General features: G+C 72.8%; 218 protein-coding genes, 1 tRNA gene, 1 pseudogene and 1 riboswitch (2 of these 221 only partly in view). Of the genes and pseudogenes, 127 read left to right on the forward strand and 93 right to left on the reverse strand.

From position 1 onward, the window contains the following. Positions 1-306 carry the start of a sensor histidine kinase gene (locus tag NYO98_RS11895; RefSeq protein ID WP_268111938.1) on the reverse strand. The gene continues 1,143 nt to the left of window position 1, outside the view, so only the first 306 of its 1,449 coding nucleotides appear in the window; the start codon lies at positions 304-306; the stop codon falls past the left edge of the window. 470 nt (positions 307-776) lie between these two features. Between NYO98_RS11895 and NYO98_RS11900 the strand changes: the two genes are divergently transcribed. Together NYO98_RS11900 and NYO98_RS11905 are read left to right on the forward strand one after the other, a co-directional pair. Further along, positions 777-1,553: a helix-turn-helix domain-containing protein gene (locus tag NYO98_RS11900; RefSeq protein ID WP_268111940.1), complete on the forward strand. Its 777-nt coding sequence runs from the start codon at positions 777-779 to the stop codon at positions 1,551-1,553. A gap of 10 nt (positions 1,554-1,563) precedes the next feature. After that, the gene (locus NYO98_RS11905) at positions 1,564-2,334 is read left to right on the forward strand and encodes a 3'(2'),5'-bisphosphate nucleotidase CysQ (protein WP_268111942.1); all 771 of its coding nucleotides are present in this window, start codon (positions 1,564-1,566) and stop codon (positions 2,332-2,334) included. Between the two features lie 21 nt (positions 2,335-2,355). Here the strand turns inward: NYO98_RS11905 and NYO98_RS11910 are convergent, their stop codons facing one another. Continuing rightward, positions 2,356-2,670 carry a DMT family transporter gene (locus NYO98_RS11910; protein WP_268111944.1) on the reverse strand — a complete coding sequence of 105 codons (315 nt, stop codon included), beginning with the start codon at positions 2,668-2,670 and terminating at the stop codon, positions 2,356-2,358. 11 nt (positions 2,671-2,681) lie between these two features. Continuing rightward, positions 2,682-2,748: riboswitch (guanidine-III (ykkC-III) riboswitch) on the reverse strand. 49 nt (positions 2,749-2,797) lie between these two features. Here NYO98_RS11910 and NYO98_RS11915 point away from each other — a divergent pair. Next, entirely contained in the window at positions 2,798-3,208 is a 411-nt protein-coding gene (locus NYO98_RS11915; protein ID WP_268111946.1) for a VOC family protein, read from the forward strand. Positions 3,209-3,240: 32 nt separating this feature from the next. Here the strand turns inward: NYO98_RS11915 and NYO98_RS11920 are convergent, their stop codons facing one another. Both NYO98_RS11920 and NYO98_RS11925 read right to left on the reverse strand, forming a co-directional pair. Then, positions 3,241-4,749, reverse strand: a complete 1,509-nt coding sequence (locus NYO98_RS11920; RefSeq protein ID WP_268111948.1) for a M20/M25/M40 family metallo-hydrolase — start codon at positions 4,747-4,749, stop codon at positions 3,241-3,243. 123 nt (positions 4,750-4,872) lie between these two features. Continuing rightward, positions 4,873-5,550 carry a hypothetical protein gene (locus NYO98_RS11925; RefSeq protein ID WP_268111949.1) on the reverse strand — a complete coding sequence of 226 codons (678 nt, stop codon included), beginning with the start codon at positions 5,548-5,550 and terminating at the stop codon, positions 4,873-4,875. Positions 5,551-5,706: 156 nt separating this feature from the next. Here NYO98_RS11925 and mfd point away from each other — a divergent pair, with 156 nt between their 5' ends. Genes mfd through NYO98_RS11940 form a run of 3 tightly spaced genes read left to right on the forward strand, consistent with a single transcriptional unit; the run spans position 5,707 to position 10,407 of the window. Next, positions 5,707-9,303, forward strand: coding sequence for a transcription-repair coupling factor (gene mfd / locus NYO98_RS11930; RefSeq protein WP_268111951.1), 3,597 nt, complete (start codon positions 5,707-5,709; stop codon positions 9,301-9,303). 5 nt (positions 9,304-9,308) lie between these two features. Further along, positions 9,309-9,977, forward strand: a complete 669-nt coding sequence (locus NYO98_RS11935; RefSeq protein ID WP_268111952.1) for a hypothetical protein — start codon at positions 9,309-9,311, stop codon at positions 9,975-9,977. Between the two features lie 4 nt (positions 9,978-9,981). Further along, entirely contained in the window at positions 9,982-10,407 is a 426-nt protein-coding gene (locus NYO98_RS11940; protein WP_268111953.1) for a MazG nucleotide pyrophosphohydrolase domain-containing protein, read from the forward strand. Between the two features lie 34 nt (positions 10,408-10,441). On the opposite strand, the gene NYO98_RS11945 is transcribed toward NYO98_RS11940, so the two are convergent. Beyond that, positions 10,442-10,903 (reverse strand): helix-turn-helix domain-containing protein, encoded by a 462-nt coding sequence (locus tag NYO98_RS11945; RefSeq protein ID WP_268111954.1) that lies wholly within the window; start codon positions 10,901-10,903, stop codon positions 10,442-10,444. 102 nt (positions 10,904-11,005) lie between these two features. On the opposite strand from NYO98_RS11945, the gene eno reads away from it, so the two are divergent. From eno to NYO98_RS11995, 10 genes are all read left to right on the forward strand, one after another. Next, the gene (gene eno, locus NYO98_RS11950; protein ID WP_268111955.1) at positions 11,006-12,283 is read left to right on the forward strand and encodes a phosphopyruvate hydratase; all 1,278 of its coding nucleotides are present in this window, start codon (positions 11,006-11,008) and stop codon (positions 12,281-12,283) included. A gap of 18 nt (positions 12,284-12,301) precedes the next feature. Next, the gene (locus tag NYO98_RS11955; protein WP_268111956.1) at positions 12,302-12,925 is read left to right on the forward strand and encodes an FtsB family cell division protein; all 624 of its coding nucleotides are present in this window, start codon (positions 12,302-12,304) and stop codon (positions 12,923-12,925) included. Between the two features lie 35 nt (positions 12,926-12,960). Next, entirely contained in the window at positions 12,961-13,458 is a 498-nt protein-coding gene (locus NYO98_RS11960) for a DUF501 domain-containing protein (protein WP_268112218.1), read from the forward strand. 61 nt (positions 13,459-13,519) lie between these two features. Further along, positions 13,520-14,452, forward strand: coding sequence for a Ppx/GppA phosphatase family protein (locus NYO98_RS11965; RefSeq protein ID WP_268111957.1), 933 nt, complete (start codon positions 13,520-13,522; stop codon positions 14,450-14,452). Next, on the forward strand, positions 14,449-15,273 hold the full coding sequence (locus NYO98_RS11970) for a uracil-DNA glycosylase (RefSeq protein ID WP_268111958.1): 825 nt from the start codon (positions 14,449-14,451) through the stop codon (positions 15,271-15,273). Before NYO98_RS11965 ends, NYO98_RS11970 begins: the two co-directional genes overlap by 4 nt. Positions 15,274-15,277: 4 nt before the next feature. Continuing rightward, the gene (locus NYO98_RS11975; RefSeq protein ID WP_268111959.1) at positions 15,278-15,796 is read left to right on the forward strand and encodes a glycine cleavage system protein R; all 519 of its coding nucleotides are present in this window, start codon (positions 15,278-15,280) and stop codon (positions 15,794-15,796) included. A gap of 11 nt (positions 15,797-15,807) precedes the next feature. Further along, positions 15,808-16,365 carry a peptide deformylase gene (gene def, locus NYO98_RS11980; protein ID WP_268111960.1) on the forward strand — a complete coding sequence of 186 codons (558 nt, stop codon included), beginning with the start codon at positions 15,808-15,810 and terminating at the stop codon, positions 16,363-16,365. 18 nt (positions 16,366-16,383) lie between these two features. Beyond that, positions 16,384-16,457 (forward strand) — tRNA-Leu (locus tag NYO98_RS11985). 21 nt (positions 16,458-16,478) lie between these two features. After that, positions 16,479-17,747, forward strand: coding sequence for a calcium-binding protein (locus tag NYO98_RS11990; RefSeq protein ID WP_268111961.1), 1,269 nt, complete (start codon positions 16,479-16,481; stop codon positions 17,745-17,747). 145 nt (positions 17,748-17,892) lie between these two features. After that, positions 17,893-18,744, forward strand: coding sequence for a Bax inhibitor-1/YccA family protein (locus tag NYO98_RS11995; protein WP_268111962.1), 852 nt, complete (start codon positions 17,893-17,895; stop codon positions 18,742-18,744). Positions 18,745-18,856: 112 nt separating this feature from the next. On the opposite strand, the gene NYO98_RS12000 is transcribed toward NYO98_RS11995, so the two are convergent. Next, entirely contained in the window at positions 18,857-19,906 is a 1,050-nt protein-coding gene (locus NYO98_RS12000; protein ID WP_268111963.1) for an SGNH/GDSL hydrolase family protein, read from the reverse strand. Between the two features lie 61 nt (positions 19,907-19,967). Between NYO98_RS12000 and NYO98_RS12005 the strand changes: the two genes are divergently transcribed. The 5 genes from NYO98_RS12005 to NYO98_RS12025 are packed head-to-tail and all read left to right on the forward strand — an operon-like array spanning position 19,968 to position 24,345. Continuing rightward, positions 19,968-21,362: a cystathionine beta-synthase gene (locus NYO98_RS12005; RefSeq protein WP_268111964.1), complete on the forward strand. Its 1,395-nt coding sequence runs from the start codon at positions 19,968-19,970 to the stop codon at positions 21,360-21,362. Then, complete coding sequence (locus NYO98_RS12010; RefSeq protein WP_268111965.1) at positions 21,359-21,814, forward strand: hypothetical protein; 456 nt, start codon at positions 21,359-21,361, stop codon at positions 21,812-21,814. Before NYO98_RS12005 ends, NYO98_RS12010 begins: the two co-directional genes overlap by 4 nt. A gap of 14 nt (positions 21,815-21,828) precedes the next feature. Then, positions 21,829-22,608, forward strand: a complete 780-nt coding sequence (locus NYO98_RS12015) for a TSUP family transporter (RefSeq protein WP_268111966.1) — start codon at positions 21,829-21,831, stop codon at positions 22,606-22,608. 16 nt (positions 22,609-22,624) lie between these two features. Beyond that, positions 22,625-23,719: a YihY/virulence factor BrkB family protein gene (locus NYO98_RS12020; protein ID WP_268111967.1), complete on the forward strand. Its 1,095-nt coding sequence runs from the start codon at positions 22,625-22,627 to the stop codon at positions 23,717-23,719. Next, positions 23,716-24,345 (forward strand): YigZ family protein, encoded by a 630-nt coding sequence (locus NYO98_RS12025; RefSeq protein ID WP_268111968.1) that lies wholly within the window; start codon positions 23,716-23,718, stop codon positions 24,343-24,345. Before NYO98_RS12020 ends, NYO98_RS12025 begins: the two co-directional genes overlap by 4 nt. On the opposite strand, the gene NYO98_RS12030 is transcribed toward NYO98_RS12025, so the two are convergent. Further along, entirely contained in the window at positions 24,335-24,694 is a 360-nt protein-coding gene (locus tag NYO98_RS12030) for a YchJ family protein (protein WP_268112219.1), read from the reverse strand. The genes NYO98_RS12025 and NYO98_RS12030 overlap by 11 nt on opposite strands. Before the next feature lie 53 nt (positions 24,695-24,747). On the opposite strand from NYO98_RS12030, the gene NYO98_RS12035 reads away from it, so the two are divergent. Together NYO98_RS12035 and NYO98_RS12040 are read left to right on the forward strand one after the other, a co-directional pair. Next, positions 24,748-25,290: a hypothetical protein gene (locus tag NYO98_RS12035; RefSeq protein WP_326494435.1), complete on the forward strand. Its 543-nt coding sequence runs from the start codon at positions 24,748-24,750 to the stop codon at positions 25,288-25,290. A gap of 111 nt (positions 25,291-25,401) precedes the next feature. Continuing rightward, on the forward strand, positions 25,402-25,938 hold the full coding sequence (locus tag NYO98_RS12040) for a DinB family protein (protein ID WP_268111969.1): 537 nt from the start codon (positions 25,402-25,404) through the stop codon (positions 25,936-25,938). A 41-nt stretch (positions 25,939-25,979) separates the two neighbouring features. Here the strand turns inward: NYO98_RS12040 and NYO98_RS12045 are convergent, their stop codons facing one another. Then, positions 25,980-26,363, reverse strand: a complete 384-nt coding sequence (locus tag NYO98_RS12045; protein WP_268111970.1) for a VOC family protein — start codon at positions 26,361-26,363, stop codon at positions 25,980-25,982. 96 nt (positions 26,364-26,459) lie between these two features. Here NYO98_RS12045 and NYO98_RS12050 point away from each other — a divergent pair, with 96 nt between their 5' ends. The 3 genes from NYO98_RS12050 to NYO98_RS12060 all read left to right on the forward strand — a co-directional run bounded on the left by NYO98_RS12050 (position 26,460) and on the right by NYO98_RS12060 (position 28,377). Then, positions 26,460-26,942, forward strand: a complete 483-nt coding sequence (locus tag NYO98_RS12050) for a GNAT family N-acetyltransferase (RefSeq protein WP_268111971.1) — start codon at positions 26,460-26,462, stop codon at positions 26,940-26,942. Positions 26,943-26,992: 50 nt separating this feature from the next. Continuing rightward, on the forward strand, positions 26,993-27,643 hold the full coding sequence (locus tag NYO98_RS12055; protein WP_268111972.1) for a response regulator: 651 nt from the start codon (positions 26,993-26,995) through the stop codon (positions 27,641-27,643). A gap of 122 nt (positions 27,644-27,765) precedes the next feature. Next, the gene (locus NYO98_RS12060; protein WP_268111973.1) at positions 27,766-28,377 is read left to right on the forward strand and encodes a hypothetical protein; all 612 of its coding nucleotides are present in this window, start codon (positions 27,766-27,768) and stop codon (positions 28,375-28,377) included. Positions 28,378-28,450: 73 nt separating this feature from the next. Here the strand turns inward: NYO98_RS12060 and NYO98_RS12065 are convergent, their stop codons facing one another. The 4 genes from NYO98_RS12065 to NYO98_RS12080 form a co-directional block, all read right to left on the reverse strand. Continuing rightward, a complete protein-coding gene (locus NYO98_RS12065) occupies positions 28,451-30,034 on the reverse strand; it encodes a GAF domain-containing sensor histidine kinase (RefSeq protein WP_268111974.1) in 1,584 nt (527 codons plus the stop codon). A gap of 16 nt (positions 30,035-30,050) precedes the next feature. After that, the gene (locus NYO98_RS12070; protein ID WP_268111975.1) at positions 30,051-30,491 is read right to left on the reverse strand and encodes a pyridoxamine 5'-phosphate oxidase family protein; all 441 of its coding nucleotides are present in this window, start codon (positions 30,489-30,491) and stop codon (positions 30,051-30,053) included. Between the two features lie 82 nt (positions 30,492-30,573). Next, complete coding sequence (locus NYO98_RS12075; protein ID WP_268111976.1) at positions 30,574-31,500, reverse strand: SPFH domain-containing protein; 927 nt, start codon at positions 31,498-31,500, stop codon at positions 30,574-30,576. An 8-nt stretch (positions 31,501-31,508) separates the two neighbouring features. Further along, entirely contained in the window at positions 31,509-31,760 is a 252-nt protein-coding gene (locus NYO98_RS12080; RefSeq protein WP_268111977.1) for a hypothetical protein, read from the reverse strand. Positions 31,761-31,866: 106 nt separating this feature from the next. Between NYO98_RS12080 and NYO98_RS12085 the strand changes: the two genes are divergently transcribed. Both NYO98_RS12085 and NYO98_RS12090 read left to right on the forward strand, forming a co-directional pair. Continuing rightward, positions 31,867-33,273, forward strand: coding sequence for a sigma 54-interacting transcriptional regulator (locus NYO98_RS12085; protein ID WP_268111978.1), 1,407 nt, complete (start codon positions 31,867-31,869; stop codon positions 33,271-33,273). A gap of 72 nt (positions 33,274-33,345) precedes the next feature. Continuing rightward, entirely contained in the window at positions 33,346-35,343 is a 1,998-nt protein-coding gene (locus tag NYO98_RS12090) for a VWA domain-containing protein (protein ID WP_268111979.1), read from the forward strand. A gap of 4 nt (positions 35,344-35,347) precedes the next feature. On the opposite strand, the gene NYO98_RS12095 is transcribed toward NYO98_RS12090, so the two are convergent. After that, a complete protein-coding gene (locus tag NYO98_RS12095) occupies positions 35,348-36,409 on the reverse strand; it encodes a class I SAM-dependent methyltransferase (RefSeq protein ID WP_268111980.1) in 1,062 nt (353 codons plus the stop codon). 146 nt (positions 36,410-36,555) lie between these two features. Continuing rightward, a complete protein-coding gene (locus tag NYO98_RS12100; RefSeq protein ID WP_268111981.1) occupies positions 36,556-36,987 on the reverse strand; it encodes a nuclear transport factor 2 family protein in 432 nt (143 codons plus the stop codon). A 47-nt stretch (positions 36,988-37,034) separates the two neighbouring features. Here NYO98_RS12100 and NYO98_RS12105 point away from each other — a divergent pair, with 47 nt between their 5' ends. Then, positions 37,035-38,267: an MFS transporter gene (locus NYO98_RS12105; RefSeq protein ID WP_268111982.1), complete on the forward strand. Its 1,233-nt coding sequence runs from the start codon at positions 37,035-37,037 to the stop codon at positions 38,265-38,267. Here the strand turns inward: NYO98_RS12105 and NYO98_RS12110 are convergent. Beyond that, entirely contained in the window at positions 38,197-39,555 is a 1,359-nt protein-coding gene (locus NYO98_RS12110) for an ABC1 kinase family protein (RefSeq protein ID WP_268111983.1), read from the reverse strand. The genes NYO98_RS12105 and NYO98_RS12110 overlap by 71 nt on opposite strands. A 144-nt stretch (positions 39,556-39,699) precedes the next feature. Between NYO98_RS12110 and NYO98_RS12115 the strand changes: the two genes are divergently transcribed. The 3 genes from NYO98_RS12115 to NYO98_RS12125 all read left to right on the forward strand — a co-directional run bounded on the left by NYO98_RS12115 (position 39,700) and on the right by NYO98_RS12125 (position 42,257). Next, the gene (locus NYO98_RS12115) at positions 39,700-41,187 is read left to right on the forward strand and encodes a S8 family serine peptidase (RefSeq protein WP_268111984.1); all 1,488 of its coding nucleotides are present in this window, start codon (positions 39,700-39,702) and stop codon (positions 41,185-41,187) included. A gap of 136 nt (positions 41,188-41,323) precedes the next feature. After that, a complete protein-coding gene (locus tag NYO98_RS12120; protein ID WP_268111985.1) occupies positions 41,324-41,611 on the forward strand; it encodes a DUF1905 domain-containing protein in 288 nt (95 codons plus the stop codon). Between the two features lie 103 nt (positions 41,612-41,714). Beyond that, entirely contained in the window at positions 41,715-42,257 is a 543-nt protein-coding gene (locus NYO98_RS12125) for a hypothetical protein (RefSeq protein WP_268111986.1), read from the forward strand. Between the two features lie 29 nt (positions 42,258-42,286). On the opposite strand, the gene NYO98_RS12130 is transcribed toward NYO98_RS12125, so the two are convergent. From NYO98_RS12130 to msrA, 4 genes and pseudogenes are all read right to left on the reverse strand, one after another. After that, on the reverse strand, positions 42,287-42,628 hold the full coding sequence (locus NYO98_RS12130) for a YciI family protein (RefSeq protein WP_268111987.1): 342 nt from the start codon (positions 42,626-42,628) through the stop codon (positions 42,287-42,289). Positions 42,629-42,713: 85 nt separating this feature from the next. Beyond that, positions 42,714-43,027 (reverse strand): annotated as a pseudogene (locus tag NYO98_RS12135) (GNAT family N-acetyltransferase). Positions 43,028-43,036: 9 nt separating this feature from the next. Continuing rightward, positions 43,037-43,933, reverse strand: coding sequence for a carbohydrate kinase family protein (locus NYO98_RS12140; protein ID WP_268111988.1), 897 nt, complete (start codon positions 43,931-43,933; stop codon positions 43,037-43,039). Between the two features lie 21 nt (positions 43,934-43,954). Next, the gene (gene msrA, locus NYO98_RS12145; protein WP_268111989.1) at positions 43,955-44,599 is read right to left on the reverse strand and encodes a peptide-methionine (S)-S-oxide reductase MsrA; all 645 of its coding nucleotides are present in this window, start codon (positions 44,597-44,599) and stop codon (positions 43,955-43,957) included. Positions 44,600-44,761: 162 nt separating this feature from the next. Here msrA and NYO98_RS12150 point away from each other — a divergent pair, with 162 nt between their 5' ends. The 6 genes from NYO98_RS12150 to ilvA all read left to right on the forward strand — a co-directional run bounded on the left by NYO98_RS12150 (position 44,762) and on the right by ilvA (position 51,068). Then, positions 44,762-45,535 (forward strand): hypothetical protein, encoded by a 774-nt coding sequence (locus NYO98_RS12150; protein WP_268111990.1) that lies wholly within the window; start codon positions 44,762-44,764, stop codon positions 45,533-45,535. Positions 45,536-45,600: 65 nt separating this feature from the next. After that, positions 45,601-46,761 (forward strand): cystathionine gamma-synthase, encoded by a 1,161-nt coding sequence (locus NYO98_RS12155; protein WP_268111991.1) that lies wholly within the window; start codon positions 45,601-45,603, stop codon positions 46,759-46,761. Between the two features lie 3 nt (positions 46,762-46,764). After that, positions 46,765-47,082 carry a YidH family protein gene (locus NYO98_RS12160; protein WP_268111992.1) on the forward strand — a complete coding sequence of 106 codons (318 nt, stop codon included), beginning with the start codon at positions 46,765-46,767 and terminating at the stop codon, positions 47,080-47,082. Continuing rightward, positions 47,079-48,485: a glutamate mutase L gene (locus tag NYO98_RS12165; protein ID WP_268111993.1), complete on the forward strand. Its 1,407-nt coding sequence runs from the start codon at positions 47,079-47,081 to the stop codon at positions 48,483-48,485. Before NYO98_RS12160 ends, NYO98_RS12165 begins: the two co-directional genes overlap by 4 nt. 10 nt (positions 48,486-48,495) lie before the next feature. Beyond that, entirely contained in the window at positions 48,496-49,863 is a 1,368-nt protein-coding gene (locus tag NYO98_RS12170) for an AI-2E family transporter (RefSeq protein ID WP_268111994.1), read from the forward strand. Continuing rightward, positions 49,860-51,068, forward strand: a complete 1,209-nt coding sequence (gene ilvA / locus NYO98_RS12175) for a threonine ammonia-lyase (protein WP_268111995.1) — start codon at positions 49,860-49,862, stop codon at positions 51,066-51,068. The genes NYO98_RS12170 and ilvA overlap by 4 nt, the downstream gene beginning before the upstream one ends. Positions 51,069-51,239: 171 nt before the next feature. Here the strand turns inward: ilvA and greA are convergent, their stop codons facing one another. Both greA and NYO98_RS12185 read right to left on the reverse strand, forming a co-directional pair. Then, positions 51,240-51,731, reverse strand: a complete 492-nt coding sequence (gene greA, locus NYO98_RS12180) for a transcription elongation factor GreA (RefSeq protein WP_268111996.1) — start codon at positions 51,729-51,731, stop codon at positions 51,240-51,242. A 175-nt stretch (positions 51,732-51,906) separates the two neighbouring features. Continuing rightward, positions 51,907-52,296, reverse strand: a complete 390-nt coding sequence (locus NYO98_RS12185) for a DUF4307 domain-containing protein (protein ID WP_268111997.1) — start codon at positions 52,294-52,296, stop codon at positions 51,907-51,909. A gap of 38 nt (positions 52,297-52,334) precedes the next feature. Here NYO98_RS12185 and mca point away from each other — a divergent pair, with 38 nt between their 5' ends. Beyond that, positions 52,335-53,234: a mycothiol conjugate amidase Mca gene (gene mca / locus NYO98_RS12190; RefSeq protein ID WP_268111998.1), complete on the forward strand. Its 900-nt coding sequence runs from the start codon at positions 52,335-52,337 to the stop codon at positions 53,232-53,234. 23 nt (positions 53,235-53,257) lie between these two features. Beyond that, positions 53,258-53,536: a hypothetical protein gene (locus NYO98_RS12195; RefSeq protein ID WP_268111999.1), complete on the forward strand. Its 279-nt coding sequence runs from the start codon at positions 53,258-53,260 to the stop codon at positions 53,534-53,536. 6 nt (positions 53,537-53,542) lie between these two features. On the opposite strand, the gene NYO98_RS12200 is transcribed toward NYO98_RS12195, so the two are convergent. Next, the gene (locus NYO98_RS12200) at positions 53,543-55,684 is read right to left on the reverse strand and encodes an MMPL family transporter (protein ID WP_268112000.1); all 2,142 of its coding nucleotides are present in this window, start codon (positions 55,682-55,684) and stop codon (positions 53,543-53,545) included. A gap of 142 nt (positions 55,685-55,826) precedes the next feature. Here NYO98_RS12200 and NYO98_RS12205 point away from each other — a divergent pair, with 142 nt between their 5' ends. Next, positions 55,827-60,668 (forward strand): family 16 glycoside hydrolase, encoded by a 4,842-nt coding sequence (locus NYO98_RS12205; protein ID WP_268112001.1) that lies wholly within the window; start codon positions 55,827-55,829, stop codon positions 60,666-60,668. A gap of 256 nt (positions 60,669-60,924) precedes the next feature. Here NYO98_RS12205 and NYO98_RS12210 read toward each other — a convergent pair whose 3' ends face one another. From NYO98_RS12210 to NYO98_RS12225, 4 genes are read right to left on the reverse strand one after another with little or no spacing between them, the layout of a single operon-like run. Continuing rightward, positions 60,925-61,545 carry a class I SAM-dependent methyltransferase gene (locus NYO98_RS12210; RefSeq protein ID WP_268112002.1) on the reverse strand — a complete coding sequence of 207 codons (621 nt, stop codon included), beginning with the start codon at positions 61,543-61,545 and terminating at the stop codon, positions 60,925-60,927. A 40-nt stretch (positions 61,546-61,585) separates the two neighbouring features. Then, complete coding sequence (locus NYO98_RS12215) at positions 61,586-63,715, reverse strand: alpha-galactosidase (protein WP_268112003.1); 2,130 nt, start codon at positions 63,713-63,715, stop codon at positions 61,586-61,588. Next, positions 63,712-64,527 (reverse strand): DeoR/GlpR family DNA-binding transcription regulator, encoded by an 816-nt coding sequence (locus tag NYO98_RS12220; protein WP_268112004.1) that lies wholly within the window; start codon positions 64,525-64,527, stop codon positions 63,712-63,714. Before NYO98_RS12220 ends, NYO98_RS12215 begins: the two co-directional genes overlap by 4 nt. Beyond that, a complete protein-coding gene (locus NYO98_RS12225; RefSeq protein WP_268112005.1) occupies positions 64,527-66,527 on the reverse strand; it encodes a beta-galactosidase in 2,001 nt (666 codons plus the stop codon). Before NYO98_RS12225 ends, NYO98_RS12220 begins: the two co-directional genes overlap by 1 nt. A gap of 178 nt (positions 66,528-66,705) precedes the next feature. Between NYO98_RS12225 and NYO98_RS12230 the strand changes: the two genes are divergently transcribed. The 3 genes from NYO98_RS12230 to NYO98_RS12240 are packed head-to-tail and all read left to right on the forward strand — an operon-like array spanning position 66,706 to position 69,927. After that, the gene (locus NYO98_RS12230; RefSeq protein WP_268112006.1) at positions 66,706-68,034 is read left to right on the forward strand and encodes an ABC transporter substrate-binding protein; all 1,329 of its coding nucleotides are present in this window, start codon (positions 66,706-66,708) and stop codon (positions 68,032-68,034) included. A gap of 4 nt (positions 68,035-68,038) precedes the next feature. Further along, the gene (locus tag NYO98_RS12235; protein ID WP_268112007.1) at positions 68,039-68,986 is read left to right on the forward strand and encodes a carbohydrate ABC transporter permease; all 948 of its coding nucleotides are present in this window, start codon (positions 68,039-68,041) and stop codon (positions 68,984-68,986) included. Beyond that, positions 68,983-69,927 (forward strand): carbohydrate ABC transporter permease, encoded by a 945-nt coding sequence (locus NYO98_RS12240; RefSeq protein WP_268112008.1) that lies wholly within the window; start codon positions 68,983-68,985, stop codon positions 69,925-69,927. The genes NYO98_RS12235 and NYO98_RS12240 overlap by 4 nt, the downstream gene beginning before the upstream one ends. Here NYO98_RS12240 and nagA read toward each other — a convergent pair. Genes nagA through NYO98_RS12255 form a run of 3 tightly spaced genes read right to left on the reverse strand, consistent with a single transcriptional unit; the run spans position 69,902 to position 73,057 of the window. Next, positions 69,902-71,047 carry an N-acetylglucosamine-6-phosphate deacetylase gene (gene nagA / locus NYO98_RS12245; protein ID WP_268112009.1) on the reverse strand — a complete coding sequence of 382 codons (1,146 nt, stop codon included), beginning with the start codon at positions 71,045-71,047 and terminating at the stop codon, positions 69,902-69,904. The two genes, NYO98_RS12240 and nagA, sit on opposite strands and share 26 nt — an antisense overlap. Position 71,048: 1 nt before the next feature. Further along, entirely contained in the window at positions 71,049-72,296 is a 1,248-nt protein-coding gene (locus NYO98_RS12250) for a PTS transporter subunit EIIC (RefSeq protein WP_268112010.1), read from the reverse strand. Next, a complete protein-coding gene (locus tag NYO98_RS12255; RefSeq protein WP_268112011.1) occupies positions 72,293-73,057 on the reverse strand; it encodes a GntR family transcriptional regulator in 765 nt (254 codons plus the stop codon). The genes NYO98_RS12250 and NYO98_RS12255 overlap by 4 nt, the downstream gene beginning before the upstream one ends. Before the next feature lie 97 nt (positions 73,058-73,154). Between NYO98_RS12255 and NYO98_RS12260 the strand changes: the two genes are divergently transcribed. Genes NYO98_RS12260 through NYO98_RS12275 form a run of 4 tightly spaced genes read left to right on the forward strand, consistent with a single transcriptional unit; the run spans position 73,155 to position 75,628 of the window. Beyond that, on the forward strand, positions 73,155-74,201 hold the full coding sequence (locus NYO98_RS12260) for an SIS domain-containing protein (RefSeq protein WP_268112012.1): 1,047 nt from the start codon (positions 73,155-73,157) through the stop codon (positions 74,199-74,201). Positions 74,202-74,244: 43 nt separating this feature from the next. Next, positions 74,245-74,502, forward strand: coding sequence for a PTS glucose/sucrose transporter subunit IIB (locus tag NYO98_RS12265; protein ID WP_268112220.1), 258 nt, complete (start codon positions 74,245-74,247; stop codon positions 74,500-74,502). After that, positions 74,499-74,966, forward strand: a complete 468-nt coding sequence (locus tag NYO98_RS12270; protein WP_268112013.1) for a PTS sugar transporter subunit IIA — start codon at positions 74,499-74,501, stop codon at positions 74,964-74,966. The genes NYO98_RS12265 and NYO98_RS12270 overlap by 4 nt, the downstream gene beginning before the upstream one ends. Beyond that, entirely contained in the window at positions 74,963-75,628 is a 666-nt protein-coding gene (locus NYO98_RS12275) for an HAD family hydrolase (RefSeq protein WP_268112014.1), read from the forward strand. Before NYO98_RS12270 ends, NYO98_RS12275 begins: the two co-directional genes overlap by 4 nt. Positions 75,629-75,652: 24 nt before the next feature. On the opposite strand, the gene NYO98_RS12280 is transcribed toward NYO98_RS12275, so the two are convergent. Beyond that, positions 75,653-76,642, reverse strand: a complete 990-nt coding sequence (locus NYO98_RS12280) for a YihY/virulence factor BrkB family protein (protein WP_268112015.1) — start codon at positions 76,640-76,642, stop codon at positions 75,653-75,655. A gap of 135 nt (positions 76,643-76,777) precedes the next feature. On the opposite strand from NYO98_RS12280, the gene NYO98_RS12285 reads away from it, so the two are divergent. Beyond that, positions 76,778-77,782: a glycoside hydrolase family 26 protein gene (locus NYO98_RS12285; protein ID WP_268112016.1), complete on the forward strand. Its 1,005-nt coding sequence runs from the start codon at positions 76,778-76,780 to the stop codon at positions 77,780-77,782. Between the two features lie 49 nt (positions 77,783-77,831). Then, the gene (locus NYO98_RS12290; protein ID WP_268112017.1) at positions 77,832-78,767 is read left to right on the forward strand and encodes a DUF1353 domain-containing protein; all 936 of its coding nucleotides are present in this window, start codon (positions 77,832-77,834) and stop codon (positions 78,765-78,767) included. On the opposite strand, the gene NYO98_RS12295 is transcribed toward NYO98_RS12290, so the two are convergent. Together NYO98_RS12295 and trhA are read right to left on the reverse strand one after the other, a co-directional pair. Then, on the reverse strand, positions 78,754-79,164 hold the full coding sequence (locus NYO98_RS12295) for a hypothetical protein (RefSeq protein WP_268112018.1): 411 nt from the start codon (positions 79,162-79,164) through the stop codon (positions 78,754-78,756). The two genes, NYO98_RS12290 and NYO98_RS12295, sit on opposite strands and share 14 nt — an antisense overlap. Positions 79,165-79,648: 484 nt before the next feature. Then, positions 79,649-80,374: a PAQR family membrane homeostasis protein TrhA gene (trhA, locus tag NYO98_RS12300; protein ID WP_268112019.1), complete on the reverse strand. Its 726-nt coding sequence runs from the start codon at positions 80,372-80,374 to the stop codon at positions 79,649-79,651. A 103-nt stretch (positions 80,375-80,477) separates the two neighbouring features. Here trhA and NYO98_RS12305 point away from each other — a divergent pair, with 103 nt between their 5' ends. From NYO98_RS12305 to NYO98_RS12315, 3 genes are all read left to right on the forward strand, one after another. After that, complete coding sequence (locus NYO98_RS12305) at positions 80,478-81,257, forward strand: isoprenyl transferase (RefSeq protein ID WP_268112020.1); 780 nt, start codon at positions 80,478-80,480, stop codon at positions 81,255-81,257. 218 nt (positions 81,258-81,475) lie between these two features. Continuing rightward, positions 81,476-82,801, forward strand: a complete 1,326-nt coding sequence (locus tag NYO98_RS12310) for a PhoH family protein (RefSeq protein ID WP_268112021.1) — start codon at positions 81,476-81,478, stop codon at positions 82,799-82,801. 399 nt (positions 82,802-83,200) lie between these two features. After that, positions 83,201-83,878 carry an aggregation-promoting factor C-terminal-like domain-containing protein gene (locus tag NYO98_RS12315; RefSeq protein ID WP_268112022.1) on the forward strand — a complete coding sequence of 226 codons (678 nt, stop codon included), beginning with the start codon at positions 83,201-83,203 and terminating at the stop codon, positions 83,876-83,878. A 47-nt stretch (positions 83,879-83,925) separates the two neighbouring features. Here NYO98_RS12315 and NYO98_RS12320 read toward each other — a convergent pair whose 3' ends face one another. The 5 genes from NYO98_RS12320 to NYO98_RS12340 all read right to left on the reverse strand — a co-directional run bounded on the left by NYO98_RS12320 (position 83,926) and on the right by NYO98_RS12340 (position 89,440). Then, positions 83,926-86,247, reverse strand: coding sequence for an arylsulfatase (locus NYO98_RS12320; RefSeq protein WP_268112023.1), 2,322 nt, complete (start codon positions 86,245-86,247; stop codon positions 83,926-83,928). Positions 86,248-86,306: 59 nt separating this feature from the next. Further along, positions 86,307-86,963 (reverse strand): DUF4396 domain-containing protein, encoded by a 657-nt coding sequence (locus NYO98_RS12325; protein ID WP_268112024.1) that lies wholly within the window; start codon positions 86,961-86,963, stop codon positions 86,307-86,309. A gap of 31 nt (positions 86,964-86,994) precedes the next feature. Further along, positions 86,995-87,582, reverse strand: a complete 588-nt coding sequence (locus NYO98_RS12330; RefSeq protein WP_268112025.1) for a GNAT family N-acetyltransferase — start codon at positions 87,580-87,582, stop codon at positions 86,995-86,997. A 41-nt stretch (positions 87,583-87,623) separates the two neighbouring features. Beyond that, positions 87,624-89,018 (reverse strand): class II fumarate hydratase, encoded by a 1,395-nt coding sequence (locus tag NYO98_RS12335; protein WP_268112026.1) that lies wholly within the window; start codon positions 89,016-89,018, stop codon positions 87,624-87,626. A gap of 104 nt (positions 89,019-89,122) precedes the next feature. After that, positions 89,123-89,440 (reverse strand): hypothetical protein, encoded by a 318-nt coding sequence (locus NYO98_RS12340; protein WP_268112027.1) that lies wholly within the window; start codon positions 89,438-89,440, stop codon positions 89,123-89,125. Positions 89,441-89,609: 169 nt separating this feature from the next. Here NYO98_RS12340 and NYO98_RS12345 point away from each other — a divergent pair, with 169 nt between their 5' ends. Genes NYO98_RS12345 through NYO98_RS12355 form a run of 3 tightly spaced genes read left to right on the forward strand, consistent with a single transcriptional unit; the run spans position 89,610 to position 92,471 of the window. Next, positions 89,610-89,984, forward strand: a complete 375-nt coding sequence (locus tag NYO98_RS12345; protein ID WP_268112028.1) for an ArsR/SmtB family transcription factor — start codon at positions 89,610-89,612, stop codon at positions 89,982-89,984. Continuing rightward, positions 89,981-90,520: an SRPBCC family protein gene (locus tag NYO98_RS12350; protein WP_268112029.1), complete on the forward strand. Its 540-nt coding sequence runs from the start codon at positions 89,981-89,983 to the stop codon at positions 90,518-90,520. Before NYO98_RS12345 ends, NYO98_RS12350 begins: the two co-directional genes overlap by 4 nt. Positions 90,521-90,578: 58 nt before the next feature. Beyond that, a complete protein-coding gene (locus NYO98_RS12355; RefSeq protein WP_268112030.1) occupies positions 90,579-92,471 on the forward strand; it encodes a penicillin-binding transpeptidase domain-containing protein in 1,893 nt (630 codons plus the stop codon). 10 nt (positions 92,472-92,481) lie between these two features. On the opposite strand, the gene NYO98_RS12360 is transcribed toward NYO98_RS12355, so the two are convergent. Next, a complete protein-coding gene (locus tag NYO98_RS12360) occupies positions 92,482-93,168 on the reverse strand; it encodes a spermidine synthase (RefSeq protein WP_268112031.1) in 687 nt (228 codons plus the stop codon). 164 nt (positions 93,169-93,332) lie between these two features. On the opposite strand from NYO98_RS12360, the gene NYO98_RS12365 reads away from it, so the two are divergent. Further along, positions 93,333-94,202, forward strand: a complete 870-nt coding sequence (locus tag NYO98_RS12365; RefSeq protein WP_268112032.1) for a MerR family transcriptional regulator — start codon at positions 93,333-93,335, stop codon at positions 94,200-94,202. A 19-nt stretch (positions 94,203-94,221) separates the two neighbouring features. Here NYO98_RS12365 and NYO98_RS12370 read toward each other — a convergent pair whose 3' ends face one another. Then, positions 94,222-94,467, reverse strand: coding sequence for a hypothetical protein (locus NYO98_RS12370; protein WP_268112033.1), 246 nt, complete (start codon positions 94,465-94,467; stop codon positions 94,222-94,224). Positions 94,468-94,581: 114 nt separating this feature from the next. On the opposite strand from NYO98_RS12370, the gene NYO98_RS12375 reads away from it, so the two are divergent. Continuing rightward, positions 94,582-95,442 (forward strand): MerR family transcriptional regulator, encoded by an 861-nt coding sequence (locus NYO98_RS12375; protein ID WP_268112034.1) that lies wholly within the window; start codon positions 94,582-94,584, stop codon positions 95,440-95,442. Between the two features lie 10 nt (positions 95,443-95,452). On the opposite strand, the gene NYO98_RS12380 is transcribed toward NYO98_RS12375, so the two are convergent. Together NYO98_RS12380 and NYO98_RS12385 are read right to left on the reverse strand one after the other, a co-directional pair. After that, on the reverse strand, positions 95,453-97,159 hold the full coding sequence (locus tag NYO98_RS12380) for a fumarate hydratase (protein WP_268112035.1): 1,707 nt from the start codon (positions 97,157-97,159) through the stop codon (positions 95,453-95,455). A gap of 11 nt (positions 97,160-97,170) precedes the next feature. Then, positions 97,171-97,593: a PLD nuclease N-terminal domain-containing protein gene (locus NYO98_RS12385; protein ID WP_268112036.1), complete on the reverse strand. Its 423-nt coding sequence runs from the start codon at positions 97,591-97,593 to the stop codon at positions 97,171-97,173. 271 nt (positions 97,594-97,864) lie between these two features. Between NYO98_RS12385 and NYO98_RS12390 the strand changes: the two genes are divergently transcribed. The 4 genes from NYO98_RS12390 to NYO98_RS12405 all read left to right on the forward strand — a co-directional run bounded on the left by NYO98_RS12390 (position 97,865) and on the right by NYO98_RS12405 (position 101,698). Further along, a complete protein-coding gene (locus NYO98_RS12390) occupies positions 97,865-98,989 on the forward strand; it encodes an ABC transporter substrate-binding protein (protein WP_268112037.1) in 1,125 nt (374 codons plus the stop codon). Positions 98,990-99,105: 116 nt separating this feature from the next. Further along, positions 99,106-99,867, forward strand: coding sequence for an ABC transporter permease (locus NYO98_RS12395; RefSeq protein WP_268112038.1), 762 nt, complete (start codon positions 99,106-99,108; stop codon positions 99,865-99,867). Continuing rightward, positions 99,864-100,652 (forward strand): ABC transporter permease, encoded by a 789-nt coding sequence (locus tag NYO98_RS12400; protein WP_268112039.1) that lies wholly within the window; start codon positions 99,864-99,866, stop codon positions 100,650-100,652. The genes NYO98_RS12395 and NYO98_RS12400 overlap by 4 nt, the downstream gene beginning before the upstream one ends. Continuing rightward, entirely contained in the window at positions 100,649-101,698 is a 1,050-nt protein-coding gene (locus NYO98_RS12405; RefSeq protein ID WP_268112040.1) for an ABC transporter ATP-binding protein, read from the forward strand. Before NYO98_RS12400 ends, NYO98_RS12405 begins: the two co-directional genes overlap by 4 nt. A 4-nt stretch (positions 101,699-101,702) precedes the next feature. Here NYO98_RS12405 and NYO98_RS12410 read toward each other — a convergent pair whose 3' ends face one another. Then, positions 101,703-102,470: an isocitrate lyase/PEP mutase family protein gene (locus NYO98_RS12410; protein ID WP_268112041.1), complete on the reverse strand. Its 768-nt coding sequence runs from the start codon at positions 102,468-102,470 to the stop codon at positions 101,703-101,705. Positions 102,471-102,548: 78 nt separating this feature from the next. Between NYO98_RS12410 and NYO98_RS12415 the strand changes: the two genes are divergently transcribed. Then, positions 102,549-103,652, forward strand: a complete 1,104-nt coding sequence (locus NYO98_RS12415) for an NAD(P)-binding domain-containing protein (RefSeq protein WP_268112042.1) — start codon at positions 102,549-102,551, stop codon at positions 103,650-103,652. Positions 103,653-103,772: 120 nt separating this feature from the next. On the opposite strand, the gene NYO98_RS12420 is transcribed toward NYO98_RS12415, so the two are convergent. Continuing rightward, a complete protein-coding gene (locus NYO98_RS12420) occupies positions 103,773-106,670 on the reverse strand; it encodes an ATP-binding protein (RefSeq protein ID WP_268112043.1) in 2,898 nt (965 codons plus the stop codon). 119 nt (positions 106,671-106,789) lie between these two features. Between NYO98_RS12420 and NYO98_RS12425 the strand changes: the two genes are divergently transcribed. Both NYO98_RS12425 and NYO98_RS12430 read left to right on the forward strand, forming a co-directional pair. Further along, positions 106,790-107,602 (forward strand): Cof-type HAD-IIB family hydrolase, encoded by an 813-nt coding sequence (locus NYO98_RS12425; protein WP_268112044.1) that lies wholly within the window; start codon positions 106,790-106,792, stop codon positions 107,600-107,602. A 49-nt stretch (positions 107,603-107,651) separates the two neighbouring features. Next, complete coding sequence (locus NYO98_RS12430) at positions 107,652-109,346, forward strand: CapA family protein (protein WP_268112045.1); 1,695 nt, start codon at positions 107,652-107,654, stop codon at positions 109,344-109,346. Here NYO98_RS12430 and NYO98_RS12435 read toward each other — a convergent pair. Both NYO98_RS12435 and NYO98_RS12440 read right to left on the reverse strand, forming a co-directional pair. Continuing rightward, positions 109,264-112,260 (reverse strand): AAA family ATPase, encoded by a 2,997-nt coding sequence (locus tag NYO98_RS12435; RefSeq protein ID WP_268112046.1) that lies wholly within the window; start codon positions 112,258-112,260, stop codon positions 109,264-109,266. The two genes, NYO98_RS12430 and NYO98_RS12435, sit on opposite strands and share 83 nt — an antisense overlap. Positions 112,261-112,319: 59 nt before the next feature. Further along, positions 112,320-115,232, reverse strand: a complete 2,913-nt coding sequence (locus NYO98_RS12440; protein WP_268112047.1) for an ATP-binding protein — start codon at positions 115,230-115,232, stop codon at positions 112,320-112,322. Positions 115,233-115,416: 184 nt separating this feature from the next. On the opposite strand from NYO98_RS12440, the gene NYO98_RS12445 reads away from it, so the two are divergent. After that, entirely contained in the window at positions 115,417-115,692 is a 276-nt protein-coding gene (locus NYO98_RS12445) for a hypothetical protein (RefSeq protein WP_268112048.1), read from the forward strand. A 100-nt stretch (positions 115,693-115,792) separates the two neighbouring features. On the opposite strand, the gene NYO98_RS12450 is transcribed toward NYO98_RS12445, so the two are convergent. After that, positions 115,793-118,819: an ATP-binding protein gene (locus NYO98_RS12450; RefSeq protein ID WP_268112049.1), complete on the reverse strand. Its 3,027-nt coding sequence runs from the start codon at positions 118,817-118,819 to the stop codon at positions 115,793-115,795. An 87-nt stretch (positions 118,820-118,906) separates the two neighbouring features. On the opposite strand from NYO98_RS12450, the gene NYO98_RS12455 reads away from it, so the two are divergent. The 3 genes from NYO98_RS12455 to NYO98_RS12465 all read left to right on the forward strand — a co-directional run bounded on the left by NYO98_RS12455 (position 118,907) and on the right by NYO98_RS12465 (position 122,779). After that, on the forward strand, positions 118,907-119,554 hold the full coding sequence (locus NYO98_RS12455; protein ID WP_268112050.1) for a DUF1707 SHOCT-like domain-containing protein: 648 nt from the start codon (positions 118,907-118,909) through the stop codon (positions 119,552-119,554). Between the two features lie 144 nt (positions 119,555-119,698). Continuing rightward, on the forward strand, positions 119,699-120,781 hold the full coding sequence (locus tag NYO98_RS12460) for an ABC transporter ATP-binding protein (protein ID WP_268112051.1): 1,083 nt from the start codon (positions 119,699-119,701) through the stop codon (positions 120,779-120,781). Between the two features lie 93 nt (positions 120,782-120,874). Beyond that, complete coding sequence (locus NYO98_RS12465) at positions 120,875-122,779, forward strand: alpha-amylase family protein (protein WP_268112052.1); 1,905 nt, start codon at positions 120,875-120,877, stop codon at positions 122,777-122,779. A 227-nt stretch (positions 122,780-123,006) separates the two neighbouring features. On the opposite strand, the gene NYO98_RS12470 is transcribed toward NYO98_RS12465, so the two are convergent. From NYO98_RS12470 to NYO98_RS12485, 4 genes are read right to left on the reverse strand one after another with little or no spacing between them, the layout of a single operon-like run. Further along, positions 123,007-124,272, reverse strand: coding sequence for an ABC transporter ATP-binding protein (locus NYO98_RS12470; protein WP_268112053.1), 1,266 nt, complete (start codon positions 124,270-124,272; stop codon positions 123,007-123,009). Positions 124,273-124,279: 7 nt separating this feature from the next. Further along, on the reverse strand, positions 124,280-125,110 hold the full coding sequence (locus NYO98_RS12475; protein WP_268112054.1) for a carbohydrate ABC transporter permease: 831 nt from the start codon (positions 125,108-125,110) through the stop codon (positions 124,280-124,282). Next, entirely contained in the window at positions 125,110-126,057 is a 948-nt protein-coding gene (locus NYO98_RS12480; RefSeq protein ID WP_268112055.1) for a carbohydrate ABC transporter permease, read from the reverse strand. Before NYO98_RS12480 ends, NYO98_RS12475 begins: the two co-directional genes overlap by 1 nt. Further along, positions 126,054-127,355 carry an extracellular solute-binding protein gene (locus NYO98_RS12485; protein WP_268112056.1) on the reverse strand — a complete coding sequence of 434 codons (1,302 nt, stop codon included), beginning with the start codon at positions 127,353-127,355 and terminating at the stop codon, positions 126,054-126,056. The genes NYO98_RS12480 and NYO98_RS12485 overlap by 4 nt, the downstream gene beginning before the upstream one ends. 101 nt (positions 127,356-127,456) lie before the next feature. Between NYO98_RS12485 and galK the strand changes: the two genes are divergently transcribed. Then, the gene (gene galK / locus NYO98_RS12490; protein WP_268112057.1) at positions 127,457-128,569 is read left to right on the forward strand and encodes a galactokinase; all 1,113 of its coding nucleotides are present in this window, start codon (positions 127,457-127,459) and stop codon (positions 128,567-128,569) included. A 117-nt stretch (positions 128,570-128,686) separates the two neighbouring features. Here galK and NYO98_RS12495 read toward each other — a convergent pair whose 3' ends face one another. Then, entirely contained in the window at positions 128,687-129,610 is a 924-nt protein-coding gene (locus NYO98_RS12495) for an alpha/beta fold hydrolase (protein ID WP_268112058.1), read from the reverse strand. A gap of 91 nt (positions 129,611-129,701) precedes the next feature. Between NYO98_RS12495 and NYO98_RS12500 the strand changes: the two genes are divergently transcribed. Continuing rightward, complete coding sequence (locus NYO98_RS12500) at positions 129,702-130,541, forward strand: esterase/lipase family protein (RefSeq protein WP_268112059.1); 840 nt, start codon at positions 129,702-129,704, stop codon at positions 130,539-130,541. Here the strand turns inward: NYO98_RS12500 and glpX are convergent. The 5 genes from glpX to NYO98_RS12525 are packed head-to-tail and all read right to left on the reverse strand — an operon-like array spanning position 130,506 to position 134,436. Beyond that, positions 130,506-131,519 (reverse strand): class II fructose-bisphosphatase, encoded by a 1,014-nt coding sequence (glpX, locus tag NYO98_RS12505; RefSeq protein ID WP_268112060.1) that lies wholly within the window; start codon positions 131,517-131,519, stop codon positions 130,506-130,508. The two genes, NYO98_RS12500 and glpX, sit on opposite strands and share 36 nt — an antisense overlap. A gap of 1 nt (position 131,520) precedes the next feature. After that, entirely contained in the window at positions 131,521-132,501 is a 981-nt protein-coding gene (locus NYO98_RS12510; protein ID WP_268112061.1) for a sulfate/molybdate ABC transporter ATP-binding protein, read from the reverse strand. Then, the gene (locus tag NYO98_RS12515; RefSeq protein WP_268112062.1) at positions 132,498-133,289 is read right to left on the reverse strand and encodes an ABC transporter permease; all 792 of its coding nucleotides are present in this window, start codon (positions 133,287-133,289) and stop codon (positions 132,498-132,500) included. Before NYO98_RS12515 ends, NYO98_RS12510 begins: the two co-directional genes overlap by 4 nt. Continuing rightward, entirely contained in the window at positions 133,286-134,032 is a 747-nt protein-coding gene (gene modA / locus NYO98_RS12520; RefSeq protein ID WP_268112063.1) for a molybdate ABC transporter substrate-binding protein, read from the reverse strand. Before modA ends, NYO98_RS12515 begins: the two co-directional genes overlap by 4 nt. Further along, complete coding sequence (locus NYO98_RS12525; protein WP_268112064.1) at positions 134,029-134,436, reverse strand: TOBE domain-containing protein; 408 nt, start codon at positions 134,434-134,436, stop codon at positions 134,029-134,031. The genes modA and NYO98_RS12525 overlap by 4 nt, the downstream gene beginning before the upstream one ends. A 184-nt stretch (positions 134,437-134,620) precedes the next feature. Between NYO98_RS12525 and NYO98_RS12530 the strand changes: the two genes are divergently transcribed. Beyond that, positions 134,621-135,163: a DUF4245 domain-containing protein gene (locus NYO98_RS12530; RefSeq protein ID WP_268112065.1), complete on the forward strand. Its 543-nt coding sequence runs from the start codon at positions 134,621-134,623 to the stop codon at positions 135,161-135,163. A 195-nt stretch (positions 135,164-135,358) separates the two neighbouring features. On the opposite strand, the gene NYO98_RS12535 is transcribed toward NYO98_RS12530, so the two are convergent. Both NYO98_RS12535 and xseA read right to left on the reverse strand, forming a co-directional pair. Next, positions 135,359-135,565, reverse strand: a complete 207-nt coding sequence (locus NYO98_RS12535) for an exodeoxyribonuclease VII small subunit (RefSeq protein WP_268112066.1) — start codon at positions 135,563-135,565, stop codon at positions 135,359-135,361. Continuing rightward, positions 135,558-136,811 (reverse strand): exodeoxyribonuclease VII large subunit, encoded by a 1,254-nt coding sequence (xseA, locus tag NYO98_RS12540; protein WP_268112067.1) that lies wholly within the window; start codon positions 136,809-136,811, stop codon positions 135,558-135,560. Before xseA ends, NYO98_RS12535 begins: the two co-directional genes overlap by 8 nt. A 47-nt stretch (positions 136,812-136,858) precedes the next feature. Here xseA and NYO98_RS12545 point away from each other — a divergent pair, with 47 nt between their 5' ends. Both NYO98_RS12545 and NYO98_RS12550 read left to right on the forward strand, forming a co-directional pair. Beyond that, positions 136,859-137,857, forward strand: coding sequence for a 4-hydroxy-3-methylbut-2-enyl diphosphate reductase (locus NYO98_RS12545; RefSeq protein WP_268112068.1), 999 nt, complete (start codon positions 136,859-136,861; stop codon positions 137,855-137,857). An 11-nt stretch (positions 137,858-137,868) separates the two neighbouring features. Continuing rightward, a complete protein-coding gene (locus tag NYO98_RS12550; protein ID WP_268112069.1) occupies positions 137,869-138,492 on the forward strand; it encodes an L-threonylcarbamoyladenylate synthase in 624 nt (207 codons plus the stop codon). Positions 138,493-138,643: 151 nt separating this feature from the next. Here the strand turns inward: NYO98_RS12550 and NYO98_RS12555 are convergent, their stop codons facing one another. From NYO98_RS12555 to NYO98_RS12565, 3 genes are all read right to left on the reverse strand, one after another. After that, positions 138,644-139,084, reverse strand: a complete 441-nt coding sequence (locus NYO98_RS12555; protein WP_268112070.1) for a DUF6542 domain-containing protein — start codon at positions 139,082-139,084, stop codon at positions 138,644-138,646. Positions 139,085-139,106: 22 nt separating this feature from the next. Next, positions 139,107-140,270: a DNA recombination protein RmuC gene (locus NYO98_RS12560; RefSeq protein ID WP_268112071.1), complete on the reverse strand. Its 1,164-nt coding sequence runs from the start codon at positions 140,268-140,270 to the stop codon at positions 139,107-139,109. 70 nt (positions 140,271-140,340) lie between these two features. After that, the gene (locus NYO98_RS12565; RefSeq protein ID WP_268112072.1) at positions 140,341-141,336 is read right to left on the reverse strand and encodes a GlxA family transcriptional regulator; all 996 of its coding nucleotides are present in this window, start codon (positions 141,334-141,336) and stop codon (positions 140,341-140,343) included. A gap of 77 nt (positions 141,337-141,413) precedes the next feature. On the opposite strand from NYO98_RS12565, the gene NYO98_RS12570 reads away from it, so the two are divergent. Further along, entirely contained in the window at positions 141,414-142,724 is a 1,311-nt protein-coding gene (locus tag NYO98_RS12570) for an MFS transporter (protein ID WP_268112221.1), read from the forward strand. A gap of 4 nt (positions 142,725-142,728) precedes the next feature. Here NYO98_RS12570 and NYO98_RS12575 read toward each other — a convergent pair whose 3' ends face one another. Beyond that, positions 142,729-143,508, reverse strand: a complete 780-nt coding sequence (locus tag NYO98_RS12575) for an exodeoxyribonuclease III (RefSeq protein ID WP_268112073.1) — start codon at positions 143,506-143,508, stop codon at positions 142,729-142,731. Between the two features lie 230 nt (positions 143,509-143,738). On the opposite strand from NYO98_RS12575, the gene NYO98_RS12580 reads away from it, so the two are divergent. Together NYO98_RS12580 and NYO98_RS12585 are read left to right on the forward strand one after the other, a co-directional pair. Next, positions 143,739-144,551, forward strand: coding sequence for a M57 family metalloprotease (locus tag NYO98_RS12580; RefSeq protein ID WP_268112074.1), 813 nt, complete (start codon positions 143,739-143,741; stop codon positions 144,549-144,551). 120 nt (positions 144,552-144,671) lie between these two features. Beyond that, on the forward strand, positions 144,672-146,483 hold the full coding sequence (locus NYO98_RS12585) for an acyl-CoA dehydrogenase (protein WP_268112075.1): 1,812 nt from the start codon (positions 144,672-144,674) through the stop codon (positions 146,481-146,483). On the opposite strand, the gene NYO98_RS12590 is transcribed toward NYO98_RS12585, so the two are convergent. After that, entirely contained in the window at positions 146,480-148,066 is a 1,587-nt protein-coding gene (locus tag NYO98_RS12590) for a PH domain-containing protein (RefSeq protein ID WP_268112076.1), read from the reverse strand. The two genes, NYO98_RS12585 and NYO98_RS12590, sit on opposite strands and share 4 nt — an antisense overlap. Further along, positions 148,063-148,566 (reverse strand): PH domain-containing protein, encoded by a 504-nt coding sequence (locus NYO98_RS12595; RefSeq protein ID WP_268112077.1) that lies wholly within the window; start codon positions 148,564-148,566, stop codon positions 148,063-148,065. Before NYO98_RS12595 ends, NYO98_RS12590 begins: the two co-directional genes overlap by 4 nt. 337 nt (positions 148,567-148,903) lie before the next feature. Here NYO98_RS12595 and ychF point away from each other — a divergent pair, with 337 nt between their 5' ends. Beyond that, positions 148,904-149,980 carry a redox-regulated ATPase YchF gene (gene ychF / locus NYO98_RS12600; protein WP_268112078.1) on the forward strand — a complete coding sequence of 359 codons (1,077 nt, stop codon included), beginning with the start codon at positions 148,904-148,906 and terminating at the stop codon, positions 149,978-149,980. A gap of 54 nt (positions 149,981-150,034) precedes the next feature. Here ychF and NYO98_RS12605 read toward each other — a convergent pair whose 3' ends face one another. After that, on the reverse strand, positions 150,035-150,556 hold the full coding sequence (locus NYO98_RS12605) for a hypothetical protein (protein WP_268112079.1): 522 nt from the start codon (positions 150,554-150,556) through the stop codon (positions 150,035-150,037). A gap of 221 nt (positions 150,557-150,777) precedes the next feature. On the opposite strand from NYO98_RS12605, the gene NYO98_RS12610 reads away from it, so the two are divergent. Continuing rightward, positions 150,778-151,749, forward strand: a complete 972-nt coding sequence (locus NYO98_RS12610; RefSeq protein WP_268112080.1) for a cupredoxin domain-containing protein — start codon at positions 150,778-150,780, stop codon at positions 151,747-151,749. Positions 151,750-151,865: 116 nt separating this feature from the next. Here NYO98_RS12610 and NYO98_RS12615 read toward each other — a convergent pair whose 3' ends face one another. Then, positions 151,866-151,991 (reverse strand): hypothetical protein, encoded by a 126-nt coding sequence (locus NYO98_RS12615; protein WP_268112081.1) that lies wholly within the window; start codon positions 151,989-151,991, stop codon positions 151,866-151,868. Positions 151,992-152,076: 85 nt separating this feature from the next. Here NYO98_RS12615 and NYO98_RS12620 point away from each other — a divergent pair, with 85 nt between their 5' ends. Beyond that, positions 152,077-153,009: an NADP-dependent oxidoreductase gene (locus NYO98_RS12620; protein ID WP_268112082.1), complete on the forward strand. Its 933-nt coding sequence runs from the start codon at positions 152,077-152,079 to the stop codon at positions 153,007-153,009. A gap of 46 nt (positions 153,010-153,055) precedes the next feature. On the opposite strand, the gene NYO98_RS12625 is transcribed toward NYO98_RS12620, so the two are convergent. Both NYO98_RS12625 and NYO98_RS12630 read right to left on the reverse strand, forming a co-directional pair. Then, positions 153,056-154,267 (reverse strand): glycosyltransferase family 4 protein, encoded by a 1,212-nt coding sequence (locus NYO98_RS12625; RefSeq protein ID WP_268112083.1) that lies wholly within the window; start codon positions 154,265-154,267, stop codon positions 153,056-153,058. Between the two features lie 140 nt (positions 154,268-154,407). Then, positions 154,408-154,665, reverse strand: a complete 258-nt coding sequence (locus NYO98_RS12630) for a hypothetical protein (RefSeq protein ID WP_268112084.1) — start codon at positions 154,663-154,665, stop codon at positions 154,408-154,410. A 239-nt stretch (positions 154,666-154,904) separates the two neighbouring features. On the opposite strand from NYO98_RS12630, the gene NYO98_RS12635 reads away from it, so the two are divergent. From NYO98_RS12635 to NYO98_RS12650, 4 genes are read left to right on the forward strand one after another with little or no spacing between them, the layout of a single operon-like run. Continuing rightward, positions 154,905-155,981 carry a sigma-70 family RNA polymerase sigma factor gene (locus tag NYO98_RS12635; RefSeq protein ID WP_268112085.1) on the forward strand — a complete coding sequence of 359 codons (1,077 nt, stop codon included), beginning with the start codon at positions 154,905-154,907 and terminating at the stop codon, positions 155,979-155,981. Positions 155,982-156,028: 47 nt separating this feature from the next. Next, positions 156,029-156,913: an STAS domain-containing protein gene (locus NYO98_RS12640; protein WP_268112086.1), complete on the forward strand. Its 885-nt coding sequence runs from the start codon at positions 156,029-156,031 to the stop codon at positions 156,911-156,913. Further along, positions 156,903-157,283 carry an STAS domain-containing protein gene (locus NYO98_RS12645; protein ID WP_268112087.1) on the forward strand — a complete coding sequence of 127 codons (381 nt, stop codon included), beginning with the start codon at positions 156,903-156,905 and terminating at the stop codon, positions 157,281-157,283. The genes NYO98_RS12640 and NYO98_RS12645 overlap by 11 nt, the downstream gene beginning before the upstream one ends. Continuing rightward, a complete protein-coding gene (locus NYO98_RS12650; RefSeq protein ID WP_268112088.1) occupies positions 157,280-157,594 on the forward strand; it encodes a phosphatase RsbU N-terminal domain-containing protein in 315 nt (104 codons plus the stop codon). The genes NYO98_RS12645 and NYO98_RS12650 overlap by 4 nt, the downstream gene beginning before the upstream one ends. Here NYO98_RS12650 and NYO98_RS12655 read toward each other — a convergent pair. From NYO98_RS12655 to NYO98_RS12665, 3 genes are read right to left on the reverse strand one after another with little or no spacing between them, the layout of a single operon-like run. After that, on the reverse strand, positions 157,527-158,306 hold the full coding sequence (locus NYO98_RS12655) for an NADPH-dependent F420 reductase (protein WP_268112089.1): 780 nt from the start codon (positions 158,304-158,306) through the stop codon (positions 157,527-157,529). The genes NYO98_RS12650 and NYO98_RS12655 overlap by 68 nt on opposite strands. Positions 158,307-158,345: 39 nt before the next feature. Then, the gene (locus NYO98_RS12660) at positions 158,346-159,437 is read right to left on the reverse strand and encodes a glycosyltransferase family 4 protein (RefSeq protein ID WP_268112090.1); all 1,092 of its coding nucleotides are present in this window, start codon (positions 159,435-159,437) and stop codon (positions 158,346-158,348) included. Beyond that, positions 159,434-159,586: a hypothetical protein gene (locus tag NYO98_RS12665; RefSeq protein ID WP_268112091.1), complete on the reverse strand. Its 153-nt coding sequence runs from the start codon at positions 159,584-159,586 to the stop codon at positions 159,434-159,436. The genes NYO98_RS12660 and NYO98_RS12665 overlap by 4 nt, the downstream gene beginning before the upstream one ends. A 171-nt stretch (positions 159,587-159,757) precedes the next feature. On the opposite strand from NYO98_RS12665, the gene NYO98_RS12670 reads away from it, so the two are divergent. Continuing rightward, complete coding sequence (locus NYO98_RS12670; protein ID WP_268112092.1) at positions 159,758-161,866, forward strand: amylo-alpha-1,6-glucosidase; 2,109 nt, start codon at positions 159,758-159,760, stop codon at positions 161,864-161,866. Positions 161,867-161,936: 70 nt separating this feature from the next. After that, on the forward strand, positions 161,937-162,812 hold the full coding sequence (locus NYO98_RS12675) for an alpha/beta fold hydrolase (protein WP_268112093.1): 876 nt from the start codon (positions 161,937-161,939) through the stop codon (positions 162,810-162,812). A 20-nt stretch (positions 162,813-162,832) separates the two neighbouring features. On the opposite strand, the gene NYO98_RS12680 is transcribed toward NYO98_RS12675, so the two are convergent. Together NYO98_RS12680 and NYO98_RS12685 are read right to left on the reverse strand one after the other, a co-directional pair. After that, positions 162,833-163,417 (reverse strand): GNAT family N-acetyltransferase, encoded by a 585-nt coding sequence (locus tag NYO98_RS12680; RefSeq protein ID WP_268112094.1) that lies wholly within the window; start codon positions 163,415-163,417, stop codon positions 162,833-162,835. A gap of 8 nt (positions 163,418-163,425) precedes the next feature. Beyond that, positions 163,426-163,842, reverse strand: coding sequence for a VOC family protein (locus NYO98_RS12685; RefSeq protein WP_268112095.1), 417 nt, complete (start codon positions 163,840-163,842; stop codon positions 163,426-163,428). Between the two features lie 63 nt (positions 163,843-163,905). Here NYO98_RS12685 and NYO98_RS12690 point away from each other — a divergent pair, with 63 nt between their 5' ends. From NYO98_RS12690 to NYO98_RS12715, 6 genes are all read left to right on the forward strand, one after another. Continuing rightward, positions 163,906-164,298 (forward strand): YccF domain-containing protein, encoded by a 393-nt coding sequence (locus NYO98_RS12690; RefSeq protein ID WP_268112096.1) that lies wholly within the window; start codon positions 163,906-163,908, stop codon positions 164,296-164,298. Between the two features lie 159 nt (positions 164,299-164,457). Beyond that, complete coding sequence (locus NYO98_RS12695) at positions 164,458-165,045, forward strand: hypothetical protein (protein WP_268112097.1); 588 nt, start codon at positions 164,458-164,460, stop codon at positions 165,043-165,045. Between the two features lie 26 nt (positions 165,046-165,071). Then, complete coding sequence (locus tag NYO98_RS12700) at positions 165,072-165,239, forward strand: hypothetical protein (protein ID WP_268112098.1); 168 nt, start codon at positions 165,072-165,074, stop codon at positions 165,237-165,239. Between the two features lie 41 nt (positions 165,240-165,280). Further along, the gene (locus NYO98_RS12705; protein WP_268112099.1) at positions 165,281-168,610 is read left to right on the forward strand and encodes an ATP-binding protein; all 3,330 of its coding nucleotides are present in this window, start codon (positions 165,281-165,283) and stop codon (positions 168,608-168,610) included. Between the two features lie 69 nt (positions 168,611-168,679). Beyond that, positions 168,680-170,134: an FAD-binding oxidoreductase gene (locus tag NYO98_RS12710; protein WP_268112100.1), complete on the forward strand. Its 1,455-nt coding sequence runs from the start codon at positions 168,680-168,682 to the stop codon at positions 170,132-170,134. Further along, on the forward strand, positions 170,131-170,910 hold the full coding sequence (locus NYO98_RS12715) for a PIG-L deacetylase family protein (RefSeq protein ID WP_268112101.1): 780 nt from the start codon (positions 170,131-170,133) through the stop codon (positions 170,908-170,910). The genes NYO98_RS12710 and NYO98_RS12715 overlap by 4 nt, the downstream gene beginning before the upstream one ends. Positions 170,911-170,920: 10 nt before the next feature. Here NYO98_RS12715 and NYO98_RS12720 read toward each other — a convergent pair whose 3' ends face one another. Together NYO98_RS12720 and NYO98_RS12725 are read right to left on the reverse strand one after the other, a co-directional pair. Further along, complete coding sequence (locus tag NYO98_RS12720; protein WP_268112102.1) at positions 170,921-171,826, reverse strand: pseudouridine-5'-phosphate glycosidase; 906 nt, start codon at positions 171,824-171,826, stop codon at positions 170,921-170,923. After that, entirely contained in the window at positions 171,827-172,744 is a 918-nt protein-coding gene (locus NYO98_RS12725; protein WP_268112103.1) for a carbohydrate kinase family protein, read from the reverse strand. 121 nt (positions 172,745-172,865) lie between these two features. Between NYO98_RS12725 and NYO98_RS12730 the strand changes: the two genes are divergently transcribed. Genes NYO98_RS12730 through NYO98_RS12740 form a run of 3 tightly spaced genes read left to right on the forward strand, consistent with a single transcriptional unit; the run spans position 172,866 to position 175,544 of the window. Next, positions 172,866-174,281: a ferredoxin reductase family protein gene (locus NYO98_RS12730; RefSeq protein WP_268112104.1), complete on the forward strand. Its 1,416-nt coding sequence runs from the start codon at positions 172,866-172,868 to the stop codon at positions 174,279-174,281. A 16-nt stretch (positions 174,282-174,297) separates the two neighbouring features. Continuing rightward, a complete protein-coding gene (locus NYO98_RS12735) occupies positions 174,298-174,783 on the forward strand; it encodes an FMN-binding protein (RefSeq protein ID WP_268112105.1) in 486 nt (161 codons plus the stop codon). Between the two features lie 5 nt (positions 174,784-174,788). Next, complete coding sequence (locus tag NYO98_RS12740) at positions 174,789-175,544, forward strand: FAD:protein FMN transferase (protein WP_268112106.1); 756 nt, start codon at positions 174,789-174,791, stop codon at positions 175,542-175,544. Between the two features lie 18 nt (positions 175,545-175,562). On the opposite strand, the gene NYO98_RS12745 is transcribed toward NYO98_RS12740, so the two are convergent. Further along, positions 175,563-176,780 (reverse strand): MFS transporter, encoded by a 1,218-nt coding sequence (locus NYO98_RS12745; protein WP_268112107.1) that lies wholly within the window; start codon positions 176,778-176,780, stop codon positions 175,563-175,565. Then, complete coding sequence (locus NYO98_RS12750; RefSeq protein WP_268112108.1) at positions 176,767-177,123, reverse strand: DUF3054 domain-containing protein; 357 nt, start codon at positions 177,121-177,123, stop codon at positions 176,767-176,769. Before NYO98_RS12750 ends, NYO98_RS12745 begins: the two co-directional genes overlap by 14 nt. 33 nt (positions 177,124-177,156) lie before the next feature. On the opposite strand from NYO98_RS12750, the gene NYO98_RS12755 reads away from it, so the two are divergent. Genes NYO98_RS12755 through NYO98_RS12765 form a run of 3 tightly spaced genes read left to right on the forward strand, consistent with a single transcriptional unit; the run spans position 177,157 to position 180,373 of the window. Further along, a complete protein-coding gene (locus NYO98_RS12755) occupies positions 177,157-178,464 on the forward strand; it encodes a cytochrome P450 (protein ID WP_268112109.1) in 1,308 nt (435 codons plus the stop codon). 27 nt (positions 178,465-178,491) lie between these two features. Next, positions 178,492-179,541: a family 43 glycosylhydrolase gene (locus NYO98_RS12760; protein ID WP_268112110.1), complete on the forward strand. Its 1,050-nt coding sequence runs from the start codon at positions 178,492-178,494 to the stop codon at positions 179,539-179,541. Positions 179,542-179,566: 25 nt separating this feature from the next. Continuing rightward, complete coding sequence (locus tag NYO98_RS12765; RefSeq protein WP_268112111.1) at positions 179,567-180,373, forward strand: thioesterase family protein; 807 nt, start codon at positions 179,567-179,569, stop codon at positions 180,371-180,373. Between the two features lie 22 nt (positions 180,374-180,395). Here the strand turns inward: NYO98_RS12765 and NYO98_RS12770 are convergent, their stop codons facing one another. Continuing rightward, complete coding sequence (locus NYO98_RS12770; protein WP_268112112.1) at positions 180,396-181,502, reverse strand: hypothetical protein; 1,107 nt, start codon at positions 181,500-181,502, stop codon at positions 180,396-180,398. A gap of 41 nt (positions 181,503-181,543) precedes the next feature. On the opposite strand from NYO98_RS12770, the gene NYO98_RS12775 reads away from it, so the two are divergent. From NYO98_RS12775 to NYO98_RS12790, 4 genes are read left to right on the forward strand one after another with little or no spacing between them, the layout of a single operon-like run. Next, positions 181,544-181,843, forward strand: coding sequence for a hypothetical protein (locus NYO98_RS12775; protein WP_268112113.1), 300 nt, complete (start codon positions 181,544-181,546; stop codon positions 181,841-181,843). 6 nt (positions 181,844-181,849) lie between these two features. Then, the gene (mshB, locus tag NYO98_RS12780; protein ID WP_268112114.1) at positions 181,850-182,752 is read left to right on the forward strand and encodes an N-acetyl-1-D-myo-inositol-2-amino-2-deoxy-alpha-D-glucopyranoside deacetylase; all 903 of its coding nucleotides are present in this window, start codon (positions 181,850-181,852) and stop codon (positions 182,750-182,752) included. Beyond that, on the forward strand, positions 182,749-183,135 hold the full coding sequence (locus NYO98_RS12785) for a hypothetical protein (protein ID WP_268112115.1): 387 nt from the start codon (positions 182,749-182,751) through the stop codon (positions 183,133-183,135). Before mshB ends, NYO98_RS12785 begins: the two co-directional genes overlap by 4 nt. A gap of 9 nt (positions 183,136-183,144) precedes the next feature. Next, positions 183,145-184,896, forward strand: a complete 1,752-nt coding sequence (locus NYO98_RS12790; RefSeq protein WP_268112116.1) for a VanW family protein — start codon at positions 183,145-183,147, stop codon at positions 184,894-184,896. Positions 184,897-184,959: 63 nt separating this feature from the next. Here NYO98_RS12790 and aspS read toward each other — a convergent pair whose 3' ends face one another. Next, positions 184,960-186,246 (reverse strand): aspartate--tRNA(Asn) ligase, encoded by a 1,287-nt coding sequence (aspS, locus tag NYO98_RS12795; protein ID WP_268112117.1) that lies wholly within the window; start codon positions 186,244-186,246, stop codon positions 184,960-184,962. A 287-nt stretch (positions 186,247-186,533) separates the two neighbouring features. Between aspS and NYO98_RS12800 the strand changes: the two genes are divergently transcribed. Further along, on the forward strand, positions 186,534-187,547 hold the full coding sequence (locus NYO98_RS12800) for a DUF389 domain-containing protein (protein ID WP_268112118.1): 1,014 nt from the start codon (positions 186,534-186,536) through the stop codon (positions 187,545-187,547). Here the strand turns inward: NYO98_RS12800 and NYO98_RS12805 are convergent. Both NYO98_RS12805 and NYO98_RS12810 read right to left on the reverse strand, forming a co-directional pair. Continuing rightward, the gene (locus NYO98_RS12805; protein ID WP_268112119.1) at positions 187,519-188,322 is read right to left on the reverse strand and encodes a hypothetical protein; all 804 of its coding nucleotides are present in this window, start codon (positions 188,320-188,322) and stop codon (positions 187,519-187,521) included. The two genes, NYO98_RS12800 and NYO98_RS12805, sit on opposite strands and share 29 nt — an antisense overlap. 38 nt (positions 188,323-188,360) lie before the next feature. Beyond that, positions 188,361-189,299, reverse strand: coding sequence for a GNAT family N-acetyltransferase (locus NYO98_RS12810; protein ID WP_268112120.1), 939 nt, complete (start codon positions 189,297-189,299; stop codon positions 188,361-188,363). Between the two features lie 76 nt (positions 189,300-189,375). Between NYO98_RS12810 and fdxA the strand changes: the two genes are divergently transcribed. Together fdxA and dapC are read left to right on the forward strand one after the other, a co-directional pair. After that, positions 189,376-189,702, forward strand: a complete 327-nt coding sequence (fdxA, locus tag NYO98_RS12815; protein ID WP_056604759.1) for a ferredoxin — start codon at positions 189,376-189,378, stop codon at positions 189,700-189,702. Beyond that, entirely contained in the window at positions 189,699-190,859 is a 1,161-nt protein-coding gene (gene dapC, locus NYO98_RS12820) for a succinyldiaminopimelate transaminase (protein ID WP_326494437.1), read from the forward strand. The genes fdxA and dapC overlap by 4 nt, the downstream gene beginning before the upstream one ends. 103 nt (positions 190,860-190,962) lie before the next feature. Here the strand turns inward: dapC and NYO98_RS12825 are convergent, their stop codons facing one another. Genes NYO98_RS12825 through NYO98_RS12835 form a run of 3 tightly spaced genes read right to left on the reverse strand, consistent with a single transcriptional unit; the run spans position 190,963 to position 193,466 of the window. After that, positions 190,963-191,931 (reverse strand): hypothetical protein, encoded by a 969-nt coding sequence (locus tag NYO98_RS12825; protein WP_268112121.1) that lies wholly within the window; start codon positions 191,929-191,931, stop codon positions 190,963-190,965. Positions 191,932-191,938: 7 nt separating this feature from the next. Next, positions 191,939-192,877: a 2,3,4,5-tetrahydropyridine-2,6-dicarboxylate N-succinyltransferase gene (gene dapD / locus NYO98_RS12830; RefSeq protein ID WP_268112122.1), complete on the reverse strand. Its 939-nt coding sequence runs from the start codon at positions 192,875-192,877 to the stop codon at positions 191,939-191,941. Between the two features lie 43 nt (positions 192,878-192,920). After that, entirely contained in the window at positions 192,921-193,466 is a 546-nt protein-coding gene (locus tag NYO98_RS12835; RefSeq protein WP_268112123.1) for a DinB family protein, read from the reverse strand. A gap of 366 nt (positions 193,467-193,832) precedes the next feature. Between NYO98_RS12835 and ileS the strand changes: the two genes are divergently transcribed. Genes ileS through NYO98_RS12865 form a run of 6 tightly spaced genes read left to right on the forward strand, consistent with a single transcriptional unit; the run spans position 193,833 to position 200,469 of the window. Further along, a complete protein-coding gene (gene ileS, locus NYO98_RS12840) occupies positions 193,833-197,033 on the forward strand; it encodes an isoleucine--tRNA ligase (protein WP_268112124.1) in 3,201 nt (1,066 codons plus the stop codon). Positions 197,034-197,066: 33 nt separating this feature from the next. Then, positions 197,067-198,125, forward strand: coding sequence for a succinyl-diaminopimelate desuccinylase (gene dapE, locus NYO98_RS12845; RefSeq protein ID WP_268112125.1), 1,059 nt, complete (start codon positions 197,067-197,069; stop codon positions 198,123-198,125). Further along, positions 198,122-198,904: an LOG family protein gene (locus NYO98_RS12850; RefSeq protein ID WP_268112126.1), complete on the forward strand. Its 783-nt coding sequence runs from the start codon at positions 198,122-198,124 to the stop codon at positions 198,902-198,904. Before dapE ends, NYO98_RS12850 begins: the two co-directional genes overlap by 4 nt. Beyond that, positions 198,904-199,248 carry a DivIVA domain-containing protein gene (locus NYO98_RS12855; RefSeq protein ID WP_268112127.1) on the forward strand — a complete coding sequence of 115 codons (345 nt, stop codon included), beginning with the start codon at positions 198,904-198,906 and terminating at the stop codon, positions 199,246-199,248. The genes NYO98_RS12850 and NYO98_RS12855 overlap by 1 nt, the downstream gene beginning before the upstream one ends. Positions 199,249-199,264: 16 nt before the next feature. Continuing rightward, positions 199,265-199,687: a hypothetical protein gene (locus NYO98_RS12860; protein ID WP_268112128.1), complete on the forward strand. Its 423-nt coding sequence runs from the start codon at positions 199,265-199,267 to the stop codon at positions 199,685-199,687. Further along, positions 199,687-200,469 (forward strand): M14 family zinc carboxypeptidase, encoded by a 783-nt coding sequence (locus NYO98_RS12865; RefSeq protein ID WP_268112129.1) that lies wholly within the window; start codon positions 199,687-199,689, stop codon positions 200,467-200,469. Before NYO98_RS12860 ends, NYO98_RS12865 begins: the two co-directional genes overlap by 1 nt. A 16-nt stretch (positions 200,470-200,485) precedes the next feature. Here NYO98_RS12865 and NYO98_RS12870 read toward each other — a convergent pair whose 3' ends face one another. Beyond that, positions 200,486-201,286 (reverse strand): enoyl-CoA hydratase/isomerase family protein, encoded by an 801-nt coding sequence (locus NYO98_RS12870; RefSeq protein ID WP_268112130.1) that lies wholly within the window; start codon positions 201,284-201,286, stop codon positions 200,486-200,488. Positions 201,287-201,463: 177 nt separating this feature from the next. Between NYO98_RS12870 and NYO98_RS12875 the strand changes: the two genes are divergently transcribed. The 3 genes from NYO98_RS12875 to NYO98_RS12885 are packed head-to-tail and all read left to right on the forward strand — an operon-like array spanning position 201,464 to position 203,519. After that, positions 201,464-201,631, forward strand: coding sequence for a DUF3117 domain-containing protein (locus NYO98_RS12875; protein WP_191196319.1), 168 nt, complete (start codon positions 201,464-201,466; stop codon positions 201,629-201,631). A 2-nt stretch (positions 201,632-201,633) separates the two neighbouring features. Then, positions 201,634-203,181, forward strand: coding sequence for a leucyl aminopeptidase family protein (locus tag NYO98_RS12880; protein ID WP_268112131.1), 1,548 nt, complete (start codon positions 201,634-201,636; stop codon positions 203,179-203,181). After that, positions 203,181-203,519, forward strand: a complete 339-nt coding sequence (locus NYO98_RS12885) for a hypothetical protein (RefSeq protein ID WP_268112132.1) — start codon at positions 203,181-203,183, stop codon at positions 203,517-203,519. Before NYO98_RS12880 ends, NYO98_RS12885 begins: the two co-directional genes overlap by 1 nt. 156 nt (positions 203,520-203,675) lie before the next feature. Here NYO98_RS12885 and NYO98_RS12890 read toward each other — a convergent pair whose 3' ends face one another. Continuing rightward, the gene (locus NYO98_RS12890) at positions 203,676-204,338 is read right to left on the reverse strand and encodes an O-methyltransferase (protein WP_268112133.1); all 663 of its coding nucleotides are present in this window, start codon (positions 204,336-204,338) and stop codon (positions 203,676-203,678) included. A 202-nt stretch (positions 204,339-204,540) separates the two neighbouring features. Between NYO98_RS12890 and sigE the strand changes: the two genes are divergently transcribed. Genes sigE through NYO98_RS12905 form a run of 3 tightly spaced genes read left to right on the forward strand, consistent with a single transcriptional unit; the run spans position 204,541 to position 207,226 of the window. Beyond that, complete coding sequence (gene sigE / locus NYO98_RS12895) at positions 204,541-205,140, forward strand: RNA polymerase sigma factor SigE (protein WP_407673911.1); 600 nt, start codon at positions 204,541-204,543, stop codon at positions 205,138-205,140. Continuing rightward, positions 205,140-205,661 (forward strand): anti-sigma factor family protein, encoded by a 522-nt coding sequence (locus NYO98_RS12900; RefSeq protein WP_268112134.1) that lies wholly within the window; start codon positions 205,140-205,142, stop codon positions 205,659-205,661. Before sigE ends, NYO98_RS12900 begins: the two co-directional genes overlap by 1 nt. Then, complete coding sequence (locus NYO98_RS12905) at positions 205,658-207,226, forward strand: S1C family serine protease (RefSeq protein WP_268112135.1); 1,569 nt, start codon at positions 205,658-205,660, stop codon at positions 207,224-207,226. The genes NYO98_RS12900 and NYO98_RS12905 overlap by 4 nt, the downstream gene beginning before the upstream one ends. An 11-nt stretch (positions 207,227-207,237) precedes the next feature. Here NYO98_RS12905 and NYO98_RS12910 read toward each other — a convergent pair whose 3' ends face one another. Further along, complete coding sequence (locus NYO98_RS12910; RefSeq protein WP_268112136.1) at positions 207,238-207,483, reverse strand: helix-turn-helix domain-containing protein; 246 nt, start codon at positions 207,481-207,483, stop codon at positions 207,238-207,240. 163 nt (positions 207,484-207,646) lie between these two features. Here NYO98_RS12910 and NYO98_RS12915 point away from each other — a divergent pair, with 163 nt between their 5' ends. The 3 genes from NYO98_RS12915 (at position 207,647) to NYO98_RS12925 (ending at position 210,546) form a co-directional block, all read left to right on the forward strand. Continuing rightward, the gene (locus NYO98_RS12915; protein ID WP_268112137.1) at positions 207,647-208,312 is read left to right on the forward strand and encodes an SAF domain-containing protein; all 666 of its coding nucleotides are present in this window, start codon (positions 207,647-207,649) and stop codon (positions 208,310-208,312) included. A 4-nt stretch (positions 208,313-208,316) separates the two neighbouring features. Beyond that, the gene (locus NYO98_RS12920) at positions 208,317-209,618 is read left to right on the forward strand and encodes an AAA family ATPase (protein ID WP_268112138.1); all 1,302 of its coding nucleotides are present in this window, start codon (positions 208,317-208,319) and stop codon (positions 209,616-209,618) included. Positions 209,619-209,694: 76 nt separating this feature from the next. Next, positions 209,695-210,546 carry a calcium-binding protein gene (locus NYO98_RS12925; protein ID WP_268112139.1) on the forward strand — a complete coding sequence of 284 codons (852 nt, stop codon included), beginning with the start codon at positions 209,695-209,697 and terminating at the stop codon, positions 210,544-210,546. 2 nt (positions 210,547-210,548) lie between these two features. Here NYO98_RS12925 and NYO98_RS12930 read toward each other — a convergent pair whose 3' ends face one another. Together NYO98_RS12930 and NYO98_RS12935 are read right to left on the reverse strand one after the other, a co-directional pair. Further along, entirely contained in the window at positions 210,549-211,886 is a 1,338-nt protein-coding gene (locus NYO98_RS12930; protein ID WP_268112140.1) for a hypothetical protein, read from the reverse strand. Then, positions 211,883-212,332 (reverse strand): hypothetical protein, encoded by a 450-nt coding sequence (locus NYO98_RS12935; RefSeq protein WP_268112141.1) that lies wholly within the window; start codon positions 212,330-212,332, stop codon positions 211,883-211,885. Before NYO98_RS12935 ends, NYO98_RS12930 begins: the two co-directional genes overlap by 4 nt. A 192-nt stretch (positions 212,333-212,524) precedes the next feature. Between NYO98_RS12935 and NYO98_RS12940 the strand changes: the two genes are divergently transcribed. The 4 genes from NYO98_RS12940 to NYO98_RS12955 are packed head-to-tail and all read left to right on the forward strand — an operon-like array spanning position 212,525 to position 216,249. After that, complete coding sequence (locus tag NYO98_RS12940; protein WP_268112142.1) at positions 212,525-213,976, forward strand: WS/DGAT/MGAT family O-acyltransferase; 1,452 nt, start codon at positions 212,525-212,527, stop codon at positions 213,974-213,976. Beyond that, entirely contained in the window at positions 213,973-214,317 is a 345-nt protein-coding gene (locus NYO98_RS12945; protein WP_268112143.1) for a DUF6912 family protein, read from the forward strand. Before NYO98_RS12940 ends, NYO98_RS12945 begins: the two co-directional genes overlap by 4 nt. Positions 214,318-214,361: 44 nt before the next feature. After that, the gene (pruA, locus tag NYO98_RS12950; protein WP_268112144.1) at positions 214,362-215,990 is read left to right on the forward strand and encodes an L-glutamate gamma-semialdehyde dehydrogenase; all 1,629 of its coding nucleotides are present in this window, start codon (positions 214,362-214,364) and stop codon (positions 215,988-215,990) included. Positions 215,991-216,027: 37 nt separating this feature from the next. Continuing rightward, positions 216,028-216,249, forward strand: a complete 222-nt coding sequence (locus NYO98_RS12955) for a hypothetical protein (RefSeq protein WP_268112145.1) — start codon at positions 216,028-216,030, stop codon at positions 216,247-216,249. On the opposite strand, the gene NYO98_RS12960 is transcribed toward NYO98_RS12955, so the two are convergent. Together NYO98_RS12960 and NYO98_RS12965 are read right to left on the reverse strand one after the other, a co-directional pair. Beyond that, a complete protein-coding gene (locus tag NYO98_RS12960; RefSeq protein WP_268112146.1) occupies positions 216,242-216,898 on the reverse strand; it encodes a maleylpyruvate isomerase N-terminal domain-containing protein in 657 nt (218 codons plus the stop codon). The two genes, NYO98_RS12955 and NYO98_RS12960, sit on opposite strands and share 8 nt — an antisense overlap. Continuing rightward, on the reverse strand, positions 216,880-217,353 hold the full coding sequence (locus NYO98_RS12965; protein WP_268112147.1) for a DUF2505 domain-containing protein: 474 nt from the start codon (positions 217,351-217,353) through the stop codon (positions 216,880-216,882). The genes NYO98_RS12960 and NYO98_RS12965 overlap by 19 nt, the downstream gene beginning before the upstream one ends. A 182-nt stretch (positions 217,354-217,535) precedes the next feature. Here NYO98_RS12965 and NYO98_RS12970 point away from each other — a divergent pair, with 182 nt between their 5' ends. After that, positions 217,536-222,425, forward strand: coding sequence for an NAD-glutamate dehydrogenase (locus tag NYO98_RS12970; RefSeq protein WP_268112148.1), 4,890 nt, complete (start codon positions 217,536-217,538; stop codon positions 222,423-222,425). 22 nt (positions 222,426-222,447) lie between these two features. Here the strand turns inward: NYO98_RS12970 and NYO98_RS12975 are convergent, their stop codons facing one another. Together NYO98_RS12975 and NYO98_RS12980 are read right to left on the reverse strand one after the other, a co-directional pair. Then, entirely contained in the window at positions 222,448-223,218 is a 771-nt protein-coding gene (locus NYO98_RS12975) for a sulfite exporter TauE/SafE family protein (RefSeq protein WP_268112149.1), read from the reverse strand. Further along, positions 223,215-223,922 carry a FadR/GntR family transcriptional regulator gene (locus tag NYO98_RS12980; RefSeq protein WP_268112150.1) on the reverse strand — a complete coding sequence of 236 codons (708 nt, stop codon included), beginning with the start codon at positions 223,920-223,922 and terminating at the stop codon, positions 223,215-223,217. The genes NYO98_RS12975 and NYO98_RS12980 overlap by 4 nt, the downstream gene beginning before the upstream one ends. Before the next feature lie 121 nt (positions 223,923-224,043). On the opposite strand from NYO98_RS12980, the gene NYO98_RS12985 reads away from it, so the two are divergent. Continuing rightward, on the forward strand, positions 224,044-225,435 hold the full coding sequence (locus NYO98_RS12985; protein ID WP_268112151.1) for an SLC13 family permease: 1,392 nt from the start codon (positions 224,044-224,046) through the stop codon (positions 225,433-225,435). Between the two features lie 20 nt (positions 225,436-225,455). Beyond that, positions 225,456-225,580 carry the 5' portion of a CaiB/BaiF CoA transferase family protein gene (locus NYO98_RS12990; RefSeq protein ID WP_268112152.1) on the forward strand. 1,063 nt of this gene lie beyond the right edge of the window, so 125 of the gene's 1,188 nt are visible here — the first part of the coding sequence; its start codon is at positions 225,456-225,458; the stop codon falls past the right edge of the window.

Consider the following 225,580-nt stretch of genomic DNA (forward strand, 5'->3'; position numbering starts at 1 on the left):
GGCCATGCCGACCGCCAGCATCAGCAGCTGCACGGCCAAGCCTCGCGGCGGCGTGCTGTGCAGCGCGATGAGCGTGACGACCAGGGCCTGGGCGGCCACGAGTGCACCCGTCGCCGCGATCCAGCCCGCCCTGCCCGCGTGCTTGCGCCACGTGACGAGCGCGGTGCAGCCGGCGGCGGCGACGAAGACGCCGCTGACGACCCCCTGTCCCAGCGACGGCACCGTCGACGCCGACGGCGGCGACCACCATGCGTGGTCTGTCCCCGATCCGATCCACACCAGGACGAGGAACGAGGCGAGCCCCATCACTCCCGTCCGGCACCTGTGGCGCAGATCCCCCCTGCAGAACCCCAACATCTCCTGCTTCCCCCCTGCAATACAGCTCAAGTTGTCGTCGAGACGTGCCGGCTGCCTCCCAAAGCTGCCGAGCACGACGTGCATCTGATGTGCGAGCCAGGCTCTCGGCTGAGAGTGCAACTCACGGTGCGGGGGGTCCAATGATTCTGTGGTCGTACCGCAAATAGGGCAAAGGCGGTCTGGTCCGCCGTTCGCAGGACTCTTGGAGGCTTCGTCAAGGAGCCCCTCAGGTCGCCCCCAGCGGGGCTTGAGCATGCGGCGATTTCCCCTCAAGGTGGTAGGCGCCGCTCGTGGTCACCCGTGGGTCCGGAAGGCGGGGGCGCGTCGCGTCCCCAAATATGTGCACGTTCGCCAAAGGGTCGACGTGCCGGGGCCTCGGGCGGACAGGCTGTGCGTGCCGGCAAGCGGGAGGAGGCTTCATGAGCGTGCCAGGTCCGGTCTGGGTGCTGTCCCCGCACCTCTTGGTCGCGCAGGCGGTCACGGCCGCGCTGCGCTCGGTCGGGGTGCCCGCCGAGACCCGGAGGTGGGAGTCCGTGGTCGACGAGGGCGGCTCTCCCGTTCCCGTGGCCTCCCGACCAGCGGTGGTCGTCGCCATCGTCGACGGGGTTGACAACTCCGCCGTCGTGGGCCATGTGGAGGCGCTCGCCCAGCCGGGCGACGCGCGGGTGGTGGTCGTGAGCTCCCCGGACACCTCGACCCAGTGGGGCGGCCTGCTGTCCAACGACGCCGTCGACGTGGTCACCGTGACGACCTCGGTCTCCCAGCTCGCCGACGTCGTCCACCGCCTCACTTCGGGCACCTCGTCGATGGACCCGGAGGAGCGAGCGGCCCTGCGCACCTCGTGGGCCATGGACCGCGACCGGCGCCGTCACGTGCGCGACCAGCTCGACTCGCTGTCGCCCCAGCAGAGGCGGGTGCTCGAGCTCCTCGCCTCCGGGCGACGGGTCGCGGAGGTCGGGGTCGAGATGGGGGTCGCCGAGGGGACCGTCCGCAGCCACGTCAAGGCCCTGCGCGCCAAGCTCGGGGCGTCGACGCAGCTCAAGGCGGTGGCGATGTACCACCAGGCCTACGACGCCCGGGGGGGCGCCGGCCTGGTGCCGCGACCCCGGGGGGCGGGTGAGGACCCGGGTGACGACCCGGGTGACCACCCGGGCCGCGACCGGAGCGGCGAGAAGGTGGGCGCCGGCCGTCGATAGGCTGCCGCCCATGATGGATCCCACCACGCTCGACGACCACGCCTTCGCCGTCTGGGCGGCCGAACGGGCCGGCTCGGTGCTCCTCGACGTACGCGCGGGCGCCGCGGCCGACGGCCTCGAGGGCAAGGCGCTCAAGGACGCCGGTGACGCCGCCGCGCAGGCCGAGCTCGACCGGATCCTGACCCAGCACCGTCCCGACGACAGCGTGCTGTCGGAGGAGGCGTCCGACGACAAGTCGCGCCTGACCGCGCGGCGCGTGTGGATCATCGACCCCCTCGACGGCACCCGGGAGTTCTCGGAGCCGCCGCGCGACGACTGGGCCGTGCACGTCGCCCTCTGGGAGGACGGCGAGCTCGTCGCGGGCGCGGTCGCGCAGCCCGCGCTGGGGGAGACGTTCAGCACCGGCCGGCCCAGCGTGGTGCCGCCGCGCACGTCGGAGCGTCCGCGCATCGCCGTCTCCCGGAGCCGCCCGCCCGCCTTCGTCGAGGCGCTCGCCGCCGAGCTCGACGCCGAGCTGGTGCCGATGGGCAGCGCGGGTGTGAAGGTGATGAGCGTGGTCCGCGACATCGCCGACGCCTACGTCCACGCCGGCGGGCAGTACCAGTGGGACAACGCCGCCCCGGTCGCGGTCGCCCGCGCCGCCGGCCTGCACTGCAGCCGCGTCGACGGCTCGCCGCTGGTCTACAACGAGGACGACACCTCGCTGCCCGACCTCATCGTCTGCCGTCCCGAGCTAGCCGACCAGATCGTCGACTTCGTCCGGCGCCACGGCACCGCCTGACGCGCTGGTCGCGGGCCGGGCTCAGTGGACGAGCTTGAGCCCGATGATGCAGCCGACCAGACCGGTCAGCAGCAGGGCCTTGACCACCGAGAACGCCTCGGTGCCGGTCAGCATCGCGACGACGACCGTCAGCACGGCGCCGATGCCGACCCAGACGGCGTACGACGTGCCGACCGGCAGCGTGCGCATGGCGTAGCCCAGGCCGCCCATGCTCAGCCCCAGCGCCACCAGGAAGGTCGCCGTCGGCACGGGGCGGGTGAGGCCGTCGGAGCGGCCGAGCGCGGTGGCCCACACGGCCTCCAGCACCCCGGACAGGACGAGCACGATCCACGACATGACGTCTCTCCTTCGTGGCCGTCTTGTCGCTCGCCGGGTACAGCTCCCTCGTCCGGGCGCCCGCGTCCGGGGCGCACCGCCACGATAACCGCTTGCGGGTGGACCTCCGCCTTGCCAGCGTGGCGCCATGACCTCCTTCGTCTCACACACCACCGTCGACTGCCACGACGCCTTCACGCTGTCGGAGTGGTGGAAGTCCCTGCTCGGCTACGTCGACGTCGAGGGCGACCCCAACGAGCCCGGCCACGAGGAGTGCGTGATCCTCGATCCCGACACGGGCCACAGCATCCTGTTCATCGAGGTGCCCGACGCCGAGCTCCCGGCGAAGCGGATCCACTTCGACCTGCGCCCGCGCGAGGGCAGCCGCGACGAGGAGATCGAGCGGGTCCGCGGCCTCGGGGCCGTCGAGATCGCCGACCAGCGCGGCACGCACGGCCCGGGCACCGGGTGGGTGGTGTTCGCCGACCCCGAGGGCAACCAGTTCTGCATCCTGCGCTCGCAGGCGGAGGTGGACGCGGGCCCACCCCCGCCCGCCTGAGCGCGACGTCGTACGACGTCCGGGTCAGCGCGTCACTGCGCGAGCGCGTAGGCCGCGCAGCCGATCAGCTCCATGCTGACGGTGAGCCGGTCCATGCTGATGTTCTTCTCGATGGTGTCCTCGGGCGAGTGGTAGGGCGGCTCGAGGAGGGCCGGCGTCTCCTCGCCGCGCCAGGAGAAGTTGGCCGAGGCGATCCCGACCTCCTGGAACGACTGGTGGTCGCTGGCGCCCCGCTGGGTCACCGGGGAGATCTGCGGGTCGTAGCCGAGGCGCTCGGCGGCCGCCGTGACCTGCTCGGTCGTGGCGTTGCCCGTGCCGGAGAACGACAGCTGCCAGTAGCGCGTCGCCGGGCTCCAGCTGGTGCCCACCATGTCGTTCTGGAAGACGCCGCGGATGCGGCCGCGATCGGCGGCCGACAGCTGGGCGACGTGGTGGCGCGAGCCGATGAGACCCTGCTCCTCAGAGCCCCACAGCGCCAGCCGGACCGTGGCGTCGCTCTTGCGCAGCCGGTTCAGGACGCGGGCGAGCTCGAGGGTCAGCACCGTCCCCGAGCCGTCGTCGTTCGCGCCGGGGGCGCCGATCACCGAGTCGTAGTGACCCGAGACGTAGACGAGCGGTGCGCCCGCGCCGGCGCGGCCGGGGATGTCGGCCAGCACGTTGTGGCTGGTGAGCCCGCGGTGGGAGGTGGTGCCGATCGTCAGGCGCAGCGGACGCACGGCCAGGTCCTCGCGCAGCAGCCGCTTCTGCACCTGGGCCACGCCGAGGACGGGGATGGTGGCAACGGCGGTCCACGGAGGCGGTGTGGACCCCGTGGTCGGCACCAGCCGCGGTGACGACGCGGAGGCGCGGCGCGGGTAGGCGAGGTCGGCCGGCAGCAGCACGACGGCGGCAGCGCCGCGGCGCTGCGCCTCCAGCACGAAGGCGGCACGCAGGTTGACGCGCGTCGCGGCGTCGGCGTCCTGGGCGTCGTCGGCGAGGACGACGGCCCCGGTCACCGCGGCCGGGTCGGCGGGCCATGCGGGTGCGGTGGCCGCCTTCACGTCCACCACGCGACCGGTGACGGGCGGGGCGTCGAGGCCCGCGTCCGGCGAGGCCCCGGCCTGCCAGCAGATGTCGTCGGGGAGCTGGCCGTCGGGGTCGCCGATGTCGGCGAGGAACTTGTCGGCGACGGCGAACGGCTCGAGGCGTACGTCGCGGCAGCCGGCGCTGCGCAGCGAGGTGAGCGCGAACTCCGCGGCCGCCTTCTCCGAGGCGGTGCCGCCGATGCGCGGCCCGATGCGCTCGGAGAGCACGCGGAGGTCGGCCAGCGCGCGCGAGGGGCGGATGCCCTGCACGACCTGGCGGTCGCGCACGGCGAGGGAGGGCCCGCGCACGGCGCCCGGGCGGGTCGCGTCGGCGGCCCAGGCGGGCTGGCCCGCCGCGACGACGGCGATGCCGCCGGCGGCGCCGGCGAGGAGCCTGCGACGGCTGAGGGCGCCCCGCTGGTCGGACGGCGGGGAGGTGGGCAGGGTGGACTGGTCGGATCCCGAGATGTGGTTCATGGCAGGCGAACCTATGTGTCCGCCTTGCGGACGGTAAAGGGTCGAAAGTCGCATCGGACGTGCGACGGCCCGGCGGAGCGGGTGCTCTGCCGGGCCGTGCGGACGTGCGTGGAGGTGCGGGGGTCAGGAGACCCAGGTGCGCCAGCCGAAGCCGTTGGCGAGGTACTTCGCGTCACCCTTGACCGTGAACGACCAGTACCAGGTGCCGCCGCGGCGGGGCAGCCGGACCTTGTACTTGCCCCGCTTGTCGGTCTTGATCGTCTTCCAGGTCTTGTAGCCCTTCTTCTCCTTCTTGGAGACCTTGATGACGATCTTCTTCTTCGCGTAGCTGGGCGTGACCTTGCCCTTGATCACGAAGCCGGAGCTGGGGCGGGTGATCTTGCGCGCGACGCCGACCGTGAAGGGCGCGGACTCGCTCGGCGTGTAGTTGTCCTGGTAGTTCGTCGTGGAGGTGAACCCGCTGTAGACGACCTTGTACTGGGTGTTCATCTGCGGCTTGACGTCGTAGAACGAGGCGTAGGTGTTCTCGGCCGTGGCGACCGGGACCCAGGCGCTCGAGCCGGCCTCCATCGCGAAGAGCGTGACGGTGCCCTCGGAGCCGCCGGGGGAGTAGCCGTCGGAGCTGGACAGGTCGACGGAGATGTAGAGGTCGTCGCCGTACTCGACCTGGGCGACGCTCGGCGTCGCGACGGTGGAGGTGGTCCAGGTGTCGGCCGCCTGGCTGGGCGCGGCGATGGTGATCGGCGCCAGGCCGAGCAGTCCGGCAGTGACGGTGCCGGCGATGAGACGAGTGGTGCGCATGTCCCCGTTGTTCCTCTCAGGAGAAGGTCTGGCCGCCCGGCAACGCCGGGCGTTGAGGTGGTGCTACCCCTGAGCCGCACGGGACAAACCCCTCGTCCCCCGCGCGCCCGCATGCGGCAGCCCCCGTAGACTTTCACCCTCCCCCACCTCCCGCTCATGTGGGGGCTCTTCCGCGTGCTCTCGAAGGGATCCCCGGTGCCGTCCACGCCCCTCGCCGCCGTCGCCCGGCGCGTCGTCGCCGCGCCCACCCTGGGTGGTGCGCTCGCTGATGCCGCGGTGCAGTCGTCCCTCGACCTCACCGGGCCGGGCGCCGTGCGGCCCTTCGTGGTGCACGGGCTCGTCGAGCGCGGGCGCACGGTCCTGGCCGTCACGGCGACCTCGCGGGAGGCGGAGGACCTCGTCGAGGAGCTCGCCGACCTCGTCGACCCCGACGTCGTCGCCTACTACCCGAGCTGGGAGACCCTGCCCCACGAGCGCCTCAGCCCTCGCAGCGACACGGTCGGACGGCGGCTGGCCGTGCTGCGGCGCCTGCGCCACCCCGGCACCGACGCTGCCAACGGCCCGCTCAAGGTCGTCGTCGCGCCGATCCGCAGCCTGCTGCAGCCCCAGGTCACCGGCCTCGCCGACATCGAGCCGGTCGAGCTCGCCCCCGGCGACACCCGGGCGCTGGACGACGTCGTGCGCGGTCTCGCCGGTGCGGCGTACACCCGCGTCGACATGGTCGAGCGGCGCGGCGAGTTCGCCGTCCGCGGCGGCATCGTCGACGTCTTCCCACCCACCGAGGAGCACCCGCTGCGGGTGGAGTTCTGGGGCGACGACGTGGAGGAGATCCGCTCCTTCTCCGTCGCCGACCAGCGCACCCTCGAGACGGTCGGCCGGCTGTGGGCCCCGCCGTGCCGCGAGCTGCTGCTCACCGACGACGTACGACGTCGTGCCGCCGAGCTCGGCCAGGCGCACCCGCAGCTGCTCGAGCTCACCGACAAGATGGCCGCCGGGATCGCCGTCGAGGGCATGGAGTCCCTCGCGCCGGCGCTGGTGGACTCGATGGAGCTGCTGGTCGACCTGATGCCGGCCGACACCACGGTCCTGGTCCTCGACCCCGAGCGCGCCCGCACCCGCGCCCACGACCTGGTCGCGACGAGCGAGGAGTTCCTCGGTGCGTCGTGGGCCGCGGCCGCCGGCGGCGGCACCGCGCCGATCGACCTCGGCGCGGCGTCCTACCGCGAGATCGCCGACGTCCGGCTGCACGCGCTCGGCCTCGGCCACGCCTGGTGGACGGTCAGCCCCTTCGGGATCGACACGAGCGACGTGCCGGTCGACGCCCGGACGGTCGGGGTGCCGAGCCGCACGCTGCCGACGCACCCCGCGGAGGCCTACCGCGGCGACCTCCAGCAGGCCGTGGACGACATCCGCGGCTGGGTCACCGACGGCCGCGACGTCGTCGTGGTGCACGCCGGGCACGGACCCGCCGAGCGGTTCGTCGAGCTGCTCGGCGAGAACGACATCGCCGCTCGCCTCGTCGAGGAGGGCGACACCGCCGGGCCCAACGTCGTCACCGTGACCTGCGGCCACCTCGTGCACGGCATCGTCGACGACGAGGCACGGGTCGCGGTCGTCACCGGCGACGACCTGTCGGGGCAGAAGGCGTCGACGCGCGACATGCGCAAGATGCCCGCGCGGCGCAAGAAGCAGATCGACCCGCTCGAGCTCAAGGCCGGCGACTACGTCGTGCACGAGCAGCACGGCGTGGGCCGCTTCGTGGAGATGAAGCAGCGCGAGATCGGCGGCGCGGTGCGCGAGTACCTCGTCCTGGAGTACGGCCCGAGCAAGCGCGGCGGCCCCAACGACATGCTCTACGTGCCGGCCGACACGCTCGACCAGGTCACCCGCTACGTCGGCGGCGAGAACCCCAGCCTCGACCGCCTCGGCGGTGGCGACTGGACCAAGCGCAAGAACAAGGCGCGCCGGGCGGTCCGCGAGATCGCGGCCGAGCTGATCAAGCTCTACGCCGCCCGCCAGGCCACGCGGGGCCACGCCTACGGCCCCGACACCCCGTGGCAGCGCGAGCTCGAGGACGCGTTCCCGTTCACCGAGACCGTCGACCAGCTCACCACCGTCGACGAGGTCAAGGCCGACATGCGCAGCGTCGTGCCGATGGACCGGCTCGTGTGCGGCGACGTCGGCTACGGCAAGACCGAGATCGCGGTGCGGGCGGCGTTCAAGGCGGTCCAGGAGGGCAAGCAGGTCGCCGTGCTGGTTCCCACGACGCTGCTCGTCACCCAGCACCTGTCGACGTTCTCGGAGCGGATGAGCGGGTTCCCGGTCGTCATCAAGGGCCTGTCGCGGTTCCAGACCGACAAGGAGGCCAAGGAGGTCGTCGCCGGCCTGGCCGACGGGTCGATCGACGTCGTCGTCGGCACCCACCGCCTGCTCAACCCCGACATCAAGGTCAAGGACCTCGGCCTCATCATCGTCGACGAGGAGCAGCGCTTCGGCGTCGAGCACAAGGAGCAGATGAAGCGGATGCGCACGTCGGTCGACGTGCTCTCGATGAGCGCGACGCCGATCCCGCGCACGCTCGAGATGGCGGTCACCGGCATCCGCGAGATGTCCACGATCACCACCCCGCCGGAGGAACGGCACCCGGTCCTCACCTACGTCGGCGCCTACGAGGACCGCCAGGTGGTCGCGGCCGTGCGTCGCGAGCTGCTGCGCGAGGGCCAGGTGTTCTACATCCACAACCGGGTGCAGTCGATCGAGAAGGCCGCCGCCCGGATCAAGGAGCTCGTGCCCGAGGCGCGGGTCGCGACCGCGCACGGCCAGATGAACGAGCGCCAGCTCGAGCAGGTGATGCTCGACTTCTGGGAGAAGCGGTTCGACGTGCTCGTCTGCACGACGCTGGTGGAGTCGGGCCTCGACGTGTCCAACGCCAACACCATGATCATCGAGCGCTCCGACACCCTCGGCCTCTCGCAGCTGCACCAGCTGCGCGGTCGCGTCGGCCGGTCGCGGGAGCGGGCGTACGCCTACTTCCTCTACCCGGCGGAGAAGCCGCTCACCGAGACCGCCCACGAGCGGCTCGCGACCCTGGCCCAGCACTCCGACCTGGGCGGCGGCATGGCCATCGCGATGAAGGACCTCGAGATCCGCGGCGCCGGCAACCTGCTCGGTGGCGAGCAGTCCGGTCACATCGCCGACGTCGGCTTCGACCTCTACGTCCGCCTCGTCGGCGAGGCGGTGGCCGACTTCAAGGGCGGAGCCGAGGAGGAGCTCGCCGAGGTCCGCATCGAGCTGCCGGTCGACGCGCACCTCCCGCACGACTACATCCCCAGCGAGCGGCTGCGCCTCGAGATCTACAAGCGGCTCGCCGAGGTGCGCACCGACGCCGACGTCGACGAGGTCCGCGCCGAGCTCCTCGACCGCTACGGCAACCCGCCCGAGGTCGTGGAGTCGCTGCTCGTCGTCGCGCGCTTCCGGGCCCGCTGCCGGCAGGCCGGCGTGAAGGAGGTGACGGTGGCGGGCAAGTACGTCCGGTTCGCGCCGGTCGACCTGCCCGAGTCGCGCGTCGTACGCCTCCAGCGGCTGCACCCGAAGAGCGTCGTCAAGGCGCCGGTCAGCACCATCCTCGTCCCGCGGCCGCAGGGGACCGGGTTCCCCGTGCGCCCGGTGGCGGGCGTGGCCCTGCTTGAATGGGCCCGCGCCGTGATCGACGATGTGGTCGACCCGCCCGCGCCCGCGCCGACCAAGGAGTGACCCCCGTGAGCAAGACCCGCCTGATGACGGCTGCGACGACGGCCCTCGCAGGACTGCTGCTGACCGGCTGCGGCAGCGCCAGTCCCGGCGTCGCGGTCAAGGTCGGCGACGAGGAGATCTCGACGCGCCACGTCGACGAGGTGACGGCGAACTACTGCACGGCCGTGGGCGAGCTCGAGTCCGCGGTGCCGATGGGCTTCGTGCGCCAGTACGTCGTGCAGCTGCTCACGCTGCGCTCGCAGGCCTCGCAGATCGCCGACGACTACGGCGTGGAGCCGGGCACGACCTACGCCAACGACGTCGCCCAGCGCAAGGGCACGGCGAGCACCCAGCCCGAGGAGGTCCAGGACGACTACGTCGAGCTGGCCTCCACCTCGGCCTACGCGCAGGACATCCTCGACCAGGTCGGCCGGATCGTCCTGGAGGACCAGGGCGTCACGGACCCGACCGCCGAGCAGACCACCCAGGCCGGCATCGACGTCTTCAACCAGTGGCCCAACACGCACACCCTCGAGGTCGACCCGCGCTTCGGGCTGCGCACCGTCGACGGCGTGCTGTCCCCGGTCGACACCAGCACCTCGGTCGCGGTCGGCGACACCGCCAAGGCGGGCCAGGCGACCGAGCCTGACCCGGCCTTCGCCGAGACGCTGCCGGTCAACCACCGCTGCGGCTGACGCCGTGACCGCCCCGACACCCGAGGGCTCGGCCCTGGAGGACTTCGCCGAGCAGATGCGGGTGCTCCGGCGCGAGTGCGCGTGGAAGCGGGAGCAGACCCACACCTCCCTGATCCCGTTCGTGCGCGAGGAGGCGGAGGAGGTCGTCGAGGCGATCGAGTCCGGCGACCCGGCGGCGCTGTGCGACGAGCTCGGCGACCTGCTGCTGCAGGTCGTCATCCACGCAGTGATCGCGGAGGAGGCCGGCGACTTCACCCTCGACGACGTCGCTCGCGGCGTCATCGCCAAGATGGAGCGCCGCAACCCCCACGTCTTCGGCGACGCGGTCGCGACCGACGCCGCCGAGGTGCTGCGGCTGTGGAACGCCGCGAAGGCCGCCGAGAAGGCCGAGAAGGCCCAGAAGGCCGAGAGGGCGACCGGGACGTCATGAGGATCGTCGGTCCGCACCGACGATCTCCGTGACGTCACCCCTGGTCGAGGGGTGCGATCGTCGCGTCCGGCGCGAAGACGCCGAGGTAGGCCTCGGTGACCGAGGGCCCGTCGTCGTAGGACGCCCTGGCCGGCAGCCGGATCCCGTCGGGCGGGCAGAAGTGCACCTCGCCCGCGGCGTCGATCTCCCAGGTCGTGGGATGGGCTCGCCACTCGGACGGTGACGCACCGAGCTCGCGGCGGAACGCGCGGACGAACACGTCGTAGCCGCGGAAGCCGCACTCGGCGGCGATGTCGCGGAGCGGGCGATCGGTCTCCCGGGCCAGCCATGCCGCACGCTCGAGGAGGAGCCGGTCCCGGAACCTCGCCGGCGACTCACCGGCCATCGCGAGCCGCAGCCGCGCGGCGTCCGGGTCGGCCAGGTCGTCGACGGCGGCCGTGGCGCGGTCGACGTAGGCCCTCAGGTGGTCGGCAGGTCCTGGCTGGGGAGTCGGCACCCGGCGGACGCTAGCCGCCCGCACGGACACCCCGGCGACGTGGGCGTACGACGTGGCTAGGCTGGCTGCCGACCCGAGACGTCCCCCTTCAGGAGCTCTGACATGTCGATCATCGCTGCAGTCGGTGCCCGCGAAATCCTCGATTCGCGCGGCAACCCCACCGTCGAGGTGGAGGTGTTGCTCGAGGACGGCGCGTTCGGCCGTGCGGCCGTCCCCAGCGGCGCCTCGACCGGCGCCTTCGAGGCGGTGGAGCTGCGCGACGGTGGCAAGCGCTACCTGGGCAAGGGTGTGCAGAAGGCCGTCGGCGGCGTCGTCGACACCATCTCGGGCGCGATCATCGGCCTCGACGCCGACGACCAGCGCCTGGTCGACCAGACGATGCTCGACCTCGACGGCACCGCCAACAAGGCCAAGCTCGGCGCCAACGCGATCCTCGGCGTCTCGCTCGCCACCGCGAAGGCCGCCGCGGAGTCGGCCGGGCTGCCCCTGTTCCGCTACGTCGGCGGGCCCAACGCCCACCTGCTGCCCGTGCCGATGATGAACATCCTCAACGGCGGCGCGCACGCCGACTCCAACGTCGACGTGCAGGAGTTCATGATCGCGCCGATCGGCGCGCCGACCTTCCGCGAGGCGCTCCAGCAGGGTGCCGAGGTCTACCACGCGCTGAAGTCCGTGCTGAAGAAGAAGGGCCTGTCCACCGGCCTCGGCGACGAGGGCGGTTTCGCCCCCGACCTGGAGAGCAACCGCGCCGCGCTCGACCTGATCGCCGAGGCCGTCAAGGCCGCCGGCTTCAGCCTCGGCAAGGACATCGCGCTCGCGATGGACGTCGCGGCGAGCGAGTTCTTCGACAAGGGCTCCTACACCTTCGAGGGCAAGCAGGTGAAGACCGACGCGATGGTCGACTACTACGCCGACCTCGTCGCCAACTACCCCATCGTGTCCGTCGAGGATCCCCTCGACGAGGACGACTGGGAGGGCTGGAAGGCGATGACCGACGCGCTCGGGACCCGGACCCAGCTCGTGGGCGACGACCTCTTCGTCACCAACGTCGAGCGCCTGCAGCGCGGCATCGACGGTGGCCAGGCCAACGCGATGCTGGTCAAGGTCAACCAGATCGGCTCGCTCACCGAGACCCTCGACGCGGTCGAGCTCGCGCACCGCGCGGGCTTCCGCAACATGATGAGCCACCGCTCGGGCGAGACCGAGGACACCACGATCGCCGACCTGGCCGTGGCGACCAACTGCGGCCAGATCAAGACCGGCGCGCCGGCCCGCTCCGACCGGGTCGCGAAGTACAACCAGCTGCTCCGCATCGAGGACGAGCTGGGTGACGCGGCTCGCTACGCCGGCCGGGGTGCCTTCCCGCGATTCGGCGGCTGAAGCAGGCACACTTGCCGCATGCCTTCCCAGCGCCGCACTCCCCGGGCCGGGCCCGGCGGGTCGCGCGGACCGAGGCAGGGCACCAGCACGCACCCCGGCGCCCGCGGCTCACGACCGCGGGCGGCCGGGACGCGTACGACGTCCGCGCGCGCCACTGAGCCACTCGCCGCGGCGGCGCGTCCCGCCGCCCCGCGGAGCGCCGCACGTCGTCCCCGCCTCACCGGCCGGGCCGCCGTGCTGGTGCTGGTGCTCGCGGTGCTGACCGTGTCCTACGCCTCGTCGCTGCGCGCCTACCTGCAGCAGCGCTCGCACATCGGCGACCTCAAGACGCAGATCGCCGAGCGCGAGGCCAGCATCAACGACCTCGAGCGGGAGAAGAAGCGCTGGGACGACCCGGCCTACGTCAAGGCGCAGGCCCGGGCGCGCTTCGGCTACCTCATGCCCGGCGAGGCCGGCTTCGAGGTGATCGGCCCCGACGGCGAGCCGCTCGAGGCCCAGGCGTCCCTCAACGACCCCGACGACGTGATCAAGACCGTGCCCAAGGCGTGGTGGACCTCGGCGTGGGAGTCGATGGAGCTCGCCGGCAACCCACCCCCGCCCGACCAGGAGCCGGTCGACCTCGTCGACGGGACGAAGCAGTGAGCAACCGCAAGGACGACCACGCCGGCAACCACACGATCGACCCGGCCGACGAGGCCGCGATCCACGCACAGCTGGGGCGCCGGCCGCGTGGCATCGACTCCGTCGGCCACCGCTGCCCCTGCGGCAACCCCGACGTCGTGACGACCGAGCCGCGGCTGCCCAACGGCACGCCCTTCCCGACGACGTTCTACCTCACCTGCCCCCGCGCGGCCTCGCGCATCGGGACGCTGGAGGGCTCCGGCCTGATGAAGGAGATGCAGGAGCGGCTCGGCACCGACCCGGAGCTCGCGGCGGCCTACCGCGAGGCGCACGAGCGCTACCTCGCGTTCCGCGCCGAGGTGGGGGAGCGGGCCGGTCTCGACGTCCCCGAGATCGACGGCATCACCGCGGGCGGGATGCCCGACCGGGTCAAGTGCCTCCACGTCCTCGCCGGGCAGTCCCTCGCGATGGGGCGCGGGGTCAACCCGCTCGGCGACGAGGTGCTGGACCTGCTCGGCGACTGGTGGGCGTCGGGACCCTGCGTCGAGCGCTGACCGGACGTGCCCGGTCGGCACCGCCCAGCGCGAGGACGTGCCCGGTGGGCATGATGTGGGCATGTCCGGAGCGCCAGAGCCCGTCGCGGCCATCGACTGCGGCACGAACTCGATCAAGGTCCTCGTCGGCACCCGGCGCGAGGACGGCCGGCTCGACGTGGCGCTGCGCGACTCCCGCGTCGTACGCCTCGGGCAGGACGTCGACCGCACCGGCGTGCTGGCCGAGGAGGCGCTGCAGCGCACGTTCGCGGCGATCGACGAGCTCGCCGCGGTGATCCGCGACCACGACGTCGCACCGGAGCGGGTCCGCTTCTGTGCCACGTCGGCGACCCGCGACGCGAGCAACGCGGCTGTCTTCGCCGACGGCGTGCGGCAGCGCCTCGGCGTCGAGCCCGAGGTGCTCTCCGGCGACGAGGAGGCCGCGCTGGTGTACGCCGGCGCGATGGCCGCCCAGGTCCCGCTGCCGCCCGAGCCGGTGCTCGTCGTCGACATCGGCGGCGGGTCGACCGAGCTGGTGCTCGGGCAGGGCGACCGGCGACGGGCGGTGTCGATGGACATCGGGTCCGTCCGCCTCCACGAGCGCCACCTCCACGCCGACCCGCCCACCGTCGAGCAGCTGGCGGCGTGCGTGGCCGACATCGACCGGCACCTCGACGACTGCGGCGTCCCGCTCGACCTCGCCCGGACCGTCATCGGCACCTCCGGCACCGTCAAGACCATCGCGTGCGGGGTGCTCGGACTGCCCTCCTACGACCGCGAGGCCTTCGACCGAGCCGTGCTGCCCAACGCCGCCACCGCCTCGTTCGTCGACGACCTGCTCGCCATGACGGTCGAGGAGCGGCGGGCGCTGCCCTACATGCACCCCGGCCGCGCGGACGTCATCGGCGCGGGCGGCCTCATCTGGGGCCGCATCCTCGACCGGGTGCCGGTGATCGAGCACGTCGTCTCCGAGGCCGACATCCTGCACGGCATGGCCGCCGCGATCGCCCGATGAGCGAGCCGACCCTCCTCCCGCACCCGGTGGTGGGCGGCGCCTTCACGAGCCCGGTCGCCCCCGGCGCCGGCTGGCCCGACGACCCGGCCGCCCCGGACACCCCCGTCGCGCGTGACGCCGACGACGTACGACGTCTCGCGCCCGACGTGCCGCTGGCCGAGCTCGACGCCCGGGTGAGCGTGTGCTCGGCGTGCCCCCGCCTGGTGGCCTGGCGCGAGGGGGTCGCGGTCGACAAGCGGGCGTCGTTCGCGGACCAGCCGTACTGGGGCCGCCCGATCCCCGGCTGGGGCGACCCCGAGCCCTCCCTGCTCATCGTCGGCCTGGCGCCGGCCGCCAACGGCGGCAACCGCACCGGCCGGATCTTCACCGGCGACCCGAGCGCGGACTGGCTCTTCGCCAGCCTCCACCGCACCGGGTGGGCGGTCCAGGAGACCAGCCACCATGCCGGCGACGGCCAGCGCCTCGTCGACGCGCGGATGGTGGCGACCGTGCGCTGCGCGCCCCCTGACAACAAGCCCACCGCGGTCGAGCGCGACACCTGCGCGCCGTGGATCGCGGCCGAGCTGGCGCTGCTGCCGACCGTGCGGGTCGTCGTCGCGCTCGGGGCGTTCGGGTGGGACGGCGCCGTCCGCTCGCTGGTCGCCGCGGGGGCGCCCGCACCGCCGGCGCGACCGAGGTTCGGCCACGGCGCCGAGGTCTCCCTTGGCGGCGTCACGCTGGTCGGCTGCTACCACCCCTCGCCCCACAACACCTACACCCGTCGGCTGACGCGGGAGATGACGGACGAGGTCTTCGAGCGCGCGAGGGCGCTGACAGAATGAGTCGGTGACCCTCCACGCCATCACCGTCCTCGGCCACGACCGTCCCGGCATCATCGCCGAGACCACCGACAAGATCGCCGGGCTGGGCCTCAACCTCGAGGACTCGACGATGACCCTGCTGCGCGGCCACTTCGCGATGATGCTCGTGTGCGAGGGTCCGGCGGACGACGCCGAGATCGAGCAGGCCCTGGCGCCGCTCACCGCCGACGGCAGCCTCACCGTCACCGTGCGCGAGGTGCCCGCCGAGCGGGCAGAGGCCGGCGACGGCTCGTCGTGGGTGCTGTCGGTCCACGGCGGCGACCGGCCCGGCATCGTGTCCGCCGTCGTCGCGGTGATCGCCGGCGTCGGCGGCAACATCACCGACCTCACCACCCGCCTGGCCAGTGACTTCTACCTGCTCGTCGCCGAGGTGGACCTGCCGTCCGGGACCGACGTGGCCGCCGTCGAGAGCGAGCTGTCCCGCGTCGCCGCCGACCTCGGGGTGGGCGTGACGCTCCGCGCCGCCGAGACCGACGAGCTCTGAGCGCCTCCACGATGAGCGTCAACACCCGGGTCCTGGAGTGGACCGAGACCGACCTCGGCGTGGCCGGGGAGCAGCGGGAGGTCGTCCGCGCCCCCGCCTCCGTCCTCGCGACGCCCGGCGAGCGGGTCGACCCGACCTCGCCCGACGTCGTCCGCCTCGCCGCCGACCTCGTCGCCACCATGCGGGTGTCTCCCGGTTGCGTGGGACTCGCCGCGCCCCAGGTCGGGGTGGGTGCCAAGGTGTTCTGCGTCGACGTCTCCGAGCACCCGAAGACCCGCGAGCACCACGGCACGTTCGTGCTGTGCAACGCCGAGGTCGTCTCCGGCAGCCGCAACGAGAAGGCGCGCGAGGGCTGCATGTCCGTCCCCGACCTCACCGGCGACGTCAAGCGCCCCAGCCGCATCGTCGTACGCGGCCAGCTCCCCGGCACCGGCGAGGAGGTCGAGCTCGAGGCCGAGGCGTTCGAGGCGCGGGCGCTGCAGCACGAGATCGACCACTGCGACGGCCTGCTCTTCCTCGACCGCGCGGCCGGCGCGCACGCCGTCTACGCTCGCAAGACGTACCTCTGACCTGGCTCTCAGGTCGCCGCCCCGGTATCCCAACCGGTAGAGGAAGCGGTCTTAAAAACCGCACAGTCTGGGTTCGAACCCCAGCCGGGGCACTCACGAGCAAGGGGGCGACGATGCGCGTACGACGACTGGCCGGGGCCGCGGTCCTGGTGGTGGCGGCCTTCCCGCCCGGGCCGGCGAGCGGCCACGCGGCCGCGGCCGCCACGTGTGACGGGCTCGCGGCGACCGTCGTGGGGACGGACCGGGACGACGAGCTCGTCGGCACGCCCGGGAACGACGTGATCGCCGGCCTCGGCGGCCAGGACACCCTCGACGGCGCCGGCGGCGACGACGTCCTCTGCGGCGACGGGGGCGCCGACGTCGTGGTCGGCGGCCCGGGCTCGGACCGGCTCTTCGGGGGCGACAACGGGCTGGTCCCGCAGTTCGAGGATGCGCCCGAGCCCGCCGGCGACACCCTCGCACCCGGACCCGGGGACGATCTCCTCGACCTCGGCGCCAACACCGTCGCGGGCGACGACAACCCGGCCGACACCATCGACCTGACCGACGCGGCCGCGGGCGTGACGCTGGACCTCGTCGCCGGCACGGCGGTCGGCGAGGGCACGGACGTCGTGGTCGTGCCGCCACCCGCGGTCCCCGACGGGCCGGTCGTCGAGGTCCTCGGGTCGGCCCACGCCGACCGCATCCTCGGCACCGAGGGCGACGACCACCTCGTCGGCCAGGGCGGAGGCGACTGGATCGAGGGCCGCGGCGGGGACGACCTGGTCATGAACGCGTGGGACGAGTACTCCCCGGCTCCCGGTGAGGACGCCGACGACCACTTCGACGGCGGACCGGGCGCGGACTTCGTCGACTCGACGGGTGGCGCGGACACGCTGCTCGGTGGCGCGGGCGCGGACCACGTGCGCAAGGAGGGCGGGCCGACGACGATCGACGCCGGGCCGGGGCGCGACGAGGTCGACGTCTACCTGTCGGGAGGGCGCCACACCGTCAGCGGCGGCGCCGGTCGCGACCACGTCTCGCTCGCCGTGCTCCGAAGCTTCCGCCGCACGCGCGGCGTGCTCGACCACCGCGAGGAGCTGTTCCGCGTGCGCCACACCGACGGCCGTCGCACCCGGGCCGTCGTGACGTCGGCCGAACAGGTCACCATGCCGCACAACGCCGGGCGGTGGACCTACCTCGGCACGCCGGGGGACGACCGCGTCGGCGGCGGGGCGGCGTACACCGCGCGGGGCCGCGGGGGTGACGACGTCCTCATCGGGTCCGCCCGGGACGACGTGCTGCTGGGCGGCGGGGGCCGCGACCGGGTCGTCGGGGGCCGCGGGGAGGACCGCTGTCGCGGTGAGGAGCTGGTCGGCTGCGAGGTGCCGCGTGCATCCTGAGAAGTTCCTGTGACGGGAACAGCGCACCCGGCGCCCACGTTTGAAGAGGTGTCACCCCGGCTAGAGTGAGGTGACACGACAGGCGCCGTCACCGCGACGGCGTCGACCCTCCGGAACCTCCGGAGGCGGCCTCCAAGGAGAGACCATGAAAAGCAACAACCCCGTCTTCGCCCGTTCCGAGGAGTTCAACCGAACCTCCTCCAACGCCTACGGCAACCAGACCTACCCCGGCGGCGGCTCGTCCTACCCCGGCTACGGCGAGGCCGGCACCGACCCCTCGACCTGGGGCACCGGTTCGCCCACCCAGGTGGACCAGGGCCGGATGACGGTCGACTCGGTGGTCCAGAAGACAGCCATCTCGGTCGCCCTCGTCTTCGTCGCCGCGTTCGCCACCTGGTGGTACGTCGGTGACGTCTCGACCAGCGCCGACCTCGGACAGGTCTACCTGCTGTCCATGCTCGGTGCCGGTGGCGCCTTCCTGCTCTCGCTGGTCAACTCGTTCAAGCGGGTCATCAGCCCGGCCCTGGTGATGGCGTTCGCGCTCGCCGAGGGCGTGGCGCTCGGTGCGATCAGCGCGCTGTTCGAGGCGCAGTACCCCGGCATCGTGATGAGCGCGGTCCTCGGCACCTTCGCCGCCTTCATCGGCACGCTGGCGGTCTACAAATTCCTCGACATCAAGGTGGGCGACAAGTTCCGCCGCGGCGTCATCGCCGGCATGTTCGGCATGGTGGGCCTCGGCCTGCTGTCGCTGGTGCTGAGCCTCTTCGGCATCCAGTCGCCGCTCTACGGCAGCGGCCCGATCGGCTTTCTCTTCGCGCTGGCCGGCCTGGTGCTCGGTGTCTTCATGCTGATCCTCGACTTCGACTTCGTGGAGAACGGCGTCGCCGCCGGCCTCCCCGAGCGCGAGTCGTGGCGCGCGGCCTTCGGCCTCACCGTCAGCCTGGTCTGGATCTACACCAACCTGCTCCGCATCCTCGCGATCATGCGTGGCGACTGATCCACTGACCCGCTGATCCACTCCGCCGGCCCGCTCGAGCTCAGCTCGGGCGGGCCGTCGGCATTCTCGGGGAGCGGTGGCCCACCCACATTCTGTGGGCCGGGAATGTGGCTCAGGCACCGCCGGCGGGAGCCGAGTCGGCCACCGCGCCCCCGACACCGTCCTCGTGCTCGTCGGGCGACTCGGCGTCAGTGGAGGGACGGCGCCGGCGGTGGCGGAGCTCGACCCAGCGGCCGCGGAGGCCGCGCTGGGTGCCGCCGACCTCGGTGCCGTCGACCTCGGTGCCGGGCGTGCGAGCGGCGCGCACGGCCGCGGCCGCGACCGGGAGGATGCCCTCGCGGCGGCGCGGCTCGGGCAGCGCCTCGTCCTCGGGCAGCAGCTCGAGGGCCGCGAGGCAGGAGGGGACGAGCACCGACGCGAGCTGCTTGTAGCCGTCGGCCGAGGGGTGGAAGCGGTCCGGCCCGAAGAGCACGGACGGGGCGGCGTCGAACTCGGGGCCGAGGATGTCGCCGAGGGAGACCGACCGGCCGCCGTTCTCGACGACGGTGATGGTCTGGGCGGCCGCCAGCCGGCGCGACCACTCGCGCGCGACCTGCTTGAGCGGCTGCGGGATGGGCCGGACCGTGCCGAGGTCGGGGCACGTGCCGACGACGACCTGCACGCCCGCCTCGCGCAGGCGTCGTACGCCCTCGGCGAGGTGTCGCACCGACGCTGAGGGCAGCACGCTGTGGGTGACGTCGTTGGCGCCGATGATCACCACCGCGAGGTCGGGGTGGGTGGCGAGGGCGGAGTCGACCTGGTCGGCCAGCGCGCTCGACTGGGCACCCACGACCGCGAAGGACCGCAGGTGCACCCGCCGGTCGGCCTGGGCGGCGACGCCCGTGGCGAGGTGCGCGCCCGTGGTGTCCTCGACGCGCTCCACGCCGTAGCCGGCCGCGCCGGAGTCACCGAGCAGGGCGATGCGGATCGCCGGTCCCGGCCGCCCGCGGCCGTACCAGCCGGTCGCCTGCGGGGGTACGTCGTTCGCGTTGCCGATGAGCCGCCGCGCGATCTTCGCCTCCGCGACCAGGACCCCGTAGAGCCCGGCGCCGAGCACGGACAGCCCGCCGCCGCCCAGGGCCGCGGCCGATGCCAGCTTGCGTGCTGCTCCTGTTGCCCCCACGCCTCGATGCTACGCAACCGGCAGTGACGGCTACGGACGAGTAGACGGCTAGATTGGCCGCGTGCAGTACGTGAACTCGCTCCTCGACCTGATCGGCAACACCCCGCTCGTCCGGCTCGGCCGGACCCTCGACCTCCCCGACGGTGGCGCCGAGGCGCCGCTGGTGCTGGCGAAGGTGGAGTACCTGAACCCCGGCGGGTCGGTGAAGGACCGCATCGCCAGTCGCATGATCGACGCCGCGGAGGCGTCGGGCGAGCTGCAGCCCGGCGGCACGATCGTCGAGCCGACCTCCGGCAACACCGGCGTCGGGCTGGCGATGGTGGCCCAGCAGAGGGGCTACACGTGCGTCTTCGTCTGCCCCGACAAGGTCAGCGAGGACAAGCGCAACGTGCTGAAGGCCTACGGCGCCGAGGTGGTGGTCTGCCCGACCGCCGTCGCGCCGGAGCACCCGGACTCCTACTACAACGTCAGCGACCGCCTCGCCTCGCAGCCGGGCGCGTGGAAGCCCGACCAGTACTCCAACCCCCACAACCCCCGCTCCCACTACGAGACCACCGGTCCGGAGATCTGGGAGCAGACGGAGGGGAAGATCACCCACTTCGTCACGGGCATGGGCACCGGCGGCACGATCAGCGGCGTGGGGCGCTACCTCAAGGAGCAGAACCCCGACATCCAGGTCATCGGCGCCGACCCGGCAGGCTCGGTCTACTCCGGCGGCACCGGCCGCCCCTACCTCGTCGAGGGCGTCGGCGAGGACTTCTGGCCCGAGACCTACGACCGGTCCGTCGCCGACCGCGTCATCGAGGTCTCCGACGCCGACTCCTTCGCCTTCACCCGCCGCCTCGCGCGCGAGGAGGCGATGCTGGTCGGGGGCTCCGCCGGCATGGCGGCCTTCGCCGCCCGGCAGGTCGCCCACGAGCTCGCGGCCGAGGGCCGCTCCGACGCGGTCGTCGTCGTCCTGCTGCCCGACTCCGGTCGCGGCTACCTCACCAAGGTCTTCAACGACGACTGGCTCGCCCAGTACGGCTTCGCCACCGGTGCCGAGGCCGACCACCGCACCGTCGGCGAGGTGCTGCGCGGCAAGACCGGCGGGCTGCCCGACCTGGTGCACACCCACCCCGGCGAGACGATCGCCGAGGCCGTCCACATCCTCCAGGAGTACGGCGTCAGCCAGATGCCGGTCGTCCGCGCCGAGCCGCCGATCGTGGCTGCGGAGGTCGCCGGGTCGGTGTCGGAGCGCACGCTCCTCGACGCCCTCTTCGCCGGCCGCGCCAAGATGACCGACCGGGTCGAGGACCACATGTCCGAGGCCCTGCCGACCATCGGCTCGACCGAGGCCGCGGCCGACGCGGTGTCGCTGCTCGAGCACGCCGACGCGGTGCTGGTCCACGAGGACGGCAAGCCCATCGGCGTGCTGACCCGGCAGGACCTGCTCACCTTCGTGGCCGCCTCGTGAGGCGGCGCACCACGCGCCTGACCACGCGAGTGGCCACGGGCCTGGTCGCCGTCGTCTGCCTCGGCGTCCTCGGGGCGTGCGGCGACGACGACGTCAGCACCGGCACGGACCCGGTCGAGGTGGAGGTCGGCAAGGCCTTCACCTGGAACGGCTTCAGTGTCGAGGACGGCTGGGAGCTGAACGGCATCAAGCGCTCGGCCGGGCTCGAGGAGGTCACGACGCCCGAGGTGAAGGGCACGATCAAGAACACCTCCGACGAGGAGCGGGCCGCGCTCTTCGAGATGGTGTTCTCCACGGACGGGTCGCCGGTCGCGACGCTCAGCTGCTCGGCACCCACGATGGTGACCGACCAGTCCCAGCAGTTCATCTGTCCCGGTCTCAGCGCCACCATGCCGGAGGACTACGACGCAGTGGTCGTCCAGGAGTTCCGCCGCGACACGTCCTCCAGCTGAGGTGATGCCCGGACATGGGTGACCTCTCGGGCGAGGTCGTCGTCTTCCTCGTGCTGGCGGCGCTGGCCGCGGGCTTCGTCGACGCGGTGGTCGGCGGGGGCGGGCTGATCCAGCTCCCCGCCCTGCTGCTGGGGCTGCCCGGCGCGTCGGTCGTGCAGATCGCGGCGACCAACAAGCTGGCGTCGTTCTGCGGCACCTCCATCAGTGCGGCGACGTACGTCCGGCGCATCCGCCCGGACCCGCGCACGTTCCTGCCGCTGATGCTCGCCGCCGGCCTCGGGTCGGCCGGTGGCGCCCTCGTCGCCTCGATGCTGCCGCGCAGCGCCTTCGACCCGATCATCCTGGTCGTGATGGTGCTCGTCGGCAGCTACGTGTGGTTCAAGCCCAGCGTCGGCCAGCTCACCAACCTCCGCTTCCAGGGCGGCAAGCACCTCACCGCCGTGGTGCTCACCGGGCTCACCATCGGGTTCTACGACGGTGCGATCGGGCCGGGCACGGGATCGTTCTTCGTCTTCGCCTTGGTCGGCCTGCTGGGCTACAACTTCCTCGAGGCCTCCGCCAAGGCCAAGCTGGCCAACTGGGCGACCAACCTCGCGGCGCTGGCGATCTTCGTGCCGCAGGGGGCGGTGATCTGGCAGCTGGCCCTGCCGATGGCCGCGGCCAACATCACGGGCGGCTACCTCGGCGCCCGGCTCGCCGTCGCGCGCGGTGCCGGATTCGTGCGGGTGTTCTTCCTCGTCGTCGTCTCCGCGTTCGTCGTGCGGCTCGGCGGCGGCCTCCTCGGCTGGTGGTGACGGTAGCCTCCACACCGTGGGAGCGGTCTCGGCAGTCGACGGGTTCCAGCGGCGCCAGCCGTGGCTCGGCTTCCCGATCGCGGTCGTCTACAAGTACTTCGACGACCAGGGTCCCTACCTCGCGGCCGCGCTGACCTACTACGCCTTCGTCGCGATCTTCCCGCTGATGCTGCTCGGCACCTCGATCCTGGGCCTCTTCCTGCGCGGGGAGCCGCAGTGGCAGGAGAGCATCCTCAACTCCGCGCTCTCGCAGTTCCCGATCATCGGCGACGAGCTCGGCCGCCCCGAGGGCCTGCAGGGCTCGGTGTCCGGTGTCGTCTTCGGTGCGCTCGTCGCCCTCTACGGTGCGATGGGGCTCGGCCAGGCGCTGCAGAACACCCAGCACGTCGCGTGGTCGGTGCCGCGCAACAGCCGACCGAACCCGCTGAAGGCGCGCGGCAAGACGCTGCTGCTGCTCGTGACGGCCGGGATGTCGCTGCTCGCCGTCACGGTCGTCTCGACGGTCGCCAGCACCACCGACGTGTTCACCGAGCTGATCGGCGGCGGGCTCAAGGCAGTGCTGCCGGTGCTCACCGTGCTGGTCGTCGGCACCGGCCTGACCTACCTCTTCCGCCTCGCCGCGACCGGCCAGCACTCGTTCCTGCGGGCGGCGCCGGGCGGGTTCACCCTCGCCGTGATGTGGCAGGTGCTCCAGATCGGTGGCGCGGCCTACGTCGACCGGGTGCTGGTGAACACGTCGTCGATGACCAAGACCTTCGGGCTCGTGCTCGGTCTGGTCGGCTTCCTCTACATCGGCGCCGTCATGGCGGTGCTGGCCACCGAGATCAACGTGGTGCTGTCGCGACGGCTGTGGCCGCGGGCGCTGCTGACGCCGTTCACCGACAACGTGCGGCTGACCGACGCCGACCGCAGGGCCTACGCGCTCTACGCCCGCATGCAGCGGCACAAGGGTTTCGAGGAGGTCGTGGTGCGCTGGGACCCCGGCCCCGCCGAGCGCCCGAGCCGGCCCCCGGACGAGCCCGAGGAGGAGCCCCCGGCGGATCTCCCGGCGGATCGTCCGGCCGAGCGCCCGGGCGAGTCCGCGGACGAGCGGTCGCAGCGCCCGGCGTGACGTCGTACGTCACCGTCGCGCGCGACGCGACCGCCGAGGTCGAGGACCGCGGGTCGCGCTTCCTCTGCACGCTGCGTCGCGTCGCCACCGAGGCCGAGGCCCGCGCTCTCGTCGCCGACCTGCGACGGCAGCACCACGACGCCCGGCACCACTGCTCGGCCTTCGTGCTGGGCCCCGACGGTGCGGTGCAGCGCTCGTCGGACGACGGTGAGCCGGCGGGCACCGCGGGCGCACCGATGCTCGAGGTGCTGCGCGGTGCCGGGCTCAGCGACGTCGCCGCCGTCGTCACCCGCTGGTTCGGCGGCACGCTGCTGGGGGCCGGTGGCCTGGTGCGGGCCTACGGCGACGCGGTGCGCGGCGCGGTGGCCGATGCCGGGGTGCTGCGCCGCTCGCTGCTCACCGAGCTGGCCGTGGACCTCGACCACGCGGAGGCGGGCCGCGTCGAGGGCGAGCTGCGCTCGCGCGGGGTGGTCGTGCTCGACGTGGCGTACGACGCGCGGGTGCGGCTGCTGCTCGCCGCCCCGCCGGACGGGGTGGAGCGGCTGGACGCGCTCGTCGCCGCGGCGACCGGTGGTCGCTCGCTCGCCGTCGCGGTGGGCGAGCGCTGGGTCGACGTCACCGACTGACCCCGTCCACCTCGCCGTCCACGTAGGCCCACCGGCCGGCACGTCGCTCGAAGCGGCTCACCTCGTGCATCGCGCCGCCCTCCCAGCTCGCGACGAACTCGACGGTGTCGCCCTCGGCGGCCACGACCCGCAGCCCGGTCCACAGGGTGCCCGGGTCGGGGCGCACGTCGTCGGGCCGCGTGCGCGGGTGCCAGGTGCGGAAGAGGTGGTCGGCGTCGCCGGTGACGAAGGCGGTGTAGCGCGAGCGCATCAGCTGCTCCGGCGTGGAGGCCTGCGCCACGTTGGCGAGCAGCGGGCCGCAGCACGCGTCGTACGCCTCTCCGGTCCCGCACGGGCAGGGGGTGGTCAGCACGGGGGAGACGATACTGGCCAGATTTGTGTTGCGGTGTAATCATGTAATGCATGAAGAACGATGAGAGCCGTCGCGGTCGCCGCGGCGGGTGGCAGGTCGCCGACCTGCCGGACGCCTCCGACGCGTCCGAGTGGTTCCACGGGCGGTTGCCCGAGGCATGGTTCAGCGCGGTCGACGTCACCGTCGACCGCGAGGAGATCCTGGTCGTCGGCACGCTCGCCGGCACCGACGACGTCAGTGGGGCCGAGGCGGAGGGCCGCATCGGCCGCTTCCGGTCCGAGACCAAGGCCGAGCGCATCGAGATCGCCCTCGAGGCGCAGGCCCGCTACCAGCGCAAGGTGTCGTGGGGGGTGCGCCTCGGCGAGACGGAGGCGCTGTTCACCCATGTCGCCGCACCGGTCATGACCCGGCTGCGCCAGCCCGAGCGGCGCGTGCTCGACACGCTCGTCGACGCCGGCGTCGCCCGGTCCCGCTCCGACGCCCTGGCGTGGTCGGTGCGGCTGGTCGGCCAGCACGCCGACGAGTGGCTGGGCCAGCTGCGCGACGCCATGGCGGAGGTCGACAAGCTCCGCGGTGAGGGCCCGTCCCTCTGACCCGACCGGTCGATCGGACCGAACGGTCAGTGCGTCGTCGCGCACGAGCGTGACGGGCGGCGTACGAAAGTCGTTCGGTCCGATCGACGGACCTCCGATACGGTCCGCGCCATGACGATCGAGCGGCCCGAGCCGGCCTTCAGCAACGACGAGGTCGGGATGCTCCGCTCGTTCCTCGACCACTACCGGGCGACCGTCCGGCTGCAGGCGAGCGGGCTCACGGACGAGCAGCTCGACCAGCCACTCCCGCCCAGCGACCTGACGCTGGGCGGGATGCTGAAGCACCTCGCCTTCGTGGAGGACTACTGGTTCTCCTACAACCTCGCGGCCCACGAGCCCGCACCGCCGTGGGACACCGCGCCGTGGGCAGAGGACGGTGACTGGGACTGGCACAGCGCCGCGGGTCAGCCCCACGCCGAGCTCGACGCGATGCTCGCCGCCGCGATCGAGCGGTCCGACGCGTGCCTCGACGCGGCGCTCGCCGAGGACCCGGACCTCGGCCGACGCGTCGCCCGGCCGCGGCCGCCCGAGAAGGGCGAGACCGCCACGATCCGGTGGGTGCTGGTCCACATGGTCGAGGAGTACGCCCGCCACGCCGGGCACGCCGACCTCATCCGTCAGTCCATCGACGGCGCGACCGACGTCTGAGCGTCCGTGCGACGGGTCGGTCCTCCTGGTCGCTCGTCCGGTCAGGCGTCCTGGTGCAGGCAGAGCACGTTGCCGTCGGGGTCCTTGAACCACGCCGCCTTCTCGGAGCCCAGGACGCAGACGTGGTCGACGGTCTTCAGGTCCGGGAGGTCGTAGTCCTCGAAGACGACGCCGCGTCGCTCGAGGTCGTCGATCTCGGCGGTGATGTCGTCGACCTCGAAGCTCATCGCGGTGCTCTCCGAGGGGCGGCTGTCGGGGCGGGGGAGCAGGACGAGCGAGGAGCCGCCGTCCAGGGCGTACAACGCGCTGCCCTCGTCGTTGGTGCCGGTGTAGTCGAGCCCGAGGGACTCGGTGTAGAACGTGCGGGCGCGGTCGATGTCGGTGACCGGCATCATCATCGCGACCGTGCGGTGCGTGAGGGACATGGAGCGCCTCCTTCTGTGCTGGTCACCCCCAGTGTGCGCCCGCGCGGGCGCCGTCGGGAGACTGCTCCAGACCGGTCGGACGAGGAGGAGCACACGATGGGCATCAGGGTCGCCACGGAGGCGGACTGGGCTGCGATCTGGCCGTTCTGGCGCGACATCGTCGAGGCCGGCGAGACCTACGCCTACCCGCTCGGAGCGACGTCCGAGCAGGCCCGCGGCTGGTGGTTCGACGGCAGCCGGGTGACGGTCCTCGAGGAGGACGGCACCGTGCTCGGCTCCGCCAAGATGGGCGCCAACCGTCCCGGCCGCGGTGCCCACGTCGGCACCGCGTCGTTCATGGTCGCCCCGGCCGCCCGCGGTCGCGGCGTCGGCCGTCGCCTGGCCGAGGAGATGGTGGCGTGGCACCGCGAGGCGGGGTTCGCCGGCATCCAGTTCAACGCCGTCGTCGAGACCAACACCGCCGCGGTGCGCCTGTGGCAGGACCTCGGCTTCACGGTCGTCGGCACGGTGCCCGGCGCGTTCGAGAGCACCCGGCACGGCCGGGTCGGCCTGCACGTGATGTACCTCGACCTGGGGTGATGGCGGGTCGGAGCGAGCGCGCACGGGTGCGCGTCTGGTGGAATGGGCCCATGGGCGAGCCGATCCGCGTGTACCTCCTCGACGACCACGACGTCGTGCGTGAGGGACTCACGTTCCTGCTCGAGCAGCAGGACGACATCGTCGTCGTGGGCCAGTCCGCGTCCGCGACCGAGGCGACCGCACGCATCCCGGCCCTGCGGCCGGACGTCGCCGTGCTCGACGCGCGGCTGCCCGACGGCTCGGGCATCGAGGTGTGCCGCGCCGTGCGGGCCGTCGACCCCACGATCAACGCGCTCATCCTGACGTCGTACGACGACGACGAGGCGTTGTTCGCCGCGATCATGGCCGGCGCCTCGGGCTACGTGCTCAAGGAGATCCGCAGCTCCGACCTGGTCACCGCGGTGCGCCACGTCGCGGCCGGCAAGTCGCTCATCGACCCGGCGATGACGGCGACCGTGCTGGAGCGGATCCGCAAGGGCCCGGAGACGCCGGACGAGCTGGCCTCGCTGACCGACCAGGAGCGGATCCTGCTCGGCCACATCGCCGAGGGACTGACCAACCGGCAGATCGCCGAGCAGATGTTCCTGGCCGAGAAGACGGTCAAGAACTACGTCTCCAGCATCCTCGCCAAGCTCGGGCTCGAGCGCCGCACCCAGGCGGCCGTGCTGGCCTCCAAGCTCCTCGGCCGGGCGCCTCGCTGAGGTCCCCCCGCGGTCGGGACCTTGGTCCCGGGACGCGGGGACCGGCGGCCCTGATGACCCGGTGCGGGCAGCGGGACTCTGGTGGTGACCCAGCAACCCACTACCCCGAGGAGGAGATGACGATGAACGTCATCCACCGCCAGCACCACATCACCACCGAGGGCGTCACCACCTCGGAGACCGAGGAGGTCCACAACGTCGGCCTCGCTCGCGCCCTCGCCGCCCTGCGGATCGCCTTCGGATTCACCTTCCTGTGGGCGTTCCTCGACAAGACCTTCGCCCTGGGCTTCAGCACCGGCGCGCAGTTCGCCGAAGACGGCTCCCGGGCAGGGGTCGACTTCATGGCCAAGGACGCCGCCTGGCTCAACGGCGGCAGCCCGACCGAGGGCTTCCTCACCTTCGGCGTCCCCGCGGACAACCCCTTCCACGGGTTCTTCAACTCCCTCGCCGGTCAGGCCTGGGTCGACTGGCTCTTCATGGCCGGCCTCCTCGGCATCGGCGTGACCCTCCTCCTGGGGGTCGGGATGCGGATCGGCACGGCGGCAGGCGCGCTCATGTACGCCTTCATGTACGCCGCGGTGCTGCCGCTGGAGAACAACCCGGTCGTCGACGACCACCTCATCGGCATCATCTCGATGGTCGTCCTCGCCCTCGGCGCGGCCGGCACCACGTGGGGGCTGGGTCGCTGGTGGAACCGCACGAGCCTGGTACGGAAGTACCCCGTCCTGCGATGACACCAGTCCCTCACCGGACCCGGCGCCTCCCCCGGCGCCGGGTCCTCTGGCGTGTGGGCCCTCTCGCGTGGGGTCAGTGCAGCGGGACGCGCCACACGAGCAGCGTCCCGCGCTCGCCGACCTGGGTGACCTCGAGCGTCCCGCCGAGGTCGTCGGCACGCCGGCGGGCGTTGCGCAGCCCGCTCTCGGAGACCTCGGCGGGCAGGCCGACCCCGTCGTCGGCGACCCGGAGCTCGAGCCGGTCACCGGCCACGACGACGTCGACCTCGGCAGCGTCGGCGAGCGCGTGGCGGGCGACGTTGGACACCGCCTCCCGCAGCACCGCGAGCAGCTGCGCGCCGAGCACCTGCGACACCGCGGTGTCCACGGGTCCGGACGTGCGCACGACGGGCGTGAAGCCCAGCACCGGGACGTACTCCTTGACGAGCTTGCGGACGGCCGCGCGCAGTGAGTCCCCGCGTCGGTCCTGCAGCTCGAAGACCGTGCCCCGGATCGCCTTGATCGTGTCGTCGAGGTCGGCCACGGACTTGTCCAGCCGCTCGGAGATCGCGCTGCCGCCGGTCATCGCGGCGACCCCCTGGAGCTGCAGCCCCGTGGCGAACAGTCGCTGGATCACGATGTCGTGGAGGTCGCGCGCGATGCGTTCGCGGTCGGAGATCAGCGCCAGCTCCTGGCGGTCGGCGAGCGCCTGGGTGCGGTCGAGGGACAGCGCCAGCTGGTCGGCGAAGCCGGTGAACAGGTCGCGCTCCTCGACGTCGAGCAGCCCCGACCCGGGCTGGGCGACCGCGACGAGGGCGGTGACGGGCGCGAGGTGCGAGCGCAGGGGAACGACGAGGGCGACGCCGTCCTCGCCACCGGCGGCCGTCGTGACGGCCGTGCCACCGGTGGCCGGGTCGAAGCCTGCCCGGGCCTCGTCCAGCAGGGTGGTCACCCGTTCGTCGTCGGCGGCGAGGTCGGGGGCGAGGCTGACCGTGTCGTGCTCGGGGCCGAGCGAGGACCACAGCGCCACGGCGCGTGCCCGGGCGACCTGGCGGGCGGTGGAGACGATCTGGGGCAGGACGGCCTCGAGGTCGACCGGCGGCTGCAGCACCTCGGCGAGCTCGGCCGAGGCCTCGAGCCACTGCCGCCGGCGCTCGCTGAGCGCGAAGGAGCGGGCGTTGCTGATGACGTAGCCGGCGGTGCGGGCGAGCTCCTCGACCAGCTGCTCGTCGGCGTCGCTGAACGGGCCGCCGTCGGCCTTCTCGGTGAGGTACAGGTTGCCGAAGACCGTCCCGCGGATCCGCACCGGCATCCCGAGGAACGACGTCATGGGCGGGTGGTTCGGCGGGAAGCCGACCGACGCCGGGTGGGCGCTCAGGTCGGCGAGCCGCAGCCCGGACGGGTCCTCGATGATCACGCCCAGGATGCCGCGGCCGCGGGGCAGGTCCCCGATGAGCGAGCGGGCGCGCTCGTCGATGCCGGTGGTGACGAACTCGACGAGCTCGCCGTCGTTGCCCAGCACGCCGAGCGCGCCGTACCGGGCACCGGTGAGGGCGGTGGCGGCCTCGACGATCCGCGTCAGCACGCTGGCGAGGTCGAGGTCGCTGGAGATCGCCGTGACGGCCTCGAGCAGTGAGCGGGCGTCGGCGCCGAGGTCGGGTGCAGGGGTCGGGGTCACGCCTACCAGTGTGCCGTCAGGCGAGCCGCCGCACCGGGAGGTGCTCCCACGGGTCCCACCCGCCGCCGAGCTGACGGCCGGTCAGCTCGGTCCACGGGATCCGGACGACGAGGTTGCGCTGCCCGGTCGCCCACGGGTGCGGCTCCCACGACCGCGCGATCTCGGCGAGCTCGTCCTGGTCGTCGACGAAGGTGCCGCGACCACGCACGACGACGCTCCAGCCGCGCTTGAGCTCGTAGTCGAACTGGTCGACCTCGAAGCACAGCTGCGCGCCCCGGCCGTAGGTCCCGAGCAGGCTGTAGGCGGTGGTGCGGATGAGGACCGACTCCCCGTCGAGGGCGTAGTTCACCGGCACGATGTGGGGGCCGGTGGGGGTGCCGACCGCGACGCGGCCCGCGACGCCGGCGCCGAGCAGGCGCGCGCAGTCCTCCCGGGAGAGGTCGTGGCTGGTGTGCATGAGAGCCTCCTTACGGCTGGACTCCCAGCGTCGCTCGGCACGCGCCCCACGTTCAGGGTCGAAGGTCCCGAGAAGGCCATGCCTACGGCCCGGTGATCAGCCCGCTCGTGGTCGGCTGGTAGGGGTTGAGGCCCTTGTCGATGGCGTACTGCTTGAGGTAGCCGTCGCGTCCGAGCACCTTGATCCGCTCGGCGATCTTGGCGGCCTCGGCCCGCTCGACCTCGACCTGCGCCTGCGCCGCCTTCACCTGGGCAGCGGCCTCGGCCTCCTTGGCCTTGGCGCGTGCGACGGCCTCCTGCTGCGCGACCAGCGCGGCCTTGACCGACTCCGGCGGCACCGGCTTCTGCAGGGTGATGGCGAAGTTGGTGAAGAACTCCTCGTCGCCGTCGATCTGCCGGCCGACGAGGTCGGGCATCTGCTCGAGGACGTCCTGCTCCCACTGGGCCTTCACGTTGGGGTCGGTGTAGAGCTCGGTGTAGGTGTAGTTCTGGCTGGCGCGGTCGATCGCGGTCTCCAGCGGGCGGCTGATGTAGACGCTGAGCATCGAGAGCCAGCCGGCGGAGCCGTTGCCGTCGGCGGAGTCCATGTAGGCGGCGTACCGGTTGCCGATGAGGTCGTGGAACTTGCGGAGCGTCTCGCAGTCGGTGTTGAGCAGGAACGCCGCGACGCCGTCGACCGACATCTCGATGCCGTCCTTGCTCACGAAGGTGACCGGCTCGCGGTCGCCCATCTCCCCGAAGACGTAGTTGCGCTGCGAGGACGGGTAGGCGTAGTGCTTGTCGCCGGGGCCGTCCCACGTGCGCGAGGAGCTCGAGACGCAGTCCTGGAAGCGGCGCGGGGTGAAGGCGCCGTCGCTGTAGTGCAGGGCCACCTGGTCGGGCCCGGTGGACACGGTCGTCGGGCGCGCGACGACCAGCACCCCGAGCAGGACAGCGACGACGACGCCGGCGCCGAGCACGACCTTCCCTGCGCGTCCGGCTCGGCTGGTGATGTCGGTGGTGGTCGGCATGCGGGTCCTCACGCGTTCGGACCGCCGGGAAGGCGGCGGTGTCGGGTGGCGATCTCGTCGATGATGATCGTGGACAGCTCGGGCGAGACGTCGCGGTGCTGCCACGCGAGCTCGCGGAGCTGCTCGATGAAGGCGTCACGCTCGGCGAGCGCCGGACCACCGTCGGTGGGGGCCGCGACCGAGGACCGGCCGAGCGCCCAGCCGGCGCTGCCGGCCACGAGGGCGACGAGCACGACGACGAGCAGCAGCGTGAGAGCCATGGCGGCATCCTGCCCTGCCGGGACGGGTTGAACCCTCCTTTTCCGGCGGGGTCGCGACGGACTTCGAGCGCGCTCGACGTTGTCGGGCGGGTCTAGCGTGGAGGACGTGACTGAAGCGATCCAGCAGGACGGGCACCCCGCACCCAGCACCCTCGGCCAGCTCCGCGAGAGCGGCCACCGGCTCAAGCCCCTGCGCCAGGAGCTCCGCGACAACCTGCTCGCGCGGCTGCGCGACGGGGTGGACCCGTGGCCGGGGCTGCACGGCTTCGCCGACACCGTCATCCCGCAGGTCGAGCGGGCGCTGCTCGCCGGCCACGACATCGTGCTGCTCGGCGAGCGCGGCCAGGGCAAGACCCGGCTCCTGCGCTCGCTGGTCGCACTGCTCGACGAGTGGAGCCCGGTCATCTCCGGGTCCGAGCTCGGCGAGCACCCCTACGACCCCATCAGCGTCACCTCCCAGCAGGCGGTGGCGACGTACGGCGACGACCTGCGCATCTCGTGGCGCCACCGCGACCAGCGGTACGCCGAGAAGCTCGCGACGCCGGACACGTCGGTCGCCGACCTGATCGGCGACGTCGACCCGATGAAGGTGGCCGAGGGGCGCCACCTCGGCGACCCGGAGACCATCCACTTCGGCCTCATCCCGCGCAGCCACCGCGGCATCGTCGCGATCAACGAGCTGCCCGACCTCGCCGAGCGCATCCAGGTCGCGATGCTCAACGTGATGGAGGAGCGCGACATCCAGATCCGCGGCTACGTGCTGCGGCTCCCGCTCGACGTCCTCGTCGTGGCGAGCGCCAACCCCGAGGACTACACCAACCGCGGGCGGATCATCACGCCGCTCAAGGACCGCTTCGGCGCCGAGATCCGCACCCACTACCCGCGCGAGGTCGAGCAGGAGATCGCCGTCATCGAGCAGGAGGCCGAGCTCGTCGCCGAGGTCCCCGACTACCTCCTCGAGGTGCTCGCGCGGTTCACCCGCAACCTGCGCGACTCCCAGTCGGTGGACCAGCGCTCCGGCGTCAGCGCACGCTTCGCGATCGCCGGCGCCGAGACCATCGCCGCGGCCGCGCTGCACCGCGCCACCACGCAGGGCGAGGACGAGCCGGTGGCCCGCGTCGTCGACCTCGAGACCGCCGTCGACGTGCTCGGCGGCAAGATCGAGTTCGAGACGGGCGAGGAGGGCCGAGAGGGCGAGATCCTCACCCACCTCCTCCGCACGGCGATCGCCGAGACCGTCCGGGCGCACCTCGCCGGCATCGACCTGCGCCTGCTCGTCGAGGCCATCGAGGAGGGCGCCATGGTCAGCACCGGCGCCCGCGTCGGGGCCCGCGACTTCCTCGCCGGGCTGCCGGTGCTGGGGGAGTCCGACCTCTACGACGAGGTCTGCGACCGGCTCGGCGCCACCAACGACGGCGAGCGCGCGGCCGCGATCGAGCTCGCCCTCGAGGGGCTCTACCTCGCCCGCCGCATCGGCAAGGACACCGACGCCGGGGAGACCGTCTATGGCTGATCCGGCTGTGGCTGACCCGGTCGTCCGGCTCCGGGAGCGGCTGGGCGCGGAGCCCGGGCAGGGGATCGCGCCATGAGCCGGTTCCGCAAGTACGACGGCGGCGACCCCCTCGCGCCGCCGGTCGACCTGGCCGAGGCCCTCGACGCCATCGGGCAGGACGTCATGGCCGGCTACTCGCCGGAGCGCGCGATGCGCGAGTTCCTGCGGCGCGGGGGCACCGACCAGGCGGGGCTCGACGAGCTCGCCCGTCGCGTCGCCGAGCGCCGGCGCGAGATCCTGGAGCGCAACGACCTCGACGGCACCATGCGCGAGGTGCGCGAGCTCCTCGACAAGGCCGTGCTGGCCGAGCGGGGTCAGCTGGCCCGCGACATCACCATGGACGACGGCGACCGCGCCTTCCGCGAGCTCCTGCTCGACGACCTGCCCACCTCGACCCCCGCCGCGGTGTCCGAGCTGTCGTCGTACGACTGGCAGTCCAGCGAGGCCCGCCAGGCCTACGAGGAGATCAAGGACCTGCTCGGCCGCGAGCTGCTCGACCAGCGGTTCGCCGGCATGAAGCAGGCGCTCGAGGGTGCCACCGACGAGGACCGGCAGGCCGTCCAGGAGATGCTCGCCGACCTCAACGACCTGCTGGAGAAGCACGCGAGCGGTGGGGTCACGGACGAGGAGTTCCGTGACTTCATGGACAAGCACGGCGACTTCTTCCCCGACGACCCGCAGGACATGGACGAGCTGCTCGACTCGCTCGCCCAGCGCGCGGCCGCGGCGCAGCGGATGCTCAACTCGATGACGCCCGAGCAGCGCCAGGAGCTCATGGAGCTTTCGCAGCAGGCCTTCGGGTCGCCGCAGCTGATGGAGCAGCTGGCCCGGATGGACGCCAACCTGCAGGCCCTGCGCCCCGGTGAGGACTGGTCGGGCTCGGAGGGCTTCGAGGGCGACCAGGGGATGGGCCTCGGCGACGGCACCGGCGCGCTGCAGGACCTCGCGCAGCTCGACGCGCTCGCCGACCAGCTCGCGCAGCAGCACCACGGGGCGCGGATGGACGACGTCGACCTCGACGCCCTCGCCCAGCAGCTCGGGCCCGACGCCGCCGTGTCCGCCCGGACGTTGCAGGAGCTCGAGCGCGCGCTGCGCGACAGCGGCTACCTCAAGCGCGGCTCCGACGGCGAGCTGAGGCTCTCGCCCAAGGCCATGCGCCAGCTCGGCAAGGCCCTGCTGCGCGACGTCGCGGAGCGGATGAGCGGCCGCTCCGGCGCGCGCGAGACGCGGACGACCGGCCTCGCGGGCGAGCCGTCGGGAGCCACCCGGCGGTGGGAGTTCGGGTCCACCGAGCCGTGGGACGTGCCCCGCACGATCACCAACGCCGTGCTCCGCGACGGCGGGGCCACGCCCGTGCGCATCCAGGTCGACGACATCGAGGTGGTGGAGACCGAGGCCCGCACCCAGGCCGCGGTCGCGCTGCTGGTCGACACGTCCTTCTCGATGGCGATGGACGGCCGGTGGGTGCCGATGAAGCGCACCGCGCTGGCGCTGCACCAGCTGGTCCGGTCGCGCTTCCGCGGCGACGACATCCAGCTGATCGCCTTCGGCCGCCACGCGCAGGTGATGGAGATCGAGGAGCTGACCGCCCTCGACGCACGGTGGGACAAGGGCACCAACCTCCACCACGGTCTGCTGCTGGCCAACCGGTTCTTCCGCAAGCACCCCAACGCCCAGCCCGTGCTCCTGGTCGTGACCGACGGCGAGCCGACGGCGCACCTCGAGCCCGACGGCGAGGTGTGGTTCTCCTACCCGCCGCACCCGCTGACGATCTCGCACTCGGTGCGCGAGCTCGACGCCGCGGCGCGGCTCGGCGCGCAGACGACGTTCTTCCGGCTGGGGGAGGACCCCGGCCTCGCGCGCTTCATCGACTCGATGGCGCGCCGGGTCGACGGGCGCATGGTGAGCCCCGAGCTCGACGACCTCGGGGCGGCGGTGGTGGGGTCCTACCTCGGCTCCCGCGGTCCCGCCTCGTCGTACCGCGAGCACTTCGGTGACTGGTACGGCGGCGGCCGGGGGTTCTGGGTCTGACGGCTCACGTCAGCAGGTAGAACCGCCAGAAGCCGAACTCCTCGATCGGCAGGACCTGCACGTCCGTGAAGCCTGCCGCGGTCGCGTAGTCACGCAGCACCGACGGTCGCATCACGGTCCCCGTCCCCGCGCTCGGACTGGTCGAGAGTCCGTCGGGCAGGCAGATGAGCAAGCTGAACCCGTACATCAGCCGCTCGACCTCGTCGCCGTCCGGGGCGAAGGCCTCGGCGACGGCCTCGTCCATCACCACCAGGCACCCGCCGGGCGCGAGGGAGCGGCGCACCGCGGCGAGGACCTCGACCGGTGCCGGCATGTCGTGCACGCACTCGAAGGCGAAGGCGACGTCGTACGAGCCCGGGCCGAGGCCCGCTGCGTCGCCGTGGTGGAAGTCGACGGCCACCCCGGCCGCGGCGGCGTTGGTGCGCGCCAGCTCCACCGAGGCGAGGTCGATGTCGACCCCGGAGACGCGGGCTCCGGGGTACGCCTCGGCGAGGGCGATCGTCGACCAGCCGCCGCCCGCGCCGACGTCGAGGACCGCGGCACCCGGCCTGCTCAGCGCCTCGTGCACGCGCGGCACGCCGGCGAGCGCGGTGGCCAGCCGGGTGTCGTACCAGGGCCGGTTCCCATCGGCCTGGGACTCGCGGGCGTCGGCGCCGAGCTGTTCCCAGCTCACGCCGCCCCCGGTGCGGTACGCGTCGAGGAGGTGGGGGAGCGTCGGGCCGGTCGCGGCGAACATCCGCGCGAACGGGGCGAGGTGGTTGAGGCTCGCGCGGTCGGTCATCACCTCGGCCGTCGCAGCGGGGATGGCGAAGACACGGGTGTCGGGCTCACCGTCCCGCTCGACGGTGAGGTAGCCGGTCACGGCCTGCTGCTCGAGCCACTCCCGGGCGTAGCGGGAGTGCGTGCCCGTGCGGCGGGCGAGCTCGGGCGCCGATGCCGGGCCGTCGTCGACCAGGCTCTGGTACCACCCGAGCCGGTCGCCGAGGTAGACGGCCAGGACGTCGATGGTGCCCAGCAACGAGCCGAAGAGGCGCTCGGCCAGCTCGTCCGAGGTGGGTGCGGCCATTCCTCAGTGTGGCAGCACCCGGGGACGGTGGCACTCCCACGTCTGGTGTATCGGCGGCGAGGCCGGCACGGACGAGTGGATGAGGTTCCCCACCGACCCGGGAGGGGAGCACGGTGGGCCTGGTCGAGCAGCGCCCCGGTGAGGCATCAGGGACGGTCGGCGGCCTCCAGCATCCGCATCAGCTCGGCGCCCATGTGCTCGATGACCGCCTGCAGCGCCCTGGCCGGGCGCACCATCACCGTGAAGTCGACGATCAGGCCGTCCGCGTCCCACGTGATCATGTCGATGCCGGACACCTGGAGGCCGCCCACCTCGGTGCGGAACTGCAGCACCGCCGAGTCCGCGCCGAGCCACTCGCGCTCGTACGCCAGCCCGGGTCCGAGCACGGTGAAGGCGGCGGTGAGGTAGCCGACGACGGTGTCGCGGCCCTCCTGGGGCGTGTGGACCGCCGGGCTGCGGAAGACCGCGTCCTCGGCGATGAGGCCGGGCAGCCCGGCCGGGTCGCGGCTCTCGACGACGGCGTGCCAGCGGGCGAGGGCCGCCTCGGACGTGGGAGTGGCCTCGGTGGGTCGGGACATGCGCGTCATCGTGCCACTCGGCACCCACGGTCTGGCAGGGTCACCCCGTGCGACTCCGAGACCTGCCCCGCGTCGTGTGGGCGCTCGCCGTGGCGCGCTTCGTCTCCTCGGCAGCGTCCTTCACGATGCTGTTCCTCACCCTCTACCTGACCGGGCCCCGCGACGTCGGGACCGCGACGGCCGGGCTCCTCGTCGGCTGCGTCGGGGTCGGCGCGCTCGCCGGGAACTTCACCGGCGGGCGGTGGGGTGACCGGATGGGCCACCGGCGGGTGCTGCTCGCGGCGTCGAGCTCGGGCGGGCTGCTGCTCATGGTGGTCCCGCTGCTGCCGGTCTGGCTGCTGACGGTCGTGTTCCCGGTGGCGGCGTACCTCCTCGCGACGGGGTCCCTCTCGGCGGGAGCCCTGTCGGCCACGGCGGTGCCGCGCGGCGAGCGTCGTACGGCGGTCGCGCTGGCGCGCGCGTCGTCCAACGCCGGCTTCGTCGTGGGACCGCCGCTGGGAGCGCTCCTGGTGTCGTGGAGCTACGACGCCCTCTTCGTCGTCGACGGCCTCGTGGTCGTGCTCGTCCGTCTGGTCCTCAGCCGGGTCCTCCCACCCGAGACGTCGGCCCCCGCGGTTGCGCCGACGGGCGGCGGGCTCTGGCGGTCGGTGCGCGTCGACCGCTCGCTGCTGGTGCTGCTGGTCGGGGTCGTGCTCGTCGACCTGGTCTACCGCCAGCTCTACTCGACGCTCCCGCTGCACCTGCGCGACGAGGGCCAGCCGGTGTGGCTCTACGCGACCGTGATCGCGGTCGGCTCGGCCGTGATCCTCGTGCTCGAGATCCCGGTGACTCAGTGGCTGACCGGCCGTGACGCGCTCGGCATCGTGGCGACGGGCTACGCCCTGGTCGGGATCGGCACCGCGATGTTCGCGCTGCCTGTCACCGTCGTGTCCGTGCTGCTGGCGATGCTGGTGCTCACCGTCGGCGAGATCCTTTACAAGACCACCGCGACCGCCCACGTGCTCGACCAGGCGCCCGACCACCTCGTCGGCCAGTACCAGGGCCTCTACTCGGGCGCCGCCACGAGCGGGACGCTGCTCGCCGCGCCGGTTGGGACCGCGGTGTACGCCGCCGCGCCCGCGCTGCTGTGGCCGCTGATGGCGGCGGTGGCGATGGCCGCGGCGGCCTTCGTGCTGCTCGCCCGGCGCGTGGCCGTGCCGGACGCGGGCCTCAGTCGGCGAAGCCCGGAAGCGACTCTTCGAGGATCTCCCGGAACGGCACAGCGGCGCCGAGCTGGCTGAGCAGCCCGAGGGCGCCGAGCCAGGTCCGGTGGATGAGGAGGTAGGACGTCGGCAGGTTGAGCTTGGTGGCGAGGGTGAACGTCTCGGCGCGGGGGTCGTTGATCCGCTCGAACTGCCCGCGCATCCACTCGCGGGTGAACGTGAAGCGCTCCTGGTCGGCCGGCTCGACGAACGGCGCGAGGTAGTCGAGGAGCAGCGCGGGGTCGACCTCGATGCGGTCCTTGATGAAGCCCTCCTCGCGGAGCCCCGCGACGAGCGACTCCTCGTCGGACTCCAGCGCGATCCGGATCAGCCGCCCCATCGCCTCCGGGAGCTGGCCCTGCGGCAGCCGGGCCACGGCCCCGAAGTCGAGCACCCCGAGGCGGCCGAGACCACCGTCGGGGGCGGGGATGACGCGGTAGTTGCCCGGGTGGGGGTCGGCGTGGAGCATGCCGGTGCGCCGCGGGCCCTCGAACAGGAACCGGACGAAGAGCTCGCCGTAGTGGTCGCGCTCCTCCTGGGTGCCGTCGCGGATGACGTGGGCGAGGGAGTAGGCGGAGTCGAGCCACTCGGTCACGAGCACCTCGGCGCCGACGGAGACGACCCCGGGCACGACGATGTCGGGGTGGTCCGCGAACGCCTCGGCGTAGGCCGCCTGCGCCTCCGCCTCGAGGTGGTAGTCGAGCTCGTCGGCCGCGCGCTCCTGCAGCTCGGCGACGAGCGGCTTGATGTCGATGCCGGGGAAGACCGGCGCGACGCCGCGCGCGACGCGGGCGATCTGGCGGAGGTCGGACATCAACGCCTCGCCGGCACCGGGGTACTGCACCTTGACGGCGACGTCCCGCTCGTCCTCCGACCCGGGACCACCCGCCAGGTCGCGCCAGCGGCCGCGGTGCACCTGCCCGATCGAGGCGGCCGCCGTCGGTGCGCCGTCGAGCCAGACCAGCCGCTGCGACCAGTCGTCGCCGAGGTGGGCCGCCAGCTGCTCGCGCACGGTCGCGGTCGGCATCGGGGGAGCGGAGTCCTGCAGCGCCGTGAGGTGCTCGCGATAGGGCGCGGCGACCTCCTCGGGCAGGGCGGACTCCAGCACGCTGAGCGCCTGGCCGAACTTCATCGCCCCGCCCTTGAGCTCCCCGAGCGTGCGGAAGAGCTGCTCGGCGGTGCGCTGCTGCACGTCGGTGAGCACGGCGTCGGCAGGCCTGCCCCCGAGCCGCTTGCCCAGCCCGATCGCCTGCCGCCCGGCGTAGCCGAGCGGGAGCGCAGCGAGGCGGGCCGTGCGCGCTGCGGCCTTGCGGGGGAGCTCGGTCATGCCTCCATTGTCCGGGTCCGCGCAATCGGGTTGCCAGACCCGCTCCGACATGGCGCGTCCAGGGGCCCACCAGCGCGGGGCGTGACCTCGCGCGGAACCGCTCGTTGGACCTCACGACGACCTCGACCTCTCGGGAGGACCACCGTGCGACCCAGGACCCTTCTCGCGTGCGCGGCCAGCGTGCTCGCCGCCACCGCGACCTTCGGAGTCGGCGCGTCCGCGCCGGCCGCGGGACGGGCGACCGCCCCGGCCGCCGCCCGGGCTGACGTCTCCGACTTCCTCGCCCGACAGCTCGACGGGCTCACCGGCCGGACCACCGTGATGGTCCACGGCACGTCCATCACCGCAGCCCGCGAGGCCGTCGCAGCCACCGGGATGCGGAAGAGCGGGGAGTTCACCCGCATCGGCGTCGTCATCGCCGACGCCACCCGCAGCCAGGTCGAGGCGGTCCGGGGCCAGAGCGGGGTGACCTACGTCGAGGGCGGGGCGCAGCCGATCGAGTTCTTCGCCGACAACCTGGCCGAGACCTCCAACGTCGCGACCCGCGGCGCCGAGGCGGCCGCCACCCTGACCGGCGCCGACGGCACGCCGCTCACCGGCAAGGGCGTCAGCGTCGCGGTCATCGACTCCGGCGTGGACCCCACCCACCCCTACCTCACGGAGGCCGACGGCTCGAGCGCCGTCGTCGCCAACCTCAAGGCGCTGTGCGAGCCGCTCACCGAGACCTGCTCCGTGCAGCGCGTGCCTGCCGTCGTCGACACCGACACCCTGTCGGTCGGCGGGCACGGCACCCACGTCAGCGGCATCGTCGCCGGCCGCCCCACCACGCTGACCGACGGCGGGACGCTGCAGGGCGCCGCCCCCGGCGCGGGGCTGGTGTCGATCTCGACCGGCGCGGGAATCGTGATCCTCGGTGCCGACTCCGCGCTCAACTGGGTGCTGGAGAACCACGAGGCGCCGTGCGGGGCCGGCGTACCTGCCTCGACCTGCCCGCCCATCAAGGTCACCAACAACTCCTACGGCCCGAGCGGCGGCGGCGAGTTCGACCCGGAGTCGGCCACCGTCAAGCTCCAGCGCGCGCTCGCGGCGGAGGGCGTCGTCACCGTGTGGGCTGCCGGCAACGACGGCGGGGACGGCTCGACGAGCCTGACCAACCCGCCCGGCCAGGACCCGACCGGCGGCATCCTCTCGGTGGCCTCCTCCTACGACCAGGACACCGGCACGCGGGACGGCGTGGTGTCCGACTACAGCTCACGCGGCCTCGCCTCCGACGCCTCGACGTGGCCCGACGTCTCGGCGCCCGGCGAGAACATCACGTCGTCGTGCCGCCTGTACCTGGCGATCTGCTCGACCGGACTCGACGTCCGCAACGGTCCCGGCGCGCTCGACATCGGCACCTTCAACACGATCAGCGGCACGTCGATGGCGGCGCCGCACGTCGCCGGGATCGTCGCCCAGCTGTTCCAGGCCGACCCGACCGCGACACCTGCCGAGATCGAGCGGGCGCTGGAGGTCTCGGCCTACAAGTTCACCGACGGAGCGGCGTACCAGTCCGGTCCGGTCGGCACCACGTCGTACGACAAGGGCCACGGCCTCGTCGACGTCGTGGCGGCAGTCGCGGCCCTGGGGTGAGTGCAGGCTCGGGCCGCGGTTGAACCAGAACCTCCCAGGAGGGCCGTCGTGCGACAGGGGCGCGGCGGTGCGCGGGGCGGGCGGAGGCCGTGGGGTCTTCCGCCCGCCTCGGTCCGGTTGCTGGGAAGGTGGGGCCATGGAGATCGAGTTCGCCGGCGAGGTGGTCGAGTGGCGCGGTCCGGCGCCGTTCTTCTTCGTCGCCCTTCCACCGGACGCGGCCGACCTCGTCGACGAGGTGAAGGCCGACGTCGTCTACTGGGGAGTGGTGCCGGTCCGCGCGTGGATCGGCGACACCGAGTTCACCACCGCGATGTTCCCGCGCGAGGACACGTGGTTCCTGCCGGTGAAGGCGGCCGTGCGTCGCGCCGAGGACCTCGACCTCGGCCAGGTCGTCGACGTACGGATGCACGTCGGGCGCGACTGAGTCGTCTGGCCGGGCCCGGGCGCCCGGTGCAACCATCGCGCGCCCCGCTGCGTCTCTCCCTACGTCCCCGTCCGGGGGCTCGACGAGAGAACGGACCAGCACCATGCGTAGGACCATCCTCAGCGCGACGACCCTGGCGGTCGTCGCCCTGGCCCTGACCCAGACCACCGCGGCGAACGCCGACGGCATCGGCGTCTCCGACCCCGCGGACCTCGGCCACGGCGTCGACCTCCGGTCGGTGGAGGTGGAGCACAAGGCACGCAACGTCGTGGTCACGACCACCCACACCAACCTGCGCCCTTCCTGGAGGACGGGCTCGTCCGGGTCGGTGTTCATCGACACCGACCCCGACGACCGCGGTCCGGAGTACCTCTTCGCCGGCGGCTTCTTCCAGGGCACCGACTACAACCTGCTTGCGGTCGACGGGTTCGACGACACCTCGCCCGAGCCGGTCGAGGGCTCCTACCGGATGCGCGTCGACTACGACACCGAGCAGGTCCGCTTCCGGATGTCCCGCGAGGCACTGGGGTCGCCCGAGGAGGTCCGCGTCGCCGTCCGCGTCGCCGGCACCCGCTCCGACGGCTCCGAGACCCCGACCGACTGGCTCGGCGCGCCGCGCAGCTGGACCGACTGGGTCGCGCAGTAGGTCGATCCCCGTCAGGTGTGCTGACCGGCCTACTTGACCTCGCGGAGCTCCTGCGGCCACCCGCACCCCTCGGCGACCCGGCCGGCCCACATCTTCGCCGTCTCGATGTCGGGCACGTCGATGATCGTGATCCCGCCGAGGTACTCCGTCGTCTCGGTGTAGGGACCGTCGGTGACCACGACCGCCCCGCTCGTGGCGTCGGCGCTGAAGGCCAGGGACATGTCCTCCACCAGCCCGCCGGCGAACACCAGCACACCGGCGGCCTCCATGTCCCTCACCACGGCCGTGCTGGGCTCCACGCGGGTGCGGTACCACTCCTCCGGGTGGTCACCGACCCACTGCTGGTGGAAGTAGATGGCGTACTTCGTCATGTCGATCCTCCTGTGCGGCCGCCCGGTGCGGCCCGTCACCACTCTGACGGACGAGGAGGCTCGGGATCGACAGGCCGGCGCAGGCTCAGTCGTGGACGACCGACGACGGCCGGTCGTAGAGCAGGTCGGCGTAGTCGGGGTGGCGCAGCATCCAGGCCTTGATGAACGGGCAGAGGGCGAGCACCCGGCGTCCGCGTGCTCGCGCACGTCGTCCAGGGCGAACCTGGCCAGGGCCGAGCCGATGCCCTTTCCCTCGTGTACCTGCTCGACCTCGGTGTGGGTGAAGACGATCAGCTGCTCGGCGAGCTGGTACTCGGCGAAGCCGGCCAGCTCCCCGGACAGGTGGGCCTCGTAGCGGTTCTGGTCGGCGTTGTCCGTGACGCGGACGGTCTCAGGCACGAGGGAAGGCTACCTGCCGGCCGGACGCCGACCGCCCTCCGAGGTCGCCCGCTCCAGGGACGGGCAGAGCTGGTGGGTGCCCAGCGCACGAGCAGCCTGCTTCGCTCCCGCGGCCAGGCAGGCGTGCACGTCGGCCCCGAGGAGGTGCGCGGCGAGGAAGCCCGCCATGAACCCGTCGCCGGCGCCGTTGGTGTCGACGACGCTCGGGACCGGCTCGGCCGGGACGTGGTGCTCGCTGCCGTCGGGCGCCAGCGCGAGGGCGCCGTCGGCGCCGAGGGTGCAGACGGCGACCTGCGCCCCACGCGTGACGCACGCGCGCAGGAGCTCGCGGACCGACGGGGCGCGGTCGCCGTTCATGAAGACGAAGCTCGCGGCGTCGGCGAAGGGGGCGTGGAACGCGCTCCGGCCGTCGTAGTCGTGCAGGTCGGTCCAGATCGGTACGCCGGTGGCCACGACGTCGCCGACCGCGTCGCGCGAGGTCTGGCTGAGGTCGAGGACGACGGCGCGTGCCCCGGCAGCCGCGCGCTGCAGGGCCAGCCTCGCTGCAGCGGTGTCCTCCCGCCCGGGCTCGGGGACGTCGAGGTAGAGCGAGACGCGCCTGCCGTGCGGGTCCATCAGGTTGAGGTGGCGCTCGCTCGGCCCGTCGACGACGGTCGCGACGACGGGGACCGAGCCGAGACGCAGAGCGGCCTCGATGTCGGCAGCCGCGGCGTCGGTCCCGAGCACCGTGTGCAGCTCGACGTCGACGCCCAGCTCACGCAGGTGGGCCGCCTTGCCGGCGGACGTGCCACCGAGCACGTGCCGGTGCGCCCGCGCGAACTGCATGTGGGGCTCGGGCGCGGGCAGCTCGTCGAGGTCGACGACCTGGTTCCACGACGCCGGACCGTGCACGACCACCTCGACCATGGCGAGGAGGCTAGCGGGCGCTCAGGCGGGGAACTTCACGCCCGTGTTGGCGTGGCAGCGGTAGCCGAAGGGGTTCTTCGCGAGGTACTGCTGGTGGGCGTCCTCGGCGTAGTAGTACGGCGTCTCGCTGGCCGGGCGGATCTCGGTGGTGATCTCGCCGAGGCCGCGACGGGCGAGCTCGTCGCCGTAGACCTTGGTCAGCTCGCGGGCGGTCTGCTCCTGCTCGGGGGTGGTCCAGTAGATCGCCGAGCGGTACTGGGTGCCGACGTCGTTGCCCTGGCGCATGCCCTGGGTCGGGTCGTGGATCTCGAAGAACTTCTTCACCAGGTCGGCGTACGACACCTTCGCGGGGTCGAAGACGACGCGGACGGCCTCGGTGTGGCCGGTGTGCCCGCTGCAGACCTCGTCGTAGGTCGGGTTGGGCGTGCTGCCGCCGGCGTAGCCGACCGACGTCGACCAGACGCCGGGGACCTGCCAGTAGATCTCCTCGGCGCCCCAGAAGCAGCCGAGGCCGAGGATGGCGACCTCGTGGCCGTCCGGGACGTCGTCGGTGACGACGGGGGTGTGCAGGACCACGTGCTCGCCCAGGGTCCACATCTGCTGCTCGCGCCCCGGGAGCGCCTGGTCGGGGGTGGGCAGGGTGCTGGGCTTGCCGAATCCGAACATGCCTCCATTGTCGCGCGCCGGGCAAGCGGCGGGTCCGCGTCTCGCCGGGCGGCCGCGACCGGTGGGGTCCCGCGGTCTAGACGTTCGCGTTGTTGCTGATGCGGGACCGCCGGGGCGGGAGGACGGTGGAGACCTCAGGAGTACTCGTGGAAAGGAATCGTCATGTCTTCACGTCGAACGGTCCGGCAGCTCCTCGTTGCCGTCTCCGTGGGGGTCCTGGTCGGGGGCGGCCTCATGGTCCTCACGCCGGCCGGAGCCGAGGTCAGCAGCGCCGTGGCCACCAACTGGAAGAAGATCTGGAACAAGGAGCTCAAGCCGCAGGCGGACCAGCGGTACTACACGAAGAAGAAGAGCGACAAGCGGTACTACACCAAGTCGGACGCCGACGCGAAGTACCAGCCCAAGGGCAGCTACGCGCTCAACGGGTCGTCGTACACCAAGGCCGAGTCCGACGGCAGGTACTACACCAAGACCGACAGTGACGGGCGATATGCCCGAAGCGCCGCCTTGGTCCGCGGGAACATCCTCCTGGCCTACAACGCGGCCGCCGCGGGTGGGCAGGGGTCCAGCGACATCTCGCTCGGTGCCACCTTCTCGGCCGCTCCGACAGTTCACGTGATCCCTGTCAACGGGGCAGTCCCCGCCGGCTGTGCCGGTTCCGCGGCTGCGCCGGATGCCTCCCCGGGCCACCTGTGCATCTTCTCGTCGCTGAACACCAACACCACCGGTCTCAACGTGTGCCGGCCGTCGACGGCCACGTGCAACGGCACCGCTGACCCGTGGGGCGCCGTGGTCTACGCAAGCGCGACCGCGGCTGGACTGGTCAACGCGTTCGCCACCTGGGCGGCTCGGCCCATCTCCGTCGTGACGACCTCGAGCAGGCCGTCGGGCGACGGCGGAGTCTCGCCGGGCGCAACAGGGTCGGGAACCAGGTAGGAGGTGCCCTCTGCTGCGGTGCTCCCGGGTCTGCGAGCAGGCGTGACGAGGTCTACCCTCGCCATGTGACCCAGGAGCACCGCAACAAGGCAGGGTTCGAGACGCGTGCGATCCACGCCGGCTACGAGCCCGACGCGATGACCGGGGCGGTCAACCCGCCCATCTACGCCAGCAGCACCTACAAGCAGGACGGCGTCGGCGGCCTGCGCGGCGGCTACGAGTACAGCCGCTCCGCGAACCCCACGCGTACGGCGCTGGAGGGCGCGCTCGCAGCGGTCGAGGACGGCGAGAAGGGCTTCGCCTTCGCCTCCGGGCTCGCCGCCGAGGACACCATCATCCGGGCGCTGACCCGCCCCGGCGACCACGTCGTCATCCCCGACGACGCCTACGGCGGCACGCACCGCCTCTTCGACAAGGTCGCCAAGGTCTGGGGCACCGACCACAGCCCGGCGTCGGTCGCCGACACCGACGCCGTGGCCGCGGCGATCGAGCCGGGCCGGACCAGGCTGGTGTGGGTCGAGACGCCCACCAACCCGATGCTCACCATCGGCGACATCGAGGCGTTGGCCGCGGTCGCCCACGACGCGGGCGCGCTGCTCGTCGTCGACAACACCTTCGCCTCGCCCTACCTCCAGCAGCCGCTCACGCTCGGCGCCGACGTGGTGGTCCACTCCACCACCAAGTACGTCGGCGGGCACAGCGACGTCGTCGGGGGAGCGGTCGTGGTGCGCGACCTCGAGCTCGCCGAGAAGATCGGCTACCACCAGAACGCCATGGGCGCGGTGGCCGGGCCGTTCGACGCCTTCCTCACCCACCGCGGCCTCAAGACCCTCGGCGTGCGCATGGACCGCCACTGCGACAACGCGGAGCGGGTCGTGCAGTTCCTCGACGGGGACCCGCGGGTCGCCGAGGTGATCTACCCCGGCCTCGCCGCGCACCCCGGCCACGAGGTCGCGGCCCGCCAGATGAAGCGCTTCGGCGGCATGATCTCCTTCCGCGTCGCCGGTGGCGAGGAGCAGGCGCTGGCGGTGTGCGAGCGGGCCGAGGTGTTCACCCTCGGCGAGTCGCTCGGTGGCGTCGAGTCGCTCATCGAGCACCCCGGCCGGATGACCCACGCCAGCGTCGCCGGCACCGACCTCGAGGTCCCCGCCGACCTGGTCCGGCTCAGCGTCGGCATCGAGACCGCCGACGACCTCGTCGGCGACCTCGACAGAGCCCTGGGCTGAGACGTGGCCGAGGCACCCGACCCGCGCTACCTCCTGGCCAACGAGCGGACCCTCCTCGCCTACGAGCGCACCGCGATCGGCCTCGTCGTGGCGGCCGTCGGCGCCCTCAACCTGCTGGACGACACCTGGCCCCACGTCACCCTCGGCATCGCCCTCCTCCTCGCCTCGGCGCTGACCGCGGGCGTCGGCTGGCACCGCTACCGCCAGGCCGAGCGGGCGATCCGGGCCGGCACCGACCTCCCCTCGGGGGTCGGCGTGCAGGTCGTCGTGCTCGCCGTGATCGCGATCATCGTGGTGGTCGGCCTGACGGTGCTGGTGTGAGCGCGGTCGTCTGCGTCGACTTCGGATCCACCTGGACGAAGGCGGCGCTGGTCGAGCTGGACAGCGGACGCCTCCTCGCCACCGCGAGCCACCCCACGACGCTCCCGGGGCCCGACGGTGACGGCGACGTCCTCGACGGGTACGACGCCTGCGTCGCCGCGCTCGCCCAGCAGGACCCGCGAGCGCTGGACGCCGACGTCCTCGCGTGCTCCAGCGCGGGCGGCGGGCTGCGCATCGCGGTCGTCGGCAACGAGGAGCTGGTCACCGCGGAGGCCGGCCGCCGGGTCGCGCTCTCCAGCGGGGGCAAGGTCGTCCTGGTCCTGCACGGCGGTCTCGACGACACCGGGCTGGCCGAGCTCCGGGCGGCCGAGCCCGACGTGGTGCTGCTCGTCGGCGGCACCGACGGCGGCAACGCCGAGGTGCTCGAGGGCGATGCCCGGTTCCTCGCGGGCCTGCCCTGGCCGGGGCCCGTGGTGGTGGCCGGCAACGTCGAGTCCCAGCCCGTGGTGGCGGACCTGCTCGCCGGCTCGGGGACGCCGCACGTGCTCGCCGACAACGTCGTGCCCCGCATCGGCGTGCTCGCCCCCGACAGCGCCCGCCGGGCGATCCGCGAGATCTTCCTCAGCCACGTCATCGGCGGCAAGCACCTCAGCAAGCGCACCGACGCCCGCGGCCGCACGTTCACCTCGATGGTGCGCGGCGCGACGCCCGACGTCGTGCTGACCGGCGTCGAGCTGCTGGCCCGGGGCCTCGACGACCAGCACCCCGGTGCGGGCGACGTCGTGGTCGTCGACGTCGGCGGCGCGACGACCGACGTGCACAGCGTCGTCGAGCTCGACCCCGAGGACAGTGGACTGGCTCGCGAGGTCGTCGCCCTCACGCCGGTGACCCGCACGGTCGAGGGCGACCTCGGCATGCGCTGGTCGGCGGTCTCGACCGTCGAGGCCGCGGGTCGCCACGACCTGCACGCGGCCGCCGTACGCCGCCGCGCGCGGCCCGACCTGCTGCCGGAGGGCAGCCCCGACCCGGCTGCCGAGCAGGACGCAGACCTCGACATCGCCGCGGCCGCCGTCCGGATCGCGCTGGAGCGCCACGCCGGCCGCAGCCGCGTGGTGGTGAGCCCGGAGGGGCGCGTGGTCGAGCGCAGCGGCAAGGACCTCCGCGAGGTCGACCTCCTGGTCGGCTCGGGCGGCGTGCTGCGCCACGGCGGCCCCGATGCCGTACGCCGCGTGCTGGCGCCGGCCACCGGCGACGCCTTCGAGGGCGGGTGGCAGCTGCCGCGGGACCCGCGCGTGGTCGTCGACCACGACTACGTGCTGGCCGCCGCGGGCCTGCTGGCCCAGGAGCACCCGGTCGCCGCCCACCGTCTGCTGGGTGGTCTCACGACGATGGGCGATCGGTAGCGTGGCCGGCGTGAGCGAGCACAGCGGACCCTCGCCCGACACCCCCGGCGACCGGGAGGTGGAGTCGGGACGGCGGCGACTGTTCGCCGCGCTCGCCCGCGAGGAGGAAGGGCTGACCGAGCGCATCGTCGCGCAGTGGGCCCACGGACGCGCCGAACGCCGCTCTGAGCCCGCCTTCCGCACCGGGCCCTCCAACTTCAGTCGCGCCCAGGTGCCGTGGGGCCTCGACCTCGCCGCCGCCTGGTCGTGGCGGCTCATCGTCATCGTCGTCGCGATGCTCGGCCTGCTGTGGACGATGCGCTTCTTCGCCGTCATCACGCTGCCGATCGCCATCGCGCTGCTGGTCAGCGCCCTGGCCGCGCCCACGGTCGTCTGGCTGCGCCGGATCGGGGTGCCGCGCGGTCTCGGGACCGGCGTGGTGATGCTCCTCGGGCTCGGCACGGTGGCGCTGCTGCTGACCTTCGTCGGCCAGCAGGTCGCCCAGGGAGCGGCCGACCTCGCCGACTCGGTGGTCACCGGCCTCGACCAGGTCCGCGAGTGGCTGCGCACCGGACCGTTGCACGTCTCGGACTCCCAGCTCGACGGCTACATCGAGCAGGTGCAGTCCGCGGTCTCCGGCAGCACCGGCGCCGACGGCATGCTCACCCGGGCCACCGAGGTGGGCACGGCCGTCGGCCACGTGGTCGCCGGGTTCTTCATCGTGCTGTTCTCGACCTACTTCTTCCTCGCCGACGGCGAGCGCATCTGGTCGTGGCTGGTCCGGATCGCGCCCCGCGCCGCCCGTGAGCGCGTCGACGCCTCAGGACGCGTCGCCTGGGTGTCGCTGACCCAGTTCGTGCGGGCGACGGTCCTCGTGGCGTTCGTCGACGCCGTCGGGATCATGCTCGTGGCCTGGTTCCTCGGCGTTCCGTTCGTGGTGGCCATCGGCGTGCTGGTCTTCCTCGGCGCCTTCGTCCCCATGATCGGTGCCACCGTGGCCGGTCTCGTCGCGATCCTCGTCGCCCTGGTCGACCAGGGCCCGTGGACGGCGCTGCTGATGCTGGGCGGCGTGATCCTGGTCCAGCAGATCGAGGGCCACGTGCTGCAGCCGTTCCTGATGGGTCGCTTCGTCTCGCTCCACCCGCTCGGGGTGATCGTGGCGATCGGCTGCGGCGTGCTGGTGGCCGGGATCGCGGGCGCGCTGGTCGCCGTACCCCTCGCCGCCGCCGGCAACGCCGTCGCCCAGCACCTCGCCTCCTACACGGAGGTCGGTGACGACGACCCGGACGACGCGCTCGAGGAGGACATCGCGCCACCTCCCAACGAGCGCGACGAGATCCACGACGACGGCCCGCTCGCGGGGCCGGACGACCCCGACGACGAGAGGGACCCCGCATGAGCGACGAATGCGCCTTGGCCGACATCCTCGCCGCGCGCGAGATGCTCGAGGGCGTCACGGTGACCACGCCGATGGAGGAGTCGCGGTGGCTGTCCGCCCTCGTCGGCGGACCGGTCTCGCTCAAGTGCGAGAACCTCCAGCGCACCGGCTCCTTCAAGTCGCGGGGTGCCTACGTCCGCATCGCCCGCCTGTCGCCCGAGGAGCGGGCCCGGGGCGTCGTCGCGGCCTCCGCCGGCAACCACGCCCAGGGCGTGGCCCTCGCCGCCTCGACCCTCGGCATCCACTCCACCGTCTTCATGCCCGAGGGGGCGCCGATCCCCAAGGAGAAGGCGACCCGCGGCTACGGCGCCGACGTCGTGTTCCACGGCCGCTACCTCGAGGACTCGCTCGCGCGGGCCCGGGAGTTCGCCGCCGAGACCGGCGCGGTGCTCATCCACCCCTTCGACCACGTCGACATCGTCGCCGGGCAGGGGACGCTCGGGCTCGAGGTCCTCGAGCAGGCACCGGACGTCCGCACGGTGCTGGTGCCCACCGGAGGCGGGGGGCTGCTCGCCGGGGTGGCGATCGCGGTCAAGGCGCTGCGCCCCGACGTACGCGTGGTGGGCGTCCAGGCGGAGGGCGCTGCCGCCTACCCGGGATCGCTCGCGGCCGGCCAGCCCGTGCCGCTGGAGTCGATGAGCACGATGGCGGACGGCATCGCGGTCGGGCGGCCCGGTGACATCACCTTCGCGGCGGTGCGCGACCACGTGGACGAGATCGTCACCGTCTCGGAGGAGTCGCTGTCCCGTGCGCTCCTCGCGCTGGTCGAGCGGGCCAAGCAGGTCGTCGAGCCCGCCGGTGCGGCCGCCGTCGCGGCGCTGCTCGACAACCCGACGGGCTTCGAGACCCCGGCCGTCGCGGTGCTCTCCGGCGGCAACATCGACCCGCTGCTGCTCAGCAAGGTCATCCGCCACGGCCTCGCCGCGGCCGGGCGCTACCTCTACCTCCGGGTGTGCATCCCCGACCTGCCCGGTGGTCTGGCGTCCCTGCTCGCCGAGGTCGGCGCGGAGGGCGCCAACGTGCTCGAGGTCGCCCACGAGCGGATCTCCCCGTCGCTGACCCTCAACGAGGTCGAGGTGCGCATCCAGCTCGAGACCCGCGGCGAGTCGCACGCCGAGCACCTGATGGCCCGCCTCCGCGAGCGCGGCTACCGCGTCGACAGCTGAGCGGCGTACGTCCCGGGCGGTGCCGCAGCCACCTTCCGCGCGCCGCGCACGTGGCTCAGCCACCGCTGGCCGGCGACACCCCCCAGGAGCGCCGAGGAGCGGTGGCCCAGCCACATCCGACGGTCGGCGAATGTGGCTGGGCCACCGCTCCAGCGAGGCGGTGACGGTCGCTCAGGCCCGGTAGGGCTCCGCGTCGACGATCTCGACGGAGAACTCCTTGCCGGTGGGCGCGGTGTAGGAGACCGTGTCGCCCTTGCTCTTGCCGTTGATCGCGGACCCCAGGGCGGTCTGCGGGGAGTAGACGTCGAGGGTGTCGCCCTCGCTGAGGTTCTCGCGGGCACCGAGGAGGAACTTCTCCTCGTCGCCGCCGTCGATGCGGGCGGTCACGACCATCCCGGGCTCGACGACGCCGTCGTTGGGCGGCGTCTCGCCGACCTCGGCCTTGCGGAGCATGTCCTCGAGCTGGCGGATGCGGGCCTCCTGCTTGCCCTGCTCGTCCTTGGCGGCGTGGTAGCCACCGTTCTCCTTCAGGTCGCCCTCGTCGCGGGCGGCGGAGATGCGCTCGATGATCTCCTGGCGCTTGGGGCCCTTGAGGTCCTCGAGCTCGGCCTTCAGCTTGTCGTAGGCCTCCTGGGTCAGCCAGATGGTGCCCTGGTCGGTCATGTCGATGCTCCTGCTCACGTGGTACTGGATGCAGGTGTGCCTCAGCGCCCCTGCATCGGGTCGGTGGTGTCCTCCGTCCGATCGGAGTCGGCGCGGCGACGGACGTCGGCCAGCGCACCCGGACGGGCAGAACGATCAGGCTATCAAGCCTGCGGCAAAAGTGCAGGCCGACGAGTCAGCGGGGGCGCGGCTGGTCGGGGGAGGTGCAGCCGAGCTTCTCGACGGAGGTGGCCCGGCGCTCGGTGCGGATCACGACCTCGTTGACGCCGTCGACCGGGGTGAAGGCGAGCTCGCCGACGGCCGTCTTGTCCTCGGCGAGAGCGCGCACGCGACAGCTGGCCTCGACCCCGTCGGCGAGACGCACGTCGACGCGCGCCTCGACCTGGTGGTCCCCGGTCACCTCGAAGGTGACGACCTCGGAGCGGACGTCGGGGCTGCCGTGGAACCACGCCGTCCAGCCCAGCCACGTCAGCCCGACGACGGCCAGGACCACCGCGAGCGCGGCGACCGCCGGGCGCCGCCACCGGGCGGGGGCGCCGTAGCGGTCGGCGAGGTCGGTGGTCACGCACAGAAGCGTAAGTCCCTCCTCCTAGACTCCAGACCATGGCCCAGCCCTCCGCAGACCGGTCCCGCACCGGCCTCCGACTCATGCACGTCCACGCCCACCCCGACGACGAGTCGAGCAAGGGCGCCGCGTCGACCGCGAAGTACGTCGCCGAGGGCGTCGACGTCCACGTCGCCACCTGCACCGGCGGGGAGCGTGGCTCGGTGCTCAACGCCAAGATGGACCGCCCCGAGGTCTGGGAGAACATCACCGAGATCCGCCGTGAGGAGATGCACCGGGCCCGCGACATCCTCGGCATCCGCCAGGACTGGCTCGGCTTCATCGACTCCGGGTGGCCCGAGGGCGACCCGCCGCCGCCGCTGCCCGAGGGCTGCTTCGCGCTCGTGCCGCTCGAGGAGGCCACCGAGCGGCTCGTGCGGCTGATCCGCGGGTTCCGCCCCCACGTGCTGACGACGTACGACGAGCGCGGCGGCTACCCGCACCCCGACCACATCCGCTGCCACGAGGTCTCCGTCGCCGCCTACCGCGCGGCCGGCGACCCGGAGCGCTTCCCCGACGCGGGTGAGCCGTGGCAGCCGATGAAGCTCTACTACCACCACGGCTGGAGCTGGGCGAAGACCAACGCCCTGCACGAGGCGATGCTCGCCCACGACCTCGAGTCGCCCTACACCGAGCGCCTGGCCAACTGGGAGCGCGAGCCCGAGTGGGACGAGCGGATCACGACCCGGGTGCCGTGCGGCGACTACTTCGGCGTGCGCGACCAGGCGCTGCTCGCCCACGCCACCCAGATCGACCCCGACGGCATGTGGTTCGCGATCCCGCGCGAGATCCAGCAGAAGACGTGGCCCACCGAGGACTACGAGCTGGTCGAGTCGACGGTCGAGACCACGCTGCCCGAGGACGACCTCTTCGCCGGGATCCCGACCCCCGCTCCCTGAACGGGAGGTGGGACACTGGGGGCATGCTCGACCTGCTGATCATCGCGCTCGCGGACGACCCGACGCCGAAGGACACCGAGGTGAAGGCGGGGCCGCTGGGCTTCGCCGTGTGGATCTTCATGATCATCGCGGTCGTGATCATCGCGTTCAGCCTGGTCAAGCAGCTGCGCAAGGCGCAGGCCGCCAAGGACGCCGGCGTCTACGGCGACGAGCCGGTGCAGCGCTCCGAGGAGCCTGACGCCCCGGGCACCCCGGGCACCCCGGGCACCCCGGGCACGACCGCCACCACCGACGAGCGCTGAGGCTCCTCAGCCCTGCCGGCCCTTCCCGGGCAGCCACCAGTTCCACCGGCCCAGCAGGGTCATCGAGGCCGGGAGCAGCAGCCCGCGCACGACGGTGACGTCGAGCAGCACCGCCACCGTCATCCCGACGCCGATCTCCTTGACGGCGACCAGCTCGCCGAGCGCGAAGCCGAGGAACACGATCCCGATCGCGACGGCGGCGAGCGTCACCACCGGGCCCGAGGCGGTGATCCCGGTGAGCACGGCCTCGTCGTTGACCGCCCGGAGGTCGACGGCGCGGTCCCGCTTGCGCCGCGGACCGGCGAGCGCCTCGTCCCACGCCTCGCGGATCCGCGCGACGAGGAACACGTGGTAGTCCATCGACAACCCGAACGCGAACATGAACAACAGCAGGGGCGTGGTGACGTCGAGGGCACCCCACGAGTCGAAGCCCAGCAGGGACGACCCCCAGCCCCACTGGAAGACCGCCACCACGACGCCGAGCGTCGCGCCGAGGGACAGCAGGTTGAGCGCGACGGCCTTGAGGGGTACGACGACGGAGCGGGTGAGCCGTCCCAGCAGGACGGCGGTCAGGAGCGCGACGACGAGCACCGCGACCGGCGCCCGGTCGGCGAGGGCGTCGCGGGTGTCGACCAGCTCGGCGGTGGGCCCGCCGACCAGGACGTCGGACCCGAGGTCGGCGGCCCGCATCCGGCGTACGAGGTCCTGCACCTTCGGGCCGTCGTAGTCGCCGGCGGCGTCCGGCTCGGGCTCCACGAGGAGCTGGCTGAGGTCGCCGGGCACGGGGTCGAACAGCAGCACGTCGACGACGCCCGGGATGCCGGCCAGACCGGCCATGGCGTCCGCGGTCTCCTGGGAGGTGAACTCCGCCTCGACCAGCACGGTGATCGGGGTGGCCACCTGGTCGGGGTAGCCGTCCTCGATCGCCGCCTGCGTCAGGCGCGGCTCGCTGTCCCGGGCCAGTGAGCGCGTGTCGGAGTTGCGCAGGTCGAGGGCCAGCAGGGGCATGGCGAGCAGGAGCAGGAGCGCGGTGCACCCGAGCAGCACCGGCCAGGGACGGCGCTGGGCCGCCCGAGCCAGTCGCGGCAGCAGCGCGTGCGCGCTGGGGGTGCCGCCGAGCAGGCGGCCCTCCGCGGGGGCGGGGATCCGGCCGTGGGACACGGCGACGAGCGCGGGTGCGAGGGTGAGGCCGGTGAGCGTGGCGCCCGCCACCGCGACGAGGCCGCCGACAGCCATCGGGGAGAGCACCGGGTCACGCAGCACGAGCAGGCCGGCCAGCGCGGTCGCCACGGTGAGGCCGGAGACGAGGACCGTGCGCCCCGAGGTGGCCAGGGTCCGGCCCAGCACGGCCGCGATGTCGCCGGCCGGGGCGCCCGCCCGTTCCTCGCGGAAGCGGCCGAGGACGAGCAGCGCGTAGTCCACGGCCAGGCCGAGCCCCAGCAGCGTGACGACGTTGACGGCGTAGTCGCTCACCGGGGTCAGGCGCGCAAGTCCCGCGAGCGCCAGCAGGGCCACGCACACCGAGCCGAGCGCCGTCACCACGGGCAGCACGCCGACGACCAGCCCGCCCAGGGCGAGCGCGAGGACGACGACCAGCACGAGGATCGCGACGCCCTCGCCGCGCGCGGCGTCCTGCACCGCCTGCTCGCCGAAGGCCTCCTCGGCGAGCAGCGGGCCACCCACGAGCACCTCCGGCATGCCGACCAGCTGCAGGGCCTCCTCGACCTCCGCCGCGGCGGCGAGCGCCCGGTCGCGGTCGACCGTGTGGTCGATCTCGACGGTGACGACCGTGCCGAACCGGTCGGGCCGGACGAGGTCCTGCGCCCCCGTGGTCCAGGGGTCGCGCGCCTCGACGACGTCCGGCAGGTCGCGTACGTCGTGGAGCACGCGCGTGGCCTGGTCGATCACGTCGACGCCGTAGACGTCCGCGCCTGACAGCACCGCGACGACCAGCTCGCCCTCCGGGTCGGCGTCCTCCAGCAGCCGCGCGACCTGCGCCGACTCGCTGTCGTCGCGCAACGGGTCGGGCGCCTCCGCCAGGTCGAACACCGAGCCACCCAGCGTGGCGCCGAGCACGACGACCACCGCCCACGTGGCGAGGACCGGGCGTCGCCACCGGTGCAGCAGCCGTCCGAGGTCCTCGAGCACGAGCGTGACTGTAACGGCAGGAACCCCTTATGACGATTGGCAGTCAAAAGTTGTTCACAAAGTGTCGGATCGGTCCTAGGGTGAGGGGCGTCACATCACCCCCGGCGTGCGTCCTTGCCGCCCGGGTCACCAGGAGGTCCAGGTGTCGAAGTCCTCGTTCAACCCCCGATCGCGCGCCGGCGACGCGCGGTCCCGTCGTAGGTCCCGGTGGACCACTGCGGCCCTCGCCACCGCCGTGGCGGCGAGCCTCGCCGCGGTCGCGCCCAGCGCGTCCGCAGTCCCTGCGGGCGACGAGCCCGGCCTGACGATGCGGGCCTTCCAGCTCGGTCAGGGCATCTCCGAGCTGTGCACGCTCAAGCCCGGGCAGACGCCCAACGTCGACCAGCTCAAGCAGGTCGTCGACTGGGACGCGCCCGACGACTTCGGCGGCCTCCAGGACAACTTCGTGGTCGAGGCGCTGGCCCACCTGAGCGTCGAGACCAGCGGCACCTACCAGTTCCGGCTCACCAGCGACGACGGCTCGCGCCTCACGGTCGACGACCAGGTCGTCGTCGACAACGACGGTCTCCACGGTGAGGAGGCCAAGGAGGGCAGCGTCACGCTGACCGCCGGTGAGATCCACGACCTCCGCGTGGACTACTTCGAGGCCGGCGGGGGCGAGCGCCTGCTGCTGCAGTGGATGCCGCCCGGCGCGACCACCTTCTCGGTCGTCCCGACCTCCGCCCTCAGCACCGAGGCCAACGTCACCCGCGTGACCGCCCCCGGCTTCAAGCAGTGCGAGGGCCAGCAGGACTCCGCCGGTGACGGCCTCCAGCTCGACGGCGTCAACCCGGCGTACGACCTGGTCGACCTGCGCCCGCAGGGCTTCGAGCCGCAGGTCACCGGGCTCGAGTGGGACGGCGACGACCTGCTCGTCCTGACCTGGGGCGGCAACGGCAACGACCAGGGCAACGTCGAGCTCGGCGAGCTCTACCGGCTCAGCGGCGTCACGGACGCCGCGTCCCCCGCGGACGTCACGCGCACCAAGATCGCCGGCGGGCTCAAGGAGCCGCAGGGCATCAAGGTCGTCGACGGCGGGATCTACATCTCCGAGAAGACCGGCCTCATCAAGCTGACCGGGGAGGACGCCCAGGGCGTCTTCCAGACCCAGCAGAAGATCGCCGACTACCCCTTCGACGGCAACTTCCACGAGTTCGGCTTCGGGATGCTCTACAAGGACGGCAAGTTCCACGTGAACCTCTCCGTCTCGATCAACCTCGGTGGCGCCACGACCGTGCCGCAGGGCTCCTACGACCGCGGCACCCACATCACGATCGACAAGGAGACCGGCGCGATCGACTACGTCGCCGGCGGTCTGCGCACCCCCCACGGCATGGGCTGGGGTCCGGACGGCGAGATCTTCGTGACCGACAACCAGGGCGGCTGGCTGCCGGCCAACAAGCTCATCGAGATCAAGCCCGGTGAGTTCTACAACCACTTCACCACCGAGCCGGACGGCACCCCGGGTCGCTTCGACGACCAGCCGGTGACCAAGCCGATCCTGTGGATGCCGCAGAACGAGATCGCCAACTCCCCGAGCACCCCGGTCGTCGTCGAGCAGGGCCCGTACGCCGGCCAGCTGTTCATCGGCGACGTGACCTACGGCGGCCTCCAGCGTGCCGACCTCGAGAAGGTCGACGGTCGCTACCAGGGCGCCCTCTTCCGGATGACCCAGGGACTCGAGGCGGGCGTCAGCCGCGTCCTCAAGGGTCCCGACGGCTCGCTGGTCGTCGGTGGCCTCGGCGCCGGCGGCAACTGGGGCCAGACCGGCAAGCTCCGCTACGGCCTGCAGAAGCTCGACCTGAGCGGGGACGTGCCGTTCGACATGGCGTCGATGGACGTCGTCGAGGGCGGCTTCGAGATCGAGTACACGCAGCCCCTCTCGGCCGCGACCCTCGAGGACCTCGCGTCCAAGTACCAGGTGGAGCAGTGGCGTTACCGGGCCACCGCCCAGTACGGCGGCCCCAAGCTCGACGAGGAGTCGCTCCAGGTCACCGGCGCGACCGCCAGCGAGGACGGCCGTACGGTCACCCTCCAGGTCGACGGGATGAAGCCCGACCGGGTCGTGCACCTGCGCTCCCCGCGCCCGTTCGAGTCCGCCTCGAACGAGACGCTGTGGAGCACCGAGGCCTGGTACACGCTCAACAGCTACCCCGGCTACGTCGCCGAGGAGCCGGAGCCCGCTCCGGACGGCATCTACGAGCTGGAGGACGGCGAGCTGTCCGGGACCGCCGGCATCGACACCGAGCACGCCGGCTACACGGGCTCGGGCTTCGTCGACGGCATCCAGACCGTCGGCTCGGGCAGCGCGGTCGACGTGGTCGCGCCCAGGGCCGGCGCGTACGAGCTGCAGATCCGCTACGCCAACGGCCCGAACCCGGCGCCCAACCAGACCAAGAGGATGAGCCTGTACCTCGGCGACGTGCGCCAGCAGATCTCGCTGCCGCCCTTCGCCGACTGGAAGACGTGGGGGACGATCACCGTCCCGGTCACGCTGCCCGCTGGCGTGACCCGCGTGGAGATCGCCTACGAGCAGGGCGACGACGGCCACGTCAACCTCGACCACGTGAAGCTCATCGACCCGACCGGTGGTCGCGTCGAGGCCGAGGACGGCACCGTCACGGGCCAGGGCAACCGCGTCCAGACCGAGCACGCCGGCTACAGCGGCACCGGCTACGTCGGTGGCTTCGAGAACGACGGCACCGCTGTGACCTTCGACCTCACCACGACGGCGGCCGGCTTCCACGCCGTCACGCTCGGCTACGCCAACGGTCCCAACCCGCAGCCCAACCAGACCAAGCAGATGTCCCTCTACGTCAACGACGTCTTCGTCAAGAAGCTGTTGCTGCCGCCGGGTGACTCGTGGAAGACCTGGCTGACCTACGAGGACCAGATCGAGCTGAAGGCAGGCGCCAACGTCGTCAGGATCGCGCGCGACGCGGGTGACCACGGCAACGTCAACCTCGACTACCTCGCCCTCGGGGCGCGCTCGGCCTGCGCGCCGGGCGAGACGCCGGGTGCCGACGACGAGTTCGACGGCACGACGCTCGACACCTGCCGCTGGAGCACGGTCCTCAACAAGACGGCCACCGGCGTCACGGTGGCGGGCGGCCAGCTGCGCATCAACGCCCAGGCCGGTGACCTCTCCGGCGGTGCGGTCGACGCGAAGAACATGGTCCTGCAGGACGCGCCCGCCGACGACACCTGGGCCGCCACCACGCAGCTCACGATGACGGGCACGGACGACTACCTCCAGGGTGGTCTGGTCGCCTGGACCAGCGCGACCAACTACGCCAAGTTCGTCGCGATGGAGAAGCCGGACGGCAACTGGGTGCTCGAGCTGGGTCGCCGGATCAACGGCGACATGGTCTACACCAACGCCGACCTGCCCGACGGCGCCGCTCCCGACGACCTGCAGCTGCAGATGGTCTCGACCGGCACCGCGATCCAGGGCCGCTGGTCGACCGACCAGGGCACGACGTGGCAGTCCATGGGCGCGGGCTACCCGTCCAACGGGCTGATCGCACCCAAGATCGGTGTCGCCGCCTACAACGGCACCGGCAGCCAGGTCGGCGCATTCGACTGGTTCAAGGTGAGCGGTGACCCGGTCGTCGAGCCCGACACGTGCGAGGCGACCGAGGCCGACCCCGGCTACCGGACGCTGTTCGACGGCACCGCGGAGAGCCTGGCGGACTGGAACATGGCCGGTCCCGGCGTGTTCACCCGCGAGGCCGACTGCACGCTCAAGACCAACGGCGGCCTGGGCCTGCTGTGGCACTCCGAGCCGCTCGAGGGCGACTACTCGCTGCAGCTGGACTGGAAGCTCACCAAGGACGACAACGGTGGCGTCTTCGTCGGGTTCCCCAACCCTGAGACGACCCCCCGCTACGACGGTGACGCACCCAACCCGGCCGGTGACCCCTGGGTGGCCGTCGACCGCGGGTACGAGATCCAGATCGACGCCACGGACGACCCGGACAGCACCACCGGCGCGGTCTACAACTTCCAGTCCGCCGACCTGCCGGCTCGCGACGCTGCGCTCAAGCCGGTCGGGCAGTGGAACCACTACGAGATCAAGGTGGAGGGCAAGCGGATCCGGATCTACCTCAACGACCGGCTGGTGAACGACTTCACCAGTCCGGCGGGGGAGACCAAGCGCCTGACCTGGCCGTCGTACATCGGCCTGCAGAACCACGGCGGCGGTGAGAACGTCTTCTACCGCGACGTGCAGGTCATGGATCTCGCCGACCCGGAGAACGTCGCGTCCGACGTGACGGTCACCGCGCCGGAGGAGCTGGAGACGGGCAAGAAGGGCGACGTCGTCGTCGAGGTCGGCTCGGCCGCCGAGGCGGCGCCGACCGGTGAGGTGGTGCTGTCCGTGGACGGCACCGACCTGCCGGCGGTGGAGCTGGAGGACGGCAGGGCGACCTTCGAGGTCGGTCCGTTCACCGAGGCCGGGACCGTGGAGCTGGTGGCGGACTACGCCGGCGACATCGCGACCGACCCGGGTCAGGGGAGTGCGCAGCTCGAGGTGGTGAAGCCGTCGACGACCCCGCCGACGACCCCGCCCACCACGCCTCCGACCACGCCCCCGACCACGCCTCCGACGACGCCTCCGACGCCGCCCGCGGCCGACCCCTCGGTGACGGTCACCAAGGGCGGGAAGGTCGACGCGACCAAGAACCGTCGCAAGGCCAGGCTGGTCATGACCTGCGGTTCGGACGCCTGCGAGGGCAAGGTCGCGCTCAGGACGCGCGGGAAGGACGGCAAGCGCCTCGGCGCCGGCTCGTTCGACCTCGACGCCACCGAGAAGGGCAAGGTCACCGTCACGCTCAACAAGCGCGCACGCGCCGAGCTGGGCAGGAAGGCGAACGTCAAGGCCGTCCTGGTCGTCCGCTTCGACGACGGCACCACCCAGCGGGTCAAGGTCCGCCTGACCCGCTGACCCTCCGGGGGTCGGGCGCTGCCTCAGCGCCCGACCGCCCGGACCACGCGGTCCCCGACGGCCCGTCCTCCCACCGGAGGGCGGGCCGTCGTCGTACGTCTGGCGCCGTCCGCTGCGTCATACGAACCCGAACCCATGGGTGCGGATTGGTATGACGCAGGGAGGCGCCGTCCGCTGCGTCATACGAACCCGAACCCATGGGTGCGGATCGGTATGACGCAGCGGTCGGGTGGGTGGGCGGCGGACGAGCGGAGCGTCAGCGCCGGACCACCCGGACCAGGCAGTCCCACGCCGTACGCCGCTCCTCGCCGCCGTGACCGTCGGCCGCGGTGACCTCGCGGGCCACGCGCCCGGCCCTGACCACCTCGACGTCGAGGCCGGTCAGGTCGGCGAGGACGTCCTCGGCCGTCATCAGCACCGCGGCCTCCTGCGGCCCGCCGGTCCCCTCGGTGAGGTTGGTGGAGTCGTGGGCGACCAGCAGGAACGTCCCGCCCGGGCGCAGCATCCCGACCGCGTGGCGCACCGCGCGCCGGCGGTCGGAGGCGGGGACCTGCAGGTAGGCGATGACGACGAGGTCGACCGGCTCGGCCGGCTCCCACGTGGTGGCGTCGGCGCGGACCCACGTCACGTCGGGGCTGCGAGGATCGTCGGCGGCCAGGCGGGCGCCCTTGCCCAGGGCGACCTGCGAGAAGTCCACGGCGGTGGCCGACCACCCGCGCGAGGCGAGCCAGAGCGCGTTGCGTCCCTCGCCCGCCGCGAGGTCCACCGCGGTGCCGGGCGGCAGGTCGGCGAGCTCGGTGGCCACGAACTGGTTGGGCTCGCGCGACCACACGAGGTCGCTGGCGGCGTACCTCTCGTCCCATCCGTCTGCGTCCATGCCCAGCAGGGTAGGCCCGGTCCGGGGGTGGGCGGCAGCCTCAGCCGACCGCCACCAGCCGCAGCACCCGGGCCTCCTCCGGGTCCAGGACCGGGAGCGCGACACCGACCGTCGCCAGGACCCGGCCGTCGATCTCGGCGCCGTCGGCGGACCAGGTGCCGGTCAGGTCGGCGCCCCCGGGACCGCGTGGCATCTCCTCGGCGAGGCGGTAGCGGCGGTCGGGGTCGAGGCCGGCCAGGCGGAGCGGGGCGGGGTGCTGGGTCGCGGTGGCCGCGACCGTCGCGACGACGTACCACGCCTCGATGCGGTCCGCGGCGACGATGCCGGTCACCAGCACGGCGGGATCCGGGTGGTCGGGGTGGACGAGGGTGCCGCCGGCGATGAGCGGGCGCACCCGCTTGTGGAGCTCGATCCACTCGCCCAGCTCCGCGAGGGTGGCCTCGTCGAGGCGCGACATGTCCCACTCGATGCCGAACCAGTGGAGCAGCGCGGTCGCGGCGCGGTAGCGCAGGGAGTGCGTACGGCCGGTGGTGTGCGCCGTCGGGCCACCCACGTGGGAGCCCATCAGCTCCGGCGGCACCAGCAGGGAGGTCCAGCGCTGCAGGTGCTGCCGCTCGAGGGCGTCGATGGTGTCGCTCGGCCAGATCCGGTCGGTGCGCGAGAGCACCTCCGCGTCGACGCGGGCACCACCCGAGGAGCAGGACTCGATCTCGAGGTCGGGGTGCGCGGACCGCAGCTCGTCGAGCAGGCGGTAGAAGGCCCGCGTCTGCCCGTGCACGGCCGGACGCCCGTCGTGCACGGCGTCGGTGAGGTCGCGGTTGTGGTCCCACTTGAGGTAGGCGACGTCGAGGTCGCCGAGCAGCGCGAGGAGGGCGGCGCGGAGGTCGTCGTACGCGCCCGGGTCCTGCAGGTCGAGGACCTGCTGCTGACGCCACTCCGGCGGCGCGGCGGAGCGCCCGCGCAGCACGCGCTCCGGGTGGCGGCGGGCGGTCTCGGAGTCGAGGCTGACCATCTCCGGCTCGACCCACAGCCCGAACTCCATCCCGCGGCCGGTCACGTGGTCGACCAACGGACCCAGCCCCTGGGGCCAGACGGCGGGGTCGACCGTCCAGTCGCCGAGGCCGGAGGTGTCGTCGCGGCGGCCGAGGAACCAGCCGTCGTCGAGGACGAAGCGCTCGACCCCGACCGACGCGGCGACGTCGGCGAGCTCGGCGATCCGCTCGAGGGAGTGGTCGAAGTAGACCGCCTCCCACGAGTTGGCGATGACCGGCCGCTCGGTCCGCGACCGCGGCGTGACGGCACGAAGGTGGGCGTGGAAGCGGTGGCTCATCGCGTCGAGGCCGGAGCCCGACCACGAGCCGAGCACCCGCGGGGCGTCGTACGTCTCGCCGGGGGCGAGGACCACCTCGCCCGGGTCGAGCAGCTCGCCCCCGCCGACCAGGCACTCGCCCTCGGGCGTGCGCTCGGCGTAGTGGGTGTGGTTGCCGCTCCACGCGGTGTGCACCGCCCACACCTCGCCGGTGCCGAAGGTGAACCCGGGGGTGCCGGCCACCATGACGAGGGTGGCGTCGTGGCCCGTGCGGCCGTGGCGGGCGTCGCGCCGGTGCGTGCCCTGCACCCACGGGTGGCGCTGGGGCGTGCGCTCCTTGCACCAGCGTCCGGTGAGGTCGAGCAGCTCCGTGGCGTGGGCGCCGACGGGCAGCGCGGTCAGCACGGAGGCGAGGTGCAGGTCGCCGTCGGCGGTGTTGGTGACCGACGTCCGCGCGTGCAGCAGCCCGGCGTCGTCGAGGGACAGCCCGACCCGCACGGACCAGCCCGCCTCGTCGTCGGTCGACGTGCAGGTCACGCCCGCCTCCCCGGCCGGGTGCACGTCCCACTCGACGAGGCTCGGGGTGATCGCACGCGCGGTGCCGCCGACGCGGTGGCCGGACAGGGCCGGGGTGCCGGCGTACCCGCGCGTGCCGTCGGGCACGAGGCCCGTCGTGCGCGGGCCGTCGTACGCCGACCGCGACGCGCCGGGGCGTCGAGCGCCGGCCAGGCCGGTCAGGGCGGACTCGTCCAGGGCGCCGAGTGCGGCACCCCAGTGCACGATGCGCGGGACGCCCTGGTCGTCGCGGGCCAGCACGAGGCTGACCCCTCCCCGCGAGAGGTGGACGGGGGCGCCGCTCACTGGTCGGCCACCGCCTCGTCGAGGGCGTCGTCGTCGTCGACCGGGTCGACGACGACCAGCTCGCCGACGTGGTCGGCGAGGGCGCCGCTGGCCTGGGCCGACAGGCCCGAGTCGGTCACGAGCACGGACGCCTCGGACAGCCCGGCCATGCTGCTGAGGCCCACGACGCCCCACTTGCTGGAGTCGGCGCACACGATGAGCCGGCGGGAGCGCTCGATCATCGCGCGGTTGGTCTCCGACTCCAGGAGGTTGGGGGTGCTGAAGCCGGCCCGCACGTCCATGCCGTGCACGCCCATGAAGAACGCGTCGACGTGGAGGCTGCGCAGCGACGACACCGCGACCGGTCCGACGAGGGCGTCGGAGGGCGTGCGGAGCCCACCGGTGAGGAGGACCGAGGTCGTGGCGTCACCGGTGCGGTGCAGCACGTCGGCGACCCACACCGAGTTGGTGACGACGGTGAGGTTGGGGATCCGGGCGATGTGCTCGGTGAGGGCGTGGGTGGTGGTGCCCGCCGAGACGGCGATCGCCATGCCGGTGTGCACCAGCTCGGCGGCGGCGGCGGCGATCGCCTCCTTCTCCCGCCGGTGCTGCACGGACTTCGCGGCGAAGCCGGGCTCGGACGCCGACGGCTCGGCCACCGCGAGCGCTCCGCCGTGGACCTTCTCCAGCAGTCCGTCGCGGTGAAGGGCGACGAGGTCGCGCCGCACGGTCATGTCGGACACGCCGAGCAGCTCGACGAGGTCGGTGACGCGCACGGTCCCGTCCCGGCTGAGCTCGGCGAGGATGCGACTCCGTCGCTGGGCGGCGAGCATCAGGACTCCCGCACCACGGCGACGCCGCCTGCCGGCACCTGCAGGTCGCCCGCGACGTCGCGCCCGGTGACGAGCTCGACGCCGTGCACGTCGACCGGTGCCGGGTCGTCGCCGTGGTTGACCACGAAGAGCCAGCTCGCGTCGTCGCCGACCCGGCGGGTGACCTCGACGAGCTCGCCGGCGCCCGGCAACGTCTCGATGCCGGTCTCGGCGACCAGCCGGTCGACCAGCCGGTCGGTGCCCGCGGGTGCGAGGCGCGTGGCGACGTACCACGCGGCGCCCTCGCCGACCGTCCGCCGGGTCACGGCGGGGAGCCCCGCGGCGGGACCGTCGACGTACGACGCCACCGCCTCGGCGCCGGCCAGCTCCAGGTCCTCGGCCCAGGTGTCGGCCGTGACGGCGCCGGTCCCCAGGCCCTCCACCTGCACCGACTCGCCGGCCATCAGCGGGAGGAGCTCGGTGGTGCGGACACCCAGCAGCTCGCGGAACGCGCCGGGGTAGCCGCCGAGGCGGATGTGGTCGTGCTCGTCGACGATGCCGCTGAAGTAGGTGATCACGACTGTGGCACCTGCTTCGGCCGCCGCGGTCACGGAGGCGACCGTCGCGTCGTCGACGAGGTAGAGCGTGGGCACCACGACGAGCCGGTAGGAGGACAGGTCGGTGGACGGATGGACGACGTCGACCCCCACGCCGTGTGCCGACAGGGCGCGGTGGAGGTCCTCGGCCCGGTCGCGGTAGTGCACGTCGATGCTCGGGTGGGAGTCGAGCTCGCAGCCCCACCACGCCTGGTAGTCGAACAGGATCGCGGTGTCGTTGCGGGCGGTGCTGCCGGCCGCCTCCTCGACGGCGTCGAGCACCCGGGACAGCTCGACCACCTCGCGCCACTGGCGGGTGTCCGTGCCGGCGTGGGGGAGCAGGCCCGAGTGGAACTTCTCGGCCCCGGCCCGGGAGGCGCGCCACTGGAAGAAGAGCACCGCGTCGGCGCCGCGCGCGACGTGCGACAGGCTGTTGCGGATCATCTCGCCGGGGCGCTTGGCGCGGTTGCGGGGTTGCCAGTTGACGGCGCTCGTGGAGTGCTCCATCAGCAGCCACGGGCGCCCGCCGGCCGTGCCGCGGGTGAGGTCGGCGCTGAACGCCAGCTCGCGGTGACCGCCGTCCTCCGCCCCGATGAGGTAGTGGTCGTTGGACACCACGTCCAGCTCGCGACCCCAGCGCAGGTAGTCCATCTGGGGGGTCTGCCGCATGACCATGAAGTTCGTCGTCACCGGCACCCCGGGGGAGATCCGGTGCAGCACGTCACGCTCGGCGACGAAGTTGTCGAGCAGCTGGTCGGAGGAGAAGCGGGCGAAGTCCAGCTGCTGGGTGGGGTTGGCGTGGGTCGGCGCCACGCGGGGCGGGAGGACCTGCTCGATGTCGTCGTAGCGCTGCGACCAGAACGCCGTGCCCCAGGCGTCGTTGAGCCGCGCGACGTCGTCGTCGTACCGGCGGCGCAACCACGTGCGGAACGCCGCGGCGCTCGTGTCGCAGTAGCAGCGCGCGTTGTGGCAGCCGAGCTCGTTGGACACGTGCCAGAGGGCGAGCGCGGGGTGGTCGTGGTAGCGCTCCGCCATCCGGGTGCACAGCTCGAGGGCGTGCTCGCGGTAGACCGGTGAGCTGGGGCAGAAGGACTGGCGCCCGCCCGGCCACAGCGTCCTCCCGTCCTGCGTCACCGGCAGCATGTCGGGATGGCGGTGGGTCAGCCACGGCGGCGGCGACGCGGTGGCGGTGGCGAGGTCCACCTTGATCCCGGCCGCGTGCAGGTCGTCCATCTGCTCGTCGAGCCAGCCGAACTCCCAGGCGTCGGGTCGCGGCTGCAGCCAGGCCCACGAGAACACGGCGAGCGTGACGAGGTCGACCCCGGCCTCCCGCATCAGGTCGCGGTCCTCGCGGAGGACCGCAGCCGGCCACTGCTCGGGGTTGTAGTCGCCGCCGAACGCGAGTGCGGGCAGAGGTGTCGGCATGCCGCCAACTGTGTCCACCCTCACACTCCAAAGTCAACGCTTCAACGAGGATTTGGGTTCGGAAATGTTTGATCTGGTGGGAAATGACCACCCAGAGGGGTTGACTGGCCTGTGGGCACCGTCACATGCTGTGCATCCCTGTTCGGTTTTGTCCCAGGCTGTCACCCAGGAGGCCGTCGTGTCACTGTCCCGTTCCAGCGCCGTCCCCCGCTCGGCGCTCGTCACCATGGCCGCCTCGCGCCGCTCCGTGCTGCGCGGTCTGGCGCTGAGCGGCCTCGCCGTCGGCGGTGCCAACCTGCTCGCCGCGTGCGGCGGCGACGACTCCGGGCCGTCGTCGGGCTCGGGCGCGACGGTGAAGTTCGGCATGAACGAGGTGGAGGGGGCGGGCCCGGCCTACGACCGGCTCAAGGCGATGGCCGACGCCTACGCCAAGGACACCGGCACCGACGTCAAGATCAACTCCGTCGAGCACAACACGTTCCAGGAGAGCATCAACACCTACCTGCAGGGCTCGCCGGACGACGTGTTCACGTGGTTCGCGGGCTTCCGGATGGCGCAGTTCGCCGAGAACGGCCTGATCACCGACCTCAGCGACGTCTGGCCCATCGACGGGATGAGCGACTCGTTCAAGGAGGCGTCGACCGCCCCGGACGGCAAGCAGTACTTCGTGCCCAAGGACTACTACCCGTGGGCGGTCTTCTACCGCAAGTCGGTCTTCGACGAGAACGGCTGGGCCCCGCCGGAGACCAAGGACGACTTCATGTCGCTCATGGACGAGATGCAGGGCAAGGGCGTCACGCCCTTCGCCTTCGGCGACAAGGACGGCTGGCCCGCGATGGGCACGTTCGACATCCTCAACATGCGTCTCAACGGCTACGACTTCCACATGAGCCTGATGGCCGGCGAGGAGAAGTGGGACGGCGACGAGGTCAAGCTCGTCTTCGACACCTGGCGGACCCTGCTGCCGTACCACCAGGCCGACCCCCTCGGCCGCACCTGGCAGGAGGCGGCGACCGCGATGGGCAAGGGCGAGTGCGGCATGTACCTGCTCGGCACGTTCGTCGCCGACGCGGTGGCCGACGTCGCCGACGACCTGGACTTCTTCACCTTCCCCGAGCTCGACGCCAGCATCGGGGCCGACGCCCTCGACGCGCCGATCGACGGCTTCTGCGTCGCTGCCGGCGGGCAGAACCAGGAGGCCGCCAAGGCGATGATCAAGTGGCTCGGCAGCGCCGAGGCGGCCGACATCGCGAACGACAACGCAGACGTGCCGTTCATCGCCGCCAACTCCGGGGCGAGCACCTCGACCTACAACGCGCTGCAGAAGAAGTCCGCCGAGGTCGTCGGCGCCGCCGCCAACATCGCGCAGTTCATGGACCGCGACACCAACGCCGACTTCGCCAACACGGTGATGATCCCGTCGATCCAGGACTTCCTGAAGAACCCCGACGACATCGACGGGGTCACGGCCAGCATCCAGGAGCAGGCCAACTCCATCTTCGGCTGACGCCATGGCACACATCGACGAGGCGCCGCAGGCCGCGACGCCGCCAGACCGGGCCGGGGCCCCGCCCCAGGGGCGCGAGAAGAAGCTGGCCACGCGTGACCGGCTGACCGTCATCGCAATGGTGACCGTCCCGCTGGTGCTCGTGCTGGCGCTCGTCTGGGTCCCGGCGCTGGGCTCGGTCGTCCTGTCCTTCGGCACGTGGAACGGCTTCGGCGACCTCGACACCATCGAGTGGGTCGGCTTCCAGAACTACAAGGACATCGCCACGATCTACCCGCCGTTCTGGCCGGCGATCCAGCACAACCTCATCTGGCTGGGGTTCCTGTTCTTCATCCCGACCGTGCTCGGCATCCTGCTCGCGGTGCTGCTCGACCGCGAGATCCGGGGCAGCCGGTTCTACCAGACCGCCTTCTACATGCCCGTCGTGCTGTCGGTGGCGCTCATCGGCTTCATCTGGCAGCTCTTCTACTCGCGCGACCAGGGGCTCATCAACGACGTCTTCGGCACGCAGGTGGACTGGTACGGCGACCCGGACATCAACCTGTGGGCGGTCCTGGTCGCGACGGGCTGGCGCCACACCGGCTACATCATGCTCATCTACCTGGCCGGCCTGAAGGGGGTCGACGCCAGCCTGCGGGAGGCCGCCGCCGTCGACGGCGCCAGCGAGGTGAAGACCTTCTTCCACGTGATCTTCCCCGTGATGCGCCCGATCAACATGATCGTGGTCGTCATCGTGGTGATCGAGTCGCTGCGCGCCTTCGACATCGTCTGGGTCATCAACAAGGGCCGCAACGGCCTCGAGGTCATCGGTGCGCTCGTCGCCCAGAACGTCATCGGCGAGGCGACGAGGTACGGATTCGGCTCCGCGCTCGCCGTGATCATGATGCTGATCTCGTCGATCTTCATCACCCTCTACCTGCGCAACGTCTTCCGTGAGGAGCGCCGAGGATGAGCACCGAGACCCTGCCCGCTGACACGGGCCCCACGCCCTCGGGCACCGGCGGGTCCCGCACGCCACCCAAGCGCGTCGAGGGCGGTGTCATGAGCAAGCCCCGCGGGATCGTGGTGACGGTGATCGTCGCGCTGCTCGCGCTGCTGTGGCTCTTCCCGTTGCTGTGGGCGCTCATCAACTCGTTCCGCGAGTACGACTACACCCAGGCCAACGGCTACCTCTCCTTCGGCGGCTGGACCACGTCCAACTACGAGGAGGCCTGGACGCGCGGCAACTTCGGGCTCCACCTGAAGAACTCGCTCATGGTCACGATCCCGGCCGTGCTGCTGACGCTGTGGCTGTCGTCGATGGTCGGGTTCGTCCTGGCCCGGTTCAGCTACCGCTTCAACCTCATCATGCTCGGCGTCTTCCTCGCCGCGAACCTGCTCCCGCCGCAGGCGCTGCTCATCCCGGTCTTCCGCATGTTCCGGGAGATCCCGCTGCCGTTGTTCATGAGCGACTCCGGCTCGATGCTCAACAGCTTCTGGGCGCTCATCCTCGTCAACACGGCGTTCCAGATGGGTTTCTGCACGTTCGTGCTGAGCAACTACATGAAGACGCTGCCGCACGAGATCTACGAGTCCGCCGAGCTCGACGGGGCCAGCGTGTGGCGCCAGTACTGGCAGCTGACCATGCCGCTCGTACGACCCGCCCTGGCGGCCCTGGCCACCTTGCAGTTCACCTGGATCTACAACGAGTTCTTCTGGGCGACGGTGCTCATCCAGCAGGGCGACAAGCTGCCGATCACCTCGGCGCTGAACAACCTGCGCGGCCAGTTCTTCACCGACACGAACCTCGTCGCGGCCGGCTCGATCATCGTGGCGCTGCCGGTGCTCATCGTGTTCTTCCTGCTGCAGAAGCAGTTCGTCTCCGGGCTCACGCTGGGGTCGACGAAGGGCTGACCCAGGCGCCGGCGCGCATCACCCGGGTCACGCGCAGCTCCTCGTCGAGCACGACCAGGTCGGCGCGGCGGCCCGCCTCGATCGCGCCGACGTCGTCCAGCCCCCACGCCCGGGCGGGAGCGGTGCTGGCCGCGTGGACCACGTCGAGCAGCGGCAGGCCTGCGGTGCGAACGCAGAAGCGCACGGCTGCGTCCATCGTGAGCGTCGAGCCGGCGATGGCACCGTCGCCGTCCGGCGAGGCCAGGCGCGCGACGCCGTCGCGCACCTCGATCGCCATCGGGCCGAGCCGGTAGTCGCCGTCGGGCGCCCCCGCCGCCGCCATCGCGTCGGTGACGAGGATGCAGCGGCCGGGCTTGGCCGCGAAGACGGTGCGCAGGACGGCCGGGTGCAGGTGGACGCCGTCGGCGATCAGCTCGACGTCCACCGGCGCGTCGAGGAGGGCGCCGACCGCCCCGGGGTCGCGGTGGTGCAGCGGGCGCATGGCGTTGAAGAGGTGCGTGCCGAGGCGCGCGCCGGCATCGAGGGCGGCCCGCGACTCGTCGTACGTCGCGTCGGTGTGGCCCACGGCGGCGACGACGCCGGCCTCGGCGAGCCGGCGTACGGCGTCGACGCCGCCGGGCAGCTCGGGCGCGAGCGTGACCATCCGCACGGCGCCGTCCCCGGCGGCCAGGAGGTCGTGGACCGCGGCCGGGTCCGGGTGGGTGAGAGAGCCCGGCTGGTGGGCGCCCGAGCGCTGCGGGCTCAGCCACGGCCCCTCGAGGTGGACGCCGGCGAGCCGACCGTCCCGGACCAGCAGCCCGAGCTCGCGCACGGCGGCGGCCATCCGCTCGGCGGTGTCGGTGACGAGGCTCGCGGCCATCGACGTGGTGCCGTGCACGAGGTGGGCGTCGGCCACCACGGCCGCGGCGTCCGCCGTACCGAGGTCGAACGACGCACCCCCGCCGCCGTGCACGTGGAGGTCGACGAAGCCCGGGGTGATGGTCGCGCCACCGAGGTCGACGTCGGGACGGTGCGGGGGAGCACCCTCGCCGACCTCGACGATGCGGTCGCCGTCGAGGAGCAGCCACCCCGGCGCGAGGACGCGCGCCGGGGTGACCACCTGTCGTGCTGCCAGGATCACGTCAGGCCTTGTTGTCCTGCTCGAGGATGGACCCGCCGGCCGGGTCGTCCTCGTCCTCACGGCCGGGCGTGCGGAGGTTCCACTTCCGGATCACGAACCGGAACAGGAAGTAGTAGAGCGCCGCGTAGGCCAGGCCGATCGGGATCAGCAGCAGCGGCTTGGTCGCGATGTTGTAGTTGAGCACGTAGTCGAACAGGCCGGCCGAGAAGCCGAAGCCGTCCTTGATCCCGAGCCAGTTCACCAGGGCCATCGACGTGCCGGTGAGCAGCGCGTGGATGACGTAGAGGGGGAACGCGACGAACATGAACGCGAACTCCAGCGGCTCGGTGACGCCGGTGAGGAACGCGGTCAGCGCGGCCGACAGCATGATGCCGCCGACGAGCTTCTTGTTCTGCGGGCGGGCCTCGTGCCAGATCGCCAGCGCGGCGGCGGGGAGCGCGAACATCATGATCGGGAAGAAGCCCGTCATGAAGGCGCCCGCGGTCGGGTCGCCGGCCAGGAAGCGCGCGATGTCGCCATTGACCGCCTCACCGCCGGGGGGCGTGTACTCGCCGAAGATGAACCACGGCGGGTTGTTCAGGATGTGGTGCAGCCCGAGCGGGATGAGCAGCCGGTTGAGGGTGCCGTAGACGAAGCCGCCGAGGACGGCGTTGTCGGTGACCCACTCGCCGAGGCCGGTGATGCCCGCGTCGAAGGCGAAGTAGACGAAGCTCATCAGCACCGAGATCGCGACGGCTGCGGATGCCGTGATGATCGGCACGAACCGCCGTCCGCCGAAGAAGGCGAGGTAGGGCGGGAGCGAGATCCGGTGGTAGCGCTGCCACAGCCAGGCGCTGACGAGACCCATGACGATGCCGCCCAGCACGCCGTAGTTGATCAGCTCGTCGCCCTCGAGGACGTAGGGCGACATCGCTTCACCGACCGCCTCGAACACGAGGTAGCCGACCACTGCCGCGAGGGCCGTCGAGCCGTCCGACTTCCGCGCCATGCCGATGGCGATGCCGACGGCGAACAGCAGCGGCAGGTTGGCGAAGAGTGCGCCCCCGGCCGCGCCGACGACCGCTGCGACGCTGTCCCAGCCGAGGCCGTCGGCCCCGAGCAGGTCGTCGGCGCCGAGGCGCAGCATGAGCGCCGCCACGGGGAGGGCGGCGATGGGCAGCATGAGGCTGCGCCCGAACTTCTGGACCGGCGCGAGGTTGAGCCTGCGCCTCTCCGTGGTGCCGCCCGAGACGGCGTCCTGTGTGGTCACGATGGATCCCTTCTGGTGCTCTTCTTCCTGGCGGCGCCCTGCTCGGCGCCGAGGTTCATGTGGACCTGGTAGCGGTCGCCCCGGTAGCGGGAGACGACGTACTCGACCGGCCGTCCCGCCGCGGTCGAGACGCGGCGGAAGACCAGGAGCGGGGTGTGGACGGGCGCCTCGAGCCGGCGGGCGGTCGCGCCCTCCGCCGCCTCGCCCCACAGCGTCTGCTCGGCGCTGTCGATGACGAGGTCGTAGCGCGTCGCGAAGAGCGTGTAGAGCGAACCGGTGAGGTCCGCGGCGTCGAGGTCGGGGAGGAGGGAGCACGGGTACCACCCCTGCTCGATCGCCATCGGCTGGCCGTCGGCGAGCCGCACGCGGTCGATCCGCCACGCGGTGCCGCGTGCGCCCAGCCGCAGCGCCTTGACGACCTCCGGGGGCGGGCGCTCCTCGTCGACGCGCATGAGGCGGGTGGCCGGGACCAGGCCGCGGCGGCGCATGTCGTCGGTGAAGGACGCGAGGTGCAGGCTGGACTGCACGCGGGGGCGCGCGACGAACGTGCCCTTGCCGTGGATCTTCTCGAGCAGCCCGCCGACCACCAGGCTGTCGATCGCCTTGCGCACCGTGGCGCGGGAGACGTCGTAGGTCGCCATGAGCTCGCGCTCCGAGGGGATCGACGCGCCGGGTCCGAGGTCGCGGGTGGCGAGCTCGGCCAGCACGTCCCTCAGCTGCACGTGCTTGGGCCGGGGGCCGTCCTCGATCGTCGTGGTCATGCCGCCCTCTCGACGCCGGATGGATCCATTGGTACGGTCTGGTACGTACCAGTTGGAGAGCATGGCTCCAGCGCGCCGACGTTGTCAAGGACCGCCGATGGACACCTCTTCCCCCGCCGCGACGCAGATGGCGGCCGAGATCGCCGAGCAGCCGGAGGCCGCCCGCCGCACGCTCGACGCGCTCCTGCCCCAGCAGGCGCGGCTGCGCGACCTCGCGTCGGGACGGCGGCGCGTGCTGCTGGTGGCGCGCGGGTCGAGCGACAACGCCGCGATCTACGGGCGCTACCTGCTCGAGGTCGTCGCGGGCGTCCCGGCGGGGCTGGCCGCGCCCAGCGTGGCCACCCACTACGGCGCCCGGCTCGACCTCTCCGACACGGTGGTGGTGTCGGTGTCGCAGTCCGGCGCGACGGCCGAGATCGTCGAGACCCAGGAGTGGGCGCGGGCCTGCGGGGCCGCCACCGTCGGCGTGACCAACGTCGAGGGCTCACCGCTCGCCGGCGCCGCCGACCTCGCGCTGGTGACCAGCGCCGGACCCGAGCTCGCGGTGCCCGCCACGAAGTCGTACCTCACGCAGCTCGTGGCCCTCGCCGTCCTCGCCGACGCACTCGGTGAGGGGTCGTTGCGCGCCGCGCTCGAGCGCGTGCCGGACGCCGTCGAGGGACTCCTGCGCACCGACGTCGACGCGGCCGCCGAGGCGTTGGCCACCACCGAGCGGGTCGTCGTCTCGGGCCGCGGCATGCTGCTCGGCACCGCGCTGGAGACGGCGCTGAAGATGGAGGAGACCTGCCTGCGCCCGGTGCGCGGCTACTCGTACGCCGACCTGCGCCACGGCCCCATCTCGGTGGTCAGCGAGGGGCTGCTGGCCGTGCTGGTGGGCGCCGCGGAGGGTCCGCTCGCCGAGCCGATGCTCGACCTGGTGCGCGACCTGCACGAGCGCGGCGCCCGCGTCCTCGGGATCGGGGGCACGCCCGCCTTCGCGGGGGAGTGCGACCTGCACCTGCCCGGCCCGGACCTGCCCGAAGCGGTCGAGCCGATCGCCTCGGTCGTGCCCGCGCAGCTGATGATCGAGCAGATGGCCCGACGGCTGGGGCTCGACCCCGACAACCCGCGCGGCCTGAGGAAGGTCACCCAGACCGATCGCTGACCCACGACGGTTGCGCCGCACCCGTCGCCGTACGCAACAGTGGATCCACCCACGAAAGGAACCAGAGATGAGCAGCAAGGCAGAGCAGATCCTGGCCGGCCTCGGCGGCGCCGACAACGTCGTCGAGATCGAGGCGTGCATCACCCGCCTCCGCACCGAGGTCAAGGACGGCTCGCTCGTCGACCAGGCCGCCCTCAAGGCCGCCGGGGCCCACGGCGTCATGGCCAGCGGCACCGTCGTCCAGGTCGTCGTCGGCCCCGAGGCCGACAACCTCGCCGACGACATCGAGGACCTGATGTGAGCGGTGCCGTCCAGGTCCTCGCCCCCTGCCCGGGACGGGTCGTCGCGATGGCGGACGTGCCCGACCCCGTCTTCGCCGAGGAGATGGTCGGACCCGGCGTGGCCATCGAGCCCGACGCCGGCCGCACCACCGTCGTGTCGCCGATCGCCGGGAAGGTGGTCAAGGTCCTGCCGCACGCCTTCGTCGTCCTCGGCGACGGCGTCGGCGTCCTGGTGCACCTCGGCATCAACACCGTCCGCCTCGAGGGCGAGGGGTTCGAGGTCCTCGCCACCCAGGGGAGCGAGGTCGCCGCGGGCGATCCGATGATCACCTGGGACCCGTCCTCGCTGCCGTCCACGGCGAGCGGGCAGGACGTCTCGCCGGTCGTCCCGGTCGTGCTGATGGACGCACCGAAGGGCTCCGTCGCGAGCGACGCCGTCGGAGGGTCCGTGGCCGCCGGCGATCTCCTCTTCGCCACCGCATGACAGCGCCGGTGGCCGAGGTCTCCGCGCTGCTGCTCGACCTCGACGGCACCCTCGTCGACTCGGAGCCCCTGCACCGCCGCGGGTACGAGTCCTTCTTCGCCCACAAGGGCTGGGACCTCCCCGACCTCTCGGTCTTCACCGGACGCCGGGCGGTCGACGTCTTCGCGACCGAGCCCGGCCCCTGGGAGGGCCTCGACCCCGAAGCGGTGCTCGCCGAGGTCCTCGATCACGTGCCCGACGAGGCGGCGCAGGCCGTGCCCGGTGCGCGCGACCTGATCGAGGCGGCCCGGGCGGGCGGCACGCCGGTCGCCATCGTCACCTCGGCCGGGCCGGCCTGGGTGGAGCGGTCGCTGGTGGAGTCGCTCGCCCTGGAGCTCGACAGCGTCGACCTCGTCGTCACCGCCCGCGACGTCGAGGACGGCAAGCCGCACCCCGCCGGCTTCGCGCTCGCCTGCCGCCGGCTCGACGCCGACCCCGCCGCCGCCCTGGCGGCGGAGGACTCGCCCGCCGGTGTCCGCGCGGCGCGCGGTGCCGGCGTACGCCGGGTGCACGGCATCGGCACGTCGCACCCGCGCGACGTGCTGCTCGACGCCGGTGCCGTGGACGTCCACGCCGACCTCCGGCCGCTCCTGCCGCTCCTGCCGCTCCTGCCGTCCGGGTGAGGCAGCGCCGGGGAGCGAGCGCCGTCAGCCGGTGACGTGGTCCCCGACGGTCTTCGCGTGCGGGCGGCCCGGGTCGTCGAGCGCCGGCGAGACCTCGCCGGCGCGGAGCGCCTCGAGCTGGGCGCAGACGGCCGTGCCGTAGAAGAACGCGACGGACGACAGCAGCGCCCACAGCAGCAGGGCGAACACGCCGGCGAGCGGCCCGTACACGCTGCCGAACGACCCGCTCAGGGAGACGTACGCCGCCAGCCCGCCCGTGGCGACGGCGTTGAGGACCACGGCGATCCCCGACCCCAGCCCGAGCCACGACAGCGCCGGCTGCCGGCGGCGCGGCGCGTGGTCGAGCAGCACGGCGATCGCGAGGACGAGCAGCGCGAGGCCGATCGGCCACCGCAGCCCGTTCCACCAGTCGACGGCCGTGTCCGACCAGCCGTAGTTGTCCACCATCGCCTCGCCGAGCGCACCCCCGCCCACGATCATCACGAAGCCCACACCGACAGGTGCGGCCAGCACGGCGGTCAGGACCGCCGCCCTGCCGTACTTGTGGAGCGCCTTGCGGTCGCGCCGGATGCCGTAGATCCGGTTGGCGCCGCGCTCGACCTGCGCCATCGCCGTTGTCATCGACACGAGCGCGAAGCCGAGGCCGAGCACGAGGGCGACCTCGCCGGCGACCTCGGAGGCATCGGAGTCGTCGACCGCCGAGGCGAGCGCATCGCCGTCTCCCGATCCGGGGGAGAGCGAGTCGACGACGTGCGCGACGACCGCGGCCGGTCGCTCCTCGTCGATGTCGGAGGCGAGGCCGGTCAGGGCGAGGAGGAAGGGGACGACGGCGAGGCAGGCCTGCAGGGCGAGGGCGCGGGAGTTGGTGAACCCGTCGCCGTAGCGGAAGCGAACGAAGGACTCGACCGCGATCCTGCGCAGCCCGTGGTGACGCGCGAGGTGCCAGGCGTCGAGCGCGTCCAGCTCGTCACCGTCCATCTCGGTGGTGACGGGCACGGTCCGCGCGGTGGTCATGGCCGCACCCTAGGTGGCAGGCCCCGCAGCGCAGTGACCGGATTCGCCGGACGGGCACCCCGGGCCGGACCTACTCTGGACCCCCATCGGTCGTCGCGGCCGCTGGCAGACGTCCTCGACCCTCTCGGAGTCCCCGTGTCGTTCCCCGGCCCCGCCCTGTCCCGTCGTGCCCTCGTGGGCGCGTCCCTCCTCGCTCCCGCTGCGGCCGCGCTGTCCCTCGCGCCCGGCAGCGCGTACGCCGCGTCCGGCACCCCGCTCGGCCGGCAGGTCCGCTTCGGCGCCTACGCCTGGAACGTGCCCTGGACGCCCGGCGTGCTCGATGACCTCCAGCGGACCGTGCAGGCGCCGGTCTCGATCGCGTCGTACTTCTACGGGCCCGACGAGGTGTTCCCCGCCCAGCAGGACCTCGACACCGCCCGCGGCGGCACGCGCGACCTCCTGGTCGCGTGGGAGATCGGGACGTTCCGCTACAGCGAGTGGCCGGCCGGCCTGCACGACGAGCACCTCGACCGGATCGCCGCGGCTGCGCGCGCCTTCCCGTACGTCGTCCACGTGCGCCCCTGGCCGGAGATGAACGGCGACTGGACGTCGTTCCAGCCCACCCCCGCCGGCGAGAAGGAGCACGGCGGCACGCCGGAGGAGTTCATCGCGGCCTGGCGCTACGTCGTGACCTACCTGCGCGACCGGGGCGCCACCAACCTGCGCTGGGTCTTCAACCCGACGACCGACACCTACGAGGGCACGACCGACGTCCGCACGATCTACCCCGGCGACGCGTACGTCGACGTGCTCGGCCTCGACGGCTACAACTGGGGCAACACCGGCCTGAGCTGGGGGCCGTGGCGCACGTTCGAGGACATCTACCGCGAGCAGTACGACCGGCTCGTCGCCCTGCACCCCACCGCCCCGGTGTGGATCTGCGAGGTCGGCTGCAAGGAGCCGTCGTACGACGACGGCGCTCCCCGCATCAAGTCCGCGTCCAAGGGCCGCTGGATCACCGACATGTTCGCGGCGACCACCTTCCCTCGGGTGCAGGCGGTGTGCTGGTTCCAGGGCAACAAGGAGCGCGACTGGCGGGTGAACTCCTCCAACGACGCGCTCAGGGCGATCCGCACGGCGCTCGACCAGATGCCGGCCTGAGACCCGCCGGACGGTCGCGGCTGTCGGTCCCCGGCGCCAGACTGGAGACATGGAGGCTCGGGAGCGCGTCGGAGCGATGAGCAGGCAGGTGGCGGCGGAGCCGCGCCGGTTCTACGACGGCGGCACGCTGCCGACCCCGGCGGGCCCCGGCGAGCCCCCCGACCCGGGCTCCGACCCGCGCATCGTCCTGGAGCGGCACTCCGAGGAGGGCGTCGAGACGTTCGCCCTCGAGCGTCGGCTGGCCTACCGCGACCGCCACCTCGGCGAGCTGCTGGTCCCCGCCGACACCGACTTCCGCACCGACCTGACCTCGGTGCCGGCGCTGTTCACCTGGCTGGTGCCCAAGACCGGGGCCCACCTGCCGGCCGCGCTGCTGCACGACGCGCTCGTGGCCGGTCGCGGCGACCCGACGTCCTACGTCTCCACCGAGGGCCGCGTCGTCGACCGGGTCGAGGCTGACCGGGTCTTCCGCGACGCGATGGCCGACACCGGCACGGGCGTGGTCCGCCGCTGGATCGTCTGGTCCGCCGTCACCGTGGCGACGATCTTCGTCGGCCGGGCGGTGCGCTGGTCGCCGCTGAAGCACTGGTCCTACCGCCTGGCCGCCGGCACCACGATCGCCGCGATCGTCTACCTCGGCTACAGCGCGACCAGCGACCTGTTCGACGTCTCGTGGGCGGGTGCCGTCGACGTGCCGTGGATGGGCGACCGCTCGTGGTGGGTGGAGGTGGCGGGCGGGTTCGCCGGGGCGGTCGTGCTGCCGTTGGCGCTCAGCCTGCTGTGGGGTCGGCTGTGGAGGGCGGGCGCGATCGCCGGGGTGGTGCTCGCGGTGCTGCTGCACGTGACCGTCGGCCTGGCCGTCATCGGGGCGACCTACCTCGCGGTCGAGCGGCTCGCCCGGCGCTCGCCCGTCGCGGCCTGGGTCCTGGCCGGCTTCGTCGTGGCCGCCTCCTTGGTGGTCTTCACGCTGCTCACCCTCGGCTGACGCCGATCTCGGCGAGCCAGCGCGCGGCGAAGGCGCCGCGGGGCAGGTCCTGGGTGACGAGGTGGACGCCCTCGCGTGCCGCCAGGACGACCAGCCCGAGCGCGAGGGCCGTCACCACCATGCCGTTGACGTTGCGCGGGAACCGGCTCGGCACCGTGCGCACGCGGTGCCACCCGCCGACGAGACCGGCGGTGACGACGGCGGAGACCACGCTGGCGCACGCCGCCCCGAGCACCGTGCCGAGGAGGTCGAGGTGGCTGATGAGGATCGCCGAGGTCGCTGCGGCCGTGGCGCCGGCGACGAGCTGCGGGAGGCTGAGGTCGAGGAGGGGCTGGCGGCCGGTCCGGTCGGTCCGGTCGGGCGTGTCGGCCGGGGATTCGGTGGGGGAGTGAGGCATCTCGCGGTGGGGGTGGGGGACAGGGCTTCCCCCGTACGACGACCGGGCGGTGACGATCGTTGCCCGACGTGAGCGGTCTCACGGGGTTGTTGGCGCTCGCTCCGCTCGCGCGTGTCCGCGTCGCTCGTGACCCGGTCGTTCGTCGTCGTTGCTGCGCCTCCTCCGCTTCGCTCCCCCGACGCAGCCCTCCTCCTGCACTCCCGGGCGCGACGCGGACCTCACCTCGGCCGCCCGAGCACGGCGACCGGGGCGCACGTCATACGAAGGCGTACGTATGGGTGCGGGTTCGTATGACGCAGCGGCCGGCGGCGGGACCCCAGCCACCGCGCTCGGTGCCAGACGACGTCCTCAGGGGCGCCGAGTACGGCGACCGGGCGGACGTCATACGAAGGCGTACGTATGGGTGCGGGTTCGTATGACGCAGCGGCCGGCGGCGGGACCCCAGCACGGCGAGCGGAGCGAGCCAATCGACGGAGCGAGCCAATCAGCGCAGCGAGTAGGTGGCGAGCGAGACGCCGACGTAGTGGGCGGCGAAGGCGAGGATCGTGAAGGAGTGGAAGACCTCGTGGAAGCCGAACCAACGCGGTGAGGGGTTGGGGCGCTTGAGGCCGTAGACCACGCCACCGAGCGTGTAGAGCACGCCGCCGACCGCGACGAGGACGAGCGTGGCGACCGCGATGCCGCTGCTGAAGCGGTTGGCGCCCTCCATGAACTGGGGGATGAAGAACACCGCCGCCCAGCCGAGGGCGATGTACATCGGCGTGTAGAGCCAGCGCGGCGCGTCGGTCCAGAACACGCGGAAGAACACGCCGGCGATCGCGGCGATCCACACGACGAGCAGCAGCGTCGTACGCGCGGTGCCGTCGAGGAAGAGCAGGGCGTAGGGCGTGTAGGTGCCCGCGATCAGCACGAAGATGTTGGCGTGGTCGAAGCGGCGCAGGAACGCCCACGTGCGCGGCGACCACGTGCCGCGGTGGTAGATCGCCGAGACCGTGAACACGAGGAGCGCGGACAGCGCGAAGGCGGCCGACCCGACGCGGGTGGAGGCCGTGGGGGAGAGCGCGACCAGCACGATGCCGGCGGCGAGCGCGATCGGCGCGGTGGCCGCGTGCAGCCAGCCGCGCAGGTGCGGCTTGATCTCGGCCATCTTGTCGGCCATCACCTCGCCGGCACGCTCCACGGCGTGCTCGACGCGGTCGCGAGACGTCATGCCGGGGTTCTCCATGTCACGAACGTACCCGGAGGGGTGCGAGTTCCGCAGTCGAGTGCACCGAGTGCCCGGTCACACGGCGCGACGGCGTTACGATCGGTTGGTGGTCAACGTGAAGGACGCCGTGCGACGGGTGCTCTACCCGGCCTACGAGTCCCGGGTGGTGAAGTTCCTGCCCCACGACCAGATCCCGAAGCACGTGGGCGTCATGCTCGACGGCAACCGCCGGTGGGCGAAGGCGGTCGGGCTCAACACCGCGGAGGGCTACCAGGCCGGCGCCGACAACATCCGTCCGCTGCTGGGGTGGTGCGAGGAGGTCGGCGTCGAGGTCGTCACGCTGTGGCTGCTGTCGAGCGACAACCTCACCAACCGCCCGCCCGACCAGCTGACCGGGCTGCTGAAGATCATCGAGGGCGCCGTCGAGTCGCTCGCCGAGGCACGCCGTTGGCGGATCCACCCGGTCGGTGCCCTCGACCTGCTGCCGACGGAGACCGCCGAGCGGCTCAAGGCGGCCGAGGAGAGCACCCGCGACATCGACGGCCTGCTCGTCAACGTCGCGGTCGGCTACGGCGGGCGCCGCGAGATCGCGGACGCCGTACGCGCCCTGCTCGCCGACCACGCCACCAAGGGCACCTCGCTCGAGGAGCTCGCCGACATCATCGACGTCGAGCACATCGCCGAGCACCTCTACACCAAGGGCCAGCCCGACCCCGACCTGGTGATCCGCACGTCGGGGGAGCAGCGCCTGGGCGGCTTCCTGCTGTGGCAGTCGGCCAACTCGGAGTTCTACTTCTGCGAGGCCCTGTGGCCCGACTTCCGGCGCGTCGACTTCCTGCGCGCGATCCGTGCGTACGCCGAGCGCGAGCGCCGCTTCGGCGGCTGACCGACGACTCGCAGACGTCATCCGACCGTCACCTCGCGTTCGGGCGTGTCGCCCCGGATCGGGTCACCCACGGGCGTACTTTCGCGACATCAGCAGGTGGGGAAGCCTGCTGAACCGGGAGGCACACCTTGGGCACTCAGATGGGAGCTCTCCGGTCCGTTGAATGACATCGGGCCGGGCGAGGAGTGCGCGCGCCGACCCGCAGCAAGGGGTTAGACGTGGCCAGCAGCAAGACCTCGCCCAGCAGCACCCGTCGCACGTACGTCCTCGACACCAGCGTCCTCCTCGCCGACCCGGCCGCCATCAAACGCTTCGCCGAGCACGAGGTCGTGCTCCCCGTGGTGGTGATCACCGAGCTGGAGGGCAAGCGCAACCACCCGGAGCTCGGCTTCTTCGCCCGCTCGGCGCTGCGGGCCCTCGACGAGCTGCGCATCGTCAACGGACGCCTCGACCAGCCCGTCCCCGTGGGGGCGGAGGGCGGCACGGTCCGCGTCGAGCTCAACCACACCGACCCGGAGTCCCTGCCGTCGGGCTTCCGGCTGGGCGACAACGACACCCGCATCCTCGCGGTCGCCTGCAACCTGGCCAACGAGGGCCACCGGGTCACCCTGGTCAGCAAGGACCTCCCGCTGCGCATCAAGGCCTCGGCCGTGGGGCTCGACGCCGAGGAGTACCGCGCCGAGGCCATCAGCAGCTCCGACACCGGCTACACCGGGATGGCCGAGCTCGAGGTGCCCTCGAGCGACCTGGACGAGCTCTACGAGGACGGGGTCATCGACCTCGCCGACGCCCGCGACCTCCCGTGCCACAACGGGCTCGTGCTGCTGTCGGACAGGGGTACGGCGCTGGGCCGCGTGGGGGCGGACAAGCGCGTGCACCTCGTCCGCGGCGACCGGGACGCCTTCGGCATCCACGGCCGGTCGGCCGAGCAGCGGGTGGCGCTCGAGATGCTCCTCGACCCCGAGGTCGGCATCGTGTCGCTCGGCGGCCGCGCCGGCACCGGCAAGTCGGCGATGGCGCTCTGCGCCGGCCTCGAGGCCGTGATGGAGCGCCGCCACCACAAGAAGGTCGTCGTCTTCCGGCCGCTCTTCGCCGTCGGCGGCCAGGAGCTCGGCTACCTGCCCGGCTCGGAGAACGAGAAGATGTCGCCCTGGGCCCAGGCGGTCTTCGACACCCTCGGCGCCCTGGTCTCGCGCGACGTCGTCGACGAGGTGATGGACCGCGGGATGCTGGAGGTCCTGCCGCTCACGCACATCCGCGGCCGCTCGCTCCACGACGCGTTCGTCATCGTCGACGAGGCGCAGTCGCTGGAGCGCAACGTCCTGCTCACCGTGCTGTCCCGCATCGGCGCGAACTCCAAGGTCGTGCTCACCCACGACGTCGCCCAGCGCGACAACCTCCGGGTCGGCCGCCACGACGGCATCGTCGCGGTGGTGGAGAAGCTCAAGGGCCACCCGCTCTTCGCCCACGTCACCCTCACCCGCTCCGAGCGGTCGCCCATCGCCGCGCTCGTGACGGAGATGCTGGAGGACGTCACCCTCTGACCGGGTCGCAGCCCCCTGCCGCGCTGTAACGCCGGGTTACCACCGGTACCCACCATGGAGCACCCTGGTGGGTACCAGCAGTAACCCGGCGTTACAGCGCTGAGCCGAGGCCGCCGAGGCGGTGGCGGTCGTCACCTGCGTGTGGCGGGTGAGTCGTCTGTGACGCAGGTGGTCTGCTGTGACGCAAGGGACAGCACCAATTGTGGCGTTCGGTTTGCACGTGGTTGAACCCTCATGCATGGTGGCTCGTGACCGATTCGTGACCTCGGTCCCCGGCAGGGCGCAGGGATCCCCCTCATCACCGCCCCGTCCCGCCGGACCAGGTCCTCGTGGTCGTCCTACGCGCCTCCGTGCACGACCCGGCGTGACACCCCCTGTCGTCAACCCCCGTGAGCCCCTGTGTCGAAGTCAGACAAGTACGTCCCGAAGCACCGCGCCCCCGGCAAGCACAAGGCCGTCCGCGCGCCGCGTCGCGCCCTGCGCACCGGCGTCGCCCTGACCGGCCTGGCGGCCGCCGTGACCGGCGTCAGCGTCACCGGCGGCCTCGCCTCGAGCGAGCCCGACGCGCTGACCCCCGCCGCTGCCGACGTGGCGCCCGCCACCCCGAGCCCGTCCGCCGGTGCCACGCCGGAGGCCGCCGGCTCGACCGCCGCCGCGACCCCTCTCGAGCGGTCGTCGCGGCAGGTCGCCTCGCGCTCGGCGCGGCGCACCGACAAGGCCAAGGCCACGACCCTGGCGATGTCCGGCGGCTCGGCCGTGACGCGCTCGGAGAAGCTGTCGGAGGGCGACCCCCGCGACATCGCCCGCGCGCTGCTGCCGGAGTACGGCTTCTCCTCCGACCAGTTCTCCTGCCTCGACGCGCTCTACGTGAGCGAGTCGGACTGGCGCATCGACGCCGACAACCCGACGTCGTCGGCGTACGGCATCCCGCAGGCGCTGACGCAGCTGCACGACCTCCCGGCGGACTACATGACCTCCGCCGAGTCGCAGATCCGGTGGGGCCTGGAGTACATCCAGGACAGCTACGGCACCCCCTGCAGCGCGTGGAGCTTCAAGCAGGGCAACGGCTGGTACTGACCCTGCGCGTGCCGTGACGCGGGAGCGGCACCGCCCGGCCGCCGACCTCAGGTGAGGTAGCGGACCTCGACGGTGTCGATGGTGCCCTCGAAGGGGAACGGCGCGCGGTCGTAGTAGTCGAGCGAGACCGGACCGCCCAAGCAGGTCCCGATGTCGAGGCAGTCGTTGGCCGTGAACAGCAGCGGTGCGCTGACGGGGACCACTCCCGAGGCGACCTCGTCGCCGTCGACCGTGAGCGTGACGTCCAGCGGGCCACCCGGCCGGACCTCGGCGTACTCCGTGCGGACCTCCACCCGGTGCCGTCCGGCCGTGAGCCGCTGGCCGGACCTGATCTTGGTCCGCATGAGGATGAAGCAGTTGTACTCGTAGCAGAGGTACCCGTCGTCGAGGTAGCAGGTGAGGCCCCCGCCGGCCCCACCGAGCGCGTACAGGACGCCGTTCGCCGACTCGGGCAGCTCCGCGTCGACGGTCACGGTGTTGGCCCGGTTGCCGAGCGCGGGCGCGCAGAACTCGGGCATCCGCACGACGTCGCCGCTGAACGTCCAGCTGCGGTACGGCGTGGAGATGCGCAGCTCCGGGTGGTAGACGGGCACCCACAACCCGCCTCCGATCGGGTAGACGCTGTTGCGGGCGGCCTCGATCGCGAAGACCTCCTTGAGCTCGGCCAGCTTGTCGGGGTGCGTGTCGGCGACGTCGTGGGCCTGGGTCCAGTCCTCGTCGAGGTGGTAGAGCTCCCACCGGTCGTGGTCCGGTGTCCAGTCCTGGATGCCGGGAGGCAGGCCGGGGAGCCACGGCGTCCGCGGCCCGAACGCGGAGGCCATCCACCCGTCGTGGTAGATCGCACGGCTGCCCATGATCTCGAAGTACTGCGTCCTCAGCCGGCCCTCGGCCTCGGGGTCGTCGAAGGTGTAGGCGAAGCTGGTGCCGTCCAGGTCCTGCTGCTCCACGCCGCGCACGACGCGCGGCGGAGTGATCCCGAGGACCTCGTAGATGGTCGGCACCAGGTCGTTGCAGTGGTGGAACTGGGAGCGGGGTCGGACGTCGGGCGCGATCCGCGCGGGCCAGCGCACCGCCATCGGGTTCCGGGTGCCGCCGAGATGCGAGGCCACCAGCTTCATGCCCTTGTACGGCGTGCTCCCGGCCCACGCCCAGCCGGCGTGGTACTGGTTGTCGGTCTTCGGTGAGCCGAGCACGTCGAGGCCGCCCAGCTCGTCGAGCGCCTTGATGTGCATGTCTGTGGTGGTCGGGATCCCGTTCTGGGCCAGCAGCTCGCTGATGGTGCCGTTCTGACCCTCGCCGGACGAACCGTTGTCCCCCCAGATGTAGAACACCAGCGTGTTCTCGGCCTGGCCCAGGCGCTCGACCTCGTCGACGAGGCGACCGACCTGCACGTCCACGTGCTCGGCGAATCCGGCGGCGACCTCCATCAACCGTCGCTGGAAGGGCTTCTCGTCGTCCGGGATGTCGTCCCACGCAGGGAGCGTGGGGTCACGCGGCGTCAGCTCGGCGTCCGCCGGGATCCACCCGGCCGCCTTGGCGTTCGCGAACGTGCGCTCGCGGTAGGCGTCCCAGCCGTCGTCGAACCGGCCGGCGTACTTGTCCGCCCACTCCTTCATGACGTGGTGCGGACCGTGCAGGCAGCCGCTGGCCCAGTACATGAAGAACGGCTTGTCCGGCTCGAAGGCGCGGTGGCGACGCAGCCAGCCGATCGCGTCGTCGGCCAGGTCCTCGCTGAGGTGGTAGCCGTCCTCGGCCCGCCGCGGGGGGAGCACGCTGGTGGTGTTGCGCACCAGGTTGGGCTCGTACTGGCTGGCCTCGCCCGCGAGGAACCCGTAGAAGTACTCGAACCCACGACCGGTCGGCCAGTTGTGGAAGGGTCCCGACGGCGTGGTCTCCTCGGCCGGCGTGTTGTGCCACTTGCCGAAGGCCGCCGTCGCGTACCCGTAGTCGGTCAGGACCTCGGCGACCAGCGAGGTGCTCGTCGGGATGTGGCCGGAGTACCCGTCCCAGTCGTTGGCGAGCTCCGCGATCTGCCCGTTCCCGATCCGGTGGTGGTTGCGCCCGGTCAGGAGCGAGGCACGCGTGGGCGAGCACATCGCCGTCGTGTGGAAGCGGTTGTAGCCGATGCCTTCCGACAGCACGCGCGTCAACGTCGCAGTACGTACGTCACCGCCGAAGGTGTCGGGCAGGCCCGGGCCGGCGTCGTCGATGAGGACGACCAGGATGTTGGGGGCATCGGGCGCCAGGCGGCGCTCCGGAGCACGCGGCTCGTAGACCGAGTCCTGCATCGTGCGTCCGGCACGGGACGCCGACGGTGTCGGGGGGAAGGGCAGGACGTCCTGGCGCGGCAGCTTCGCAAAGGGGCTCACGGTGGTCCTCGTCCGGGTCGGCGAACCGCCACCGTAGGGAGCAGGCGTGGGTCCCCGCGTCACCCGCGGTGGGCGAGACCGGCGCGCGCGGCGTGACCGGTCGGCGTCGGGTCCTCGAGCGCGTCGGCGACGGAGACGACGAGCCCGCCCAGCATGAAGGCGACGATCGCCGCCACCAGCGTCGAGGTGGCGAGGTCCGGGATGAGGCGCCGCGCGCCCTCCGGCTCCGCGCCGTGGAAGTGGTGGGTCAGGGCGTGACCCTTGCCGCGGGCGAGCAGGTAGCGGTTGACGGGCCAGGCCGCGAAGAACGCCACGGTCAGGGCGAGCATCATGGACAGCCAGAAGACCGGGTTGACCAGTCCGGCGTCCATCGCGCCGGGGATGACGGCCACCACCAGGTTGTCGACGAGCTCCATGGTGGCGATCGAGAGGGTGTCGGCCGCGAGGACGACGGTCAGGGCGGCTCCCAGGCCGAGACCCGCTCGCAGCAGGGGCAGGGTCGACAGGGCGTAGCCGAAGAGGAACGCCAGACCGATCGCGACGGCGATGGTGGCGAGGTTGCCCAGCCCCAGGGCGGTGCCGACCATCAGGCCGAGGATCTCGCCGATGGCGCAGCCGGTCAGGCAGTGGAGGGTGGCGGAGACCGCCATCGCGTTGGTGCTGCCCATGTCGTGGTGGGAGCTGTGCCCGGCTCCGGGGAGCGTGCTGTGATCCATGCGTCGAAGATACCCCCCGGGGGTATTGAGGTCAACGGGGGTCGACGGTCGTCGTCATCACGCAGTTCTTCAGCCCCTTGGGGCGGACGTAGGTGAAGCCGAGGCGCTCGTAGAGGGCGCGCGTGCCGTTGTACAGGAACGACGACGACATCTTCTTGGTCTGGTCGGTCAGGTCGTGGGGGTAGGACTCGACCACGCCTCCCCCCGACTGCGCGATCAGGTCGAGCGCCCCACGGATCGCGAGCTCGGTGACCCCGCGCCGGCGGTGGCGCTTGTCGACGAAGACGCAGGTGATCCGCCAGTCCGGGTCGACGTCCTTCTCGGCGTCGTACTGCTTGAGGTGGTGCAGGCTCGGGAGCTCGACCGGTGTGCCGTACTCCGCCCACGCGACGGCCTCGTCACCGTCCATGACCAGGGCGGCGTGCGCCTCGCCCTTCTCGACGTACGCCTTCTTGAGCGCGCGGTTGGCCTCCCTGCCCTGGCCCCGCTCCGGGCTGTCCGGGTGGAACCAGATGCAGTAGCAGCCGCCGAAGATCCCGTTGTGCCGGATGACGAGGTCGTCGAAGGCCGACCAGGTCTCGGGCGTCAGGGGCCTGATGTCGTACGACGTCTCGCTCATCCGTCGACCGTACGACGGTCACCGGACGATCGGCGACCGGTTCACCCCGAGGCGGGTCGTCCCGTCATCGAGTCGACGTCGAGGGCGGCGTCGAGCTGCTCCTCGGTCAGGTCGCCGCGCTCGACGTAGCCCATGGCGATCACGGTCTCGCGGATGGTGGCCCCGTCGGCGAGCGCCTTCTTGGCGACCTTGGCGGCCTCCTCGTAGCCGATGTGCGCGTTGAGCGGGGTGACGACCGAGGGGGAGGACTCGGCGTAGCGCCGCATGCGCTCGGCGTCGGCGGTGATCCCGTCCACGCACCGCTCGGCGAGCAGGACCGTCGAGGTGGAGAGCACGTGGACCGACTCGAGCAGGGCGTGCGCCATGACCGGCATCATCACGTTGAGCTCGAAGCTGCCCGAGGCGCCCGCCCAGGCGATGGTCGCGTCGTTGCCGACGACCCGGGCGCACACCATCAGCGTCGCCTCGGGGAGCACCGGGTTGACCTTGCCGGGCATGATGCTCGACCCCGGCTGCAGGTCCGGGAGGCGGATCTCGGCGAGCCCGGTCGTGGGGCCCGACGACATCCAGCGCAGGTCGTTGCAGATCTTGGTCAGCCCGACGGCGACCGTGCGCAGCACGCCGGAGAGCTCGACCAGCGAGTCGCGGGTGCCCTGCGCCTCGAAGTGGTCGCGAGCCTCGGTGAAGGGCTGCCCGGTCCGCTCGGAGAGCGCGGCGATGGCCCGCTCGGCGAAGGCGGCCGGTGTGTTGATGCCGGTGCCCACGGCGGTGCCGCCCAAGGGCAGCTCCCGCACGCGCGGCAGCACCGCCTCGAGCCGCTCGACGCCCAGCCGCAGCGTGGCGGCGTACGCCCCCATCTCCTGTCCGAGCGTCACGGGCGTGGCGTCCATCAGGTGGGTGCGCCCGGACTTCACCGCGTCGCCGAACTCCTCGGCCTTGGCCTCGAACGACGTCGCGAGCCGGTCGAGGGCGGGCAGGAGGTCGTCGACGACCGCGAGCGTCGCCGCGACGTGGATGCTCGTCGGGAACGTGTCGTTGCTGCTCTGTGAGGCGTTGACGTGGTCGTTGGGGTGCACCTCGACGCCGGCCCGGGCGGCCAGGGTCGCGATGACCTCGTTGGCATTCATGTTGGAGCTCGTGCCGGACCCCGTCTGGAAGACGTCGATCGGGAACTCCCCGTCGTGCGCCCCCTCGACGATGGCGTCGGCGGCCGCGACGATGGCCTGCGCCTGCTCGTGGCGTACGACGCCCAGCGCGGCGTTGGCGGTCGCGGCGGCCGCCTTGACGTGGGCCAGCGCCTGGACGTGCCGTGGCTGGAGGGTGAGGCCGCTGATCGGGAAGTTCTCGATCGCGCGCTGGGTCTGGGCCCGCCACAGGGCGTCGCGAGGCACCTCGACCTCGCCCATGGAGTCGTGCTCGGTGCGTGTCTCGGTCACACGTCGACCGTACCCACCCCGCGGGCTGACCGCAGGGGCGGACGCTGCGAACGCCCCGCCGGCCCCGGGGGGAGGGGTCGGCGGGGCGTCCAGGACAGGGGGATTCAGCACCAGGGGTAGAGGAAGAGGCTGTCGTCGCCCGCACGGTGGTCGGCGAGGACGACGCTGAGGGGCAGCGGGTCGGGGAGGGAGGCCACGTCGGTGCCGGCGCGCGGCGTCACGCCGACCGCGACGGCGGTGGCGATCGGCAGCCCGTCGCGGGCGACCGTCGAGAAGAGGCCGGCCGACTTCAGGGTGCTGATGCCGGCCCGCATGCAGTCGGTGTCCGGCTTGGCCTGGGCTGCGGCGGGGGCCAGCACGACGGTGGCGACGCCGAGCGAGAGGGCGGCGAGGCTGCTGGCGGTGCGGGTGGTGCGGTTCATGTCGGTGCTCCTCGTGGGGGATGGCGATGGACGACCACCGAACCACTCCGCCATGGCACGTGTCGAGGGTTTGTCCAATGTTTGTCCCGGGTTTGTCCAGACTGGTCATGGGCGACGGTGGCGTTCGGCCAACCTTGACAATAGGTAACACATCAGTTACCAATGTGGGGTGGACCCGTTCGCAGCGCTGGGCGACCCCGTGCGCCGTGACCTCGTCGCGCGGCTGGCGTCCGGACCCGCGCGCGTGGTCGACCTGACGGCCGACCACGCCATCAGCCGCCCGGCGATCAGTCGTCACCTCCGCGTCCTGACCGAGGCGGGCCTGGTGGAGGCCGAGGACCGCGGGCGCGAGCGGCACTACCGGCTCCGGTACGACGGTCTCGCCGCCCTGGCCGAGTGGCTGGTGGCGCTGGGTGCGCCGCGCGTGCCCCGGCCACCGGTCGCCGAGTCGGCGTTCGACGGGCTCGAGCTCGAGGTGCGCCGCACCGGACGGGAGCGCCGCGCCACCACCACCCCATCCCCACTGCAGGAGGACACCGCATGAACGCCTCGATGACCGGCCATCGCGAGGAGCGCGACGGACGCATCCTGCTCGTGATCGAGCGCCGGCTCCGCGCACCGGTCGACGACGTGTGGGCCGCGTGCACCGAGCCGTCGCGGATGGAGCGCTGGATCGGCACGTGGAGCGGTGACCCCGCCAGCGGGTCGGTGAGCTTCCGGATGACCGCGGAGGGTGACGACGTGCCGGCGGAGGAGATGGACGTGCTGGCGTGCGAGCCGCCCCACCGCTTCGCCGTCCGCAGCCGCGAGCCGCAACCCTTCAGCGAGGACGGTTCCGGCGACACGGCGCTCTGGGAGATGGAGCTCGAGCTCACCGAGGCCGACGGTGTCACCTCGCTCCGGTTCGTGCAGGTGCTCGCGCCGGGCGCGACGGGCATCGAGATGGCGGCGAGTGTCGGCCCGGGCTGGGACTACTACCTCGACCGGCTGGTCGCCGCCGTGGTGGGCACCGACGTGGCAGCCGTCGACTGGGAGGACTACGCCGCCGGGTCGTCGCACTACCGCGAACGGTTCGCCTGAGCGGCGCCCGTCGGCGTTGCGCCTTGGTCCCGGCGCCCGGGCTGGGGAGCATGGGGCCATGCGATCTCTCCGTCTCGGGGTCGCCGCTCTGCTCGTGGGGGTGGGCTCGGCATGCTCCGCGCTCGACGGTGACGACACCGACCCGCCGTCCGGAGTGGCCGACGACCTCGCCGCCGCCCTGTCGGACCACTCGCTCGCCGAGGTGCCGCTCGTCGACCAGGCCGCCCGTGCGGCGTTCGCCGACCTGGTCTCACCGCTCGAGGACGTGCCCGTCGACGTGGAGGTCGCCTCGGTCGACGAGGTCGAGGGCACCGGCGACGAGCCCGACTCGGCGACCGCGACGCTGGCGTGGCGCTGGCAGCTGACCGACACCACGCCCTGGGAGTACGACACGACGGTGGCGCTCGTGCCCGACGGGAACGGGTGGCAGGTCGACTGGGCGCCCACCGCGCTGGCGCCCGACCTCGCCGAGGGCGACACCCTGGGCCTGCGCACGCTCCCGCCGGTGCGCGGCGACATCACCGGCTCCGGTGGTGCCGTCCTGGTGACCGAGCGGCCCGTGCTGCGCTACGGGCTCGACAAGACCAAGGTCGAGGGGCCGCAGGTCGCCCGCAGCGCGCGACGGATCGCGCGGGTCCTCGACGTCGACGTGGCGTCGTACGTCGACCGCGCCGAGGCGATGGGGGCCGAGGCCTTCGTCGAGGCGCTCGTGCTGCGCGAGGACGACGCCCTCGACGTGCTGCCCGCCTTCGCCAGGATCCGTGGCGCGCTCGCCGTGCGCGACACCCTGCCGCTCGCACCGACCCGTGAGTTCGCCGCGGCCCTGCTCGGTCGCGTCGGCCCGGCCACGGCCGAGGTCGTCGAGGCCTCCGAGGGCCGCATCGTCGCCGGGGACGAGGTCGGGCTCTCCGGCCTGCAGGCCCGCTACGACGAGCAGCTGCGGGGCACGCCGGGCGCCGCCGTCGTGGCCCGCGACGCCGACGACCGGCTCCGCACCCTCGCCGAGGTCCCGGCCGCCGACGGCGCCGACCTCGCCACCACGCTCGCCCCGGTGCTCCAGCAGAAGGCCGAGGACGTGCTCGCCGGGCTCGGGGACGGCGCCCCGGCGGCGGCCCTCGTGGCGATCCGGCCGTCCGACGGCGCCGTCCTGGCGAGCGCCAACGGCGTCGGGGCGGCGGGCGCCGACCTGGCGATGACCGGGCAGTACGCCCCCGGCTCGACGTTCAAGGTGGTCACGTCCCTCGCGCTGCTGCGCAGCGGCATGCGCGTGGACGACGTCGTGGCCTGTCCCGCCACCACCGTCGTGGACGGCCGGTCGTTCAAGAACTACGACGACTACCCGGCCGCCGCGCTCGGCGACGTGACCCTCGCCCAAGCCATCGCCCAGTCCTGCAACACGGCCCTGATCGGCAACGCCGGCCGGCTCGCCGACGGCGACCTCGCTGCGGCCGCCCAGGCGCTCGGGCTCGGCACCGACCACGACCTCGGCTTCCCGGTCTACTTCGGGCAGGTGCCGCCGCCGGAGACCGAGACGGGCGCAGCCGCCGACATGATCGGCCAGGGCACGGTGCTGGCGAGCCCGTTCGCGATGGCCACGGTCGCCGCGTCGGTGCAGGCCGGCCGGGCCGTGCTGCCAGTGCTGCTGCCGGAGCACCAGGTGGAGCAGGTGGCGCCGGAGCGGCCGCTCACCGGTCCCGAGTCCGGCACCCTGCGCGGGCTGATGCGCGCGGTCGTCGCCACCGGCTCGGGACGCTTCCTCCAGGACGTGCCCGGGGAGGTGGGCGCCAAGACCGGCACCGCCGAGTACGGCGAGCCCGACGCCTCCGGAGCGTTGCCGACGCACACCTGGATGATCGCGACGCGGGGCGACCTCGCGGTCGCGGTCTTCGTCGAGACCGGCGTCTCCGGCTCGCAGACCGCGGGACCGGTGCTCGAGGCGTTCCTGCGCTGACCGCGAGAGGTCAGCGGCGGGCGAGGTAGAGGAAGTACTCCTCCGGCCGGTCCTGCAGCAGCACGTCGTGGGCCTGCTCCTCCGCGTCGCCGAAGACCGTGCGGAGCGAGGCCAGCAGCTCCGGCGCGGCGCTCGCCGACCACACCACGAGCACGCCCCCGGGGCCGAGCAGGTCACGGCACCGCCGCAGGAACTCCTCCTCGTAGACCACCCCGTTGTGCTCGTGCACGAGGTAGCCGGGCCCGTTGTCGACGTCGAGCAGCACCAGGTCGTAGGTCGAGCGCGCCTCGGCGATGGCCATGGCGATGTCGGCGTTGACGACGGTCGCGCGGGTGTCGGCGAGCAGGGCTGGCCCGTGCGGCACCGTGCCGTCGCGCATCCACTGCACCAGCGCCTCCTCGATCTCCACGACGGCGGCACGCTCGACGCGGGGGTCGGCCAGCACCCGCTGGAGCGTGAAGCCGAGCCCGAGGCCGCCGATGAGGACCGCGGAGGGCTCCTCGACGAGGTCGAGCGCCTGCGCGGCCAGCTCGATCTCGCTCGTCGTCTCCAGCGTGTCCATCACGAACACCCCGTTGACGCGGAGCTCGAGCACGTCGGCCCCGGTGCCGTTCGTCCGCCGTCGCAGCACCACCTCGCCGCGCGGGGTCTCCGCCCGGGCGATCTCCACGCTCTGCGGGCCGTCGGCGCTGTCCATGGCGCCATCCTGCCAACCGCCACCCCCGGACCCGACGCCGCCCACGCCGACGCCCACGCCGACGCCCACGCGGCCCCGTTGGGCAGGCTTCGTCCAAGGTCGGCGCGCCGGATCGTGTCGCGAAAGGGCTGCCCTCCCGCGTCGCGCCGGACTACCGTGAAGTCGTGTACACCGTGGGACGCACCGCTGAGCTCACCGGCGTGCCCAGCGGGACCCTCCGCAAGTGGGAGCAGCGCTACGGCGTGGTCGTCCCGCAGCGCTCGCCCGGCAACTACCGGCTCTACGACGACGAGGCGGTGCGCCGGCTCGTCGTGATGCGCAGCCTGGTCGAGGCCGGCTGGACCGCGCAGGAGGCCGCCCGCCACGTGGCCGAGGACGTCGCGGCCGCCGAGGCCGAGGTGGCGCGACCGGCGGAGCCCGCCCACGAGGCCCGCTTCGAGACGCTCGTCGCCTGCGCGCAGGACTTCGACGTCCCCCGGCTCGAGCAGCTGCTCGCCGAGGGCTTCGCCGACATCGACGTGGTGTCGGTCGTCGACGACTGGCTCCTGCCGTCGATGGTCCACCTCGGCAAGGCGTGGCAGCGCGGGCTGATCTCGGTCGCGGGGGAGCACTTCGTGACCGGCGCGGTGCACCGCAGGCTCGCCCTCACCTTCCAGTCGCTCCCGCCCGCGCCGAGCGGCGGTCCGCGCGTCGTCGTCGGCCTCGCGCGCGGCTCCCGCCACGAGATCGGCGTGCTCGCCTTCGCGCTCGTGCTGAGGTCACGCGGCGTCGCGGTGACCTACCTGGGCAGCGACCTGCCGCTCGAGGCCTGGGTCGGCGCCGTACGGCTGATCCAGCCGCGGGCCGTGGTGCTCGCGGCCCCCACGATCGAGGACCTCCCGGCGGTGCGCGAGGCGGTCGATGCGCTCCTGCCGCACGCCGAGGTGCTGCTCGGTGGCGCGCACCAGGAGCGGGTCGAGGGCCCGGTGCACCTCGGGCACCACGCGGGGGCGGCAGCCGCCGCCCTGGCCACGCGCCTCGGCGCCGTCAGCTGACGCCGTCAGCCAGAGGTGCTCAGCGGGCTGCGGGCTCGTCGGAGCAACCGGTGCTGACCCAGTAGCTGCCGACGATGTCGACCCGGCAGTGGTGGTCCGTCGACGAGGTGCCCGACACGGCCGGCGCCGCACCCAGCACGGAGCCCAGCGCGGCCGCGACGAGCACCGCGACGCCGGCCACCCGCAGGCGCCGGTCGGCGCGCTCCCCGAGGTCGACCGTCGGGGGTGCGGTGATCGTCATGAGCGGCTGCGCGGTGGTCGACATGGGTGCTCCTCGGGTGCGCCTGCGGCTTGTCCACAGTTTGTCCACCGTTGGTGGACAACGCGGACACTAGAACTGTTGTCCACACTTTGTCCAAAGTTCGCTACCCTTGAGGACGTGTACACCGTCGGACGCACCGCACAGCTCACCGGAGTGCCGCGCGAGACCCTGCGCAAGTGGGAGCAGAGGTACGGCGTGGTGTCACCGGCCCGCACCGAGGGCAACTACCGCCTCTACGACGACGAGGCGGTCAGACGCCTGTCGGTGATGCGCGACCTCGTCGACTCCGGGTGGGCGCCGCGCGAGGCGGCGCGTCGCGTGCTCGACGAGCCGACCGGGTCCGCGACCCTGCCGCGACCGGGCTCGCCACTGGCGCGGCTCGACGACCTCGCTGCGTGCGGCGAGGACTTCGACGTCGTACGGCTGGAGAGCATGCTGGACAAGGCGTTCGCCGAGGGCGACCTGGCGATCGCGGTCGACGAGTGGCTGTTGCCCTCGCTGGTGCGGCTCGGCGAGGCCTGGCAGCAGGGCACGGTCAGCGTCGCGGGGGAGCACTTCGTCAGCGCCGCGGTCCTGCGTCGGCTCGCGCAGGCCTTCCACCAGCTCCCGCACGCCGAGCCCGGTGCTCCCCAGGTGATGGTCGGGCTGGCCCGCGGCTCGCGCCACGAGCTCGGCGTGATGGCCTTCGCGATGGTGCTGCGCAGCCGTGGCGTCAACGTCACCTACCTCGGCGCCGACCTGCCCGTCGAGAGCTGGGTCGACACCGTCCGTGCCCTGATGCCACAGGCGGTCGTGCTCGCGGTCCCGACGGTGGAGGACCTCCCGGCGGTGCGCGAGGCCGTGCAGGCGATCTCGCCGATCGCCACGGTGCTCCTCGGCGGCGCCCACCAGGGACGGGTCGAGGGGGCCGAGCCGCTGGGCCACCGGATCGGCGAGGCGGCGGCCGACCTCGCCACCCGGCTGACGGCGCCGGCCTGACGCGCCGCGGCTACTGCGCCGAGCGCACCCGGATCCCCGAGATCGGCACGGTCACCGCGCCCGACGGGTCGGTGAAGAAGTCGTTGCCCTTGTCGTCGACGACGATGAACGCGGGGAAGTCCTCGACCTCGATCCTCCAGACCGCCTCCATGCCGAGCTCCTCGTACTCCACGACCTCGACGGAGCGGATGCAGTCCTGGGCCAGGCGCGCGGCGGGACCGCCGATCGAGCCGAGGTAGAACCCGCCGTGGGCGTGGCACGCCTCGGTGACCGCCTTGGAGCGGTTGCCCTTGGCGAGCATGACCATCGACCCGCCCGCGGCCTGGAACTGCTCGACGTAGGAGTCCATCCGACCGGCCGTGGTCGGGCCGAAGGACCCGGAGGGCATGCCCTCCGGGGTCTTGGCCGGCCCGGCGTAGTAGACCGGGTGGTCGCGCAGGTAGTCGGGCATCTCCTCGCCGGCGTCGAGGCGCTCCTTGATCTTGGCGTGCGCGATGTCGCGGGCCACGACCAGCGGGCCGGTCAGCGAGAGCCGCGTCTTGACCGGGTGCTTCGAGAGCTCGGCGAGGATGTCGGCCATCGGCTGGTTGAGGTCGATCGGGACGACGGCGCCGCCCTCGATGTCGTGGGCCATGCCGGCGTCGGGCATGTAGTGGGCCGGGTCGGTCTCGAGCTGCTCGAGGAAGACGCCCTCCGGCGTGATCTTGCCGAGCGCCTGCCGGTCCGCGGAGCACGAGACGGCGATCGCCACGGGGCACGACGCGCCGTGGCGCGGGAGGCGGACCACGCGCACGTCGTGGCAGAAGTACTTGCCGCCGAACTGCGCGCCGATCCCGAAGGACTGGGTCAGCTCGAAGACCTTCTCCTCGAGCTCGACGTCCCGGATCCCGTGGGCGGCCATCGAGCCCTCGGTCGGCAGGTCGTCGAGGTAGTGCGCCGAGGCGTACTTCGCGGTCTTGAGCGCGAACTCCGCGCTGGTGCCGCCGATGACGACGGCGAGGTGGTACGGCGGGCACGCCGCCGTGCCGAGCGAGCGGATCTTCTCGTCGAGGAACTCCATCAGCCGCGTCGGGTTGAGCACGGCCTTCGTCTCCTGGAAGAGGAACGACTTGTTCGCCGAGCCGCCGCCCTTGGCCATGAAGAGGAACTTGTACTCCGGGACGTCCTTCGCGGGCGTGGAGTAGAGCTCGATCTGCGCCGGCAGGTTGGTGCCGGTGTTCTTCTCCTCGAACGTCGTCAGCGGGGCGAGCTGGGAGTAGCGGAGGTTGAGCCGGGTGTAGGCGTCGTACACGCCCTTGCTGATCGCCTCGCCGTCGTCGGCGCCGGTGAGGACGCCCTCGGACTTCTTGCCCATGACGATCGCCGTGCCGGTGTCCTGGCACATCGGCAGCACGCCGCCCGCGGAGATGTTGACGTTCTTGAGCAGGTCGAGGGCGACGAAGCGGTCGTTCCCGGAGGCCTCGGGGTCGTCGATGATCCGCCGGAGCTGGGCGAGGTGGCCGGGGCGCAGGTAGTGGCTGATGTCGTGCATCGCCTCCTCGGTGAGCCGCCGGATGGCCTCGGGCTCGACCTTGAGGAACGTGCGTCCGTCGACCTCCACGGTGGACACGCCCTCGGTGGTGACGAGCCGGTACGGCGTCTCCGGGGCGCCGTTGGAACCGGCGGTCGGGAGGAGGTCGGAGTAGTGGAACTCGGGGCCAGCGGCAGCGGTCGTCACGGCTGCCGATGCTACGCCCGGCCGGGCTCCCCGCCGGACTCGGCCTCCGGGTCCGGACGCTGCTCCTGGCGGGCACCCTCCTGCTGCTCGCGCGCCTTCTGCTCGCGCGCCCTGCGCCGCTGCTCCTCCGCGCGCTCGCGCACCTTCTTCAAGAACGCCTCGTCGGCGGCGGGGTCGGCGGCGGCGAAGCGGCCGGGGCGGTCGTACTCGGGGTACGCGCCGGCGCTGCGCTCGTAGGGGCCGTGCCGGCGCGCGGCACGCTGGGGCCGGCCGGCGACGAGCCAGGCGATCGACCCGACGAACGGGAAGAACAGCACGAGCACGATCCACCACACCTTGGACAGGTTGCGGACCTCGTCGTCGCGACTGCCGATGGCGTCGATGAGGCAGTAGAGCGCCAGCACCAGTGGCGCGAGGTACAGCACGACACGCACGTTCGAGACCCCCGCAGGTCGGCCCGTCCGGGGCCTCGGACGCAGGGGAGAGGTCCCGGCGTGGCGGCAGGCTAGCGCGCCCGGGGGCCGGGTGTGGTGAGTTGCGGCCGACGTCGTCGAGCCGGCAGCGCCCCGAGGAGGGCGTGCCACGCGTTCATCGGTCGTACCCAGAAGCGTCACTCGGGAGTAGCCTCCGAGCAGACGGGTCCGACGAGGCTCCGCGCGGCACATTCCACCGGCTGCGGCCGGCCAGCACCCCTGGAGGTCGAAGTTGAAGGTCCGCAACGCACTCGTGTCCCTCGCCGCGATGGCGACCCTCGCAGCCGCGGCCGGCTGCGCGGCTCCCGAGAAGGAGTCCGACACCACCACCGAGAGCGGCGTCGACGCCGCGTCCGCCACCTCTGCGGAGGACTTCGGCGGGATGGACGAGCTCGTGAAGGCCGCCCAGGACGAGGGCGAGCTCAACGTGATCGCGCTCCCACCCGACTGGGCCAACTACGGCGAGATCATCTCGACGTTCGAGGACAAGTACGACATCAAGGTCAACTCCGACCAGCCGGACGCCGCGTCGCAGGACGAGATCAACGCGGCCAACGACCTGAAGGGCACCGAGCGCGCGCCCGACGTCTTCGACCTCGGCCAGTCGGTCGCCCTGGCCAACACCGACCTGTTCGCGCCCTACCAGGTCGAGACCTGGGACGACATCCCCGACGACTACAAGGACCCCGACGGCACCTGGGTCAACGACTACGGCGGCTACATGTCGATCGGCTACGACTCGTCCGTCGTCCCCGACGTCACGTCCGTGGCCGACCTGATGAAGCCGGAGTTCAAGGGCAAGGTCGCGCTCAACGGTGACCCGACGCAGGCCGGTGCGGCGTTCAGCGGCGTGATGATGGCCGCGATCGCCAACGGCGGGTCGGCCGACGACATCGCCCCCGGCGTCGACTTCTTCGCCGACCTCAAGAAGGCCGGCAACTTCCTGACCGTCGACCCCGACTCGAGCACCATCGAGCAGGGCACCACGCCCGTCGTCATCGACTGGGACTACCTCGGCGCGGCCGCGGCGGCCAACGTCGACACGTGGAAGACCGTGGTCCCGGAGGAGGCCGTGGTCGCGGGCTACTACTTCCAGGCGATCAACGCCGACGCGCCGCACCCGGCGGCCGCCCGCCTCTGGCAGGAGTTCCTCTACAGCGACGAGGGCCAGAACCTCTGGCTCAAGGGCGGCGCCCGGCCGGTCCGCGGTGACGCCATGGCCGAGGCCGGCACCATCGACGAGGAGCTCTGGGGGGCCCTGCCCGAGGTCACCGGCGAGCCGGTGATCCCGACGGACGACCAGACCACCAAGGCGGGGGAGTACCTCGCGGCGAACTGGTCCAAGGCCATCCGCTGAGCACGACCGCCACGAGCGCGGGCCCGGGCCGGCGGTTCGCCGTCGGCCCGGCCCTCCCGCTCCTCCCGTTCCTCCTCTACGTCCTGGTCTTCCTGGTCGTCCCGACCCTCACCGTGGTGGTGGGTGCGTTCCAGGACGCGGAGGGCCGCCCGACGCTGGGCAACCTGGACGCGCTGCGCAGCGAGGCCGCCCTCTCCGCGCTCAGGGGTTCGCTGGTCCTGTCCGCCTCGACCGCCCTCATCGGTGCGGTGCTCGGGGCGGTGCTCGCCTACCTCATCGTCTCGCTGCCGTCGCAGAACCTGCTGCGGCGCTCCGCGCTCGCCGTCAGCGGCGTGCTCGCGCAGTTCGGCGGCGTCGTGCTCGCGTTCGCCTGGATCGCCACGATCGGCCCGGTCGGTGTCGTCACCCAGGCGATGTCCGACTGGCTCGGGGCCGACGTCTACGGCGACGGATGGCTGTTCGGGCTGCCGGGCCTCGTCGTCGTCTACTCCTACTTCCAGGTCCCCCTGATGGTCATCGTCTTCACCCCGGCGTTCGACGGGCTCCGGCCGCAGTGGCGCGAGGCGGCGGTCAACCTCGGCGCGAGCACCTGGGACTACTGGCGCAACGTGGCTCTGCCGCTGCTCACGCCCCCGTTCCTCGGCGCGCTGCTGCTGCTGTTCGCCAACGCGTTCGCGGCGTACGCCACCGCGGCCGTGCTGGTCAGCCAGGGACAGCCGATCGTGCCGCTGATGATCCGCCAGGCCATCACCAGCGAGGTGCTGCTCGGCCAGGCCAACCTGGGCTTCGCGCTCGCGCTCGAGATGATCGTCGTGGTCTCGGTGGTGATGGTGGGCTACAACCTGCTGCTCCGGCGCGCGTCGAGGTGGATGCGATGACCCCGTCCCCGGGCTTCAAGGTCCTCCGCGCCGTCGGCTTCCTCCTGTTCGCGGTCTACTTCTTCGTGCCGCTGCTGGCGATGCTCGACTTCTCCACGCAGGTCCGGGGGAGCGCCCCCGGCCGGACCTGGGACAACTGGGCCTTCATGGTCACCGACGAGGACCTCCGGTCCTCGATCATCGCCTCGCTGCTGCTGGCGCTGTTCACCGTCGTGCTGATGGTCGCCCTGCTCGTGCCCACGATGGTGTGGGTGCGGCTGCGGGTCCCGCGGGCGCGGGGACTGATCGAGTTCCTGTGCCTGCTGCCGCTCACGATCCCCGCGCTGGTCATCGTGGTGGGCATCAGCAACGTCTACTCGTGGGTGACCTACCTGCTCGGGGACAACGCGCTGGTGCTGACCTTCGCCTACGTCGTGCTCGTGCTGCCCTACGCCTACCGCGCGATCGACGCGTCCTTGTCCGCGATCGACGCCGAGACCCTGTCGGAGGCCGCCCGCTCGCTGGGCGCCGGGTGGTTCACCGTGATCGTGCGCATCATCATGCCGAACATCACCGGCGGCATCCTGGGTGCCGCGTTCATCGCTGTCGCGCTCGTGCTGGGCGAGTACGTGTTCGCCTCGCTGCTGCACTTCGACACCCTGCCGGTGGCGACGGCGGCGCTCTACAAGAGCAACGGCCCGGCCGCCATGGCCGCCGCCCTCGCCTCGATGGTCCTCGTGGCCGCGCTGCTCGTCGGCCTCACCTTCCTCAGCCGCGACCGGCACAAGCAAGGAGCGTCCTCATGACCGACCCCTCGGCCGAGCGCGGGCTGGCCGTCGACCTCACCGACCTCACGCGCGTCTACGGAGAGATCCGCGCCCTTGACGGACTGACCCTCCACATCGAGCCCGGCGAGCTGGTCGCGCTGCTCGGCCCCTCGGGCTGCGGCAAGACCACCGCCCTGCGGATCCTCGCGGGGCTCGACCGGGCGACCTCGGGATCGGTCTCGGTGGGTGGGCGCGACCTCACCCGGGTGCCCGCCAACAAGCGCGACATGGGGATGGTCTTCCAGGCCTACAGCCTCTTCCCCCACATGACCGTGATCGACAACGTCGCCTTCGGCCTGAAGCTGCGCGGCCGCGACAGCGCCGCGCGCCGCGCGCGGGCCGGTGACGTGCTGGACCTGGTCGGCCTGGCCGAGCACGCCGACCGCTACGCCCACCAGCTGTCCGGTGGGCAGCAGCAGCGCGTCGCGCTGGCGCGGGCACTGGCCGTCGAGCCGTCGGTGCTGCTGCTCGACGAGCCGCTCTCGGCGCTCGACGCCAAGGTGCGCGTGCAGCTGCGCGACGAGATCCGTCGGGTGCAGCTCGAGGTCGGCACCACGACGCTGTTCGTCACCCACGACCAGGAGGAGGCGCTCGCCGTCGCCGACCGGGTCGGCGTGATGAACGCCGGACGGCTCGAGCAGCTCGCACCTCCCGCTGAGCTCTACTCGGCACCGGCCACCCGGTTCGTGGGCGAGTTCGTCGGGCTCAGCAACCGGCTGCCGGCCGACGTCCACGACGGAGTGGCCGCCGTCCTCGGCCGCGAGGTGCCCGTCCTGCCCGGCTCCACGACGGGGCCGGGTCAGGCGCTCGTGCGACCCGAGTCCGTCTCGGTCGTCGCCGACGACGGTGGCCACGCCACCGTCACGACCGTGATGTTCCTCGGACCCCTCTCCCGCGTCACCTGCACGCTCGACGACGGCACCGCGGTCGTCGCCCAGCTGGCCAGCTCCGAGGCCCTTCGCCTCCAGCCCGGCGACCGGGTCCGGCTGGTCGTCGACCCGGCCCCCGTGCTCGTCGTGGCCTGAGGCGTCACCGCCAGGGCGTGACCAGGGCCGTCAGGTCGGGGGCGAGCTCCTGCATCAGCTTCGGGCCGAAGGTCACCCGGTGCACGCCCATCGCCTGCAGGTCCTCCAGCGACCCGGCGGCGCTGCCGGTGCGGGGGTTGGCGATCACGTTGACCGGCCCGGAGAGGGCGTCGAGCAGTGCCTGCAGGGCAGCCGCGTCCGGTACGCCGACGGGGTAGACGCAGCGCGCGCCCGCCTCCTCGCACGCGCGCAGGCGGGTGATCGCCTCGTCGACGGGGTCGGCGAACTGGTCCTTCTTGAGGAACACGTCGGTGCGCGCGTTGACCACGAGGTCGACGCCGGCCGCGTCGGCCGCCTGGCGGATCGCGCCGATGTAGTCGGCGTGCTCCGCCGCCGACCGCATCCGCCCTCCGTCGGAGTGGACGGTGTCCTCGATGTTGAGGCCGACGGCGCCGGCCTCGAGCAGCCGCTCGACCAGCTCGGCGGGCGCGGCGCCGTAGCCGGCCTCCATGTCGGCGGTCACGGGGACCTCGGGCACGGCCGAGCAGATCCGTCGTACGCCGTCGAGCGCGTCGTCGATCGTCATGTCCTCGTTGTCCCCCTGCCCGCGGGAGTCGGCCAGCGGGTGGCTGCCGATGCTGAGCGCGCCGAAGCCGGCCTCCGCGACCACCTTCGCGGACCAGGCGTCCCAGACGTTGGGCAGGACCAGCGTGGAGCCGGTGTGGTGGAGCTCGAGGAGCCGGGTGGCGAGGGTGGCGACGGAGGTGGTCATGCGACGAGGCTGCCACGCGGGACGCGATGAGCACAGGGGCGCGGGCATAGGACCCCGCGCTCAGGCGTTGCAGGCGACGTGAAGGTCCACGAGGCAGCGCGCGAGGCAGCGCCCGACTCCGTCCTCGACTCCGTCGTCATCGGTGCCGGGCAGGCCGGTCTCGCGGCGTCGTACTTCCTGCGCCAGCGCGGCATCGACCACCTCGTCCTCGACGCCAACCCGGGGCCCGGCGGGGCGTGGCAGCACCGCTGGTCGTCCCTCAGCATGGGCGACGTGCACGGGGTCGCCGACCTGCCGGCGTCCACCGCCCCCGCCGGCAGCGACCGCGCGGCCAACCTCGTCGTGCCCGACTACTTCGACGGCTACGAGCGGTGGCACCACCTCCCGGTCGTGCGTCCGGTGCGGGTGGTCCGCGTCGAGAGCGAGGGCGACCTCCTCGTCGTGCGGGCGGGAGACCGCGAGTGGCGCACCCGCACCCTGGTCAACGCGACCGGCACCTGGACGCGCCCGTTCGTCCCCCACTACCCGGGCATCGCGTCGTTCGCGGGCGAGCAGCTGCACACCGTCGGCTACCCCGGCGCGGAGCACTTCCGTGGCAGGCGCGTCCTGGTGGTCGGTGGCGGCGCCTCCGCGGTGCAGCTCATCGGCGAGCTCGCTCCCGTCACGGACACGCTGTGGGTGACCCGTCGCCCGCCGGTGTGGCGCGACGCCGACTTCGACTCCGCCGCCGGCCTCGCCGCGGTCACGGCCGTCGAGGAGCGCGTACGACAGGGGCTGCCGCCGGCGAGCGTCGTCAGCGTGACCGGCCTGGCGCTGCGCCCCCAGGAGCAGGAGGCGGCACGGCTGGGCGCCTACGAGCGTCGGCTCCCGATGTTCGAGCGGATCGCGCCCGACGGGGTGCGGTGGGCGGACGGCCGGTTCGAGCACGCCGACGCGATCCTCTGGGCCACGGGGTTCCGCCCCGCCGTCGAGCACCTGGCGCCCCTCGGCCTGCGCTCTCCTCACGGTGGCATCGCGCTCGTCCCCGTGCCCGGCAACGTGCAGGGCGCGACCACGGCCGTGCGCGACCCCCGGGTGCAGCTCGTGGGCTACGGCCCGTCGGCCAGCACGGTCGGCGCCTCGCGCGCCGGTCGCCAGGCCGCCCTCGCGGTGTCGCGCCACCTCGGCGCGATCGCGGCCTGACCCGGGGCGGGTCCGCCCGTGCCTCGCGTCGGTGGGTGGCGGCACCTTGCGGTCTCGGTGGGCTTCGGCCTGCGATCTGCCGCCACCGTGGCGTCGGGTGTCCACTGGCAGGCCCCGAGCTCACCGCGTTCCGGTTGCAGTCCGCGCGATCGCCTGCGCGAGCGGGACGTGCTCGCGCGCCCGGGCCGCGGCCTGCCTGAGGAGCCGCGCTGCGACCGTGCCGTGCCCGTCGCGGAGTGCCACCTCGGCGGCTCGCCACTGGCAGTACGCCTCGTCGTGCGGGCGGTCGAGGTCGTGCCAGGTGGCGGCCGCCTCGGCCCATGTCTCGATGGTGTCGCGGCCCAGCAGGCGCTGCTTCTCGGCCTGCCACTGCGGCAGCGCGGCGCGGTCGGCCAGGACTGCGTCCGGGGCGAAGGGGTCGTGGTGCATGGCGGCCCGGAGCCCATCGACGCGGCGGGCGACCCCCGTCCGCTCGGCGGTGGGGTCAGCCGCGGTCGCGTCGGCAGCCGCGCGGGTGACGATCGCGAGCAGCTCCCCAGCGATGCCGGGCGCCACCTCGTCGTGTCGGCCCACCAGGACGGTCTCCGCCAGCTCGAGGCCCTCGGCCGGATCGCCCCACCAGATCACATGATGGAGGTGGGCCTCCAGGGAGAAGGGGTCGACCACGCCTCCACGCCTCTCGAAACGGTCGAGGCGACGCGCCACGGCATCCCGGCGACCCAGGAGCACCTCGAGGATGGCGCGCTCGACGTGCAGGAGGGAGACGGTTGCGGGCTCCTCGGCTGCCGTGTCGGCCGCCACGGCCTCCATCGCGCGTCCGACCATCCCTGCCCGCCGCCAGGCCTGGCTGACGTTGACCTTCACCGCCTCGGCACCCCCGCTCCTGATGCGCCACGTCGCCGCCTGCTGCAGAGCGGCCGCTGCGGCCAGGGCCACGTCCTCCGCCGGCCGGCAGGCCATCAACAGGATGTCGGTGTGGCGGACGGCGACGTACAGGTTCCCCGAGGGGTGGCCGTCGTGGCCGAACTCGCGGATCACGTGCTCGATCTCCTCGACGCCGCGGTCATCGCCCGACGCGGCCAGCTGCCAGGCCCACTGGGCACGCACCGAGCGTTCGAGCGGGCGGTCACCAGCAGTGGCCGCGACGTGAACCGCCTCCTCCAGCGTCGCGGTCGCCTCGTCACGACGACCGTGCCACTCCAGCTCGTTGCCGTGCCACAGGAGCGCTGCCGCGAGGCCGGCCGAGGGTGGCAGCCCGCGGTACAGCGCGATCGCCTGCTCGACCAGCCGCAGGCCGACGTCTCCCGCAACGAACTGCGAGGAGCGGAGGCGGGCCAGCTGGCGCAACAGGTCTGCACGCTCGGCGACGTCGAAGAGCTGGGGCGGGTCCGGTAGCGCGAGCTCCGACTCCAGCAGCGGGACTGCCTCGCGTGGTCGGCCTGCGAGGTCGAGCTGACTGGCGATGCCGGCGACGACTTCGTGCCGGCGCACCGGCGGCGAGCCGACCTCTGCGGCGTCCGGGGGCCACAGCGCGTGGGCTCGACGCCAGTGCTCGGCCGATTGGGCGCCGGCGTACCGCTCCTCCGCCGCACGGGCTGCCCGCACCTGCCAGTGCAGCTCCTCGTCGTGGTCGCCGGCCTCCTGCCAGTGCCGGGCGACCTCCGCAGGTTCGGGCTCGTCGCCCGCGGCCATCGTCACGGCCACCGCTCGGTGCGCCGCGGCGGCCTCGCCGGGAATCATCCGGCGCCGTACGGCCTCCGCGAGAAGCGGGTGGCGCAGCTGCACGCCGCCGCTGTCGACGTCGAGGATCCGCTGGGCCAGCAGCCTGCGCAGGGCATCGGCGAGCCGGTCGGCCTCCAGACCGGCGGCGCGTGCGATCTCGCCCTCCGTCAAGGGCCGGTCCGCGATGCCCAGCACGGACACCACGGCCCATGGTGGTCCGACGAGCGGAGCCACCCGGTCGTCGAGCAGGTCGTCGAGGAAGGTCGGCTCGCCCGCCCCGGCATGTACGAGCTGCTCGGTGAAGAGGGGCTGTCCCAGGCTGCGGGCGTGGATGCGACTGGCGTCATCGCCGGTCGCCAAGGGCCGGATCGACCTGACCTGGTCGACGGTCTCGCCCTCGGTCAGGGGTCCGAGTGGCAGGACCGCGGCATCCCGACGCATCCGACCGAACCATTCCCGGTGCCGCGCGGCGACCTCGGGGTCATCGGTTCGCCAGGAGCCGAGGACGCTCGAGCCCGTGTGGCGGACCAGGTGCTCGACGACGTCCAGGGTCAGCTCGTCCGCCCAGTGCAGGTCCTCCAGCACGAGCGCGAAGGGCTGCTCGGTCGACAGCGCCCGGCACAGCTCCGCGACGCCCGAGAACAGCCGCTGGCGCAGCCACCGGTCGTCCGGGTCGGCAGGCGGCGCGTCGGTCGACCACTCGGGGAGCACCGTGGCGAGCGCCTCGCGGACGTAGTCCGGACACACCCGGAGCGCGCGGGCGACCAGCTGTCCGTCCTCGGCGCGATCCACCTGGCGCAGGGCCTCGGCCACCGGGAGGAGGGGGACCTCGGACGAGAGCGGGAGGCACCGTCCGGACGCGAGCAGCACGGAGTCCCGCACCTGCGCGGACGCGGCCTCGAGCACCGTGGTCTTGCCCATCCCGGCCTCGCCGGTGACGAGCAGGAGGCCGTGACCCGCCTGGAGGTGACGTCGTACGACGTCGAGCTCGGCACGTCGTCCGGCGATCGCAGCCGTCGGCCGACCGTCGTCGGCGGCAGGCGCGGACGCGGCCATCCACCACCCGTGGAAGGTCGCCGGGTCACCGCCCATCGCCTCGACGAGCAGCTCCAGGACGCCCCACGAGGGCAGCGTGCCCGAGGAGAAGGCCTTGGACACCGTCGTGTGCGAGACCCCGGTCTCGCGCGCGAGCGCCCGCAGGCTGCGCCAGCCGTCGCGGTGGTGCAGCTCGTGGAGCGCGACGACCAGGTCGCGCTGCGGCCCCGGTGGCAGGTCCGGGCGGGGGAGTGCGCTCACACCGGGATCCCTCCCTCGGCCGTGGTCCTGCCTTCAGGATCGCCGGTGGCCGTTGCCGTGTCCACGCAGTTCGGGAGGCGGCCGGTCGCCGGTCCGGACCGGGCACCTAGCGTGGGGCCATGCGACTGCGACTGGTGGCGACCGACCTCGACGGCACGCTGCTGCGCGACGACCGCACGGTGAGCCCGCGCACCCGCGCCGCCCTCGACGCCGCCCGCGCCGCAGGGGTGCACGTCGTGCCGGTGACCGCACGCCAGCCGCTCGGGGTCCGCCCTCTCGCCGAGGCGGCCGGGTTCGACGGGTGGGCGGTGTGCTCCAACGGGGCGCTGGGCATCCACCTGACCACCGGCGAGCGGCTCTTCGAGGAGCCGGTCGCCGTCGAGGCGCAGCAGAGACTGGTCGCGGCGCTGGCCGAGCAGGTCCCGGGACTGCTTCACGTCAGCGTGCGGGACGGTGGCGAGGGCTTCGTGGCGCAGGAGGGCTACGCCGCGCTGGCGACCTTCGAGGACCACAAGCGCGACGTGTCGACCATGTCGGGCCACGCGCTCGCAGAGGTCCTCGCCGAACCGAGCCTCAAGCTCATCGTGCGACACCCCGATCTCGGCGTGACCGAGCTGCTCGCGGCCGTCCGGGCGCTCGGCCACGACGACGTCGCGCTGACCCACTCCGGGGCGCCGTTCGTCGAGGTGATGGCCGCCGGCGTCAGCAAGGCCTGGGGTGTCGCCCGCCTCTGCGAGCGGCTCGGCATCGACCCCGACGAGGTGGTGGCCTTCGGTGATGCCCCCAACGACGTGGAGCTGCTGGCGTGGGCCGGGCACGGCGTGGCGGTCGCGAACGCGGTGCCGGAGGCGATCGACGTCGCCGACGAGGTCACCGCGTCCAACCAGGACGACGGCGTCGCGATCGTCCTGGAGCGGCTCCTGGGCTCCTGACGCCCTCGCGCGGAGCACCTCGTCGGGGTGGGCGGGGCACAATCGCGACATGGGTGTCGGGGCGTGGGGAGGTGCGGCGTCGCTCGTCCTCGCCCTCTCGGCCTGCACCGCGTCCCCGCCCGCCGACACCCGCAGCGGGACCGGTGACCGCGACTCGGTGACGGGCGGGGCGGCCGCGACGCCGGGCCCCGACGAGATCACCCTGGCCTTCGGCGGCGACGTGCACTTCGAGGGCCGGGCCGCCCGGCTGCTCGACCGCCCCGGCGGGCTGGGGAGCATCGCCCGGACGCTGCGCACCGCCGACGTCGCCATGGTCAACCTCGAGACGCCGGTGACCCGCAGCGGACGGCGCGACCCCAAGGAGCTCGAGAACGCCCGCGACCGCTACTGGTTCCGCACGCGCCCCGCCGCCGTCGACGTGCTGGCCGACGCCGGCGTCGACGTGGTGAGCGTGGCCAACAACCACGCGGGCGACTACGGCGCCGCCGGCCTGCGGGACACCCTCGCCGCCGGCCGTAAGCGCGGCGTCGCGACGGTCGGCGCGGGCCGTGGCGAGGCGGCGTACGACCCCCACGTGGTCGAGGTCGGCGACCTCGAGGTCGCCTTCCTCGCCGCGGACGGCGTCCAGCGCGAGGGTGCCGGCGGCGTGTGGTCCGCGACCGCCGGCCGGCTCGGCACCGCCTCGGCGCGGGGGAGCAACGCCGCGGAGCTGGTCGACGAGGTCGAGGCGGCGTCGGCCCGCGACCAGCTGGTCGTGGTGTACGTGCACTGGGGCAGGGAGTACCAGTCGTGCCCGACGCAGTCCCAGCGGCTGCTCGCCCGTGACCTCGCCGCCGCGGGCGCGGACGTCGTGGTGGGCAGCCACTCGCACGTGCTCGGCGGCGCGGGTTGGGCCGGCGAGGCGGTGGTGTCCTACGGGCTCGGCAACTTCGTCTGGTACCACGCCCGCCAGGAGCAGACGGGCGTCCTGTCGGTCACCCTCGACGCCGGCGGGGCCGTGCGGAAGTCGTGGACACCGGCCGCCATCTCGTCGACCGACGGGCGCCCGGTCCCGGTCACCGGCGCCGCGCGGGGCCGCGCCGTGGCGGACTGGCGCGCCCGGCAGCGCTGCACCGGACTGGCCGCCGACCGCGGCGGCTCGCAGGCGGACGACCCGGCGTACGCCTCGTCGGTCAGCCGCATCGACGCCGACCTCGCCGACCGGATGCGCCGCAGCCACCGGCCTGGCTGTCCGGTCCCGCTGCGCGACCTGCGCCACCTGGAGCTGACCCACCGTGACTTCGACGGTCGCGCCCGGACCGGTGAGCTGGTCGTCCACCGGCGGTGGGCCCGGCAGGTGGCGGGCGCGTTCGGTCGCCTGTACGACGCCGGCTTCCCGGTCGCCCGGATGCGGCTCGTGGACGACTACCGGGCCGACGACGACCTCTCGATGGCGGCGAACAACACCTCGGGCTTCAACTGTCGTCGGGTCGCGGGACAGCGCAGCTGGTCGCGGCACGCCTATGGCGCGGCGATCGACATCAACCCCGTGCAGAACCCCTACGTCACCGCGCGAGGCGTCGACCCGCCGGCCGGGCGACCCTTCGCGGGGGTCCCGCGGGACCGGTCGGCACCCGCCCGGCCCGGTGTGGTCCGCGCGGGCGACATCCCGGTCTCGGCGTTCACGCGCCTGGGCTGGGAGTGGGGCGGGGACTGGGTGTCGTCCAAGGACTACCAGCACGTCGCGGCGCCGCGAGGGCGCTGACCGCCGGGAGCGCGGCTCCGGCCCGGGTCCGGTCGATCACGCCGAGCAGCGGCACGTGGCCGCGCGCCTGGGCATGGGCGCGGCGGAGGAGCCGGCCGGCGAGGACGTCCCGGTTCTCACGCAGCGCGACCTCGGCGCCCCGCCAGCGGGAGTACGCCGCCTCGTGGGGGCGACCGACGAGGTCCCACTGCTCGGCCGCGCCGACCCAGAGGGGCAGCTGCGGGACGCCGTGCAGCCTGGCCAGCTCTGCCCGCCAGGTGCTGCGGGTGGCGGCTGCCGCCGCGTGCACCGCCTCCGGGGCGAGCGGGTCGGTGGACCACTGCTGCTGCCAGGCAGCGAGCTGGGCGGCCAGGTCGCTGCGGCGGCCCGGGTCGGCCGCGGCCACATCGGCGGCGGCCCGGGCGGCCAGGCACAGGAGCGAGCCGGTGTAGGGCGACCACGAGGTGACGGTCTCCCCGTCGATGCCCGCGCCGATGCGATCCAGGGCCCGGGCCGGCAGCCCGCGCCACAGGTCGCACATCGCCTGCACGTTCACCACCGCCTGACGGTGGGCACTGACGCCGAAGTCGAGCGAGGCCACCTTCTCGAGCCGGCGGTCGGCGGCCTCGAGGTCGCCCTGCACGACCTGGACCCAGGCGCGGACGAGGTGCAGGAAACGCGTGGGCTGGCGGGGATCGTCCCTGGTCCGGGGACGGACCAGCCGGGAGGCGGCCCCGGGGGCACCCGCGTGGAGGCGGGCCTCGGCGACGTTGCAGAGGAGCATCGTGCTCAGCACGAACGACTCGATGCCGGCCTCGCGCACCGCGGCGAGCCCGGGATCCGCCGCGTCGGCGACGTCGTCGGCTGCGGCACAGAGCATCAGCAGCAGGTCGGTGTGGTACGTCCCCAGCCAGACGTCGCTGAAGGGATCGCCCTCCACGACGATGGACCTCGCCTCCCGGGCGGCCCGCAGCCCGTGGGCCGTCCGCCCCAGGACGATGTCGTGCCAGGCCCGCTCGATCAGGGCGCCTCGGTGCAGCGCCGGGTCGCCGAGCCGGACGGTGGTCTCGAGCGTCCGGTCGATGACGACGTCGGCCTCGCCGTTGCGGCCCGCTCCTCGCAGGGCGCTGGACTTCACCCCCATGGCCCGGACCAGGGCGACGCGGTCGTCGAGCGCGTCCAGCACGGCGATCGCCTCGTCGGCGAGGTCCACGGACGCCTGCGGGTCGGCCTGCGCCAGCACCTGGCCGGCCCGGCACAGCGCGAGGGCATGGTCGCGCTCGGGCAGTGCCGGAGCGAGGGCCAGGGCCTCCTCCAGCCACGACCTCGCCTGCCCGGTGTGGCGGGTGTGCCCGGAGCCGACCGTGGCGTGGACCAGCTCCAGCAGCAGCTCGCACCGGGTGATCCCGGCGTCGGCGGGGGCCGGTCCGTCGGCAGGCCAGAGGTCGAGGGCGCGCCGCCAGTGCAGCGCCTCCTCGTCCCGGGCCAGCCCGTCGCAGGCCGCTCGCGCCGCCGCGACCCTCCAGCGCAGCTCCTCACGAGGCTCGCCGGCGCCACGCCAGTGCCCCGCGACCTCGGCCGGCGACACGTGGGCCGTCGTGGACACGGCCGACGCCAGCCGGCGGTGCACCGGGGCCGTCTCGCCCGGGACGAGCCGGGCTCGCACGGCGGCGGACACGAGCGGGTGTCGGACGGTGACGTCGGTCGCCGTGTAGGGGTCGGCGAGCAGGTGGCGGGACACCAGGTCGCGGACGGAGTCGGCGAGCTCGGCCCGGCCCATCGACGTCGCGTCCGCGACGACCGGCGGCGGCAGGGGCCGCTCGGCGAGCGCTGCGACGAGGAGCACCGTCCGGGCGCTCGGGTCCAGCTGGTCGAGCCGCGGGGACAGCAGGTCCTCCACCGGCGCGAGTGCGGTGCCTGCGGTCATCGAGCGCGCCAGGGCCTCGGTGAGCAGCGGCACTCCACGGGTGACCGCGTGGACGCGCTCGACGTCGCCGCGGCGCAGTCGTGGTCCGATGAGGAGGCGCAGCTGCTCGCGCGTCTCCTTGGGGGTGAGCGGCGCGAGGTTGAGCACCAGCGCCGCCTCCCGCCGCACGCGCGTCAGCCAGGCGTCGGCCGCCGCCGACTCGCCGCTGCTCAGGCTGGCCACGATCGGGACACCCCGGCCACCGACCACGTGCCGCTCGACGAAGCCACGCGAGCTGGGGTCGGACCAGTGCAGGTCCTCGAGGACCAGCGCCAGCGGGCGGAGGGAGGACAGCGCGGCGAGGGTCGACTCGATCGCCGCGAAGAGCCGGGCCGCGGCGAAGCGGTCCTCCGGGTCGGGACGCGACGGCCCGATCTCCGGCACGATCCGGGCCAGCGCGGGGGGCACGAAGGCGGGGCACCGGGCCAGTGCCTCGTCGAACCACCGACCGTCGTCGGCGAGCCGGGCGCTCCGCAGCACGTCGGACACGAGCGCGAACGGAGCAGCCGCCCGGACCGGCACCCCGCCGGCCCTGGCCACGAACGTGGACACCTGCTGCGAGGCCGCGGCCAGCAACGTCGTCCTGCCGATGCCCGGCTCCCCGGTGACGACCACCAGCCCGCCGCCGGCCTCGAGGTGACGGCGTACGACGAGGAGCTCCGCCCGGCGCCCGGCGATGGTCCGCCCGGGAGCGGGCAGGTGGCGGGCACCGTCCGCCGTCGCGGCGAGCCAGAGGTCCCGGAAGTCCGCGGGGACGCCCCCGATCGCCGTCACGACCTCCTCGAGCAGCGACCAGGCGGGCGGTCGTGGGTGCGTGAAGAGGTGGAACACGGTGGTGGGCGAGCACCCGGCCCGGCGGGCGATCGCGCGGAGGCTGGGCCGACCTGCCTCGCGGTGCAGGCGGTGCAGCGCGTCGACGAGGTCGCGGTGCGGTCCGGGCGCGAGCTCGGGCTGGTGAAGCAGGCCCATCGGCCCTCCCAGGGTTCCTCCACAGGATCGACCGGTGCCGACGGGTTGTCCAGATCCCGTCAGGTCGTGCTGACGCGGTCGAGCGTCGCTGTCGTCGCCCCGGCCAGCGGGACGTGCTCCCGCGCGTCGGCGCGGGCCCGGCGGGCCAGCCGGGCCGCCGAGGTGCCCCGGCCCTCGCGCAGGGCCAGCTGCGCGCCCCGCCACCGGCAGTAGGCGGACTCGTGCGGACGTCCCGCACGGTCCCACTGCGAGGCGGCGCGCACCCAGGCCCAGGCGGCGGCGCGGCCCTCCAGCCGGCACAGCTCGGCCTCCCACGTCAGGGCGCGGGCAGGTGCGGCGACATCGGGTGCGCCCGCGTCCAACGGGTCGGCGGAGGCGCCCGCGACCAGCGCGCGCAGGGAGCTCGACGTCGACCGTCGCAGGCTCGACGGTGCCGCCGTCTCGTCCATGACCTCCGCGTGCGCCCGGGCCAGCGCCACGAGCAGCGGTCCCGCCGCCGCGGCCTGCGGCCCCTCCAGCTCCTGTCGGACGACGTCCTCGAGGAAGGCGCAGGTGTCGGACGCCCGACCCGCCCAGAGCTCGATCTCCGCCGCCCACGGCAGGCAGAGCGCCCAGTTCTGGTCGTGGACGCGGATGTGCTCGTCCGCCTCGCGACTTCGCCGGAGGGCGGCCGGCACGTGCCCCTCCCGCAGCTCGACGGCCGCCAGCATGACGTGGGCGAACGCCGTGTTGGTGGTGGGGCCCGAGCGGGTGATCGGCTCGATCCACCCGCGCGCGGCGCTGGTGCGTCCCTCGAGGAGGTGTGCCCAGCAGACGTTCGTGCGGACGAGGACGCCGGGGTAGGACAGCTCCAGGTTCCAGGTGGCCGCCGTCGCGAGCGGGGCACGGGCGAGCTCCTCGGACCGCGCGGCCGGTGCCGAGGTGCGGAGCAGCACGTCGGTCACGTTGGCGGCGATCATCAGGTCGGCGACCGGGTCGGGGTCGTCGGCGTCCTCGAGCGCCCGGAGGGCCTCCTCGATCGCCGCTTCGGGGTCGTCGGTGGTCTGCAGTGCTCGCCAGACCAGCGTCGCCTGGTAACGACGGCGGAACCGGGCATCGGCGACGTCGAGCAGCTCGGCGGCCAGGTCGAGCGCGGCGAGCGCCTCGGTCGGTCTCCCCATCTGGAGCAGGAGCCCCGTGCGGTTCTCGATCAGCCGGAACAGCTCCGGCGACGGCGGCAGCGGGTCGAGGAGTCGCAACGCCTGCTCCATCAGGTCCTCGGCGCCGGCCGCGTCGCCCTCCTCGTAGCGCTGCGACCCCAACGCGTGCAGCACCTGGGCCCGCGCCCGGTCGCCGAGCTGGTCGAGCTGCAGCCGTCCGGCGCGTGCCGCGAGGTCGTGACCTGCCTCGACGTCGCCGGCCTCGACGGCCGCGTCGATCGCCCGGACGAGCACCTCCCACAGGTCGACGTCGTCGGGGCGATGGCCCTCGTCCCACAGGGCCAGCACGCGCTGCCAGGTGGCGAGCTCCTCCTCGTAGGCGAAGCGGGCGCCCGCCACGATGGCCGCGTCGACCCGCGCGGAGACCTCCTGGTCGGGCCGTCCGGCGGCCCGCCAGTGGTCGGCGATCTCGGCCGCCTCGACGCCCGGGGCCCCGTCCATCGTCTCGGCGAGGCGGGCGTGCACCTCGGCGGCCTCGCCCGGCACCAGCCGCCGTGCGACGGCCTCGACGAAGAGGGGGTGGGCGAGCTCGGCGTCGTCACCGGTGTCCGGACGCAGGAGGTGGCGCCGCGCCAGGAGGTGCAGCGCCTGGTCCATCGCGTCCTGCGGGAGCCCCGTGGCGTCACGGAGCAGGCCGGGCTGCATCCTGCGTTGCGCGGCTCCCAGCACCCGGACGACCCGCCACGACACGTCGTCGAGGTCGCCGATGCGCCGGTCGAGGAGGTCGACAAGAGCGCGGGGGAGCGCGACACCGTCCGGGCTCGCCGCGAGCTGGGCGGTGTAGAGCGGAAGGCCGCGACTGCGCGGGTGGATGCGGCGCGCGAGGTCGTCGGCCGGGTGTCCGGTGAGCAGGCGCAGCTGCGCGGCCGTCTCGGCCTCGGTGAGCGGTCGCAGGTCGACCGCGGCGACACCGGACGTCCAGCGGGCGCGGGTGAGCCAGTCGGTGTGCGCGTCCGACACGTCAGGGTCGTCCGAGCGCCACGTCGCGACGACCGGTGGCAGCGACGCGCCGTTCACGACGTGGGTGAGCAGGTCGAGCGTGCTCCGGTCGGCCCAGTGGAGGTCCTCGAGGTGCACGGCGAAGGGGCGTACGTCGACGAGCGCGCGCAGCATGCTGACCACGGACGCGAAGAGCCGTTCGAGGCCCCAGGGGTCGTCGGCCGCCGGGGCGGCGGGGCCGTCGTCGAGCTCCGGGAGCAGCCGGGCGAGCGACGTGGCCACGTAGGCGGGGCACGCCGCGAGCGCGTCGGTCATCCACCGACCGCCGTCGTGGTCCAGGACGGCGCGGAGCGCATCGGCCACCGGCAGGAGCGGCATCTCGCGCGACAGGTGCAGGCACCGACCGACGGCGACGAAGACGTCCGTCGTGGTCGCGGCAGCATCGACGAGGGCGGACTTCCCGATCCCCGCCTCGCCCGTCACCAGCAGCAGCCCGGTGCCGGACGCGAGGTGCTGCCGCACGACACGCAGCTCGTCGACGCGGCCCGCGATGGGCGTCGCACCCCGCTCGGTCCCGCGCGCGGCGTCGCGACCGGCCGAGGGCGTCGACGCGGCCAGCCAGAGCTCGCGCGCCTGGTCGACGTCGCCTCCCATCGCCTCGACCAGCAGCTCCACCGTTCCCCAGCTCGGCAGCACGGGGGAGGAGAGGGCCTTCGAGACCGTGGTGTGGGAGATCCCCGTCCGCGTCGCGAGCGTGCGCAGGCTGGGCCAGCCCGCGCGGTGGTGCAGGTCGTGGAGCGCGTCGACGAGCTCCCGGTGAGGGCCGGGAGGCACGTCGGGTCGCGGTAGCGCCCCCATCGCCCAAGGATCCCCGATCCCGAGGGAGCTCTGCGTCTGGTCCAGACCGCTGTCGTGCGCGGCGTCAACCTTCGTCACGCGTTGTCAACCGCCGTCGCCGGGGTCCCACCGTGGAGGAACGGCCGGTCCAGCCGGGTCCGGCACCACGAAGGGACACACCATGAGCACCAACACCCACTCCGTCCGCCGCCGCGTCGCCGCCTGCGCCGCCGCGGCTCTCGTCCTGCCCGCGCTCGCCGCCTGCGGGGCCGACCTCGACCCGCCGGCCCAGAACATCAGCCGCCACAAGGTCGACAAGTCGGCCACCGTCCCCGACCACAGGTCCGGCAACCGCAAGGACTTCGGTGACGAGTACGGCAAGCGCGCGGCTCCGAAGCCCGAGCCGACCCCGAAGCGGAACCTGAACCGGATGGACTTCCGGGACAACGGCCTGTGAGAGGCAACCGGGCGCCGTCGGGGGGCGCCCGGTCCTCGTCCCTTGGCCGAGTCCGCCCGATGGGTCCCTGCTCCCCCGGGGCAGGGACCCATCCACCTCCTCACGCGGGCTCGTCCGCCGTGCCGTGCGGTGCCGTGCTCCCCTGCGACGTCTCGGCGATCGCCCGGGACAGGGGGACGTGCTCGCTCGCGTCGGCGGCCGCGCGCCGCAGCAGGCGCGTCGCGACCGCGCCCCGCCTCTCGCGGAGCGCGACCTGCGCCGCGCGCCAGCGGCAGTACGCCGCCGCGTGCGGGCGCCCGAGGTGACCCCAGGCGACGGCGGCGCGTGACCAGTGGTCCACGGTGTCGGCGCTGCGGGCCCGGACGAGCTCGGCCTCCCAGGTGACGCCGGCGGCCACCCCCGCCGACGACCGCTGCGGGTCCAGCGGGTCGCGCCGGGCGGCGCGGCGCAGGTCCTCCAGGTCCTCCAGGACCTCGAGCGCGGTCGGGTCGCCCCTCGACCCCCGACGGGCGCGGTCCGCGGGCAGGTCGGCCGCGGCCCGGGCGAGCACCAGGAACGCCATCCAGTAGTCGACGATCCCGGGGGAGTCGAGGAAGGCCGCCAGCGGGTCGCGCAGGGCAGCCCAGGCCCGTGCCGGCTCGTCCTGCCACAGCAGCGCCGTCGCCTCCCACACCGCACGGTCCAGCCGGTGGCGCGCGCTGTCGCCGGCCTTCACCAGGGCACGCATGGTCGCGATGGCGTCGTCCGTGCGGCCCCGGACGATGTCGAGGCGCGCCGAGACCCAGAGCCCCGGCCAGTCGTCGTAGCTGGGCGATCGGGGGACGTCGACGAGGCGGGCGGCGGCGTCGCCGGTCCGTCCCGCGTCGAGGTAGGCCTCCACGACGTTGGCCTTCACCACCGTGAGGAGGTGGAAGTCGAGCTGCCACTCACGGGCGAGCTCGAGCACCCGTCGGGCGGCCTCCTCGACCTCCTGTGGCGGGCGGTGGTGCTGCAGGAGGACGTCGGTGTGCAGCATCGCCAGGTGGGCCTCGCGCCACGGGCCCGCCGTGCCGCGCACCCGGCTGCGCGCCCGGCGGAACAGGTCGAGCGCCGCTGCCAGGTCGCCGAGGTGGCCCACGTGCCAGGCCAGGGTGGCAGCGGTCTGGAAGTACAGCGCGTCGTCGTCGAGCTCGGCACACGCCTCGAGGGCGACCTCGAGGTCGCGCGTCGCCTCGTCGTAGCGGGCCAGGTCCATCAGGGTGCTGGCGCGCTGGTCCAGGACGTGGACGAGTCCGGCGCCGACCGGACGTCCGGCGAGGCGGTCCAGCGCGTTGCCGGCGAGCTCGACCGCGGTCTCCGGGTCGTCCCCCACCAGCCAGGCGACCTGGGCGGCGCGGCGGAGCACCTTGGCCGCCTGCTCGTCCGCAAGCGCGTCGACGTCGGGTTGCCCCTCGTCCACCAGCGCCGCGCAGGCCTCGAGGCGGCCCGACAGTTGCAGCGCGTCGAACGCGGACAGCCACGCGGTCACCAGGTCATCGGGCTCGACGACGTGCTCACGGCCCAGCTCGAGGACCCGCAGCCAGTGGTCGGCCTCTGATCGCGGATCGGTGCGGCGGCGTGCCTGCCGGGCGGCGGCGGCTCGCCACCGGGCCTCCTCCGAGGGCTCGCCCGAGAGCCTCCAGTGCTCGGCGACCACGGCAGGGTCCGCTCCGCCGGCGCGTCCGAGCAGCTCGGCGAAGGTGCGGTGCAACCGGCGCACCTCTGCGCGGAGGAGGCGACGACGAGCGGCCTCGGCGAGGAGTGGGTGCGCCAGACGCACCGTGTCCACGGCCCCCACGCTCACCAGGTGTCGCGCCGCGAGGTGCCTCAGCGCGACGAGCACGGCGTCCTCGTCGAGGCCGGCCGCTGCCGCCAGCAGCTGGACGTCGACCGGTCCGTCGGCGACACCGAGCGCTGTGGCCACGCGGTCCTGCTCCGGTGAGAGGTCGCCGAGTCGCCGGTCGAGGAGGTCCGCGAGCAGCGGTGGGAGGCTCGGGTCGTCCCCCTGGATGGCGAGGTGCGCGGTGAAGAGCGGGTGCCCGCGGGACCGGTCGTGGATCCGCCTGGCCCGGCTCGGGCTGTCGGCGAGCCACCCGGCCAGGCGGAGCTGGTCCCGCGTCTCCTCCAGGGTGAGCGGGCCCAAGCTGACGGTGCGGACCGCGGCCAGCGCCTCGATCCTGGCCAGCCACTCGGTCCGCCAACGCGGGACCGTCTGGTCGTCCAGGCGCCACGTCACCGCGACGGGCACCTCCACGCCGCGGGCCAGGACGTACTCCAGCAGGTCGAGGGTGGTGGCGTCCGACACGTGGAGGTCCTCCACCACCACCGCGAGGGGACCAGACGCTGCCAGTCGGGCGAGCACCGCCGCGACGGCCGCGTAGAGGTGCTGCTGGGCGAAGTCGACGTCGTCGGTGGAGCCCGACTCGGCGCCCAGCTCGGGCAGGAGTCGGGCCAGTGCCTCGCGGGCGTAGGCCGGGCAGCCGGACAACGCCTCCCCGATCCACCGCCCGCCGTCCGAGTCGTGGATCGACCGGAGCAGCTCGACCACCGGCATCAGCGGGACCTCGGTGGAGAACGGCAGGCACCGCCCGACGGCCACCCGGGTGTCGGTGAGGGCCGCGGCGGCGCCGACGAGCGTGGACTTGCCGATCCCGGCCTCCCCGGTCACCACTAGGAGTCCGCCGCCCCCGTCCAGGTGATCGCGCACGACGGCGAGCTCGGCATCGCGACCGGCGATCCGGGGAGCCGGGGCTGGAGCCGATCCGTCGCCCGCCGACGAGGCGGACAGCCAGAGGGCATGGAACTCCGACCGGCTGCCGCCCATCGCCTCCACGAGGAGCTCGACGGTCCCCCACTGCGGGAGGACCGTGCTGGACATGACCTTCGAGACCGTGGTGTGCGAGACCCCCGACTGGCGCGCCAGCGTGCGGAGGCTCGGCCAGCCGGCCCGGTGGTGGAGGTCGTGCAGCGCGCGGACCAGCTCTTGGTGCGCGCCCGGTGGCAGGTCCGGGCTCGGTAGTGCGCCCATGTCCACCTCCGGCAGCCGCTGGTGCAGAGCCCGAGACGTCGGCTTCCAGAATCCGACGGCCGTGTCGTCGTGTCCACGCATTTCCCACCATGTGGCCGAGCCCCGACCGGACCGGCTCCCTGACGCCCGTCACGGGTGGGGGCTCGCGCTCCTCGCTAGGCTGCAGCCATGGGGGAGATCGAGAACCGCCCGCACGACCCGTCGCAGATGCGCATCTCCGACGCCGACCGCCAGCGCGTCGCCGACGTGCTGCGTGACGCTGCCGGTGAGGGCCGCATCGACCTCGACGAGCTCGAGGAGCGGCTCGAGCTGACCTGGCAGGCGAAGACCTACGGCGACCTCGTGCCGATCACGCTCGACCTGCAGGCCACCGGCCCGGCCGTGCCACCGTCCGGCCCGCCCGTCCGTCGTACGCCGTCGTCGGTGCCGGCCGTCGGGCACAACTCGTCCGTCGCGATCATGAGCGAGTGCAAGCGCCAGGGCGTCTGGTCGGTCCCCGAGCACCACAGCGCCTTCGCCATGATGGGCAGCGTCGTCATCGACCTGCGCCAGGCACAGCTCTCCGCCCACGAGACGCTCCTCAACGCCAGCTCGATCATGGGCGAGGTCAAGGTGATCGTCCCGGCCGACATGCACGTCGTCATGGACGGCACCCCGATCATGGGCGAGTTCACCCAGGCCAAGGACAAGGTCGCCGCCGAGGTCGGACCCGGCTCACCCGTCGTCCGCATCCGCGGCATGGCCCTCATGGGCTCGGTCACGGTCCAGCGCCAGCCTGCTCCCGGCACCCCCAAGAAGTACCTCGGCACCTACTGACCGCCGCCTCGTCGCGGCGGCGCGGCCGCGCGCGGAAGCCAGCAGGTGGGCGGCTTTTGCCGCCCGGTGGCCCGGGCCCTACTGTGACCCCAGTCACTTCACTACGGATCGTCCGGCACGTACCTGCCGGTGAAGGAGCAGAACATGGCATCAGTGACGTTCGAGAAGGCGCAGCGGTGGTATCCGGGCGCCGACGAGCCGGCCGTGCCCGGCATCGACCTGGAGATCAAGGACGGCGAGTTCATGGTGCTCGTCGGCCCCTCCGGCTGCGGCAAGTCCACGACCCTGCGGATGCTCGCCGGGCTCGAGGAGGTCAACGACGGGCGCATCTACATCGGTGACCGGGAGGTCACCAACGTGCCCCCCAAGGACCGCGACATCGCGATGGTCTTCCAGAACTACGCGCTCTACCCGCACATGACCGTCGAGGAGAACATGGCGTTCTCGCTCAAGATGGCCAAGGTGCCCGTCGCGGAGCGCAAGGAGCGGGTGGCGAAGGCGGCCGAGATCCTCGGCCTCACCGAGTTCCTCGAGCGCAAGCCCAAGGCGCTCTCGGGCGGCCAGCGCCAGCGGGTGGCGATGGGCCGGGCGATCGTCCGTGCACCGCAGGTCTTCTGCATGGACGAGCCCTTGTCCAACCTCGACGCCAAGATGCGGGTGCAGACCCGCACCGACATCGCGCGCCTGCAGCAGGACCTCGGCGTCACGACCGTCTACGTCACCCACGACCAGGTCGAGGCGATGACGATGGGCGACCGGGTCGCGGTGATGAAGCTGGGCGTGCTCCAGCAGGTCGACACCCCGCTCAAGCTCTACGACAAGCCCGCCAACCTCTTCGTCGCCGGCTTCATCGGCTCGCCGCAGATGAACCTGATGGAGGGCACGGCGGTCGACGGCGACGTCAAGATCGGCAGCTACACCGTGCCGGTCGACCCGGCGGCCGAGCGCAAGATGTCGGGCCTGGTCACGGTCGGCGTCCGTCCGGAGAACTGGCGCATCGTCACCGCCGAGGAGGGCGGCCTGCCGGTCAAGGTCACGGTCGTCGAGGAGCTCGGAGCCGACAGCTTCGTCTACGGCACCTGCGACGTGGAGGGCACGCCCGCCAACGTCATCGTCCGCGTCGCCGGGCGCCAGCACCCGCAGAAGGGCGAGACGCTCCACGTCACCACGGACCCGCAGAACGTGCACGTCTTCGACACCGAGTCGGGCGAGCGCCTGTCCGACTGACCCTCGGGTCGCCGCACACCAGCACCGCCTGAGCCCCGGGAGTCCGCTCCCGGGGCTCAGCCGTGCCCGGTGCATCGTCGCCATACTGGGCTCGTGAGCCGCACCGACCCGGAGACCGAGCCGGAGACCGACCTGGCGTACGACGTGGCGGACAACGCCGGCTTCGAGCAGCGCCTCGCCGCGCTGGAACCCGACCTGAGGGCCACCCTGGCGCGGGTCTACGGCGCCGACGCCGCGCCCGAGGTGACCCGGTCCCTGGTCGAGGTCGCCCGGGCGGCGCACGCGGCCCGCCCGGCCGAGCTGCGGGCGCTGGACGAGCGGCGGCTGCGTGAGCCCGACTGGTTCCAGCGGTCCTCGATGGTGGGCTACGCCGCCTACGCGGACCGCTTCGCCGGGACGCTGCGCGGCGTGGGAGAGCGTGCGGCGTACCTGCGGGGCCTGGGTGTCGGCTACCTCCACCTGATGCCGCTCCTGACGCCGCGGCCGGCGCCGAACGACGGTGGTTACGCGGTCATGGACTACCGGTCCGTGCGGCCGGACCTCGGCACCGTCGACGACCTGCGCGACCTCGCGACCACCCTGCGTGGCGAGGGCATCAGCCTCTGCCTCGACCTGGTGCTCAACCACGTGGCGCGCGAGCACGAGTGGGCGGTCGCGGCGCGAGCGGGCGACCCGGACCGGCGGGCCTTCTTCCACGTCCACCCCGACCGCGAGGTGCCCGACGCCTACGAGGCGACCCTGCCCGAGGTGTTCCCCGACTTCGCGCCGGGGAGCTTCACCTGGGACGAGGAGCTGGCGGGCTGGGTCTGGACGACGTTCAACGACTACCAGTGGGACCTGGCCTGGTCGAACCCCGCCGTGCTCCGCGAGTTCGCCGACATCGTCCTGTCGCTGGCCAACGTGGGCGTGGAGGTGTTCCGCCTCGACGCGATCGCCTTCATCTGGAAGCGCCTCGGCACCGACTGCCAGAACCAGCCCGAGGTGCACGACCTCACGCGCGCGCTCCGCACGGTCGCCCGGATCGCCGCCCCGGCGGTGCTCTTCAAGGCCGAGGCGATCGTCGGCCCGGCGGACCTGCCCGCCTACCTCGGCGTGGGGGACCACGCCGGGCGGGTGAGCGACCTCGCCTACCACAACGGGCTGATGGTCCAGGTCTGGTCGATGCTCGCCTCCCGCGACGCCCGGCTGGCGACGTACGCCCTGCAGCAGGTGCCGCAACCGCCCTCCACGACGGCCTGGGTCACCTACGTCCGCTGCCACGACGACATCGGCTGGGCGGTCTCCGACGAGGATGCCCGCGCGGTCGGGCTCGACCCGGCCGCCCACCGGCGGTTCCTGTCGGACTTCTACTCCGGGTCCTTCCCGGGATCGTGGGCGCGGGGGCTGGTCTTCCAGCACAACGAGCAGACCGGCGACCGCCGGATCTCCGGCTCGCTCGCCTCGCTCGCCGGGCTGGAGTCGGGCGACCCGCACGCGGTCGCGCGCATCCTGCTCGCCCACGCGGTCATCCTCTCCTTCGGCGGCCTGCCGGTGATCTGGATGGGCGACGAGGTCGGGCTGCTCAACGACCACGGGTGGGCCGACGACCCGGAGCACGCCGCGGACAACCGGTGGGTGCACCGGCCCCGCATGCCGTGGGCCGAGATCGCGGCCGATCCCGACCCGCACGGCGTCACGTCCGGCCTGCGCCACCTGATCGACGTACGACGCTCGCTGCCGCACCTGCACGCCGCGTCGCCCACCGAGGTGTGGGACCCGCGCGACCCCGGCGTGCTGCTCGTGGTCCGCCGGCACCCGGACGGCCCCCTCCTCGCCGCCGCCAACGTCACCGACCGCGAGGCATGGGTGGCCGCCGACGTCCTGCACTGGCTGGGCCTGCACTCCGACGACCTCGTGGACGCCCTCACCGGTGGTGCGCCGGACCTCCACGACGGCGCGGTGCGGCTCGAGCCCTACACCTCCGTGTGGCTGCACGCCCGGCCCGAGCCGCGCGCCTGAGGCGTCTCGCGGCTTCTTTGTCGGCCCCCTCCTCCCGCGGAGTCCCCGCCTGAGCGCGGAGTCCCCGCCTGAGCGGGGAGTCCGTCACTGGGAGGGGCGTACAACGCCCACGAAGTGTCGGACTACCCCGCCAAGTACACCCGCCCGGACGCGACGAGGCCCCGGGAGCCGTGCTCCCGGGGCCTCGCCTCCGCGCCGACCAGCGGGGCCGGACGTCGTTGGGGCGGTCAGGTCGCGGGCTGGTCCGACCCCGGCTGGACCTCGTCCCGCGCGCGACCGACCTCCTCGGCCTTCTCCATCGCGTTGCCGCCGGGCACGGTGCCGGCGCGCTCGACGTCCATCGTGAGGTTCTCGCCCGTCGAGGGGTCGAACAGGTGGATCTTGCGGGCGTCGACCCAGATGGTGGCGTCGTCGCCCTCGGTGATCCGGCTGGCGCCGTCGAGCGAGACCACCAGCTGGGTGCGCAGCGACTCTCCGTCGAGGTCGCGCTCGAGCTGCTGGAGCTGCTTCTCCACCTCCGGCGGGGCCTCGAAGGGGATGTAGGCGTAGGCCTCGTTGCCGAGCCACTCGACCACGTCGACCTTGGCGTGGAAGGTGGCCTCCTCGCTCACCTTGTCCTCGTCGACCACGCTGGCGTCCTCGAAGTGCTCGGGGCGGATGCCGGCGATGAGGAGGCCCTTCCCCTGGGCCCTCTGCGCCTTCTCGCTCGGGATCTTGACCGTGCCGAAGGGCAGCTCGACGGAGTCGCCGTCCACCTTGGCCGGCAGGAAGTTCATCGGCGGGGAGCCGATGAAGCCGGCGACGAACAGGTTGCAGGGGTTCTCGTAGAGCTCCCGCGGCGTGGCCAGCTGCTGGAGGACGCCGCGCTTGAGCACCGCGACCCGGTCGCCCAGCGTCATCGCCTCGGTCTGGTCGTGCGTCACGTAGACCGTGGTGATGCCGAGTCGCTTCTGCAGCCGCGCGATCTCGGTGCGCATCTGCCCGCGCAGCTTGGCGTCGAGGTTGGACAGCGGCTCGTCGAAGAGGAACGCCTCGGCGTTCCGCACGATGGCCCGGCCCATGGCGACGCGCTGCCGCTGGCCGCCGGACAGGTTGCCCGGCTTGCGCTCGAGGTGCTCGTCGAGCTCGAGGGTCGAGGACGCCTCGCGCACCTTCTTGTCCACCTCGGAGTCGGAGGCACCGGCGAGGCGCAACGGGAACGCGATGTTCTCGTAGACCGTGAGGTGGGGGTAGAGCGCGTAGTTCTGGAACACCATCGACAGGTTGCGGTCGCGCGGGGCGAGGTCGTTGACCTTCTTCCCGCCGATGATCATGTCGCCGCTGGTGATGTCCTCCAGTCCCACGATCATCCGCAGCAGCGTCGACTTCCCGCAGCCGGAGGGCCCGACCAGGATCAGGAACTCCCCGTCCGCGACGTCGATGCTCACGTCGTTGACGGCGGGGAAGCCGTCGCCGTACTGCTTGACGATGTTCTTCATCTCGATGGCAGCCATGGCGGCCTCACCCCTTCACTGCGCCGGAGGTCAGGCCGGCGACGATTCTGCGCTGGAACAACAGGACGATGACGATCACGGGCAGCGTGACGATGACCGAGGCCGTCGCCAGCTGTGCGTACGGTGGGTTGAACGGGTCGGGTCCGACGAAGAACGACATCTGCGCCGGGACCGTCCGCGAGGCGGTGGTCGAGGTCAGCGAGATCGCGAGCACGAACTCGTTCCACGCGAAGAAGAAGGTCAGGATCGCCGCGGTGAAGACACCGGGAGCGGCGAGCGGGACGATCACCTTGCGGAAGGCCTGCCACGACGTCGCGCCGTCGACCTGGGCCGCCTGCTCCATCTCCCACGGGATCTCGCGGAAGAACGCAGACAGGGTCCAGATCGCCAGCGGGAGCGTGAAGGACATGTAGGGGATGATCAGGCCGGGCCAGGTGTTGAACAGGCCGAACCTGGTCCACAGGTCGAACAGCGGGCCGACCAGCGCGACGACCGGGAACATCGCGATCGCCAGCGCGAGCGACAGGACCAGCCGCTTGCCCTTGAACTCCAGCCGGGCGATGGCGTACGCCGCCAGCGTCGCGAAGATCACCGACAGCAAGGTGGCGATCAACGCGATCCCGAAGGAGTTGAAGAGCGCCCTCGTGAAGTCGGGGTTGTCGACGATCGCCGTGTAGTTCTCGAACGTCGGGTCCTCGGGAAGGAACTGCGGACTGCCGACCGCGGTCTCGCTCACGGACTTGAACGACAGCGAGATGATCCACGCCACCGGGAACAGGCACCACAGCAGGATCAGGATGAAGCCGATCCAGGTGCCGATCGCGTTCTTGCCCTTCATCAGCCTTCACCCCTCGCAGACGCCAGGTCGACCCGGAACAGCTTGACGATCAGCCACGCGAGCAGCAGCACCGACAAGAAGAGCACCACCGAGAGCGCCGACCCGAGGCCCAGCTGCATCTGCTCGATCACCTGCCGGTAGGTGAGGAAGGAGATCGACTCCGTGTCCTGGGCACCTCGCGTCATGATGTAGATGTTGTCGAAGATGCGGTAGGCGTCGAGGGCTCGGAAGAGGACCGCGACCATGATCGCGGCTCGCATGTTGGGCAGGATCACCTTCCACAGCCGCTGCCACCAGGTGGCTCCGTCGACCTGGGCCGCCTCGAGCATGTCCTCGCTGACCTGGGAGAGGCCGGCGAGCAGCAGCAGCGCCATGAACGGGGTGGTCTTCCAGATCTCGGACACCATGATCGCGAACATGGCGTGCCAGTGGTCGCCGAACCAGTTGGTGTCCTCGGCGATCCACGGCAGCCAGTTGAACCACGCGTTGACGAATCCGTTGTTCAGCGAGAAGGCGAACTGCCACGCGAACGCGGAGACGACGGTGATGATGCCGTAGGGGATGAGGATCGAGGTCCGCATCAGGCCCCTGGCGAAGATGATGCGGTGCATCACCATGGCGAACGCGAAGCCGATCACGAGCTCCACGGCGACCGTCACGACCATGATCAGGATCGTGTTCCACGTGTCACGCCAGAAGAGGCTGTCGGTGAGGACGGTGACGTAGTTGTCGATGCCGATGAACTCGCGGTCGTCCGGCGCGGTCAGCCGGTAGCGGAAGAGCGACAGGTAGAGCGCCTGGATCATCGGCCAGGCGGTGACCAGCAGCATCATGATGACGGCGGGTGCCACCAGCTTGAGGCCGAGCCTGTTCTCGGCCTTCGACCGGTCGCTCGCCGCAGGCTTGGCGGACACGTCGGCGGGTGGGCGTTGCAAGGTGGTGCTCACAGCAATCTCCCTCCTTCCAGGATCTGCTGGGTGAAGTCCTGGGACTCCGGGGGCGTGTCCTGGTTGACGCTGGCCGGCGGGTGCCAGGTGTTCTGCAGCGAGCTCGAGATGTCGCTCCAGTAGGGCGTGACGGACCGGGGCGCCGAGGCGTCCACGCTCTCCTGGAAGAGCTGCAGGAGGTCCTCGGGGTAGGCCTCCTTCAGGGCCGGGTAGTCGTAGCCGGCCGTGCTCGCCGGCATGTTGCCGGTCAGGTCGGCGTTGATGCCCTGGTTCTCCGGCTCGACGAGGCAGGCGGCGGCCTCGAGCGCGAAGTCCTTGTTGTCGGAGAACTCGCTGACGCCGATGCCGATGCCGCCGTAGGGCGGACGGGACTCCTCGCCCTCGACCGTCTGGGGGTAGCGGGTGTAGCCGATGTCCTTGGCGACGTCGGGGTCGGTCTCGTCGTAGTTGTGGAAGATGTAGGTCCAGTTGACCATGAACGAGCCGTTGTCCCCGCCGAAGGTCGACCCGGCCGTGCCTTCGTTGGACACGCTGAGGTCGGCGGGCGCGGCGTCGGAGCTGGCGAGCTCCTCGATGATCCTGGCGGCGTCCTCGCCCTGCTTCGAGTCGATGGTGAGGTCGAGGTCGACGCCCTTGTCGGCGTTCTCCACTAGCTGTCCGCCGGCGCCCGCGATCAGCGCGTTGATCCAGACGCTGTAGCCCTCGTACTTGTTGGCCTGGACGCCGATCTGTCCGCCGTTGTCCGCGGCAGCCTGGATGATCTGGTCCCAGGTGACCGGCTGGGACATGTCGAGGCCGGCCTTCTCCACGAAGGACTTGCGGTACCAGAGCACCTGGGTGTTGGACCAGAACGGGAAGACGACCAGCTTGTCCTCCCACGTGGCCGCGTCCATCGCGCCCTTGAAGGTGCCCTGCTCCTCGAGCTGCGTCTTGGCGTCCTGGGGGAGCTCGGCGAGGAAGCCGGCGTCGGCGAACTCCGCCGTGAACGGCGGGTCGAGCGACATCAGGTCGATGGCCGGGTCCTTCGCCGCGAGGCGTCGCGACAGCTGGATCCGCTGCTGGCTCGAGTCCTGGGGGAGCACCTGGGTGGTGATGGTGTACTCGTCGGTCGAGCACTTCTCGGCGACCGCGTCCTGGCCGCCGGCGTCGGGGTTGATGTACCAGACCAGCTCGGGCTTGCCGCTGTCACCGCCGCAGGCGGCGAGGAGGCTGCTCGCGAGCGCCAGCGTGACCGCGGATGCGGCGATGCGTCGAGACCGCGGACGACCGCGGGATCGGGTCGATGAACGTGGTGCCATGCGCCCCTCCTATGTATGACGTGGATCACTGGTCTATCGGCTGCGGCTATGTTTGGCAACAGCGCCTCACCCAGAGGAACACCGTGACGAGAGAGGCCCCTGTGACGAGCTGGTTCGCGCCCGGTCGCATCAACCTGATCGGCGAGCACACCGACTACAACGACGGCTACGTCCTGCCGTTCGCGCTCGAGGTCGGGTGCACCGCGACGGTCTCGCCCGCGCCCGGGGCCGACGGCTGGACGGTCCGCTCCGCCCAGCAGCCCGACCCGGTCGACGTACGACGCTCGGGGCTGGCGGACGCCGACCTGGCGGGCGTGCCCGACTGGTCGCGCTACGTGCTGGGTGCGCTGTGGCTGCTCACCGACCGCGGCGTCGACGTGCCGCCGCTCGACGTCGGGGTCGACTCCGACGTGCCGTCGGGCGCGGGGCTGTCGTCGTCGGCCGCGCTGGTGTGCTCCGTCGTCCGGGCCGTCGACGACCACCTCGGCCTCGGGCTCGACGACGCCGCCCTGTTCGCGCTGACCCGCGACGTGGAGAACGACGCCGTGGGCGCGCCGACCGGCGGCATGGACCAGCTGGTCAGCCTGCGCGGCGAGGCGGGCCGCGCCCTGTTCTGCGACATGCGCAGCCACGAGACCCGGTCGGTCCCGCTCGACCTGGCCGGCAACGGCCTCGCGGTCCTGGTGGCCGACACCCGCGCGCCCCACCGCCACTCCGACGGGGAGTACGGCGCCCGCCGCAGCGGCTGTGAGGAGGCGGCCCGCCGCCTGGGCGTCGCCGCGCTGCGGGACGTGACCGCCGACGACCTCGACGCCGCGCTCGGCAGGCTCGACGACGACGAGCTGCGCCGCTACGTGCGCCACGTCGTCACCGAGGACGACCGCGTGCTGTCGGTGGTGGAGCTCCTCGACGCCGGTCGCCTCGCCGACGTCGGGCCGCTCCTCACCGCGTCGCACCGCTCCATGCGTGACGACTTCCGCATCACCGTGCCGGAGGTTGACACCGCCGTCGACACCCTCCTGGGGTCGGGCGCGCTCGGGGCCCGGATGACCGGTGGCGGCTTCGGCGGCTGCGTCATCGGGCTGGTGCCCGAGGCGGACGTCGACGCGGCGGGCGAGGCCGTACGCCGTGCCTTCGCCGACGCGGGCTTCGCGGAGCCCGACCTCTTCACGGCCGAGCCGTCGCCGGGCGCCCACCCCCTCGCTGGCCGCTGAGTCTCTCGGAGACTCAGCGCCTACTTGCAGGGGGTGCCTGACACCTGGAGGCCTTTGCAACGGCCTCCAGGTGACGGACTCCCCGCTCGAGCGGGGAGTCCGACGAGAGCGCAGCGGCTACGAGGCCCGGTCGGCGGTCCTCCGGATCGCCTCGACGAAGGTGCCGAAGAGCTCGGGCGGCAGGTCGTGGCCCATCCCGTCGATGGTCACCAGCTCGGCGCCGGGGATGGCCGCGGCGGTCGAGCGGCCACCGCTGACGTGGACCATCTTGTCGGCCGTGCCGTGGATGACGAGCGCCGGCACGCGGAGGCTGCGCAGCCGCGGGGTCCGGTCGTCCTGGGTGAGGATCGCCAGCATCTGACGCACGGCGCCGCTGGCGCTCACGCCGCGGTCGAAGGTCGCCTCGGCGCGGGTGCGGAGGGCGTCGGGGTCCGACGGGTAGGCGGCGGAGCCGATCAGCGACCACATGGCGAGGCTGGTCTCCACGTAGGCGTCGCGTCCGGCCTTGCGGGGCGCGATGAGCCGGGGGAGCAGCGAGGGGTGCTGCCAGCCGACCGTCCGCTTGCCCGTCGTGGAGCTGATGCTCGTCAGCGACCGGACCCGCGTCGGGTGCTCGACGGCCACGGTCTGCGCGATCATCCCGCCCATCGACACGCCGACGAGGTGGGCCGCCTCGAGGCCGAGGTGGTCGAGCAGCGCGACGGCGTCGCCGGCCAGGTCCGACATCGAGTAGGGCCTGCTGGCCCTGCCGGTCGCGAAGGCCTTGACCAGCTGGTCGGGCCGGGCCGGGGCGGCGATGCGCGAGGACCTGCCGGTGTCGCGGTTGTCGTAGCGCACCACGTGGAAGCCGGCGGCCGCGAGCCGCTCGCAGAACGCCTGGTCCCACCACGTCATCGGACCGCTGAGCCCCATCACCAGGAGCAGCGGCTCGTCGTCGGCGTCGCCGAAGGTCTGGTAGCACAGCTCGACGTCGATGCCGACCGGGGCGCGGAGCTCGTCGGACGCGACGGGCGGCTGGGGGTCTCGGTGGGGCGCGGCCATATCGTCAGTGAACACGACTGTCGTCCCCAAATAAACGCAAAGTGGCCCACATCCCCGGTGCGGAGCGGGTTCTGGGCTAGGTTGGATGATTGTGACGCAGCGCACAACGGCCGCATTCCTCACTCCCGAGGGCTTCTCGCAGCCCTCCGTGGTGGCCGTGCTGCGCGAGGGCTCGGTGCTCACCGAGGCCGGGCGCTACGCCGTCTCGGCCCTCGGCTCGCGCGGCTCGCGACGTCGTACGCCGCTGGGCTCGCGGCCGCTGCGGGTGGGGGAACCGGTGCTGCTGGTGCCGGGGTTCCTCGCCGGGGACTCCTCCCTGGGGCCGATGAGCCGGACGCTGCGCCACCAGGGCTTCCGGACCTACCGGGCGGACATCCGCGCCAACGTCGGCTGCACCCTGTCGGCCGCCGCGCAGCTCGAGGAGCGGCTGGAGGAGATCTCGCAGCGCCGCGGGTCGCGGGTGCGCATCGTGGGCCACAGCCTCGGCGGGATGCTGGCCCGCGGGGTCGCCGCCCGACGCCCCGACCTCGTCGCGGGCATCGTCACGATGGGCAGCCCGGTGCTCGCGCCTGGGGCCCACCACGTCTCGCTCGCCCGCAGCGTCGACCTGCTGGTGCGGCTCAACCGGGCCGGGATGCGCCGGCTGATGACCGAGGACTGTGTCGCCGGCACGTGCGCGCGGGAGAGCTTCGACCAGGCGCGCGCGCCGTTGCCCGACGGGATCGACTTCACCGCGATCTTCTCCCGGCGCGACGGGATCGTCGACTGGCGCGCGTGCGTCGACCCGGCGGCACGGCCCGTGGAGGTGCGCTCGTCCCACGTGGGGATGGCGTTCGACCCCCTCGTCATCACCGCGGTGTCGGCGGCGCTGCGGCCGCCCGTGCCCGTGCCCGTGTCAGTTGTCGAAGTCGATCGTGGAGAGATTGCGTAGCTTCGAGAGCTGGTGCTCGGCGGTGATCGAGCGCACGGTGCCGCTGCGCGAGCGCATCACCAGCGAGTGCGTGGTCACGCCGTTGCCGCGGTAGCGCACCCCGCGCATGAGCTCGCCGTCGGTGATGCCGGTGGCCACGAAGAACGCGTCGTCCCCGGTGACCAAGTCGTCGGTGCCGAGCACGAAGTCGCGGTCGAGGTCGTGGCCGGCGTCGAGCGCGCGCTGACGCTCGTCGTCGTCCTGCGGCCAGAGCTGGCCCTGGATCTTGCCGCCGATGCACTTCATCGCGCACGCCGCGATGATGCCCTCGGGGGTGCCGCCGATGCCCAGCATCAGGTCGACGCCGGTGTCGGGTCGGGCCGCCATGATCGCGCCGGCGACGTCGCCGTCGGTGATGTACTTGATGCGGGCGCCGGTCGCGCGGATGTCGTCGACGAGCTGGGCGTGGCGCGGGCGGTCGAGCAGCACGACGGTCACGTCGTGGACGGAGATGCCCTTTGCCTTGGCGACGCGGGCGATGTTCTCCTTCACCGGCAGCCGGATGTCGACGACGTCGGCGGCCTCGGGGCCGGTGGCCAGCTTGTCCATGTAGAAGACCGCGCTCGGGTCGTACATCGAGCCGCGCGGCGACACCGCGAGCACCGAGACGGCGTTGCTCATGCCCTTGGCGGTCAGCGTCGTGCCGTCGATCGGGTCGACGGCGACGTCGCACTCGGGGCCCGAGCCGTCGCCGACCTCCTCGCCGTTGAAGAGCATCGGGGCGTTGTCCTTCTCGCCCTCGCCGATCACCACGGTGCCGCGCATCTCGACGGTGGAGATCATGTAGCGCATCGCCTCGACCGCGACGCCGTCGGCGTCGTTCTTGTCGCCGCGACCGACCCAGCGCCCGGCCGCCATGGCGGCCGCCTCGGTGACGCGCACCAGCTCGAGGGCGAGGTTGCGTTCGGGCTGCGGCGCGCTGGAGCTCATGGCGCGCATGTTATCGGCGCGCGGCGTAGCGGCTCACCGCGGTCGCCTTGGCCGACAGCCACACCTCGCGGCCCGGGACCAGCTCCAGCTCGGTCGCCGCGGCGGGTGTCAGGTCGGCGAGGAGGTCGGGGGAGGCGTGCACCAGCAGGCGTACGGCGTCGCCGTGCGGCGCGAGCGTCGCGATCGGTCCGTGCCAGCGCAGGCGCGTGGATCCCTCCGGCTCCTGCAACGAGACCACGACGGCGTCCGGGGTGAAGGCCATCAGGTCGTCGCCGTCGGGTACGAGGTTGAGCCCGACGAGGCGGGCGACGTGGGGGGTGCGGGGCTCGGCCGCGACCTCGGCGGGCGGGCCGACCTGCGCCACCCGGCCCTCGTCGAGGACGAGGACCTTGTCGGCCAGCGTGAGCGCGTCGATGGCGTCGTGCGTGACCAGGAGCGCGATGCCCGGGAAGTCGCGCAGGTGCCGGCCCAGCTCGATCCGCAGCGCCATCTGGACCGACACGTCGAGCCCGGTGAACGGCTCGTCGAGCAGCAGCACGTCCGGCTCGGTCGCCAGGGCCCGCGCGATCGCGACGCGCTGGGCCTGGCCACCGGAGAGCTCGCGCGGCTTGCGATCCGCGAGGTCGGCGATGCCGAAGCGCTCGAGCCAGTCCCGCGCGACCGCCTCCGCCCTCGCCCGGCCCTCGCCGCGGGAGCGCAGGCCGAAGGCGACGTTGTCGACGGCCGAGAGGTGCGGGAAGAGCAGCTGTCCCTGGAACACCAGCCCGATCCGGCGCTCGCGGACCGGCAGCGTGAGCAGGTCGGTGTCGCCGAGGCGCGCACTGCCCTCGACGTCGACGAGCCCCGCGACGGCGTGGAGGAGGGAGCTCTTCCCGGCGCCGTTGGGACCGATGACGGCCAGCACCTCGCCCGGCTCGGCGGTGAACGCGGCGTCGACCCGGTCGGCCACCCGCAGGTCGGCCACGAGCGGTCGTGCGGGAGCCGCGCTCACGGCGTCCCCAGCCAGTGGTCGCGCAGGGCGACGAGGATGCCCACCGACACCAGCAGCATGAGCAGGCTGAGGGAGATGGCGGCGGCCTGGTCGGACTGGCGGGTCACGTAGATCAGCGTCGGCATCGTCTGGGTGGTGCCCGGGTAGTTGCCGTTGAAGGTGATGGTCGCGCCGAACTCGCCGAGCGACCGCGCCCACCCGAGGACGGTCCCGGCGACGACGCCCGGGAGCGCGAGCGGGACCGTGACCCGTCGGAACGTCGTCCAGCGGGTGGCGCCGAGCGTGGCGGCAGCCTCGTCGTACCTCGGGTCGGCGGAGCGCAGGGCGCCCTCGATGGCGATCACGACGAAGGGCATGGACACGAACACGTGCGCCAGCACGACGCCGTACGTCGTGAAGGGGAAGGCGAAGCCCGTCCACTCGAGCAGGGGCCCGCCGATGACCCCGGAGCGCCCGAAGGCGCTGCGGAGGGCGACTCCGGCGACGACCGGTGGCAGCACCAGCGGCACGGTGACCAGGGCGCGCACGGCGCCGCGGCCGCGGAAGTCGACCCGGGCCAGCAGCCACGCGAGCGGCAGTCCCAGGAGCAGGCAGAACACGATGGCCACGGTCGAGGTGACCAGCGACAGCCGGAGCGCGTCGATCGCGGCCGGGGAGGTCAGGTGGCCCGGCAGCGCCTGCCAGTCGGCGGCCGCGACCATGGCGACCAGGGGGACGAGCAGGAGGAGCGTGGCGAGGACGGCCGGCACCATCAGGAGTGCCGGCGGTCGCCCGAGGCGGTCGGTCACGGGCTGCCGAAGCCGGCGTCCCCGAGGATCGCCTGCCCCTCGTCCGACCTCACCCACGCGACCCAGTCGGCGGCCAGGTCCGCGTCCTCCGACTGCGCGAGCGTCGCCGCGTAGTAGGACGTGAGGGCCTGCTCCGCGCCGGGGATCTCCACGGCGTCGACCTCTGCCGCGGCGGCGACCGCGTCCGTCGCGTAGACCAGTCCGGCGTCGGCCTCCCCGGAGGCCACCTTGTCGAGCGTGGCGCGGACGTCCTCCTCGAGGCTGACCGGCTCGGCGGTGACGCCGGCGGCGTCGAGCAGCGACACGGCGACCTTGCCGCACGGCACCTCGTCGGCGCAGCGCACCCACGTCGCACCCGCGAGGTCGTCGAGCGACTCGATGCCGGCCGGGTTGCCGGCGGGCACGACGATCGTGAGGACGTTGGTCGCGAACGGCTCGACCTCGCCGGTGACGCCGGCGTCCTCGGCGAGCTGCATCGACGCCTCATCGGCTGTGGCCAGGACGTCGCCCGGGGCGCCGTCGGCGACCTGCTCGGCGAGGTCGGTGCTCGAGCCGAAGGAGAACGTGACGTCGGCGTCGTGCTCCTCCTCGAACGGCGTGGCGAGCTCGTCGAACACATCGGTCAGCGAGGCGGCGGCGAGCACGGTGAGCCTGGCACCACCACCCGCTGCGTCCTCCCCGTCGTCACCACCCCCGCAGGCGGCGAGGGGGAGCAGCAGGACCAGGGCGGCGAGCCTCCTCACTTCGGCACCTCCACGACGACGTTGGTGGACTTCACGCTCGCGATGGCCCGGACGCCCGGCTCGAGGCCGAGCTCGTCGGCGGCGTCGGTGCTCATCAGCGACACCACCCGGTAGGGGCCGCAGATCATCTCGACCTGGGCCATCACGTGGTCCCGCTTGACCCGCGTCACGATGCCGCTCATCCGGTTGCGCGCGCTGACCGTGCCGGCACGGGTGCGGTCGCGCTCGGCGAGCTCGCCGGACTCCGCGAGGTGCTCGGCGAGATCGGCCAGGTCGTGGCCCGCGACCGTCGTGCGGCCTTCGTCGCGGCGCGAGGGCAGCCGGCCGGCGTCCACCCAGCGGCGTACGGTGTCGTCGCTGACGGCGAGGATCTCCGCCGCCTCCGCGATTCGGTAGGTGATCACGGTTGGAGTATGCCGCACCTGCGTTCTTTTTGGCTCCATCTCTCCGCACCTGCGGCTGGACCTGGCGCTCCCGACCTCCGTTGTAACGCCGGGTTGCTGCAGGTACCCATGGTGGTGCTCCACCGTGGGTAGTGCTCCTAACCCGGCGTTACAGCGCGTGGGGTGGGCTGGGAGGATGGGCCACGTGAGTGCGCAGGGACAGCCGAGCCGTTACACGCGCTCCTTCAACGGGATGACCGGCGCCCTGATCGTCACGGTGCTCGCGGTGCTGGCGTTCGTCGCGTGGCGCGGGCTGTGGCGCAACGACGTGGACAACGAGCCCGAGGCCGTCGACTGGCAGGCGCGCGTCGAGCTCGCGCAGCAGGCCGACCTCCAGGTCGTCCACCCCCGCGAGCTGCCGGCCGGGTGGACGGCCACCAGCACCGAGCTCGCCGCCGGCGACGACCCGCGGTGGAGCCTCGGCGTGCTCACCGACGACGGTCGCTTCGTCGGGATCCGGCAGCAGGACACCTCCGTCGACGACCTCGTCGAGCTCTACGTCGACGAGGACGCCGTGGCGGGCGACGACGCGACCGTGCCCTCCGACGTCACCGACACCTGGCAGACCTGGTCCGACGACGGCGGTGACGTGGGCTACTCCACCGAGCTCGGCGACGAGGCGCTCCTCGTCTACGGCTCCGCCCCGGCCGAGGACATCGAGACCTACCTCGGTCTGCTGACGCGGTGAGACGCCCAGTCGCGGCCGAGGCACGAGGCCGCGGCGTGGGGGCGGCCAGATCGAGCAAGCGACGCGACTGAGGAACGAAGTCGCACGAGCGAGTCGAGATCCGGACAGCCGAGAAGCAGCATTCGCCGAGGGGTCTCGTGACGGGACTTCGTCCCTCCTCGACCAGCGGATGCGGTCAGTCGTCGGCGTCAGCCCTCAGTCGTCGGCGCCCATCGCGTCGTCGAGGCGCTTGCGGGCGCCGTCGAGCCACCGCTGGCAGACCTTGGCGAGGGCCTCGCCCCGCTCCCAGAGCGCGAGCGACTCCTCGAGCGTGGTGCCGCCGGCCTCGAGGGTGCGCACCACCTCGATGAGCTCCTCGCGGGCCTCCTCGTAGCTGGGCTGCTCGGGGCTGGCGTCACTCATCAGGGTCCTCCTCGACCAGGGTGTCTCGTTCGATGCGGTCTGTCGCGGCGTGGATGCGCCCGTCCGCGACCCGGACGGAGACGGCGGCGCCGGGCGTGGCCTGCGCGACGGACGTCACGACGTGGCCTTCGGCGTCCTGGAGCACGGCGTAGCCCCGCTGCAGCGTGGCGAGCGGGGAGAGCGCCTGCGCCCGGGCGCGCTGGTGACCGATGTCGTCGGCAGCCCGGTCGAGGCGGTGGGAGAGGGTACGACGGGCGCGCGCCAGCAGGTCGTCGAGCTCGTCGGAGCGGGCGGCGAGCAGGTTGCGCGGGTCGGCCATGGCCGGGCGCGACCGCACCTGCGCCAGCCACTCCACCTCGCGCGCGATGCGTTGCGAGATGACCTGGCGGAGCCGGTCGCGCGCCCACGTGACGCCCTGGATCTCCTCGGCCATGTCGGGGACGACGAGCTTGGCCGCGTCGGTGGGGGTGGAGGCACGGACGTCGGCGACGAGGTCGAGCAGCGGCTGGTCGGGCTCGTGGCCGATCGCGGACACCACCGGCGTACGCATCTGGTGCACCGCCCTGATCAGCGCCTCGTCGGAGAACGGCAGCAGGTCCTCGCTCGAGCCGCCGCCGCGCGCGACCACGACGACGTCGACCTCGGCGTGGCGCTCGAGCCGGTCGAGGGCCTCCATCACCTCGGCCGCCGACCGGGTGCCCTGCATGGCGGCGTAGGCCACCTCGAACTGCACGGCCGGCCAGCGGCGGCGCGCGTTGTCGAGCACGTCGCGCTCGGCGGCGCTGTTGGGCGCGGTCACCAGGCCGACGCGGGCGGGGAGGAAGGGCAGGTCGCGCTTGAGCTCGGGGGCGAACAGGCCCTCGGCGGCGAGCAGCTGGCGGCGCCGCTCGAGCCGGGCGAGCAGCTCGCCGAGGCCGACCATGCGGATCTCGCGGGCGGCCAGGGAGAAGGACCCGCGGTTGGCGTAGAAGCTGGGCCGGGCGTGGACGACGACGCTGGCCCCCTCGACGAGGGGCGGGTTCATCGAGTCGACGAGCGAACGGGCGCACGTCAGCGTGACCGAGATGTCCGCGACGGTGTCGCGGAGCGTCATGAAGACGGTCTGCATCCCGGGGCGCCGGTTGACCTGCGCGATCTGCCCCTCGACCCAGACGCCGCCGAGCTTGTCGATCCACTGCGCGACGGCGTTGGCGACGGCCCGCACCGGGGCCGGCGACTCGGCCGTGGCGTCGCGGAGTGAGGGCACGCGGCGAGGATAGGGGAGGGCGCGGACACGCCCGTAGACTCGGGCCCATGAGCACCGACCTCGGCCTCCCTCCGGTCCTCGACCCCGAGACCGCCAAGAACGTCCTGCTCGCGGCGCCCCGCGGCTACTGCGCCGGCGTGGATCGTGCCGTGATCACGGTCGAGAAGGCGCTCGACCTCTACGGCGCCCCGGTCTACGTCCGCAAGCAGATCGTGCACAACAAGCACGTGGTGGCCAACCTCGAGTCGCGCGGCGCGATCTTCGTCGAGGAGCTCGACGAGGTCCCCGAGGGCCGGACGGTGGTCTTCTCCGCCCACGGCGTCTCGCCGGCGGTCCACGCGCAGGCGGCCGAGCGCGGCCTGAAGACCATCGACGCCACCTGCCCGCTGGTGACGAAGGTCCACCACGAGGCGAAGCGGTTCGCCTCCGACGACTACGACATCCTCCTCATCGGCCACGCCGGCCACGAGGAGGTCGAGGGCACGGCGGGCGAGGCGCCCGACCACATCCAGCTCGTCGAGAGCCCGGCGGACGTCGCGCACATCGAGGTCCGCGACCCCGCGAAGGTGGCCTGGCTGTCGCAGACGACGCTGAGCGTCGACGAGACCCTCGAGACGGTCGCGGCGATCCGGGAGAAGTTCCCGCTGCTGCTCGACCCGCCCAGCGACGACATCTGCTACGCCACCCAGAACCGCCAGCTCGCGATCAAGGAGATCTCGGCGGCCGCCGACCTGGTGATCGTGGTCGGGTCGCGCAACTCCTCGAACTCCGTGCGACTGGTCGAGGTCGCCCTCGAGGCGGGCGCCAAGGCGTCGTACCTCGTCGACGACCACACCGAGATCGACGAGGCCTGGCTCGACGGCGTCGAGACCGTGTCGGTCACCTCCGGCGCGTCGGTGCCCGAGGACCTCGTCGAGGGCGTGCTCGCCTTCCTCTCCGAGCGCGGCTACCCCGACGCGCGTGCGGTGCACTCGGCGGAGGAGTCGTTGATCTTCGCGCTGCCGCCGGAGCTGCGGCGCGACCTGCGTGCGGCGCAGAAGGCCTGAGGGCGACCACGATGGCGCGCTACCTCGACATCCACCCGGACAACCCGCAGCCGCGCCTCGTCTCCCAGGTCGTCGAGGCGTTGCGGAGCGACCAGCTCATCGCCTACCCCACCGACTCCGGCTACGCCCTCGGCGCGCGGCTCGGCAACCGTGAGGGCCGCGACCGGATCCTCAAGATCCGCGAGCTCGACGACCGCCACCACTTCACGCTGATGTGCAAGGACTTCTCCCAGCTCGGGCAGTTCGTCCACGTCGACAACAACGCGTTCCGCGCCATCAAGGCCGCGACGCCGGGCCCGTACACGTTCATCCTCCCCGCGACCGGTGAGGTGCCGAAGCGGCTGATGCACCCGAAGAAGCGCACCGTCGGCGTCCGCATCCCCGACCACAAGCTGGTGTGCGCCCTGCTGGAGGAGCTCGGCGAGCCGATCCTCACCAGCACCCTCATCCTCCCCGGTGAGACCGAGGCGCGCACGATGGGCTGGGAGATCAAGGAGGACCTCGACCACGTCGTCGACGTCGTGGTCGAGTCGGGCGAGGTCACCGCCGAGCCCACGTCGGTGATCGACTGGTCCGACGCCGAGCCCGTCGTCGTACGCCGCGGGGCGGGCGACGTGTCGCGCTTCGAGGAGTGACTCACCCGATCCGGGCCACGTTCCACACCACGTCGTAGTCGTCGTCGTTGTGGCCCGCTCGGCGCGTTCCAGCGCGAGGAAGTGCCCGGTCGGCGCGGTGCAGCGCGAGGAAGTGCCCGGTCGGCGCGGTGCAGCGCGAGGAAGAGCCCGGTCAGCGGGCCGGCTGGCCCAGCTCGCGCTCGAGCTCGGAGGCGAGGTCGCCCTTGCGGTGCAGGCGCCAGCCGAGCCAGCCCAGGCACAGGGCGTAGCCGACGAAGAGGGCGACGCCGTGGGTGGCGACGCCGGAGACGACGGCCTGCAGGACGCTGTCGCCGGGGTCGGCGATCGCGTCGCGCGCGACGATCGCGATGAAGCCGAAGACCACGACCATCAGGACCGGCGGCAGCAGCGCGACGAGGTAGAAGTCCTGCCGTCGCACCAGCGCAGCCAGTCCCAGGCACAGCGCCATGAAGCAGAGGTCGAAGAACAGCGTGAGGCTGCCGACAAGCAGCACGTCGAGGGCGACGGCGGTGAGCGTGAGCGCGACGCCCAGGGACACCACCTGGCGGCCAGGCTCCTGCCCGGCCTGCCACCACGTGTCGGCACGCGTCACGAGGCTCAACCTAGAGGCGATCTCAGGCGCCCTGCGCGCGGCGCGCCGCGGCGGGTGTCGTGCCGGGCTGGTGGTCGAGCAGGTCGTCCAGCGTGGGGTCGCCCGTGGCACCCGGGACGTCGTCGAGGACGCCGAGCTCGGGCGCGGCGGCCGAGCGGGGAACCGTCTCCACCTGGCGGGGACCGTCCAGCTGGTCGTTGGTGACGCCGAGGTCGGCGAAGCGCCGCGCGGACACCAGCACCCGCCCCTCGAGCGAGCCCATCGCCTGGTTGTAGGCGACGACGCTGGCGTTGAGCGAGCGGCCCACCTTGTCGAGGTGGCCGGCCATCGAGCCGAGCCGGGCGTGGAGCTCCTGCCCCAGCCGCTGGACCTCCTGCGCCTGCGCGTTGAGCACCTCGTGCTGCCAGCCCTGGGCGACCGTGCGCAGCAGCGCGATCAGCGTGGAGGGGGTGGCCAGGACGACGTTGCGTGACGCGGCCTGCTCGACGAGGTCGGGCACGGCCTGGAGCGCGGCCTGGAGGATCGCCTCGCCCGGCAGGAACAGCACGACGAACTCCGGGGTGCCGGCCAGCGCCTCCCAGTAGCGCCGGGACCCCAGGTCGGCGACGTGCTTGCGGACGTGCTCGCCCAGCCGGGCCAGCGCCCGATCGTGCTCGGCGGGGTCGTCGGCGCCGGTGAGGTCGAGGAACGCGGCGAGCGGAGCCTTCGCGTCGACCGCGATGGTGCGGCCGCCGGCGAGGGTGACCACGAGGTCGGGGCGCAGCCGGCCGTCGTCGAGGCGCGTCTGCTCGGCGAAGTCGCAGTGGTCGACCAGCCCGGCGAGCTCGACGGTCCGGCGCAGGTGGAGCTCGCCCCACTGCCCGCGCACCTGCGGCTTGCGCAGCGCGGTCGCGAGCGTGTGGGTCTCGTGCCGGAGCACGTCGGTCGAGCGGCGCACGTCGGCCACCTGCTGGTGGAGCTGGGCCTGCCAGGCCGTGCGGTCGTGGGCGAGGTCGCTCAGCTGGTCCTGGAGCCGCTCGAGGCCGTCCTGGACGACCGCGTGGTCCGCGACCCGCTGCTGCAGCGCCAAGATCGCGGCGTCGTCGCCCGGGCGGCTGCGTGCCCACAGCACGCCGATCACGGCACCGAGGGCCAGCCCGACGGCGAGGACGGCCGCCAGGGTCAGCACGAGGGGGAAGGTGTCCATGGGGCCAGCATGGACGGCCCCACCGACATCGACCGGGAGCCCGGTCGAGTGCGCGGCCCCGTGTCGACTGCTACCGCGAGCGCACTCGACCGGCGTCGGGGGCACCGCGGAAGGTCCGCCGGTACGCCGAGGGCGAGACGCCGACGCTCGCGCGGAGGTGCTGGCGCAGGGACGCCGCGGTGCCCATCCCGGCGCGGGCCGCGACGTCGTCGACGGTCAGGTCGGTGGCCTCGAGGAGGTGCTGGGCGTGGCGGATCCGCTGCTGGGTGACCCAGGCGCCGGGGGACTGGCCGGTCTCGTCGCGGAAGCGGCGGGTGAAGGTGCGCACGCTCATCGAGGCGTGGCGCGCCAGGGTCGCGACGTCGAGGGGCTGGTCGAGGTGGGCCTGCGCCCACGCGCGTACGTCGCTGGTGGTCTCGTCGACGCGACGCGGGACGTGCCGCTCGATGAACTGCGCCTGCCCGCCGTCGCGCCACGGCGGCACCACCATGTGCCGGGCGACGGCGTTGGCGACGGCCGTGCCGTGGTCGGTGCGCACGAGGTGGAGGCACAGGTCGATGCCGGCGCTCAGGCCGGCCGAGGTCAGGACGCGACCGTCGTCGGTGAAGAGCACGTCCTCGTCGACTGCCACGTCGGGGTAGAGCCGGCGGAAGTCGTCGGCGTACTTCCAGTGCGTCGTGGCCCGGTGGCCGTCGAGGATCCCGGCGGCCGCGAGCACGAACGCCCCGGTGCAGATCGAGACCCAGCGGGCCCCGGCAGGCACGGAGGCCAGCGCGGCGCGGAGGTCGTCGCCGATCCTCCCGTCACGTCGCGGGCCGGGGACCTGGGTGCCCGGGACGATGACGGTCTGGGCGCGGGCGAGCGCCTCGGGACCGGCGGACGGGGCGATGGCGTAGCCGCGGGTGGCCTCCACCGGGCCGCCGTCGAGCGTCACGACCGCGACGTCGTAGAGCGGGTGACCGTCGGCGTCGTGGGCCTCGCCGAGCACCTGCGGCGGGATCGTCAGGTCGTAGCCGATCACCGGAGGGATCGCCAGCACGACCACGCGGTGCGGGGACGGGGACATGGCCGGATTCTTGCACATGTTGGCATCTCGGCCACTCGCCCGACGGTGCAGACGGCCGCCAGACTGCTCCCGTGACGATGACGACGCCCTCCGAGCCGACGCTCGGCCGACCGCAGCGGCTGCACTGGGCCTGGGTGGTGGCCGCGGTCGCGTTCGTGACCCTCGTCGGCGCGGCCGCCTTCCGGTCCGTGCCCGGCGTGCTGATCGAGCCGCTGCACGACGAGTTCGGCTGGTCGCACGGGCTCATCGGCTCGGCGGTCTCGCTCAACCTCATGCTCTTCGGCCTCATCTCGCCGTTCGCGGCCGCGCTGATGGACCGCTTCGGCGTCCGGCCGGTCGTCACGTTCGCGTTGCTGATGGTCGCCGTCGGGAGCGGCCTGACGGTCTTCATGACCGAGCCCTGGCAGCTGGTGCTGTGCTGGGGCCTGCTCGTCGGGATCGGCACCGGGTCGATGTCGATGGCCTTCGTGGCCACGATCACCAGCCGGTGGTTCGTCGCCCGTCGCGGGCTCGTCAGCGGCATCCTCACCGCCGGCAACGCCACCGGTCAGCTCATCTTCCTGCCGGTCGTGGCGTGGCTCGCCACCCACCACGGCTGGCGTACGGCGGCGCTGCTGGCCGCCGCGGCCGCGCTGGCCGTCGTACCGCTGGTCCTCCTGCTCCTGCGCAACCACCCGGCCGACCTCGGGCTGCAGGCGTTCGGCGCCACCGAGGCCGATCCCGGCCCGCCGCCCCACCAGCACGTCGGCTCCAGCGCCGGTCGTGCGCTCTCGGTGCTGCGCGACGCCGCCCGCAGCCGGACGTTCTGGCTCCTCGCCGGCGGCTTCGCGATCTGCGGGATGACCACCAACGGCCTCATCGCCACCCACTTCGTCCCGGCGGCGCACGACCACGGCATGCCGGCCACCACCGCCGCCTCCCTGCTCGCGGTCGTCGGCATCTTCGACGTGGTGGGCACGATCGCCTCGGGCTGGCTCACCGACAAGGTCGACCCGCGGCTGCTGCTCGTGGGCTACTACGTGCTGCGTGGCGTCGGGCTGATGGTGCTGCCCGCGCTGATGTCACCGCACGTGGAGCCGAGCATGTGGGTCTTCATCATCGTCTACGGCCTCGACTGGGTCGCGACCGTGCCGCCCACCGTCGCCCTGTGCCGCGAGTGGTTCGGCGCGGCCGACGGCCCGATCGTCTTCGGCTGGGTCTTCGCCAGCCACCAGGTGGGCGCGGCCATCGCCGCCACCGGCGCCGGTGTGGTCCGCGACCTCACCGGCGGCTACGACCCGGCCTTCTACGCCGCGGCCGCCCTGTGCGCGCTCGCCGCGCTGATGTCGTACGCCATCCGGCGCACGCCGCAGCCCGCCGTGGCCCGGCCGACCGCCGGCGTGATGTGAGCCTTCAGTCGAGGTCGACGACGACGGGTGCGTGGTCGGACGGCGAGCCGGTGCCCTGGGCGGGGTCGCGCTCGTCGCGGTCGACGAACGCGCCGCTGACCCGCGAGGCGAGCGTGGGGGAGGCCAGGACGAAGTCGATCTTGAGCCCGCGGTCGCGCTCGAAGCGCTGGCGGTAGTAGTCCCAGTAGGTGTAGCCCGGGTCGTGGGCGCGCGTCACCTCGGCGTAGCCGTCGTCCAGGAAGGCCTGGAACGCGGCCCGCTCCGGCGGCGTCACGTGGGTCGACTTCGCGAACTGAGTGACGTCGAAGACGTCGTCGTCGGTGGGGCAGATGTTCCAGTCGCCGACGAGGGCGGTCTCGCCGTCGAGCCAGCCGCTGGCGGTCGCGCGCAGCCGGGCCAGCCAGTCGAGCTTGTAGACGTAGTGCGGGTCGTCGGGCTTGCGGCCGTTGGGGACGTAGAGCGACCAGATGCGCACCCCGCCGCAGGTCGCGCCGATCGCGCGGGACTCGGCCGCCACCGGGTCGCCCCACCCGGGCATGTCGTCGAAGCCGATCTCGACGTCCTCGAGGCCGACGCGCGACAGCAGCGCGACGCCGTTCCACTGGTTGAGCCCGGCGACGGCGACGTCGTAGCCGAGGGCCTGCAGGCCCATCAGCGGCAGCTGGTCCTCGCGCGCCTTGGTCTCCTGCAGCGCGAGCACGTCGACGTCGTGGCGCTGCACGAACGCCTCGACGCGGTCGATGCGGGAGCGGAGGGAGTTGACGTTCCAGGTGGCGATGCGCACCCGTCCACCCTAAGGAAGGCAGTTCGCGCCGCACGCTGTGGGGCGCGAAACGTTTTACGCAGGAAACCCTTTACAGATCGCGCGCCTGTGGGGGAGGTTCGTCGGCACGCACCTGTCTCGGGAACTCGTGCCAACCCCGCTACACCCCTGTCGGACGCTCCCAACCCGTCCGGCGCTGCTCGACCTCCGAGATGGCGTGTGCCCAATCCCCCATCAGGAGAAGAACCAGCATGCAGCGCAGTCGACTCGGGGCGATCGCCCTCAGCTCCGCAGCACTCCTCGGCGCGGCCCTCGCCTCACCGGCACTGGCCGCCACCGAGTCGGAGATCCCGTCCTTCCAGGAGTTCCACGCCTCCTCCTTCAAGGACTCCGACCAGCAGTACATCGTCAACGGCGACGAGCCCGTCAGCACCACCGGTGACCTCCGGGCCTACTACGACCGGATGGTCGGAGGCTCGGAGAAGGCCATGGAGGAGGGCCTCGTCGTCAACACTGTCGGCGGCGTCGACGACAAGTGGTCCACCGCCCAGGTCGGCAACCTGACCTACTGCGTCAGCGACAAGTTCGGCGCCCGGAAGGCCGACATCGTCAACGCGATGAACAGTGGCGCCGGCCTCTGGGAGGCCGCGTCCTCGAGGATCAACTTCGTGTACGTGCCGTCCCAGGACGCCAGCTGCACCACCCGCAACAACAGCGTGCTCTTCTCGGTCGAGCCCGTGCAGACCTCCCAGTACATCGCCCGCGCGTTCTTCCCCAGCTCGCCCAAGCGCTCGCGCAACGTGCTGGTCGACGACTCGATCTGGACCTCCGGGTCGTGGACGCCCAGCAACATCCTCGGCCACGAGCTCGGCCACACGCTCGGCTTCCGGCACGAGCACACGCGGCCCGAGGCCGGCACGTGCTTCGAGGACAACAACTGGCGCCCGCTGACGCCGTACGACTCCGCGTCGATCATGCACTACCCCCAGTGCAACGGCTCGTCGGCCAACCTGAGCATGACGAACACCGACCGCCAGGGCGCCGCGGCGCTCTACGGTGCCTGAGCCACTGGTGAACCTCCGGTCCGACCCGTAAGGTCGGTCGCAGGCGGCGATCGCCCCTTCTGTCCCGAGCGGAGGGGGCGATCGTCATGTCACGGGCCGCCCGCCGGGTAGCGTCGGCGCGTGTCCACCACCGCCTCGCCCTCGACGATCCTCTCCGCGCGCGACCTGCAGTTCATGCTCTTCGAGTGGCTCGACGTGGAGCAGCTGGCCGAGCGGCCGCGGTTCGCCGAGCACGACCGCGAGACGTACGACGCCCTGCTGGCGCTGTGCGAGCAGCTGGCCACCGAGCACTTCGCGCCGCACTACCGCCGCAGCGACACCGAGGAGCCCGCCTTCGACGGCGAGCGGGTGCACCTCATCCCGGAGATCGCCTCGGCGCTCGAGGCCTTCGCCAAGGCCGACCTGCTCACCCTGACCCTCGACGAGGAGGTCGGCGGGCAGCAGGTCCCGCACGTCGTCGCCTCGGCCTGCATGGCGTGGTTCACCGCGGCCAACATCGGCACGGCGGCGTACTCGTTCCTGACAGTCGCCAACGCCGGCCTGCTGCTCGCCCACGGCACCCCCGAGCAGGTCGAGCGCTTCGTGACGCCGATGCTCGAGGGTCGCTTCTTCGGGACCATGACGCTGTCCGAGCCGCACGCGGGCTCCAGCCTCGGCGACGTGGTCACGCGTGCGGTCCCGGCCGACGACGGCACCTACCGGATCTTCGGCAGCAAGATGTGGATCTCCGGCGGCGACCACGAGATGGGCGACAACATCGTCCACCTGGTCCTGGCCAAGCTGCCCGACGCCGCCCCCGGCAGCCGCGGCATCTCGCTGTTCATCGTGCCGAAGCACCTCGTGGGGGAGGACGGTTCGATCGGCGAGCGCAACGACGTCGTCCTCGCCGGCATCAACCACAAGCTCGGCAGCCGGGGGACGGTCAACACCGCTCCCGTCTTCGGCGGCGGGGCGTTCTTGCCCGGCGGCGCCCCGGGTGCCGTCGGCCACCTCGTCGGTGAGCCGGGCAAGGGCCTGTCCTACATGTTCCACATGATGAACGCGGCGCGCCTCGGGGTCGGGATGTCCGCGACGACCACGGCCTACACCGCCTACCTCAAGTCGCTGGAGTACGCCCGCTCCCGCCCGCAGGGGCGCCGGCTCGCGGCCGCCGACCCGAGCGCACCGCAGGTGCCGATCATCGAGCACGCCGACGTGCGCCGCATGCTGCTGGCGCAGAAGGCGTACGTCGAGGGTGCGCTGGCGCTCAACCTCTACTGCTCGCGGCTCCTCGACGTCCAGGCGACCGCGCGCGACGAGGAGGAGCGCACCGAGACCGGGCGGCTGCTCGACCTGCTCACGCCGATCGCGAAGTCCTGGCCGTCGCAGTGGGGGCAGGAGAGCAACAGCCTGGCGATCCAGGTGCTGGGCGGTTCGGGCTACACCCGTGACTACGACGTCGAGGCGCACTGGCGCGACCAGCGGCTGAACCCCATCCACGAGGGCACCCACGGCATCCAGGCGCTCGACCTCCTCGGCCGCAAGGTCCTCGGCGGCGGCGGCGCCTCGCTCATGGCGCTGGCCGCCCGGATCGCCGACACCGTGGCCCGGGCCCGGGACCTCGGTGGGGAGCCCGCCGCCCACGCCGACGCCCTCCAGTCGGCGGTCGACCGGCTGGGGGAGGTGACGCTCGCGCTGGCCGGGCTCGGTGACCCGGAGCGGACGATGGCCAACGCCACGGTCTACCTCGAGGCAGCCGGGCACGTCGTCGTGGCGTGGATGTGGCTCGAGCAGCTCGTCGCGGTCGGCGACCACGACGGCGACTTCTACGACGGCAAGCGTGCCGCGGCCCGCTACTTCTTCCGCTGGGAGCTGCCGAAGGTGGGGCCGATGCTCGACCTGCTCGCCTCGGGCGACACGACCACGCTCGAGATGCGCGACGCCTGGTTCTAGGCCGTCCCGTGCGCCGGCCCGACGAAGTCGGACAGCAGCCCGGGCGTGGCCCGGTCGGCCAGCGCCACGGCCACGTCGAGGCGTACGTCGCGCACCAGCACCCGCTCGGTGCCCGCGGCCGTCGTGGCCGTCAGGTCGGCGAGCCCGGCGCGGCGCTGCCACCACGTCTGCGAGACGACCCAGCCGATGATCCCGTCGGTCTCGAGCACGGTGCGGATGCGGGCGAAGGTGCCGCTGCCGGCGACGAGGTGGTCGCCCGCGAGCGCGTGCCCGAGATGGCGGTACTGCGCCTGTCCGGCCACCGCGGCGAGGGCCAGCAGCGCGGTGCCGATCGCGGCGAGCCACCACCACGTCAGGTCGAACCACCACCAGCCGACCGCGAGCAGCACGACGGCGTCGAGGGCGTGGCGGACCTGGCGGAACCACGCACGGCGCCGGGCCCTCGGGCCGTGCTCGACGAGCCGACCGGTCAGCGGGCCCGGTCGCTCGAGGACCGCCTCGCCGACCGCGACGGCGACCCCGCGCGGGCACGGCGGCAGCACCTGCGTGACGCCGTTCTCGACGCCGGTGGCGAGCGTGGAGAGCTCGGCGCCGCCGACGAGCCGCATGAGCACCGGCTCGGTCATCTCGACGCCGCGGACCTTCGCCTCCTCCACGGTGATCGACCGCGTCGTCACCAGCCCGGAGGTGAGGTGGAGCGAGCCGTGCTCGCGCACGAGCCGGAAGCCCCACCACTGCAGGACGTAGCCGGCGACCGAGATGACCAGCCACAGGGCGAGCGCGCCGACGGAGAGCACGACCACGATGGCGGCGACGGCGAACTGGGTGAGCCAGTGCCACGCCGAGGTGGCCGTCTCCTGGTTCCAGATGGGGAGGTCGTCGGCGAACTGCGACAGCACGCCCAGGCCGCCGAAGACCAGCACCAGCCGGCCGAGGCTGAACGGCGCGAAACGCAGCCACGACCAGTCGATCCGCGCCAGCGGCACCGCCGGCGCGACCGGGGGTGGGGACAGGGGCGGGGACGGGGTGGCGGGCCCGGCGGGCCGCTCGGGCGAGAGGCCGTCGGGGAGGTCGGTGGGCCCGACGGCAGCGTGGCCGACGGCTCCCGCTGCCGCCACGGCCTGCTGCTCCGCGACGGCACGACGCGTCAGCAGCGTCGTACGCAGTGCCTGGGCGTCGGCGGCAGCGAGGGCGTCGAGCGTGATGCGGTCGTCGTCGACGCCGGTGCCGATCTGCACCTTCTGCAGCCCGAGGATGCGGTGCATCAGCGACGCCTCGAGGTCGACGCTGCGCACGCGGTCGAGCGGCGCGGTCGAGGTGGTCTTGTTGAGCACGCCGCTGCGGACCTGGATCTGCGTGCCGGTGAGGCGGTAGTGGGTCGTCAGCCAGGGCAGGGCGCCGAGGACGAGCGGGCCGATGACGACGAGCGGGAGGATGATCGGCCAGAACTGCGTGTCGCTCCGGCTGATCCCGACGAGCGCGATGACGAGGGGCACGACCATCTGCCCGACGGCCTTCACGGGGTCGAGCAGCAGCTTGCGCGGGCTGAGCCGGACGTAGCCCTCCCCGGGCTCGGGGATCACGTGGCGTCGCCCTCGGTGGCGGCGGTGATGGCGGTCAGCCGCGCGACCACCTCGCGGGCGGTGGCGGCGTCCAGGCAGTCGACGGTGATCGGGCCCGCCGCCGACGCGGTGGTGACGGTGATCGAGGCGAGCCCGAACAGCCGCATCAGCGCGCCCTGGCGGGAGTCGACCGTCTGGACCCGGCTGATCGGGGCGATGCGGGTCTCGCGGCCGATCCATCCCTCGCGGGTGTGGACCGCGGTGTCGGTGACCTCCCACCGGTGCACGCGGTAGCGGACCCGGGGCATCAGCACGACGTGCGCGACCGCCGCCACCGCGAGCAGCAGCACCAGGAGACCGGCCCAGCCGGGCACGCCGGGGACGAGCAGCCACACGAGCACGGCGGCGACCACCAGGACGGCGTCGCCGACCAGGGCCGAGACGGTCCAGAACGGGATCGCCCGCGGCGAGACCCGGTTGGCCGGCTCGCGCAGCACCGGCGTACCCCCCACGTCAGTCATGGTCCGAGTCTTGCAGGTGCGCGCGAGCGACCCGACGCCCCCGAGCCGGTCGCCGGGGATGGTGCAGGTTCGTGCAGGTGCACACACCTGACCCTGCCCAGACCTTCCCCGGTCGCGGCCCGACGGGGTTGGGTGGGGGAGCCTCACAGGTCGTCCAAGGGACCTGTCGATGACCGGGACTGATCGCGCGGGGGTGTGGTCGGTCCACGGCTCCTGACGGACGCCGCGGCGCGCAGGAGGGAGGGCCCGGCCGGCCGGCCGGGCCCTCCGCCGTCCTCGCTTCTCCCGCCTGCCGCGAATCGCTCGCGTGCCGCGCGCCGCCGTAGACTCCCCGCCCGTGGCTCTCACCATCGGCATCGTCGGTCTCCCCAACGCGGGCAAGTCGACGCTCTTCAACGCACTGACCAAGAACGACGTCCTCGCGGCGAACTACCCGTTCGCCACCATCGAGCCCAACGTCGGCGTCGTGGGCGTCCCCGACGAGCGGCTGCCCCGCCTGGCCGAGGTCTTCGAGTCGGCCAAGGTGCTGCCCGCGACGGTGGAGTTCGTGGACATCGCCGGCATCGTGCGCGGCGCCTCGCAGGGCGAGGGCCTGGGCAACAAGTTCCTCGCCCACATCCGCGAGTCGGCCGCGATCTGCCAGGTCACCCGCGTCTTCCGCGACGACGACGTCACCCACGTCGACGGCGAGGTCAACCCCGCCAACGACATCTCCACCATCCAGACCGAGCTGATCCTCGCCGACCTCGAGACCGTCGAGAAGGCGATCGCCCGGCTCGAGAAGGAGTCGCGGAAGGTCAAGGACCTCGTTGCCAACCTCGAGGCCGCCAAGGCCGCCAAGGACGCCCTCGAGTCGGGCACCCCGATCATCGCCACCGACATCGACCGCTCGCTGCTGCGCGAGCTGTCCCTGCTGACGGCCAAGCCGTTCATCTACGTCTTCAACTGCGACGGCGACGAGCTCGCCGACGACTCCTTGAAGGACCGGATGCGCGAGATCGTCGCGCCGGCCGAGGCGATCTTCCTCGACGCCAAGTTCGAGGCCGACCTCGCGGAGATGGACGACGACGAGATGGCGCACGAGATGCTCGCCGAGATGGGCATCTCCGAGTCCGGCCTCGACCAGCTCGCCCGCGTCGGCTTCGACACCCTCGGCCTGCAGACCTACCTGACCGCCGGTCCGAAGGAGACCCGGGCCTGGACGATCAGGAAGGGCGCCACCGCCCCCGAGGCCGCCGGTGTCATCCACACCGACTTCCAGAAGGGCTTCATCAAGGCCGAGGTCGTCTCCTTCGACGACCTGATGACCGCCGGGTCCATGCTCAAGGCCCGCGAGGCCGGCAAGGTCCGCATGGAGGGCAAGGACTACGTGATGGCCGACGGCGACGTGGTGGAGTTCCGCTTCAACGTGTGACGGCCGCCGTGCCGTGCGCGACGGTTCATCGCGGAGGACTGAGCACGCACGTGGTCAACAACCGCCGAAGAGACCCTGTTCGGTCGACCAGGAGTTCTGGACGTTCAAGAACTCGATCCGGTCTCGTCCTCGTGGGCTCCGGTCCGACGGGGTGTCGAGCCCGAAGACGAGCCAGTCCCGACCACGGCGGGTGAACTGGATCCAACGCAGCCCGCCGTCGCCCTCGACGAGTCGCGGGCCACGGAGCAGCGGCTGAGTCGCACGGAGTCGACTCACAGCCGAGCCGACGCGGACGCCTCCTCGCGTGCGAGCCTGACCCTTGACCAGGATCGAGAAGATCACGTCGTCCTTCCAGTCCACGAAGATGTCGCGCTCGTACGTGGCGACGAGATTGGCCAGGTCTCCGCACTGCTCGTCCGGATCCGCAACGAAGAGGCCCGTTGCCAGTGCGTCCTGGAGGTTCATCCCGATGCGAATCGAGCCCAGCCGGCGCGGAGTCAACGACCAAGGCGCCAGCGAGTGTGGTCGAGCCGTTGGAGGACGACCGGTCCATCCCGTGGATCGTCGTGCCGCCAACAGGTCAGCATGGCCAACGGTGCGGGCGTCGGGCCCGTGGCGTCAAGGGTCGTCGGCGCACGTACGACAGGGCGCGCGCCGGTCTGCCTGCGGTTCGTCTCTGCCCGCTCGTCCACGGCCGGGTCAGGTGGTCTATGCCGCTCAGGCAGCCGGTTGTCGCAGGTCCGTGCCGCGAGGAGAGTGAGGAGATTCCCAACTGCGAAGGAGTGAGCATGCCCCCGATGTCTGCTCGGCCGAGGAAGTCCTCGGTGTTCCTCGCGGTGTTCGCACTGTTGCTCGCCGCCATGCCTGCACTGCTGGCCAGCAACGCCCACGCCGCGTCCGCTACCAAGGCCAAGACCTGGAACGTCATGGTCGGCGCTGAGTCGAGCTCAGGTGCCGTACAGACGATGGCGTACGGGCCCAAGAAGATCTGGATCAACGCCGGCGACACCGTGCACTGGGTCGCCAACTCGATGGAGCCGCACACCGTCTCCTTCGTCGACGACCAGCACCCCGCCGTCCCGTTCGACCTGTCGATCGCCTACATGACGACGCCCACGTCGAAGGGCACGATCTCCGAGCCGGGCCAGTTCCGCAGCTCCGGGATCATGGCCCCCGCACCCGACGCCCTCTTCCCCGACGCGGTCAGGACGTACGACCTGAAGTTCAAGAAGCCGGGCAAGTACAAGTACCTGTGCTACGTCCACGGCGAGGCCATGAAGGCCGTCGTCGTCGTCCGCAAGGCCGGCACGCCCTATCCGCACACCCAGGCCGACTACAACGCGATGGCCACCAAGGCGTCGAACGCGGACATCGAGCACGGGCTCGACCTGTGGGCCGACGCACTGGGTGCCGCCGACTCCCACCACGTGTTCATGGGCGCCGCCGACATGCGCGTCCAGATCAACCGGTTCATCCCCGGCAACGTCGTGGTAAAGGTCGGCGAGAGCGTGACCTTCGACATGGCGAGGAACACGTTCCCGGTCCCGCACACGGTCACCTTCGGGCCGCCCCCGGCCAACCCGCTCGCGCCGACCGGCGACCCGACGAACTTCCAGGGTGCCGCCCTCAGCTCCGGCGTGATCCTGCCTCCGGGGTTCGGGCCGCCGCCGAGCACGTTCACCGTGAAGTTCACCAAGGCAGGCACCTACTCGTACGTCTGCCTGCTCCACGCCGGGATGGGCATGGTCGGCCAGGTGGTCGTCCAGTAGCCCGCACGAGGACGGCCGGTTCCCCGCAGCGCCTGCTCACCCAGCTCGCGCTGCGGGGCAGGGGACCTCGTCACGCCGTGCGCGTTCCGCAGGACCCGTCGTACCCGACGAGCGGGCTAGACCCAGTCCCCGTCGGTCCGCTTGCTGTGGTCGTCGCGCCACACGACGATGGCCGCCCCCACGGCTGCCAACGAGACCACCACGCAGAAGACGATCGTCAGGGCTTCCTGGATAGTGCCCATGTCGGCAGCCTACCTCCGCCATCCACCACCCGGCCGGTGCAGCGTCGGCCGCGGGGGAGGAGCGCGCTGAGGCTATGTTCGGGAGATGGCGAAGCACTGGGTGGCGACCCGTCCCGGTGGCCTCGATGTGTTCTCGTTCGAGGACCACGACGTCCCGGCACCAGGCGCGGGCGAGGTCACGATCGAGGTCCGGGCGGCAGGGATGAACCCGGCCGACGCCAAGCACGTGGCGCGCGGCGGACCGGAGGACTTCCCGAGGCCGATCGGTTACGAGGTGGCAGGCGTCGTCACGGCCGTCGGGCCGGACACGGAGATCGCGTCAGGGCCGGTGGCGACCGGCGACGAGGTGCTGGCCTTCCGCATCAGCGGCGGCTGGGCCACCGCGGTCACCGTCCCGGCGGGCGACGTCTTCGCGAAGCCGGCGTCGCTGTCGTTCGGTGAGGCCGCCAACCTGCTGCTCGCCGGCTCCACCGCCGCGGAGATGCTGCACGTCACCGGAGTGCGCGAGGGCGAGACCGTCCTCGTCCACGGGGCGTCCGGCGCCGTCGGGGTCAGCGTGCTTCAGCAGGCCGCGATGCTCGAAGCGACGGTGGTGGGCACCGCGAGCGAGAGGAGCTCCGGCATGGTGCGGCGGTTCGGCGGCACGCCGGTGGCGTACGGCGACGGGCTGGAGCAGCGCGTGCGAGATTTCGCACCGGACGGCGTGGCCGCGGCGCTGGACTGCGTCGGAACGGACGAGGCCGTCGACGTCTCGCTCGCCCTGGTCGCCGACCGCGAGCGGGTCGTCACCATCGCCGCCGCCGACCGTGCGAGACGCGAGGGGTTCAGGGCGATCGCCGGCGCGATGCCGGCCAGCCAGGCCTTCCGCGACGCGGTGCGCGCCGACCTGGTCCGGCTCGCCGGGGAGGGCAGGCTCGTCGTGCCCGTCGCCCGCACCTTCCCGCTGGGCGACGCGGTCGAGGCGACGGAGCTGCTGATGAGCGGCCACCCGGGCGGGAAGCTGGTCCTCGAGCCCTAGCGGGGGTCCCGGCCGAGCCCCGCGCGGGGCCGTCTCGAGGGCCTGCTCAGCGCTTGCCGATGCCCGGGAGCAGGTGCCGTGCCGGTGTCGTCAGCGTCCGGCGGGCGGAGCGGTCGATGAGGGAGCGGTAGACGTCGACATAGCCGCGGCACATCCGCTCGGCGCCGAAGCGTGCAGCGGCTCTGCGGCAGGCCTCGGGGTCGATCTCGCCGACCCGGTGCACGGCCTGCACCATCTCGTCCTCGTCGTCGCAGATGAAGCCGGTGACGCCGTGCTCGATCACCTCGGGCACCGAGCCGCGACGCAGGGCGATCACGGGCGTGCCGGCGGCCAGTGACTCGATCATCACGAGGCCGAAGGGCTCGGGCCAGTCGCTGGGGAACAGGGTGGCCCTGGCGCAGGCGTAGAAGGTGGGCTTCTCGTCCTCCGCGATCTCGCCGACGAAGCGGACGTGTGCGCCCATCCGGGGTCTGACCTCGCCCTCGTAGTAGGAGACGTCGGTGGGGTCGACCTTGGCGGCGATCCGCAGGGGCACGCCGGTACGTCGTGACACCTCGATGGCCGTCAGCGGCCCCTTCTCCTCGGCGATCCGGCCCACGAAACCGAGGTAGCCGTCCGTGTCGTGGGGCACCTCGCGGTAGTGGTCGAGCTCGAGGCCGTTGTGGACGGTCGCCGCCCACGTCAGGTCCAGGTCGGAGACGGCGCGCCGCTGGTCGTTGCTGATGGACACCAGCGGGACCGATCCGTACCGGGGCAGCAGCTCGCGCACGACGTCGAGGTCCAGCCGCCCGTGCAGCGTCAGCACCGTGGGCGTGTCCATGAGCCTGGTGAACGGCAGCGTCAGCACGTCGAGGTGGGAGTGGATGACGTCGAAGTCACCGGCGCGTGTCGCCAGCTCGGCCAGCATCGCCAGGTGCAGGTGGGGTGCCACGTCCACCATCTCGTCGGCGCTGAACCGCTCGCGCAGCGGCTGCTCGAAGGCCTCGAGACGCGCCTTCGTGTCCGAGGTCGCCGGCCCGAAGAGGGTGACGTCGTGCCCCTGGGCGACGAGTCCGTCGCACAGGGTGGCGATGACACGCTCCGTCCCGCCGTACGCGCCCGGCGGCACGGCCTCGTAGAGCGGCGCCACCTGCGCGATGCGCAAGGGCGGCTCGGCGCGGGGGACCTCGGCCCGTCGCGGCGCGGGCACCACCCGTGGGGCGCGCCGGCTGTACCCCACCCCGTTGACCGCGCACGTCTCCATCCCTGTGACTGCCATCTGCACTGCTCCTCTCGTGTGCGGCGCTCGGGCGACCGCGTCCCCCTCGTCGTCTGCTCGCCCGGCACCTGCTCGGCCGGTGCAGGTGAGGACCGGCGGCGCCGTGGCGGGGGGGGTTGGTCGCACGGCGCCGCCGGTGGCTATCCGGCGCGGGGCGTCTCGCGGTAGTCCTCGACGAGACGGGCCTTCTCGAGGATCCGGCGGACCAGCCGTCCGCCGGCGATCCTGATGTCCTGGTCCACCCGGCGCGGCGTCGCCACCTGCATCCGTGAGGCGGCGTCGACGGCCGCGGCCAGCGCCATCACCTGGTTCTCCAGGTCCCTCACCCGCTGTTCGAGGTCGCGGGCCGGGATCCCCGGCACCGCGTCTCCACCCTGCTGACCGTCGTACGTGATCACGTCCGCCCTCCCTGTCGCCTTGCGCTCCACCCCTGTGACCGGCGGGTGGGCCACGGATGACGCGAGGTGGTCGCCGGACCGCCCGGCCGCGCGAGTGGTCGAGCGCCTCAGCCGGGGCCGCGGTCGGGCACGCCCGAAGGGAGGGTTCGCGTCATGCGCCCGGCCGAGGGCGGTCATAGACTCGTGGAGGTCTACCCAAGGGGCCGCAGGTCCTGCTTCTCGGCGGGAAGGAGGACTGCGTGGCGAGCGAGGCCGTGCGTGGCGACCAGCCCTACGACGAGCGCGTCGTCGTGGAGCTCGTCCCCGTGCTGCGCCGCGTGGTCGGGGCCAGGATCAAGGACCCGCACACCGTCGAGGACCTGGTCCAGGAGACGCTGGCCAGGCTGATGTCCTCCTCCAGGCGCGTCGACCCGGACAAGCTGCACCAGTATGCGGCGGTCACGGCGCGACACGTCGTGGCGACGTACGCCGAGCGCAACGACCGGGCGCGCAACCGGTCGCACCTCCTCGCCGATCCCAGCGACGCGCCACCTCCCACCGAGGATCTCCTGCTGCAGGAGGACCGGGAGTTCGTCGCTGCGGCGCTGGAACGGCTCTCCGCCGAGGACCGGGACCTCCTCGTGGCCCACGAGGTGCAGGGCCAGGACACCACCACGATGGCGGCGGAGCTGGGGTCGACGCCCGGCGCGGTGGCCGCCCGTCTGAGTCGCGCCCGCGCCAGCCTCCGCGTCGAGTACCTCCTGGCCGCCGAGGCGATCGACCCACCCTCCGACCGATGCCGGCCCGTCCTGAGGGCGTTGTCGAGCAGCGACCGGCGACGTCAGCGCGAGCTCGACGCGAGCGGGCACCTGCTGGAGTGCGAGACGTGCAGCCAGCTCGCCGACCGGCTGTTCGAGCGGCGCGGGCAGCCGGCCGAGGACGGCGTCGTGCGGGTGCCGGTGTCGCGGGACGCCGACGTCGTGACGGCACGGCAGCAGGGTCGCGAGGTCGCCGCCCGCGCCGGCTTCTCCACCTCGGCCCAGACCTTGGTCGCCACCGCGATCTCCGAGATCAGCCGCAACATCGTCAAGTTCGCCGACCGCGGCGAGGTGGCGATCTCACTGGTGACGGAGGACGGGCGGCAAGGCGTCCGGGTGGTGGCGCGCGACGTAGGCCCGGGGATCGCGGACCCCGACGTCGCGCTGCGTGACGGCTACAGCACCTACCACGGCCTCGGGCTCGGGCTCCCCGGCGCGAAGCGGCTGATGGACCGGTTCCACCTGAGCTCGGTCCCCGGCGAGGGGACCACCGTGACGATGGAGAAGTGGTTGACATGAAGCGACCAGCACCTGACACCGAGCAGCGCACGAGAGGCGATGACGTCATGACGGACGAGACCAGCACCCCCACCGGCGCCGAGGGCGACCGCGGCGACGAGCTGCTGCTTCCCGAGCTGGTCGCCCACCTGCGCGACCATCGCACCCAGCTCCGGCAGCAGTGGGCGGAGCGGATCACCGACGCCCACCTGCTCTCGTCGATGACCAACCAGGAGGTCTTCTCGGAGGCGACCTCGGTGTACGACAACTACGTCGAGGTGCTGGAGACCGGCAGCGTCAAGGCGCTCCAGCACTACGCGCGCGACCTCTCCGAGCGCATCATCCCGCGCGGCGTCGAGACCCACGAGGTCATCGGGATCGTGCTGCTCCTGCGCGACGTGCTGGCCCGCTCGCTCTTCGAGAAGTACCGCGACGACTTCGAGCTGCTGAACCGGGTGCTCGATGCCTACGAGCCCGCGGCCAACCGCATCGCCAACACGGTCGCGGTCAGCTTCGTCGAGCAGCGCGAGCGGGTCATCCGCGACCAGCAGGACGCCCTGCTGGAGCTCTCGACTCCCGTGCTGCAGGTGCGCGAGCGACTGCTGATCCTGCCCATCATCGGCGTGCTCGACCAGACCCGGGCCCAGCAGCTCACCGAGCAGCTCCTGCACGGGATCCGGGCGCACCGGGCGAAGCTCGTGGTCATCGACGTCACGGGCGTGCCGGACATGGACGAGAACGTGGCCAACTCCCTCGTCGACACGGTGACGGCCTCCCGGCTCATGGGAGCGGACGTGATCATCACCGGGCTGTCCTCGGAGATCGCCCAGACGCTCGTCACCATCGGTGTCGACCTCAGCAAGATGCACACCGTCGGCGACCTCCAGGGCGGGATCGAGGAGGCGGAACGGCAGCTCGGGTTCCGGGTCTCGAAGGTGCCGGATGCCGACTGACGTCCCCACCGCTCCCCACGTCCCGCTGCCCGCGTCGATCCTGTCGCAGGGACCGAACCTGATCGTCTCGATCCACGCCGCCCTCGACGACGAGCAGCTCGAACGGCTGCAGCGCGACCTCCTCGAGCGGGTCGGACGCGACCGTTGCCGGGGGATCCTGATCGACGTGGCGGCGCTGGACGTCCTCGACTCCTTCGCCGCCCGCACGCTCGCCGACCTCGCCTACATGGCGCAGCTGCGGGGTGCCCGGACCGTCGTCGTCGGCATCGCGCCGGACGTGGCCATGACGCTCGTGCGCCTGGGCGTGCGCATCCCGCTGACGCAGACGGCGCTCGACCTCGAGGAGGGCCTGGAGTGGCTGGGCACGTGACCGACCCGCTCGAGCGCTTCCGCCTCGACTACGCCCCCCTCTTCCTGCGTCACCTCTCCCAGCGCGACGAGTCCGGGCTGCAGGCGGCCTACGAGCTCGGGCGTCGCGCGATGGAGGAGTCGGTCGGCCTGCTCGACGTCGTACGCGTCCACAACGACCTCTTCCTCGACGTGCTCGCCACGGTCCGCGACGTCGACGAGGTCCCCGCCCTGGCCGAGGCCGCCGCCACCCTGCTCATCGACCTCATCGCGTCCTTCGAGGTCGCCCAGCGTGGCTTCCTGGACGCCCGGCGTGACGCCCGGCCCCGCTGAGGACGGTCAGGCGCCGTCGCGACGGACGGCGCGGTCCAGCGTGGCACGCAGCTCGTCGGCGCCGACCCGCCTGGCGGTCGCACCGCTCCACGTCCCGTCGCTGCTGCCGTCGTACGGGACGCCGTACGCCGGGGTGTCCGGCTGGAAGCGCCAGCCCTCGGCGAGCGGCCCGGCGTCGAGGACGTCGTAGCCCAGCGTGTCGAGCAGCCCGCGTCGCCGCCTGCTTGGCGTCCGCGTCGTCGCCGGCGATCGGGAGGACCGAGCGCTCGTCGCTGCCCGCCGCGGCCTGCGGCCTGGCGAGGGCGGCGAGGTGCCCGAAGAAGATGTTGTTGAAGACCTTCACGACCCGCGCGCCGGGAAGCGTCCGTGCGGTGAGCTCGCTGGAGCTCGTCGACTCGTCGTCGAGCTCGCCGATGTGCCCGTCACGCTGCGGGTAGTAGTTGCCGGTGTCGAGGACGACCTGGCCGTCGAAGGCGTCCGCCGGCAGGTCCCCGAGGGCCTTGAGCGGCACCGTCAGGACGACGAGATCGCCGGCACGCGCCGCCTCGGTGGCGGTGCCGGCCCGGGCACACGGCCCCAGGTCGGCGACGAGGTCCGCGAGCGTCTCCGGGCCCCGGCTGTTCGCCAGCACCACGTCCAACCCCGCGTCGACCGCCAGGCGGGCGACGGTGCTGCCGATGTGTCCTGCTCCGACGATGCCGAGTGTGGTCATGGACGTCGCAACGCCTCCCGGCGCTCCGATGTTCCACGGTCAGGTGGTGGGGACGCGCTCCTGTCGCTGGGCGGGGATGTGGGCGTCGGCCGCCCGCGCGCGCGTGAGCTGCTCGTACACCTGGACGTAGCCGCGGCACATCGCCTGCGCCGAGAACCTCTCGGCCCGTTGCCGACACGCGTCGGGGTCGATGTCGCCGACGCGTCGCACCGCCTCGACCATCTCGTCGACGTCGTCGCAGATGAAGCCGGAGACGCCGTCCTCGATCACCTCCGGCACCGACCCGCGGCGCAGCGCGATGACCGGCGTGCCCGCTGCCATCGACTCGATCATCACGAGACCGAACGGCTCGGGCCAGTCGCTGGGGAACAGCGTCGCGCGGGCGCCGGCGTAGAACGGAGGCTTCTGCTGCTCGTCGATCTCGCCCACGAAGTCGACGTCGGGTCCCATGAGGGGGGCGACCTCCTCCTCGTAGTAGGGCTCGTCGAGGGGATCCACCTTGGCGGCGACCCGCAGCGGCAGGTCGCAGCGCCGGGCGATCTCGATGGCCGCCAACGGCCCCTTCTCCTCGGCGATGCGACCGACGAAGCCGAGGTAGCCGTCGGGGTCGTGCGACACGTCGCCGTAGGTCGAGAAGTCCAGGCCGTTGTAGACGGTCGCCGCCCAGGTCAGGTCGAGGTCGGCCACCGCGCGGCGCTGGTCGTTGCTGATCGACACCAGCGGCACCGAGCCGTACCTCGGCAGGAGGTCGTGCAGGAAGTCGAGGTCCAGGCGACCGTGCATGGTCAGCACGGTGGGCGTGTCGAAGAGCCTCGCGAAGGGGAAGGTCCAGATGTCGAGGTGGGAGTGCACGACGTCGAACTCGTCGCGCCGCGCGTAGAGGTCCGCCATCATCTGGAGGTGGAGGTGCGGGGCGAGGTTGACCAGCTCGTCGGCGTCGAAGCGCTCCCGCAGCGGGTCCTCGTAGGCCTCCAGCGTGGCAATGGTCTCGGACGTCCGCGGCGCGAAGAGGGTCACGTCGTGGCCCATCTCCACCAAGCCGTCGCACAGGGCGGCGATGATGCGCTCGGTCCCTCCGTAGGCACCCGGCGGCACCGCCTCGTAGAGCGGCGCGACCTGCGCGATCCTCATGAGGCTCCGGCTGTCGTCAGCCCACCGGCCGCGGCAGGGGCAGCATCGGCCGACCCGCGTCGGGGCAGCGGCAGCAGGTAGCCCATCCGGGCGCGGTAGCGCGCGTCGCACGCGGTGCACTCGACGTCGCCGTCGCGGCGGACCTCCATGCGCCGGCCGCAACCCGGGCACGGGCATTCGAACACGGTGCTCAAGACTCACTCCCTCCCGGCGACACGGGGTACGTGCCGTCCGGCCCACCTCCAGCATCCGCTCACACCGAGATCGGGGAAACCCTCACAGGGGTGCGTTCGTCGGAGGCGATGGGGCACAGTGGACGGGTGTCTGAGCTACATCTCTCGGCGGACGCGGTCCCGGTGGGCGGTCGTCACGACCTCGTGACGGTCGATGGACGCAGCTTCTCCATCAGCGACGAGGGCGGCGACATGGTCGCGGCGACCCACGGTCTCGTGTACGACGACCTGCGGCACCTCAGCCGGTTCCGGCTCGATGTCGTGGGAGGACGCACGGAGCTCCTGGCCGCCAGCACCCCCACGCCCATGTCAGCGGTGGTCGTCTCGCGCGTCGTCACCGACGTGGAGCAGGCACCCGGAGGTGCCGGCGACGCGCGCCGTGACGTGGCAGAGGTGCTGGCGGTGCGCCGCCGCTGGCTGTCGGGCGGCCTGGTCGAGGAGCTGACGCTCAGCAACCCCCATCCGTCGCCGGTCGTCGTCCGGCTGGAGCTCGAGGTCGCCGCCGACTTCGCCCACGTCTTCGACGTGAAGGGCGGTGTCACGAGCCGGCGCCACGGGCGAGCCACGCGCACGGCGGACGGATGGCTCCTGGAGTCACCGGAGGACCAGGACCCGGGAACGGGGGACAGCACCGAGGTGGTGCTGAGCCCCGAGCCCGACGACTCCGACCCGTCGCGCGCCACGGCGACGTGGGACTTACGCATCGACGGACGCAAGGACGTCACGCTCCGGGTGGAGGTCCGCCCGGTCTCCGCTGGCGTACGTGCCCGGATCGAGCCAGCGGCCCTCGGCGGCACCGCGATCCGCCAGCTCGACGCCTGGCGGTCGGGCGTCCCGTCGGTCACCTCCCTGGACGCGCGCCTGCCCACGGCCGTCGACCAGGCACTCGCAGACCTCGCAGCGCTGCGCATCGTCGACGAGGCGCACCCCGACCGCGCGGTCGTGGCGGCCGGTGCCCCGTGGTTCATGACCCTGTTCGGCCGCGACTCGCTGCTGACGTCCTGGATGACGCTGCCGTTCGACGCCTCGCTCGCCGGGGGTGTGCTCGCGAGCCTCGCCGACCTCCAGGGCACGGCGGACGACCCCGCGTCGGAGGAGCAGCCGGGACGCATCATCCACGAGCTCCGCCGGCACGGCGGCAGTGGGCCGTTCTCGTCGCGGAGCCGCTACTACGGCACCGTGGACGCCACCCCGCTGTTCGTGGGGCTCGTCGCCGAGGCATGGCGCTGGCGAGCGCTCGACGAGGTCGCGCTCGCCCGCCTCGCGCCGGCTGTCGGCCGGGCCGTCGACTGGACCCTCGGCGCGGGGGACAGCGACGGGGACGGCTTCGTCGACTACCTCAGGCGCGACCCGCGAGGCCTGGAGAACCAGGGCTGGAAGGACTCCTGGGACGGCATCAACCGCGCCGACGGGACGTTCCCGAGGGGGCCGTTGGCCCTCGTCGAGGTCCAGGGCTACGCCTACAGCGCGTTGCGAGGAGCAGCGGAGATCGCAGGGCACGTCGACATCGGCCACCACGCCGACGAGCTGCTGCGGGAGGCGGAGGCGCTGAAGGACCGCTTCAACGACACCTTCTGGGACCGGCGTGGCCACTTCGTCGTCGGCCTCGACGGGGACGGACGCCCGGTCGACGCCCTGACGAGCAACCCCGGCCACGCGCTGTGGTGCGGCATCGCGGACGAGGACAAGGCACGCACCTGTGTCGAGACGCTCGTCGGCGCCGAGCTGTGGACCGGGTGGGGCCTGCGCACCCTGGCGACGACCATGGGCGCGTACGACCCGCTGAGCTACCACAACGGGTCGGTGTGGCCGCACGACACGGCCATCTGCATCGCCGGCGCCGCGCGGTACGGGTGCTGGGACGCCGTCGACCTGCTGGTCGACGGCGCGCTGGAGGCCGCGAGCCGCTTCGACGGCCGTCCCCCCGAGCTGTTCGCCGGGGTGTCCCGCGCCGACGTGCCGGTGCCGGTCGCCTACCCGTCGTCGTGCTCCCCCCAGGCATGGGCGTCTGCCTCGGTCCTGCTCAACGTCCGCAGCATGCTCGGCCTGCAGCCCACGGCGGACCGGTCGGGCCTCGAGCTGGCCCGCACGGACCTCGGTGCTGTCCCGGACCTGCTCCTCCAGCGACTCGACTTCGGGGGCCGGAAGGTGTCCGTGCGCGTCGAGGACGGTCGCGGCGACGTCCTGATGGACTGAGGGTCGACGCCGTCCTCCACGTCCGGGTTACCGTGGGGTAACCACTCCCCACCACCTCAGGATGACCAGCATGGTGCGCCTGCCCCCGGCAACCCTCACGCTGCACGGCCACGATCTGTCGTACGTCGACAGCGGCACGGGTCCCGCCGTGCTCTTCATCCACGGGATCCTGGGCTCGCAGCGCCAGTGGGCCCACCTGGTGGACGAGGTCGACGCCGACCACCGCGTGGTGGTGCCTGACCTGTTCGGTCACGGCGACTCCGCGAAGCCGACGGGCGACTACTCGCTCAGCTCGCACGCCGCGACGCTGCGTGACCTGCTCGACCAGCTGGGCATCGAGCGCGTCACCCTCGTCGGCCACTCGCTCGGTGGGGGGATCGCGATGCAGTTCTACTACCTCTTCCCCGAACGAGTGGCCCGCCTCGTCCTCGTGTCGAGCGGCGGCCTCGGCAGGGAGGTCAACCTGGTCCTGCGCTCGGCGACCCTCCCCGGCGCGCAGCACGTGCTGGGCGTGATCGCCTCCGCCCCCGTCCTGCAGCGGGTCGACGCGCTCGGGCGCGGGGCCCAGCGGGTGGGATGGCGCCCCGGCGCGGACATCGGGGCGATCTGGCGCGGATTCACCAGCCTGGGCGACAGCGAGAGCCGGCGGGCGTTCCTGGCGACGACGCGGGCCGTCATCGACTTCGGCGGGCAGAGCATCAGCGCGTACGACCACCTCGGGGCCGTGTCCGCGCCGCCCACCCTGATCGTGTGGGGCTCGAAGGACCGGATGATCCCGGCGTGGCACGCCCTCAGCGCCCAGCGGGCCCTGCCGGGTTGTCGCGTCGAGCTGTTCGAGGGGGCGGGGCACTTCCCGCACCTCGACGACCCCGACCGGTTCGCCCGGGTGCTGCGAGAGTTCATGGCCGCGGGGTCGGACGGTCCGGAGGTCGCGGCCGAGGCCTGACCGGGGCCGCCCGCGCAGGGTCAGCCGTCGGCGCGGGAGCGCCACTCGCCCTCGAGCATCGCGAAGACCAGCTGGGTCGCCCACGCGCCCTTGAAGAACACGTTGTCGACCAGGCGTGCCTCCTGCCGCATGCCCAACCGGGCCAGCAGCCGCGCGGAAGCGGCGTTCTCCTCGATGCAGACGGCCGTGATCCGGTGGAAGCCGAGGTCGTCGAAGCCGAGGCGCAGCATCGCCGTGGCGGCCTCGGCGGCGTAGCCCTGACCGCGGTGGTCGCGACCGAACGCGAAACCGACCTCTCCCTGGCGGTCCGAGGCCCACTTGAGCAGCACCTCGCCGATCACTGTGCCGGTCGACCGCAGCTCGACGGCGAGCACCAGCCACTGGCCGTGGGCGACGAGCTCGGTCTGGGTGAGCTTGACCTGCAGGGTCTCCGCGGTGGCGGCACGGTCGCGGACCGGCCACGGCACGTAGCGCACGACCTCGGGATCGCCGTGGAAGGCGGTCAGGTCGTCGAGGTCGTCCATCCGGTGCGCCCGCAGGACGAGCCGCTCGGTCTCGATGGGCAGCCGCACGGCCAGCCCGACCCCGGGCTCGGGAGCGTCCACCGGCGGTCTCACAGCGAGAAGTGACCCGGCGCGAGGCTGCGGAGCACGCAGAACTCGTTGCCCTCGGGGTCGGCGAGCACCGTCCACGACTCCTCACCCGTCTGCCCGACGTCGGCCCGGGTGGCGCCGAGGGCCAGGATGCGCTCGACCTCCTCCTCCTGCGACACGTCGACGGGGGAGACGTCGAAGTGCGAGCGGTTCTTGACGGTCTTGGGCTCGTCGACCTTCGCCAGGAAGATGGTCGGGCAGACCGGCCCGGAGCGCACGGCGTCGAGCAGCGCCTGGTCCTCGACCCGAGACGGACTGATCTCGACGAGGCCCGGCTCGCGGTGGACGACCTCCCATCCGAGCACCGCGCACCAGAAGTCGGCGAGCCGGTCGGGGTCGTGGCAGTCGAGCGAGATCTCGGTCAGACGGGAGGCCATGGAGCGATCCAAGCACGGTCCCGGACGGACGGTGCGCAGCCGGCGATCTGGTTTGATCGGCACGTGCGCCTGCTCCTCAACGTCGTCTGGCTGGTCTTCGGCGGCTTCTGGCTGTTCCTCGGCTACGTGCTGGCCGGCGTGCTGCTGTGCATCCCGATCATCACGATCCCGTGGGCGATCGCGTCCTTCCGGATCGCGGCGTACGCGCTCTGGCCGTTCGGGCGGACCGTCGTCGCCAAGCCGTCAGCCGGTGTCGGATCGTTCCTCGGCAACGTGATCTGGTTCGTGCTGGCCGGGTGGTGGCTGGCGATCGCGCACGTCGTGTCCGCGGTGGCGCTCGCGATCACCATCATCGGCATCCCGCTGGCCCTCGCCGACCTCAAGCTCATCCCGATCTCGCTGGCGCCGCTCGGCAAGGACATCGTCCCCACCAGCAGCGGCGAGTTCGACCGCTGACGGCTCTGCGACCGCGTCGAACCCAGTGTCGCCGGTGACGCCGACCTGGTAGGTCGCCGAGGTCAGCGGTCAGCGGCGTGCAAGCTGCCGGCAAGGATCGCCCACGAGCGTGTGGACCACCGTCCGGACCCGCCGGGCGTCGTCACCGAAGGAGACACGATGTCCCTGTCCACTCGCCGCCGCACTCACCGGACCGCGCTCGCCGCGTCACTGACCACCGTCCTCGCGCTGCCGCTCCTCGCACTGACCGTGCCGTCCGCCACGGCGCACGACGACGGCAGGCCGGATGCCGCGGACGGCTCCGGCGCTCGCCCCGTGCCCGCGCCCGCCCTCCGGGAGATGATGCGGCTCAAGGGCCGGCTGGCCCGCTACCGCTCCCCGGCTGCGGCGGTCGCGGACGGCTACCTGCCGAGCGCGGAGTGCAACGCCTCACCCACTGGCGGGATGGGACACCACTACGTGAACCCGAGCCTGATGGGGCCGGTGGACCCCGAGCGGCCGCCGATCCTCGTCTACGTCCCCGGCACCTCCGGGCTGACGCTCGGCGCCGTCGAGTGGTTCGTGCCCGACGCCGACCAGGACCCGGCGACCGACGGCGACCGTCCTGACCTGCTCGGCGTCCCGTTCGACGGTCCGATGCCGGGTCACGAGCCCGGTATGCCGGTCCACTACGACCTGCACGCGTGGCTGTTCCGGCACAACCCGGACGGGCTGCTCGCCGCCTTCAACCCCACGGTCCGTTGCTGACCACCGCCCGACCGGAGGAGACCGTCGTGGACGCCACTGCTACCGACCACGCGGCGGCCGGTCCTCGCCACGACCACACGCGCACCTGCTACTGGGACCACCGACGTGCCGGGTGGGTCTGCCCGGGCGTCCGGTCCCTCGCGCGCTGGACGCGCGACGACGACCGCACTCAGGAGCCGGTCCGAGCCCCCTGAAAGGTGGCGACTCACGCCGCCGCCTGTGTCACCATGCCGCCGTGGCGCTGACCTACGTTGCCTTCGGCGAGACCGCCGTCGTCGTCGACGGGGTCAGCGTGCCGGTGACGAGGGGTCGTGAGCGTGGTGTGCTGTGCGCGCTGCTCGCCGCCCACGGCGAGCACGTCCCGGGCGAGCGTCTCGCGATCGAGGTGTGGGGGGCGGAGGCGTCCGACCGCGTGCTCGCGTCGGTGCAGGTCGCCGTGTCCCGCCTGCGCCGTCTCCTCGAGCCGGAACGCCGGCCGGGCAGCCGGTCCGCGCTGGTGAGCACCGCAGCCGGCTACGCGATCGCCGCCGCGGCAGCGGACGTCGACACGTGGGCCTTCGAGGTGGCCGCTCGCGACGCGCTGCGAGCGGGCGACGGCCGCGACGCACTGGCGGCGACGGACGCGGCGCTCGCGCGCTGGACGGGTACGCCGTACGCCACCGTCGCGGGCGAGCTCGTCCGGGCGGCCGCCGACCGGCTGGTCGAGCTGCGCCTCGCCGTCCAGGAACAGCGGATCCGCGCCCTGCTCGAGCTCGGGCGCGCCGAGGACGCACTGCGTGATGCCGCTGACGTCGCCGCGCAGAACCCCTACGGCGAGCGGCTGTGGGCGCTGCTCGCGCTCGCCCAGTATCGCTGCGCGCGCCAGGCAGATGCGCTCGCCACGCTCCGGGGGCTGCGGGAGCGGCTCTCTGACGAGCTGGGCGTGGATCCCTCGGAGGAGGTGCGCACCCTCGAGCAGCGCCTGCTGCGCCAGGACCCCGACCTGATGGTGCCGGCGGTCGGGCCTGGTGACACGCTCGGTCGCCCGGACGCGGCCGCGGGCGCGGCCGACGCCCGGGTCACGGCCTTCGACGCGGGTCGAGGGCCCGTGACCGTCGGTCGCCACGACACCACTCGCTTCGCCGCCGACGTGGTCGCGCGGGCTGTCTCCACGGGTCGCACCCAGTTCCTCCTCGTCGCGGGTGAGCCGGGCATCGGCAAGTCCCGGCTCGTGCAGGACGTCGCACGGGGGGCCGGCGACGACGGCTGGCGGGTGCTCGTCGGCCGCGGGCACGAGGGCGGCTACGCACCTGCGCTGTGGCCGTGGCTGGCGATGGTGCGCGAGCTCGCGGCTGACGACGGCGAGAGCGCGTCCGACACCCGTCTGGCGCCACTGCTGGCGGACACCGACGTCGAGGACACCGGAGCCGGCGCGGGCCTGCGGATGTTCGACGCGGTGGTCGACCTCCTCGCGCGCTCGGCAGCCCGCCGACCGCTGCTGGTCGTGCTGGAGGACGTGCACTGGGCCGACTCCACCTCGCTCCAGCTGCTGCGCCACCTCGCCGACACTGCCCCGCCCGTGTCCCTCGCAGTCGTGGTCACCCGGCGCACGACCGAGGCGATCACCGCGGACCAGCTCGTCGACACCATGGCGACGCTCGCCCGGGCCGGCGCCGAGCGGCTGCGCGTCGACGGGCTGGACCGCACCGGCGTGGCCGACCTCATCGAGAACACCCTCGGCTCGTCGATCGCGGGCGAGCCGCTGGTGCGTCACGTCTCGTCCGTCACGGCGGGCAACCCGTTCTTCGTCCTCCAGTACGCCCGGCTGCTGGCGGGCCTGCCCGACCTGGCCACGGTGGAGCCCGCCACGCTCCCGGTGCCCGACGGCATCACCGACGTCCTGCGCCAGCGCATCGAGCGGCTCCCGCCGGACGGGGTCGGCCTGCTGACCGCTGCCGCGGTGGTCGACCGCACCATCGACCCCACCCTCGTCGCCGAGCTGAGCGGCATCGAGGTGGACCGCGCGCTGGAGCTCCTCGACCAGGCGGTGGCCAGCGGGCTCGCGGAGGAGCAGGAGCACGGCTACGCGTTCGTCCATGCCCTGGCTCGCGAGGCCCTCAGCTCCCGGATGGGGGCCGCTCGACGGATGCACCTGCACGATCGGGCGGCGCGCATCCTCGAGCAGCGAGGCGGGGACGACCCCGACGCGGCCGCCGACGTCGCCCACCACGCCCAGCTCGCCGCCCCGCTGGGCGTCGAGCAGGCACGGCGCGCCGTCGTCTGGCTGTCCCGCGCAGCAGAGGTCGCGGCCTCACGATCGGCTCACCAGGAGGCGCTGGACCTGTGGTCGCTCGCGCTCTCGCACGCACGGAGCGAGTCGTCCGAGGCCGCTCGCGCGCAGCGGGGGCGGGCGGCGGCGCTGCTGCGGCTGGGGCGCACGCCCGAGGCGCGCACCGCGGTCGAGGAGGCCGTGGCGACCGCGCACGACCTGGGGCGGTGGGACCTCGTCGCCGAGGCCGCCGCCATCCTCGGGGGTGCCGGGGTGTGGAGCTGGCGCGAGCACGGCAAGGTCGACCACGAGTTCATCGGCATGCTGACCGAGGCGGCCGAGCACCTCGAGGAGGCGCCCCGCGCCCGGGTGCTCGCCACGCTGCAGATGGAGCACTACTACGGTCCGCGCGGCGACGTCGTGCAGGAGTACGGCGAGGAGTCGGTGCGGATCGCCCGCACCCTGGGCGACCGGGTGCTGCTCGACGAGATGCTGATGGTGCGGATGGTCGGCATGATGGGCAGCGGTGACAGGACCGGGCGGGTGGAGCTCGTCGAGGAGCTGGTGGCCCGCCGTCCTCGCGGCGAGATCGAGCTCGCCGCCCTGTTCTACCTCGGCCTCCTCCGCTACGAGAGCCTCGAGGTCGAGGCGGCCGACGACGCGATGGCCCGCTGCGGCGCGGCGGCCGAGGCGCTGCGACACAGCGGTGTGGACATCCCGCTGGCGTGGTGGCGCTGGGCCCGCGCCCACGACGTCGATTCGCCCGAGGCCGGAGCACTCGGAGACCGGGCGCTCGACATGCACCGGCGAGCCGGCTTCATCGCGGCGCGCGAGCTCGAGTGCCTGCACGCGCTGCACTCCCGCCCGGCGGGCGCGGCCGTCCCCCCGGGTGCAGTCGCGCTGGCCTCGGGGGGCAGCGCCGCCCTGCGCGCGGTCACCGCCTGGGAGCTGGTCGAGGACGGCGAGCTCGACACGGCGCGCGACGTCCTCGGCCCGGCTGCCCCGGTCCGTGAGATGACCTACAGCTCGACGGTCGGCAGGTGCCTGCGGGTGGCGGTGCTGGCCGCTCTGGGCGACCTCGACGGCGTGCGCGAGGGGTTGCCGCTCATCGAGCCCTACCTCGGCGTCCCGGCCAACTACGGCTCGATCTTCCACTACGGCGTCGTGGACCACTTCCACGCCGTCGGGCTCGACGCGCTCGGCGACCCCCGTGCCGCCGATGCGGCGGCTCGTGCCGTCGAGCTCAACGCCCGCCTCGAGTGTCGCCCGTGGCAGCGGCGGTCAGAGGCCCTCGCGGAGCGGCTGCGAGCGCGGTAAGGCACGTGCAGGTGTCCGGCAAGGACGCCGCCGGATGCTCCTCCTGTCGCACCGAGCAGAGGAGAAGAGATGAACACCGACACCACCACCGTCGACCTGGCCGAGACGCCGGTCGCACCTCCGGCCACGCCCGACCGCCCCGACCGCAGACAGGCCCTCGCGGACCTGCGCCGCCGGGTCGCTGGCACGGTCCACACCCCCGACGACCCCGACTGGGACGCCGCCCGGATGCCGTGGAACGTCGTGGTCGACCAGCAGCCGCTCGCCGTCGTGGACGTCCGCGACGCGGGTGACGTCCGAGCCGCGGTCCGCTGGGCGGTGGACCTCGGCTTCCAGGTCGCTGCCCAGCCCACGGGTCACGGCGCGGTGCACGGACTGGGCGGTGACGTGCTGCTGCTGCGCACCGGTGCTCTGCAGGAGATCGTCGTGGACGAGCAGCGTCGCACCGCCACCGTCGGCGCGGGCGTCAAGGCCGGAGCACTGCTGGCCGCGCTCGACGGGACCGGCCTGACCTTCCTCGCCGGCTCGAACGACGACCCGACGGTCGTCGGGATGACGCTCACCGGTGGCATCAGCTGGTTCGGCCGCGCCTACGGGCTCGGGTCCGACAGCATCGTCTCGGTGGAGCTCGTGGACGGCCTCGGCCGCCACCGCACGCTGAGCGCCGCGAGCCACGGGCCGGACGCCGACCTGTTCTGGGCCGTGCGCGGAGGCGGAGGGGACTTCGGCGTGGTCACGCGCATGGAGGTTGCCCTGCACCCGGCGCCGCAGGTCTGGGGAGGCCGGCTGCTGTGGCCCCTCGAGCGTCTCCCGGAGCTGCTGGGAGTGTTCGCCCGGGCGACCGCCGAGGCCCCGGAGACCCTCAGCACCTGGCTGCACGCCTACCAGTTCCCGCCCGTGCCCCAGGTGCCCGAACCGTTCCGCGGCCGGTCGTTCGCCGGCGTCGCCGTCGCGCTCCTCGGGGATGCCGAGGAAGGTGAGCGGCTGGTGGAGCCGTACCGCGAGGTGCCCGGCCTGGCGATGGACCTCACCGGGGACGTCCCGCTCGCCGAGCTCAGCGGGATCGCCGCCGAGCCGACCGAGCCCACCCCCGGGATGGAGTGGTCCCAACTGCTGGCGCGGCTCGACGAGGACACCATGGAGGCCATCGTGCGCTCGGTCGGGGAGGGCAGCGGATCCCCGCTGCCGGTGGTGCAGGTGCGCCACCTCGGCGGCGCCTTCACCCGTACGCCGGACGGCGGCGGTGCGCACGGGCCGGTGCACGAGCCCTACAACCTGTTCCTGCTCGGCATCCCCGCCGTGCCGGAGCTGGCGCCGGCGATCGAGGCCTGCTTCGAGCGCACCGGTGCGGCCGTGGCCGACGCCGCCAGTGGGCGGACGCTCCTGAACTTCGGTGGCACCCGGGCCCACTCGACGTGGTGGTCGGACGCCGACCGCGAGCGGCTGGTCCGGGCCAAGGCCGAGTCGGACCCGCTGGCGACCCTGCGCAGCAACCGCCCCGTCAGCGGGACAATGGGGCCGTGAGTCCCACCACTCGTCACCCGGCGCAGCGATCGCGGTTGCAGGTCGTCGTCGCCCATCCGGACGACGAGACGTTCGGCTGCGGATCGCTGCTCCTCCACGCCGCCGACCGTGGCGCGCGCACCGCGGTGGTGTGCGCGTCCCGGGGCGAGGCGGGCGAGTCGACGGTCCCCTACGACGACCTGGGCGCCACCCGGGAGGCCGAGCTGCGCGCGGCAGCGCGGGTGCTCGGCGTCGAGCGGGTGGACCTCCTCGGCTTCGCCGACTCGGGCATGGCGGGTGAGCCGGCGCCGGGGACGGTGTGCGGCGCCACCGAGGACGACCTGGTCAGCGGCATCGTCGACGCGGTTCGGGCCTTCTCGCCCGACGTGCTGGTCACCCTCGACGGGAGCGACGGCCACCGCGACCACGTCCGGGTGCGCGACGCCGTGCTGCGCGCAGCAGAGGTCGCCGACGTGCCGCGGGTCTACGTCTCCTGCCTGTCGCGTTCGCTGATGCGGCGGTGGGCCGATCACCAGCAGGTCGTCGCCCCCGGCTCGCCCTACCTCGACGTCGACGCGATCGAGCTCGGGACACCCGACGAGGAGATGACCACCCTCGTGGACGTGCGGGTGCACCGCTCGGTCCTCGACCGGGCGATGGCGGCACACGCCTCGCAGTCGTCGCCGTACGCCGACCTGCCCGAGGGTCTGGCGGACGCCTTCCTCGACACCGCCCGTGCGCGGCGCGTGGTGCCACCGTGGACCGGCGGGTCGCCGGAGACCCAGCTGCTGGCCTGACGGAGGCGCGTTACGCGCTTCGCGCGTGCGCTTGCGCGATCGCGGCACCGAGGCGCGCGTTGTGCTCGACGAGCGCGATGTTGGCGGCGAGCGAGGCGCCGTCGCTGATCTCGACGATGCGGCCCAGCAGGTAGGGCGTTGCGTCCTTGCCCGTGATGCCGAGCGAGTCCATGTCGGCGAGGGCGCGGTCGATGATCGCGCCGATCTCGTCGGCCGGGATCTCCGACTCGGCCGGGATCGGGTTGGCGACGACGACGCCGCCGGCGAGCCCGAGGTCCCACTTGGCCCGCATCAGGGCCGCGACCTCGGCGGGGGAGTCGACGCGCATCGGGGCCCCGAAGCCCGACGAGCGCGAGAAGAACGACGGGAACTCGTCGGTGCCGTAGCCGAGCACCGGCACCCCCAGCGTCTCGAGCTTCTCCAGCGTCAGCCCGATGTCGAGGATGCTCTTCACGCCGGCGCAGACCACGGCGACGGACGTGGTGGCGAGCTCGGTGAGGTCGGCCGACACGTCGTACGACGTCTCGCCGCCGCGGTGCACGCCGCCGAGCCCACCGGTCACGAAGACGCTGATGCCGGCGAGGGCCGCGAGCCGCATCGTCGACGCGACGGTCGTCGCGCCGTGCAGGCCGCGCGACACGACGTAGGGCAGGTCGCGCAGCGAGACCTTGATGACCGACTCGTCGGAGGCCAGCAGCTCCAGGTCGTCGGTGGACAGGCCGATCGTCGGCCGCCCGTGGAGCACCGCGATCGTCGCCGGCACGGCGCCCCCGTCGCGGACGATGCCCTCGACGGTGCGCGCCATCTCGACGTTCTGCGGGTAGGGCATGCCGTGGCTGATGATCGTGCTCTCCAGCGCGACGACCGGCCGGCCGGACGCGAGCGCGTCGCGGACCTCGTCGGTGACGGTCAGCATTCAGGATCCCCTCTCGGGCGGGTGCCGCTCGGTGAGCTGCGTGATGGCGTCGGCCAGGTCGGGCCGGACGGTGTGGTGGCTCTCGACGGTCGCGGCAGCGGCGCGGTGGCCGAGGCGCGCGGCCTCGACGGGGTCCGCGCCCGCCAGCCAGGCCGCGACCCAGGCGGCGAGCATCGCGTCACCGGCGCCAGTCACGTCCACGACGGTCGCCGGGACAGCGGGCAGGTGGACGGGCTCCTCGCCACGGCTGCACATCCACGACCCGTCCGCCCCGTGCCGCAGCCAGACGTGCTCGACGCCGCGCTCGTGCAGGTCGGCCACGGCGGCGCGCCAGTCGGCGGGGGCGCGGCCGGTGAGGGCCGCGAGCTCGTCCGCGTTGGGCGTGACGAGGAGCAGGTCGTGCACCAGGTCGGCCAACCGCCCGGCCTTGGCTACCGAGACCGGCTCGAAGGCGAGCGGGACGCCGGACTCCGCCGCCGCGGCGACGACCCGCTCGGCCTGCTCGTGGGCGAGGTTGCCGTCGAGCACGACCAGCGCCGCGTCGGTGAGGTGGACCGTCTCGAGCCGCAGCTCGTCGACGATCGCCATGTCGGACACGGCCGCCACGAGCTCGCCACCGTCGTCGAGCACGGCGGTGTACGTCCCGGTCGCCCCGGGCGCGCGGCGTACGGCGCCCACGTCGGCACCGCAGGCGGCGGTCACCCGCAGCGCCTCGTCGCCGAAGGCGTCGTCACCGACGACGGACACCAGCCGCACCGGGGCACCGAGCAGGCCCAGGCACGCAGCGACGTTGCGGCCGACGCCGCCGGGGGAGATCCGGGTGCGGCCGGGGTTGCTGGTCGCCGGGACGAGCGGAGCCGCGGTGCGGGCGACCACGTCCATGTTGGTCCCGCCGACGACCACCACCCACTGCCTCACGCGCAGATCCTGACAGACGTCCGGCCGCGGGCTGGCGGGCGCGGGCCGGCCGGTGGCGACTCACAGGATCTGCACAGGTGGCACCCATGCACGCCTCAGTGGCGCCGGGCACGGTCGTCCCATGACCCACACGAGCAGCCCGTCGACGATCCCGTTGGCGCCGCCGGCTCCCGGCCCGGCGATCGGTGCCCGGGCCCGGCGCGACGACGCCGTCCGACTCGCGGCGGGGAGCACGCTGTGGCTCTCGCTGCTCCTCGTCGTGTGGTGGTGGCTGACCGGTGGCGGCGTCGCCGACCTGGGCGGGTGGGCGACCGGCCTGGAGTCGCTCGGCCGGATCACCGGTCTCGTCGCCTCCGTCCTGCTGCTCGCGCAGGTCGTGCTGATGGCGCGCGTCCCGGTGCTCGAGCAGGCCTTCGGCCAGGACCGCCTCGTGCGCATCCACCGGCTGGTCGGCCTCACGTCGTTCGACCTCATGGTGGCGCACGTCGTCCTCATCACCTGGGGGTACGCCGCCGGCTCGGTCACCGCCGCACCGGCCACCCTGTGGGACCTGGTCGTGAACTACCCCGGGATGCTGCTGGCCGCCGCGGGCACCCTGTGCCTGGTGATGGTGGTCGTGACCAGCATCCGCGCGGCCCGCCGCCGCCTGCGCTACGAGTCGTGGCACCTCCTGCACCTCTACGCCTACCTCGGTGTCGGCCTCGCGATCCCGCACCAGCTCTGGACCGGCGCCGACTTCACCTCCTCGCCCGGCCGCCAGGCCTTCTGGTGGAGCGCGTGGGCGGTGAGCGCCGGGAGCGTGCTGGTGTGGCGTGTCGGCCTGCCGGTCTGGCGCAACCTGCGCCACGACCTGCGGGTCGCCGCCGTGGTGCCCGAGGCCGCCGGCACCGTGTCGGTGCACGTCACGGGACGTCACCTCCACCGCCTGCCGGTCGAGGCCGGGCAGTTCCTCACCTGGCGCTTCCTGGGCCGCCCGGGACGCACGCGCGCCAACCCGTACTCCCTGTCGGCCGCCCCCGACGGCCGGTCCCTGCGGATCACCGTGCAGGACGTCGGCGACGGCAGCGGCTCCACCCCCGGCCTCGACGTCGGCTCGCGGGTCTGGGTGGAGGGCCCCTACGGGCGGCTCAGCCCCCGCGCGCGCCGCAACGGAAAGGTCCTGCTGATCGGCGCCGGCGTGGGCATCACGCCGTTGCGCGCCCTGGCGGAGGGACTGGCGTACGCCCCCGGCGACGCAGTGCTCCTCCACCGCTGGTCCGACGAGCCGATCTTCGCCGACGAGCTCATCGCGCTGACCCGGGACCGCGGCCTCGTCGCCTGGGGCATCCCCGGTCCCCGGCGGGCCCCCGACTCGTGGCTGGGCGACCGGGTCGAGGCCCCAAGCGACCTCGCCGCCCTCACCGCCTGGGTCCCCGACGTGGCCGAGCGCGACGTCTACGTCTGCGGTCCGGGCCCGTGGACCGACCTCGTCGTCCGCGACCTTCGCGCGGCCGGCGTGCCCGAGCAGCACATCCACCTCGAGAGCTTCGGCTGGTGACATCGTGAGACGCATCGTGTTGTGGGGTCTGAGCACCCTCTCCGCCCTGGTCGCCCTCATCGGCTACCACACCTCCACCTCGTCGGTGATGACCGCGACGGGGCCCGCGATCACCGGCTCGCTCCAGGCGCAGGCCGCCTCCGGGTCGGGCACCGGCTCCGGCAGCGGCTCGGGCTCCGGCTCCGGCTCCGGCACAGGCTCGGGCTCCGGACAGGCCTCGACCGGCGGGTCCCAGGTCACCGGCGACACCGCCCAGACGCCCTACGGACCCGTCCAGGTCCAGGTCGCCGTCAACGGCTCGACGATCACGGACGTCGCGGTGCCGCAGTACCCCGACCGGGACGGCCGGAGCGTGGAGATCAACCAGTTCGCCCTCCCGCAGCTGGTCAACGAGACGCTCGACGCGCAGGGCAGTGACATCTCGATGGTCAGCGGCGCGACCTACACCAGCCAGGGCTACCTGCAGTCGTTGCAGAGCGCACTCGACCAGGCCGGGATGTGACCGCCGTGGAGGCGGGGATCGCCCGCCGGGTCGAGCACGTGATGGGCATGCCGATCAGCCTGGCGCTGCGGGGCACCCACCTGCACGACGACGCCGCCGAGGAGGCCTGGCAGGCGGCGCTGGCGGAGCTGCGGTGGGTGGACGCGGTGTTCAGCACCTGGCGGGCCGACAGCCAGGTCTCGCGGCTGGGTCGGGGCGAGCTGACGTTGGAGGAGTGCGACCCGGCGGTCGCCGAGGTGATGCGCCTGGGCGACGACGCCCGCGTGTCGTCCGGCGGGGCGTTCGACGTGTGGCGGAGGGACCCGGACGGCGTACGACGCCTCGACCCCAGCGGGGTCGTCAAGGGATGGGCCGTCGACCGGGCGGTCGTGCCGCTGCTGGGGCTGTCCGGCACCGACGTCTGCCTGTCGGCCGGCGGCGACATGGTCTGCCACGTCGCGGACCCCGACGGGGAGCCCTGGACGGTCGGCGTCGAGGACCCGCTCGACCCGACGCGGCTGGTCGCGCGCATCCCGCTGCGGCGCGGCGCCGTCGCGACCTCCGGGTCGGCGCACCGCGGTGGCCACGTCGTCGACGCGCGGACCGGCGGCGCGGCGACCGCGCTCGCCTCGGTGACGGTCGTCGGCGCCTCGCTCACGAGCGTCGACATCGACGCGACCACCGCGCTGGCCCTCGGCCCGGACGGCCCCGCCTGGCTGCGCTCCCGCCTGCGCACCGGCGTGGTGGTGTGGGCGGACGGGCGTGCCGAGACGGTGGGCTGAGGGCCCGGGCGCTGGTTGCTAGATCTCGTCGTCGACGTACGTCGGTCGCGCCACGCGCACGCCCGCGACGGTCAACGGCACCGACGTGAGGGCGAGCAGGACGAGGACGAGCGTCCAGTCGCCGGTCGCCTCGTGGGCCAGGCCGACGAGGAACGGTCCCACCGCGGCGAGCGCGTAGCCGACGGGCTGCACGAAACCGGAGAGCTGGGCGGTCACCGACGGGTGGCGGGTGCGGGCGGCGATGAGCGCGATCGCGGTCGGGAACGCGAGCCCGGAGTAGCCGAGCATCAGCGCCCAGGCCCACGGGGCGGTGGCCGGCGCGACCAGCAGGCCGGTGTAGCCGAGCGCGAGCATCACCCCGAACGACACCGCCATCGCTCGCAGGCCGCGGCCGCGGGCGATGACCGTCGGCAGGACCAGGGCGCCGACGATGCCCACGCTCGAGAGCAGCGCCTGGAGCGCGCCCGCGTGCGACGCGGAGATCCCCGCGTCGCGGTAGACCTGCGGGAGCCAGCCGAACTGGACGTAGGCGTGCATCGACTGCACGCCGAAGAGCACCGTCAGCGCCACCGCGGTGGGCGAGTGGACGATGCGGCCGCTGGGAGCGGCGTCCCCGCTGACCTGGTGCTCGGTGGGGGAGCGCCGCTCGTGGAGGGTCAGCCATCCCCAGAGGGGGAGCGCGACCACCGCCAGGACACCCCACATGCCGAGGCCGGCCCGCCACGACCCGGCTGCCTCGCTGACCGGCGCGGTCAGCATCGAGCTGAGGGTGGCACCCACGACGAGGCCGGTGCCGTAGACGGTCATCAGGGCGACGGTGTGCCCGTGTGCCTTGATCCACGCGGGCACGAGGACGTTGCCGACCGCCATCCCGGCCAGGCCGACCACGGTGAGGAGCAGGAAGAGCGGGACGTCACCCGTCGTGACGCGCAGGAGGAGGCCGAGCGCTGCCGCGGCGAGACCGATGGTGATGCCGGCGGTCATCCCGACCTTGCGGGCGAAGGCGACCGACACGGCCCCGACGAGGCCGAAGACCAGCCCGGGCAGGCCGGTCATCGCACCGGCCACCGCCGCACTCATGCCCAGCCCGGTCCGCAGCTCCTCGAGCACCGGACCGACCGACGACGCGCCGGGCCTCAGGTTGACGGAGACGGCGGCCACGGCGGTGAGGAGGACACCGAACGCGAGGCCGGTGGAGCGTGCGGCGCCGCGGGTGCGGGCGTCAGCGCGGGGCACGGGCACCGACCTTGGCGCCGACCCTGGCGCCGACCCTGGGCAGCACCAGGAACGCACCCAGGACCAGCGTCGCCACCACGACGAAGGAGGCCGCGGTGCCCTGTCCGCTGGCCTGGCGCAGCACCATCCCGCCGACGAGGGCGCCCAGCCACACGACGAGGCCCGACGTGACCGCGGCGGGAGGTCGCCTCGACACGGCCAGCGCCGCCCAGCCGAGCAGCGTTCCCGCGAGGAACGGCCACGCGGTCGTCCACCAGCCGGCCGGGGTGAGCGAGCCGTAGTGGCTGAGCCGCCCGATCGCCGCGAAGACGGCGACGAGCAGGAGGTCGACCGCGAGCCACATGCCGGTCAGCCTAGGCAGCACTACCCTCGGGCCATGACGGCGCCCACGACGGAGCTCAGGTCGGCGGTCCACTGGGGCGTGGCCCACGGCCTGCCGACGCTGTACCTGCGGCGCGCGGCCACCCGGGGCGACCTCCAGGCCCGCCTCATCCGGCTCGGGGCGACCGGCACCGACGGGGTCTTCGACCTGATCGAGGAGATCCGGTCGCAGGGCCCGCTCTACCGCTCGGGCATCGGCTACGTCACCACCAGTCACGCCGCCGTGCGCCACGTGCTCACCAGCGACGACTTCCGCACCGGGCTGCCGACCGCGCAGGGCGCGGTGGGCCGGGTCTCGCGCTGGGCCGCGCCCACGACCCTGCACCCCGTCGAGCCGCCGTCGCTGCTGGTGACCGAGCCGCCCGACCACACCCGCTACCGCAAGCTCGTCACGCGGGTCTTCACCATGCGGGCGGTGGAGCGGCTGCGGGAGCGGACCGAGGAGATCGCCTCCGACCTCCTCGACTCCCTCGAGGAGCAGGCGGCGGGGCCCGTCGACCTCGTCGAGACCTACTGCTCGGTGCTGCCCGTCACCGTCATCGCGGAGATCCTCGGGGTGCCCGAGCGGGACCGGGCAGAGGTCCTCGCGTTCGGCTCGGCGGCCGCCCCCAGCCTCGACCTCGGGCTCGGCTTCCGCCGCTACCGGTCCGTCGCACGCGCGCTCGCGCAGTTCGACACCTGGCTCGGCCGGCACCTCGAGACCCTCCGCCGGGAGCCCGGTGACGACCTCCTCAGCCAGCTCGTCACCGTCCGGGAGGAGGGTCGCGGGCTCGACGAGACCGAGCTCAAGGCCACGGCCGGGCTGGTCCTCGCCGCGGGCTTCGAGACCACGGTCAACCTCCTCGGCAACGGGATCGCGCTGCTCCACGACCACCCCGACGAGCGGGCCCGCGTCACCGCGGACCCGACCCTGTGGCCCAACGTGGTCGAGGAGGCGCTGCGCCTCGACCCGCCGGTGCTGCTCACCGGCCGGATGGCGGTCCGCGACGCCGAGGTCGGCGGCGAGCCGGTGCGCGGCGGGTCGATGGTCACCGCGATCCTCGGCGGCGCCAACCGCGACCCGGAGGTCTTCCCCGACCCGCTGCGCTTCGACGTCGCCCGGGCCAACGCGCGCGAGCACATCTCCTTCTCCGCCGGCCGGCACCACTGCCTGGGCGCCCAGCTGGCCCGGATGGAGGGCGAGGTCGGCCTCCGCGCGATCTGGGACCGGTTCCCCGACCTGCGGCTCGAGCCCGGCGCCCGTCGTCGCGAGACCCGGATCCTGCGCGGCTTCGAGACGCTCCCGGCCACGCTCCGCCCCTGAGCCGGGGCTGCGGGATAGGTTCCCCCGGTGCCGAACCGAGGAGCAGCGCGCCTGCTCGTGCTGCTGCTCGCCGCGACCGTGCTGTCGCTCGCCGCTCCGGCGTCGGCGCGGGAGTGGGTGCCACGCCCGGTGCTCAACGTCGACTTCCCCGACCCCGCCGTCGTGGCCGCGCCCGGCGGCCTGGTCGCCTACGCCACGGGCGACCTCGTGCCGCACGCGTGGTCGCGCGAGGCCGACGGGCCGTGGCGCCGCGGGCCGAGCCTGCTGACGCACAAACCGTCCTGGTCGCGCGAGGGCGGCGTGTGGGCGGTGGACGTGGCGCGGGTCGGCGGCCGCTGGCTGCTCTACTACGCCACCCCGGTGAAGGGGATGGGCGAGCACGGACGCTGCATCGGCGTCGCCCGCTCGCGCGCCGCGCGCGGGCCGTTCCGGCCGGTCGGCAGCGCCCCGCTCGTGTGCCCGTCCTACGCCGCGACGCCGACCGCGCAGGACCCGCTGCTGCCGCGCGACCCCACGCTCCCGCGCGCCGGGGTCATCGACCCGTCCTTCTTCCGCGACGCCGACGGGTCGGCGTACCTGCTCTACAAGACCGACCGGATCCCCTCCACCGTCCGCGCCGTCGCCCTGACCGGCGACGGCCAGTCGGTGCAGACCGGCGCGACCAGCGTGGAGCTGCTCCGCTCCGAGGGCGTCCTGGAGAACCCCGTGCTCACGCTGCGCCCGGAGGGCTACGTGCTGCTGGCCTCGGAGGGCGACTGGACGCGCTGCGGCTACCGGACGACCTGGCGGCGCTCGGCGAGCCTGCTCGACTGGACGGCGGCCGTCGGCGGGGTCTTCCTCGACACCACGACCACCGGCCTCTGCGGCCCCGGTGGCGCCGACCTGGTCGAGCGCGAGGACGGCGAGCTCACCGCGTTCCTGCACGGCTGGACCTGCCGCGAGACCGTGCTGCCGTGCACGGGCACCGGCAAGTGGGACCACAAGCCCGGCCAGCGCGGTCGGCGGGCGCTGTACGCCGCCGAGCTGGGGTGGCTCGACGGTGTGCCCCAGGTCACCCGCTGGCTCCGCGCCCGCTGACCGGGGCCGGACCTAGGCTCGGAGGATGGCCTCCGAGTGGGACACCCACACCTCCCTGACCGACGCCGGTGACGGCCTGTTCGGCGCCGAGCTCGACCCCGGCTGGGTGGTCGGCGGTGGCGTCAACGGCGGCTACCTCCTCGGTGTCATCGGCCGGGCGGTCGCCGAGACCGTGCCGGCGAAGCCCCACCCGCTCGCGGTCAGCGCCTACTACCTCTCCGCCTCGCGACCCGGGCCGGCGCAGGTGTCCACGCGGGTGCTCCGGGAGGGCGGCTCGGTCGCCACCGTGTCGGCCGAGCTCGGCCAGGAGGGCGCCACCCGCATCACCGCCCTGGCGACGTACGGCGACCTGCGGGCGATGCCGTCCGACGTGGGCACGACCGCCGTGCAGCCCACGCTCCCGCCGGTCGAGGAGTGCGTCCCGGCGTCCCTGGCTCCCGAGGACGTGCTCCGGTCGGCACCGCTGCTCGAACGCCTCGACCTGCGCTTCGACCCGGCCTGCGTCGGCTGGGCGATGGGTGCCCCGAGCGGCAACGGCCACATCCAGGCGTGGTTCCGGATGGCCGACGGCCACGACGTCGACCCGGTCGGCCTGCTGATGGTCTGCGACGCCCTCCCGCCGGTCACCTTCGACCTCGGCCGTCCCGGCTGGGCGCCGACGCTCGAGCTCACGGTGCACGTCCGGGCCGTCCCCGCCCCGGGGTGGCTGAAGGTCTCGCACCGCACCCGCAACGTCGCCGGCGGGATGTTCGAGGAGGACTGCGAGGTCTGGGACTCCACCGGTCGCCTCGTCGCGCAGAGCCGCCAGCTCGCGATGCAGCCGCGCGCCTGACCTCAGGCCGGATCCACCGGGCTCAGTCGAACCAGCGCCGGTCCATCGACAGGATCCAGCGGCGACGGGGGTGCTCGGTGAGGGACCAGATCCGGTCGGTCGAGGGCCAGTAGGTCAGGTCCTCCGGTCCCATCGGGAGCGCCCAGCGCCGCTCGCGCATCGAGCCGGGACGTCCGGCGAAGACGCTGCCCGGCATCCACGGTCCGTGGGACACCGTGACGTGGTAGCGACCCCCGGCCAGGACGGCCCCTTGCATCTGCCGCACGCCGCCCTCGTCGATCGCGAGCGGCCGGGAGAAGCCGTCGTCGCCGGTGGCGAGCTGCCACGTCGCGGGGTCGAGCTCGTAGCGGGCGAGCCGGGTCGTCGCGTCGGGGTCGAGGGCGTACTCGCCCGCGAGCAGGGCCGGAGGGTCCGAGCGGCGGTCGAGCGACATGAAGGAGTAGCGCAGCTTCTCGTGGCCCTCGTCGGCGAAGGCCTGGTAGGTGAAGCGCACCGGCAGGACGTAGCGGTGCCCGTAGGAGTAGAGCGACGTGCCCTCGATGCCGAACCGGTCCGGGTGGTCGTCGTCCCCGGCCACCCGCATGATGTCGTCGACCCGCGCGGTGACGAAGCCCCTGCTCGTGGCCGCGATGTGGAGGTAGGGGCCGGCCCAGACGATGCCCCCGGCGTGGATGCCCATCGGCCGCAGCGTGAGGTGGCCCGCCTCGTCGAACACGGGGGAGACCAGCAGCACGTGGCGGTACTTCCCGGAGTCGAGGTCGACGAACGTGACCCGCGACCCGCGCTTCACCCCGTCCCGGCCGGTGGAGTACCACGTGGTCACCACCACCCGGCGCCCGTCGACGTCCTCGGTGTCGGAGGAGTCGGCGCTGGTCGAGATGCCCTGGGGATACCACTGCTCGTCGCGCTCGTCGTAGTCGTCCCAGCGGTACGCCTCGCGCACCGCCCGCCCGAGCAGCCGGGGCACGACGCGCGCGCGCCGCACGTCGTACTTGAGGTCGTCGAGCAGCCCGTCGAGCCCCGTGGGCTCACCGAGCACCGCGGCGAGGGCCGCGATCTCGCGGACGTTCTCGTCGGTGCGCCGCAGCTGGACGCCGAGGACGTTCGGTGGCTCCGAGGCGGTGGTCATGCCTCGACAGTAGCCAGCGGCAGCCGTGGAGAATGACCCCCGTGAGGGCGATCTTCTTCGACGAGGACGACGCACGGGCCGTCGTGGCCCGGCTGCGCGCCGACGGCTTCGAGGCCGACGTCGAGCGCGAGCGGCTGGCCGGGGAGGACGACGACGAGGACCACCCGTGGGCGGTGCTGAGCGACGCCCCCGCGTTCATGCTCGAGGTCCTCGTGGACGCGCACGACGGCTGGCTCGACGAGGAGGAGGACGCCGGACGGGAGCGGGAACACGATGACCCGCCCGCGCCGTTGCACCTCCCGACCGCGCCGCGGCGCATCAAGCGACCCGACCTAGGCTGAGGACCCATGACCGACCACCGCATGCTGCTCGTCCACGCCCACCCCGACGACGAGTGCATCAACAACGGCGCCACCATGGCGCGCTACGTCGACCGGGGCGTCGGCGTCACCCTCGTGACCTGCACCGCCGGCGAGATGGGCGAGGTGCTCGTGCCGGAGCTCTCCCACCTCGCCTACGAGGAGAAGGGCGGGCTCGGGGAGCATCGCCGCGGCGAGCTGGACGAGGCGATGGCCGTCCTCGGCGTCACCGACCACCGCTTCCTCGGCGGCTTCGGCCGCTTCCACGACTCCGGCATGGCCTGGCACGAGGAGGGCCACGCGATCCCCGCCGAGGAGATCCCCGACAACGCCTTCTGGAACGCCGACCTCACCGAGGCGGCCGACGAGCTGGTCACGGTGATCCGCGAGGTGCGACCGCAGGTGCTCGTCACCTACGACCAGTTCGGCGGCTACGGCCACCCCGACCACATCCAGGCCCACCGGGTGGCGATGTACGCCGCCCAGCTCGCGGCCGTGCCGTCCTACCGGCTCGAGCTCGGTGAGCCCCACGACGTCGCCAAGATCTACTGGACGGCGATGAGCGAGTCGCGGATGCGGGAGAGCCTGCGCGAGCTCCGGGAGTCCGGCGACACCGAGACCTTCAAGGGCATGGACCCGGACGGCAAGCTGCCGCCCTTCGTCACCCCGGACGAGCTGATCAGCGCGCGGGTCGACGGCGCGGCGACGGTCCAGCGCAAGATGGACGCGCTCGCCAAGCACGCGACCCAGGTCGAGCAGGACGGCCACTTCTTCTCCGGCGCCGAGAGCGGCCACTCGTGGTGGTCCGACGAGTACTACCGCCTGGCGAAGGGGACCCCCGGCGCACCGGGCGCCGACGGGTTCGAGGAGGACCTGTTCGCGGGGCTGTGAGGGCTGCGCTCGGGCTGGCCGCCCTCGCCGTCGGGCTGGTGTCGGGCGCCGCAGGAACGCTCGTCCACCAACGCTGGTGGGGCCTCGCGCTGGCCCTCGCCGCCGCGCTGGCGGCGCTCGCCTGGCTGCCGCCCGGCGGCCCGCGGCTGGCGTTCGCCGTGGGCTGGTGCGTGCCGGTGCTGCGCGGTGCGCTGGAGCGTCCCGGCGGCGGGTTCCTGATCGGCGCGGACGCCGCCGGGTGGTCGTTCCTGGCTGGCTCCGCGGTGCTCCTGGTGGCCGCCCTGGTGACCGGCCTGGCGACCGCCCGAGCGGGTCGTCGTACGTCCGGTGGGACCGTGCCGGGACGCGCCGACGATCCCGGAGTTCGGGGCCTGCCCTCCTAGACTCGCCGCGTGCCGAAGAACCAGACCAGTGCCGCGCAGCCCCGCGAGAAGGCGGGCGCGAAGGTCGTGCTGTGGCTGCTCCTCGGTCTCGCGGTGCTGTTCGGCGGGACCTACGTCGCCGCGCACTACGTCGCCGGCGACAAGGTCCCCCGCAACACGACCGTCGCCGGTGTCCGCATCGGCGGGCACCCCCAGGACGAGGCCGCCGAGCGGCTCCGCGCCGGTCTCGCCGACCGCGTCGCGCGCGACATCGCGACGACCGTCGACGGCGAGCAGGTGGCCGTCGACCCCGCCCAGGCGGGCCTCTCGGTCGACTACGAGTCGTCCGTGGCCGAGGCCGGCGGCGAGGAGAGCTGGGACCCGGCCCGGCTCTGGGACTACTTCACCGGCGGCGAGGACCTCGAGGCCGAGGTCGAGGTCGACGAGACCGCCTACAACGCCTACCTCACCGGGCTCGACGAGCGGCACGGCGCCACGGCGCGCGACGGGGCGATCGCCTTCGCCGGAGCGCAGATCGAGACCACCGACGCCCGCACCGGCCGGGCGCTGGACCCCAGCGACACGCTGACGGCCCTCCGGGGCGCGTTCCTCGACGAGGACCCGTCGGTCGTCGCCCTCGAGACGACCGAGGTGCAGCCCGCCATCGACGCCTCCGACGTGCAGGAGGCCCTCGACGGCTTCGCGTCGCCCGCGGTCGCCGCGCCCGTGACGCTCACCTTCGAGGGCGCGGACGTCAAGGTGTTCCCGGCCGACTACACGGCGGCCCTCTCCCTGGTCCCGACCGACGGCGAGCTGGTGCCGACGCTCGACCCGGCGAAGCTGAACGAGGTCGTGGGCTCCAGGATCAGCCAGGGCGCACCGGTCGACGCCACCGTCGCGCTGGTCGGCGGCCGGCCGCAGGTCGTCCCGGCCAGGCCGGGCGTGACGTTCGACCCCGCCGAGCTCGAGGCCGGCTTCCTCGCTGCGGTCGCCAAGCCGCAGGGCGAGCGGACCCTCGCCCTCAGTGCCACGGTCGCCGAGCCCGACTTCACCACCAAGGAGGCCCGCGCGCTGCGGGTGCGTGAGCGGGTCTCGACCTTCACGACGTACTTCCCCTACGCCGAGTACCGCAACGTCAACATCGGTCGCGCCGCGGAGATCATCGACGGCACCCTGCTCAAGCCCGGCGAGACCTTCTCCCTCAACGACACCGTCGGCGAGCGCACCGAGGCCAACGGCTTCACCAAGGGCTACGTCATCAACGACGGCATCCTCGTGCAGGACCTCGGCGGGGGCGTCTCGCAGATGGCCACGACGCTGTTCAACGCGATGTTCTTCGCCGGGCTCGAGGACGTCGAGCACAAGCCGCACTCGTTCTACATCGACCGCTACCCGGTGGGCCGCGAGGCGACCGTCGCCTGGGGTGCCGTCGACCTGCGCTTCCGCAACGACACCCCCTACGGCGTGCTGATCGACACCTCGTTCACCGACTCCACCCCGTCGTCCTCGGGCGCGGTCACCGTGACCATGTACTCCACGAAGTACTGGGACATCACGACCACCACGGGCGAGCGCCACAACCTCACCCCGCACGAGACCCGACGCATCGACTCGCTGACGTGCCACGCCAACGAGGGCTTCGGCGGCTTCGACATCGACGTGGTGCGCTACTTCCGGCCGGTCGGCGAGAACACCCAGACGCGTGACGACGAGGTCTTCAGCACGACCTACATCCCCAGCGACACGGTGATCTGCACCAACCCCGACGCCGTCGACGAGTAGCAGCCCCTGGTCGAGTGCGCTCGCGGTAGTGGTCGCCACGGGGCCGCGCACTCGACACCGGGTCTACGGCGTCAGCCGGTTCAGGTCGCGCGGGAAGAGCGTGACCTCGCGGACGTTGGCCGCCCCGACGAGCCGGGCGACCCACCGCTCGAGCCCGATGGCGAACCCGCCGTGCGGCGGCATCCCGTGCCGGAACGCCTGCAGGTAGGCGTCGTACGTCGCCGGGTCCTCGCCGCGCGCGCGGATCGCCCGCTCGTAGTCCGACGCGCGGTGCAGCCGCTGGCCGCCCGTGACCAGCTCGAGGCCGCGGAAGAGCAGGTCGAAGCTGTTGGAGGCGGTGGTCGACGGCGCCGCGGACCGGTTCCCGGTCCACGGGTGGGTGTAGAACGGCCGCTTCGCCATCGGGTAGCCCTCGACCGCCAGGAAGTCGCTGCCGTGCTCGGCGAGCGCCCACGCCCCGAGCGCACGCTCGTGCTCGGGCGCGAGGTCCGGCTCGTCCGCCGGCGCCCCGACGAGCGCCAGCGCGTCGGCGAACCGGATCACCGGGACCTCGTCGGGAACGACCGGCGGCAGCGCGCCGGTGCGGGACACCGCGGCCTCCTCCGCCCTGACCGCGTCGACCATGCCGCTCAGCACGTCGCGCAGCACGGCGAGCACGTCGCGGTGGTCGCCGATGAAGCCGAGCTCGACGTCGAGCGAGCGGTACTCCGCCAGGTGGCGCACGGTGTCGTGCGGCTCTGCGCGGAACACCGGGCCGACCTCGTAGACGCGCTCGAAGACCCCGACGAGCTGCTGCTTGTAGAACTGCGGGCTCTGCGCGAGGTAGGCCTCCCGCCCGAACCAGTCGACGGGGAACACGTTGGCCCCCGACTCCGTCGCCGTACCGACGATCTTCGGGGTGGTCACCTCGGTGAAGCCGAGGGCGTCGAGGCTCGCGCGGAAGCCGCGGAGCGAGGCGGCCGCGAGCTCCCACCGGGCACGCTGGGCCGGGTGGCGCCACAGCACGGGGGCGTGGTCGAGGAGCGTCGGCAACGAGACGTCGAGGCCCGGTCGCCACAGCTCGGCCGGCGGTGTGGCGGCCGGCTCGGTGAGGAGCTCGACGAGCGCGTCGGTGACCTCGACGCCACCGGGCGCCTGGGCGTTGGCCGCGGCGGTGCCGGTGACCCGCACCACGGTCTCCTCCGGCGGTACGGCGGCGCCGGCGGGCAGGACGACCTGCGCCAGGCCGCTGCGGTCGCGCACGACCAGGAAGGTGACGCGCGCGAGCTGGCGGCGGCGCTGCACCCACCCCTCGAGGACGACCTCCTCACCGGGCGTGGACGCGGGCAGGTCGTGGCAGAGCGTTCTCATGGATCCTCCTAGTCAGGTTCCTCGGGCGCTGGGTGTTCTCGAGCGAGCTCGAGAGGCCCCAGTCGTCAAGGGGCCCGTGGAGGTGTGGGCGGGGGCAAGGTCGCGGTGCCACCACACCTTCGCCGGCGGTCCCGCTGGGTGCCGGCCTCTCGTCGGTGACGCCGAACGCGCGGACGGCCGCTGCTCTGCCGGCGTGCAGGAGGTTCGTCAGGCCCCACGGTCGTCGTGCTCATGATCGCCGACCCCGGGGGCACGCCTCAACCGATATTCGGTCCTAGGCTCGCGCCATGCTGCTGCACCTCCGCCTGACCGTGCCGCGCGACGTCTCCGACGCCGTCGTCGAGCTGCTGCGCCACGACGACCGGTCGGCCAACCTCACCCTGAGCCGCGGTGCGTCACTCTCCCCGGAAGGGGACCTCGTGGAGTGCGACGTCGCCCGGGAGCTGGCCGGCGAGGTGATCGGCCGCCTCAAGGCGCTCGGCCTGCACGAGTCCGGGGGCATCGTGGTCACGACGCCCACCAGCACGCCGTTCGCCGCCGCCCGACGTCTCGAGCGGGTGGCGCCCGGTGACCCCGACGACGCGGTCATCTGGGACTCGGTCATCGAGAACTGCTGGGCCGCGAGCCGGCCGACCGTGTCCTACTACCTGTTCTTCGTCCTGGCCAGCCTGCTGGCGGCCATCGCCGTCATCACCGACTCCTCGGTCCTGGTCATCGGGGCCATGGTCGTCGGCCCGGAGTTCGGCACCGTGGCGGCCGTCGCCACCGGGCTCGTGTTCGCGCGGCACCGGCTCACGGGTCGGGCGCTGCGGCTGCTGCTGAGCGGCGTCGTGGTGTCGGTGGTCGTGGTCGCGCTGCTGAGCCTGCTCGGCGGCCTCACGGGGCTGATCACCCCCGAGATGGTCACCCGTCCGCGCCCGCAGACCGGCTTCATCTGGCACCCCGACAGCTGGTCCTTCATCGTCGCCCTCATCGCTGGCGCGGCCGGCGTGCTGGCCATGACGACCGCGCGCGCCAACGCGATGGTCGGGGTCTTCATCTCCGTCACGACCATCCCGGCCGTCGGGAACCTCGGGCTGGCCATCGGGGTGTGGACGCCGTCGGAGATCGGCGGGTCCGCGGCCCAGCTCGCGGTCAACATCAGCGGCATGGTCCTCGCCGGGGTGGTCGTCCTGGTCCTCCAACGGCTGCTCTGGGTCCGTACGCTGCGCGCGGCCGACCGCCTCTTCGCCCGCGGTGGCCCGCGGCCCTCGGACGGCGGTGGCGGGGAGGTCAGCGCCGAGCGGCGGCGCGCGCCGTGAGCCCGAGCACGGCCACGGCCGCGATCGCGGCGACGACCCCCACGAGGGTGGAGGCCGGCTCGTCGGTGAGCCGCCCGACCGCGATCCAGGCCAGTCCCCACGCCGCGGCCGCGGCGAAGGCCCACCGCGGCCCGGTCCGGGCCACGACCACCGCCGCGACCACGACGACCACGGCGATGACGAGCGCCGCGACGAGCTCGCCCACGAGCGTGTAGGTCTCGACGCCCTCGGCGACCAGGGTGGCGGTGACGTTGGCGCACGTCGCCACCGCCACCCAGCCCAGGTAGAGGCCGAACGTTCCGTCCACCACGACGCGTTGCACGAGCGAGGGCGCGGGTCCGAGGTCGGCCAGGCGCTGGACGAGCACACCGAGGACGACGACCAGCGCGAGGATCACGACGACGGACGCCCACAGCCAGCCCTGCTGGGTGACCAGCAGCCAGCCGGCGTTGAGGACCATGGAGGCGGCGGCGAGCCACCCGGTGCTCCGGGCGCGCGGGTCCGTGGTCGACGCGGGCAGCCACTGCCACAGCGTGTAGGCGGCCAGGCCGGCGTACACCACCGACCAGATCGAGAAGGCCGGCCCGAGCGGTGCGAGCAGGGTGGCGTCGGCCGCGAGCGCGCCGCCGGAGCTCTCCTCGACGCGGGTGCCGATCACGCCCACGCCGACGAGCGTGCCGACGATGCAGAACACCTCAGCGAGGGTGACGCCGACCTGCCGGCCGCGGTCGGCTGCGGTGGGCGCGGGTGCGGTGGTGCGCTGCACGGTGGTCATGTCCCCATCCAACACGGCGGCGGGTGGGGCGGGCGAGGCTACGAGGCGACGAGGTAGCGGTTGGTGTGGTGGGTGACGAAGCCGTGCCGCTCGTAGAGCGCGACGGCGCCCTCGTTGTCGGTCTCCACGTGCAGCAGTGCGGTGGTCGCGCCGAGCGACGCACCCCAGTCGAGGAGCTCGGCCATGAGGGCGGTGGCCAGCCCGCGGCGGCGCTCGGCCGGGTCCACGACGAGCGACTCGAGGAGCAGCCAGTCGCCGGACAGCACACCGCGCCCGGTCGCGAGGCCGGCGCCCAGCGACACCGTCGCCGACCCCTGCCGCTCGTCGAGGGCGGCGGGGACGTCGGCCGCGGCCGCCCGCACCGAGCGCAGCGCGCGGGCGACGGACGCGAGCTGGGCGTGCGCGTCGCCCGAGCCCATCGGGGCGAAGCCCAGCGGCGCCAGGGTGTGCTCGACGTCCGACCCCCGCTGCACCTGGACGAGCGGGGCCTGGTCGCGGGCCTCGTAGAAGCGGCGTACGCCGAAGGCCGCGTCGGCCCAGCCGATGCCGGGCTCGTGCATGGCGAGCGCCGAGTTGCCGCGGCGTCGCAGGCGACCACCGTGCGGGGGAGAGGCCCGCAGCAGCCAGCGACCGAGGGGCTCGGTGGTGACCGAGTCCCAGAGGGCCGCGACGTGCTCCTCCACCTCCTGGGGCGACACCCGCGACCGCACCGACGCGCGCGGTGGCACGGGCTTGCCGGTCACGAGGTCGGCGAGGGCGATGACGACGGGGCCGGCCTGGCCGGGCGGTCCGTCGCGGTCGATGGTGAGCGAGTCCGCGCCCCACGCCGTACAGGTGCCGAGCACGTCGGTCGCGCGCCCGTCGGGCAGCAGGTGGCGTACGACGACGCGCTGGCCCACGACGTGGGGGCCGAGGCGGTGGCGGCCCGCCCGCGTCTCGTCCGTCTCGCCGGGGTGGGGTTCTGGCGTGTCGGGCACCCGCCGGATACTAGAGTGGGAGGTCTGCAGGACCCGATCCGACCACCCCGCTCACAGCCGCCTTCAGGAGGACCTGGTGACCTACGTCATCGCCCAGCCGTGCGTCGACCTCAAGGACCGCGCGTGCGTCGACGAGTGCCCCGTCGACTGCATCTACGAGGGGAAGCGGATGCTCTACATCCACCCTGACGAGTGCGTCGACTGCGGTGCCTGCGAGCCGGTCTGCCCGGTCGAGGCGATCTTCTACGAGGACGACACCCCGGAGGAGTGGAAGGGCTACTACGACGCCAACGTCCACTTCTTCGACGACCTCGGCTCGCCCGGCGGCGCGGCCAAGATGGGCGTCATCGACAAGGACCACGAGCTCGTCGCCGCGCTGCCCCCGCAGGAGCACGACGAGTGACCGACCTTCCGCTGGTCGAGGAGGTCGCCCAGCGACCCCCACGAGACCACCGGAAGGTCTCGCAGCGGCTCCCGGACTTCCCCTGGGACAAGCTGACGACGTACGCCGCAACGGCGCGCGCCCACCCCGACGGGGTCTGTGACCTCTCGGTCGGCACGCCCGTCGACCCCACCCCTGCGGTCGTCCAGGACGCGCTGCGGGCGGCGGCCGACGCGCCGGGCTACCCCACGACGATCGGTCTCGAGGCGACGCGGCAGGCGGCGATCGACTGGCTGGCGCGCCGCCACGGCGTGACCGGCCTGGGGCTCGACGGCGTGCTGCCGGTGACCGGCTCCAAGGAGCTGATCGGGTCGATGGCGCTCCACCTGGGCATCGGCCCCGGCGACCTCGTCGGCTACCCGGCGCTCGCCTACCCGACCTACGAGGTCGGCGCGGCGCTCGCCGGTGCCGACAGCCTGGCGACCGACTCCCTCACCGCGTTCGGGCCCCGCACCCCGCGCCTGCTGTGGCTCAACAGCCCCGCCAACCCGACCGGCCGCGTCCTGCCGCTGGCCCACCTCCGCAAGGTGGTCGAGTGGTGTCGCGAGCGCGGCACGGTCCTCGTCTCCGACGAGTGCTACATCGAGTGCGCGTGGTCCGACGACCCCGCCGAGCGCCCGCTGTCGATCCTCGACCCGCAGGTCAGCGGCGGCTCCCTCGACGGCATCCTCGCCGTCCACTCGCTGTCCAAGCGGTCCAACCTCGCCGGCTACCGCTGCGCGTTCCTGGCCGGTGACCCGGCGCTCGTCGGCGAGCTGCTCGCGGTCCGGAAGAACCTCGGCCTCCAGATGCCCGGCCCGCAGCAGCGCGCGATGATCGCCGCCCTCGACGACGACGCCCACGTGGACGTGCAGCGCGCGACCTACGCCGCGCGCCGCCTGCTCCTGAAGGGCGCCCTGGAGACCGCCGGCTTCCGCATCGACCACTCCGAGGCCTCTCTCTACCTCTGGGCGACCCGGGGCGAGGACTGCTGGCAGACCGTCGCCGCGCTCGCCGAGCAGGGGATCCTGGTGGCGCCGGGCGAGTTCTACGGTCCGGCCGGGCGCGAGCACGTACGCGTCGCCTTCACCGCGACCGACGAGCGGGTCGCCGCGGCCGCCCGCCGTCTGACCCCGTGAGGTCCGACTTGTTGGGGTAGTCCGTCACCTGGAGGGGGTTGTGAAGGCCTCCAGGTGACGGACTCCCCGCTCGAGCGGGGACTCCGACCGCCGGCAGGAACCGTCAGTCGAAGACGTCCACGTGGACGTGGTCGCGGTGCTCGAGGATCGCCCGGTCCCCGCGGGAGGACGACGGGACGCGGTAGTCGCCCCACCCGTCACCGGACCACGAGCCGGCGCGCCAGATGCGGTCGTCGAAGATCACGGTCTTGACGTCGAGCCGGTCGGCGTTGGCCACGAGGTAGGACGCCATCGCCCAGCCGCGCTTCTTGTTCTCGTCGGTGATCGGCCGGAAGAACACGTCGATCGCGCGCCCCTCGTAGTGGGCCGAGCCCTCCATGTGTCCGCTCGAGACGCCGCCGGGCTCGAACCCGCCGAGCGACAGCGCGCCGAAGCGCTCCTCGAGGTCACGGCGTACGACGGCCGCGCGCGAGACGAGGCCGGTCTCGTCGATCGCGTCGTCCGCCTCGTCGGCATCGCCCGGGACGTCGCACCAGAGGGCGGCACGCGAGTTGCCGGTGAGCGCGGAGGCGAGCGCGCGGCCGTCCTTCTCGTGGTCGGCGTAGGCGCCGGGGTAGCCCGAGCGCTGCACCTCCTGCGCGGCCACGGTGATCTCCATGCTGTCGTAGCCGTCGACCTTCTGCAGCGCGTCGTAGAAGGCGTTGGTGGCGAAGACCGGGTCGGTCAGCTGCTCCACGGTGCCCCAGCCCTGGGAGGGCCGCTGCTGGAACAGGCCGACGGAGTCCCGGTCGCCGTAGTCGATGTTGTAGAGCTTGGACTCCTGGTACGCCGTCGCGAGGGCGATGCTGGCCGCCCGTGCGGGCATCCCGCGCTCGATGGAGACGGCCGTGATGAGGGCGGCGTTCTCGGCCTGCTCCAGGTCGATCTCGACGGTGTGGCCGTCGACCTCGGCGGTGCAGCCGCTGGTGTCGAGGATGGGCGGGACGGCGCCCCGGTCCACGAGCACCACGGCGGTCGCCACGGCCCCGAGCGCGACCACCGCGCCGATGGTGGCCGTGCGGAGGGAGGGCATGGAGGTCCTAGTTGGCGTGGAGTGCCGCGTTGAGGGCGATCCCGTCGCCCTTCCACGGCACCGCCTCGATGGCGCCGCTGACCGAGTTGCGGCGGAACAGGATGTTGTCGACGCCCGAGAGGGTGGCGGCCTTCACGACCGCCGGCTTGCCGTCCATGTCGGTGACGGTCACCTTGGTGCCGGCGGTGACGTAGCAGCCGGCCTCCACGACGCAGTCGTCACCGAGCGAGATGCCGATGCCGGCGTTGGCGCCCAGCAGGCAGCGCTCGCCGACCGAGATGGTCTCCTTGCCGCCGCCGGACAGGGTGCCCATGATCGACGAGCCACCACCGACGTCGGTGCCGTCGCCCACGACGACGCCTGCCGAGATGCGGCCCTCGACCATCGACGCGCCGAGCGTGCCGGCGTTGAAGTTCACGAAGCCCTCGTGCATCACGGTGGTGCCCTCGGCCAGGTGGGCGCCGAGGCGGACCCGGTCGGCGTCGGCGATGCGCACGCCGGTGGGCAGGACGTAGTCGGTCATCCGCGGGAACTTGTCGACGCCGAAGACCTGCACGACGTGACCGGGCACGACGGTGCGGAGCTTGGCGCGCACCTGCTCGAAGCCGTCCACCGCGCACGGTCCGGCGGAGGTCCACACCACGTTGGCGAGCAGGCCGAAGATGCCGTCGAGGTTCACGCCGTGCGGCTTCACGAGGCGGTGGGAGAGCAGGTGGAGCCGCAGCCAGACGTCCTCGGTCGAGGCAGGCGCGGCGTCGAGGTCGTCGATCTCGACCAGGCGCAGCACGCGGGTGACGCCGCGCAGGTCGTCCTCGCCGCCGTCGAGGTGGGCGAGCTCCTCCGACGGGCCGCCCTCGGTCGCACCGAGGACGGGGGAGGGGAACCAGGCGTCGAGCACGGTGTCGCCGTGCAGGGTCAGCAGGCCGTAGCCGGAGGCAGCAGTCACCCGCACAGCGTACGGAAGTCGCCCCACCGGAGCGGGTGCCGGCCTACTGCCCGGCGCGGCCGTCGATGCACTCCCGCACGAGGTCGGCGTGCCCGCAGTGGCGGGCGTACTCCTCGATCATGTGGACCACGATGTCGCGCACCTCGCTGGGCTCGCCGTGCACGTCGACGACGGCGTCGAGGTCGGTGCGCTCGAGCACGTCGCGGGCGTAGGCGATCTCGGACTGCCAGAGCGCGTGGCTGGCGCGCACCAGGTCGTCGTCGGCGGCGGGGAAGTTGAAGCCGGCGTCCTCGTCCTCGCCCGAGAAGAGGCGGGGGATGTCCATGCGCCCCTCGATCACCCGGCGGAACCAGCTCTGCTCGACCCGCGCCATGTGCCGCACCAGGCCGAGCAGCGAGATGTTGGACGGCGGGACCGCCTTGGTCGCCAGCTGCTCCGCGGTCAGGTCGTCGCACTTGAGCGCGAGCGTCTGCCGGTAGTGCTCGAGGTAGCCCACGAGGCACGCGCGCTCGCCCCGCGTCGGCCCCACCTGCATCCGCGGGTCCTGGTCGGTCGGGAGCCACATGCCGTCGTATCCGGGGTTCGCCATGGGGCAACCCAACCTCACCACCGTCGGGCGGACCAAACGGTTTGCGCGGGCTTTCACGCGCGCACGGTGTCGCGGGAGCCCCGGCCCGTTCGGTCCGTACGACGTGCACGCCCGAATCCGATTGGCGGGCGCGCGAGCCCGAGCCGTACGATCGGGTCAGGCGTCTGAGCCGTCATCAGCGGCGAGCCTCGGGAAGAACGGGTACGGCGATCCGGCCGCGGCCCCACTAGAACCCGACGGGTCCGGCCCGACACAGCCGAAACGAAGCGGGGGTCCCCGGACCCCAAGCGAGGTGGTACCGCGGCAGGGATGTCGTCCTCGTGTCAGTCACGACCGAGACGTACGACGCCACCGCAGGAGCCCCAGATGACCTACCCGAAGGTCTCGCACACCGACGCCACCACCGTCGCCAGCAGCCCGCGCTTCCCGGAGATCGAGGAGGCGGTGCTCGCCTACTGGGAGTCCGACGACACCTTCCGCGCGAGCGTCGAGCAGCGCGACGCCGGCGCCGACGGCGAGAACGAGTTCGTCTTCTACGACGGCCCGCCCTTCGCGAACGGCCTGCCGCACTACGGCCACCTGCTCACCGGCTACGTCAAGGACCTCATCCCGCGCTACCAGACCATGCGTGGCCACCGGGTCGAGCGCCGGTTCGGCTGGGACACCCACGGCCTGCCCGCCGAGCTCGAGGCGATGCGCCTCAACGGCATCAAGACCACCGACGAGATCGTCGAGCTGGGCATCGAGAAGTTCAACGAGGCCTGCCGCCAGTCGGTCCTGAAGTACACCGGCGAGTGGCGCGACTACGTCACCCGCCAGGCGCGCTGGGTCGACTTCGACAACGACTACCGCACGATGAACCCGGAGTTCATGGAGTCGGTCATCTGGGCCTTCAAGCAGCTGCACGACAAGGGCCTGGTCTACGAGGGCTTCCGCGTGCTGCCGTACTGCTGGCAGGACGAGACGCCGCTGTCCAACCACGAGCTGCGCATGGACGACGACGTCTACCAGATGCGCCAGGACCCGGCCGTCACCGTCGGGTACGACGTCACGACCGAGGGCGTCTTCCAGGGCGTCAAGGTCCTCGTCTGGACGACGACGCCGTGGACCCTGCCCTCCAACCTCGCCGTCATGGTGGGCGAGGACATCGACTACGTCGTCGTCGAGTCCGACGGGCCGACCGGCAGCGCGGAGCGCTACCTGCTCGCCGAGGCCCGCCTGGCGTCGTACGCCCGCGAGCTCGGCGACGAGCCGACGGTCACCTGGCGCGGGACGGGTGCCGACCTCGTCGGCCTGGAGTACGCGCCGCCGTTCTCCTACTACGCGGGCCACGAGCGCGCGTTCCGCCTCGTGCCCGCCGAGTTCGTCACGACCACGGACGGCACCGGGCTGGTGCACACCGCCGGCGCCTTCGGTGAGGACGACAAGGTCGTCACCGACCGCGAGGGCATCGAGGCGGTCATGCCCGTCGGCAAGGACGGGCGCTTCACGTTCCCGGTCACCGACTACGAGGGCATGCAGGTCTTCGACGCCAACCTCCACATCATCGACCACCTCAAGGCCGCCACGAGGGGCGAGCCCGGCGGGTCGGTCACCCCCGGCACCGTCCTCGTGCGCCGTGAGACCTACGACCACTCCTACCCGCACTGCTGGCGCTGCCGGCAGCCGCTGATCTACAAGGGCGTCTCGTCGTGGTTCGTCGAGGTGACCAAGGTCAAGGAGCGCCTCATGGCGCTCAACCAGGACATCCGCTGGGTGCCGGAGCACATCAAGGACGGCCAGTTCGGCAAGTGGCTGGAGAACGCCCGCGACTGGTCGATCACCCGCAACCGCTTCTGGGGCAGCCCGGTGCCGGTGTGGAAGTCCGACGACGAGCACTACCCCCGCGTCGACGTCTACGGCTCCTTCGAGGAGATCGAGCGCGACTTCGGCACGCTGCCACGCGACGAGGACGGCAACCCCGACCTGCACCGGCCGTTCGTCGACGAGCTCACCCGGCCCAACCCCGACGACCCGACCGGTCGGTCGACCATGCGCCGCGTCACCGACGTCCTCGACGTGTGGTTCGACTCCGGCTCGATGTCCTTCGCGCAGGTGCACTACCCGTTCGAGAACAAGGACTGGTTCGACAACCACTTCCCGGGCGACTTCATCGTCGAGTACATCGGCCAGACCCGCGGCTGGTTCTACACGATGCACGTCCTGGCGGGCGCGATCTTCGACCGGCCGGCGTTCTCGACGTGCCTCAGCCACGGCATCGTGCTGGGCAACGACGGCCAGAAGATGTCGAAGTCGCTGCGCAACTACCCCGATGTGCGCGAGGTCTTCGACCGCGACGGCGCCGACGCGATGCGCTGGTTCCTCATGTCGAGCCCGATCCTGCGCGGCGGCAACCTCGTCGTCACCGAGCAGGGCATCCGTGACTCGGTGCGGCAGGTGCTCATCCCGCTGTGGAACAGCTGGTCGTTCTTCAGCCTGTACGCCAACGCGGCGAAGGGCGGCGAGGGGTACGACGCCACGTGGCGCACCGACAGCGCTCACCCGATGGACCGCTACATCCTGGCCAAGCTGCGCGACTACGTCGCCGCGATGACCGACCAGCTCGACAACTACGAGGTCGCCGCGGCCTGTGACTCGACCCGCGGCTTCCTCGACGTGCTGACGAACTGGTACATCCGGCGTTCCCGCGAGCGCTTCTGGGACGAGGACGCCGACGCATTCGACACCCTCCACACGGTGCTCGAGGTCGTCTGCCGCGCCACGGCGCCGCTGATGCCGCTCACCACCGAGGAGGTCTGGCGCGGACTGACCGGCGAGCGCTCGGTCCACCTGACCGACTGGCCGTCCGCCGACGAGCTGCCCTCGGACGAGTCCCTGGTCGCGTCGATGGACACCGTCCGCGACGTCTGCTCGGCAGGGTCCGCGCTGCGCAAGGCGGCCAACCTCCGCAACCGCCTCCCGCTCGCCCGGCTGACCGTCGTCACCGACGCCGACCTCGACGGGTTCGAGCAGCTGATCGCCGACGAGCTGAACCTCAAGGCCGTCGAGGTGCTCGCGGTGGACGCGCCCGAGGCGGCGTCGTACGGCGTCTCGCAGCGACTCACGGTCAACGCCCGCGCGGCCGGTCCGCGCCTGGGCAGGGACGTCCAGCTCGCCATCAAGGGATCGAAGTCCGGCGACTGGTCGGTCGCCGACGACGGCACCGTGACCGCCGGCGGGCTCGCGCTCGTCGAGGGGGAGTACGCCCTCGAGACGGTGGCCGGCTCCTCGGACGGCGACACCGCGATCGGCATGCTGCCGCGCGGCGGCTTCGTCGTCCTCGACACCGCCGTCACGCCCGAGCTGGAGGCCGAGGGCACCGCCCGCGACCTCATCCGCGCGGTCCAGCAGGCCCGCAAGGACGCCGGGCTCCAGGTCAGCGACCGGATCAGCCTCACGATCTCGGGCCCGGACGCCACCCTGGCCGCGGCGCGGGCCCACGAGGCCCTGATCGCGGAGGAGACGCTGGCGACCGCGGTGTCGTACGCCGACGCGGCTGCCGTCGACGTGGAGGTCGCCCGGACCTGAGCCCCGGGAGGGCGCGACTGGTTGAATCGAGCCATGGCACACCTCGACCTGTCCGCCGACGTCGTCACCCTGACCCAGCAGCTCGTCGACGTCTTCTCCGTGAGCCACCAGGAGCAGGAGATCGCCGACGCGGTCGAGGCGGCCCTGCAGGCCCTGCCGCACCTCACCGTGACCCGGCGCGGCCACACGATCGTCGCGCGCACCGAGCTCGGCCTGGGGGAGCGGGTGGTGATCGCCGGACACCTCGACACCGTCCCGGTCAACGACAACTGGCCCTCCCGCCTCGAGGACGGCGTGCTGCACGGGCTCGGCAGCTGCGACATGAAGGGCGGCGACGCGGTGATGCTCAAGCTCGCCGCCGACGTCGCCTCGCCCAACCGCGACCTCACCTTCATCTTCTACGAGGCCGAGGAGGTCGACTCGGTCCACAACGGCCTGCGCAAGCTGACCGAGAGCGACCCCGACCTCCTGCAGGCCGACTTCGCGATCCTCATGGAGCCGAGCAACGCCTCGATCGAGGCGGGCTGCCAGGGGACGATGCGCGTCGACGTGCGCACGACGGGCGAGCGCTCGCACAGCGCCCGCAGCTGGAAGGGCGTCAACGCCATCCACCTCGCCGCGCCCGTGCTCGCCCGGCTCAACGACTACGTCGCGCGCCGGCCGGAGATCGACGGCCTGACCTTCCACGAGGGGCTCAACGCGACCGGCATCCGTGGCGGGGTCGCCGGCAACGTGATCCCCGACGAGTGCGTGGTCGAGGTCAACTTCCGGTTCGCCCCCGACCGCACCGAGGCCGACGCCGAGGCGTTCGTGCGCGACTTCTTCGAGGGCTACGACGTCACGGTGACCGACATGGCCGCCGGCGCCATGCCCGGCCTCGACCGGCCCGCGGCCAAGGCGTTCGTCGAGGCGGTCGGCGGCGAGGCCGCGCCGAAGTTCGGCTGGACCGACGTCGCCCAGTTCACCAGGCTCGGCGTCCCCGCGGTGAACTTCGGCCCCGGCGACCCGATGTTCGCCCACAAGCAGGACGAGCACGTGCCGACCGAGCACGTCGAACGCTGCGAGCGGATCCTCAAGGAGTGGCTGGCATGAACACCCGACGCACCGACCGGCACGCCGACCGCGTGGCCGGCCCCGTCATCGAGCGCCGCGGCCAGGTCCACGAGGGCAGCACGACCGACCAGCGCCTGCTCGACTCCAGGGGCGCCACCGACTGGGTGCACACCGACCCGTGGCGGGTCCTGCGGATCCAGGCGGAGTTCGTCGAGGGCTTCGGCGCGCTCGCCGAGACCGGTCCCGCGATCGCGGTCTTCGGCTCCGCGCGGACCCCGGTCGACCACCCCTTCTACGCGATCGGCGAGGAGGTCGGCCGCAAGCTGGTCGAGGCCGGCTTCGCCGTCATCACCGGCGGCGGGCCCGGCGCGATGGAGGCGGCCAACAAGGGGGCCTGTGAGGCCGGCGGTGCGAGCGTCGGCCTCGGCATCGAGCTGCCCTTCGAGTCCGGCCTCAACCAGTGGGTCGACAAGGGCATCAACTTCCGTTACTTCTTTGCCCGCAAGACGATGTTCGTGAAGTACTCCCAGGGCTTCGTCGTGCTGCCCGGCGGGCTCGGCACCCTCGACGAGCTCTTCGAGGCGCTGACGCTGGTGCAGACGCGCAAGGTCACGTCGTTCCCCATCGTGCTCATCGGCACGTCCTACTGGTCGGGGCTGTTCGACTGGCTGCGGGAGACCGTGCTGGCCGAGGGCAAGATCAACGTCGCCGACCTCGACATGATGGTGCTGACCGACGACGTCGACGAGGCGGTGTCGTTGATGGTGGCCGCCCGCGAGGACCGCTGGCCCACGCCCGAGGCGGAGCGACCCGAGTGATGATGTGGTTCTTCGCGGTCCTCGTCGTCCTCGTGCTCGGCGGCGTCGCGATGGTGGCATCGGGCCGCGGCGGCTCGATGCCCCCGGCGTACGACGACCGCCCGGACCTCGCGCTCCCCGACGACCGGCCGATCGCGGCGCAGGACCTGCGTCGGGTGCGCTTCCCGCTCGCGTTCCGCGGCTACCGGATGTCCGACGTGGACGCCCTGCTCGCCCGGCTGGCGACCGAGCTCGACGACGAGCTCGAGGACGAGCGCAGGGACGAGCGCGAGGGGGAGCGCAGCGACGAGCCGGGGCCCGGTCCCGACGGTCCGGCGTCGTCTGGCGAGCCGCCACGCCTCTAGGGCAGACTGCCGCGTCATGTCGTTCACGATCGTCGTCTGGATCCTCACGGCCCTCGCGGCCGTGGCGATCGTGCTGACCAGGCTGCGGCTCCGCAACGATGCCGCTGCCGGTCGCCTCTCCATCAGCAGCCGCGTGCCCCTCACGCACTTCGTCGCCGGCACGGTCGCCCTCGTGCTGTGGCTGGGGGTGCTGCTCGCGCCGGAGGACTCCGTGCTCGGCGGACCGCTCGTCGGCATCGTCGCGATCGCCTGCTGGTGGCTCACCGCCGTGTGCGGTCTGCTCATCCTGGCGCGCTGGCTGCCCACCAAGGGGCGTCACGCGCCCGAGGCCGCCGGCGACTCGTGGAGCGACGGGCCGGGCCTGTCCCTGCTGGCCCACCTCGGCATGGTGGTCGGCGTGCTGGTCTTCACCTACGCCTACCTCACCGCGGCCGTGTGATGCGTGCGCCGCGCACCCGGTCGGCGTACGCCGCTGTGCTGACGACGGCGGCGCTGGCGGTCGCGGGCCTCGCCCAGCCGGTGGCTGCACCCGCCGTCGCCGCCGCAGCCGAGGGCCCCGGCGAGCGCCCGGCGGTGGTCGAGGTCCGCACGATCGGCCACTCGGTCCAGGGACGGCCGATCCGGGCGTGGCGCCTCGGGGAGCCGGGCAGGCGCCGCATCGTGCTGGTGTCGACGATGCACGGCAACGAGCCGCACACCCGCCGGATCCTCGAGACCCTGCGCGACGGGCGACCGGTGCGCGGCGTCGACCTGTGGGTGCTGCCGACCTACAACCCCGACGGGCTCGCCCGCGGGACCCGCCGCAACGCCCGTGGCGTCGACCTCAACCGCAACTTCCCCCACCTGTGGAAGGACCTCGACGGGAGCTACGAGTCCGGTCCCCGCCCGGCGAGCGAGCCGGAGACGCGTGCGGTGATGTCGTTCCTCGAGGAGGTCGACCCGCGCCGGGTGATCAGCTTCCACCAGCCGCTGCACGGCGTCGACACGGACACCAAGGACCCGGGCTTCGCGCGTCGCCTGGCGCGGGCCCTGCGGCTCCCGCGCACCACCCTCGACTGCGGCGGGTTGTGCCACGGCACCATGACGATGTGGTTCAACCACCGCTTCCGGGGCTCGGCCCTCACCGTCGAGTACGGCAGCCGGCCCTCGCGGCACCGGATGGGCGTCCAGGCCCCCCGGCAGCTGCTGGGCGTGATCGGCGCGCACCGCACGCGCGGCTGACCGCCGGGCGCCCCGCTCAGCGGCCGTGGAAGACCGGCTGCTCCTTGGCCATGAACGCGTCGACCGCGGCGAGGTGGTCCTCGGTGCCGCCGGTCAGCGCCATCTTGTCGGCCTCGAAGGCCAGCGACTCCTCCAGCGGGTGCGCAGCGGCGTACGCCACCGCCTGCCGGATCGAGCCGAACGCGACGGTCGGGCCCGACGCGAGCCGGGCGGCGAGCTCGCCGACCACCTGCGGGAGCTCCTCGGCGGTGACGACCTGCGTGGCCAGCCCCAGCTCGAGGGCCTCCTGGGCGGAGACCGTGCGCGGGAAGTAGAGCAGCTCCATCGCCTTGGCGCGGCCCACGAGGCGCGGCAGGGTCCAGCTCGACCCGGTGTCGCACGACAGCGCCACACCGGCGAAGGAGGTGTTGAAGCCGGCGGAGTCGACGACGACGCGGAAGTCGGCGGCGAAGGCGAGGCTGGCACCGGCGCCCGCCGCGACGCCGTTGACCGCCGCGACGACGGGCTTGGGCATCGTTGCCAGTGCCAGCACGATCGGGTTGTAGTGCTGCTCGACGGTGTCCGACAGCGGGACGTCCGCCTCGCCCTTCAGTCCGGCGAGGTGCTCCTTGAGGTCCTGGCCGACGCAGAAGGCGCGGCCGCTGCCGGTGAGCACGACGCACCGCACCTCGGGGTCCCCGGCGACCCGGTGGACGGTGTCGCGCAGCAGGTCCTTGGTGGCGACGTCGAGGCCGTTCATCGCCTCGGGGCGGTTGAGCGTGATCGTCGCGACGCCGTCCTCGACGTTCAGCAGGACGGGGGGCTGGGAGGTCGTCATGGCCGCAGTCTGCCTGACCGACATCGTGTGTTTGCGCCCTGTGGTGCCGATCACGCACGTCATGGGGGATAATGACGTCGTACGACGCCGATCGAGGTGGCCGAAAGACACTGAGCCGCCTCGATTCGCATGTGAAGAGCCACATCCAGTGATGGCTGAACAGGAAGAGGTGCGCCGATGGCCGCCATGAAGCCCCGCACGGGCGACGGACCGCTCGAGGTCACGAAGGAAGGCCGCGGCATCGTCATGCGCGTCCCGCTCGAGGGCGGTGGACGGCTGGTGGTGGAGCTCAACGCCGAGGAGGCCTCGGCTCTCGGTGACGCCCTCAAGGACGTCGTCGGCTGATCGTGCCCAGCACCGCACTGCCTCCCCAGGTCTCGCCGCCCGAGTTCGCCCTGAGCCCAGCGCTGCCCCACCAGATCGGGGGCGCGGAGGTCTGGGCGTTCCCGGTCCTCCCCGACGAGGACGGGCCGCTCCTCGGACCGGGCGCCGACGAGGCCGGTGACGCCCTGGGGGTCGACCTGCTCGCCGCGCTCGAGGTGTCGCGAGCCACCGGTCGCACCGGCGAGGTGACGACGGTCCCGGTCTCCGGCCGGGTCGACACCGAGCCCGACGGGTCCGGCGGGCCCGGCCTCGTGCTGCTCGTCGGGGTGGGCGAGGCGACCGCGACCGACTTCCGCCGGGCCGGGGCCGCTCTCGCCCGCGCCACCAAGGACCGCGGCAGCGTCGTGACCTCGCTCGCGTCGATCGCGCCCGACGAGGGACTCGGTGCCTTCGTCATCGGGGCGATGCTCGGGTCGTTCGCCTTCCACTGGCGCTCCACCGGCCCCAAGGAGCGTCCGGTCGCGCGGATCGTGCTCGCCGGCGTGGACGACGACGGCGCCGACGACGAGCTCGCCCGGGCGATCGCGCTGGGCGGCGCCGGCTGGCGCTCCCGCACCCTCGCGACCGTCCCCGCCAACCTGAAGACGCCGGCCTGGCTGGCCGAGCAGGCCGTCGAGGTCGGCGAGGCGGCCGGCCTGGACGTCCAGGTCTGGGACGACGCGCGGCTGGAGGCCGAGGGCTTCGGCGGCATCCGCGCCGTCGGCGGCGGCTCGGTCAACGAGCCTCGGCTCATCCGCATGGACTACACCCCGCGCGGGGCCACCAAGCGCATGCCCACGGTGGTGATCGTCGGCAAGGGCATCACCTTCGACACCGGCGGTCTCGACATCAAGCCCAGCGAGGGCATGCTGACGATGAAGCGCGACATGAGCGGCGGCGGCGCCGTCATCGCGACGATGGCCGCGCTCCGCGACGTCGACTGCCCGGTCCGCGTGGTCGGCCTGGTGCCGGCCGCGGAGAACGCCGTCAGCGGCTCCGCCATGCGACCCGGCGACGTCATCACGCACTTCGGGGGCCGCACCTCCGAGGTCAACAACACCGACGCCGAGGGCCGCCTCGTCCTGGCCGACGCGATGGCGTACGCCGTCAGCGAGATCGCCCCGGCCGCCCTCGTCGACATCGCCACCCTCACCGGTGCGATGAAGGTGTCGCTCGGCCAGTGGACCGGCGGCTACTTCGCCAACCACGACGGTCTCGCCGACCAGGTGAAGGCAGCCGCGGCCGCGTCGGGCGAGAGTGCCTGGCGGATGCCGCTGGTCGCGGACTACGAGGAGAAGGTCGCCTCCGGCATCGCCGACGGCGACAACGCCGCGGGCGGGGCGGGCGCCATCACGGCGGCGCTGTTCCTCCAGCACTTCGCCGGCGACGTGCCCTGGGCGCACATCGACTTCGCCTCCGCCGCCGAGTCCCCGACCGACCGCTTCGAGTGGACCGCGGGCCCCAGCGGCTGGGGCCCGCGCCTCCTGCTGACCTGGCTCGGCTCCGACGACCCGCTGGCCGGGATCGTCTGATGCTCGGGCTGACCGTCCGCTGGTCCCTCGCCGACGCGCCCGAGGGCGTCGAGGAGCAGCTGGCGGCCTACGTCGCCGAGACGTCCCACGCCCGGTTCACCGGCATGGCCGGGCTGCGCTTCAAGACCTGGCGCCAGGTGCCGGGGGAGTGGTTCGAGGGCTGCTACGTCTTCGCCACCAGCGAGGCGCGCGAGGACTTCCAGCGCACCTTCACCCAGGACGCCCCCGACGCCCCGGGGTCCCGGATCATCGGCAGCCCGCCGATCCTCATCGAGGCCTGCGACATCGTGGCCGTCGCCGAGGGCTGGGACGGGTTCGAGGCCTCGCCACGGTGCTGATGGCGCTCGCGCGTCAGTCCTGACGACGTCGGGCGCCGAGCGCGGTGGCTGAGGCCCCGGTGCCGGCTGCTGCGTCATGCGAACCCGCACCCATACGTACGCCTTCGTATGACGTCCGCCGTGGGCCGAGCAGGTCAGCGAGCGGAGCGAGCGCCATCAACCAGCTTCGGGCGCCCACTCCTTCTTCGCGGCGAGCAGGCCGTCGCCGACGGGGAGCAGCACGGGCACGAGGTCCTCGTGCTCGAGGATCGTCCGGCCGAGGTCGCGGATGGTGACGGTCTCCTCGTCGCGCTGGGCCGGGTCGGCGACCCGGTCGTGCCACAGCGCGTTGTCGAACGCCACGACCCCACCGGGGCGCAGCAGCCGCAGCGCCTCCTTGAGGTACGCGGCGTACTCGCGCTTGTCGCCGTCGCAGAACACCAGGTCGTAGTGGCCGTCGGTGAGGCGCGGCAGGACGTCGAGCCCGGCGCCGGCGATGGTGCGGGCGCGGTTGCCGGGGATCCCGGCCTCGGTGAAGGTCTCCTTCGCCAGGCGCTGGTGCTCGGCCTCGATGTCGACGGTCGTCAGCACGCCGTCGGAGCGCATGCCGCGCAGCAGCCAGAGGCCGGACACGCCCGTGCCGGTGCCGATCTCGACCACCGCACGAGCGTCGAGCACCGAGGCGAGGAAGCGCAGCGCGGCACCCACGCCGGGGCCGACGGGGGCGACGCCCACCTCCTCGGCACGGCTGCGGGCGGCGGCGAGGAGGTCGTCCTCGGCCACGTACGCCTCGGCGTAGGACCAGCTCGCGGGCTTGGGCGGCGTGGTGTTGTCAGGCACGGCGCGACTCTATCGCGCAGCAGCCTCCCGGCGTGGCCGGGAACACACGGGCCCCGTCGGTCGTTGGAGGCGGTGACCCGGGCAGGACTTCTTGGCCGGTCCGCATGTGGTTCACAGGGAACTCTCAGGCGGGATACCTAGCGTCAGGAAGGACATCGAGCCGTTGCAGCTGCGGTCGAGGAAGACGAGCCAGGGAGCGCCCGTGGGTGATCAGGTCGACGCCACACCGGATGCCGTCGACGTGCCCACCTGGGACGAGGTCGTGGAGCAGCACTCCGACCGGGTGTTCCGGCTGGCCTACCGCCTGACCGGCAACCGCCACGACGCCGAGGACCTCACGCAGGAGGTGTTCGTCCGCGTCTTCCGCTCGCTCGACACCTACACGCCGGGCACGTTCGAGGGGTGGCTGCACCGCATCACCACCAACCTGTTCCTCGACGGTGCGCGGCGCAAGCAGCGCATCCGCTTCGACCCGCTGTCCGACGAGCGCGCCGCCCGGTTGACCAGCCCGGCCCCTGCGCCCGAGCTCGCGGTCGCCGACCAGACCTTCGACGACGACATCGAGATCGCGCTCGCGACCCTGCCGCCCGACTTCCGGGCCGCGGTCGTGCTGTGCGACGTCGAGGGCCTCAGCTACGAGGAGATCGCCGAGATCCTCGACGCCAAGCTCGGCACCGTGCGCTCGCGCATCCACCGTGGCCGCACGATGCTCCGCAAGGCCCTCGCCCACCGCGAGCCGGCCGCGGGACGCTCGCGCTACTCCGGGCCCCTCGTCCCTCGCACCCGCGGACCGGTGTCGTGATGAGCCACCTCGGATCACGGGTCAGCGCGCTCCTCGACGGTCGCCTCGCGCCGGAGGAGGAGGAGCGCTGCTGGAACCACGTCCACGCCTGCCACGCCTGCCGTGACCTCGTCGAGCAGGAGGGGTGGGTCAAGACCCAGCTCGCCCAGCTGTCGTTCGGTCCGGGCCAGCCCTCCCACGACTTCAAGTCGGCGCTGATGGGCCGCTGCTCCGCCCTGGGCGCCGGTGGCGGCCGCGGCCTGGTCGCCCCGGAGTTCCCGACCACCCGTCACCGCTCCCGCCGCGGGATCGTCGCCATCGGCGGCGGCGCGGCGAGCGCCTGCGTCGTCGGCGTGCTCGCCCTCGGCGTGGCCGGCGGCCCCCGCGTCGACCCACGTCCGCCGGTCACCGACCTCAGCCGGCCGACCGGACCGGCGAGCCCGGCCGTCACCGGCGACGACCGCACCCGCGGGCCCGCCTCACCCTCCCGGACGCCCCTGGCCGAGCGCCTCGTGGCGATCCGGGAGAAGATTGCTCCGTGAGCCACGAGCACAGGCCCGACGAGCAGACCCCGGACGAGCAGGTCCCTGACCAGCCGGTCGCGGGCGCGCACCAGGAGGAGCCGACCCAGCCGCTGGCCGGCTGGCGCCCCACCGCGGCCGAGCCCGAGGCGGTCGAGCCCGGGCCCGCTCCCGCCGCGCAGCCGGAGGGTCGTGCGTACGGCGCTCCCGACGACGCCGGCCACGACGCCGGGGCCGGGCCGGGCGACACCCCCTCCGACCAGGCCGGGATGCTCGGCGGCCCGCCGCCTCACCGCACGCCGTTCGGCGAGCCGCAGGGCGCGTCCCCGCAGCCGCGTCTCGACCACGAGGCCGCCGCGCCGACCCTGCCGTACCCCACCCAGGACCCCTACGCGCAGCAGCGGCCGGGACAGCAGCCCGGACAGCCCTGGTTCGGTCCAGGCCCGCAACCGCGTCCGACGTACGCCGGACCGGTGACGGTCGCCCGCAGGATCCCCCTGTGGGTCTGGCCCGCGGTCGCCTGCCTCGCCCTCGTCGTGGGCATCCTCGGCGGCCTCGCCGGTGGTGCGATCCAGGACGAGCTCTCCGCCCGCCCCGGCACCAACGACAACGGGATCAACGGCGTCCGGACGCAGACCGCCGCGCCCCTGGAGGCCGACAACGGCTCGGTTGCCGCGGTGGCCCAGGCGCTCCTGCCCAGCACCGTCCAGATCGTCGCCGAGCTCGACGGACGCGAGGGGGGCGCCACCGGGTCGGGCTTCGTCCTCGACCGCGAGGGCCACGTCGTGACCAACAACCACGTGGTCGCCTCCGCGGCGGAGGACGACGGCCCGATCGTCGTCATCGACCACCAGGGCCAGCGGCTCGAGGCGACCGTGGTGGGTCGGAGCTCGGTGTACGACCTCGCGGTGCTCTCCGTCGAGGGTGGCGGCAAGCTCGAGCCGGCGGCGCTGGGCGCCTCGCAGGTCCTGCGCGTCGGCGACCCCGTGATCGCCTTCGGCGCCCCGCTCGGCCTGAGCCAGACCGTGACCTCGGGCATCGTCAGCGCCCTCAATCGGCCGGTGACCACCTCGGGGCAGTCGGAGGACGACTCCTCCTACATCAACGCCGTGCAGACCGACGCCGCGATCAACCCGGGCAACTCCGGCGGCCCGCTGGTGAACCTCGCCGGCGAGGTGGTCGGGGTGAACTCCGCGATCGCCACCAACGGCGGCGCGTCTGGCGAGGCGGGCAACATCGGCGTCGGCTTCGCGATCCCGATCGAGCAGGTGCGCACGACCGTGGACCAGATCCTGCGCACCGGCAAGGCGGAGTACCCCGTCATCGGCGCCCAGGTGCGCACGGGCGGCGAGCCCGACTCGGAGGGCGCCACGATCACCGAGGTCATGCCCGACACCCCCGCCGAGCGTGCCGGCCTGGAGAAGGACGACGTCATCACGGCGGTCGACGACCAGCCGGTGAGCGACGGCATCGCGCTGATCGTGGCGATCCGCACCCACCTGCCGGGCGACACCGTCGAGATGTCGGTGGTGCGCGGCGGCGAGGAGCGGGTCGTGCAGGTCGAGCTCGACGGCAAGGTCGGCTAGTCACCCGCGTCCTAGGTGTCGGACGACTCGGACTCGGCGTCCACGAACGGGTGCTGGTCGACGAACTCCTTGGTCTGGGTGTACATCCGCTGGATGAACTCCTCGAGCTGCACCCGCTCGACGCGCCACTGGCCGCGGCCGCCGATCTTGATGGCCGGCAGCTCGCCCCGGCGGACCAGCGCGTAGACCTGCGCACCGGAGGTGTTGAGCACCTCCGCGACGTCGGCGAGCGTCAGGAAGCGGGGGTCGTCGGCCATGGGGCCATCGTGCCACCGCGCGCACGGCGCCCGTCGCCGCCCGGCCGTCCCCTGTGGAGAGACAGGTGTGAACTCCGGTCCGGGCGGCAATGATGGCGTCGTGCCTCGGACCACGTCTCGGACCTCCTCTCGCGGCTCCTCCCGCCACGCCCCGTCACCCGACGTGGCGACGACCGCCCGCCCGCCCGACGTCCCGGCCGCGACGCGGGCCACGACACCCGGCTGGCGCGACCCGCGGCTGTGGGTCGGGGTGGTGCTCGTGACGGGGTCGGTGGTCGCCGGGGCCGGGATCCTGTCCGGCGCCGACGACATGACCCCGGTGTGGGCCGCGTCGTCCGACCTGGCCGCCGGCCAGGCGCTCACCGCCGCCGACCTCGAGCCGGTCCGGGTGCGCTTCGACGACGCCGCCGACCGCGACCGCTACCTCGGCGTCGACGAGGAGCTGCCGGCAGCGCTCACCCTGACCCGGCCCCTGTCGGCGGGCGAGCTGGTCCCGGCCGCCGCGCTGGGGGAGGAGGCTGCCGACGACACGGTGTCGCTCTCGATCGCGGTGGCCCCCGAGCACGTGCCGACCGACCTCGTCCGCGGCTCCCGGGTGGACGTGTGGGTCGTGGCCGACCGCACCGTCGCGCAGCGCCGTGACCGGGCGGCCGCCGAGCTGGTCCTCGGTGACGTCGCCGTCCTCGACGCCCCGGTGGTGTCCGACGCCTTCGCGTCGGCGACGAGCCGGCAGCTCGTCCTCGCCGTCCCCGAGGTCGACGAGGAGTCGCTCGGCGAGGTCCTGGCGGCCGTCGGCGACGACCGGGTCCGGGTCGTCGGCCGGTGGTGAGGTCATGATCTGCGTGCTGCTGCTCGCCGCGGGCGAGGCGTGGGAGGCGCCGGCCCTGGCCGATCTGGAGGCGCACCCGGGGGTCGTGGTGCTCAAGCGCTGCGTCGACGTCGACGACCTCCTCGCGGCCGTCACGAGCGGTCAGGCGGACGTCGCCGTCGTCTCCCTCGACGCCCCTGGGCTCGACCCGGCGAGCGTCGCGCACCTGCGCCGCCACGCCGTCCGCCCGGTCGCCGTCACCTCGGTGCTGCCCGAGGACCTCGACGCCCGCGAGCACGCCGCCCGCCTGGGCATCACCGCGCTGGTCGGCCGGGGCGAGCTCGCGTCGTTGCCACGGGTGGTCACCACCGTGGAGGACGTCGCCGACACCCGCGTGCGGGACGCCCCGCCGGTCGTCGAGGTCGACGGCGACCCCGCGCCCGCGGCCGAGCCCGGGCGACTGGTGGCCGTCTGGGGTCCGGCCGGCGCCCCCGGGCGCACGACGGTCGCCACGAACCTCGCCTGCGAGCTCGCCCGGCGCGACGCCTCGGTGGTGCTCGCCGACCTGGACCCCTACGGCGGCGCCGTCGCCCAGCAGCTCGGCATCCTCGACGAGGTCTCGGGCCTGCTGTCGGCATCGCGGCTGGCGATCGCCGGCCAGCTCGACGACCGCTTCCCCTCGGTCTGCCGCGGCGTCGGGGACCACCTCGCCGTGGTCACCGGCCTGCCGCGTGCCGACCGGTGGCGGGAGGTGCGCGCGGCGCAGGTCGACCAGCTGCTCGAGCGGGCGCGCGCCCACGGCCAGGTCGTCGTCGACACCGGGTTCAGCATCGAGGACGACGACGGGCACGACTTCGGTGCCCGGCCGGGCCGCAACGCGCTGACCCTCGCCGCCCTCGAGCAGGCCGACGAGGTGGTCGTCGTGGGCTCGGCCGACCCCGTCGGACTCACCCGGCTCGCTCGCGGCCTCGTCGACCTCCGTGAGCGCGCTCCCGCGGCACCCGTGCGCGTGGTGGTCAACCGGATGCGACCGTCGATCGGGTGGTCGGAGAAGGAGATCGCCGGCATGGTCGAGGGCTTCAGCCGGGTCGCCGGCCTGCACTTCCTCCCGGAGGACCGCGCGGGGCTCGACCGGGCGATCGTGAGCGGGCGACCGGTCGCCGACCTGGGTGCCTCGCCGCTGGTGCACGCCCTCGCCGCGCTCACCGACGCGGCCTTCCCGTCCCATGCCCGAGGAGGTGCGGCCGGGCCGTCGGCCCGCACCCGCCTCGGGCGCCGCCGCGTCAGGGCCGGCACCGCCGGGCGCCGCTCAGTGCGGTCGACGTGAGTCCCTTCAACCCGGGAAGATTCTGAAAACCATCAAGATTTGACGTAATTTGGGTCGAGATTCCGAGGGAGACCCCATGACACGTCACTACCGCATCGCGGCCATCTCGACGCTCGCCGTCGTCATGGCCGCCTCGCCCGCGTCCGCCAAGCTCTTCCAGGGCACCACCGGCGACGACGCCATCCGTGGGAAGAACCGCGCCGACAGGATCATGGCCATCGGTGGCCAGGACAACGTGACGGCCCGTGGCGGCAACGACAAGGTCTGGGCCGGCAACGGCCACGACACCGTCACCGGCGACGACGGCGACGACTGGATCACCCTGCAGCTCGGCAACGACTGGGGCTCGGGCGGGCTCGGCAACGACTCCGTCGACGGCGGCCAGGGCGACGACGAGATGTACGGCGGCGAGGGCAACGACAAGCTGACGGCCGGTGACGGTATCGACCTCGTCCACGGCGAGGGCGGCAACGACCTCGTCGGCGGCGGCCCGGGCGACGACCGGCTCTTCGGTGGCGACGGCGTCGACAAGCACATCGGCAACGACGGCAACGACTACATCGACGCCGGCCCGGGTGACGACGGAGCCATCCAGGGTGGTCCCGGCAACGACGTGCTCATCGACGGCGAGGGCAACGACGTCAAGATCAAGGGCGACGAGGGCGACGACACCGTCTTCCTCGGACCCGGCGCGGACAAGGTCTTCACCGAGCAGGGCAACGACACGATCTACGTGCTCCCCGACGGCCAGCCGGACAAGATCCACTGCGACGACCCGACCCAGGGCGACAACGGCAGTGCCGACCGGGTGGTCTTCGTCGGCTGGCGCGACGGGGCCGACGTCATCGACTACCGCGGCTCGTGCGAGATCATCGAGGTCACCGACGTGCTGCCGGCCGGCTGGCCGTACGGCCCGGTCGTGCGCTGAGGTCAGGCCGCGAACAGCAGGTACAGCCCGCCCACGGTGAAGGCGACCATCGCGAAGAGCAGCGGCAGCTGACCGGTGAGCTGGTGCCGCGGAGGCAGCAGCTTGATCGCCCGGTCGTGGGCGGCCACCACCCCGACGACGTGGCCGAGCGTGACCGCGGCGACCTTGCTGACCGCGAGGAACGTCGGGTGCGCCGAGAGCCAGTAGTTGACCTGCAGGTCGGCCGTCCCGAGGTAGTCGTCACCGCGGCTGAACGGGTCGCTCAGCTGGATGACCGTCTGCTGGCCGTACTCGACGAAGTAGGTCAGGTAGTGGGCCACGATGTAACCCACGATGATCGGGATCACCGAGTGCGCGAACAGGTTGGGCAGCGCCCGGCGCGGGATGTCGCTCCGCACGCCCGTCGCCATGGTGGCGACGGTCAGCACGAACGCCACGCCCGCGGAGAAGGCGATGAGCGCGAGGGTGTCGGGCCACACGCGTGAGGTCGACATCGACTGCACGAGCTTGAGCCAGGGCGTGGACTCGCGGAACGAGTCGAACGCGGTGCTGCCGAACAGCACCCCGACGACCGCCACCAGCCCGGGTCGCGGCACGACGGTGTCGAGGTTCGCGAGCGGGCTGCGCAGCACCAGCACCCCGTCGCGACGCCCCCACACCGACAGCTTGGCGACCAGCGAGGAGTAGACCTCGAACGGGTCGGCTCGCGCCAGGAACGTCGTGCCCCACAGCGCCGAGCCGATGAACATGATGCCGAGGTAGGCGGCGCACCAGAGCCGGACGGGTCCGACGTCGGTGGAGTAGGGGTAGACGAGCTCGAGCCAGACGAAGGCGAACAGGCCGGCCGCAGCGGGCCAGTAGCCGAGACGGGCCGGGTAGACGTACAGGCCCTCGCCCTCGGGCACGCCGGAGATCTTCGCGAACAGCATGCTGATCGTGCGGGCCGGGCTGATCGCGCGGAACACGGGCCCGATCAGCAGCGACGCCGGCACGAGGCCCACCCACAGCAGCACGTAGAAGGTGCCCAGGAACGGGTTGATCAGGGTGTCCTCGCCGAACACCGCGGCCGCGGCGACGTAGAGGAAGATCGCCATCCCGAGCACGCGCGCGCCGATCGCCAGTGCGCGCGAGGACACGAAGCGGTCCAGCCAGTCCGGAGCCGGACGACCGCTGGTCTCCGGGTCGTAGCGGGGCTCGCGCCACGCCACCGCCAGCACGGTGAACGAGACCACGAGTGCGGCGACCGCACCCGCGATCGCCAGCTCCGAGGGGATCGGCAGGTCCTTGGCACCGCCGAGGCCGTGCGCCGAGATCGAGCCGCCGACGGCGACGGGGCTCACCGGACTTCGAGCTGGAGCAGGATCACGTCGGGCTCGTGGCTCTCCACCTCGACCACGCCCGGACGGTCGATCACGATCTCGTGCTCCGAGGTGCCCGCGTCGTAGGCGATCTCCTGCTCCGGGGTGCTGTGCACGTGGAGCTCACCGGCCTCGTCCGCCTCGATGGTGAGGACCAGCGGCTGGTCGACGCCGAGCTCGACCCGCTCGCCGTTGGGGGTGAAGGAGTCGCCCTCACGGGTCACGGTGACCGTGACGCCGTCACCCGTGCTGCTGGACCCCGACTCCGACCCCGACTCCGAACCGGGCTCCGCGGGGGATTCGGAGGAGGAGCTCGTGCTCTCCTCGGTGGCCGGCGAGTCGGTGTCACCGTCCCCGCCGCACGCGGTGAGCGCGGCGGCCAGGACCAGGACGACGGGGGCGAGGCGCGTGAGGGCGCGACCGGGCACGGGAGATCTCCTTCTGCAGCGGCACGGGCAGACAGCGGCCGCGGCACCACGCCGGCTCACTGCCTCTGCCAGAATCCCATGCGGGACAAGATCGTCGACGAGAGGGCACCAGATGAGCGAGCGGAGCGAGCGAATCGTTCAGCGCCGCGCGCGTCGTGCCTCATGCGCGCACGGAGCGAAGCGAGGACGTGCATGAGCATCCGGCTACGGCCGCGGGACCTGGCCATCCTGGCCGCCGAGTCCCCCACGACGCCCATGCACAACGCGACGGTGGAGATCTTCGACCCGGGGGAGTCCGGCTTCGACCACGACCGGCTCGTGCAGCTGATCGCCGACCGGATCGCCTTCGTCCCGCGCTACCGCCAGCGCCTGCAGCCCGTGCCCGGACGGCTGGCCAACCCGGCCTGGGTCGACGACGACGGCTTCGACCTCGGCTACCACGTACGACGCTCCGCGCTGCCGCGTCCGGGGTCGATGGACCAGCTCCGCGAGCTCGTCGCGCGCATCGCGTCGCGGCCGCTCGACCGGACCCGTCCGCTGTGGGAGTGCTACTTCGTGGAGGGCCTCGAGCACGGCCGCGTCGCGCTGCTGACCAAGAGCCACCAGATCCTCGTCGACGGCCGCGAGACCGTCGACATCGGCCAGGTGCTGCTCGACACCTCGCCGGACCGCTCGACCCTCGGGCACGACGACGACTGGCGTCCGCGCCGGCCCGCCGGCCCCGTGGCGGCCGCCCTCGCCGCGGTCACCGACAGCATCGAGAGCCCGCGCACGCTCTGGATGACCACCCGCGCCAACGCCGAGTCCTTCGGCCGCGCGGCCTCCGCCTCGACCGCCCGCGTCGCGGAGGTCGCCAACGCCCTCGCGGGACGCGGCCCGGTGCATGCCACCCCGGTGCACCGACGGCTCTCGCAGCAGCGCCGGTTCGTGACGGTCCGCACCGAGCTCGCCGACTACCGCGCGATCCGGGAGGTCCACGGCGGCACGGTCAACGACGTCATCCTGGCCACCCTCGCCGGCGGGCTCCGCGGATGGCTGATGGCGCGCGCCGAGTCGCTGGGCGGGCTGCGCACGATCAAGGCGATCGTGCCGATGTCGGTCATCGACGACGAGCTCGAGCCGACCTCGCTCGGCACCCAGATCACCGGGCACCTCGTGCACCTGCCGATCGGCGAGCCCAGCCCGGTCGTCCGGCTGCACCAGGTCAGCTACGACCTGCGGGCACACCGCGACAACGGCCGCAACGTCTCGGCCCGCCGGCTCTCGGGCATCGCCGGCTTCGCGCCGACGACGTTCCACGCGCTGGGCGCACGCCTGGCCACGGCCGAGCTGCGGCGTGGCTTCCACGTCTCGATCACCAACGTGCCGGGACCGCAGTTCCCGCTCTACGCCGACGGCGCGCGGATGCTCGAGTCCTACCCCGTCCACCCGCTGCTGCCCGACCACCCCCTCGCCATCGGCGTCACGTCCTACGACGGCGGCGTGTTCTACGGCATCACGACGGACCGCGACGCCGTGCCCGACGCCGACGTCCTCGGCCAGTGCGTGCTCGACGCGCTCGACGAGCTCAAGGACTCGGCGTCCGACACCAGGCCGCGCGCGCCGCGCGGGCGCAAGAAGTCGACCACGAAGGGGACGTCGTGACCCGCCGCTACCTCCCGACCTCCCTCCCACGCCTGGCCGAGGACTGGGCAGCCGACGGCCCACGTCCCGTCGACCCGGTCCTCGCCCCGGACGACGGGGAGGAGAGCGAGTACGTCGCCCTGATGACGGCGGCGGACGCGTCGGCCGAGCTGGTGGCCGGCCTGCCCGACGGCCAGCGCCGGCGCGTGGTCGTGGTCGCCGAGACCCCGGCGGCCGACGGCCCGGTGCTGTGGCGCGACGTGGTCGCCGTGCACGTCGACACCGATGACGACGCGGACCCCGACGACGACCTGGCGTGGTGGGCCACGCAGGAGATCGGCGACCTCGTCACCCCCCGGTGACCGGCACTTGGAGGGGCGAAGGCGGGTCTGACACGATCAGCCGCATGGACGCGATCACCTTTCCTCCGGCTCCCACCAACGAGCCGAACCTGACCTATGCGCCCGGCACCCCGGAGCGCGAGGCACTGGTCACCGAGCTGGCCCGGCTCGAGGGCGAGCAGCACACCTTCCACGCCGTCATCGGCGGCGAGCACCGCGAGGGCGGCGGCGCCGAGACCGCGGTCGTCCAGCCCCACGACCACCAGCACGTGCTGGGCACCCTGCGCGGCGCGACCACCAAGGACACCGAGGACGCCATCGCGGCCGCGGCCGAGGCCGCGCCGGACTGGCGGGCCATGCCCTTCGACGAGAAGTGCGCGATCATCCTCAAGGCCGCCGACCTGCTGGCCGGCCCCTGGCGCCAGCGGCTCAACGCCGCGACGATGCTCGGCCAGTCGAAGACGGCGTTCCAGGCCGAGATCGACGCCGCCTGCGAGCTGATCGACTTCTGGCGGTTCAACGTCCACTACGCCAAGCAGATCCTCACCGACCAGCCCATCGCCAACAGCCCGGGCATCTGGAACCGCACCGACCACCGCCCGCTCGAGGGCTTCGTCTACGCGATCACGCCCTTCAACTTCACCGCCATCGCCGGCAACCTGCCCACCGCCCCGGCGCTGATGGGCAACACGGTGCTGTGGAAGCCCTCGCCGACCCAGCAGCTCGCCGCGTCGCTGACGATGGAGCTGCTGGAGGAGGCCGGGATGCCGCCCGGCGTCATCAACATGCTGCCCGGTGACGGGCTCGACGTGTCCGAGGTCGCGCTCGCGCACCGCGACCTGGCCGGCATCCACTTCACCGGCTCGACGCCGACGTTCCAGCGCCTGTGGCGCACCGTCGGCGAGAACATCACCGGCTACCGCTCCTACCCGCGCATCGTCGGCGAGACCGGCGGCAAGGACTTCATCGTCGCCCACCCGTCCGCAGACCCCGACGTGCTGCGTGTCGCGATGATCCGTGGGTCGTTCGAGTTCCAGGGCCAGAAGTGCTCGGCGGCCTCGCGCGCGTACGTGCCGCGCTCGGTCTGGGTGAAGATCAAGGACCAGCTCATCGCCGACACCGAGGCGCTGTCGATGGGTGACGTCACCGACCTGTCCCACTTCATGGGAGCGGTGATCGACGACCGCGCGTTCGCCAAGCACCGCAAGGCCATCGCCCGCGTCGAGGGCACCGACCACCTGACGCTGCTCGCGGGCGGCCAGACCGACGACTCGGTGGGCTACTTCGTCCGGCCCACGATCGTCGAGTCGAGCGACCCGACCGACCAGATGTTCTCCGAGGAGTACTTCGGCCCGATCCTGGCCGTGCACGTCTACGAGGACGCCGACTTCGAGTCGGTCGTGGCGCAGATGGAGTCCTTCGCCCCCTACGCGCTGACCGGCGCGATCATCGCGCAGGACCGCTCCGCCATCGCGTGGGCCCGCAAGACGCTGCGCTTCGCCGCGGGCAACTTCTACATCAACGACAAGCCCACCGGCGCGGTCGTCGGGCAGCAGCCCTTCGGCGGCGGTCGGGCCTCCGGCACCAACGACAAGGCCGGCGCGGCGGTCAACCTGCTGCGCTGGACCTCGCCGCGGTCGATCAAGGAGACCTTCGTGCCGCCGACCGACCACCGCTACCCGCACCAGGGCTGACGTCCCGGCCCACGGTCCGATGGGGGAGGATGGGGGCGTGCCCGTCCCCGTCCTCCCGCTCCGGCCGCTGTGGCACATGGGGGCGCTGCACCCCTACGAGCAGGCGCTCACGCTGCTGCTGGCGTTCGGGCCGTTCCTCGTCCTCGGCCTCGTGATCTGGCGCCGGCGCAACGAGCAGGACGACGAGCACGGCGAGCACGACGCGCCGGTGCCCGGGGACGACCGCTCGCCCGCGGACGGGCGCGAGCACCTCAGCTGAAGACCGGCACCTCGACGCCGTCGAGCCCGGACCGCTCGGTGGGCGTCGGCTCGGCACGCCCGGTGCCGACCAGGACGACCCGCTCGCTCGTCCACCCGTCGAGGGGCCGCCCGAGCAGCGCCGTCACGACCCGGCGTGCCTCGGCGAGGCCCGCGGCCGGTGGGCCGGGGGCGTCGAGGTGGGCGACGAGGTCGGCATGGTGGAGCGTCGCCTCCACCGCCCACGTGCTGGCGAGGTCGTCGACGCGGAGGGCATGACCCTGCGTCGCGACCACCGCGTCGGCAGGCGCGGCAGCCAGCGCCCGCGTCGTCGCGGCGGCCGCCTCCAGGTAGCGCTCGCGCAGGGCGGCGAACCCGTGCAGCCCGGCCTCGACGCGGGTCAGCCGGCGGTTCTGCTCGTCGGCGTCGGGGTCGCTGCCCCACGACCGCCAGTAGGCGACGGCGTCGCAGTCGGCGTCGCGCTCGGCCGGCGTGTGGGCGGCGACCAGGCCGCGCACCGCGTCGGCGTTCAGGTGCCACAGCAGGTCGCGCACGCTCCACCCGGTGCATCCGGTCGGCGCCCAGGCGTCGTCCTCGCGCAGCCCCGACACGACGCCGGCGAGGGCGTCGTACGACTCCGCGAGCAGCGCCGTCATCGGGAAGCGAGCCACTCCACGCCCGTGCGGTGCTCGGTGTCGAGCGCCCGGCCCAGCATGTCGGCGACGAGGCCCTCGATCTTGCCGCCCACCAGCGGCAGCCGCACGGTCACCTCGAGGTCCACGCGCTCGGTCGTCCGACCCCCCGACTCGACCAGGGTCGCGGTGCCGGCCATCTCGGCGGGCTTGCCGGGGATGCTGACCTCGACGTCGGCGTGCTCGGGGATGCGCCACGCCTCGACCTGGACGATCCGGATCTCGTCGCCGACCAGCTTGGTCGCGAACGACGGCAGGCCCGAGGAGGACTGCACCTGCTCGATCGTGACGACGCCGTCCTCGACCGTGACGTGGCCGCGCACGACGTGCATCCGCTCGAGCACGCGCTCGCGGAAGGCCCGATCGGTGAGCATCGCGGCCACCTCCTCGAGGGAGGCGTCGTAGGTGAGCTCCTTGACCACGCGCTTGCCCATCCAGGCTCCTCCGGGTGCTCGTCCGAGCGGCCGGGGCGGACGCCCCGGCCGGTGCGGACATCATGGCCGACGCGGTCGCCGGGGGCGAGGACCGGTGCCCTTTCCACGTCCCGACGGGCGAGGTGACCGCCGGGTACCGACCCGTGTTGTGAGGGTCACAGCGCGGGTTCTAGTGTCAGAGCGTGGCGACGCCCGAGGAGACCAAGGACCAGCAGCTCGACGCAGCGACGGCGGGACGTCCGGAGTGGGGTGACCTTGTCCGCGCGTACTACCGACACGTCGCCCCCGAGGAGGTCGCCGAGCGCTCCCCGGAGGACCTGCTCGGTGCCGTCTCCTCCCACCGCGAGCTCGCCGCCTCCCGCCCCCAGGGCACCGCAGCCGTTCGCGTCGTGACACCCACGATCGCCGATGCCGGCTGGTCGGCGTCCGGCCGATCCGTCGTCGAGGTGGTCACCGACGACATGCCCTTCCTCGTCGACTCGGTGACGATGGAGCTCAACCGGCTCGGGCACACCGTGCACGCGGTCATCCACCCCCAGCTCGCCGTCGAGCGCGACATCACCGGTCAGCTCCGGCACGTGCACGCCCACGAGCCGCTCGGTGGCGCCCGGGCGGCGGTCCAGGCCGAGACCCAGCCGTCCGCCCAGGAGGGCGCGGAGTCGTGGATGCACGTCGAGATCGACCGCACCGACGACGACGAGGCGGCCGAGATCACCGACGGCCTCCAGCGGGTGCTGCGCGACGTACGCGAGTCCGTCGAGGACTGGGAGAAGATGCACGCCCAGGCGCTCATGGTGGTCGGGCAGCTCGACCAGGACCCGCCGCCGCTGCCCGCCGAGGAGCTGCGCCAGGGGCGCGAGTTCCTCACATGGCTGGCCGACGACCACTTCACGTTCCTCGGCTACCGCGAGTACCAGCTCGAGGCGGAGGAGGGTGCTCCGGACGAGTGCGGCCTGCGCGCCGTCCCGGGCTCGGGTCTCGGCATCCTGCGCCACGACCAGGACCTGTCCGCCTCCTTCGCCAAGCTGCCCCCGCTGGTGAAGGCGAAGGCCCGTGAGAAGAAGCTGCTCGTCCTGGCGAAGGCCAACTCGCGCTCCACCGTCCACCGCCCCGCCTACCTCGACTACGTCGGCGTCAAGACGTTCGGCCCCGACGGCGAGGTCGTGGGCGAGCGCCGCTTCCTCGGGTTGTTCTCCAGCGCCGCCTACACCGAGTCGGTCACCCGCATCCCGGTGCTGCGCGAGAAGGTCGGCGAGGTCATGCGCCACGCGGGCTTCGACCCGCGCAGCCACGCCGGCAAGGCGCTGATGGACACGCTGGAGAACTACCCGCGCGACGAGCTGTTCCACACCTCACCCGACGAGCTCGCCCCGGTCGCGCAGGACGTGATGAGCGCCCGCGAGCGCCGTCAGCTCCGGGCGTTCGTGCGCCGCGACACCTATGGCCGCTACGTCTCGGTGCTCGTCTACCTGCCCCGCGACCGCTACAGCACCGCCGTGCGCGAGCGCTTCTCCGAGATCCTGAGCGAACGGCTCAACGGCGAGCACGTCGAGTTCACCGCCCGGGTCAACGAGTCGACGACAGCGCGGGTGCACTTCGTGGTCCACCCGCCCAAGGGTGGTCAGGTCCCCGAGATCGACGTCGCCGACCTCGAGCGCCGGCTGATGGAGGCCTCGCGGTCGTGGCGCGACGACTTCGTGGCCGCCGTCGTCAGCGAGTACGGCGTCGACGAGGGGTCGCGGCTGGCGCGAGCCTGGGCCGGCGCCTTCCCCGAGGCCTACAAGGAGGACTTCAAGCCCCAGCGCGGATCGGCCGACCTCGGCCGCATCGAGGCGATCCAGGGCGACGTCGGCATCGACCTCGCCCTGTTCGACCAGGACGAGCGCGGCGGCCACTACCGTCGTGGCGAGTCGCGGCTCAAGGTCTTCCGGGTGGGCGAGCCGCTGTCGCTGAGCGCGATGCTTCCGATGCTCACGTCGATGGGCGTCGAGGTCGTCGACGAGCGTCCCTACGAGCTCACCGGGCTGGCCCGACCCTCCTTCATCTACGAGTTCGGGCTGCGTCACGGCCGCACCCTCGCTCCGAAGGAGCGCACGCTGTTCGCCGAGGCGCTGCGCGCGGTGTGGGACGGCTACAACGAGATCGACGGCTTCAACCAGCTCGTCCTCGCCGCCGGGCTGACGTGGCGGCAGGCGACGGTGCTGCGGGCCTACGCCAAGTACCTGAAGCAGGGCAACTCGCCCTTCGCCCTCGACTACATCGAGGAGGCGCTGCGCAGCAACGTCGACATCACCCGGCTGCTCGTGGAGCTCTTCGAGTCGCGCTTCGACCCCGGTCGCGGGGACCGCTTGCTGGAGCACGACGCGGAGGCGCGCGTGGCCAAGGTGGAGGCGGTCGAGGAGCGGCTCGCCAAGGCCCTCGACGACGTCGTCAGCCTCGACCACGACCGCATCCTGCGCTCCTACCGCACGCTGGTGCGGGCCACCCTGCGCACCAACTTCTTCCAGCGCTCGGCCGATGGCGAGGTGCACCCGTACATCTCCTTCAAGCTCGAGCCGTCGGCCATCCCCGACCTGCCCCAGCCCCGTCCGCGCTACGAGATCTTCGTCTACAGCCCCCGCGTCGAGGGTTCCCACCTGCGCTTCGGCGCCGTGGCGCGCGGCGGCCTGCGCTGGTCGGACCGTCGCGACGACTTCCGCACGGAGGTCCTCGGCCTGGTCAAGGCGCAGATGGTGAAGAACACCGTGATCGTGCCGGTCGGCGCGAAGGGCGCGTTCTTCTGCAAGCAGCTCCCCGACCCCTCCGACCGCGACGCCTGGCTCGCCGAGGGCGTGGCCTGCTACAAGACCTTCATCTCGGGCCTGCTCGACATCACCGACAACCTCGTGGACGGCGTCACGGTGCCGGCCCGGGAGGTCGTCCGGCACGACGGGGACGACTCCTACCTCGTCGTCGCAGCCGACAAGGGCACCGCGACGTTCTCCGACATCGCCAACGGCGTGGCCAAGGACTACGGCTTCTGGCTGGGTGACGCCTTCGCGTCGGGCGGGTCGGTGGGCTACGACCACAAGGCGATGGGCATCACCGCCAAGGGGGCGTGGGTCTCGGTGCAGCGGCACTTCCGCGAGATGGGCGTCGACTGCCAGAACGAGGACTTCACCGCGGTCGGCATCGGGGACATGTCCGGCGACGTCTTCGGCAACGGCCTGCTCTGCTCCGAGCACACCCGGCTGGTGGCGGCGTTCGACCACCGCGACATCTTCATCGACCCCTCGCCCGACGCCGCGTCGTCGTACGCCGAGCGGCGCCGGCTCTTCGACCTGCCGAGGTCGAGCTGGAAGGACTACGACGCCTCCCTCATCTCCGAGGGCGGCGGGGTGTGGCCGCGCTCGGCCAAGTCGATCCCGGTGTCGGCCCAGGCGCGCAAGGCCCTCGGCCTCGCCGCCGACGTCACCTCGCTGACTCCCGCCGAGCTCATGAAGGCGATCCTGCTCGCGCCGGTCGACCTGCTCTGGAACGGCGGCATCGGCACCTACGTGAAGTCGTCGGAGGAGACCAACGCCGACGCCGGCGACAAGGCCAACGACGCGATCCGCGTGAACGGTGAGGACCTGCGCGCCCGGTGCGTCGGTGAGGGCGGCAACCTCGGCTTCACCCAGCTCGGCCGGGTGGAGTACGCCCGGTTCGGCGCCGGGGGTGACGGCGGGCGCATCAACACCGACTTCATCGACAACTCCGCCGGCGTCGACACCTCCGACCACGAGGTCAACATCAAGATCCTGCTCGACCGCGTCGTGCGGTCGGGCGCGATGGGCGAGGACGCCCGCAACGAGCTGCTCGCCGAGATGACCGAGGAGGTCGGCCAGCTCGTCCTGCGCGACAACTACGAGCAGAACCTGGCGCTCGCCAACGCCCAGGCCCACGCGCCGTCGCTGCTGCACGTGCACGAGGACTGGATGCGCGCGCTCGAGAAGCGCGGCGTGCTCAACCGCGAGCTGGAGGGGCTGCCCAGCACCCGCCAGGTCCGGCGACGCCTCGACCGGAAGCAGGCGCTGTCGGCGCCCGAGCTGTCCGTGCTGCTGGCGTGGACGAAGATCGTGCTGGCCGAGGAGCTCGTCGACTCCGACCTGCCCGACGACCCCTACCTGCGCGAGGACCTGCTCGCCTACTTCCCGAGCCGGATGAAGCCCGACCTCGAGGCAGCCATCGAGGACCACCCGCTGCGACGCGAGATCATCGTGACGCAGGTGGTCAACGACCTCGTCAACGGCGCCGGCATGACCTTCTGGCCGCGGCTGCAGGGCGAGACCGGGGCCTCCCCGGCCGACCTCACCCGGGCCAACTTCGTCGCGCGCGAGATCTTCGGCTCGCTGCCGCTGCGCCAGGAGATCGCCGCGCTCGACAACCAGGTGCCGGCCGAGCGCCAGACCCGGATGCGCATCGAGATGCGCACGCTGGTGGAGCGCGCGTCGCGCTGGCTGGTCACCAACCGCCGCCCACCGCTCGACTCCAGCGCCACGGTCGAGTTCTTCCGCGGCCCCGTCCAGCGGGTCATGGCCGAGCTGCCCGGCATCATGAGCGGGCGCGAGCTCGACGACTACAGCGCCCGCCAGAAGCGGCTCACCGACCAGGGCGTGCCGGACGACCTGGCCTCCCGCGTCGCGGTGCTGGCGTCCGCCTATGCCCTGCTCGGCATCGTCGAGACCGCCGACCGGCTCGGCCTCGATCCGGTCGAGGTGGCCCGCGTCCACTTCGCGCTGGGGGAGCGGCTGGGCCTGCCGGCGCTCGTCGAGCGGATCTTCGCCCTGCCGCGCGACGACCGGTGGCAGACGATGGCGCGGGCCGCGGTCCGCGACGACCTCTACGGCGTCCACCAGCAGCTGACCGCCCAGGTCCTCGAGTCCACCGACGCCGCGGACTCGGCGCCGGCCCGGGTCGCCGCCTGGGAGGACGCCGACGAGGAGCTCGTGGGCCGCGCCGCGTCGACGCTCGAGGAGATCTGCCGCGAGGAGACGGCCGAGCTGGCCCGCCTCTCGGTCGGGCTGCGGGTGGTGCGGGGCCTGCTGTCCTGACGGGGGGCGGACGCCGTCGGCGTCAGAAGAGCAGGACGGCGGCCACGACGCCGGCGGCGACGACGGCCCACCGGAAGACCGCGTCGGGGAGCTTGCGGCCGATGCGGGCACCGACGTAGCCGCCCACCAGCGACCCGGCCGCGAGCAGCACCACGACGTCCCAGCGCGGGTCGGCGACCACGACGAAGATGAGGCCGGCGACGACGTTGCCGACCATCAGCGACAGCGTCTTCAGGCCGTTGACGATGCGCAGCTCGAGGTCGGTGCCGATGCCGAGGACCGCCACCATCATCACGCCCGCGCCGGCGCCGAAGTAGCCGCCGTAGACGCCCGTGATCGTGGCGAACGCGGTGGTGGCGGGGGACATGTGCCGGCGCTCGGCCAGCGCCACGCCGTGCCGGGCCTCGTGGCGGGCCCGCAGCCATGCCGCGATGCGGGGCTGCACGCCGACGAGCAGGCAGGTGAAGAGGATCAGGTAGGGGACGACCGCCTCGAAGACGCCGGGCGGCAGCCCGAGCAGCAGGGCGGCGCCGATGGCCGCGCCGAAGGCGCAGACGGCGACGATCGTCCGGGCGATCGGGCCCGCCTCGCGCACCTCGGCGCGGTAGCCGACGACGCCGCCGATGCCGCCGGGGATCAGGCCGAGGGTGTTGGACACGTTGGCCACGACCGGCGGCAGGCCGAGCGCGACCAGCACGGGGAAGCTCAGCAGGGACGCCACCCCGACCGTCGAGGAGAGCACGCCGGCGCCGAACCCGGTGGCGAGCACCAGGAGCGCCTCGAGTGAGGTCACTCCGCCTCGCGGATGAGCGCCACGTCGCTGACCATCGCGACGTGGGCGTGCATCGCCTCGGCCGCCGCGGCGGGGTCGCCGGCACGGATCGCCTCGGCGATCGCGCGGTGCCCGGCCAGGGAGTCCTGCGGCCGGCCGGGCTGGCCGAGCGACTCGAGCCGGGTCTCCTTGATGAGGTCTCCGATCTCGTCCATGAGCCGCGCGAGCAGGAGGGAGTGGGACGCAGCGGTGACGGCACCGTGGAACCGCTCGTCGCCCTCGACGCCGCGGCCGCCCGCCTCGATGTCGGCGGCCATGAAGGCGAGCGCGTCGTCGATGCGGGCGAGGTCGTCGTCGGTGCGTCGCTGCGCGGCGAGGGAGGCGATCTTGGTCTCGAGCGCGTCGCGGGTCTCGATGATCTCGGGCAGCCGGTCGGCGTGGCTGCGGATCGCCTCGACGATGCGGCTGGACTTCTGGTGCCTCGCGGTGACGACGGTGCCGTCCCCGTGGCGTACCTCCACCACGCCCACGACCTCGAGCGCGACCAGCGCCTGGCTCAGCGTGGCGCGGCTGACGCCGAGGCGCTGGGCGAGCTCGCGCTCGGGCGGGAGCTTGTCACCGGCCTGCAGGCCGTTGTCGTCGATCCACGTGGAGATCTGCCCGGCCACCTGCTCGTAGAGACGCGTGCGGAGCAGCCGTGGCGGGAAGGGCGACGACTCGGACATGGGACCACCCTATTGACGATCGGCTCATTGTCCTATTGGCTAGGCCACTGAGCCAGCACTGTGACGAGGGCCACCCCCCGCGACCCCGCCGTGCCGGCACTCGACTCGGAAGGTGACCACTATGGGTCCGGAATGGATTGCGATCATCGCGCTCGTCGCGCTGTTCGTGGTCGGCACGGTGCTGCCGATCAACATGGGAGCGCTGGCCTACGTCGCCGCGTGGCTCGTGGGGATGTACTCGCTGGGACTCGACGAGAAGGAGATCCTCGCCGGCATCAGCGCCGACCTGGTCCTGACCCTGATCGGGGTCACCTACCTCTTCGCGATCGCCAGGCAGAACGGCACGGTCGACCTCATCGTCCGCACCGCGGTGGCCTCGGTCGGCGGACGCGTCGCCCTCATCCCGTGGGTGATGTTCGCGGTCACGGCCGTGATCACGGCCATCGGCGCAGCGAGCCCCGCCGCGTGCGCGATCATCGGCCCCATCGCCCTCGGGTTCGCCGGCCGCTACGGCATCAGCCCGCTGATGATGGGCATGTTCGTCGTGCACGGTGCGCAGGCCGGCGGCTTCTCGCCGATCTCGATCTACGGCACGATCACCAACTCGGTGATGGAGGACGCCGGGCTCGGCACCACGCCGCTGACGATCTTCTTCTCCAGCCTGGTGGTCAACACCGTGATGGCCGCGATCCTGTTCGTCGTGCTCGGCGGCCGCAGGCTGATGAACCTGCGCATGGACGGCGACGGCGAGCTCGTCGAGGCCGGCGCCACGACCAGCGCCGCGGTCGGCGCCTCGGCCGGTGCCACCACCGCAGCGGGAGGCGGGTCGCCGCGCGTGCACCCGGACCGCTCGGACGCCCGCTCGGCCACCGGCGCGACGCCGACCACCGGCACCCCGAACCCCGACGACGCCGGCACGACCCTCGAGCACGTCCTCACCCTCCTCGCCTTCCTCGCCGTGGCCCTCGTGGCGCTCGTCTTCGACAAGAACATCGGCTTCGCCGCGATCACGGCCGCGGTCGTGCTCTCGATCCTCACGCCGAAGGCGTACAAGGACACCGTCAAGCAGATCGCCTGGCCGACCGTGCTCCTCGTCGCGGGCGTGAGCACGTACGCCACGATCCTCACCACCGCCGGCTCCCCGGAGTTCGTCGGCAACTGGGCCGCCGGACTCGGCGCGGCCGCCATCGGCGCGCTGATCCTCTGCTACGTCGGCGGCATCGTCTCGGCGTTCGCCTCCTCGACGGCGCTGCTGCCGGTGATCATCCCGATCGCCATCCCCCTCGTCGCCGAGGGCGGCCTGTCGGCGGGCTTCTTCGTCGCGGCCCTCGCGGTCAGCTCGACCATCGTCGACGTCAGCCCGTTCTCCACCAACGGTGCGCTCATGCTGGCCAACCGGCCCGACACGATCGACGAGAGCACCTACTACAAGCAGATCCTGACCTACGCCACGATCGTGACCCTCGTCGGCCCGCTCCTCGTGTGGGCCGCCCTCGTCCTGCCCGGATGGTGACCACCGACATGACCGAACCCATGACCGAACCAACGACGGGACCGCTCGCCGACCTCCTCGTCGTCGACCTGACGCGGGCGCTCGCCGGCCCCCACGCCACCCAGATGCTGGGCGACCTCGGCGCCCGGGTGATCAAGGTGGAGGC

This window comes from Nocardioides pini (genome assembly GCF_026712185.1).
Taxonomy (GTDB): Bacteria; Actinomycetota; Actinomycetes; order Propionibacteriales; family Nocardioidaceae; genus Nocardioides; species Nocardioides pini.

What these genes read in the sequence shown, in the direction of transcription:
- NYO98_RS12940 (WP_268112142.1), top strand. Translation starts at nt 212,525, where the DNA reads ATGAGCATCCGGCTACGGCCGCGGGACCTGGCCATCCTGGCCGCCGAG.
- NYO98_RS12295 (WP_268112018.1), bottom strand. Translation starts at nt 79,164, where the DNA reads ATGCCTCACTCCCCCACCGAATCCCCGGCCGACACGCCCGACCGGACC.
- NYO98_RS12280 (WP_268112015.1), bottom strand. Translation starts at nt 76,642, where the DNA reads ATGACCACCGCGCGGACCGTGCCCGTCACCACCGAGATGGACGGTGAC.
- NYO98_RS12710 (WP_268112100.1), top strand. Translation starts at nt 168,680, where the DNA reads ATGAACACCGACACCACCACCGTCGACCTGGCCGAGACGCCGGTCGCA.
- NYO98_RS12485 (WP_268112056.1), bottom strand. Translation starts at nt 127,355, where the DNA reads ATGGCACCACGTTCATCGACCCGATCCCGCGGTCGTCCGCGGTCTCGA.
- NYO98_RS11965 (WP_268111957.1), top strand. Translation starts at nt 13,520, where the DNA reads ATGTCCGGAGCGCCAGAGCCCGTCGCGGCCATCGACTGCGGCACGAAC.
- NYO98_RS12045 (WP_268111970.1), bottom strand. Translation starts at nt 26,363, where the DNA reads ATGTCCCTCACGCACCGCACGGTCGCGATGATGATGCCGGTCACCGAC.
- NYO98_RS12850 (WP_268112126.1), top strand. Translation starts at nt 198,122, where the DNA reads ATGAACACCCGACGCACCGACCGGCACGCCGACCGCGTGGCCGGCCCC.
- NYO98_RS12210 (WP_268112002.1), bottom strand. Translation starts at nt 61,545, where the DNA reads ATGGACGCAGACGGATGGGACGAGAGGTACGCCGCCAGCGACCTCGTG.
- NYO98_RS12580 (WP_268112074.1), top strand. Translation starts at nt 143,739, where the DNA reads ATGCAGCGCAGTCGACTCGGGGCGATCGCCCTCAGCTCCGCAGCACTC.
- NYO98_RS12765 (WP_268112111.1), top strand. Translation starts at nt 179,567, where the DNA reads ATGGCCTCCGAGTGGGACACCCACACCTCCCTGACCGACGCCGGTGAC.
- NYO98_RS12130 (WP_268111987.1), bottom strand. Translation starts at nt 42,628, where the DNA reads ATGACGAAGTACGCCATCTACTTCCACCAGCAGTGGGTCGGTGACCAC.
- NYO98_RS12460 (WP_268112051.1), top strand. Translation starts at nt 119,699, where the DNA reads ATGGCATCAGTGACGTTCGAGAAGGCGCAGCGGTGGTATCCGGGCGCC.
- NYO98_RS12595 (WP_268112077.1), bottom strand. Translation starts at nt 148,566, where the DNA reads ATGACTGACGTGGGGGGTACGCCGGTGCTGCGCGAGCCGGCCAACCGG.
- NYO98_RS12570 (WP_268112221.1), top strand. Translation starts at nt 141,414, where the DNA reads ATGACGACGCCCTCCGAGCCGACGCTCGGCCGACCGCAGCGGCTGCAC.
- NYO98_RS12560 (WP_268112071.1), bottom strand. Translation starts at nt 140,270, where the DNA reads ATGGACACCTTCCCCCTCGTGCTGACCCTGGCGGCCGTCCTCGCCGTC.
- NYO98_RS12410 (WP_268112041.1), bottom strand. Translation starts at nt 102,470, where the DNA reads ATGACCACCTCCGTCGCCACCCTCGCCACCCGGCTCCTCGAGCTCCAC.
- NYO98_RS12340 (WP_268112027.1), bottom strand. Translation starts at nt 89,440, where the DNA reads ATGAACCGCACCACCCGCACCGCCAGCAGCCTCGCCGCCCTCTCGCTC.
- NYO98_RS12435 (WP_268112046.1), bottom strand. Translation starts at nt 112,260, where the DNA reads ATGGGCCTGCTTCACCAGCCCGAGCTCGCGCCCGGACCGCACCGCGAC.
- NYO98_RS12615 (WP_268112081.1), bottom strand. Translation starts at nt 151,991, where the DNA reads ATGGGCACTATCCAGGAAGCCCTGACGATCGTCTTCTGCGTGGTGGTC.
- NYO98_RS11910 (WP_268111944.1), bottom strand. Translation starts at nt 2,670, where the DNA reads ATGTCGTGGATCGTGCTCGTCCTGTCCGGGGTGCTGGAGGCCGTGTGG.
- NYO98_RS12675 (WP_268112093.1), top strand. Translation starts at nt 161,937, where the DNA reads ATGGTGCGCCTGCCCCCGGCAACCCTCACGCTGCACGGCCACGATCTG.
- aspS (WP_268112117.1), bottom strand. Translation starts at nt 186,246, where the DNA reads ATGAGAACGCTCTGCCACGACCTGCCCGCGTCCACGCCCGGTGAGGAG.
- ileS (WP_268112124.1), top strand. Translation starts at nt 193,833, where the DNA reads ATGACCTACCCGAAGGTCTCGCACACCGACGCCACCACCGTCGCCAGC.
- NYO98_RS12900 (WP_268112134.1), top strand. Translation starts at nt 205,140, where the DNA reads ATGAGCCACCTCGGATCACGGGTCAGCGCGCTCCTCGACGGTCGCCTC.
- greA (WP_268111996.1), bottom strand. Translation starts at nt 51,731, where the DNA reads ATGACCGACCAGGGCACCATCTGGCTGACCCAGGAGGCCTACGACAAG.
- eno (WP_268111955.1), top strand. Translation starts at nt 11,006, where the DNA reads ATGTCGATCATCGCTGCAGTCGGTGCCCGCGAAATCCTCGATTCGCGC.
- NYO98_RS12125 (WP_268111986.1), top strand. Translation starts at nt 41,715, where the DNA reads ATGCGTAGGACCATCCTCAGCGCGACGACCCTGGCGGTCGTCGCCCTG.
- NYO98_RS12405 (WP_268112040.1), top strand. Translation starts at nt 100,649, where the DNA reads ATGACCGACCCCTCGGCCGAGCGCGGGCTGGCCGTCGACCTCACCGAC.
- NYO98_RS12855 (WP_268112127.1), top strand. Translation starts at nt 198,904, where the DNA reads ATGATGTGGTTCTTCGCGGTCCTCGTCGTCCTCGTGCTCGGCGGCGTC.
- NYO98_RS12235 (WP_268112007.1), top strand. Translation starts at nt 68,039, where the DNA reads ATGGCACACATCGACGAGGCGCCGCAGGCCGCGACGCCGCCAGACCGG.
- NYO98_RS12730 (WP_268112104.1), top strand. Translation starts at nt 172,866, where the DNA reads ATGACCCACACGAGCAGCCCGTCGACGATCCCGTTGGCGCCGCCGGCT.
- NYO98_RS12870 (WP_268112130.1), bottom strand. Translation starts at nt 201,286, where the DNA reads ATGACGACCTCCCAGCCCCCCGTCCTGCTGAACGTCGAGGACGGCGTC.
- def (WP_268111960.1), top strand. Translation starts at nt 15,808, where the DNA reads ATGAGCGTCAACACCCGGGTCCTGGAGTGGACCGAGACCGACCTCGGC.
- NYO98_RS12685 (WP_268112095.1), bottom strand. Translation starts at nt 163,842, where the DNA reads ATGGCCTCCCGTCTGACCGAGATCTCGCTCGACTGCCACGACCCCGAC.
- NYO98_RS12455 (WP_268112050.1), top strand. Translation starts at nt 118,907, where the DNA reads ATGGGGGAGATCGAGAACCGCCCGCACGACCCGTCGCAGATGCGCATC.
- NYO98_RS12325 (WP_268112024.1), bottom strand. Translation starts at nt 86,963, where the DNA reads ATGGATCACAGCACGCTCCCCGGAGCCGGGCACAGCTCCCACCACGAC.
- NYO98_RS12495 (WP_268112058.1), bottom strand. Translation starts at nt 129,610, where the DNA reads ATGGCCGCGCCCCACCGAGACCCCCAGCCGCCCGTCGCGTCCGACGAG.
- NYO98_RS11925 (WP_268111949.1), bottom strand. Translation starts at nt 5,550, where the DNA reads ATGCGCACCACTCGTCTCATCGCCGGCACCGTCACTGCCGGACTGCTC.
- NYO98_RS12260 (WP_268112012.1), top strand. Translation starts at nt 73,155, where the DNA reads ATGGACACCTCTTCCCCCGCCGCGACGCAGATGGCGGCCGAGATCGCC.
- NYO98_RS12220 (WP_268112004.1), bottom strand. Translation starts at nt 64,527, where the DNA reads ATGCTCGCCGCCCAGCGACGGAGTCGCATCCTCGCCGAGCTCAGCCGG.
- NYO98_RS12545 (WP_268112068.1), top strand. Translation starts at nt 136,859, where the DNA reads ATGAGCACCGACCTCGGCCTCCCTCCGGTCCTCGACCCCGAGACCGCC.
- msrA (WP_268111989.1), bottom strand. Translation starts at nt 44,599, where the DNA reads ATGTTCGGATTCGGCAAGCCCAGCACCCTGCCCACCCCCGACCAGGCG.
- NYO98_RS11915 (WP_268111946.1), top strand. Translation starts at nt 2,798, where the DNA reads ATGACCTCCTTCGTCTCACACACCACCGTCGACTGCCACGACGCCTTC.
- NYO98_RS12625 (WP_268112083.1), bottom strand. Translation starts at nt 154,267, where the DNA reads ATGGCAGTCACAGGGATGGAGACGTGCGCGGTCAACGGGGTGGGGTAC.
- NYO98_RS11905 (WP_268111942.1), top strand. Translation starts at nt 1,564, where the DNA reads ATGATGGATCCCACCACGCTCGACGACCACGCCTTCGCCGTCTGGGCG.
- NYO98_RS12060 (WP_268111973.1), top strand. Translation starts at nt 27,766, where the DNA reads ATGAACGTCATCCACCGCCAGCACCACATCACCACCGAGGGCGTCACC.
- NYO98_RS12885 (WP_268112132.1), top strand. Translation starts at nt 203,181, where the DNA reads ATGCTCGGGCTGACCGTCCGCTGGTCCCTCGCCGACGCGCCCGAGGGC.
- NYO98_RS12620 (WP_268112082.1), top strand. Translation starts at nt 152,077, where the DNA reads ATGGCGAAGCACTGGGTGGCGACCCGTCCCGGTGGCCTCGATGTGTTC.
- dapE (WP_268112125.1), top strand. Translation starts at nt 197,067, where the DNA reads ATGGCACACCTCGACCTGTCCGCCGACGTCGTCACCCTGACCCAGCAG.
- NYO98_RS12610 (WP_268112080.1), top strand. Translation starts at nt 150,778, where the DNA reads ATGTCTGCTCGGCCGAGGAAGTCCTCGGTGTTCCTCGCGGTGTTCGCA.
- NYO98_RS12985 (WP_268112151.1), top strand. Translation starts at nt 224,044, where the DNA reads ATGGGTCCGGAATGGATTGCGATCATCGCGCTCGTCGCGCTGTTCGTG.
- glpX (WP_268112060.1), bottom strand. Translation starts at nt 131,519, where the DNA reads ATGCGCGCCATGAGCTCCAGCGCGCCGCAGCCCGAACGCAACCTCGCC.
- NYO98_RS12070 (WP_268111975.1), bottom strand. Translation starts at nt 30,491, where the DNA reads ATGCACACCAGCCACGACCTCTCCCGGGAGGACTGCGCGCGCCTGCTC.
- NYO98_RS12770 (WP_268112112.1), bottom strand. Translation starts at nt 181,502, where the DNA reads ATGACCACCGCCTCGGAGCCACCGAACGTCCTCGGCGTCCAGCTGCGG.
- NYO98_RS12695 (WP_268112097.1), top strand. Translation starts at nt 164,458, where the DNA reads ATGTCCCTGTCCACTCGCCGCCGCACTCACCGGACCGCGCTCGCCGCG.
- NYO98_RS12430 (WP_268112045.1), top strand. Translation starts at nt 107,652, where the DNA reads ATGGGTGTCGGGGCGTGGGGAGGTGCGGCGTCGCTCGTCCTCGCCCTC.
- NYO98_RS12015 (WP_268111966.1), top strand. Translation starts at nt 21,829, where the DNA reads ATGGGTGACCTCTCGGGCGAGGTCGTCGTCTTCCTCGTGCTGGCGGCG.
- NYO98_RS12825 (WP_268112121.1), bottom strand. Translation starts at nt 191,931, where the DNA reads ATGCCCTCCCTCCGCACGGCCACCATCGGCGCGGTGGTCGCGCTCGGG.
- NYO98_RS12875 (WP_191196319.1), top strand. Translation starts at nt 201,464, where the DNA reads ATGGCCGCCATGAAGCCCCGCACGGGCGACGGACCGCTCGAGGTCACG.
- NYO98_RS11920 (WP_268111948.1), bottom strand. Translation starts at nt 4,749, where the DNA reads ATGAACCACATCTCGGGATCCGACCAGTCCACCCTGCCCACCTCCCCG.
- NYO98_RS12835 (WP_268112123.1), bottom strand. Translation starts at nt 193,466, where the DNA reads ATGGCGAACCCCGGATACGACGGCATGTGGCTCCCGACCGACCAGGAC.
- NYO98_RS12655 (WP_268112089.1), bottom strand. Translation starts at nt 158,306, where the DNA reads ATGACCACACTCGGCATCGTCGGAGCAGGACACATCGGCAGCACCGTC.
- NYO98_RS12150 (WP_268111990.1), top strand. Translation starts at nt 44,762, where the DNA reads ATGTCTTCACGTCGAACGGTCCGGCAGCTCCTCGTTGCCGTCTCCGTG.
- NYO98_RS12860 (WP_268112128.1), top strand. Translation starts at nt 199,265, where the DNA reads ATGTCGTTCACGATCGTCGTCTGGATCCTCACGGCCCTCGCGGCCGTG.
- NYO98_RS12550 (WP_268112069.1), top strand. Translation starts at nt 137,869, where the DNA reads ATGGCGCGCTACCTCGACATCCACCCGGACAACCCGCAGCCGCGCCTC.
- NYO98_RS12965 (WP_268112147.1), bottom strand. Translation starts at nt 217,353, where the DNA reads ATGGGCAAGCGCGTGGTCAAGGAGCTCACCTACGACGCCTCCCTCGAG.
- NYO98_RS12225 (WP_268112005.1), bottom strand. Translation starts at nt 66,527, where the DNA reads ATGCCGACACCTCTGCCCGCACTCGCGTTCGGCGGCGACTACAACCCC.
- mca (WP_268111998.1), top strand. Translation starts at nt 52,335, where the DNA reads ATGGCCCAGCCCTCCGCAGACCGGTCCCGCACCGGCCTCCGACTCATG.
- NYO98_RS12275 (WP_268112014.1), top strand. Translation starts at nt 74,963, where the DNA reads ATGACAGCGCCGGTGGCCGAGGTCTCCGCGCTGCTGCTCGACCTCGAC.
- NYO98_RS12645 (WP_268112087.1), top strand. Translation starts at nt 156,903, where the DNA reads ATGCCGACTGACGTCCCCACCGCTCCCCACGTCCCGCTGCCCGCGTCG.
- NYO98_RS12805 (WP_268112119.1), bottom strand. Translation starts at nt 188,322, where the DNA reads ATGACCACCGTGCAGCGCACCACCGCACCCGCGCCCACCGCAGCCGAC.
- NYO98_RS12075 (WP_268111976.1), bottom strand. Translation starts at nt 31,500, where the DNA reads ATGCCGACCACCACCGACATCACCAGCCGAGCCGGACGCGCAGGGAAG.
- NYO98_RS12355 (WP_268112030.1), top strand. Translation starts at nt 90,579, where the DNA reads ATGCGATCTCTCCGTCTCGGGGTCGCCGCTCTGCTCGTGGGGGTGGGC.
- NYO98_RS12050 (WP_268111971.1), top strand. Translation starts at nt 26,460, where the DNA reads ATGGGCATCAGGGTCGCCACGGAGGCGGACTGGGCTGCGATCTGGCCG.
- pruA (WP_268112144.1), top strand. Translation starts at nt 214,362, where the DNA reads ATGGACGCGATCACCTTTCCTCCGGCTCCCACCAACGAGCCGAACCTG.
- NYO98_RS11955 (WP_268111956.1), top strand. Translation starts at nt 12,302, where the DNA reads ATGCCTTCCCAGCGCCGCACTCCCCGGGCCGGGCCCGGCGGGTCGCGC.
- trhA (WP_268112019.1), bottom strand. Translation starts at nt 80,374, where the DNA reads ATGACGTCTCGCGACCGCGTCGAGCACGCCGTGGAGCGTGCCGGCGAG.
- NYO98_RS12255 (WP_268112011.1), bottom strand. Translation starts at nt 73,057, where the DNA reads ATGACCACGACGATCGAGGACGGCCCCCGGCCCAAGCACGTGCAGCTG.
- mfd (WP_268111951.1), top strand. Translation starts at nt 5,707, where the DNA reads ATGTGGGGGCTCTTCCGCGTGCTCTCGAAGGGATCCCCGGTGCCGTCC.
- NYO98_RS12925 (WP_268112139.1), top strand. Translation starts at nt 209,695, where the DNA reads ATGACACGTCACTACCGCATCGCGGCCATCTCGACGCTCGCCGTCGTC.
- NYO98_RS12095 (WP_268111980.1), bottom strand. Translation starts at nt 36,409, where the DNA reads ATGGCCGCACCCACCTCGGACGAGCTGGCCGAGCGCCTCTTCGGCTCG.
- NYO98_RS12360 (WP_268112031.1), bottom strand. Translation starts at nt 93,168, where the DNA reads ATGGACAGCGCCGACGGCCCGCAGAGCGTGGAGATCGCCCGGGCGGAG.
- NYO98_RS12120 (WP_268111985.1), top strand. Translation starts at nt 41,324, where the DNA reads ATGGAGATCGAGTTCGCCGGCGAGGTGGTCGAGTGGCGCGGTCCGGCG.
- NYO98_RS12470 (WP_268112053.1), bottom strand. Translation starts at nt 124,272, where the DNA reads ATGGCTGCCATCGAGATGAAGAACATCGTCAAGCAGTACGGCGACGGC.
- NYO98_RS12865 (WP_268112129.1), top strand. Translation starts at nt 199,687, where the DNA reads ATGCGTGCGCCGCGCACCCGGTCGGCGTACGCCGCTGTGCTGACGACG.
- NYO98_RS12910 (WP_268112136.1), bottom strand. Translation starts at nt 207,483, where the DNA reads ATGGCCGACGACCCCCGCTTCCTGACGCTCGCCGACGTCGCGGAGGTG.
- NYO98_RS12665 (WP_268112091.1), bottom strand. Translation starts at nt 159,586, where the DNA reads ATGGAGGTCCGCCGCGACGGCGACGTCGAGTGCACCGCGTGCGACGCG.
- NYO98_RS12755 (WP_268112109.1), top strand. Translation starts at nt 177,157, where the DNA reads ATGACGGCGCCCACGACGGAGCTCAGGTCGGCGGTCCACTGGGGCGTG.
- NYO98_RS12240 (WP_268112008.1), top strand. Translation starts at nt 68,983, where the DNA reads ATGAGCACCGAGACCCTGCCCGCTGACACGGGCCCCACGCCCTCGGGC.
- NYO98_RS12330 (WP_268112025.1), bottom strand. Translation starts at nt 87,582, where the DNA reads ATGAGCGAGACGTCGTACGACATCAGGCCCCTGACGCCCGAGACCTGG.
- NYO98_RS12195 (WP_268111999.1), top strand. Translation starts at nt 53,258, where the DNA reads ATGCTCGACCTGCTGATCATCGCGCTCGCGGACGACCCGACGCCGAAG.
- NYO98_RS12640 (WP_268112086.1), top strand. Translation starts at nt 156,029, where the DNA reads ATGACGGACGAGACCAGCACCCCCACCGGCGCCGAGGGCGACCGCGGC.
- NYO98_RS11970 (WP_268111958.1), top strand. Translation starts at nt 14,449, where the DNA reads ATGAGCGAGCCGACCCTCCTCCCGCACCCGGTGGTGGGCGGCGCCTTC.
- NYO98_RS12035 (WP_326494435.1), top strand. Translation starts at nt 24,748, where the DNA reads ATGAAGAACGATGAGAGCCGTCGCGGTCGCCGCGGCGGGTGGCAGGTC.
- NYO98_RS12080 (WP_268111977.1), bottom strand. Translation starts at nt 31,760, where the DNA reads ATGGCTCTCACGCTGCTGCTCGTCGTCGTGCTCGTCGCCCTCGTGGCC.
- NYO98_RS12055 (WP_268111972.1), top strand. Translation starts at nt 26,993, where the DNA reads ATGGGCGAGCCGATCCGCGTGTACCTCCTCGACGACCACGACGTCGTG.
- NYO98_RS12425 (WP_268112044.1), top strand. Translation starts at nt 106,790, where the DNA reads ATGCGACTGCGACTGGTGGCGACCGACCTCGACGGCACGCTGCTGCGC.
- NYO98_RS11990 (WP_268111961.1), top strand. Translation starts at nt 16,479, where the DNA reads ATGCGCGTACGACGACTGGCCGGGGCCGCGGTCCTGGTGGTGGCGGCC.
- NYO98_RS12370 (WP_268112033.1), bottom strand. Translation starts at nt 94,467, where the DNA reads ATGTCGACCACCGCGCAGCCGCTCATGACGATCACCGCACCCCCGACG.
- NYO98_RS12140 (WP_268111988.1), bottom strand. Translation starts at nt 43,933, where the DNA reads ATGGTCGAGGTGGTCGTGCACGGTCCGGCGTCGTGGAACCAGGTCGTC.
- NYO98_RS12660 (WP_268112090.1), bottom strand. Translation starts at nt 159,437, where the DNA reads ATGAGGATCGCGCAGGTCGCGCCGCTCTACGAGGCGGTGCCGCCGGGT.
- NYO98_RS12800 (WP_268112118.1), top strand. Translation starts at nt 186,534, where the DNA reads ATGCTGCTGCACCTCCGCCTGACCGTGCCGCGCGACGTCTCCGACGCC.
- NYO98_RS12400 (WP_268112039.1), top strand. Translation starts at nt 99,864, where the DNA reads ATGACCCCGTCCCCGGGCTTCAAGGTCCTCCGCGCCGTCGGCTTCCTC.
- NYO98_RS12100 (WP_268111981.1), bottom strand. Translation starts at nt 36,987, where the DNA reads ATGTCCCGACCCACCGAGGCCACTCCCACGTCCGAGGCGGCCCTCGCC.
- NYO98_RS12040 (WP_268111969.1), top strand. Translation starts at nt 25,402, where the DNA reads ATGACGATCGAGCGGCCCGAGCCGGCCTTCAGCAACGACGAGGTCGGG.
- NYO98_RS12535 (WP_268112066.1), bottom strand. Translation starts at nt 135,565, where the DNA reads ATGAGTGACGCCAGCCCCGAGCAGCCCAGCTACGAGGAGGCCCGCGAG.
- NYO98_RS12445 (WP_268112048.1), top strand. Translation starts at nt 115,417, where the DNA reads ATGAGCACCAACACCCACTCCGTCCGCCGCCGCGTCGCCGCCTGCGCC.
- NYO98_RS11900 (WP_268111940.1), top strand. Translation starts at nt 777, where the DNA reads ATGAGCGTGCCAGGTCCGGTCTGGGTGCTGTCCCCGCACCTCTTGGTC.
- ilvA (WP_268111995.1), top strand. Translation starts at nt 49,860, where the DNA reads ATGAGCGACGAATGCGCCTTGGCCGACATCCTCGCCGCGCGCGAGATG.
- NYO98_RS12450 (WP_268112049.1), bottom strand. Translation starts at nt 118,819, where the DNA reads ATGCGTGGACACGACGACACGGCCGTCGGATTCTGGAAGCCGACGTCT.
- NYO98_RS12980 (WP_268112150.1), bottom strand. Translation starts at nt 223,922, where the DNA reads ATGTCCGAGTCGTCGCCCTTCCCGCCACGGCTGCTCCGCACGCGTCTC.
- NYO98_RS12920 (WP_268112138.1), top strand. Translation starts at nt 208,317, where the DNA reads ATGATCTGCGTGCTGCTGCTCGCCGCGGGCGAGGCGTGGGAGGCGCCG.
- NYO98_RS11995 (WP_268111962.1), top strand. Translation starts at nt 17,893, where the DNA reads ATGAAAAGCAACAACCCCGTCTTCGCCCGTTCCGAGGAGTTCAACCGA.
- NYO98_RS12090 (WP_268111979.1), top strand. Translation starts at nt 33,346, where the DNA reads ATGAGCCGGTTCCGCAAGTACGACGGCGGCGACCCCCTCGCGCCGCCG.
- NYO98_RS12475 (WP_268112054.1), bottom strand. Translation starts at nt 125,110, where the DNA reads ATGAAGGGCAAGAACGCGATCGGCACCTGGATCGGCTTCATCCTGATC.
- NYO98_RS12350 (WP_268112029.1), top strand. Translation starts at nt 89,981, where the DNA reads ATGAACGCCTCGATGACCGGCCATCGCGAGGAGCGCGACGGACGCATC.
- NYO98_RS12110 (WP_268111983.1), bottom strand. Translation starts at nt 39,555, where the DNA reads ATGACCGAGCTCCCCCGCAAGGCCGCAGCGCGCACGGCCCGCCTCGCT.
- mshB (WP_268112114.1), top strand. Translation starts at nt 181,850, where the DNA reads ATGACCGACCACCGCATGCTGCTCGTCCACGCCCACCCCGACGACGAG.
- NYO98_RS12750 (WP_268112108.1), bottom strand. Translation starts at nt 177,123, where the DNA reads ATGTGGCTCGCGGTCGACCTCCTGCTCGTCGCCGTCTTCGCGGCGATC.
- NYO98_RS12720 (WP_268112102.1), bottom strand. Translation starts at nt 171,826, where the DNA reads ATGCTGACCGTCACCGACGAGGTCCGCGACGCGCTCGCGTCCGGCCGG.
- NYO98_RS12565 (WP_268112072.1), bottom strand. Translation starts at nt 141,336, where the DNA reads ATGTCCCCGTCCCCGCACCGCGTGGTCGTGCTGGCGATCCCTCCGGTG.
- NYO98_RS12290 (WP_268112017.1), top strand. Translation starts at nt 77,832, where the DNA reads ATGGAGGCTCGGGAGCGCGTCGGAGCGATGAGCAGGCAGGTGGCGGCG.